Annotated in this window: 223 protein-coding genes, 3 tRNA genes, 1 pseudogene and 1 riboswitch (1 of these 228 only partly in view); of the genes and pseudogenes, 123 read left to right on the top strand and 104 right to left on the bottom strand. The window is 65.4% G+C overall.

The annotated features are described in order from the left end of the window. A protein-coding gene (locus NA5_RS06650) for an SDR family NAD(P)-dependent oxidoreductase (protein ID WP_062982959.1) crosses the window boundary here: on the bottom strand, window positions 1-297 show its beginning. 687 nt of this gene lie to the left of the window's left edge; the window shows 297 of its 984 coding nt (coding positions 1-297); the start codon lies at window positions 295-297; the stop codon falls past the left edge of the window. A gap of 153 nt (window positions 298-450) precedes the next feature. Between NA5_RS06650 and NA5_RS06645 the strand changes: the two genes are divergently transcribed. Next, entirely contained in the window at window positions 451-906 is a 456-nt protein-coding gene (locus tag NA5_RS06645; protein ID WP_063813228.1) for a hypothetical protein, read from the top strand. A 66-nt stretch (window positions 907-972) separates the two neighbouring features. Beyond that, window positions 973-4,335, top strand: a complete 3,363-nt coding sequence (locus NA5_RS06640) for an error-prone DNA polymerase (RefSeq protein ID WP_062982957.1) — start codon at window positions 973-975, stop codon at window positions 4,333-4,335. Window positions 4,336-4,338: 3 nt separating this feature from the next. Here NA5_RS06640 and NA5_RS06635 read toward each other — a convergent pair whose 3' ends face one another. After that, the gene (locus NA5_RS06635) at window positions 4,339-4,731 is read right to left on the bottom strand and encodes a nuclear transport factor 2 family protein (protein ID WP_157110261.1); all 393 of its coding nucleotides are present in this window, start codon (window positions 4,729-4,731) and stop codon (window positions 4,339-4,341) included. Window positions 4,732-4,838: 107 nt separating this feature from the next. Between NA5_RS06635 and NA5_RS06630 the strand changes: the two genes are divergently transcribed. From NA5_RS06630 to NA5_RS43135, 4 genes are all read left to right on the top strand, one after another. After that, window positions 4,839-5,477 (top strand): TetR/AcrR family transcriptional regulator, encoded by a 639-nt coding sequence (locus NA5_RS06630; RefSeq protein ID WP_062982955.1) that lies wholly within the window; start codon window positions 4,839-4,841, stop codon window positions 5,475-5,477. A gap of 31 nt (window positions 5,478-5,508) precedes the next feature. Then, window positions 5,509-6,549 (top strand): DUF4349 domain-containing protein, encoded by a 1,041-nt coding sequence (locus NA5_RS06625; protein ID WP_084483955.1) that lies wholly within the window; start codon window positions 5,509-5,511, stop codon window positions 6,547-6,549. A 184-nt stretch (window positions 6,550-6,733) separates the two neighbouring features. Beyond that, window positions 6,734-6,964, top strand: coding sequence for a DUF167 domain-containing protein (locus tag NA5_RS06620; RefSeq protein WP_040686756.1), 231 nt, complete (start codon window positions 6,734-6,736; stop codon window positions 6,962-6,964). A gap of 28 nt (window positions 6,965-6,992) precedes the next feature. Continuing rightward, window positions 6,993-7,277 carry a heme-binding protein gene (locus tag NA5_RS43135; protein WP_157110260.1) on the top strand — a complete coding sequence of 95 codons (285 nt, stop codon included), beginning with the start codon at window positions 6,993-6,995 and terminating at the stop codon, window positions 7,275-7,277. 9 nt (window positions 7,278-7,286) lie between these two features. Here NA5_RS43135 and NA5_RS06615 read toward each other — a convergent pair whose 3' ends face one another. Both NA5_RS06615 and NA5_RS06610 read right to left on the bottom strand, forming a co-directional pair. Continuing rightward, the gene (locus NA5_RS06615) at window positions 7,287-7,751 is read right to left on the bottom strand and encodes a tRNA (cytidine(34)-2'-O)-methyltransferase (RefSeq protein WP_062982952.1); all 465 of its coding nucleotides are present in this window, start codon (window positions 7,749-7,751) and stop codon (window positions 7,287-7,289) included. Window positions 7,752-7,852: 101 nt separating this feature from the next. Then, window positions 7,853-8,404, bottom strand: a complete 552-nt coding sequence (locus NA5_RS06610) for a carboxymuconolactone decarboxylase family protein (protein WP_062982950.1) — start codon at window positions 8,402-8,404, stop codon at window positions 7,853-7,855. A 275-nt stretch (window positions 8,405-8,679) separates the two neighbouring features. Here NA5_RS06610 and NA5_RS06605 point away from each other — a divergent pair, with 275 nt between their 5' ends. After that, window positions 8,680-8,925: a DUF3017 domain-containing protein gene (locus NA5_RS06605; RefSeq protein WP_062983330.1), complete on the top strand. Its 246-nt coding sequence runs from the start codon at window positions 8,680-8,682 to the stop codon at window positions 8,923-8,925. Window positions 8,926-8,947: 22 nt separating this feature from the next. On the opposite strand, the gene NA5_RS06600 is transcribed toward NA5_RS06605, so the two are convergent. Both NA5_RS06600 and NA5_RS06595 read right to left on the bottom strand, forming a co-directional pair. Further along, window positions 8,948-9,487 carry a hypothetical protein gene (locus tag NA5_RS06600; protein WP_157110259.1) on the bottom strand — a complete coding sequence of 180 codons (540 nt, stop codon included), beginning with the start codon at window positions 9,485-9,487 and terminating at the stop codon, window positions 8,948-8,950. A 256-nt stretch (window positions 9,488-9,743) separates the two neighbouring features. Next, on the bottom strand, window positions 9,744-10,388 hold the full coding sequence (locus tag NA5_RS06595; RefSeq protein ID WP_062982945.1) for a nitroreductase family protein: 645 nt from the start codon (window positions 10,386-10,388) through the stop codon (window positions 9,744-9,746). 69 nt (window positions 10,389-10,457) lie between these two features. On the opposite strand from NA5_RS06595, the gene NA5_RS06590 reads away from it, so the two are divergent. Further along, entirely contained in the window at window positions 10,458-10,832 is a 375-nt protein-coding gene (locus NA5_RS06590) for a winged helix-turn-helix transcriptional regulator (RefSeq protein ID WP_062982943.1), read from the top strand. 212 nt (window positions 10,833-11,044) lie between these two features. On the opposite strand, the gene metX is transcribed toward NA5_RS06590, so the two are convergent. Then, window positions 11,045-12,196: a homoserine O-acetyltransferase MetX gene (gene metX, locus NA5_RS06585; protein ID WP_371856374.1), complete on the bottom strand. Its 1,152-nt coding sequence runs from the start codon at window positions 12,194-12,196 to the stop codon at window positions 11,045-11,047. A gap of 240 nt (window positions 12,197-12,436) precedes the next feature. Then, window positions 12,437-12,547, bottom strand: a riboswitch (SAM riboswitch). Window positions 12,548-12,590: 43 nt separating this feature from the next. Further along, window positions 12,591-13,334 (bottom strand): TetR family transcriptional regulator, encoded by a 744-nt coding sequence (locus NA5_RS06580; protein WP_062982940.1) that lies wholly within the window; start codon window positions 13,332-13,334, stop codon window positions 12,591-12,593. A 132-nt stretch (window positions 13,335-13,466) separates the two neighbouring features. On the opposite strand from NA5_RS06580, the gene NA5_RS06575 reads away from it, so the two are divergent. The 3 genes from NA5_RS06575 (at window position 13,467) to NA5_RS06565 (ending at window position 17,848) form a co-directional block, all read left to right on the top strand. Next, window positions 13,467-14,960 carry an MFS transporter gene (locus NA5_RS06575; protein ID WP_062982938.1) on the top strand — a complete coding sequence of 498 codons (1,494 nt, stop codon included), beginning with the start codon at window positions 13,467-13,469 and terminating at the stop codon, window positions 14,958-14,960. Between the two features lie 289 nt (window positions 14,961-15,249). After that, a complete protein-coding gene (locus NA5_RS06570; protein WP_062982936.1) occupies window positions 15,250-16,467 on the top strand; it encodes an NADP-dependent isocitrate dehydrogenase in 1,218 nt (405 codons plus the stop codon). Between the two features lie 241 nt (window positions 16,468-16,708). Then, the gene (locus NA5_RS06565) at window positions 16,709-17,848 is read left to right on the top strand and encodes an MFS transporter (RefSeq protein WP_062983328.1); all 1,140 of its coding nucleotides are present in this window, start codon (window positions 16,709-16,711) and stop codon (window positions 17,846-17,848) included. On the opposite strand, the gene NA5_RS39130 is transcribed toward NA5_RS06565, so the two are convergent. Together NA5_RS39130 and NA5_RS06555 are read right to left on the bottom strand one after the other, a co-directional pair. Further along, entirely contained in the window at window positions 17,845-18,111 is a 267-nt protein-coding gene (locus NA5_RS39130; RefSeq protein WP_245672119.1) for a nitroreductase/quinone reductase family protein, read from the bottom strand. The genes NA5_RS06565 and NA5_RS39130 overlap by 4 nt on opposite strands. 126 nt (window positions 18,112-18,237) lie before the next feature. After that, window positions 18,238-18,519, bottom strand: a complete 282-nt coding sequence (locus tag NA5_RS06555) for a hypothetical protein (RefSeq protein WP_062982934.1) — start codon at window positions 18,517-18,519, stop codon at window positions 18,238-18,240. A gap of 310 nt (window positions 18,520-18,829) precedes the next feature. Between NA5_RS06555 and NA5_RS06550 the strand changes: the two genes are divergently transcribed. Together NA5_RS06550 and NA5_RS06545 are read left to right on the top strand one after the other, a co-directional pair. Continuing rightward, on the top strand, window positions 18,830-19,459 hold the full coding sequence (locus tag NA5_RS06550; protein WP_062982932.1) for a DUF4352 domain-containing protein: 630 nt from the start codon (window positions 18,830-18,832) through the stop codon (window positions 19,457-19,459). A gap of 90 nt (window positions 19,460-19,549) precedes the next feature. Continuing rightward, window positions 19,550-20,041 (top strand): hypothetical protein, encoded by a 492-nt coding sequence (locus tag NA5_RS06545; RefSeq protein ID WP_062982930.1) that lies wholly within the window; start codon window positions 19,550-19,552, stop codon window positions 20,039-20,041. A gap of 203 nt (window positions 20,042-20,244) precedes the next feature. Here NA5_RS06545 and NA5_RS06540 read toward each other — a convergent pair whose 3' ends face one another. The 11 genes from NA5_RS06540 to NA5_RS06495 form a co-directional block, all read right to left on the bottom strand. Next, complete coding sequence (locus tag NA5_RS06540) at window positions 20,245-20,850, bottom strand: hypothetical protein (RefSeq protein ID WP_062983326.1); 606 nt, start codon at window positions 20,848-20,850, stop codon at window positions 20,245-20,247. A gap of 305 nt (window positions 20,851-21,155) precedes the next feature. Then, entirely contained in the window at window positions 21,156-21,842 is a 687-nt protein-coding gene (locus tag NA5_RS06535) for a hypothetical protein (protein WP_062982928.1), read from the bottom strand. Between the two features lie 190 nt (window positions 21,843-22,032). After that, a complete protein-coding gene (locus NA5_RS06530) occupies window positions 22,033-22,965 on the bottom strand; it encodes a hypothetical protein (RefSeq protein ID WP_062982926.1) in 933 nt (310 codons plus the stop codon). Beyond that, window positions 22,962-23,519 carry an RNA polymerase sigma factor gene (locus NA5_RS06525; protein WP_084483954.1) on the bottom strand — a complete coding sequence of 186 codons (558 nt, stop codon included), beginning with the start codon at window positions 23,517-23,519 and terminating at the stop codon, window positions 22,962-22,964. Before NA5_RS06525 ends, NA5_RS06530 begins: the two co-directional genes overlap by 4 nt. Window positions 23,520-23,871: 352 nt before the next feature. Next, window positions 23,872-24,291 carry a tyrosine-type recombinase/integrase gene (locus NA5_RS41765; protein WP_218020059.1) on the bottom strand — a complete coding sequence of 140 codons (420 nt, stop codon included), beginning with the start codon at window positions 24,289-24,291 and terminating at the stop codon, window positions 23,872-23,874. After that, on the bottom strand, window positions 24,206-24,688 hold the full coding sequence (locus NA5_RS43130; RefSeq protein ID WP_371856378.1) for a tyrosine-type recombinase/integrase: 483 nt from the start codon (window positions 24,686-24,688) through the stop codon (window positions 24,206-24,208). The genes NA5_RS41765 and NA5_RS43130 overlap by 86 nt, the downstream gene beginning before the upstream one ends. Window positions 24,689-25,483: 795 nt before the next feature. Beyond that, complete coding sequence (locus tag NA5_RS06515) at window positions 25,484-25,942, bottom strand: hypothetical protein (RefSeq protein ID WP_062982924.1); 459 nt, start codon at window positions 25,940-25,942, stop codon at window positions 25,484-25,486. A 197-nt stretch (window positions 25,943-26,139) separates the two neighbouring features. Next, a complete protein-coding gene (locus tag NA5_RS06510) occupies window positions 26,140-26,607 on the bottom strand; it encodes a DUF4279 domain-containing protein (RefSeq protein WP_062982922.1) in 468 nt (155 codons plus the stop codon). A gap of 310 nt (window positions 26,608-26,917) precedes the next feature. After that, complete coding sequence (locus tag NA5_RS06505; protein ID WP_062982920.1) at window positions 26,918-27,142, bottom strand: hypothetical protein; 225 nt, start codon at window positions 27,140-27,142, stop codon at window positions 26,918-26,920. A 318-nt stretch (window positions 27,143-27,460) separates the two neighbouring features. Further along, the gene (locus NA5_RS06500; RefSeq protein ID WP_062982918.1) at window positions 27,461-27,757 is read right to left on the bottom strand and encodes a hypothetical protein; all 297 of its coding nucleotides are present in this window, start codon (window positions 27,755-27,757) and stop codon (window positions 27,461-27,463) included. Next, window positions 27,754-28,047, bottom strand: a complete 294-nt coding sequence (locus NA5_RS06495; RefSeq protein ID WP_062982915.1) for a hypothetical protein — start codon at window positions 28,045-28,047, stop codon at window positions 27,754-27,756. Before NA5_RS06495 ends, NA5_RS06500 begins: the two co-directional genes overlap by 4 nt. A gap of 167 nt (window positions 28,048-28,214) precedes the next feature. Here NA5_RS06495 and NA5_RS06490 point away from each other — a divergent pair, with 167 nt between their 5' ends. Next, window positions 28,215-29,432, top strand: coding sequence for a helix-turn-helix domain-containing protein (locus NA5_RS06490; RefSeq protein ID WP_062982913.1), 1,218 nt, complete (start codon window positions 28,215-28,217; stop codon window positions 29,430-29,432). Between the two features lie 85 nt (window positions 29,433-29,517). Here NA5_RS06490 and NA5_RS06485 read toward each other — a convergent pair whose 3' ends face one another. The 3 genes from NA5_RS06485 to NA5_RS06475 form a co-directional block, all read right to left on the bottom strand. Beyond that, on the bottom strand, window positions 29,518-29,931 hold the full coding sequence (locus NA5_RS06485) for a nitroreductase family deazaflavin-dependent oxidoreductase (RefSeq protein WP_062982911.1): 414 nt from the start codon (window positions 29,929-29,931) through the stop codon (window positions 29,518-29,520). A 58-nt stretch (window positions 29,932-29,989) separates the two neighbouring features. Continuing rightward, window positions 29,990-31,141: an epoxide hydrolase family protein gene (locus tag NA5_RS06480; protein ID WP_062982909.1), complete on the bottom strand. Its 1,152-nt coding sequence runs from the start codon at window positions 31,139-31,141 to the stop codon at window positions 29,990-29,992. A gap of 88 nt (window positions 31,142-31,229) precedes the next feature. Then, window positions 31,230-31,820, bottom strand: a complete 591-nt coding sequence (locus NA5_RS06475; RefSeq protein ID WP_062982907.1) for a TetR/AcrR family transcriptional regulator — start codon at window positions 31,818-31,820, stop codon at window positions 31,230-31,232. A 94-nt stretch (window positions 31,821-31,914) separates the two neighbouring features. Here NA5_RS06475 and NA5_RS06470 point away from each other — a divergent pair, with 94 nt between their 5' ends. After that, a complete protein-coding gene (locus tag NA5_RS06470) occupies window positions 31,915-33,120 on the top strand; it encodes an alpha/beta hydrolase family protein (RefSeq protein ID WP_062982905.1) in 1,206 nt (401 codons plus the stop codon). 39 nt (window positions 33,121-33,159) lie between these two features. Then, window positions 33,160-33,714 carry a TIGR03086 family metal-binding protein gene (locus NA5_RS06465; RefSeq protein ID WP_062982903.1) on the top strand — a complete coding sequence of 185 codons (555 nt, stop codon included), beginning with the start codon at window positions 33,160-33,162 and terminating at the stop codon, window positions 33,712-33,714. A gap of 114 nt (window positions 33,715-33,828) precedes the next feature. Here the strand turns inward: NA5_RS06465 and NA5_RS06460 are convergent, their stop codons facing one another. Both NA5_RS06460 and NA5_RS40190 read right to left on the bottom strand, forming a co-directional pair. Next, window positions 33,829-34,725, bottom strand: coding sequence for a LysR family transcriptional regulator (locus NA5_RS06460; RefSeq protein ID WP_062982901.1), 897 nt, complete (start codon window positions 34,723-34,725; stop codon window positions 33,829-33,831). 66 nt (window positions 34,726-34,791) lie between these two features. Then, window positions 34,792-34,965 carry a hypothetical protein gene (locus tag NA5_RS40190; protein WP_245672118.1) on the bottom strand — a complete coding sequence of 58 codons (174 nt, stop codon included), beginning with the start codon at window positions 34,963-34,965 and terminating at the stop codon, window positions 34,792-34,794. Between the two features lie 32 nt (window positions 34,966-34,997). Here NA5_RS40190 and NA5_RS06455 point away from each other — a divergent pair, with 32 nt between their 5' ends. The 6 genes from NA5_RS06455 to NA5_RS06430 all read left to right on the top strand — a co-directional run bounded on the left by NA5_RS06455 (window position 34,998) and on the right by NA5_RS06430 (window position 40,935). Then, window positions 34,998-35,651, top strand: a complete 654-nt coding sequence (locus tag NA5_RS06455) for a TetR/AcrR family transcriptional regulator (protein ID WP_062982899.1) — start codon at window positions 34,998-35,000, stop codon at window positions 35,649-35,651. Between the two features lie 497 nt (window positions 35,652-36,148). Continuing rightward, on the top strand, window positions 36,149-37,354 hold the full coding sequence (locus NA5_RS06450; RefSeq protein WP_062982898.1) for a lipid-transfer protein: 1,206 nt from the start codon (window positions 36,149-36,151) through the stop codon (window positions 37,352-37,354). Window positions 37,355-37,412: 58 nt separating this feature from the next. Next, window positions 37,413-37,850 (top strand): type II toxin-antitoxin system Rv0910 family toxin, encoded by a 438-nt coding sequence (locus NA5_RS06445; RefSeq protein WP_062982896.1) that lies wholly within the window; start codon window positions 37,413-37,415, stop codon window positions 37,848-37,850. Window positions 37,851-37,863: 13 nt separating this feature from the next. Continuing rightward, window positions 37,864-38,754: a MaoC/PaaZ C-terminal domain-containing protein gene (locus NA5_RS06440; protein ID WP_062982894.1), complete on the top strand. Its 891-nt coding sequence runs from the start codon at window positions 37,864-37,866 to the stop codon at window positions 38,752-38,754. A gap of 12 nt (window positions 38,755-38,766) precedes the next feature. Beyond that, window positions 38,767-39,645 carry an SDR family oxidoreductase gene (locus tag NA5_RS06435; protein WP_062982892.1) on the top strand — a complete coding sequence of 293 codons (879 nt, stop codon included), beginning with the start codon at window positions 38,767-38,769 and terminating at the stop codon, window positions 39,643-39,645. Window positions 39,646-39,672: 27 nt separating this feature from the next. Next, window positions 39,673-40,935 (top strand): acyl-CoA dehydrogenase family protein, encoded by a 1,263-nt coding sequence (locus NA5_RS06430; protein ID WP_062982890.1) that lies wholly within the window; start codon window positions 39,673-39,675, stop codon window positions 40,933-40,935. Between the two features lie 58 nt (window positions 40,936-40,993). Here the strand turns inward: NA5_RS06430 and ephH are convergent, their stop codons facing one another. Beyond that, window positions 40,994-41,845: an epoxide hydrolase EphH gene (gene ephH / locus NA5_RS06425; RefSeq protein WP_062982888.1), complete on the bottom strand. Its 852-nt coding sequence runs from the start codon at window positions 41,843-41,845 to the stop codon at window positions 40,994-40,996. Window positions 41,846-41,909: 64 nt separating this feature from the next. On the opposite strand from ephH, the gene NA5_RS06420 reads away from it, so the two are divergent. The 3 genes from NA5_RS06420 to NA5_RS06410 are packed head-to-tail and all read left to right on the top strand — an operon-like array spanning window position 41,910 to window position 43,720. After that, window positions 41,910-42,725 carry an exodeoxyribonuclease III gene (locus tag NA5_RS06420; RefSeq protein WP_062982886.1) on the top strand — a complete coding sequence of 272 codons (816 nt, stop codon included), beginning with the start codon at window positions 41,910-41,912 and terminating at the stop codon, window positions 42,723-42,725. Window positions 42,726-42,761: 36 nt separating this feature from the next. After that, a complete protein-coding gene (locus tag NA5_RS06415) occupies window positions 42,762-43,244 on the top strand; it encodes a guanyl-specific ribonuclease (RefSeq protein WP_062982883.1) in 483 nt (160 codons plus the stop codon). Next, window positions 43,244-43,720: a barstar family protein gene (locus NA5_RS06410; protein WP_062982881.1), complete on the top strand. Its 477-nt coding sequence runs from the start codon at window positions 43,244-43,246 to the stop codon at window positions 43,718-43,720. Before NA5_RS06415 ends, NA5_RS06410 begins: the two co-directional genes overlap by 1 nt. 46 nt (window positions 43,721-43,766) lie before the next feature. Here the strand turns inward: NA5_RS06410 and NA5_RS06405 are convergent, their stop codons facing one another. Further along, the gene (locus tag NA5_RS06405; protein ID WP_245672117.1) at window positions 43,767-44,594 is read right to left on the bottom strand and encodes a TetR/AcrR family transcriptional regulator; all 828 of its coding nucleotides are present in this window, start codon (window positions 44,592-44,594) and stop codon (window positions 43,767-43,769) included. A gap of 163 nt (window positions 44,595-44,757) precedes the next feature. Here NA5_RS06405 and NA5_RS06400 point away from each other — a divergent pair, with 163 nt between their 5' ends. From NA5_RS06400 to NA5_RS40185, 8 genes are all read left to right on the top strand, one after another. Beyond that, window positions 44,758-45,690 carry an oxygenase MpaB family protein gene (locus NA5_RS06400; protein ID WP_062983320.1) on the top strand — a complete coding sequence of 311 codons (933 nt, stop codon included), beginning with the start codon at window positions 44,758-44,760 and terminating at the stop codon, window positions 45,688-45,690. A gap of 94 nt (window positions 45,691-45,784) precedes the next feature. Further along, complete coding sequence (trpS, locus tag NA5_RS06395) at window positions 45,785-46,819, top strand: tryptophan--tRNA ligase (protein WP_062982879.1); 1,035 nt, start codon at window positions 45,785-45,787, stop codon at window positions 46,817-46,819. A 66-nt stretch (window positions 46,820-46,885) separates the two neighbouring features. Beyond that, complete coding sequence (gene yhjD / locus NA5_RS06390; protein WP_062982877.1) at window positions 46,886-47,905, top strand: inner membrane protein YhjD; 1,020 nt, start codon at window positions 46,886-46,888, stop codon at window positions 47,903-47,905. 91 nt (window positions 47,906-47,996) lie between these two features. Further along, entirely contained in the window at window positions 47,997-48,284 is a 288-nt protein-coding gene (locus NA5_RS06385) for a YbaB/EbfC family nucleoid-associated protein (protein WP_062982874.1), read from the top strand. A gap of 86 nt (window positions 48,285-48,370) precedes the next feature. Continuing rightward, window positions 48,371-48,670, top strand: a complete 300-nt coding sequence (locus NA5_RS06380) for a hypothetical protein (RefSeq protein ID WP_062982873.1) — start codon at window positions 48,371-48,373, stop codon at window positions 48,668-48,670. Then, window positions 48,667-49,899 (top strand): DUF6973 domain-containing protein, encoded by a 1,233-nt coding sequence (locus NA5_RS06375; RefSeq protein WP_157110257.1) that lies wholly within the window; start codon window positions 48,667-48,669, stop codon window positions 49,897-49,899. Before NA5_RS06380 ends, NA5_RS06375 begins: the two co-directional genes overlap by 4 nt. Before the next feature lie 4 nt (window positions 49,900-49,903). After that, a complete protein-coding gene (locus NA5_RS06370; protein WP_062982870.1) occupies window positions 49,904-50,422 on the top strand; it encodes a hypothetical protein in 519 nt (172 codons plus the stop codon). 176 nt (window positions 50,423-50,598) lie between these two features. Beyond that, a complete protein-coding gene (locus NA5_RS40185; RefSeq protein ID WP_157110256.1) occupies window positions 50,599-50,772 on the top strand; it encodes a hypothetical protein in 174 nt (57 codons plus the stop codon). 527 nt (window positions 50,773-51,299) lie between these two features. Here NA5_RS40185 and NA5_RS06365 read toward each other — a convergent pair. The 7 genes from NA5_RS06365 to NA5_RS06340 are packed head-to-tail and all read right to left on the bottom strand — an operon-like array spanning window position 51,300 to window position 54,856. Next, the gene (locus NA5_RS06365) at window positions 51,300-52,604 is read right to left on the bottom strand and encodes a hypothetical protein (protein ID WP_062982869.1); all 1,305 of its coding nucleotides are present in this window, start codon (window positions 52,602-52,604) and stop codon (window positions 51,300-51,302) included. Next, a complete protein-coding gene (locus NA5_RS06360; RefSeq protein ID WP_062982868.1) occupies window positions 52,601-52,906 on the bottom strand; it encodes a WXG100 family type VII secretion target in 306 nt (101 codons plus the stop codon). Before NA5_RS06360 ends, NA5_RS06365 begins: the two co-directional genes overlap by 4 nt. Beyond that, the gene (locus tag NA5_RS06355; protein ID WP_062982867.1) at window positions 52,903-53,238 is read right to left on the bottom strand and encodes a WXG100 family type VII secretion target; all 336 of its coding nucleotides are present in this window, start codon (window positions 53,236-53,238) and stop codon (window positions 52,903-52,905) included. The genes NA5_RS06360 and NA5_RS06355 overlap by 4 nt, the downstream gene beginning before the upstream one ends. Before the next feature lie 49 nt (window positions 53,239-53,287). Beyond that, window positions 53,288-53,524 (bottom strand): DUF397 domain-containing protein, encoded by a 237-nt coding sequence (locus NA5_RS43125; protein ID WP_169811269.1) that lies wholly within the window; start codon window positions 53,522-53,524, stop codon window positions 53,288-53,290. 36 nt (window positions 53,525-53,560) lie between these two features. Next, the gene (locus NA5_RS40180) at window positions 53,561-53,743 is read right to left on the bottom strand and encodes a DUF397 domain-containing protein (RefSeq protein WP_307188865.1); all 183 of its coding nucleotides are present in this window, start codon (window positions 53,741-53,743) and stop codon (window positions 53,561-53,563) included. 34 nt (window positions 53,744-53,777) lie between these two features. Then, window positions 53,778-53,981: a DUF397 domain-containing protein gene (locus NA5_RS06345; protein WP_062982866.1), complete on the bottom strand. Its 204-nt coding sequence runs from the start codon at window positions 53,979-53,981 to the stop codon at window positions 53,778-53,780. After that, window positions 53,978-54,856 carry a helix-turn-helix domain-containing protein gene (locus tag NA5_RS06340; protein WP_062982864.1) on the bottom strand — a complete coding sequence of 293 codons (879 nt, stop codon included), beginning with the start codon at window positions 54,854-54,856 and terminating at the stop codon, window positions 53,978-53,980. The genes NA5_RS06345 and NA5_RS06340 overlap by 4 nt, the downstream gene beginning before the upstream one ends. Before the next feature lie 360 nt (window positions 54,857-55,216). Here NA5_RS06340 and NA5_RS06335 point away from each other — a divergent pair, with 360 nt between their 5' ends. Genes NA5_RS06335 through NA5_RS06320 form a run of 4 tightly spaced genes read left to right on the top strand, consistent with a single transcriptional unit; the run spans window position 55,217 to window position 58,252 of the window. After that, window positions 55,217-55,591, top strand: a complete 375-nt coding sequence (locus NA5_RS06335) for a hypothetical protein (RefSeq protein WP_063813220.1) — start codon at window positions 55,217-55,219, stop codon at window positions 55,589-55,591. Beyond that, the gene (locus NA5_RS39115) at window positions 55,588-56,214 is read left to right on the top strand and encodes a DUF3558 domain-containing protein (RefSeq protein WP_084483928.1); all 627 of its coding nucleotides are present in this window, start codon (window positions 55,588-55,590) and stop codon (window positions 56,212-56,214) included. Before NA5_RS06335 ends, NA5_RS39115 begins: the two co-directional genes overlap by 4 nt. Before the next feature lie 2 nt (window positions 56,215-56,216). Then, complete coding sequence (locus tag NA5_RS06325; RefSeq protein WP_062982858.1) at window positions 56,217-57,545, top strand: hypothetical protein; 1,329 nt, start codon at window positions 56,217-56,219, stop codon at window positions 57,543-57,545. Next, on the top strand, window positions 57,542-58,252 hold the full coding sequence (locus NA5_RS06320; protein WP_062982856.1) for an ESX secretion-associated protein EspG: 711 nt from the start codon (window positions 57,542-57,544) through the stop codon (window positions 58,250-58,252). The genes NA5_RS06325 and NA5_RS06320 overlap by 4 nt, the downstream gene beginning before the upstream one ends. A 120-nt stretch (window positions 58,253-58,372) precedes the next feature. Here the strand turns inward: NA5_RS06320 and NA5_RS06315 are convergent, their stop codons facing one another. Next, window positions 58,373-59,647: a D-alanyl-D-alanine carboxypeptidase family protein gene (locus NA5_RS06315; RefSeq protein WP_062982854.1), complete on the bottom strand. Its 1,275-nt coding sequence runs from the start codon at window positions 59,645-59,647 to the stop codon at window positions 58,373-58,375. A 125-nt stretch (window positions 59,648-59,772) separates the two neighbouring features. On the opposite strand from NA5_RS06315, the gene NA5_RS06310 reads away from it, so the two are divergent. Together NA5_RS06310 and NA5_RS06305 are read left to right on the top strand one after the other, a co-directional pair. Continuing rightward, on the top strand, window positions 59,773-61,317 hold the full coding sequence (locus NA5_RS06310) for an MFS transporter (RefSeq protein WP_062982853.1): 1,545 nt from the start codon (window positions 59,773-59,775) through the stop codon (window positions 61,315-61,317). After that, entirely contained in the window at window positions 61,307-61,912 is a 606-nt protein-coding gene (locus NA5_RS06305) for a TetR family transcriptional regulator (RefSeq protein ID WP_062982851.1), read from the top strand. The genes NA5_RS06310 and NA5_RS06305 overlap by 11 nt, the downstream gene beginning before the upstream one ends. 22 nt (window positions 61,913-61,934) lie before the next feature. Here the strand turns inward: NA5_RS06305 and NA5_RS06300 are convergent, their stop codons facing one another. The 3 genes from NA5_RS06300 to NA5_RS06290 all read right to left on the bottom strand — a co-directional run bounded on the left by NA5_RS06300 (window position 61,935) and on the right by NA5_RS06290 (window position 64,319). After that, window positions 61,935-62,606, bottom strand: coding sequence for an ester cyclase (locus NA5_RS06300; RefSeq protein ID WP_062982849.1), 672 nt, complete (start codon window positions 62,604-62,606; stop codon window positions 61,935-61,937). 131 nt (window positions 62,607-62,737) lie between these two features. After that, window positions 62,738-63,631: a phenylalanine 4-monooxygenase gene (locus NA5_RS06295; protein WP_062982847.1), complete on the bottom strand. Its 894-nt coding sequence runs from the start codon at window positions 63,629-63,631 to the stop codon at window positions 62,738-62,740. Window positions 63,632-63,758: 127 nt separating this feature from the next. Continuing rightward, window positions 63,759-64,319, bottom strand: a complete 561-nt coding sequence (locus NA5_RS06290) for a DUF4396 domain-containing protein (protein ID WP_084483927.1) — start codon at window positions 64,317-64,319, stop codon at window positions 63,759-63,761. 118 nt (window positions 64,320-64,437) lie between these two features. Here NA5_RS06290 and NA5_RS06285 point away from each other — a divergent pair, with 118 nt between their 5' ends. Then, on the top strand, window positions 64,438-64,641 hold the full coding sequence (locus NA5_RS06285) for a type II toxin-antitoxin system VapB family antitoxin (protein WP_062982843.1): 204 nt from the start codon (window positions 64,438-64,440) through the stop codon (window positions 64,639-64,641). 176 nt (window positions 64,642-64,817) lie between these two features. Then, the gene (locus NA5_RS06280) at window positions 64,818-65,501 is read left to right on the top strand and encodes a JAB domain-containing protein (RefSeq protein WP_062982841.1); all 684 of its coding nucleotides are present in this window, start codon (window positions 64,818-64,820) and stop codon (window positions 65,499-65,501) included. Between the two features lie 5 nt (window positions 65,502-65,506). Here NA5_RS06280 and NA5_RS06275 read toward each other — a convergent pair whose 3' ends face one another. The 5 genes from NA5_RS06275 to sdhC form a co-directional block, all read right to left on the bottom strand. Then, entirely contained in the window at window positions 65,507-65,839 is a 333-nt protein-coding gene (locus NA5_RS06275) for a GNAT family N-acetyltransferase (RefSeq protein WP_062983316.1), read from the bottom strand. 91 nt (window positions 65,840-65,930) lie between these two features. Beyond that, window positions 65,931-66,701 (bottom strand): succinate dehydrogenase iron-sulfur subunit, encoded by a 771-nt coding sequence (locus NA5_RS06270; protein WP_062982840.1) that lies wholly within the window; start codon window positions 66,699-66,701, stop codon window positions 65,931-65,933. Then, window positions 66,701-68,467, bottom strand: a complete 1,767-nt coding sequence (sdhA, locus tag NA5_RS06265) for a succinate dehydrogenase flavoprotein subunit (RefSeq protein WP_157110255.1) — start codon at window positions 68,465-68,467, stop codon at window positions 66,701-66,703. Before sdhA ends, NA5_RS06270 begins: the two co-directional genes overlap by 1 nt. Before the next feature lie 13 nt (window positions 68,468-68,480). After that, window positions 68,481-68,912 carry a succinate dehydrogenase hydrophobic membrane anchor subunit gene (locus NA5_RS06260; RefSeq protein ID WP_062982838.1) on the bottom strand — a complete coding sequence of 144 codons (432 nt, stop codon included), beginning with the start codon at window positions 68,910-68,912 and terminating at the stop codon, window positions 68,481-68,483. 84 nt (window positions 68,913-68,996) lie between these two features. Beyond that, a complete protein-coding gene (gene sdhC / locus NA5_RS06255; protein ID WP_084483926.1) occupies window positions 68,997-69,395 on the bottom strand; it encodes a succinate dehydrogenase, cytochrome b556 subunit in 399 nt (132 codons plus the stop codon). 1,135 nt (window positions 69,396-70,530) lie between these two features. Here sdhC and NA5_RS06250 point away from each other — a divergent pair. Further along, entirely contained in the window at window positions 70,531-70,926 is a 396-nt protein-coding gene (locus NA5_RS06250; RefSeq protein ID WP_062983314.1) for a cytidine deaminase, read from the top strand. A 7-nt stretch (window positions 70,927-70,933) separates the two neighbouring features. Here NA5_RS06250 and NA5_RS06245 read toward each other — a convergent pair whose 3' ends face one another. The 3 genes from NA5_RS06245 to NA5_RS06235 are packed head-to-tail and all read right to left on the bottom strand — an operon-like array spanning window position 70,934 to window position 71,705. Next, window positions 70,934-71,203 carry a hypothetical protein gene (locus tag NA5_RS06245; protein ID WP_062982834.1) on the bottom strand — a complete coding sequence of 90 codons (270 nt, stop codon included), beginning with the start codon at window positions 71,201-71,203 and terminating at the stop codon, window positions 70,934-70,936. An 8-nt stretch (window positions 71,204-71,211) separates the two neighbouring features. Beyond that, complete coding sequence (locus NA5_RS06240; protein WP_062982832.1) at window positions 71,212-71,481, bottom strand: hypothetical protein; 270 nt, start codon at window positions 71,479-71,481, stop codon at window positions 71,212-71,214. 11 nt (window positions 71,482-71,492) lie between these two features. Continuing rightward, complete coding sequence (locus NA5_RS06235; protein ID WP_157110254.1) at window positions 71,493-71,705, bottom strand: hypothetical protein; 213 nt, start codon at window positions 71,703-71,705, stop codon at window positions 71,493-71,495. Between the two features lie 123 nt (window positions 71,706-71,828). Between NA5_RS06235 and NA5_RS06230 the strand changes: the two genes are divergently transcribed. Then, a complete protein-coding gene (locus tag NA5_RS06230; protein ID WP_062983313.1) occupies window positions 71,829-73,115 on the top strand; it encodes a thymidine phosphorylase in 1,287 nt (428 codons plus the stop codon). A gap of 276 nt (window positions 73,116-73,391) precedes the next feature. After that, window positions 73,392-74,489 (top strand): adenosine deaminase, encoded by a 1,098-nt coding sequence (locus tag NA5_RS06225; protein ID WP_062982828.1) that lies wholly within the window; start codon window positions 73,392-73,394, stop codon window positions 74,487-74,489. On the opposite strand, the gene NA5_RS06220 is transcribed toward NA5_RS06225, so the two are convergent. Genes NA5_RS06220 through NA5_RS06200 form a run of 5 tightly spaced genes read right to left on the bottom strand, consistent with a single transcriptional unit; the run spans window position 74,490 to window position 77,993 of the window. Continuing rightward, window positions 74,490-75,755, bottom strand: coding sequence for a SatS C-terminal domain-containing protein (locus tag NA5_RS06220; RefSeq protein WP_062982827.1), 1,266 nt, complete (start codon window positions 75,753-75,755; stop codon window positions 74,490-74,492). A 26-nt stretch (window positions 75,756-75,781) separates the two neighbouring features. Beyond that, entirely contained in the window at window positions 75,782-76,129 is a 348-nt protein-coding gene (locus NA5_RS06215) for a YbaB/EbfC family nucleoid-associated protein (protein ID WP_062982825.1), read from the bottom strand. A gap of 55 nt (window positions 76,130-76,184) precedes the next feature. Further along, the gene (locus tag NA5_RS06210; protein WP_040686879.1) at window positions 76,185-76,535 is read right to left on the bottom strand and encodes a hypothetical protein; all 351 of its coding nucleotides are present in this window, start codon (window positions 76,533-76,535) and stop codon (window positions 76,185-76,187) included. A 20-nt stretch (window positions 76,536-76,555) separates the two neighbouring features. Continuing rightward, the gene (locus tag NA5_RS06205; protein ID WP_062982822.1) at window positions 76,556-77,680 is read right to left on the bottom strand and encodes a C40 family peptidase; all 1,125 of its coding nucleotides are present in this window, start codon (window positions 77,678-77,680) and stop codon (window positions 76,556-76,558) included. A 4-nt stretch (window positions 77,681-77,684) separates the two neighbouring features. Next, entirely contained in the window at window positions 77,685-77,993 is a 309-nt protein-coding gene (locus NA5_RS06200) for a hypothetical protein (RefSeq protein WP_245672115.1), read from the bottom strand. A gap of 155 nt (window positions 77,994-78,148) precedes the next feature. On the opposite strand from NA5_RS06200, the gene upp reads away from it, so the two are divergent. Then, complete coding sequence (gene upp, locus NA5_RS06195; protein ID WP_062982818.1) at window positions 78,149-78,772, top strand: uracil phosphoribosyltransferase; 624 nt, start codon at window positions 78,149-78,151, stop codon at window positions 78,770-78,772. 2 nt (window positions 78,773-78,774) lie between these two features. Here the strand turns inward: upp and NA5_RS06190 are convergent, their stop codons facing one another. Both NA5_RS06190 and NA5_RS06185 read right to left on the bottom strand, forming a co-directional pair. After that, the gene (locus tag NA5_RS06190; protein ID WP_062982816.1) at window positions 78,775-80,280 is read right to left on the bottom strand and encodes a phospho-sugar mutase; all 1,506 of its coding nucleotides are present in this window, start codon (window positions 80,278-80,280) and stop codon (window positions 78,775-78,777) included. Then, window positions 80,281-81,060, bottom strand: coding sequence for a purine-nucleoside phosphorylase (locus NA5_RS06185; RefSeq protein ID WP_062982814.1), 780 nt, complete (start codon window positions 81,058-81,060; stop codon window positions 80,281-80,283). Between the two features lie 647 nt (window positions 81,061-81,707). On the opposite strand from NA5_RS06185, the gene NA5_RS06180 reads away from it, so the two are divergent. The 3 genes from NA5_RS06180 (at window position 81,708) to NA5_RS06170 (ending at window position 84,997) form a co-directional block, all read left to right on the top strand. Continuing rightward, a complete protein-coding gene (locus NA5_RS06180) occupies window positions 81,708-82,412 on the top strand; it encodes an enoyl-CoA hydratase-related protein (RefSeq protein WP_062982812.1) in 705 nt (234 codons plus the stop codon). A gap of 93 nt (window positions 82,413-82,505) precedes the next feature. Further along, entirely contained in the window at window positions 82,506-83,738 is a 1,233-nt protein-coding gene (locus NA5_RS06175; RefSeq protein ID WP_084483924.1) for a M20 family metallopeptidase, read from the top strand. A gap of 59 nt (window positions 83,739-83,797) precedes the next feature. Beyond that, window positions 83,798-84,997, top strand: a complete 1,200-nt coding sequence (locus NA5_RS06170; protein WP_062983311.1) for a M20 family metallopeptidase — start codon at window positions 83,798-83,800, stop codon at window positions 84,995-84,997. Between the two features lie 46 nt (window positions 84,998-85,043). On the opposite strand, the gene NA5_RS06165 is transcribed toward NA5_RS06170, so the two are convergent. Next, window positions 85,044-85,523, bottom strand: coding sequence for a gamma-glutamylcyclotransferase family protein (locus NA5_RS06165; RefSeq protein WP_062982810.1), 480 nt, complete (start codon window positions 85,521-85,523; stop codon window positions 85,044-85,046). A gap of 125 nt (window positions 85,524-85,648) precedes the next feature. Between NA5_RS06165 and NA5_RS06160 the strand changes: the two genes are divergently transcribed. The 4 genes from NA5_RS06160 (at window position 85,649) to NA5_RS06145 (ending at window position 90,774) form a co-directional block, all read left to right on the top strand. Continuing rightward, window positions 85,649-87,052 (top strand): NAD(P)H-quinone dehydrogenase, encoded by a 1,404-nt coding sequence (locus NA5_RS06160; protein ID WP_062982808.1) that lies wholly within the window; start codon window positions 85,649-85,651, stop codon window positions 87,050-87,052. A 378-nt stretch (window positions 87,053-87,430) separates the two neighbouring features. Continuing rightward, the gene (locus tag NA5_RS06155) at window positions 87,431-88,402 is read left to right on the top strand and encodes a hypothetical protein (protein ID WP_245672114.1); all 972 of its coding nucleotides are present in this window, start codon (window positions 87,431-87,433) and stop codon (window positions 88,400-88,402) included. Window positions 88,403-88,474: 72 nt separating this feature from the next. Beyond that, window positions 88,475-89,518 (top strand): DUF8176 domain-containing protein, encoded by a 1,044-nt coding sequence (locus NA5_RS06150; protein WP_245672113.1) that lies wholly within the window; start codon window positions 88,475-88,477, stop codon window positions 89,516-89,518. A gap of 80 nt (window positions 89,519-89,598) precedes the next feature. Then, window positions 89,599-90,774 (top strand): aminotransferase-like domain-containing protein, encoded by a 1,176-nt coding sequence (locus NA5_RS06145; protein ID WP_062982806.1) that lies wholly within the window; start codon window positions 89,599-89,601, stop codon window positions 90,772-90,774. Between the two features lie 3 nt (window positions 90,775-90,777). Here NA5_RS06145 and glpK read toward each other — a convergent pair whose 3' ends face one another. After that, window positions 90,778-92,277: a glycerol kinase GlpK gene (gene glpK, locus NA5_RS06140; RefSeq protein ID WP_062982804.1), complete on the bottom strand. Its 1,500-nt coding sequence runs from the start codon at window positions 92,275-92,277 to the stop codon at window positions 90,778-90,780. A 290-nt stretch (window positions 92,278-92,567) separates the two neighbouring features. Between glpK and NA5_RS06135 the strand changes: the two genes are divergently transcribed. Then, window positions 92,568-94,301, top strand: a complete 1,734-nt coding sequence (locus NA5_RS06135; protein ID WP_062982802.1) for a glycerol-3-phosphate dehydrogenase/oxidase — start codon at window positions 92,568-92,570, stop codon at window positions 94,299-94,301. Between the two features lie 3 nt (window positions 94,302-94,304). On the opposite strand, the gene NA5_RS06130 is transcribed toward NA5_RS06135, so the two are convergent. The 9 genes from NA5_RS06130 to NA5_RS06090 all read right to left on the bottom strand — a co-directional run bounded on the left by NA5_RS06130 (window position 94,305) and on the right by NA5_RS06090 (window position 105,950). Continuing rightward, window positions 94,305-95,543: a sensor histidine kinase gene (locus NA5_RS06130; protein ID WP_062982799.1), complete on the bottom strand. Its 1,239-nt coding sequence runs from the start codon at window positions 95,541-95,543 to the stop codon at window positions 94,305-94,307. Between the two features lie 26 nt (window positions 95,544-95,569). Continuing rightward, the gene (locus tag NA5_RS06125; protein ID WP_062982795.1) at window positions 95,570-96,244 is read right to left on the bottom strand and encodes a response regulator transcription factor; all 675 of its coding nucleotides are present in this window, start codon (window positions 96,242-96,244) and stop codon (window positions 95,570-95,572) included. A 54-nt stretch (window positions 96,245-96,298) separates the two neighbouring features. Then, complete coding sequence (locus NA5_RS06120; protein WP_062982793.1) at window positions 96,299-96,517, bottom strand: hypothetical protein; 219 nt, start codon at window positions 96,515-96,517, stop codon at window positions 96,299-96,301. A 90-nt stretch (window positions 96,518-96,607) separates the two neighbouring features. Further along, entirely contained in the window at window positions 96,608-97,189 is a 582-nt protein-coding gene (locus tag NA5_RS06115) for a TetR/AcrR family transcriptional regulator (RefSeq protein ID WP_062982791.1), read from the bottom strand. A 62-nt stretch (window positions 97,190-97,251) separates the two neighbouring features. Next, entirely contained in the window at window positions 97,252-98,613 is a 1,362-nt protein-coding gene (hpnE, locus tag NA5_RS06110) for a hydroxysqualene dehydroxylase HpnE (protein ID WP_062982789.1), read from the bottom strand. Window positions 98,614-98,669: 56 nt separating this feature from the next. Further along, window positions 98,670-99,515 carry an MBL fold metallo-hydrolase gene (locus tag NA5_RS06105; RefSeq protein ID WP_062982787.1) on the bottom strand — a complete coding sequence of 282 codons (846 nt, stop codon included), beginning with the start codon at window positions 99,513-99,515 and terminating at the stop codon, window positions 98,670-98,672. Further along, the gene (locus tag NA5_RS06100; protein WP_062982785.1) at window positions 99,515-100,081 is read right to left on the bottom strand and encodes a TetR/AcrR family transcriptional regulator; all 567 of its coding nucleotides are present in this window, start codon (window positions 100,079-100,081) and stop codon (window positions 99,515-99,517) included. Before NA5_RS06100 ends, NA5_RS06105 begins: the two co-directional genes overlap by 1 nt. Window positions 100,082-100,334: 253 nt before the next feature. Then, window positions 100,335-101,135 (bottom strand): DNA-formamidopyrimidine glycosylase family protein, encoded by an 801-nt coding sequence (locus tag NA5_RS06095; protein ID WP_062982783.1) that lies wholly within the window; start codon window positions 101,133-101,135, stop codon window positions 100,335-100,337. 69 nt (window positions 101,136-101,204) lie between these two features. After that, window positions 101,205-105,950, bottom strand: a complete 4,746-nt coding sequence (locus tag NA5_RS06090; RefSeq protein ID WP_062983306.1) for an ATP-dependent helicase — start codon at window positions 105,948-105,950, stop codon at window positions 101,205-101,207. 137 nt (window positions 105,951-106,087) lie between these two features. Between NA5_RS06090 and NA5_RS06085 the strand changes: the two genes are divergently transcribed. From NA5_RS06085 to NA5_RS06075, 3 genes are read left to right on the top strand one after another with little or no spacing between them, the layout of a single operon-like run. Beyond that, window positions 106,088-106,633: a histidine phosphatase family protein gene (locus NA5_RS06085; RefSeq protein WP_062982781.1), complete on the top strand. Its 546-nt coding sequence runs from the start codon at window positions 106,088-106,090 to the stop codon at window positions 106,631-106,633. Window positions 106,634-106,687: 54 nt separating this feature from the next. Then, window positions 106,688-107,635 carry a patatin-like phospholipase family protein gene (locus tag NA5_RS06080; protein ID WP_062982774.1) on the top strand — a complete coding sequence of 316 codons (948 nt, stop codon included), beginning with the start codon at window positions 106,688-106,690 and terminating at the stop codon, window positions 107,633-107,635. After that, window positions 107,632-108,471, top strand: a complete 840-nt coding sequence (locus NA5_RS06075; protein WP_062982772.1) for an SDR family oxidoreductase — start codon at window positions 107,632-107,634, stop codon at window positions 108,469-108,471. The genes NA5_RS06080 and NA5_RS06075 overlap by 4 nt, the downstream gene beginning before the upstream one ends. 17 nt (window positions 108,472-108,488) lie before the next feature. On the opposite strand, the gene NA5_RS06070 is transcribed toward NA5_RS06075, so the two are convergent. Beyond that, a complete protein-coding gene (locus tag NA5_RS06070; RefSeq protein ID WP_062983305.1) occupies window positions 108,489-111,956 on the bottom strand; it encodes an indolepyruvate ferredoxin oxidoreductase family protein in 3,468 nt (1,155 codons plus the stop codon). Between the two features lie 220 nt (window positions 111,957-112,176). Beyond that, window positions 112,177-112,419, bottom strand: coding sequence for a DUF3761 domain-containing protein (locus tag NA5_RS42085; RefSeq protein WP_245672129.1), 243 nt, complete (start codon window positions 112,417-112,419; stop codon window positions 112,177-112,179). Here NA5_RS42085 and NA5_RS42080 point away from each other — a divergent pair. Further along, on the top strand, window positions 112,397-112,681 hold the full coding sequence (locus tag NA5_RS42080; RefSeq protein ID WP_062982770.1) for a hypothetical protein: 285 nt from the start codon (window positions 112,397-112,399) through the stop codon (window positions 112,679-112,681). The two genes, NA5_RS42085 and NA5_RS42080, sit on opposite strands and share 23 nt — an antisense overlap. Before the next feature lie 161 nt (window positions 112,682-112,842). Here the strand turns inward: NA5_RS42080 and NA5_RS06060 are convergent. Together NA5_RS06060 and amaB are read right to left on the bottom strand one after the other, a co-directional pair. Next, window positions 112,843-112,916: transfer RNA gene (locus NA5_RS06060), tRNA-Met, on the bottom strand. 158 nt (window positions 112,917-113,074) lie between these two features. Then, window positions 113,075-114,604: an L-piperidine-6-carboxylate dehydrogenase gene (amaB, locus tag NA5_RS06055; RefSeq protein ID WP_084483922.1), complete on the bottom strand. Its 1,530-nt coding sequence runs from the start codon at window positions 114,602-114,604 to the stop codon at window positions 113,075-113,077. Between the two features lie 109 nt (window positions 114,605-114,713). On the opposite strand from amaB, the gene NA5_RS06050 reads away from it, so the two are divergent. From NA5_RS06050 to NA5_RS06040, 3 genes are all read left to right on the top strand, one after another. Further along, window positions 114,714-115,166, top strand: a complete 453-nt coding sequence (locus NA5_RS06050; RefSeq protein ID WP_040686931.1) for an Lrp/AsnC family transcriptional regulator — start codon at window positions 114,714-114,716, stop codon at window positions 115,164-115,166. Between the two features lie 64 nt (window positions 115,167-115,230). Next, complete coding sequence (gene lat, locus NA5_RS06045; protein WP_084483921.1) at window positions 115,231-116,580, top strand: L-lysine 6-transaminase; 1,350 nt, start codon at window positions 115,231-115,233, stop codon at window positions 116,578-116,580. Between the two features lie 164 nt (window positions 116,581-116,744). Then, window positions 116,745-117,956: a YVTN family beta-propeller repeat protein gene (locus NA5_RS06040; protein WP_062982768.1), complete on the top strand. Its 1,212-nt coding sequence runs from the start codon at window positions 116,745-116,747 to the stop codon at window positions 117,954-117,956. A gap of 1 nt (window position 117,957) precedes the next feature. Here NA5_RS06040 and NA5_RS06035 read toward each other — a convergent pair whose 3' ends face one another. Together NA5_RS06035 and NA5_RS06030 are read right to left on the bottom strand one after the other, a co-directional pair. Then, complete coding sequence (locus tag NA5_RS06035) at window positions 117,958-118,296, bottom strand: hypothetical protein (RefSeq protein WP_062982766.1); 339 nt, start codon at window positions 118,294-118,296, stop codon at window positions 117,958-117,960. Next, window positions 118,296-118,715, bottom strand: coding sequence for a DUF1707 SHOCT-like domain-containing protein (locus tag NA5_RS06030; RefSeq protein ID WP_062982765.1), 420 nt, complete (start codon window positions 118,713-118,715; stop codon window positions 118,296-118,298). Before NA5_RS06030 ends, NA5_RS06035 begins: the two co-directional genes overlap by 1 nt. A gap of 195 nt (window positions 118,716-118,910) precedes the next feature. Between NA5_RS06030 and NA5_RS06025 the strand changes: the two genes are divergently transcribed. Then, the gene (locus NA5_RS06025) at window positions 118,911-120,770 is read left to right on the top strand and encodes a serine/threonine-protein kinase (RefSeq protein WP_157110253.1); all 1,860 of its coding nucleotides are present in this window, start codon (window positions 118,911-118,913) and stop codon (window positions 120,768-120,770) included. 186 nt (window positions 120,771-120,956) lie between these two features. Next, window positions 120,957-122,759 (top strand): serine/threonine-protein kinase, encoded by a 1,803-nt coding sequence (locus NA5_RS06020; protein WP_062982755.1) that lies wholly within the window; start codon window positions 120,957-120,959, stop codon window positions 122,757-122,759. Here the strand turns inward: NA5_RS06020 and NA5_RS06015 are convergent. The 3 genes from NA5_RS06015 to NA5_RS06005 all read right to left on the bottom strand — a co-directional run bounded on the left by NA5_RS06015 (window position 122,712) and on the right by NA5_RS06005 (window position 126,641). After that, window positions 122,712-123,680 (bottom strand): patatin-like phospholipase family protein, encoded by a 969-nt coding sequence (locus NA5_RS06015; protein ID WP_063813218.1) that lies wholly within the window; start codon window positions 123,678-123,680, stop codon window positions 122,712-122,714. The two genes, NA5_RS06020 and NA5_RS06015, sit on opposite strands and share 48 nt — an antisense overlap. 78 nt (window positions 123,681-123,758) lie before the next feature. Beyond that, complete coding sequence (locus NA5_RS06010; protein WP_062982751.1) at window positions 123,759-125,564, bottom strand: acetyl/propionyl/methylcrotonyl-CoA carboxylase subunit alpha; 1,806 nt, start codon at window positions 125,562-125,564, stop codon at window positions 123,759-123,761. A gap of 162 nt (window positions 125,565-125,726) precedes the next feature. Further along, window positions 125,727-126,641 (bottom strand): sulfurtransferase, encoded by a 915-nt coding sequence (locus NA5_RS06005; protein WP_062982749.1) that lies wholly within the window; start codon window positions 126,639-126,641, stop codon window positions 125,727-125,729. 167 nt (window positions 126,642-126,808) lie between these two features. Here NA5_RS06005 and NA5_RS06000 point away from each other — a divergent pair, with 167 nt between their 5' ends. Further along, a complete protein-coding gene (locus NA5_RS06000; protein ID WP_062982747.1) occupies window positions 126,809-127,594 on the top strand; it encodes a helix-turn-helix transcriptional regulator in 786 nt (261 codons plus the stop codon). On the opposite strand, the gene NA5_RS05995 is transcribed toward NA5_RS06000, so the two are convergent. From NA5_RS05995 to NA5_RS05985, 3 genes are all read right to left on the bottom strand, one after another. Then, window positions 127,520-128,155, bottom strand: a complete 636-nt coding sequence (locus tag NA5_RS05995; RefSeq protein ID WP_062982745.1) for a Maf family protein — start codon at window positions 128,153-128,155, stop codon at window positions 127,520-127,522. The two genes, NA5_RS06000 and NA5_RS05995, sit on opposite strands and share 75 nt — an antisense overlap. Before the next feature lie 4 nt (window positions 128,156-128,159). Further along, window positions 128,160-128,489, bottom strand: a complete 330-nt coding sequence (locus tag NA5_RS05990) for an acyl-CoA carboxylase subunit epsilon (RefSeq protein ID WP_062982744.1) — start codon at window positions 128,487-128,489, stop codon at window positions 128,160-128,162. 136 nt (window positions 128,490-128,625) lie between these two features. Then, window positions 128,626-130,266, bottom strand: coding sequence for an acyl-CoA carboxylase subunit beta (locus NA5_RS05985; RefSeq protein ID WP_062982742.1), 1,641 nt, complete (start codon window positions 130,264-130,266; stop codon window positions 128,626-128,628). Window positions 130,267-130,535: 269 nt separating this feature from the next. On the opposite strand from NA5_RS05985, the gene NA5_RS40175 reads away from it, so the two are divergent. Together NA5_RS40175 and NA5_RS05980 are read left to right on the top strand one after the other, a co-directional pair. After that, complete coding sequence (locus tag NA5_RS40175) at window positions 130,536-130,757, top strand: hypothetical protein (protein WP_157110252.1); 222 nt, start codon at window positions 130,536-130,538, stop codon at window positions 130,755-130,757. A gap of 10 nt (window positions 130,758-130,767) precedes the next feature. Continuing rightward, on the top strand, window positions 130,768-131,568 hold the full coding sequence (locus NA5_RS05980; protein WP_084483951.1) for a biotin--[acetyl-CoA-carboxylase] ligase: 801 nt from the start codon (window positions 130,768-130,770) through the stop codon (window positions 131,566-131,568). 42 nt (window positions 131,569-131,610) lie between these two features. Here NA5_RS05980 and NA5_RS05975 read toward each other — a convergent pair whose 3' ends face one another. Beyond that, on the bottom strand, window positions 131,611-132,564 hold the full coding sequence (locus tag NA5_RS05975; protein ID WP_062982740.1) for an acyl-ACP desaturase: 954 nt from the start codon (window positions 132,562-132,564) through the stop codon (window positions 131,611-131,613). Window positions 132,565-132,834: 270 nt separating this feature from the next. Between NA5_RS05975 and NA5_RS05970 the strand changes: the two genes are divergently transcribed. Genes NA5_RS05970 through NA5_RS05960 form a run of 3 tightly spaced genes read left to right on the top strand, consistent with a single transcriptional unit; the run spans window position 132,835 to window position 135,368 of the window. Then, complete coding sequence (locus NA5_RS05970) at window positions 132,835-133,362, top strand: PH domain-containing protein (protein WP_062982738.1); 528 nt, start codon at window positions 132,835-132,837, stop codon at window positions 133,360-133,362. Beyond that, window positions 133,359-134,036 carry a response regulator transcription factor gene (locus tag NA5_RS05965; protein WP_062982736.1) on the top strand — a complete coding sequence of 226 codons (678 nt, stop codon included), beginning with the start codon at window positions 133,359-133,361 and terminating at the stop codon, window positions 134,034-134,036. The genes NA5_RS05970 and NA5_RS05965 overlap by 4 nt, the downstream gene beginning before the upstream one ends. An 18-nt stretch (window positions 134,037-134,054) precedes the next feature. After that, window positions 134,055-135,368, top strand: a complete 1,314-nt coding sequence (locus NA5_RS05960; RefSeq protein WP_062982734.1) for a sensor histidine kinase — start codon at window positions 134,055-134,057, stop codon at window positions 135,366-135,368. Here NA5_RS05960 and NA5_RS05955 read toward each other — a convergent pair. After that, window positions 135,365-135,907 (bottom strand): GtrA family protein, encoded by a 543-nt coding sequence (locus NA5_RS05955; protein WP_062982732.1) that lies wholly within the window; start codon window positions 135,905-135,907, stop codon window positions 135,365-135,367. The two genes, NA5_RS05960 and NA5_RS05955, sit on opposite strands and share 4 nt — an antisense overlap. A gap of 90 nt (window positions 135,908-135,997) precedes the next feature. On the opposite strand from NA5_RS05955, the gene NA5_RS05950 reads away from it, so the two are divergent. From NA5_RS05950 to NA5_RS05925, 6 genes are all read left to right on the top strand, one after another. Then, window positions 135,998-137,173, top strand: coding sequence for a 5-(carboxyamino)imidazole ribonucleotide synthase (locus tag NA5_RS05950; protein WP_245672112.1), 1,176 nt, complete (start codon window positions 135,998-136,000; stop codon window positions 137,171-137,173). Then, window positions 137,157-137,666, top strand: a complete 510-nt coding sequence (gene purE / locus NA5_RS05945; RefSeq protein ID WP_281201696.1) for a 5-(carboxyamino)imidazole ribonucleotide mutase — start codon at window positions 137,157-137,159, stop codon at window positions 137,664-137,666. The genes NA5_RS05950 and purE overlap by 17 nt, the downstream gene beginning before the upstream one ends. A 94-nt stretch (window positions 137,667-137,760) precedes the next feature. Then, window positions 137,761-138,441 (top strand): TetR family transcriptional regulator, encoded by a 681-nt coding sequence (locus NA5_RS05940; RefSeq protein ID WP_245672111.1) that lies wholly within the window; start codon window positions 137,761-137,763, stop codon window positions 138,439-138,441. A gap of 160 nt (window positions 138,442-138,601) precedes the next feature. Then, window positions 138,602-139,762: an acyl-CoA dehydrogenase gene (locus NA5_RS05935; RefSeq protein WP_062982728.1), complete on the top strand. Its 1,161-nt coding sequence runs from the start codon at window positions 138,602-138,604 to the stop codon at window positions 139,760-139,762. A gap of 519 nt (window positions 139,763-140,281) precedes the next feature. After that, window positions 140,282-140,944 (top strand): DUF6875 domain-containing protein, encoded by a 663-nt coding sequence (locus NA5_RS05930; protein WP_174555199.1) that lies wholly within the window; start codon window positions 140,282-140,284, stop codon window positions 140,942-140,944. 19 nt (window positions 140,945-140,963) lie between these two features. Next, window positions 140,964-154,202: a non-ribosomal peptide synthetase gene (locus NA5_RS05925; RefSeq protein WP_063813216.1), complete on the top strand. Its 13,239-nt coding sequence runs from the start codon at window positions 140,964-140,966 to the stop codon at window positions 154,200-154,202. Here the strand turns inward: NA5_RS05925 and NA5_RS05920 are convergent. Further along, the gene (locus tag NA5_RS05920) at window positions 154,199-154,525 is read right to left on the bottom strand and encodes a GNAT family N-acetyltransferase (protein ID WP_062982724.1); all 327 of its coding nucleotides are present in this window, start codon (window positions 154,523-154,525) and stop codon (window positions 154,199-154,201) included. The two genes, NA5_RS05925 and NA5_RS05920, sit on opposite strands and share 4 nt — an antisense overlap. Window positions 154,526-154,563: 38 nt before the next feature. Beyond that, window positions 154,564-155,922, bottom strand: coding sequence for an FAD-binding oxidoreductase (locus NA5_RS05915; protein WP_062983292.1), 1,359 nt, complete (start codon window positions 155,920-155,922; stop codon window positions 154,564-154,566). A gap of 219 nt (window positions 155,923-156,141) precedes the next feature. Between NA5_RS05915 and NA5_RS05910 the strand changes: the two genes are divergently transcribed. Together NA5_RS05910 and NA5_RS05905 are read left to right on the top strand one after the other, a co-directional pair. Further along, window positions 156,142-156,453, top strand: a complete 312-nt coding sequence (locus NA5_RS05910; RefSeq protein ID WP_062982722.1) for a hypothetical protein — start codon at window positions 156,142-156,144, stop codon at window positions 156,451-156,453. Window positions 156,454-156,528: 75 nt separating this feature from the next. Then, on the top strand, window positions 156,529-157,086 hold the full coding sequence (locus tag NA5_RS05905; protein WP_084483919.1) for a GtrA family protein: 558 nt from the start codon (window positions 156,529-156,531) through the stop codon (window positions 157,084-157,086). Here the strand turns inward: NA5_RS05905 and NA5_RS05900 are convergent. The 3 genes from NA5_RS05900 to NA5_RS05890 are packed head-to-tail and all read right to left on the bottom strand — an operon-like array spanning window position 156,985 to window position 158,923. Further along, complete coding sequence (locus NA5_RS05900; RefSeq protein ID WP_062982720.1) at window positions 156,985-157,623, bottom strand: Type 1 glutamine amidotransferase-like domain-containing protein; 639 nt, start codon at window positions 157,621-157,623, stop codon at window positions 156,985-156,987. The two genes, NA5_RS05905 and NA5_RS05900, sit on opposite strands and share 102 nt — an antisense overlap. A gap of 5 nt (window positions 157,624-157,628) precedes the next feature. After that, window positions 157,629-158,468 carry a maleylpyruvate isomerase family mycothiol-dependent enzyme gene (locus NA5_RS05895; protein WP_062982718.1) on the bottom strand — a complete coding sequence of 280 codons (840 nt, stop codon included), beginning with the start codon at window positions 158,466-158,468 and terminating at the stop codon, window positions 157,629-157,631. After that, on the bottom strand, window positions 158,465-158,923 hold the full coding sequence (locus tag NA5_RS05890) for an HIT family protein (protein ID WP_174555198.1): 459 nt from the start codon (window positions 158,921-158,923) through the stop codon (window positions 158,465-158,467). Before NA5_RS05890 ends, NA5_RS05895 begins: the two co-directional genes overlap by 4 nt. A 280-nt stretch (window positions 158,924-159,203) precedes the next feature. On the opposite strand from NA5_RS05890, the gene NA5_RS05885 reads away from it, so the two are divergent. From NA5_RS05885 to NA5_RS05875, 3 genes are read left to right on the top strand one after another with little or no spacing between them, the layout of a single operon-like run. Then, on the top strand, window positions 159,204-160,322 hold the full coding sequence (locus NA5_RS05885; protein WP_062982714.1) for a Re/Si-specific NAD(P)(+) transhydrogenase subunit alpha: 1,119 nt from the start codon (window positions 159,204-159,206) through the stop codon (window positions 160,320-160,322). After that, the gene (locus NA5_RS05880) at window positions 160,322-160,660 is read left to right on the top strand and encodes an NAD(P) transhydrogenase subunit alpha part 2 (protein WP_062982712.1); all 339 of its coding nucleotides are present in this window, start codon (window positions 160,322-160,324) and stop codon (window positions 160,658-160,660) included. Before NA5_RS05885 ends, NA5_RS05880 begins: the two co-directional genes overlap by 1 nt. After that, window positions 160,660-162,090, top strand: a complete 1,431-nt coding sequence (locus NA5_RS05875; protein ID WP_218020058.1) for an NAD(P)(+) transhydrogenase (Re/Si-specific) subunit beta — start codon at window positions 160,660-160,662, stop codon at window positions 162,088-162,090. Before NA5_RS05880 ends, NA5_RS05875 begins: the two co-directional genes overlap by 1 nt. Window positions 162,091-162,235: 145 nt before the next feature. Here the strand turns inward: NA5_RS05875 and NA5_RS05870 are convergent, their stop codons facing one another. The 3 genes from NA5_RS05870 to NA5_RS05860 form a co-directional block, all read right to left on the bottom strand. Next, window positions 162,236-163,030 carry an inositol monophosphatase family protein gene (locus tag NA5_RS05870; protein WP_062982710.1) on the bottom strand — a complete coding sequence of 265 codons (795 nt, stop codon included), beginning with the start codon at window positions 163,028-163,030 and terminating at the stop codon, window positions 162,236-162,238. Between the two features lie 141 nt (window positions 163,031-163,171). Beyond that, on the bottom strand, window positions 163,172-163,564 hold the full coding sequence (locus NA5_RS05865) for an acyl-CoA thioesterase (protein WP_062983288.1): 393 nt from the start codon (window positions 163,562-163,564) through the stop codon (window positions 163,172-163,174). Window positions 163,565-163,590: 26 nt separating this feature from the next. Continuing rightward, entirely contained in the window at window positions 163,591-164,550 is a 960-nt protein-coding gene (locus NA5_RS05860) for an AraC family transcriptional regulator (RefSeq protein WP_062982708.1), read from the bottom strand. 81 nt (window positions 164,551-164,631) lie between these two features. Between NA5_RS05860 and NA5_RS05855 the strand changes: the two genes are divergently transcribed. Together NA5_RS05855 and NA5_RS05850 are read left to right on the top strand one after the other, a co-directional pair. Next, the gene (locus tag NA5_RS05855) at window positions 164,632-165,480 is read left to right on the top strand and encodes an SDR family oxidoreductase (protein ID WP_062982706.1); all 849 of its coding nucleotides are present in this window, start codon (window positions 164,632-164,634) and stop codon (window positions 165,478-165,480) included. 141 nt (window positions 165,481-165,621) lie between these two features. Continuing rightward, window positions 165,622-166,872, top strand: a complete 1,251-nt coding sequence (locus NA5_RS05850) for an MFS transporter (RefSeq protein ID WP_245672110.1) — start codon at window positions 165,622-165,624, stop codon at window positions 166,870-166,872. Window positions 166,873-166,901: 29 nt separating this feature from the next. Here NA5_RS05850 and NA5_RS05845 read toward each other — a convergent pair whose 3' ends face one another. Continuing rightward, on the bottom strand, window positions 166,902-167,228 hold the full coding sequence (locus NA5_RS05845; protein WP_218020057.1) for an LLM class flavin-dependent oxidoreductase: 327 nt from the start codon (window positions 167,226-167,228) through the stop codon (window positions 166,902-166,904). 111 nt (window positions 167,229-167,339) lie between these two features. On the opposite strand from NA5_RS05845, the pseudogene NA5_RS40170 reads away from it, so the two are divergent. After that, window positions 167,340-167,630 (top strand): annotated as a pseudogene (locus tag NA5_RS40170) (SbtR family transcriptional regulator); the annotation flags it as partial. A 23-nt stretch (window positions 167,631-167,653) separates the two neighbouring features. After that, the gene (locus NA5_RS05835) at window positions 167,654-167,890 is read left to right on the top strand and encodes a hypothetical protein (RefSeq protein WP_062982697.1); all 237 of its coding nucleotides are present in this window, start codon (window positions 167,654-167,656) and stop codon (window positions 167,888-167,890) included. Between the two features lie 27 nt (window positions 167,891-167,917). Here NA5_RS05835 and NA5_RS05830 read toward each other — a convergent pair whose 3' ends face one another. Continuing rightward, window positions 167,918-168,430, bottom strand: coding sequence for an Lrp/AsnC family transcriptional regulator (locus NA5_RS05830; RefSeq protein ID WP_062982695.1), 513 nt, complete (start codon window positions 168,428-168,430; stop codon window positions 167,918-167,920). A 146-nt stretch (window positions 168,431-168,576) separates the two neighbouring features. Between NA5_RS05830 and pdhA the strand changes: the two genes are divergently transcribed. From pdhA to NA5_RS05815, 3 genes are read left to right on the top strand one after another with little or no spacing between them, the layout of a single operon-like run. Further along, window positions 168,577-169,689, top strand: a complete 1,113-nt coding sequence (pdhA, locus tag NA5_RS05825) for a pyruvate dehydrogenase (acetyl-transferring) E1 component subunit alpha (protein ID WP_062982693.1) — start codon at window positions 168,577-168,579, stop codon at window positions 169,687-169,689. Beyond that, window positions 169,686-170,657, top strand: a complete 972-nt coding sequence (locus tag NA5_RS05820) for an alpha-ketoacid dehydrogenase subunit beta (protein WP_062982692.1) — start codon at window positions 169,686-169,688, stop codon at window positions 170,655-170,657. Before pdhA ends, NA5_RS05820 begins: the two co-directional genes overlap by 4 nt. Before the next feature lie 19 nt (window positions 170,658-170,676). Further along, window positions 170,677-172,011 carry a dihydrolipoamide acetyltransferase family protein gene (locus NA5_RS05815; RefSeq protein ID WP_245672109.1) on the top strand — a complete coding sequence of 445 codons (1,335 nt, stop codon included), beginning with the start codon at window positions 170,677-170,679 and terminating at the stop codon, window positions 172,009-172,011. On the opposite strand, the gene NA5_RS05810 is transcribed toward NA5_RS05815, so the two are convergent. Then, window positions 172,012-172,695 (bottom strand): DUF899 domain-containing protein, encoded by a 684-nt coding sequence (locus tag NA5_RS05810; RefSeq protein ID WP_062982691.1) that lies wholly within the window; start codon window positions 172,693-172,695, stop codon window positions 172,012-172,014. A 203-nt stretch (window positions 172,696-172,898) separates the two neighbouring features. Here NA5_RS05810 and NA5_RS05805 point away from each other — a divergent pair, with 203 nt between their 5' ends. After that, window positions 172,899-173,261 carry a hypothetical protein gene (locus NA5_RS05805; protein ID WP_062982690.1) on the top strand — a complete coding sequence of 121 codons (363 nt, stop codon included), beginning with the start codon at window positions 172,899-172,901 and terminating at the stop codon, window positions 173,259-173,261. Between the two features lie 39 nt (window positions 173,262-173,300). Continuing rightward, a complete protein-coding gene (locus NA5_RS05800; protein ID WP_084483915.1) occupies window positions 173,301-174,062 on the top strand; it encodes an HNH endonuclease family protein in 762 nt (253 codons plus the stop codon). A gap of 6 nt (window positions 174,063-174,068) precedes the next feature. Here the strand turns inward: NA5_RS05800 and NA5_RS05795 are convergent, their stop codons facing one another. Next, window positions 174,069-174,887: a sulfurtransferase gene (locus NA5_RS05795; protein WP_062983280.1), complete on the bottom strand. Its 819-nt coding sequence runs from the start codon at window positions 174,885-174,887 to the stop codon at window positions 174,069-174,071. Window positions 174,888-175,138: 251 nt separating this feature from the next. Between NA5_RS05795 and NA5_RS05790 the strand changes: the two genes are divergently transcribed. From NA5_RS05790 to NA5_RS05775, 4 genes are all read left to right on the top strand, one after another. Beyond that, window positions 175,139-176,356 carry a benzoate/H(+) symporter BenE family transporter gene (locus NA5_RS05790; protein WP_062982689.1) on the top strand — a complete coding sequence of 406 codons (1,218 nt, stop codon included), beginning with the start codon at window positions 175,139-175,141 and terminating at the stop codon, window positions 176,354-176,356. A gap of 66 nt (window positions 176,357-176,422) precedes the next feature. Beyond that, window positions 176,423-179,230, top strand: coding sequence for a DEAD/DEAH box helicase (locus NA5_RS05785; RefSeq protein ID WP_062982687.1), 2,808 nt, complete (start codon window positions 176,423-176,425; stop codon window positions 179,228-179,230). Beyond that, on the top strand, window positions 179,227-179,994 hold the full coding sequence (locus tag NA5_RS05780) for an SWIM zinc finger family protein (RefSeq protein ID WP_062982685.1): 768 nt from the start codon (window positions 179,227-179,229) through the stop codon (window positions 179,992-179,994). Before NA5_RS05785 ends, NA5_RS05780 begins: the two co-directional genes overlap by 4 nt. 60 nt (window positions 179,995-180,054) lie before the next feature. Further along, on the top strand, window positions 180,055-180,813 hold the full coding sequence (locus NA5_RS05775; protein ID WP_062982683.1) for a helical backbone metal receptor: 759 nt from the start codon (window positions 180,055-180,057) through the stop codon (window positions 180,811-180,813). Between the two features lie 19 nt (window positions 180,814-180,832). Here the strand turns inward: NA5_RS05775 and NA5_RS05770 are convergent, their stop codons facing one another. Then, a complete protein-coding gene (locus NA5_RS05770; protein ID WP_062982681.1) occupies window positions 180,833-181,906 on the bottom strand; it encodes an amidohydrolase family protein in 1,074 nt (357 codons plus the stop codon). Window positions 181,907-181,980: 74 nt separating this feature from the next. Continuing rightward, the gene (locus tag NA5_RS05765; RefSeq protein WP_062982679.1) at window positions 181,981-182,610 is read right to left on the bottom strand and encodes a TetR/AcrR family transcriptional regulator; all 630 of its coding nucleotides are present in this window, start codon (window positions 182,608-182,610) and stop codon (window positions 181,981-181,983) included. Between the two features lie 111 nt (window positions 182,611-182,721). Here NA5_RS05765 and NA5_RS05760 point away from each other — a divergent pair, with 111 nt between their 5' ends. Then, window positions 182,722-183,123, top strand: coding sequence for a Dabb family protein (locus NA5_RS05760; protein WP_062983278.1), 402 nt, complete (start codon window positions 182,722-182,724; stop codon window positions 183,121-183,123). A gap of 13 nt (window positions 183,124-183,136) precedes the next feature. On the opposite strand, the gene icmF is transcribed toward NA5_RS05760, so the two are convergent. Beyond that, window positions 183,137-186,355, bottom strand: a complete 3,219-nt coding sequence (gene icmF, locus NA5_RS05755) for a fused isobutyryl-CoA mutase/GTPase IcmF (protein ID WP_062982677.1) — start codon at window positions 186,353-186,355, stop codon at window positions 183,137-183,139. Window positions 186,356-186,859: 504 nt separating this feature from the next. On the opposite strand from icmF, the gene NA5_RS05745 reads away from it, so the two are divergent. The 6 genes from NA5_RS05745 to NA5_RS05720 all read left to right on the top strand — a co-directional run bounded on the left by NA5_RS05745 (window position 186,860) and on the right by NA5_RS05720 (window position 193,416). After that, the gene (locus tag NA5_RS05745) at window positions 186,860-187,825 is read left to right on the top strand and encodes a DUF2157 domain-containing protein (RefSeq protein ID WP_062982674.1); all 966 of its coding nucleotides are present in this window, start codon (window positions 186,860-186,862) and stop codon (window positions 187,823-187,825) included. Between the two features lie 184 nt (window positions 187,826-188,009). Further along, a complete protein-coding gene (locus tag NA5_RS05740) occupies window positions 188,010-189,509 on the top strand; it encodes a CoA-acylating methylmalonate-semialdehyde dehydrogenase (protein WP_062983276.1) in 1,500 nt (499 codons plus the stop codon). Window positions 189,510-189,537: 28 nt separating this feature from the next. Then, window positions 189,538-190,677 carry an acyl-CoA dehydrogenase family protein gene (locus NA5_RS05735; RefSeq protein ID WP_062982672.1) on the top strand — a complete coding sequence of 380 codons (1,140 nt, stop codon included), beginning with the start codon at window positions 189,538-189,540 and terminating at the stop codon, window positions 190,675-190,677. Beyond that, window positions 190,674-191,747, top strand: coding sequence for an enoyl-CoA hydratase/isomerase family protein (locus tag NA5_RS05730; protein WP_062982670.1), 1,074 nt, complete (start codon window positions 190,674-190,676; stop codon window positions 191,745-191,747). The genes NA5_RS05735 and NA5_RS05730 overlap by 4 nt, the downstream gene beginning before the upstream one ends. Beyond that, window positions 191,744-192,643: a 3-hydroxyisobutyrate dehydrogenase gene (gene mmsB, locus NA5_RS05725; RefSeq protein ID WP_084483914.1), complete on the top strand. Its 900-nt coding sequence runs from the start codon at window positions 191,744-191,746 to the stop codon at window positions 192,641-192,643. Before NA5_RS05730 ends, mmsB begins: the two co-directional genes overlap by 4 nt. Then, on the top strand, window positions 192,640-193,416 hold the full coding sequence (locus NA5_RS05720) for an enoyl-CoA hydratase (RefSeq protein WP_062982668.1): 777 nt from the start codon (window positions 192,640-192,642) through the stop codon (window positions 193,414-193,416). Before mmsB ends, NA5_RS05720 begins: the two co-directional genes overlap by 4 nt. A gap of 192 nt (window positions 193,417-193,608) precedes the next feature. On the opposite strand, the gene NA5_RS05715 is transcribed toward NA5_RS05720, so the two are convergent. Further along, window positions 193,609-194,676 carry an Hsp70 family protein gene (locus NA5_RS05715; RefSeq protein ID WP_245672108.1) on the bottom strand — a complete coding sequence of 356 codons (1,068 nt, stop codon included), beginning with the start codon at window positions 194,674-194,676 and terminating at the stop codon, window positions 193,609-193,611. A 119-nt stretch (window positions 194,677-194,795) separates the two neighbouring features. Further along, a complete protein-coding gene (locus NA5_RS05710; RefSeq protein WP_062982666.1) occupies window positions 194,796-195,344 on the bottom strand; it encodes a MarR family winged helix-turn-helix transcriptional regulator in 549 nt (182 codons plus the stop codon). Window positions 195,345-195,510: 166 nt separating this feature from the next. Here NA5_RS05710 and NA5_RS05705 point away from each other — a divergent pair. Continuing rightward, window positions 195,511-195,585, top strand: a tRNA-Cys gene (locus tag NA5_RS05705). Between the two features lie 69 nt (window positions 195,586-195,654). On the opposite strand, the gene NA5_RS05700 is transcribed toward NA5_RS05705, so the two are convergent. The 8 genes from NA5_RS05700 to NA5_RS05665 all read right to left on the bottom strand — a co-directional run bounded on the left by NA5_RS05700 (window position 195,655) and on the right by NA5_RS05665 (window position 203,727). Further along, window positions 195,655-196,704: an ABC transporter ATP-binding protein gene (locus NA5_RS05700; RefSeq protein ID WP_062982664.1), complete on the bottom strand. Its 1,050-nt coding sequence runs from the start codon at window positions 196,702-196,704 to the stop codon at window positions 195,655-195,657. Beyond that, a complete protein-coding gene (locus NA5_RS05695; protein WP_062982662.1) occupies window positions 196,701-198,254 on the bottom strand; it encodes an ABC transporter permease in 1,554 nt (517 codons plus the stop codon). The genes NA5_RS05700 and NA5_RS05695 overlap by 4 nt, the downstream gene beginning before the upstream one ends. Window positions 198,255-198,256: 2 nt before the next feature. Next, window positions 198,257-199,276, bottom strand: a complete 1,020-nt coding sequence (locus NA5_RS05690) for an iron ABC transporter substrate-binding protein (RefSeq protein WP_062982659.1) — start codon at window positions 199,274-199,276, stop codon at window positions 198,257-198,259. A 124-nt stretch (window positions 199,277-199,400) separates the two neighbouring features. Then, on the bottom strand, window positions 199,401-200,801 hold the full coding sequence (locus NA5_RS05685) for a metallophosphoesterase (protein WP_062982657.1): 1,401 nt from the start codon (window positions 200,799-200,801) through the stop codon (window positions 199,401-199,403). A 14-nt stretch (window positions 200,802-200,815) separates the two neighbouring features. After that, the gene (locus NA5_RS05680; protein ID WP_062982655.1) at window positions 200,816-201,469 is read right to left on the bottom strand and encodes an Rv0361 family membrane protein; all 654 of its coding nucleotides are present in this window, start codon (window positions 201,467-201,469) and stop codon (window positions 200,816-200,818) included. 430 nt (window positions 201,470-201,899) lie between these two features. Beyond that, window positions 201,900-201,972: transfer RNA gene (locus NA5_RS05675), tRNA-Arg, on the bottom strand. Between the two features lie 126 nt (window positions 201,973-202,098). Beyond that, on the bottom strand, window positions 202,099-202,818 hold the full coding sequence (locus NA5_RS05670) for a DUF305 domain-containing protein (RefSeq protein WP_084483913.1): 720 nt from the start codon (window positions 202,816-202,818) through the stop codon (window positions 202,099-202,101). Then, window positions 202,819-203,727, bottom strand: a complete 909-nt coding sequence (locus tag NA5_RS05665; RefSeq protein ID WP_062982653.1) for a thioredoxin-like domain-containing protein — start codon at window positions 203,725-203,727, stop codon at window positions 202,819-202,821. It abuts the gene before it with no gap. Window positions 203,728-203,839: 112 nt separating this feature from the next. Between NA5_RS05665 and argS the strand changes: the two genes are divergently transcribed. From argS to murA, 23 genes are all read left to right on the top strand, one after another. After that, on the top strand, window positions 203,840-205,498 hold the full coding sequence (argS, locus tag NA5_RS05660) for an arginine--tRNA ligase (protein WP_062982651.1): 1,659 nt from the start codon (window positions 203,840-203,842) through the stop codon (window positions 205,496-205,498). Further along, entirely contained in the window at window positions 205,498-206,916 is a 1,419-nt protein-coding gene (gene lysA / locus NA5_RS05655) for a diaminopimelate decarboxylase (protein ID WP_062982649.1), read from the top strand. The genes argS and lysA overlap by 1 nt, the downstream gene beginning before the upstream one ends. After that, window positions 206,913-208,322, top strand: a complete 1,410-nt coding sequence (locus tag NA5_RS05650) for a homoserine dehydrogenase (protein WP_281201695.1) — start codon at window positions 206,913-206,915, stop codon at window positions 208,320-208,322. Before lysA ends, NA5_RS05650 begins: the two co-directional genes overlap by 4 nt. Further along, window positions 208,319-209,410 (top strand): threonine synthase, encoded by a 1,092-nt coding sequence (gene thrC, locus NA5_RS05645; protein ID WP_062982647.1) that lies wholly within the window; start codon window positions 208,319-208,321, stop codon window positions 209,408-209,410. Before NA5_RS05650 ends, thrC begins: the two co-directional genes overlap by 4 nt. Window positions 209,411-209,435: 25 nt before the next feature. Further along, window positions 209,436-210,386: a homoserine kinase gene (gene thrB, locus NA5_RS05640; RefSeq protein WP_062983268.1), complete on the top strand. Its 951-nt coding sequence runs from the start codon at window positions 209,436-209,438 to the stop codon at window positions 210,384-210,386. 502 nt (window positions 210,387-210,888) lie between these two features. Continuing rightward, window positions 210,889-212,838 (top strand): transcription termination factor Rho, encoded by a 1,950-nt coding sequence (gene rho / locus NA5_RS05635; RefSeq protein WP_084483950.1) that lies wholly within the window; start codon window positions 210,889-210,891, stop codon window positions 212,836-212,838. A gap of 632 nt (window positions 212,839-213,470) precedes the next feature. After that, window positions 213,471-213,701: a 50S ribosomal protein L31 gene (gene rpmE, locus NA5_RS05630; RefSeq protein WP_062982643.1), complete on the top strand. Its 231-nt coding sequence runs from the start codon at window positions 213,471-213,473 to the stop codon at window positions 213,699-213,701. A gap of 83 nt (window positions 213,702-213,784) precedes the next feature. Continuing rightward, window positions 213,785-214,855, top strand: a complete 1,071-nt coding sequence (gene prfA, locus NA5_RS05625) for a peptide chain release factor 1 (protein WP_062982641.1) — start codon at window positions 213,785-213,787, stop codon at window positions 214,853-214,855. After that, window positions 214,855-215,727: a peptide chain release factor N(5)-glutamine methyltransferase gene (gene prmC, locus NA5_RS05620; RefSeq protein ID WP_062982639.1), complete on the top strand. Its 873-nt coding sequence runs from the start codon at window positions 214,855-214,857 to the stop codon at window positions 215,725-215,727. Before prfA ends, prmC begins: the two co-directional genes overlap by 1 nt. Window positions 215,728-215,886: 159 nt before the next feature. Next, window positions 215,887-216,552, top strand: coding sequence for an L-threonylcarbamoyladenylate synthase (locus tag NA5_RS05615; protein ID WP_062983266.1), 666 nt, complete (start codon window positions 215,887-215,889; stop codon window positions 216,550-216,552). A 40-nt stretch (window positions 216,553-216,592) separates the two neighbouring features. Continuing rightward, window positions 216,593-217,735 carry an MraY family glycosyltransferase gene (locus tag NA5_RS05610; protein ID WP_062982637.1) on the top strand — a complete coding sequence of 381 codons (1,143 nt, stop codon included), beginning with the start codon at window positions 216,593-216,595 and terminating at the stop codon, window positions 217,733-217,735. Between the two features lie 103 nt (window positions 217,736-217,838). Beyond that, entirely contained in the window at window positions 217,839-218,294 is a 456-nt protein-coding gene (locus NA5_RS05605; RefSeq protein WP_062982635.1) for a Cg1360 family ATP-synthase-associated protein, read from the top strand. Between the two features lie 265 nt (window positions 218,295-218,559). Beyond that, the gene (gene atpB, locus NA5_RS05600) at window positions 218,560-219,387 is read left to right on the top strand and encodes a F0F1 ATP synthase subunit A (RefSeq protein WP_174555201.1); all 828 of its coding nucleotides are present in this window, start codon (window positions 218,560-218,562) and stop codon (window positions 219,385-219,387) included. A gap of 72 nt (window positions 219,388-219,459) precedes the next feature. After that, a complete protein-coding gene (locus tag NA5_RS05595; protein ID WP_040687112.1) occupies window positions 219,460-219,708 on the top strand; it encodes an ATP synthase F0 subunit C in 249 nt (82 codons plus the stop codon). A gap of 7 nt (window positions 219,709-219,715) precedes the next feature. After that, on the top strand, window positions 219,716-220,276 hold the full coding sequence (locus tag NA5_RS05590; protein ID WP_062982633.1) for a F0F1 ATP synthase subunit B: 561 nt from the start codon (window positions 219,716-219,718) through the stop codon (window positions 220,274-220,276). Between the two features lie 19 nt (window positions 220,277-220,295). Next, window positions 220,296-221,102 carry a F0F1 ATP synthase subunit delta gene (locus NA5_RS05585; RefSeq protein WP_062982631.1) on the top strand — a complete coding sequence of 269 codons (807 nt, stop codon included), beginning with the start codon at window positions 220,296-220,298 and terminating at the stop codon, window positions 221,100-221,102. A gap of 50 nt (window positions 221,103-221,152) precedes the next feature. Beyond that, on the top strand, window positions 221,153-222,790 hold the full coding sequence (gene atpA / locus NA5_RS05580) for a F0F1 ATP synthase subunit alpha (RefSeq protein ID WP_062982629.1): 1,638 nt from the start codon (window positions 221,153-221,155) through the stop codon (window positions 222,788-222,790). A 131-nt stretch (window positions 222,791-222,921) separates the two neighbouring features. Then, the gene (locus NA5_RS05575) at window positions 222,922-223,893 is read left to right on the top strand and encodes a F0F1 ATP synthase subunit gamma (RefSeq protein WP_062982627.1); all 972 of its coding nucleotides are present in this window, start codon (window positions 222,922-222,924) and stop codon (window positions 223,891-223,893) included. Window positions 223,894-223,911: 18 nt separating this feature from the next. Then, on the top strand, window positions 223,912-225,354 hold the full coding sequence (atpD, locus tag NA5_RS05570) for a F0F1 ATP synthase subunit beta (protein ID WP_062982624.1): 1,443 nt from the start codon (window positions 223,912-223,914) through the stop codon (window positions 225,352-225,354). Between the two features lie 6 nt (window positions 225,355-225,360). Then, window positions 225,361-225,735: a F0F1 ATP synthase subunit epsilon gene (locus tag NA5_RS05565; protein ID WP_062982621.1), complete on the top strand. Its 375-nt coding sequence runs from the start codon at window positions 225,361-225,363 to the stop codon at window positions 225,733-225,735. Window positions 225,736-226,009: 274 nt separating this feature from the next. Beyond that, complete coding sequence (locus tag NA5_RS05560; RefSeq protein WP_062982618.1) at window positions 226,010-226,432, top strand: DUF2550 domain-containing protein; 423 nt, start codon at window positions 226,010-226,012, stop codon at window positions 226,430-226,432. Window positions 226,433-226,501: 69 nt separating this feature from the next. Beyond that, the gene (locus NA5_RS05555; protein ID WP_062982616.1) at window positions 226,502-227,083 is read left to right on the top strand and encodes a cob(I)yrinic acid a,c-diamide adenosyltransferase; all 582 of its coding nucleotides are present in this window, start codon (window positions 226,502-226,504) and stop codon (window positions 227,081-227,083) included. A gap of 150 nt (window positions 227,084-227,233) precedes the next feature. Beyond that, complete coding sequence (gene murA / locus NA5_RS05550; RefSeq protein ID WP_062982614.1) at window positions 227,234-228,493, top strand: UDP-N-acetylglucosamine 1-carboxyvinyltransferase; 1,260 nt, start codon at window positions 227,234-227,236, stop codon at window positions 228,491-228,493. Window positions 228,494-228,912: the final 419 nt, after the last annotated feature.

Below are 228,912 nucleotides of genomic sequence, written 5' to 3'. Positions count from 1 at the left end.
GTCCAGGATGGTCTTGACGGCATGGTCGACGGAGTCGGAATCGGTTACGTCGCACTGATATCCGTAGGCGCTGCCGCCCTCGGCCCGGATCTCCTCGACCACGGCCGTGAGTTCGTCGGCGCGCCGGGCGAGCAGGAAGACGATGGCGCCCTTGTCCGCGACCGCCAGCGCGGCGGCCCGGCCGATGCCGGAGGACGCGCCGGTAATGAGCACATGTCGCCCCGTCAGGTCGCGGTTGCGGCGAGTGCGCCGGATCTGCCCGCGCAGGTCGGCGTCGTCAGCGGAAGCCCGGGTCATCGCTGCTCCTTCGCAGGTCGAGTTGGCATGAACTTACTCTGAAGTAAGTTTACCTGCCAAGTGTGCTTCGTCACCTCCGGCGTTCGAATCCGACCACGCCGAGGTGTTCGAACCGGTCTCGAATCTATCGAACATATGTGCGATACTCTGCGCATGGCGGACGATCGGATGGCGGAAATCTTTGCCGCGGTGCGGCTCTCCGGCAGTGATCCGGAGGCGGCGCGGCGGATGCTGGCGGAACTGTGGGACGAGCTCGGCGACGGTGGAGATCCGTTGCAGCGCTGCGTGATTGCGCACCACCTCGCCGATCTGCAAGGTGTGGCCGAGGATGCGCTGCGCTGGGATCAACGCGCGCTCGCCGCGGTCTTCGGCCCCGGCGTTCCGCTCGATGAGGGGCTACGCGGATTCCTGCCCTCGCTCTATCTCAATCTCGCCGACAGTCACCGCCGCGTCGGCGACTTCGATGTGGCCTACATGCAGCTGACCATCGCGCGCGGCCATCTCGATGTCCTCGCCAACGACGCATATGGCGCCGTGATCCGCTCCAGCCTGGACAAAGTCGAGGCGGCGCTGGGCGAGAAGTCGACGGAGCCGATCCCGGCCGCCTGATTCGGCAGATGTCTTCACCTCTTCGTAGCTCGAATGTATGTTCGACTATAGCGGAGGTGATGTGTCATGGGTTGGAGCAACGGGCCGCCTACCTGGGCGGAGCTGGAGCGGGTGCTGTCCGGTCGGCCCGGGCCGACTAATCCGGACGCGATGTATCCGGGCGACGGCGGCGACAGTCCGGCGTGGTCGCGCAAGCGCGGGGATTACCGGCCGGAACCGGTCGAACCGGCTGGTGGCAAGGTGGTGCCGTACGCGGAGTTGCACGCGCATTCGGCCTACAGCTTCCTCGACGGGGCGAGCCAGCCGGAGGAGTTGGTGGAGGAGGCGGTGCGGCTCGGGCTGGAGGCGATCGCGCTCACCGATCACGACGGCTTCTACGGAACCGTGCGCTTCTTCGAGGCGGCCAGGGAATTGGGCATGCCGACGGTCTACGGTGCCGAATTGTCGCTCGGCACCGCGGAAGACGCACCGCGACTGGGGAATTCGCTCGGACATGTCGGTGCACCCGATTCGGCACCGCGCACCGGTTCGCCGGACCCGGCCGGTCCACATCTGCTGGTGCTCGCCCGCGGTCAAGAGGGCTATCGCCGACTCTCCAGTCAGATCGCGGCCGCGCATATGGCCGCGGGGGAGAAAGGCATCCTCCGCTACGACTTGGACGCGCTCACCGCGGCGGCGGACGGGCATTGGCACATCCTGACCGGATGCCGCAAAGGCCATGTACGCCAAGCCCTCGAGCGCGATCTGCAAGCGGGAGATACCGGTCTCGGGCGAGCCGAGGCCGCCCTGCGTGACCTGACCGAGCGCTTCGGCCTCGACCGGGTGAGCGTGGAACTCACCCATCACGGCATTCCGGAAGACGACGAACGCAACGCCCACCTCATCGCCCTGGCCGATCGCCTCGGTCTGCCCGTGGTGGCCACCACCGGGGCGCATTTCGCCGCACCCGCCCAGCGCCGTCGCGCCATGGCGCTCGCGGCGATCCGGGCGCGCCGGAGCCTGGACGATATCGCGGGCTGGTTGGCGCCGACCGGTGGCGCGCATCTGCGCTCCGGTGCGGAGATGGCGCAGTTGTTCACCGCATGTCCGGAGGCGGTGGCGAATGCGGTGACGCTCGCCCGCGAATGCGCCTTCGATCTGAAATTGATCGCACCGAGCCTGCCGCCGTTCGACGTCCCCGACGGCCACGACGAGTCTTCCTGGCTGCGTGAACTCACGCTCGAGGGCGCGGCTCGGCGTTACGGTCCGCCGTCGGGAAATCCGGAGGCGTATCGGCAGATCGAGCACGAACTCGCGGTCATCGACGCGATGAAGTTTCCCGGTTACTTCCTGGTGGTGCACGATATCGTCAGCTTCTGCCGGGAAAACGACATCCTCTGCCAGGGCCGGGGTTCGGCGGCCAATTCGGCCGTCTGCTACGCGATCGGCATCACCAATGTCGACCCGGTCGCTGCCGAGTTGCTATTCGAACGCTTCCTCGCCCCGGAGCGCGACGGTCCACCCGATATTGATATCGATATCGAATCTGATCGCCGCGAGGAGGCGATCCAGCACGTCTATGCCAAATACGGTCGCGAATACGCCGCCCAGGTGGCGAATGTGATCACCTATCGCGGTAAGTCCGCGGTCCGCGATGCCGCACGCGCACTCGGCTTTTCACCCGGACAGCAGGATGCCTGGAGTAAGCAGGTGAGCCGCTGGACCGGAGTGGGCGCCGAAACCGGTACCGATATTCCCGCGGAAGTACTGGAGCTGGCCACCGAAATCGAAGGTCTGCCACGACATCTCGGCATCCATTCCGGCGGAATGGTGATCTGTGATCGGCCCATCGCCGATGTCTGCCCGGTCGAATGGGCGCGCATGCCCGGCCGCAGCGTACTGCAGTGGGATAAAGACGATTGCGCCGCAATAAATCTGGTGAAGTTCGACCTGCTCGGTCTCGGCATGCTCTCCGCGCTGCACTACATGATCGATATGGTGCGCGAGCACAAGGGGAAGACGGTCGAACTGCACAAGCTGGACCTGAAGGAAACCGCTGTCTACGAGATGCTTTCGCGCGCCGATTCGGTGGGGGTGTTCCAGGTGGAGTCGCGGGCGCAGATGGCCACCCTGCCCCGGCTGAAGCCGCGGGAATTCTACGACCTGGTGGTGGAGGTGGCGCTGATCCGCCCCGGCCCGATCCAGGGTGGTTCGGTGCATCCCTACATTCGCCGCCGCAACGGCGATGAAAAGGTGCGCTATGACCATGATGCGCTGAAGAATTCGCTGAAGCGCACCCTCGGCGTGCCATTGTTCCAGGAACAGCTCATGCAGATGGCCATCGACGTCGCCGGTTTCACCGCCGCCGAGGCCGATCAGCTGCGCCGCGCCATGGGCTCCAAACGCTCACCGGAACGCATGGAGCGCCTCAAGGACAGGCTGTATCGGGGCATGCGCGATCTGCACGGCATTACCGGCGAAGTCGCCGATCGCATCTACGAGAAGCTGTACGCCTTCGCGAATTTCGGCTTTCCGGAAAGCCATTCGCAGAGCTTCGCGTCGATCGTGTTCTACTCGGCCTGGTTCAAACTGCACTATCCTGCGGCCTTCTGCGCCGGACTGCTGCGGGCCCAGCCGATGGGTTTCTACTCTCCGCAGTCGCTGGTCGCCGACGCCCGCAGGCACGGTGTTCCGGTGCACGGACCCGATATCAATGCCAGCCGCGCCGAACCCACCCTGGAAAACCATGGTGAGGAGGTGCGACTCGGCCTTGCGACGGTCCGCCACATCGGTACCGACCTCGCCGAACGCATTGTCGCGGCCCGCTCGTCCGGTCCGTACACCTCCTTCCTCGACCTGACCGGTCGCGTGGAACTCACCGTGCCCCAAGCCGAATCGCTGGCCACCGCAGGCGCTTTGGGTTGTCTCGGCATCAGCCGACGGGAAGCATTGTGGGCGGCCGGAGCCGCGGCGGGGGAACGCCCCGACCGACTTCCCGGCACCGGCGCCGCCACCACCGCCCCCGCCCTGCCCGGCATGAGCGAATTCGAACTCGCGGCCGCCGACGTCTGGGCCACCGGCATTTCCCCGGGCAGCTATCCCACCGAATTCCTACGCCCGCAATTGGATGCGCTCGGTGTCATCCCCGCCGCGGGTTTGCTCGACGTGCCCGATGGCTCCCGGGTGCTGGTCGGCGGCGCCGTCACGCATCGTCAACGTCCCGCCACCGCCGCCGGTGTCACCTTCCTCAATCTGGAAGACGAAACCGGCATGGTGAACATCGTCTGCTCGGTGGGTCTGTGGACCCGCTATCGCCGTCTGGCCCAGAGCGCCCCCGCCCTGCTCATTCGCGGCCGGGTCCAGAATGCCGAGGGCGCGGTCAGTGTCGTCGCCGAATATCTGCAGCGCATGGACCTGCGCGTCCATTCGAGATCCCGCGACTTCCGTTGAGCCTCAGAACATTCCGTTCGCATTGGCGGCCTGTTCAGGAACCGGCTGGATGACATCCCAGTGTTCGGCCAGCTTTCCGTCGTCGAGGCGGAAGATATCCATGATCGCCAACCCGCGATCGCCGGGCTCGCGCACGCCGTGCACGTGCGCGACCACGTAATCACCCTCTGCCACAATGCGTTTCACTTCGACGCGCAGTTTCGGTGCGCCTTCCTTCAGGCCGGTGAGTCGGGCGAGTAGTCCGTCGAAACCATCGGCGATTTCCGGATTGTGCTGGATGTAGTGCGCACCGAAGAACTCGGCGGTGGCCTCGAAATCCTTGGCATTGAACGCGGCCTCGTAGAACGCGAGGACAGTCTGCCTATTCGATTCGAGCTTTGGATCTACGCAGGTCATGAGGGTTTACTCCGAACTTTCGAGCGATACGCAAGCAGTCGCCAGCGTAACTGAACAGCTGTAGCGTTACAACTGTAGCGCTACGTATGTCCAGCTACAATCCCCTTATGACCTCCGATACGACGACTCGCCGCGGTCGCAATCCGCGCGGCCACGGCGGCCGACTGCGTGCGGAGATCGTCGAGGCCGCGATCCGGCTGCTGGATGAACTCGGCGATGATCAGGCCCTGTCCATGCGTGCGGTCGCGCGCGAAATCGGCAGTGCCGCAACGTCGATCTACCTGCATTTCGCCGATCGGGACGCGTTGGTGTCGGCCGCACTCGAGCGCTATCACGGCGATCTGGTGCGAGCGATCGATGACGCGGAGGCCGCGGTCGACGATCCCGTCGACAAACTGCGCGCTCGGATCCGCGTCCTCGGCGACTGGGCCTATCGACACCCGGGCATGTACAAGGTGCTGCACGAGAGCACCATCAACCAGCGCGTGGCCATGCCGTTCAAGCGGGAACTGACCGAGCGCACCGCTGCCGCGATCCGGCGCTGTATGGATGCCGGTCTGGTACCCGTCGACGACCCGCTCTCGGTCATGCTGGATCTGCGCGCAGCAGTGCACGGCGCGGTGTCGATGCGGCTCAACGAGCCCGGCCAGACCTGGCCGCCGCTCGCCGATCAGATCGAACGATTTCTCGTGAAACTGGTCGGCGTCCCTTCGGCGTTCGGGAATGGGCCGCAACGAGCTTCGTGACCGAATCCGCCGCAGCGGCTACCCTGCGTCCATGCGGAAGCTTGCTGTGCTGGTGATCGGCCTGCTTGGTTTGACATTGCTGGTCGGCTGTGGAGATGACAACGACGACAAGGCCGGTCCGGGCCGGACGAGCATGGCGACCGTCGCGCCGATGGCGCCGCCACCGAGTCTGCGTGAGGGCTCCCCGACGAAGGGGGACACCGGCGGGAATACGGTCGAGGCGCGCAAGGAGGTCATCACCGGCAGCGTCGACATCACCGCGGACGATCCGATCAAGGCGGGCGGTCAGGTGACCGATCAGGTGCGCGAGGTCGGCGGCCGGGTCGACAGCCGCACCGAGCAGCCGGGGACCGATGACAACGATCCGCAGGCCACGCTCACCGTGCGGGTGCCCGCGGATAAGACCGACAAGTTCATCGACGGCCTCGGCGGCGTCGGCCGGGTCACTCGGATGAGCACCAACCGCGACGACGTCACCATGCAGTGGCAGGACCTCGACGCCAGGATCAAGGCGCTGCAGGCCTCGGTCGACCGGTTGCGCGCGCTCATCGCCGGTGCGACCAACACCGCGGATCTCATTGCGGCCGAACAGGCGCTGTCGAGTCGGCAGGGTGAGCTCGACAGCCTCACCGCACAGAAGCGACACCTCGACGATCAGGTCGCGCTGTCCACACTCACCATCGACATCACCACCGAGGACAAGGATTCCGATGAGGGACCGACCAATTTCTGGGACGGCATCGTCTCGGGTTGGCATTCGCTGGTGGATTGGCTGAAGGACGCGGTGGTCTTTACCGGCAAGGCGATTCCATGGCTCGGGTTCGTCGTGCTGATCGCCGCGGTGGTCTGGGGTGCCGTGCGAGTGGTGCGGGTTCGGAAGCATTCGTCGGGATCGGGAGAATCCGAGCGGGGCAAGGCAGCTGCGGATGGTGCGCCGAGTGGGGCGACAGCAGAAGGCGCTGATGCAGGTGCAGGATCGGGTGGAGGGGCCGGTGCGGTTGCCGGTGCCGAGACTGAGACGGGTGCTGGAACCGGTGCAGGCACGGGAACTGGTGCAAGCGCTGAGGACTAGTGCGGGCGCTGGGACTGGTGCGGGCTCGGGAACTGGCGCCCGGGAATGGGTGCAGGTGGGGGAACCGGTGCAGGTGCAGGGACCCCGACCCGGCCGGTGCCGGGACTGGTGCGGACCGGTTCAGGCGCTTGAACTGGTGCAAGCGCTGAGACAGCGAAAGGCGCTGGGATAACAGGAGATACAGGTGCCGACGGTCGTAAGGGCGACGATCAAACCGAACAGCCGTAAGGGTCCGCTCGTCGAAACTCTCGATGACGGCACCCTGCAGCTGTACGTCCGCGCGCCCGCCGTGGAGGGCAAGGCCAACAAGGCCGCCATCGAACTCCTCGCCGACCACTACGGCGTCCCCAAATCCGCCGTCCGCCTCGCCGCAGGCGCAACCTCCCGCTTCAAACGCTTCGAGCTGGACCTCTGAGCCTTCGCGGCACTCTGCTGGCCATCGCGTGGATGGACGGCGCACCCGAGTACATGGCCGATATCGCGAAACGCAAGGCGGACACAGCCATTGCGCTCGGCTTCGACACCGTTCACGTCACAACCACAACGCGCAGGGACTGCCGCTGGTCGGCGGCCAACGGCAGTCGGGTGCGCATGCATTGGTGCCGAACGGCGGCGACGTGGTCATCAGGGTTGATGGCACGGTGCTCGGCGCGCTCGACGTTTCCGGTGCGGCGTCCTCGATCACCGACCACAGGATCGGCGCTGCCGCGATCGCCGAATCGGGTTGAGCGGCAGGGTCACACAGCGCCGGGAAATCCGAACTGGCGCCAGGCCTCGTAGACGGTGACGGCGGCGGCATTGGAGAGGTTCATCGAGCGGCGGCCGGGCAGCATCGGAATGCGCAGTCGATCGGTGATACGCGGATCGTCGAGCACCTCCGTCGGCAGCCCGGTCGGTTCGGTGCCGAACAGCAGCACATCGCCCTCGCGGTAGGCCACATCCGTATACCGCGTGCTCGCCTGGGTCGTGAATGCGAACACTCGCTCGGGCCGCACCGCATCCCACGCCGCCGCGAGATTCTTGTGCACCGTCACCGAGGCCAGATCGTGGTAATCCAATCCGGCCCGCCGCAACTTCGCCTCCGAAAGGTCGAACCCCAGGGGCTCGACCAGATGCAGCTCACACCCGGTTCCCGCGACAAGTCGAATCGCATTGCCGGTATTTCCGGGGATCGCGGGCTCGTGAAACATCAAACGGAACACCCGTGCAGTCAACCAGGTCGCTCGAGCCAGCCCGGCACGACGTCGGCAGCTCGTGCACGCTTCAGTTCGGCACGTTCATGCTCGCGCGCGGAACGCATATTTCAGCCCTCGTGGGCGGCCCTTTCCGGAAGGGCGCATGCCATGCCCTCCGTCATTCCGGTCGGGCGCACGCCGAGACCCTGGTTATGGCGGGCGCGCTGGTTCTCCCAGGCAATGGTGGCGGTCAGTTCGGCGAACTGCCCTTTGGACAGGTAGGTCAGCAATTGCGTGCGCAGATCCGCGAGATCGATGGCCGGGGTGGCGGTCATCGCCTCGGCGAAGGAGATGACGAGTTTTTCCAGGTCGCTGTAGGCGTCGCTGGTGCGATAGCGCGGCAGGTCGCGCAATTGTCGTTCGGTAAGACCGCTCGAGTGCGCCAGCGCAGAGCCGATATCCAGGCAGAACTCGCAATTCACGAGTCCGGCCGTCTTCAGTTCGGCCAGTTCCTTGAGCTTCGGATCCAGTCTGTTGCTGAACAGCAGCGCTGTCTCGTACCCGATCGTGCCGAACAGGATCTGCGGTCGGCGGGCGAGCCAGCCGAAAAGATCGGATCGGTTCCGCTTCGCCTGCCGAATCGCTTGCAGATAGTGCCGAATCCGGGTGAGCGCTCGCATATCCGTACCCCCTTGTGCGGGATGAATCTCTTCTCGTTGAAACTACGCCGTGTAGTAGTCGGAGGCAATGCCTGTTCGGATAATGCGAAACTTGTTGCGGCGCAGTAGCCCTGCCTCGACGCTCGGCAATCGGGTGCGCGGGTGCGTCGCACTGGTGTGAGCGGCCGCATGCCGTCTGCAACAATCGGGGCGTGACCGACGTTGACTCGTCTGCCGCCGAGCGGCAGTCCGACCGGACCAGCCCTGGTGCGCAGTTCCTGCGCTGCCACCTGCCCATGCTGGTCGTGACGGCGGTCATCCTGCTCGCGGTCGTCTTGGTGGCCTGGGACCGCTGGCGCCGCGGCGCGCTGTTCTTCGGCGGAGCGGCCCTGCTCGCGGCCACCTTCCGGCTCTGCCTGCCGACGGCGCGGGTCGGGCTGCTGGCCGTGCGCAGTAAGCCGTTCGATGTCGCCGCGCTGAGCCTGCTCGGTACCGCCATCGTCTTCATCGCCGCCACGATCAATACCCTCGGCGTCGGCTGAGACCGCAACGACATCCGGACCGCTAGTTGTGGCAGGTGTCCCGGTCGTTGTAGAGCATCAGCTGGGTGACCTTGGCATCGGCGGGCATATTCCGATAGATGCCGAGGAAGCCGTAGCGTGCGGGTTGGTCGGGTACCGCGGCCGAACTCCAGTTGTAGCCGATCTCGAGCGTGGGATAGGCGGCGCGCACTTCCTCGACGGTGGAGCCGACGGCTATGCCCTCTGGGGTACGGACCGGCAGTTTGCCGGGCATGATCGCGACTATTTCGCCCTTGTTGGTGAATCCCTGCCAACCGGCCCGCGCGGTGTAGCGGCCGCAGCCGGGCGGATCATTGGTGTCGTCGAAGGCCGCGATTTCACCGCTGGCCTCGGCCTCGCTTCGGTTCATCCCGAGCCGCAGCTTGCCGAAGCCGAGCGGGCCGAGCACGGTCGGCGCCGCTGGCACCGAGGTCGTCGACGCCGCAGGCCGGGTGGGCTCGGTAGGCTCCTCTGAGCACGCCGTCGCACCGGTGAATACCCCGCTGAGCAGCACGAATACCAGTACGGCACGATGAATACGCATGGTCTTACCCCCGATGACGTCCATGAACCGGAATGCCCGCCGAACCGAGACGGGTGCGATGTCGGCCCAGTCTGCACAGCGGCGACTGCCCGAGTCAAGGCAACCCCCATCGGCCCATGTACAGCTTATGCGTCACCACTTCGGCGGCGGCGTCGGCTGAGGCACAACAACTTTCGACGGCCGCGGCTTTCGACCGGGCGCAGTGAAATGGCGGCCCCCGGTCTTGCGGAGCCGCCATTGCACCAGCGACGAAATATCAGCTCGACGGGTATCGCTCGGTGAATATCGTGCGCTCGCGCGGACGGCGACCCGGGTGCGGCGGGGTAGCGTCGCTGTAGCCGATCGCGACCATGACCGCGATGGCGAGGTCGGGGCGGTCATTGATGCCGATGGCCTTCTTGACCAGGTCGGGGTCCCAACCGTTCATCGGGGCCGATGACAGCCCGAGGCTGGTGGCGGCGAGCATGACATAGGTCGCGGCGATCATCGCATTCTTCACGGCGTTCTCGCGGGTGAGTCCGCGCTGTTGCAGCGAGTGGAATTCCTTGCGCGAGTTGAACATTGCGGTGAAGTCCGCATTCCACGCGCCATTGCGTCCGGCCAGTTCGGCGATATCGGCATTCTCGGCCCGCCATGCCGCTGTTTCGGCGACGAAGACCAGCACTACCGGGGCCTCCAGCGGTTGCGGTTGGCCGAAGGCTGCGTTCGGCAGGTCGCGGCGGCCGGACGCGCTGGTCACCACCACGATCGACCGATCCTGCATATTCCACGCGGTAGGTGCCTCGACCGCTAGATCCAGCAGTTCATCGAGCAGTTCACCAGGTACCGGATCTGGACGGTAGTGGCGGGTGGTGCGGCGGGCGCGAATCGCGGCGGGAACCGAAAGTGTCTGTGCGTTCATGATTCTTACTATCGGAGAGTGACAAACTATTGGGAAGGCAGCACTTAATAGTGCGCTACACTCGGATAGGTGCGTACAGTGATCGAGGCCAGTGGGCTGCCTGCCGATGTGTACTCGGCGAAATGCCCCACCCGACAGGTGCTCGACCATGTCGCGGGCAAATGGACCGTGCTGATCGTGGACGCACTCGCCGAGGGCACCATGCGCTACACCGATCTGCACCGACGCATCGAGGGCATTTCACAGAAAATGCTCACCCAAACCCTGCGTCAGCTGGAAACCGACGGATTCGTCACGCGCACAGTACATCCCACCGTGCCGCCGCGCGTCGACTACGACCTCACCGACCTCGGCCACAGCTTGCGCACCCCTATCACGGCCCTGCGCGACTGGATCGAGGTCAATATCATCCGCATCGAAGCGGCACGCCGGGTCGCCCGCTAGCCCACCTCGGTCCCCGCCCCGCCGCTAGCGGACCTCGACCACCGGGCGCCGAGCGTGCCCGCCGTACAACTGCCGCGCCTGGCTCGGCGTAATCGTCTCAGTCGCGCCGGTGGCTCGCCCTTCAGGTGCTGCTCCAGAATTCGCCCCGTCATCGGTGCGATGAACGGCGCGGCGACGACTGCTACCTGACAGACGATAGCGGCAGCGAATTATCAGCTGGCGCGGCCGATTCGCGCCAATCGCATTGTTTCGATCAGCAGCTTGGATACCGCGGGGGCTTCGGTGAGGAAGCCGTCGTGGCCGTCGCGGGAGTGCACGATTTCCAGGCCCTCGCAGCCCGGCAGTCCGTCGGCCAGTTCCTGTTGAGTTCGCAACGGGTACAAGCGATCCGAGTCGACGCCGCCGACCACGCACGGCACCGGGGTGGCGGCGAGGGCGGCCGCGATGCCGCCGCGACCGCGGCCGATATCGTGGCGGTTCATCGCCTCGGTCAGCAACACGTAGGTGGCGGGATCGAAACGGCTGCAAAGCTTTTCGGCCTGATGGTCCAGGTAGCTCTGCACCGCGTAGCGGCCGCCGTTGCGCGGATCCTCATCGCCCTGCGCGTTGTTCTGGAAGCGGTGATCGAGTTCGCCCTCGGTGCGGTAGGTCAGGTGCGCGATGCGGCGGGCGATGCCCATGCCGGTCATCGGGGCGCGATCGGTGTCGTGATAATCGCCGCCCTGCCAGTCCGGATCGGCCTTGATGGCGGCGATTTGCGTTGTCTGCGTGCCGATCTGGTCGGCGGTGGCGCGTGCGCCGACGGCGAGCACCAGCGCGGATGCGACCCGCTCCGGCGCGCCGACCATCCACTCCAGCACTCGCATACCACCCATCGAACCGCCGACCACGGCGGCCAGGCGTTCGATGCCGAGCAGATCCATCAGCGCCGCTTCCGCGGTCACCTGATCCCGGATCGAGATCTCCGGAAACCTTGCGCCCCAAGGCTTTCCATCCGGCGCCAACGTCGAGGGGCCGGTGCTGCCCTTGCAGCCGCCGAGCACATTCGTCGCGATGACGCACCATTCGTCGGTATCCACCGGTGCGCCCGGCCCGACCATGCCGTCCCACCAGCCGGGCAGCGGATGGATATCGTCGGGAACCCCCACGACGTGCGAATCGCCGGTCAGCGCGTGCTCGACGAGTACCACATTGTCCAATGCGGGGGAGAGCTCGCCCCAGCGCTGCACGGCCAGATGAACGTCCGGGATGACAGCGCCGCTCTCCAGCCGCACATCCCCGATGGCGATGATGCCGAGCCTCCCGTCCGGCGGTGGCAGGGCCACCGCGGAGGAACGCGCGGTACGAGGGTCGGTCACTGTCACGTCGTCGCCGCCGTGAAACCGACCCGCCGCGCACAGTGCGTCGCCGACGCCGGGGGAATCACGAGGGAACGCACATCCCCGATGTTAACTATCCGGCTGAACCGGTCCGCGGTCCGGTAGACCGGGAGTGCGGCCGCGGACGCGATGGGGTCACTCATATCGTGCTCCAAAGGGTTGTTCGCCTGCGGGTCTTATCGGGGTGCGGGTGACGGACGACAACTCATCGGAAAAACCTCCTGAAGTGCGCGCTTGCCCTCGACCATCGAGAGCCCGGTCATCACCCGGAGCACCCCACCGCTGCTGGAGGGTTGCCGTCCAGCAAGCCGGGGCTTCGCGCTGGCACTCATGACCTGACGGACATGGTAACCGGCGGGCGGGCGGCGACTGAAATCCGTTACCGGGTTTCCGCCGGGTCGGTCGTGGGCTGCCCGGTGCACACGCGCATGAACTCGTCGAACGACGTTGTGAGTCCGTTGCGGGCCTCGGCTGCGGCCGCGGCGGTGTCCTCTTCGTCGAAGATCGAGTTCTGGCACTCCATGCTGAGATGGCCGATCAGCTGCCAGGCGCCGATGACCAACCGCACCGGCAGCGCGTCGGGCTCGGTGCCGAGGCGCTCGGCGATGACAGCGGCGATCGCCGCGTTCTTATCGTCGGCCAGTTCCATGCTCTGCGCGCTCACCGTCGGACTGCTGCGCAGGATCCGCTGCATCTGCTGGAAGCGCCGGAATGACAGCGTTCCGTCGACCTCTACCGAAGCTTGGTCGACGACCAGTAGAAACGCCTCGCGCAGCGATTGCAGCTCGTTGCCGATGACCGGGAGTCCGCGCAGGCATTCGGCGATCGCGAGCCCGAAATCCTTGACGGGCCCCAGGATGATGGCCTCTTTGCTGTCGAAATACCGGTTGATCGTGCGCGGCGAGACATCCGCGCGGGCCGCGATCTGTTCGACCGTCGTCGCGTCGAATCCCTGTGCGTCGCATAGGTCGAGCGCCACCTCGATGATGCGCAATCGGGTCTGCTGCTTCTTGCGCTCGCGCAATCCCAGTCCGCCGGGCGCACTGGGCCCTGGATTCGCTGGGGCGCGCACAGCGTTCTCGGCTGTGGCGCTCGCGCCGATCGGCGTCGATGACTCGAGCATGGCCCCATGCTATCGCAATCGGGACGATTTGTGTCCTTAACGGCCAAATGTCGGAGTGCGACATTTTTCTCTTGACGACAAATGTCTGTCGATGACAGGATGACTGCACGAACTTCGGACTAGGAGACCAAGGTGAGCGAGACTGCGATAGCGGTGGAAGTTCTGGAGAAGCAAACGAGTTCGGCGCGCTGGCTGGCCCTGGGGGTGATCGCATTGGCCCAGCTCATGGTGGTTCTCGACGCCACCATCGTGACCATCTCGCTGCCCTTCGCCCAGCAGGATCTCGACATCAGCGACGGCAATCGGCAGTGGATGCTGACCGCCTACACGCTGATCTTCGGCGGTCTGCTGCTGCTCGGCGGACGGCTGGCCGACTACCTCGGGCGGCGACGGGTCTTCATCGTCGGCCTGGTCGGCTTCGCCGGGGCGTCGGCGGTGGCCGGTCTGGCGCAGAACGGCGCAGAGCTGTTCGCCGGACGGGCGCTGCAGGGCGCGTTCGCGGCGCTGTTGGCGCCCGCGGCGCTGTCACTGCTCTCGGTGACCTTCACCGAGGCCAAGGAACGCGCGACCGCCTTCGGCGTTTTCGCGGGTATCTCCGCGGGTGGTGCGGCTCTCGGCCTGATCGCCGGTGGCGCGCTGACCGAATACGCCTCTTGGCGCTGGTGCCTGCTGGTGAACACCCCGATCGCCCTGCTCGCGCTGCTCGGCGCGCTGGCATTCGTGGTGAAGGATGTGCCGACACCGCGCACCGGCGGCTATGACGTGCCCGGTGCGGTCACCGTGACGCTCGGTCTGATCGCCATCGTGTACGGATTCAGCCGCGCCGCCGACGACGGCTGGCTGGCCGGTAGCACGCTCGGTCTGCTCGTCATCGGCGTCGCGCTGCTGATCGCCTTCGTCGCCATCGAGCGTCGCTCGTCGAATCCGCTGCTGCCGCTGCATATTCCGGGTGAGATCAACCGCGGCGGCGCCTTCCTGGCCGCGCTGCTGATTCCGATCGCGATGTTCGCGATGTTCCTGTTCCTGAGCTACTACTTCCAGATCACCCTCGGTTACTCGTCACTGAAGGCCGGTTTCGCCTTCCTGCCGTTCCCGGCGGGCATCGCGATCTCGGCCGGTGTCACCAGTGCGCTGCTGCCGAAGCTTGGCCCGCGGCCGCTGATGCTGGCCGGTGCCGTGCTCGGCGTGCTCGGTCTGGTGTGGCTGGCGCAGCTGAGCTACGGCGACGGTTACGCGGTCAGTGTGCTGCCCGCGCAGTTGCTGATCGCGCTCGGTATGGGGCCGCTGTTCGTCGGTATGCAGACCGTCGCGCTGCATCAGGTCGAGGAGGCGGACTCGGGGGTGGCCAGTGCGCTGTTGAATGCGGCACAGCAGGTCGGCGGTGCGGTCGGCACCGCGCTGCTCACCACCATCTCGGTGCAGACGGCCAAGACCTTCGCGCAGAACAATCCGACAATGGACAACCTGATCGCCCGCGCTTCGATCCACAGCTACGACGTGGCGTTCTATGTCGGCGCCGGATTCTTCCTGGCGGCAATTCCGGTGATCGCGTTGATGATTCGGGACAAGCCGGAAAACCTGATCGAGGGATCCGCGGAAGACGCGCGGATTCCGGTCGCGGTCTGATCCTGAAATCGCGATGTCCGGGTATCCGATGGGATGCCCGGACATCGCTATTTCGGCAGGGTGTCGGCACCGCCGACCTACTTGTCGGTAACAATTTCGGACGGCTTCACATGGGGGGCTGCCCGCGCGGTGAGGTCAATGGCAGCAGTACGCTTGTCTTGTTTGCACCACATGTCTCGCCGACAACGCGGGACATATACGTTGTCTGTTGGAACAGCTGGGGTCCGCTCACAAGCGTGTTCGCCTGGCCGTGCAATAAGGGCACCATCCTAGGAGGACACGAAGATCCATGTCCAAGATCAAGGTTGAAGGCACCGTCGTCGAACTCGACGGCGACGAGATGACCCGGATCATCTGGCAGTTCATCAAGGACAAGCTGATCCACCCGTATCTCGATGTGAACCTCGAGTACTACGACCTCGGCATCGAATATCGGGACAAGACCGACGACCAGGTCACGATCGACGCGGCGAACGCCATCAAGGAGCACGGTGTCGGCGTCAAGTGCGCCACGATCACCCCGGATGAGGCCAGGGTCGAGGAATTCGGCCTGAAGAAGATGTGGCGCTCGCCCAACGGCACCATCCGCAACATCCTCGGCGGAACCATCTTCCGGGCGCCGATCATCATCTCGAATGTGCCGCGTCTGGTCCCCGGCTGGACCAAGCCCATCATCATCGGCCGTCACGCGTTCGGCGATCAGTACCGCGCCACCGACTTCAAGGTCTTCCAGGGCGGCACCGTCACCCTCACCTTCACCCCCGACGACGGCAGCGAGCCGATCGTGCACGAGGTCGTGAAGATGCCCGAGGACGGCGGCGTCGTCATGGGTATGTACAACTTCAAGAAGTCCATCGAGGACTTCGCGCGGGCCTCGTTCAACTACGGCCTGCAGCAGAACTACCCGGTCTACATGTCGACCAAGAACACCATCTTGAAGGCCTATGACGGCATGTTCAAGGACACCTTCCAGGAGGTGTTCGAGGCCGAGTTCAAGACCCAGTTCGATGCGGCGGGCCTCACCTACGAGCATCGTCTGATCGACGATATGGTCGCCTCCTCCATGAAGTGGGAGGGCGGCTACGTCTGGGCCTGCAAGAACTACGACGGCGACGTGCAGTCCGACACCGTGGCCCAGGGCTTCGGCTCGCTCGGCCTGATGACCTCGGTGCTGCTGACCCCGGACGGCAAGACCTGTGAGGCCGAGGCCGCGCACGGCACCGTCACCCGGCACTACCGCCAACACCAGCAGGGCAAGCCGACCTCGACCAACCCGATCGCGTCGATCTTCGCCTGGACCCGCGGCCTCGAGCACCGCGGCAAGCTGGACAACACCCCCGAGGTGATCGGCTTCGCGCAGACACTCGAGGATGTCGTCATCAAGACCGTCGAGGGCGGCCAGATGACCAAGGACCTGGCGCTGCTCGTCGGCGGCGATCAGGGCTACCTGAGCACCGAGGAGTTCCTCGGTGCGCTCGACGCCAACCTGGCCCGCGCCCTGCGCTGACCGGTTGAACTGAATACCCGGCGCTGGGCAAGAGCCAGCGCCGGGAGCGACATACGGGCACCCGCACCACTCGGTGGTACGGGTGCCCGCACTGTTTCTCGACGCTCACGTGGGGGAACTCACCTTTGCCCGGGAAGCAGAAGCAGTCGCCGGGCGGTTACATGAATACGTGACCGGATCCGTTGCCACGCAGACCCCAGTACTCGCCGAGGCCGAGCGGACGGACTGGCATATTCCGGCGATGCTGGCGCTGGCCCTCGGTGGATTCGGAATCGGCACAACCGAATTCGTCACCATGGGTTTGCTGCCCGATATCGCGAGCGCCATGAACGTGTCCGAGCCGACGGCAGGGCATGCGGTATCGGCCTATGCGCTCGGCGTTGTCGTCGGTGCTCCGCTGATCGCCGCACTGGCCGCGCGGGTGCCGCGCAAACGGCTGCTTGTCGCCCTGATGGTGGCGTTCACCATCGGAAATGCTGCCACGGTTATCGCGCCCACATTCGAAACTCTGGTCATCGCGCGGTTCCTATCGGGCCTGCCGCACGGCGCGTACTTCGGTGTCGCGTCGCTGGCCGCCGCGACCCTGGCGCCGGTGGGACAGCGCGCCAAGGCGGTTGCCGCGGTTATGCTCGGATTGAGCGCCGCCAACGTTGTCGGCGTTCCCAGCACGACCTGGCTTGGCCAACATCTCGGCTGGCGTGATGCTTTCGTGGTGGTCGCGGTGATCGGTGTCGCCACCGTCGCGGCCCTGATCAGATTCGTTCCGGAGCTGCACGGTATCCGGATCACCAATCCGATGACCGAACTCGGCGCGCTGCGGCGCCCGCAGGTGCTGCTGACCCTGCTGGTCGGCGCGATCGGCTTCGGCGGCATGTTCGCCGTCTACACCTACATCACCACCACCTTGACCGATGTGGCCGGTCTGCGGCTCGGCCTGGTGCCGTTCGTGCTCATGCTGTTCGGACTCGGGATGGTGGCAGGCAATATCGTCGGCGGCATTCTGGCCGACCGCGGCGTCGACCGGGCTATCTACGTTTCGATGATCGCCATGGTGGTCATCCTGGCGGGATTCGTTGCCGCCGCGCACAATCCGTATACGGCGGCCATCAGCGCGTTCTTGGTCGGCGCATCGGGTGCGGCGCTCGCGCCAGGTCTGCAGACCCGACTGATGGATGTCGCCGCCGACGCTCAGACCCTCGCCGCGGCGCTCAATCACGCGGCGCTCAATATCGCCAATGCGGCGGGCGCGTGGTTGGGCGGACTCGTGATCGCGGCGGGTCTCGGCTACACCGCGCCCGCTACCGTCGGTGCGGGCTTGGCGGTGCTGGGCGTTCTGCTGTTCACGGTGACGGTCTGGGCCGGTCGTCGCTCAGTGGCTTAGGTGCTGGGTTCCAGCGCGACGACGGGAATCACCCGATCTGTCTTGGTTTCGTATTCGGCGAAGCCCGGCATGACCCGCACCATCGCGGCGTAGAGCCGATCGCGTTCCGGTCCCTCGGTGATCGGGGTTGCCGTCGCCTCGATGGTCTCGGTGCCGATCTCCAGCGTGACCTTCGGATTGGCCAGCAGATTGTGATACCAGTCCGGGTTATCGGGTGCGCCTGCCTTGGACGCGATGATCACCAGAAGGATGGCGGCACGCACGTCGAAGACGATGCCGCCGCGATCAACTCCGCCGCAAATCGTGTTCTGCCGGGCGTGTCCCCTCCGGCAGATTGTGCGCGAATGGAACGAGGCCGGACTACGAACTGTCCGGGAAGGCAAGGAGTTTCACTCGCGGGATGTTCGGCGGTTGCTGCTAAAGCCGCGCAACGCAGGCTTCATGACGTATGAGTGAAAGCTCATGCATACGGGAAAGTGGTCCCCGATCATCGACGCTGACACTTTCGCCGTCATCGAGGCACTGCTGAAGATCCAGCCCGGTTTTGCACCGGTCGTCGCGATGGTTTCCCGCAGATCATCGCCGTTCGAGTTGCTGAGGATCGACCGGGCATCCTGATCGAGACGACACAGCGGTCCATCGAAGTCGATGCCGCCGGGCTTGGCGAACAACGCTATGGAATGCGGTTTTTCGCGATGTCCTCGATGAGGGGAAGACCTCGTCGCCGTCGTCAGTGCCGAGTTCCGGCGCGACCATATTGCGCTTTCGGCGCTCTAGAACTCAACTCGCGGGCGACGTAACCCCGGAGGCAACTCTCCGGGGGTTACGCGTTCTCCAGGTTCGTAACGGAGGGCACTTTTGAGTCGATAGTTACTCGCTATCCTTGCGCGGTCGTCCAGCTGCGTGGGACCCAAACATGCTGCTACTTGCAGTGTTTGGGTGCATTGTTGCCAGTTCACGTCAAATGAGGGGAACAAATAGATGTCCATGCAACCGCCGCCTCCGCCCTACGGGCAGTACCCACCTTCTGGTCCATACCCGCCGCAGCCACCCAAGAAACGTGCAATCTGGCCTTGGATCGTAATCGGCGCGATTGTCCTGTTGTGCGGAGGGTGTTTCGGGATCGTTGGGATTGCGGCTAACTCGTCGAAGGACACGGCCTCGTCGGCTGCGTCGGACGGGTCGGCCGCGAACGCGAAGGGCGGCGGGTCCGCCGCAGCGCTGGGTGCCGAGGTTCGCGACGGCAAGTTCGGATTCGTGGTGAACAACGTTGAGGTCGGCGTCAAGACGGCCGGAACGAACCAGTTCCTGAAGAAGGATGCGCAGGGCCAATACATCCTGGTACACGTCACGGTCTCCAACACCTCGAACAAACCTCAGTCGTACTTCGGAAGCAACCAGAAGCTGTTCGATACGCAGGGACGCCAGTTCACCAACGACACGGCGGCGGAAATCAACGTCAACGATCACAGTGTGATCGGGACGGACATCAACCCTGGCAACAAGATTGAGGTGACGATCGCGTTCGACGTCCCGGTGGACGCGGTACCGGCCACCATCGAGTTCCACGATTCGGCGTTCTCCGGTGGGGCGAAGGCGTCGCTGAAGTAGGAACCCTCGAAGGCCCTGGAGAGATCGGCTCTCCGGGGCCTTTTTTCGACTTCTCATATCCTTGGAAGTCTTGGACGAAAGGAGAGCGTCATGGATGCGCTCACGCATCCAGCGGTCGATGTTGCTGTCAGGCGCGTCTCTGAACATGATGCGCCTGCGTCGGCGGTCGGGGCGGTGGTGCTCGGTGATGCGGTCGCGGTGCTCGTGGACGCCCAGATGGCTCGCTACGTGGTGTTCATGGATCACAGTGAGGGAAGCTGGGTTGCGCCGGATTTCCTGTGTGGCACCGCGAGGGTGTCCGCCACTCGCGCGGCTGAGACTGTGGATCACTGGCCGCTGTCGCCGTCGTCACGGTCGGGGGGCAGCTCGGCCAGCGGTAGACGCTGGTATGCGCTGTCCGGTACGGCGGCCGAGGATGCGGTGACGGTCTCTGTCGTCTCGGAGCTGGGCCGGGCTGATGTTCCGGTAGGCGCTGACGGGCTCGTGTTCGCGGTGGTGCCGGTGCGTGACGGCGAGAAGCCGCACGTGGTTGTGCATACTCGCGACGGCCGCGCGGTGCCTGCACGGGCCGGGTGGTTGTGATCCATCGCTAGAAATACAGGTGCCCTCTTCGCCCGTCTCAAGGCACTCCAGAACACCGGAGCCCAGCTGCCAGCACGCTGAAACACAATGCGAAGCCCACGACGTGGCGGACCCGACCCATCCTGAGTCCGCGCAGCGCACTCGCGGTCTGGTCGAACAGGCTGCCGGGCTAGGCGTCGACGTGGTCCGGATATCCGGTCCAGCTAGCGATTCGGCGCAGGTGGCTGGATTTCCGGCGTGCGGCGCTCAGTTTCCTCGGACGTGCTCGCGATCTGGAGGAACCGGGCTAGTTGCCATTCGTAGCTCTGTGATGAACCACGGATAGCGAGTCCGATGTCTTTCCGTACGACCTCATAGAAGCCGCGGCGTGCTTGGCTTGCCGCTTCGACTGCTTGCGCCCATGGCGCATCGGAGATTCTGCCGGTTGCTATTAGCTGGAGACAGAAGGCGCTCTCGTGCCAACTGCGGGCGGCGGTGACCGCGTCTTCGCTTCCCAACATCAGGACCGACTCCCACTTCATCGCTCGTTCCTCCTCCGCGGAGGCGAGGGCGAGCAACCCTTCGTCGAGGGGGAGTTTGTCAATGTCGGGGTGCATCCCCTGGTGTGCTGCGATCCGGACTGAGACACCGATCACTTTCTTCACCGCGTGGGCGTACTCGGTGTAGGCGGTGAGCCTCTTCTCGTCCCATCGGATCGCCTGAGTTCGGCGCCATCGTGCTCGCTCAGCGGCCGAGGTCGAAAAGTAGGTGGCCGCAACCCCGAGCAGCACTCCGATCAGGGCGGGGAGTTGCTGTACCAACGATGTCATCTCGAACCATCCCGACGGCGACGATGCGTGGTCGGTGGCGCATGTCATTCTCCCCCACGCGGCAGTTTCCAGGCCTGTCAGATGAATTATCTCCGCATGCACCACCTTTGGGTACAGCTGATCCGGAACCAGCCACATCGTTTCCGGGCAGGGGTTGGGGTTCCGGTATAACTCGCGCGAAAACAACGGATATGACGTCACCGTAGGTCGGCGGTTGGGTCAGTGACGTCGGTCTGCTCCGTTCGCAGTTGTCGCGGTAGGCCGACGGATCCGGCCCACGCCTTCACCGCGTCGTCGTCATCGAATCATCCAGATCCCAGGTCTGCCCGCGCCCGTTCAGCGATCTCGTCGATGCTGGTGTCTTTCAGGAACTTCTCGATCGCCGTGAGTCCCGCCGTCGCGACCCAGCGCCACTCGTCGTCGTCTGTGAGTGCGCCCGGTTGACGATCGAGGTGGCTTCGGACCACCTCCAAGGAGGAGTCGGGTGCAACCATCAAATCTGTTATCGCGCGGTCCCGGCGCTCTAGGGAGGGGCCCACCTCGCTGCCCACGATCCGCATCGCAACTTCCGCGCGCATATGCGCTTGCAGAGGTTCCTGAAGTTTGTTCATTTCCGCTGTGATAGTGGCACGGTCGGGTGGATGGGCGCCCAACGTGGCCCTGATCCGCTGCAGCTGGGCGCTGAGGTTGATGGCAGAAGTCGCATACTCCACATACACCTCACGACGATCTGTGCGTACCGCCTGCGCTGCGGCGAAGTGCTCCTGTCTGTCCAGCTGCGTGCTGCTGACACTGGTGGATGCCCACGCTGATATCCCAGCTGAAATCACAGCTGCAGCGACTGCGGTGACCAGCGCGTATCGTCCGTTCCGTGTCGCGATCCGCAGATCGCGTTGAAGTGCTGCCAAGTCGAACGAGGACGCTGGCACCGAAGGTTCAGCCGGACCGGCGGACTCCTGAGAAGTCCTCGGCGTAGAGGTCTCGTCTTCCATGAGCTCAAATTACGTAGGAGCTGGTCCTCGAAGGGCCAGACGCGCGCGAGTGTGGTCAGTTCTCGATGGCCACCCGGCCGCCGCTGCGGAGTTCGGGCACATATTTGTAGAGGGTTTCTGGCCTCCGATAACCCCCACTTTCCGCTCGCGGCCTCCGCGATCTTCTGCGGAACCTCCCCATTCGGGCTGTTCACACTAGAGTGCGGGTGTTTCCTTGCTGGACTTCGAATACCCCGTCGCCGATCGGGACAGAATCCCGATCGATCTCTTCCTGCCAGTCGGGTGGAAAGCTGGTTTCCAGCGACCAGCGCAAACCATCGAGGTGGATCTTTTCTAGACCATTGGACGCGCGGAAGTCGTCGCCGACGAAATCGTTAAGGGCGTAGATAGTTTCGTTTATGGCCTGAACCAACTGGACGATCGCCCCATTCAAGCGGACAGCGACGAAGTGCTGGAGCTCGTGAGGGCCCAGCGCGCCGCGCTCAAATTTCTTCTGAAGCCTGACGATTTCATCATTGGGCTCCGCTGCAGCCTGGATCAGGTCTATCCACTCGTCGGTCAATTTGTCCACAACCTGCTGCGGAGCCCCTTCGGCATGGGTTTTGAGCAGGTCTATACCCATATTTGCCGAACCCGCGACCTTATCCAGCAACGCCTCGAAGACAGATACATACGTATCGAGCCAGGTAACCCAGTATTTGACATCTGAGGTCATCACGCCCTCCCCGGGCGGTTTGACGGGCGCGCACACCCTGGCCATGCTGACCGCCATCGTGAAGGCTGGCTCAAGTCCTTTGGACAGCATGTTGCTGCGCAGAATCCATCGGGTGTGGAGCGGGAGCAGCTTGAGGTCGTCGACCATGCTGCTCGTGGTGGGGTCATATCGTTCGGGTATGGGCCGAATCGGCAGCCGAGGACGAGCTTCGGGGACGATGGCGGCGAGCCCGGATTCGATGTCCAGTCCCGCGGCGAGATCGGCGATCAGTGTGTGGTGCTGCTCAGGGATCAGAACCTCGCGCAAGCCAGCGTTGATATCAAGTGTGGCGGCAAGGTCGGCGCGCAGCATCGCCCAGCGCTCGAATAGTTGCCATTCGAGAGTGTGCTCGGGAAGTCGATCGGTCATGGTTCTTCACCTGGACTCAGCTGAAGGGAAATCTTGCGGCGGGCCTTGAACAGATTGGAACGAACTGCTTCGGGGGTTATCTGGAGCATGTTGGCGATCTCGGTGGGGGTGTAATCGTCAAGGGTCCATATCAGCACTTGTCGCTGACGTGGTGGCAGCTCGCGCAGAGCGGTCAGAATGTCGTGGCGCTGCTCCCAAGCGGCTATGTCCATATTCGGCGGCAGCAGCGCCGACCGTTCCGGGACGTCGGCGACGGGATATTCGGTGGTGCTGGCTACACGGCGCACGAGGGCCCTGCCCGCGACTTTTCGTGCCCACGCTTGGGGGTGTTGGATCTCAGGCCATTGCTGCCAGACCCGCGTCATGGTTTCTTGGGCGATTTCCGCCGCGTCCGAGAGGGTGGCGCCCTGCCACATCAAGAACCCGATCAGGGTCGGTATGAACTGTCGGTAGAACGCACTGAAGGCGGCGAGATGGGTTGCTTGGTAGCCGACCCCGCCGGGGAATGTGACCGGATACAGCTCGCCAGCCGGATGGTCTTGTTCGTCAGTCATGAGCTGCTGTTTCCTGATCTGGACCGATGGTGAGCCGTGTGCGCTGACCATCGGCGTCCGTATCGTCTACTCGGCTGCCATTGGGCAGGGCCCGTGCCAGAGCGACGACATACCGGCGGCGCCCCCGCTGCTGTTCTGCCCGCCACCGTAGGCGTAACCACAGCCCGCACAGGGCAACTCCATGAATTCCTAGGGTGGTGGCCATTGCGACGACGATGGAGGGCATGGCGGTCTTTCTCGTCGGGTGAGTCAAGCTGTCTCTGTATAGAGCCACGGAAACCGCTGCGCGTGAACTCATTCCGGAAACTATTTCGCCAGGCGTCAGCCGGGTTCAGCGCGTGCTGTACTGCATTCATCGGCGGCGACGGGCAGCTCGGATCTCGGCGTCGGCGACCTTGTCCGCCAGCAGGGTGTAAATCTGGGTCGTTTCGGTGGAGGCGTGCCCGAGGCGCTTGCGCACCACCTCGATGGAGACGCCCGCGTTGATCAGCTCGGTCGCGTGGGAGTGGCGCAAATGGTGGATGTCGAGCTCGACTCCTGCTGCGGCGCAGTACTTCTGCCACCGGTGATGTGCGGCGGAGTACGAGAGCGGGCCGCCGGTGCCGTTGATGCTGGCGCGGAACATCGGTCCGGCGGTGTAGCCGGTGCGGGACAGGTAGAGCCGGACCAAAGCGACGTAGTTGCGGTCATCCAGCAGCACGGAGCGCACGCTGCCGCCCTTGCCGTGTACGCGCACGTGTTCGTCGTCGAGGGCGAGGTCGAAGTCCTCCACGTACAACCCCGCACGCCTCCGACGCGCGCATCCCGCAGATGTAGGCGGTCTCGAACAGCGCCCGATCCCGCAGCACATCGACCGGGAGGTCCTTGCGTGGTCGCCGCGCGCAGATCGCGTCCAGTATTCGGTAGATATCGGCCGTCGGCGCCGGGCGCGGCAGCGTCTTGGGCACGAAGACGGTCTCCACCTTGTCCATCGGGTTCGCCACGAGCCGATCGTGGCGAACCGCCCACCGGCAGAACGCCGCGACGGCGGCGCGTTTGCGTTTGCGGGTGGCCGGGGCCTGGCTGGCGATCTCGGACAGGAACGCCCGCACCGGCTCGACTCCTATCGTCGCCAGGTCGCCGTCGTAGTGCTCGGCGAAGGCGAGTAGATCCCCGCGGTAGGCGCGGATCGTGTTTGCTGGTTTGTTCGCGTCGGCCAGATCGGTGAGGAGTCCTCGATGTGTACCGAAAGCGGCAGGTATGCCTCTGGCTCACTGGAGGTCTCGATCGTGCCGGTCGCCATCGCCGTCCTCGAAGTTGCCCGATAACCAGGAACCGAACGCTGCGTGCCGGAAGGCGTTCGCGCAGATCGTCTCTCGCGATCCTAGGTGATCTTGCCCGATAACCGTAGTTATATGGCAACAGTCGGTCGGTGGACTCCTCCGCTGGAGCTGTCCCCGCCCACCGCAGCGCATGACAGAAATTTGAGCTCTCCTACGTCACGTCACGGATACGGTGTTCTGATGGCGAGGATTGTTTCGAAGAGCACTATTGAGTCGTCGAAGACAACAGGGGATGTCCGTGTCATTCAGGGAGCACATCTCAACCTCTCTGGAATGGTGACCGGGTCGCTCATCGTCGAGGAGGGTGCACAAGCAACCGTTTCGGGGATGGTCCAAGGCATCCACGTGCTCCCCGGCGGGACTGTCTCGTTGCGTGGGACATGTATGGGAAACGTCAAGAACGAAGGTCGGCTAATCGTTTCAGGCACGATCCGCGGTCACATCCAGAGCACTCCCGATGCAGACACAGTTGTCGAAGATGGAGCGATCGTTGGCCGGGGATGGTAAGCGCTCCCGGTCGACACGTTTCCTGGACACCACAAAATTGTTGAGGCCCTGCGACTTCCGGCCCGGACGACCAGGTGTCCAAGAACCGATCGATTCTCGACACCTACCGGCCCTCGTCCGCGATCGGGCAAGGCTTCATCGCCACACAGCCCACGGTTCGGCAGGCAGTTCAACTTCGACGTGACGGTCCCAGGATTCACCTGTGCTACTGGTCCCGCGCACGCGGAGGTGCAGCAGTCGGGCATGTCCCTTTTTCAGTGCGAGGCGCCACGCGGCCTTGTCGGCTGGCTCTATCGGCCCCCAAGTGGCCTGCAGGACGGGCGAAGCCGCACCCGGATCGACACCCCCCTGGCTTGTCGAGAAGCTGACTCCGGTGCCGTCGACGATTGTCGCGGTGACCGTTTCGAGCGGATGGTTGGACAGCAGTCGCAGACACAGTACGTCACCCTCCGGTTCGAAGGTCGGTCTCCAGTCCGGGGTGCGCGCTTCGTGCACCTGGGCGGCGCTATTTCGGGAGCTGCGGTATGCGCTCACCGCACAGACGACGGAGGCCAGGAAGGAACCGAGCGCAATCACGATCGCAATGGAGGCCATACCGCGACAGGGTACGAGCACCAAAGCGGCATCGGATTCTCAGGATTCGCCGGTCGCGTAGCCGCCGGGTTCGCCCACTTATCGGAGGTCAGAAACCGCCGTGATTTCCGCCGATTGTCCTATCTCAGCGAAGTCGGCCAAGTCTCGGTCGATCTGGCCAACGTTTTCAATGAATCTGACCAATCCCGGGATCGCGGCTACCTGTCGTCCCCATCATCACTCGAGTCGTACTCGTCGACATCGAGCTCAGCTCGCGTCGACAGCAGGAAGTCCAGCACCGTCAGCGATAGATGCCATCCCAGCGGTCGGGGCCATTCCCGCGCCTGATCCCATGCAGTGTCATCGGGCGCGGCATCGACGCCATCTGGATCAGCGAAATGGCGCACGACCTGCATTACCGGGCTGACATCGTCGTCGGCGCACAGAGAGACCAGTTCGGCACGAATCGGTTCCAACCGATCCATCAGATGGTGAAGTTGGTCGTCGACGCTCTCGTCGCTACGGCAGACGATCTGCCAGGCATGGAAACGCGGAAGGACACGATCAGGTGATCGGCTGCCCATGACAAGCACCTTGTCCGGCTGCATCCCCAGCCTCGCAGTCATGTCCGCAGCCGACAGCGAGGTACTCCGCACCGAGAAATAGCAGTACTGGCTGATCTTCACGCCGCAGATCCCACCACAAACACCTCGGGACCAACGACTCAATTACCTGCTTCACGCTGTTGAGACCGGTTCACGGCTCGGGAGCTCGGCGGTGAACGGTCCAACCTTGCGCAGGAATCTGCACTAGCCAGAAACACTGAGACCCAGAGACTTTCGTCGTCTCGACCAATCTGGCCAATCCGCAGGTGATCGCTCGGGGAATTGGCCAGATTCACTGAGATCGGACACCGATTTCCGCAGATGTTTTCTCGGCGATTACTGCCGCGAGGGTGTCGATCGCGTCGTCTAGGTCGTGCACGGCCCCAACTAGCTAGCCGAGAGGGAACACCTGGCAAGCGGGTACTAGCGCAATGAACGCCAACGCATTCGGCGTCTCGCGGTCGGCCTCGATCTTGGTGCCGTCTGTGGTCTTCGTTTCCTTGGTGTCGTTGGCGGCAACCGACAGCGCGAGGTCCTTTGCTATCTGACGCTGTGTCGTATTCGGCTCAGTAGCAAGGTGCTTGCAGTACATCGCAACGAACTCCGTCGGCGTCATCGCTCCGCGACCGGTAACCGTATCTGCAAGCGATTGCAGCCCAGCGCTGATGGCAGCGGCATTACCCGTCGACGGAGAAGTCGACACAGAAGTCGACTGGGACCCTCCGCCGCACGCCGTAACACTGGTCATGGAGGTCACAACGGCCGCCAATAGTAATGCGTGCCTGACGATTCTCATGATTTCCTCTTCTGCTGCACAAAAGTGCGCGCACCAGCGCGCACAGCAGAGTGATCTTGCTCCGGCAGGGAAGCGTTACAGACCGAAGGGTTGCGTCCAATAGCGTGGTGTAGCAACACCCTTCAGCGCTATCGAGGGTCAGACGTCGCCCTCCCGCGTATCGGGGGTCAGAATTGCCGTTTCCGGTGGTGCAAGAGCGGATCCGCGATCGGCGACATCTAGGCCGATACAGCAAACTTTGCCGAGACTGATGGAAATGTCAGAAGTTCCGGCCCGTGTCGGGCTTGTGCATGCGCGGCGGATCGTCTTCGGACTCGATACGTTGCCGGATTGCCTGCCCGTACGGTCTTTCGGGATGTGCTCCGGCCAGACGATCGCCGCGAACACCACGGTCACGGGCAAGCCGAACACGATCACCCACCCGAGCGTGATCATCGGTGCACCCCGCCGAGCACGGACCAGCGGGCGAAAGACTCACGCGGGCAAGCGCATTCGACATCAACAAACCCCATCAGTCGATTCAGAGTTTGCGCGTCCAGGTGTGCCGAGGACGGCAACAGCACCACGTCGACGCCCAACCCGGCGGCCTGTTCGACCAGACCGAGTACTGAGCCCGCGTCGGCCCACTGCAGCACGTAGCCCAATCGCCGCGCCAAACGACAAATCTGGGCCTCGTCCCATTCCGAAGTCGGTGATGTCGGGTCTAACCACGCGAGCGCTTCCATTCCCCTGCGCCTTCCGCTGTCTAGTTGGTAGGCACCCGCCGCCGAGGAGCGCTGTCTACCCGGCGGCGGGGCTATGCAGAAGCCTGGCGCTCCGGCGACCGCACATTGCCCCACCGCGGGACAGCGCACGTAACATGAGCCTTGTCAGTGCCATCGAGGGAGCGCACATGAACAGCGAAGACCGGTACATCGGCCAGCGAGTACGCGCGATCCGGGCGCGACGGGGCATATCGCAACAGGTGCTTGCCGACCGGGCGGGGCTCAGTCGTGGGGCAATCGCCAAGTACGAGAACGGCGAACGACCTGTCGACTCCCGTCGCACGTTGCTTGCCCTGGCTGCGGCGCTCGGCGTCACCATCGGCGACCTGACCGGCCACGAGCAAGACAAGCTCGACCCGTCCACCGCCGGTTTCCACGCAGCTGTGCCCGAGCTGGAAACCGTCCTGTGGACGCGGGGCAATGTGACCGACACCAGACCGCCGCGCACCCTTGACGAACTGGCAGCGCTGACCCGCACGGCAACCAAGCTCCGCAACGACTGCGATTACGTGACGCTCGGGCCGATGCTTGCGCCAATGCTGACCGATGCCTACCGGCATGTGCGCGATACCGATAGCGCGAACGCTGAAAGGGCATGGGACGTATTAGGAGTCGTGGCCTACGGGGTCGCATCGGCGCTGCGGGCGCGCGGCTATCACGCTCTGGCCTGGACTGCGGCACAGGAGGCCGAACGCGCAGCCGAACATGTCGGTGCGCCCGCCGCGCTCGCTGCGGCTGCGTTTAGCCAAGGACAGATCATGCTGTCGCGTCCCGGTGCGCTGCCTGCCGCATTGGCCACGACGATGGATACCGCCGAGAAGATTGCGGCCGATGTGCGCACTGTCGGCGAGATCGAGACGTACGGGATGCTGCACCTTCAAGCATCGATGGTGGCCGCCACGATGGGCGCCGACCCGGAACCGCATCTCGTGGAGGCAGCCGAACAGGCGGACCGATTGGCCGGGGCCGAACCAAATACATCTGTGGCACAAAATGATTCATTCGTCCCGACGAACGTCGCACTGTGGCGCATGTCCGCTGCCATGGAGCGGCGCGAACCTGGACAAGTGCTCGCCCTCGCGTCGACGTTGTCACCTGACGATCTGCCGAACGAGGGGCGGCGCGCTCAGTACTTCGTGGAAATCGGCAAGGCGCACGCCATGCGGAAGAACTACCGCGACTCGCTGTACGCCCTGCTGCGGGCCGAACACGCCGCGCCCCAGCATGTCCGCACCATGTCTGCAGTGCGCGAACTCGTCGGGCACATGATGCGGACCGCGCGGCGTGACCTTACCGCCGGGGACCTCGGGCGGCTCGCTCAGCGGGTCGGCGTCGTGCCCGCGTGAGAGCAGTACAGCGGCACGATCGAGGACAATACGCTGCACCAGTGCATTTTGACGGTGACTGCTGGGCCGGTCGTCGCTCAGTGGCTTAGGTGCTGGGTTCCAGCGCGACGACGGGAATCACCCGATTTGTCTTGGTTTCGTATTCGGCGAAGCCCGGCATGACCCGCACCATCGCGGCGTAGAGCCGATCGCGTTCCGGTCCCTCGGTGATCGGGGTTGCCGTCGCCTCGATGGTCTCGGTGCCGATCTCCAGCGTGACCTTCGGATTGGCCAGCAGATTGTGATACCAGTCCGGGTTATCGGGTGCGCCTGCCTTGGACGCGATGATCACCAGACGGTCGCCGTCGCGGATGTAGGCCGCCGGATTCGTGCGCGGCAGTCCGGTTTTCGCGCCGGTCGTGGTGAGTAGCAGCAAATCCTTGCCCTCGAACGGACCGCCGACCTTGCCCGCATTCGCACGGAATTCCGCGATGATGTTCTGGTTCCAATCGTTGGCCATCTGCACTCCTCGGATCGAGAGATCGGGTCGAGGTAATCGTCGCCGATATACGGTCGGCTCAGATGACCTTTTTGAAGAATCCGCGCAGGTCGGCGAGTAGCAGGTCGGGGGCTTCGTGGGCCGCCCAGTGTCCGCCTCGGTCGTATTCGTGCCATTGCACCAGGTTGCGATGGTCGCGTTCGGCGAATTTGCGCGGCGGTTTGAAGTCGAAACCGAAGGAGGCCAGCCCGATCGGCACGGTGGTTGGCTGCGTCGGCGCGGGCGCGCGATCGTGCTCGAAGTAGAACCGGGCCGCGGGTGCCGAGGTATTGGTGAACCAGTAGATCGCCACATTGGTGAGCAATTCGTCGGTGCTCATCGCGTTCACCAGCGCCTGGCCGCTCCAGGCGAGTTGGCCGACCGGGGAATCCGACAGCGCGTGGCCGAGGGTCTGCGGCTGCGCTTGCTGGGCGGCGTTGTGGATAGCGTGCGCGCGGAATTTCTGCCCGAAGTACACCATGATGAGCTCGTATTCGCTGAGTCCGTCGAGCTCACCCGGCTCGCGCCTCGGAAAGGAGTAAAGCTGGGTCACGTGCACGCCGACGACTCGGTCCGGGGCGAATCGGCCCAGCTCGGGGGCGACGATGGCGCCGCAGTCGTTGCCGTGCACACCGTAGCGGTCGTAGCCGAGGCGGTTCATCAGCTCGTCGAATGCCGCCGCTATGCGCGTCGGGTGCCAACCGGCGGTGTGCGTCGGTCCCGAGAAGGCGAAGCCGGGGTAGGACGGTATCACCACGTGGAAGGCGTCGCCCGGATCACCGCCGTGTGCGCGTGGATTGGTCAATTCGCCTACCAGGCCGAGGAATTCGGTGAACGAGCTCGGCCAACCGTGTGCGAGTAGTAGCGGCATCGCGTCGGGCTCCGGCGAGGTGACGTGCACGAAATGGATAGGCTGCCCACCGATTTCGGTCATGTATTGCGGAAATGCATTGAGCCGCCGCTCTTGTGCGCGCCAGTCGAAACTGTCGCGCCAGTATTGGTGCAGCGGGCGGACGAATGACAGCGGAACGCCGTACTCCCAGCCGGGCCGCACCGGCACGTCCGGGTACACCCGGCCCGCGATCTGCCGAGCGGGCAGTTCCGCGACGTACCTGGTGTGCGTCAGGCGGTATGCCAGGTCATCCAGGTCGGCCTGCGGGATCGCGATTCGGAAGGGTTTGATCTCGGACACGTCTGCTCCAGCGGTGTGTTGCCAATGTGCCGCTTCAGCCTGCGAGAGTCGCGCGGCCGGAACAACGCCGAATCCGACTGTCTTTCGATCACTTTCGCTTATCGGCTGCCGTGTGCAGTAGCCGGTCGACCAGCGAATCGACATAGTCGTCGGTGAGCGGGCCCGTGCCGAAAAGGGTGCGGGTGTAGAGCGGGGCCAGGATGATGTCGACCACCTCCAGTACCTCGGGGGCCGCTTCGCCGCGGGCGGTGGCCCGATCCAGCATGGCACGGACCTGGTCCGCGCGTTCGGCGAGGAAGCGATCGCGCGTCTGTTCGCCCGCCGCGCCGGTATCGAGCAGCGCGAGAATCGTGCGCAGCAACGCCAATCCGTCTGGCCCGCTGACATCGCGGGCCGCTTTGGCGGCATAGGCGCGCAGGTCACCCTCGAGCGAACCGGTATTCGGTATCGCCGACTCGGTGCCGAGCCGATCGACGGTCACCTCCATGGCCAGCGCCTCGAGATTGCCCCAGCGCCGGTAGATGCTGGTATCGGCGACACCGGCGCGCGCCGCGACATCGGCGACGGTGAAGTTGCCGTAGCCGCGTTCGGCGACCAGTTCGGTGACCGCCTGGTGTACCGCCGCGCGCACGCGGGCGCTGCGACCTCCAGGACGGCGGGCGCGGGCTTGTTTCTCCATGACTCCCATCTTAACGCAGTAGCGACTTGCGTTTGCGTGCCTACGCTCGCTATCGTGCTCTTAATGCCGCTATCAACTGCGTTTAGGAGCTGACATGGAACCGATCTTCTTTCCCGACAACCACTCGTTCTGGTACGAGACGCTGCGCACCTTCGGTCACATCGCCTATGGCGGAGCGGATTTCGGTGAGGTCGCGGTCACCGTCCAGCGGATCGTCCCCGACGATTACGACAGCTGGTACGACGAGTGGCTGGCAACGGCGGATCGAGTGGCGGCCGCGGCGCGGACGGCGCATCGGGTCAGCGCCCGCGACGGCTTTCTGCGCGCGTCGAACTACTACCGCGCCGCGGAATTCTTCCTGCACGGCAAGGCCGCCGATCCGCGCATCCGGCACGCCTACGATGCGTCGGTCGAATGCTTCCGCGCCGCAATCGCACTCGCGGACCAAATGATCGAGCCGGTGCTGATTCCGTACCAAGGCTCCACCCTGCCCGGCTACTTCTATCGCGCGGACGACTCGGGTGAGCAGCGTCCAACGGTGGTGATGCACAACGGGTTCGACGGCACCGTCGAGGAAATGCACTTCTTCGGCGCGGCAGCGGCCGTCGAGCGTGGCTACCACGTGCTCAGCTTCGATGGTCCGGGGCAGCCGGGCACCAGACACCACCAGGGGCTGGCCTTCCGTCCGGACTGGGAGAACGTCGTCGGCCCCGTGCTCGATTACGTTGCGGCGCGACCGGAAGTGGATGCCGACCGGATCGCGCTGCTCGGGGTCAGCATGGGTGGTGTCCTAGCGCCGCGCGCCGCCGCATTCGACCAGCGGGTCGCCGCCCTGATCGCCGTCGATGGCATCTACGACCTCGGCGACATCTCCACCGCGGGTCTGCCCGGTGAACGTGCGGAACTCGAGCGCAGGCTCCGCGCCGCGGACGATCCGGAGCTCGATGCCGCACTCGAGGCGGCGATGACAGCGAATCCCATTATGCGCTGGGCGATTTCGCATGGCATGTATGCCATGGGCGTCAGCACGCCGCGCGCTTTCGCCGCCAGCTATCTCGACTACCACCTCCGCGAGGGCATCGCGGAGAAGATCGCCTGCCCAACATTGGTCTGCGCAGGCGCCGACGATGGCTTCTTCGAAGGGCAGCCCGAACGCCTGTTCGCGCATCTGACCTGCCCGAAGACACTGTTCGAGTTCACCGTCGAGCAGGGCGCCGATGCCCATTGCCAGTCCGGCGCACAACGTTTCGCATTCGCTCGCATCTACGACTGGCTCGACGACACCTTCGACCGCGCCTAACCGTTGCCCAGCTGCTCGATACTTTCCAGGAGACCTGACATGAACACGATCGACCGCATCGACCGAGCCATCGATATGACCGGCGGCATCGTCAAAGGGATTGCCGCGGAACAGATGACCGCGCCGACGCCGTGCCGGGAATGGGACCTGCGCGAACTGCTCAATCACCTGGTGGGCGGCATGAATATCTTTGCCGCGCAACTGCAGGGCCTGACCCCGGTCCGCGACCACCACGACGACTGGCTCGGCGCCGATCCGCAGGGCGCCTACGCCGAGGCGGCCGAGCTCGACCGCGCGGCCTGGCATCGCCCCGACGCACTCGAGCAGAAGGTGCGTCTCGGCTTCGGTGAGGTGCCCGGCCCGATGGCGGCGGTGATCCACTTGACCGAACTCGTCGTGCACGGTGTCGATCTGGCGGTCGCCACTGGACAGGTGCACTCGCTCGATGAGCAGCTGTGCGCGGAGCTGCTGGCGATCATGTCTGAAATGGGCATCGAAAACTTCCGCGTACCAGGGATGTTCGGTCCGGAGGTAGCGGTATCCGGCGATGCTCCCGCGCACCGTCGGCTGCTCGCCTACGTCGGCCGAGCCTGAGCCCTGTGGCCCGTTGCATGGTCGCCGCGGGCCCTTGCCGTGCCGTCTGCCTTCGTCGCGTCACCGACCGCCGCTGGCCGCCGCGGTCAGCTCGGTCGCGTCCGACCGCGGCGGTCAGTTCTGCTCCAGCGGGCCCAACTCGCGAACAACGCTCGCCAGCGCGCGAATCTGCTCGGTTTCACCGCCGCCGCGCCAGACCAGCGCCCACCGGACCAGGTGTGAATCGCTGATCGGCACGTAGCGGATACCGGGGCGGTTGTAATAGCGGGCGACATGGCTCATGCCCATGGTGAAGGCGCCGCGGGTGCTGGCGACCGTCAGGATGTCTTCCACCGTCGAGACGGTGGAAACGCGTTCGATGGGGCGTCCGCGTGGTGTGTAGAAGGGGCTGATCGCGTCTTCCCAGTAGTCGGGCATCGGTTTGCTCGGCGCCAGCACGCCGCGATCGCCGAAAACCTCCAGGGATAAGTGCTTTTCGCCCGCGAGCTCGTGGTCGTCGCCCATCATGGCCACCATGGGTTCGGTCGAGATGATCGGCCCGACCGTCAAATCGGGTTCCTCGACCGGTAACCACGCGATGACGATGTCGGCCTCGCCGCGTCGCAATGGGTCGAACTGTTCGACGAATTCGATATTGCGGATCTGTAGTTCCCACTGTGGGTGCCGGGTTCGGAAGAGTTCCCAAAACGGCCGGTAGTCATACGAATTGAAACCGATCATCGCGATGCGAAGCACCCGAGCCGCGCCCTGCGCGGTCGCGCGCGCGTTCTCGATCGCCTGGGTTAGATCGTGATAGGCGGGGCGCAGGTCGTCGAGCAGCTGCTTGCCGAGCGCGGTGAGTTGGATATTGCGCGGGTTGCCCCGGTCGATGAGACGCCCCCCGATACGACGTTCCTGATTCTTGATCGACTGGCTGATCCGAGCCTGGGAAAGATACATCCGTTCCGCAGTCCGCCCGAAGTGCAATTCCTCGGCCAGCGCCAGAAAGATCTCGATATCTCTCAGTTCCATCGTGGTGCTCCTGATCGGTTACGCCAGCCAATCAGACCATTTTTCGACCGAACGCGCTCATCTTGCTCAGTCGCCCACGGCGGAAATCCGCGCGGCACCGGGACGCGCCGTGAAGCGTCCTCGCTCGAAGTCCCAAAAGCGGTAGATCGGCCACTGCACCGTGTGCGCGAGCCACGCGCCGACGATGAAGGCGCGATGGCGGGCCCTCGGTTGGGATCGGTGCACCGCGGCAATGAACATACAGATCTGTATGTAAGTGTAGAATCGCCGAGATGACCAGGTTCGAAGCGTCCAAGCAGCAGCGTCGCACGCAGGAGCAGCGCAGTAGTGAGATGCGCACCCGGCTGCTCGATGCCACCATCGACTGCCTGGTCGAATACGGATACGCGGGGACCACGACGCCGCGGGTCGCCGAGCGGGCCGGGGTCACCCGCGGTGCGCAGGTGCACCACTTCGGGTCCAAGACGGATCTGGTGGTGGCGGCGATCAGTCATCTGGCGCAGCTGCGCGCGGAGACCGCAATGCGGGAGATGTCCAGGGTTCAGGGTGGTGACGATCCGGTCGGGGCGGCCTTGGACTTCCTCTGGGAGCTACATCAGGGGCCGCTGTTCATCGCGACCGCCGAGTTGTGGGTGGCGGGCCGGACCGATCCGGTGCTCGCCTCGGCGATGGAGAAGGTCGAGCCGTTCGTCAACAATGCCGTGCTGATGGCGGTCGCTCGATTCGTCCCGGATGAGATGCGGCGCAAGGAAGCTCGCGATTTCGTCTACACCGCGATGGACGCACTGCGCGGAATCCTGGTGTCCGACTTCATCGATCCGGATTCCGAACGGGCGCATCGGCGTTGGCGGCGGGCCTCGGTGCATTTGCGGGAAATCGCCACTGTCGCATTGTCCGCGCGACCGCTGCTGCGTCCCGCTGAATAGCCAACGGCCACTGGGCTTTTCGACCCGGCGGTCTGCTGGATGCCGCAACCGGTGCCGAGGCGATCAGCAGGCGCGCGGACTCTGATCCTTGCTTGATCGCACCGAAGAGCGCGCTCACTCGGGACTGGCGAGCAGCATCTGGCGTCGATCATCTTCCTGCTGGTACCAGCGTCCGTATGCCCGGCGCGCGGCCGGTGGCGGACTCTGCCTGTCGCTTATCGCGTAGATCCCCGGCGCGTCGACTATCCGCGCTTCGTGCGCCTGCAGGCCAGAAGATTCACGATTACCCCTTGGTGGATGGCGCAATGTTCGCTCCCCACGGCATGTCGCTCCAGGGCGCACTGAGCTGGGAGTTCTCTCGTTTATGTGCCGGATTGCCTCGAACTATTGCAGGCTTACATACAGCTCTGTATGTTTGTTTCTGTTCGACTCGGTCCGTGCGGGCTGGTGAAGTCGGCGCATGGTCACACCGGGTCAGGTGCTACGTGAGGAGTTCGATGGCGAACAAGGTCTACGTCGTTGGCGTCGGCATGACGAAGTTCGAGAAGCCGGGCCGCCGTAAGAACGAGGACGGCAGCGCTTGGGACTACCCGGATATGGCGCGGGAATCGGGTACCAAAGCCCTGGCTGATGCCGGGATCGACTATCGCGAAGTCGAGCAGGCCTATGTCGGTTATGTCTACGGCGAATCCACCTCCGGGCAGCGCGCGGTCTACGAACTGGGGATGACCGGCATTCCGGTCGTCAATGTCAATAACAACTGCTCGACCGGGTCAACCGCGCTTTTCCTTGCGGCACAGGCGATTCGGGGTGGTCTGGCCGATTGCACGCTCGCCTTGGGCTTCGAGAAGATGCAGCCCGGCTCACTCGGTTCCACCTGGGACGATCGTGAACAGCCGATGGCCAAGCACGTCATGGCGCTCGCGGAGATCTCCGAGGTGCTTTTCCCGGTGGCGCCGTGGATGTTCGGCGCGGCCGGGCGCGAGCATATGAAGCAATACGGCACCACCGCGGAGCATTTCGCGAAGATCGGCTTCAAGAATCACAAACATTCGGTGAACAACCCGTATTCGCAGTTCCAGGACGCGTATTCGCTCGATGACATCCTGGCCTCGCGGATGATCTACGACCCGCTCACCAAGCTGCAGTGTTCGCCGACCTCGGACGGTTCGGGCGCGGTCGTGCTGGCCAGCGAGGAATTCGTGAATTCGCACGATCTCGCCGCTCAGGCGGTGGAGATCGTCGGCCAGGCGATGACCACCGACTTCGCCTCCACCTTCGACAACACCGCCAGGAACCTCATCGGCTATGACATGAATGTCCAAGCCGCACAGCAGGTTTACCAGCAGGCGGGCCTCGGTCCGGAGGACTTCCAGGTCATCGAGCTGCACGACTGCTTCTCCGCCAATGAACTGCTGCTCTACGAGGCCCTCGGGCTCTGCGGCGAGGGTGAGGCCGGAAAGCTGATCGACGACAACCAGACCACCTACGGCGGCAAGTGGGTGGTGAACCCCTCCGGCGGGTTGATCTCCAAGGGACATCCCCTGGGCGCAACGGGTTTGGCGCAGTGTTCCGAACTCACCTGGCAGCTGCGCGGTACCGCGGACAAGCGCCAGGTCGACAACGTCACCGCCGCGCTGCAGCACAATATCGGCCTCGGTGGCGCGGCTGTCGTCACGGCCTACCAGCGGGCCGACCGCTGAACGCTGCTCGGCGAAAGCCGTAATGCAGCAACAACATTCACTCGACGAGGAGTAATTCATGGGCCATATCGAAGCCACCAAGGACGTCAACGCCACTCCCGATGCGCTGTGGGCGGTCGTCTCCGACCCGCAGACCTGGGACAAGTGGTTCACCATTCACGAGCGCTTCATGGAGGAGCCGCCCGCCACCTTGGTCGAGGGGGCGAAGCTGGTCGCGAAGATCGTCATGCTCGGCATGGCGAACAAGCTGGAATGGACCGTCGTCGCGGTCGAGCAGCCGACCAAGCTCACCCTCGGCGGCACCGGCATGGCCGGGGTGAAGACCGAATTCACCTTCGATATCCGGCCCAAGGGCGATGGCGGCAGTACCATCCTGGTCTCGGGTGACTTCGAGGGCGCGCTGATCAAGGGCGCGCTCGGCAAGGCGGTCGAGAAGGACGGTCTGAAGCAGTTGGACCGGTCGCTCGAACAGCTCGACGCCCTGGCCTCGGCCTGAGAAGGAGCCGGTGATGACAGCGGAGACCGCTGCGGCCCGGCCGGTGGAATTCGACGACGCCGGACTCGAAACCTGGTGTGAGGATGAACATTTCGAGGTAACCCAGGAGCGGATCGCCGAATACGCCGCCGCGACCAACGATCCGATCGAGGCGCATCTGGCGGGCAAGGTGGCCTCGCCGATCTTCGGCATCGTCCCGGTATTCGAGGCCATGATGATGCCGGTGATCGATGTCGCGCCGATGGATATCTTCGGCCGAGTCGTGCACGGGGAGCAGGATTTCCACTTCCACCGCGCGATCCTGCCCGGAGACAAGCTGGTCTCGCGGGCCAAGGCGATCGGCTACGCCAGCCGTTCGAACGGAAGCACCATCACCATCCTCATCGAATGCCGTACCGAGGCAGGGGAATTGGTGAACGAGCAGTATCTGACCGCCTTCTTCCGCAATATCGACGCGGGCAAGACGGTCGGTGTCGCCGCTCCGGCGCACAAGTTCGACGATGACCTGCGGGTGCGGCAGCCGGTCGCCGTGGTGCCGCAGCATGTCGATCTCGACCAGACCTATCGCTATGCGCCCGCGTCCGGTGATCCGGTGCCGCTGCATCTGGACGAGCAGGTCGCCAAGGATGCGGGTCTGCCCGGGATCATCGCGCACGGCCTGTGCACCATGGCCTTCGCATCGTGGGCCGTGCTCACCGAGGTCGCGGGATCGGATGTCAACCGGCTGAAGCGATTCGCGGTGCGCTTCGCCAAGATGGTCTTCCCCGGTGACGACCTGGAGACCCGAATCTGGCGGGTCGGCTCGGAAAACGGGGTCACCACATACGCCTTCGAGACCGTCCGCGGCGAGGACGTCGTCCTGAGCGACGGTCTCGCCGAAGTCGCCGACGAACTACCACACTGAGGAGCCAGGTAAATGGGTGCATTGGAAGGACGGGTCGCCGTCATCACCGGCGCGGGTCGCGGCATCGGGCGTGAGCACGCGCTGCTGTTCGCCCGCGAAGGTGCGGCCGTCGTCGTGAACGACCTCGGCGGCAGCAATGCCGGTGAGGGTTCCGATGTCGGTCCGGCCCAGGAGGTCGTGAACGAGATCATCGCCGCGGGCGGTAAGGCGGTCGCCAACACCGATGACATCGCGAGCTGGCAGGGGGCGAGCAACGTTGTCGCCCAGGCCGTTTCGGAGCTGGGCGGCCTCGATATCGTGGTCAATAATGCGGGCATTCTGCGCGACGCCTTCATCGCGGGCATGGACGAGGCGCAGTGGGATGCGGTGATCGCCGTACATCTCAAGGGCCACGCCGCGGTACTGCATCACGCGGCCGCGTACTGGAAGGCGCAGAGCAAGGCGGGCAACCAGCCGAATGCCGCGGTGATCAATACCGCGTCGGCCTCCGGAACGACCATCCCGAATGCGGGTCAGGCCAACTATGGCGCGGCCAAGGCGGCAATCGCCGCGCTGACCCTCGTCGCGGCCGATGAGCTCGCGCGCTACGGCGTCCGGGTCAATGCCATCGCACCGATCGCGCGCACCCGGCTCACCCTGGCCACTCCCGGCATGGGCGAGATGATGGCCGCCGAGGCCGCGGCAATCGAGGACGGCGATTTCGACGCCTTCAGCCCGGCCAATATTTCTCCGCTGGTCGCCTACCTGGCCTCGGAAAAGTGCCCGATCACCGGCAAGGTCTTCGCGGTCCAGGGCGGCGCCATATCCGAGCTGGCAGGCTGGCATGACGTGAAGACGATCGAGACCGACGGGCCATGGCTCATCGACGATATCGCCGCTCGGCTGCCTTGATCTCGCGGGAACGTTAGGAGAACGAAGATGTTCGAATGGTCCGAGACCGACGAGATGATCCGCGAGGCGGTGCGCAACTTCATCGATAAGGAGGTCCGCCCGCACCTCGACGCACTGGAGAGCGGTGAACTCACCCCCTATCCGATTATTCGGAAGTTGTTCAGCGACTTCGGAATCGATGCGATGGGTGGGGAGGCGGTGCAGCGGCTGCTCGCCAAGGAGCGCAAGAAGGCGGCGGCGCTGGCCGCGGGCGAGCCGCTGCCGGAGAAGTCCGAAAAGTCTTCCGGCGGTAGCCCGTTCGCCGGTCAGGAGTCGCTGATGGCGGTGCTGATCGGAGAGTTGTCCGGCGTCTGCATGGGGCTGGTCACCGCGATGGGGGTCAGCATCGGTCTCGGTGCCACCACCATCCTCGCGCGCGGCACGCTCGCGCAGAAGGAGCGTTGGCTACCCGATATCGTCACGATGAAAAAGGTTGCGTCATGGGCGATTACCGAGCCCGACTCGGGGTCGGACGCATTCGGCGGTATGAAGACCTACGTCAAGCGCGACGGCGAGGACTACATCCTCAACGGTCAGAAGACATTCATCACGAATGGTCCGTTCGCCGATGTGATGATCGTCTACGCGAAGCTCGACGAGGGCGACGGCGGAGACAAGCGCGAGCGCAAGGTGCTCACCTTCGTCCTCGATAAGGGCATGGCAGGCCTCACCCAGGGCAAGCCGTTCAAGAAGATGGGCCTGCACGCCTCGCCGACCGGTGAATTGTTCTTCGACAATGTGCGTCTGGGCCGCGACCGGCTGCTCGGCGAGACCGAGGAGCACAAGGGCGGCGACGGCCGGGAAAGTGCCCGCTCCAGCTTCACCGCCGAACGCATCGGCGTCGCCTTCATGGCGCTCGGCATCATCAACGAATGTCACCGGCTCTGCCTGGACTACGCCAAGAGCCGCAAGCTGTGGGGTCAGGAGATCGGCCGCTTCCAACTGGTGCAGCTCAAGCTGGCCAAGATGGAGATCGCCCGGATCAATGTGCAGAACATGGTCTTCAATACCCTCGAGCGCGGCAAGGCGGGTAAGCCGCCCACCCTCGCCGAGGCCTCGGCCATGAAGCTCTACGCCTCAGAGGCAGCCACCGAGGTGGCCATGGACGCGGTCCAGCTCTTCGGCGGCAACGGTTACATGACCGAGTACCGCGTCGAGCAACTCGCCCGTGACGCCAAGTCCCTGATGATCTATGCGGGCAGCAATGAAATCCAGGTGACGCACATAGCCAAGGGACTGCTCGCCCAGTAACGCGAACTCTGCCGTTGGCACAGCACGTGCCTGACGGCGCACAGCATGTGCCGTGTTTTCAGACCGCGCGCAAGTGCTTGCGGCTGGCGTAGATATGTTCGGCTATCAGGGTCGCTATGCGGTCCGGAGCTTCGAGCATGGGGACGTGCCCGACACCATTGACCAGGATGCGGTCGGCGGAGTCGGGCAGTTCCTGCAGGAAGCGGCGGGCGTATACCCGGTTGGGGATGATCCGGTCGTATTCGGCCATCAGCAGGCGCACCGGGGTCGGAAGGTTCGACAGGTCTTCCAGGGCGGGAGCGCGTCCGGTGCCCAGGATGAACGGGAGCATGACATCGCAGTGCAGAGCGGCGGCGATCACGGCCGCGATATCGCGGCGCGAGACCGCGGCCGCGTTCTTGCTCAGCAACATCAGCGCGAAACGTTGCGCGATCGGATTGTTGATCGCGAATCCGCCGAGCCGCTTACCCACCTGGACGATCGGCACCAGCGCCAGGAATTTCGCGCCGACGCGGAACTGGAGGAGCGAGGGCGACCGCCAACCGCCCGCCGGTGCGATCGCGGTCAGGGTGCGGGCCCGGCCGCGACGGGCCAGTTCGAAGGCGACCCAGGCGCCGAGCGAATTACCAGCTATATGGCAGGTACGCCAACCGAGTTCGTCGAGTTGATCCTCGATCCGGTCGGCGAGTGCATGGACATCGGCGAACCAGCCCTCGATCGGTTCACCACCCCAGTGCCCGGCGAAGGCGGGGGCGAACACCTCGCAATGCGAGGAGAGCCGCAGCGCGACCTGTTCCCAACAGTGCGGCGAAAGCATGAACCCGTGCAGCAGCAGAACCGGATCACCAGATCCGATATGCAGCGCTTTGATCGGGGCGGGGGAGTTGGTGGTGCCTGACTTCATCGTCATTCACCCCTTCCTGGACTGCGATGTCCCGGGGGAGTTCGTCTGACCTGCATTGTACGGTCGTCGGGTGCCTTATATCATCTCGTCGATTAATGTGAATGGGGTCCGTGCGGCGACGGGCAAGACGGGCAAGGGGATGCTCAAGTGGCTGGCGGTCACCGAAGCCGACATCATCTGCCTGCAGGAGACCCGTGCAACCGATGAGCAGACCCGCGCCGCCCTCGCGCCCGCACTCGATGCGGGCTGGTACCTGACGCATGCGGAACCGGGAGCGAAGGGACGGGCCGGAGTCGGCATTCTGTCCCGGCGCGAACCGCGTGCCGTGCGTATCGGACTCGGCGGCTGGCAGAACGGAACCTGGCATCCCAGCGCCGAATTCGCCGGTACCGGACGCTATGTCGAGGCCGAATTCGATGAGTTGACCGTGGCCAGCGTGTACGTACATACCGGCGAGGCCGATACCCCGATGCAGGACGAGAAGTACCGCTTCCTCGACGAGATCGGCGCCCATATGCGCGCCCAGAACAGCGATTTCGTGATCTGCGGCGACTGGAATGTCGCGCACACCGAACTCGATATCAAGAACTGGAAGGGCAACCTGAAGAACTCCGGCTTCCTGCCGCAGGAGCGGGCCTGGATCGACGGCATGCTCGCCGCCGGATACGTGGACGTGGTGCGCAATCTGCATCCCGGTATCGCGGGCCCGTACAGCTGGTGGTCCTACCGCGGCCGCGCCTACGACAACGACGCGGGCTGGCGCATCGACTACCACTTGGCCCGCGGCGAGGTGGCCGGACGGGCGAAGCAGGCCGTGGTCGAACGCGCCGCCACCTACGCCGAGCGCTGGTCCGACCACGCCCCGGTGACGGTGCAATACCGATAGGGTTCGCGACATGGCAGTGCTGCAGATCGGGATCGCATGAATATTTCCTCGAAGCTGGTTCGCGCCTTCGCCGCGCTCGGTGTGGCCGTGCTGGCCCTGGTGATCGCACTGCTCGCATCGCGCGGCGGGGACAGCAAGCCGAGCGCCGCATCCGTCACCTCCACCACTCGCAGCGCCAGCGTGGCGGTTCCGGCGCGCGGCCCTGATGTGACCACAACCGCCACGGCGCGAGCCCCCGGCGTGCCGGACCGCGCCTACGCGACCCTGGTCGAAATCGATGCGGGCCGCTGGCCGGATTCGGCGAACGCGCCCGGCACCAAGGGCGGTGACCGCTGGATGAACCGCGCGGGCACCCTGCCCGCCAAGGATTCGGCGGGCAAAGCCATCACCTACCAGGAATGGGATGTGAACCCGAAGGAACGCAACCGTTCCCGCGACGCCGAACGCATCGTCACCGGCAGCGATGGTTCGGCCTGGTACACCGGCGATCACTACGAAACCTTCACGAGGATGCGCTGATGACAGTTCCGTTATCGCAGTTCCTTGCCCGCCCGGACGCCCCCGACGCGGCGGCTTCTGCCCCGTCCGCGGTGGTGGGTGCCCTCCCCGTCGACGCTCCGACACTCAGCGGCCTGCGCTACGACGCCCCCGTCGACTACGCGGTGCGTGAACTGCGCGGCCCCAAAATGCGTACCACCGCAGGAGTTTTCGACGAATTCGCGGCCGCGTTCCAATTCCCGTACTACTTCGGCGCGAATAAGGACGCCTTCGACGAATGTCTGCGCGATCTCGATGATTTCGTCGGCCCCGCCGCCGGATACGTTGCCGTGATCCGCGATTCGACCGATCTGCTGATCGATGAACTGGAAGAACGCGCCTGGTTCACCGATGCCATGCGCGAGGCCGCCGACTATTGGTCCCAAAAGGGTCTGGCCTTCCGAGTGGTACTCCAGGGCGAACCCTCCGATCCGGACATCATCCGCCTGAGTCCGTAGCGCCGAGGACAGTCGAATGGTGGGCTCTCGGGGAACAACCATTCGACTACCGTCGATGCGGTGCGAGGCGGCGGGCGAGGTCCTCGCCGAGCAGGACGAAGACGTCGGTGGTGTGGTTGATCAGTTCGTCGCGGGTGAGGGGGAGGCTGTTCTGTAGCCAGGCGGTGAGGGTTTGGATCAGGCCGCCGACCAGGTAGGTGGCGCGGAAGTCGATGGTGGGATCGGGATTCGGGTCGGTGATGCCGTAGAAGTCGATGCCTTCGGCGGCGACGATGCGGGCGAATACCCGCACCGTCTGGTCCGTGCGGGCGCGCAATTCCGGTGTCGCCATGCCCGCGACCAGCGCGACGTGCGCCTTGCGCGGATCATCGGTGAGCAGATGAATGCCAGCGGAGATCGCGGCATGCGCCTTGGCTCTGGTATCGGCGGGTGCGGTCTGCAGCGCACCGATGATCGCCCCGGCCAGTTCCTCCGCGATCCGATCGATGAGCGCGGCCAGCACCGCGTCGCGGCTGTCGAAGCTTTCGTAGTAGTAGCGCTCGTTCAGTCCGGCCTGCGCGCACAGCCCGGCGACGGTGAGCTTGGCGATGCCCTGGGTGCCGATGATCTCCAGTGCGGCATCGAGCAGTGCCGTGCGTCGCTGGGCGCGGCGCTCGTCGGCGGAGACGCCGCCGTAGGTTCGTTTCGCCGGGCCGCTCGTCGCCCGAGGGGATTCGCTGCGTGATGCAGGCTCGCTCGTCGCCCGAGGGGATTCGCTACGCGATCCAGACCCGCTCGTCGCCCGACCACGTCCCCTGACGGAATCGTTCCGCGATGCAGTTCCCTCGGTCGCCCGACCACCGCCCCTCACGGAATCGCTTCGCGATGCAGTCATGTGGCGATTCTGGCACGGCTGCGGTTCCGGTCGACCGGATCGCGGGCGCCGAGCACGGCCGCAATCTGGCATAGGGTATTGCCAGATCGTGAAGTCTGGTGGATTCTGTTGTCAGATGCTGTGCATTCCGATGACGGGGCACGCGCTCAACGAGGAGGCAGCGATGTCCGAGCCCGGCTACTTCGCAGATAATTCGATGGCCCGACGGGTCATGAGCAAGCGCGCGGTCGGTCTCACCTACGGCCAGCGTGCCCTGGTGATCGGCGCGGTCAATCCGCTGCTCTATGTCGGAACCGCCGAGAACACCGAGCATCGGATGACCCCGTACACGCGACTCGCGCTGACCGGCAAGCTCTTCGAGGCCGTCTTCCTCGGCAGCAAGGACGAGGCGGATCGCGCGCTCGCCTTCACCACCAAAAAGCACGCGAAGGTCGTCGGCGCACTGCCCGAGGACGCGGGCCCGCACCATCCGGCGGGCACCGGTTACTCCGCGCTCGACCCGCACCTGATGTACATGACCATGGCCTTCGCCTTCGACTCGGCGGAAGTGATGCACGATCTGCTGGTTCGCCCGCTGACCGATGGCGAACGCGAGGGTCTGTACCAGGACTATGTCCGCTGGGGCGAACTGTTCGGCATGCCACGCGAGGCCGCGCCCGGCAGCTACCCGCTGTTCCGCAAATCCTTCGACGACTACCTCGCCTCGGATGAGCTGTTCCTCACCGATGAGGCCCGGCTGGTCGGTTCGTATCTGGCCGGTCAGCGCGTGCCCTATCCGCAGCGCAAGCCGATGCGTCAGGTCGTCGACGCGTTCTACCTGCTGGTGCAGGGCAGTCTGCCGCCGCGCATCCGCGAGATGTACGGGATGCGCTGGGGGCTGCCCGAGCAACTCGCCTTCCGCGCGCTCGCCCAGGGCGTGCGCACCGCGCATATCGCACCGCCGCTGCTGCCGCCGGTATTGCGCGGGACGCTGGCCGGGCCGAGCGCGCCGGTCTACAAGCTGCTGTCCAAGCGGGAACGCGAACTGCACAGCACCGGCCGCCCGAGCATGCCCGGTGTCGACCCACGCAACTGGGCGGCGCGAAATTCCGCATGACCGCGGCGTGAGCGACGGGCCCGGAGGCGGTAGCGCGGCGCAACCACGGAGGGACCCGCGAAATTCCGCGTGACAGCCATGCGAAGATCGGGATATGTCCAGTCCTGCTCAGACGAACCCGGCCGCTGAACGCAAACAGCGGGTGCTGTCCGGGATCCAGCCCACCAGCGCGTCCTTCCATCTCGGCAACTACCTTGGGGCGCTGCAGTACTGGGTCACCATGCAGGACGACTACGACGCGCTCTACTTCATCCCGGATATGCACGCGATCACCGTGTCGCAGGATCCGAAGGAACTGCGCAGGCGCACCAAGGCGGCGGCCGCGCAGTTGCTCGCGCTTGGCATCGATCCGAAGCGCTCCACGCTCTTCGTGCAGAGCCAGGTGCCCGAGCATGCCGAGCTGACCTGGGTGCTCAGCTGCATCACCGGATTCGGCGAGGCCAGCCGGATGACCCAGTTCAAGGACAAGTCGGTCAAACAGGGTGCGGAGAACGCCAGCGTCGGACTGTTCACCTATCCGGTGCTGATGGCCGCGGACATCCTGCTCTACCGCGCGCATCAGGTGCCGGTCGGCGAGGATCAGCGTCAGCATCTGGAGCTGACCCGAAATCTCGCCCAGCGCTTCAACACTCGGTTCAAGAAGACCTTCGTGGTGCCGGAGGCGCATATCGTCAAGGGCACCGCCAAGATCTACGACCTGCAGGATCCGACCTCGAAGATGAGCAAGTCGGCCTCCACCGACGCCGGTCTGATCAACCTGCTCGACGATCCGAAGATCACCGCCAAGAAGATTCGCTCCGCGGTCACCGATACCGAGCGCGAAATCCGCTACGACCCGGAAACCAAGGCGGGTGTCAGCAACCTGCTGGTGATCTTGAGTTCGCTGAGCGGCACCCCGATCGTCACGCTGGAACGCGACTATGCCGGTAAGGGTTACGGCGATCTGAAGTCCGATGTCGCCGACGCGCTGGTCGAATTTGTCACCCCGCTGCGGGCGAAGGTGGAAGAGTATCTGGCAGATCAGGGCGAACTCGACCGCATCCTCGACTCAGGTGCCGAGCGGGCGCGCGAGATTGCGGGCAACACCCTGGCACAGGTTTACGACCGGGTGGGTTTTTTGGCTCGCTAGTCGGGGAATCCAGCTAGCGACCGCTTGCGGATCTACACCGCGGTCTCTGTTGAAGGGGCGTGACAGGTGCAGGTGATCGACAACATCAAGGCGTCGCTCGAACGTCGGATTCAGTCGCGGCCATGGCTGGATCACCTCATCCGCGCGGGCGGAAACTATCAGCGGCAACGCGGTGATTACTACGCCGCTGGGATCACGTATTTCACGGTGCTGTCGCTGTTTCCGCTGTTGATGGTCGCCTTCGCGGTCGCGGGCTTCGTGCTGTCGGGCCATCCGGATATGCTCACCGAGCTGCAGCACAAGATCATAGAGAACATTCCGGGGTCGCTCGGCGGCCAGCTCAATGATCTGATCGATCAGGCGGTCCGATCACGCGGCACGGTCGGCACGCTCGGTCTGCTCGTCGGTGTCTACACCGGACTCGGCTGGATGGCGAATCTGCGCGCGGCATTGACCGAACAGTGGGAACAGAAGACCCCGGAAGACAATTGGTTCCTCAACAAGCTTTCCGACCTCGGTGCCCTGATAGGTCTCGGTCTGGCCTTCATTGTCTCGATCGGTCTGTCCACGCTGGCGTCGAGCACCCTCGGCGCACGGCTGCTGCGCACATTCCGCCTGTCGGAGTTGCCGGGCGCTCGGCTGATCCTGGTGCTCATTTCGATACTGCTCGGCTTCCTCGCATCGTGGGCGGTATTCGTCTGGATCATCGCGCGCCTGCCGCGCGAGCCGGTCACCTTGCGCAGCGCCGCCCGAGCGGCGGCGATTGCCGCAGTGGTCTTCGAGCTCTTCAAATACGTCGCATCGTTCTACCTGCAGATGGTGCTGCACAGCCCCGCGGGCGCGGTATTCGGATCGATCATCGGCCTGATGGTGTTCAGCTACACCACCTATCGCATCATCCTGTTCGCAACCGCCTGGGCCGCAACAGCATCGGAAAACGAGATCGAAGCCGAAATCCCCCCACCTGCCCCCGCCGTAATCAAACCGCGCATGAGTGCGCCGGGGCTCTCCATGGGCACCAGCGCCGCCTCGTTCGGCGCGGGTGCCCTTGCGGCATTAGTCCTTTCGGGCCTGCGCCGCCGCTGAGCACGGAATAGTTTGTCGCTGTGAACCTGTGGGCGATAGAGTTCCGCTGTACATGGAAGAAGATCCGTGTGCGGATCGGGGTTGGGGAGTAATGGACGAGTACACCGAGCGTCGGGCAGCACACCTCAAACGATTGAACGCCGCGGTCTCCGAGGTGCGCGGGAGTTCGCGGTCGGCGGACGGTGGCGTGTATGTCGAAGCCGATGCTCGCGGAACGATCACGGCTCTCTACATCGAGCCCTATGCGCTGGAAGCGGGTGCTCGGCGGCTCGAGCTGCTGATCGCGGATCAGCACCGGATTGCGTACGCAAATGCCCAGGCTGAGGCCGAACGTATCTACACAGAGCTTAGCCAGAATGCGCCGACGCGGCGAAGTTAGCGGCAGCGGTCCGCAAATGCTGTAAATGAGTCTGTCGTACGCGACTTGCGAAGCGCGGCAAGTGAAATCGAAGGTGTGGTGATCCCGTGTTCGAGGTCGACCCGGTGAGGATGCGTAAGCTGGCGGCTGATGTGCGGGTCCACTCGGACACCATCGCCGGTAAGGCGCCGGTCGCGAAAGACAGCCGCGATGATGCGCGGAACAAACTGGAGGGTTCTTCAGCAGGGGTTCGCATCCAGGAGACGCTCGAGGCGCTGGACCGTGTCGTGGACTTTCATGTCGGCCGGATGCGAGATTTGGCTAGCGTAGTCGAGCAACAGGCCACGGCATTCGAGCAGCAGGATCAAGCCACCGCTACCCGCTTGCGCCAGGTGGGGGAGCGGTGAGCGGTCTTCACGAGGATCATCCCCTCACAGTTCCCCAGGTACTGGGTTGGAATTTCGGCCCCGCCCGTGATGTGGCATCGATCGTGAAGCGTGTGGCGGGTGAGATCGATTCGGAATTGGCTGACGCGGGTCGCAAGGTAGCGCAGTCATACGAATATTTCGAGGGCAAATCGGGCGATAGCGTGCGCGAGCGCGGCGAGCAGGACAAGAAGGATGGTTTCACGACCGTCGATGTCTACGAGGAGATGGCCAAGTCGATCAACTCGACTTGCGAGACCATCGAAGGGAAGATCGGAGAGATCCGAGGATGGCTCGGAGAGGTCGAGGATTCGGACTGGGATCTTTTCTGTGAACCAGACGGCGAAGTGCTTTCGCACCAATCGAATTGGGAGACAATGAAGGAGCATTGGTGGTCTCCCGCCACTGCTGTCGCCAACAAGGAGTTGGAGGAGTTCCGGCTGACCCAGGCGATTCGCCAAGCGCTGACCCGGATTCAGGAAGCTGATCTCACCGGGGCGGAGAACCTTGGACGGCTACTGGAGAAGTTGGCAGATTCAGTTAAGCAAGGTTTGGCTGGTACCCCGTCCGATCCAAGTCTCGCAAAGATACTCACTGACTACCAAACCGAGACGTCGAGTTCCAAACCGGTGATTTGGCCGTCGGATGGCGCACTGCTCGACGTTATTAGGATGGCAATACCGGACTTCAAGGCCACTCTGATGACCGAGGAGGAGTCCAGGGCTCTCGATAATCTCTACTCCAAGAAGGGGCTATCTGGCCTGCAGGATTTCTTCGCTATCACCTCGTTGGCGGAGGACGAAGCCAAGAAGCGGTATCCGACCTCATATCTAGACGGACAGGGTGACGCGTTCCGACACACGTACTGGAATGCGTTGATGACGCAGAAGTTCGGTGAGGATTGGACCCAGACCTACACCACGAGCCATGAAAAGATCGGCGGGAACCCGCCGCATCGCGAGGCTATGGATCTGTACAACAACGAACAAGGGCGAAAGATCGGCCTGGCGAATTCGAACGCGTCTGCCGAAGAGTTGGCGCAGAAGGTTAAGGAACACATCGACAATGGGCGAGCCGTCGTCCTCGGCAACCCTGCCGACCCGGCCACCGGCATCCGGAGTCGGCCGACAATCACTTGGAGCAACTCCGTGAGCGAGAGCGATACCGGTCAGCCTGCCGGAGTTGAGATTCCGTTGCCAGGGAAGAAATGATCATATGACTGGGCTGAAGTACGTACTGTTGGTCTCGGTTGCCGTGTCGGCCCTGAGCGCCTGCACCTCTTCCAGCGATCGCACCGACGATCAAACATGCACTGGCACATTTGATTTCAGTCCTCCACATGCGGAGCCGCTTGGATCGAACCAACGCTTCGATGCCGCGCTGCGCGAAGCTGCGAAGGGGGCGGACGGAGCCACGCTGATCGAGATAACCCGTACGGCCGGTTGGGCTGACGGCTGGGAACGGTTGGTGGAGGTGCGTGCGTCTACCGAAGTCGACGACCTCAACAAGAACGCGAATACGCCAGGTCAGTGTTGGAAGCATCTCCCCACAATGGATTACCGGGAGGGGCCGGAGCAGGGCTACTACTTGTTCGTCGACAAAGGCAAGCCGGTTCAGGTCGTCTCTTGGAGCGGAGATCGGAAGCCTCTCGAAGTACGCGACCGCGGCGCACTGACCGCCGAATCATTGCTCGTGCCTCGTCCAGGGCACGACAGACTGGAGCCGGCACCATAGGAGCCTATGTTGGTGAGGTCGCCACGTGGTCGAGTTCCGTAGCGGATTAGCTTCTGCGAAAGTGGCACAGCGGATTTATCGCGCGTAGATTCGCGTGGACCTTTCCTCCACTGATTAAGAGGACGATCAAACTGCCACTGGCACATTCGATTTCGGCTCTACCTTAGCTGAACCGCTTGGAGGCTTGGATCGACAAACGCTTCGATGCCGTACTGCGTGAGATGGCGAAAGGTGCGGATGGAGTCACGCTGATCGATATAACCCGTGCGGCCGGTTGGGGTGATGGCTGGAGCGGTTGGTGGGGGGTGCGTGTACCCACCGAAGTGGACGACCTCGACAAGAACGACTAGTTAGTCGTTGATATCGTCGGATTCGTAGTTGATGGCTAGGTCGGATGGGCGGGACGGCCATTCCGGTGTGGTGACTATCTGTCCGGTCCACGGATCTATTCTGAGAACCGGATATTCGGTTTGGCTGGACAGTCCATCGCGAGTCCACAGTAGAGAGGATTCGGAGTAAACCGCTGCCGGTGATCTTGCCGGTCGATCAGCGAGATGCAAGAGCCATCCGTTTCGGAGAGCAATTCTGGCGCCACCGGATTTGAAGAATACCGGTGAGAGTATTTCGGATGCTAGAATTTTTTCGGCATCCTCCCTCGGCCAATGAGGCACTTCGTGACGGTTGGGTGAGTTCTCCTTGCTGGTTCGCAAGGATAATTCGGCGTCATATCCGATGACTACTTTGAAGCCTGTATCGACAATGAGATCGACTTGGCTCGGGCGCCATTCGGTAGCTACGATACGGCCTCCCCTCAGTGGCAGGATAATCCATCTATCCTCGTGTTCTATGATTTCTCGCCGCATTGCTTCGCCTCCCGTCAGTGTTCCAGTGCATCATGGATATTTCCGATACTGTCTTCGGACGGGCTGCCGTCTGGTTTCTGTACGTGGACCTCACCGGTATCGAGATCGACGATTACGTCAGGGTTTCGATTGTTCCCGTCACCACGCCAAGCGCCTTGTGCTTTGATCTTATGGATGGCATCCTTCACTTCCTTCGGTGAAACCCCGTACTCGCTGGCGATTTTATTCACCTTCGACGTGTATGAGTTCGTAGTAAACGCGCCGCCAGCGGTATTGTGCCCGTTGATGTCGTCGGAGTCCGGATCATCGATTGTCGCTGTCATGCCGATGATGGCGGCGAGGGCGGCGATGGCTTTGTCGAGGTCGACGGTGGGGAGGGCGTGGAAGGCGTCGATGGTGCCGACGGCGCCCGCCGCGAGGCTGGTGAGGCCGATGACTCGGACCATTTGGCTGGCGCGGTAGGAGGTTTGGATCGCGTTGATGGTGAGGACAACGTCGGCGTCGATGGCGGCGGCTGCGGCGACGGCGGAGGAGCCGAGGCTGAACAGGAACGCGACACCAGCGGTGATGGCGATCAGGCTGACGGACAATTCCAGTGCGTTGATCGCGGTGGCGTTGTCTTTGCCGAGGGCGACAGTCGCGTCGTGATAGTCCTTGACCGGTGCGGCCATGTTCTGTGCGGCGGTAGCGACGGTTTCGGCGCCGGTTTTCAGCGTGGTGAAGTGGTCTTGGAGTAGTTGCCGGTTGGTGGCATCGTCCATGCCGTCGAACAGAGCCGAAATGGCGGAAATCCGGGCGGCGGCGCCGGTGATGGTTTCATGGTTGGCGAAGGTGTTCCAGGTGGTGTGGGCTTTGTCGAGTTTGGTGTGGTCTCCGTTGGGGAGTTTGCCGAATGCCGAGAGAACTTTGGCGACGAGTTTGTCCAGGAACTCCTTCAGGCCGCCGTGGTCGGTGAAACCGATTCCGTTGTCGGCCACCGACGATGGGACGCTGACCTTGTACTCGCCGACTTGGCTGACGTCGGGTCGCGGTGGGGCGGGGTTGCTTTTGTTGGCGGAGCCGTAGTGGTAGCCGTTGGCATACAGCACGGCGCCGAAGTTAGTGAGGGCGTTGGCCAGGCTGGAGGAGGCCTGCATGGTCTGCTGGGCGGATTTGTCGTACGCCTCGCCCCACTGTTTGCAGCCGGGGGCGTCTCCGGCCATCCCGGCGCATTCACCTTTTACTGCATCGTGGACCGGTTTGTCGGCCTTGCGGAGGTCGTCGGCGAGGTCGTGGCATTTCTTCGCGGCGTCGTAGTAGGTCTGCCAGTCGACGATCATGCCTGCCCCGACTGCAGCATCCGTCGGTTGACGTCGATGGCGCGGGTGTAGCGGCCATGCGCTTTCTGCGCGGCGTCACTCACGGCGGCGACGCCTTCGGCGAATTCTCTTGCGGCCGTGAGCCATTGGCTGTGGGCATCGGCATAAGCGCTGGCTGCCGCGGATTCCCAGCTGCCGCTGTGTAGTGCCGCGACCTTGTGGTCGAGCTCGTCGAGGTGATCGTGCAAGAACCCGGCCAGGCCATTGAGGCGCGACACGATCCGGTCGAGTTGGTCCAGGTCGACACTGAATTGGGAGCTCATGGCAGATCCAGGCTGGAGATACCGGACGCGTTGCCGGTGTCGGTACTCTTGTAGTTGGCTGCGGTGACGCCCAACTTTTCGGCAAGCGAAGTCAGCGCTTGCATGAGTTGTGCTCCACCGTCACGGGTTTCGGCCCAGCCGGTGGAGAATTCGTCGGCCGCGTCACCGGTCCAGTCCGAACCGAGTAGGGTCTCGACCTCGCGGGCAGCGGAATCGAGGGCCTGTTTCATGGTGTCGGCGATGTTGTAGACGTACTGGCCGATCGCCTGCACATCATCAGGCACAACAGAAAGATTCTGACCGGATCCATACTGCCCCCCGCTATCTCCCATTCGCAAAACGATAACGGCGCTCTGCCCCAGGCGTCCACACTGCTGTGGGCTATGTCGGTTGCCCGGCAGACGTCTGTCCATGTCGATTGGCCCTCGACCACATCGACGCCACTGTGAATAGCTGGTGTCCGGTCCGCTCGTGGCATCGCCACCTAGTAGTAAGTGAACACCAGTGCGGGGCCGGAGGGTTCTTCGAATCGCGAATGCCCACAAGGTTGTTCGGGAGGAAGGTGACCTCGAGGCAGTTCGAGCGGGCACCGCTAGGGCTGCTCTTGAACGACTTCACGTCCGAGAGCAGCCGCCATGAGGTGCCCCGCTGAGGTCAGCGGTCGAACTCTCCGCGAGTTGTCGCGGCGGTGAAGGCTGACCACTCGGCTGAGGTGAACACGAGGGCGGGGCCGGAGGGGTTCTTCGAATCGCGAACGCCCACAAGCTTGTTCGGGAGGAAGGTGACCTCGACGCAGTTCGACTGGGCACCGCTAGGGCTGCTCTTGAACGACTTCACGTCCGAGAGCAGCCGCCATGAGGTGCGCCTGAGATCAGCGGTCGAACTCTCCGCGAGTTGTCGCGGCGGTGAAGGCCGACCATTCGGCCGGGGTGAACACGAGGGCGGGGCCGGAGGGGTTCTTCGAATCGCGAACGCCGACAAGGGTGTTCGCGAGGAAGGCGACCTCAACGCAGTTCGAGCTGCCGCCGCTCCGGCTGCTCTTGAACCAGTCGGCACCGGCCAGATCGATGTTCACGTGTACTCCTTCGCCACCCGTCTGAGCAGAGCGCGGCTGGCGTCGGCGTCAATCGCACTGCGCCGCAGGCTCTCGTACGCATGATGATACCGCTGGATGGTGGCCGGTTTCGAAAGATACAAATCCCCCGCGAAGTTCTCCGTGAAGACCACCGGTGGCTCGAGCTCCCGGCCGTGTCTGTCCGTGCCGAACTCGAGGATGACGAACGGGCCGACCGCGTCCCCGAGCGGAAAACCAGCGCTGAACGGGAGAATACGAAGATTGATGTTGGGCCGAGTGCCGACATCGCAAAGGTACTTCAGTTGGGTCGCCATAACTTTCGGCCCGCCGACCATCCCACGCAGAACCGACTCCCGCAGGATCACCTCGAGCGTCGCGGGTTGATGCTTGCGGGTGATTCTCAGCTGCCGACGCATCCGCAACTGCACCCGACGTGCGTGCTCCTCGGCATTGTCGTCCGGATAGACGGATCGGATGAGCACACTGGCGTACGCCGGTGTCTGCAGCAATCCCGGCACCAGTTCGGACTCATAGGTGGTCAAACGCTGCGCCGATGCTTCCAATCCGACGAAGAAGTCGAAGTTCGCCGACATCAAGTCGCAGTACTCGCGCCACCAACTTTCCTTATTACCTTGTGCTGCAAGCACTTTCATCGCCTCGGTGTGGTCCGGGTCGAAGCCATAGATCGTGCACAGCGCCGCTAGATCCACCTCGCGCAGCTGTGCCACGGTGCCCTTCTCTATGCGCTGCAACGTGCTACCACTGCGCTCGATCAACGCCGCCGCTTGCGCGAGCGTGAATCCACATCCCTCCCGGCCGTCCCGCAGGTACTTCCCCAGCTGTCGCCGTGCCAGCGTCGATCCGTCCTCCGACATGCCCCGCCTCCCATCAGGTTTCACTGTTCGCATCAGGAGACCACGCGCGATCTCAGCTGGCGGCAACACTGCGGATTTCCATGCGATCAGGACATAACCCCAGGACAAATTGCATCCAGTGGCATCTTCGCAAGTCCGATCGGCACCTGCGCGTCCCCGGATCTGTGGGTCCCTACGACCCGCGATGAAGCCCTGTGGCGGGTACACGGCTGGATGAATGCTCGGGCAGGACGCGCCACGAGCGGCCTGAACCCGCAGGATCGGAACCAATCGAGAAGGTCGTTGTGTCCCAACGGAACCGATTGACCGTTTCACGCGTCCAGTACAGTAAGCGCACGAACAGCGAGGGAGGGATCGCCGATGGAAGTGGGACAATCGGCCGCAAATGCGCTGTATCAGCAGGCCACTGGGGGAACATTTCGGATGGAGGCGGACGCCGCACGGCGGTGCGCCGAGGTCTACACAAGGTTTGTTGAAACCACACTCGATCCGGAGATCAGGCGATCGACACGTTTGCACAAGCTCGAGGGATTCGGAGGCTTCGAGTCCGCCAAGCAGCTTCAAGACGGATTTTCCGGTAAGGCAGTGCAGATGACGGATGCTCTCAACGGGATGAAAGAGGCGGCATTGAAGATGGCGGCGGCTTATCTGCGAGCTGGTCAGTTGGTGGAGGAAGCCGACGCCATGTTCGCGAAGTCGATAATCACCGGCACTTCAGGAGCGCAGGCGTCATGATGAGAATTCGCCCCTTGCTGGCACTTCTGGCGTTAACCGCTATGCCACTCGCTGCGAGCTGTTCATCCAACAGCGACACCGCGCAGGACCAGGTCGGTTCAGGTCAAACTACGTCTTCCTCGGCTCCATCGGCTAGGCCGACACTGACCAATCCGAAGCTTCAGCCGCCGTCGCAGGACAACAAGTACACCGCCAGTACGGGACGCCCAAAGGTCGTGTTCGATCCCTGTACATGGATCAGCGACGACGCAGCTCGACGAGCTGGCTTCGATCCCGCATCCCGAGCGCGTGGCGACGATCTCGTGGCCGAGTACAGCTTTCTCACCTGCGACTTCCTCTCGACTTTGCGAACCTTGCAATTGAACTCAGGAAACGCGAGTTGGGAGGAAGACCTCGCGAAGGTTGGCTCGTACAGCGAGCCGATCACCGTGAACGGTCGCCAAGCCCTGCTGGTCCGTGATCCGCAAGTCAGTCGCAACTGTCAGATCGACTTGCGAACGAAGGTGGGATTCGTCCAGGTCGACGTCTATCTCACCGACCGCGCCCCCCAAAACCTCAACCCCTGCGACGGCATAACCGACATCGCCTCCACCATCGAACCGGAGATCGGCAAGGACAACTAACCATGACCGGCCCTCTCGACATCAACAATGTTCCTTCGGCGCTCGGTGCATTCGATTCGAGCCGCAAGCCGGACACCACCCAGCCGAGCACGCTTGCGCGGGGTCAGCAGCAGGGTGTGGAGCAGTATGAGACGAAACTGTCCGCAAGCGGCCAGGATTCGGCGTACATCACTCGGATGGAGCAGTTCGAAGGCATCACCCACGAGGAGATCTATACCCACGCGCAGCAGATGAGTCCGGGCATCATGCATCAGCAGGCCGATACCTGGATCAGTATTGCCACGGCGCTGAGCGGTGGGCTGCTGGGTGCGAATATCGCGATTCAGAAGGCATTGGCTTCGGGCATCGAGGGCGCCATGGCCGATGCGGCTCTTGCCGCGGCGCAGACGTTCTATCGGCAGGCAAGTGAGATCGAGCAGGTGATCAATGCCTGCGGGCACCGGATCAAGGGTGTGGCGTCGGCCGCCGAAGTGGTGAAGATGACGGTGCCGCCACCGTCCGCGGCGCAAGGCAGCAGAGGTTCGGCGACTTCGCTGGATCCCGCGCAGGTCATTATTTCCGCGATCGGCGCGGGACTTGCCGGGGCCGGTGACAGTCAGGAGGTCGCCTATCAGCGCGGCATCGAGGCGCTGCATCGCACCGCGATCGACACCATGAACAACAATTACAAACCGTCCTATGGCCCTGCCGGGTCCGGAGTCCCGACCTTTGTGCCGGTCACATCACCCGGTGGGGGCAATGAGGGCGGTCCGGGCGGAAGTACTGGGGGCAGCAGCGGCGGCACCACCGGAGCGGGCACCGGTAACACCGGCGGCGGCAACGGCGAGTCGAACGGTTCGGGGACACCCGGGACCGATCAGGGCACGGTGAACCCCACGAGTCTCGACTCGAATTCCACTACCGGACAACAACAGACGCAGTCCCCGACCACGGCCGCGAGCACCACCGCCACCTCGCCCGCCGCAACGACCACCACCCCGACGACTTCGGGACAGCCGGGCAGCCTCGGCACCTCCGGACCGGGCAGCGCATCCGGATTCGGCAACAGCACCACACCGGGCCCAGGCCGCAGCGTCACCGGCGTGCCGACAACCGGAAACGCCAGCAGTACAACGGCTTCCACTGCGTCGAGCGCGGCCAGCACCGGCCGCAACGGCATGTCGGGCATGTCGTCGCCCGGCGCGGGACGCAAATCGGGGGAGGACGAGTCGAGCCGCAAGGTCCCCGATTACCTGATCGGCCAGTACGAAGAACTGCTCGGTCCGGACGATCCCGCGGTTCCCCAGGCTATCGGTTCCGATGCGCCCGCGGCGAACGGTGAGCGCGGGTGAAGTTCGAGTTCACACCCGATGAGTTCATGCACATCTGGCGCGAGACCCGGTCTGATCGCTACCCCTTTCCGTTACGTCTGATCGCCTCGGTGCGCTGGGAGGACGAATTCGACCAGCTCACCCGCGAATTGGAACGCCGCATGCCGCTGCACGCCAACCCGGACCTCTCGGCGGCATTGCGGGTGGTGGCGGATCCGCGAATCGCATTGACACTCACCGGAACTCGACGACGCCCGCTGCGTGCGTTCGGCGCGATCGACGCCGACATCGGTGTCACCCTGGTGCAACGGCCGGGCCCCACCCCCGAGTTCGGCGGCAATGTCGTGCTCGAGGTCGGCACCGCCGCGATCGTGCCCGCGGTGTTCACCGCGGTGCTCGGCGACGTGCCGCCCGGAAAGCATCCGGCCGTCATCGAGGATATCCAATGCCTGGTCGATAATCTCGAGTCCTGGACCGGCCTGAAAGAGACGCCGTCCGACCAGATCTACCGCCTCCTGCGCGCTCGGCGCTCCGGTTCCGGAACCGTGGAAATCCTTCGCGGCCTACGCGATTCACAACCGGACCCACCCGAATACCTGAACTGGTTCGACATCGACGGCGACGGCCGCTACCACTACCGCCGCCAATACAACGAATTCCACATCACTCCCTGCGACCAGCACACGATCCGCCGGGAAATCACCCGGATGGCCCAACCGATCCTCTGATCCACCGCTCGAGCACCGGGGTCCCTCACGCTCGACCGCCAGAGAACCTCCGATTCGCCGCGCCCAGATATCACACTTCGCGCGGTGGATACTTGTTGGGCGCCGGAACTCCCGAAGAAACTATCGGTGGCGGTTGACGCGGCGAGCTCCGAAAAGCAGTGCGAGGACCAGAATTATGCCGCCCACCAGTAGTAGCATGCGGGTGCCCGCATGGTTCTCGGATTCATCGGCGGGCTCTGCCTCGTGGTCTTTCGGAGGCGGCGAGGCAAGTCCCACAGTGCCTTTCGTGGACTTAGCTTCGGGAAGCTTTCCTACGGTGGCGCTCTTCGGCAGCGCGAATCCGTAGTCGAGCAGACGCGCGGCCTGTTCCCACGGACGCAGCGGCAGCACATCGGCTTTCAGCAGCGTCACGACGAGGCGGCGGCCGTCGCGTTGGGCGGCGGCGACGAAGGTCTGTCTGGCGTCGTCGGTGTAACCGGTCTTGCCGCCGAGCGCACCGTCGTATTCGTAGAGCAGGTGGTTGTCGTTGGCGATGGGGAAGCCCGGATGGTCTTTGTCGTCAGGGTTTTTCGGGTCCTTGGGGTAGCCGGGAAAGTCGACTTGTTCGGTGTGGATGAGTTCGGCGAACAAGGGAATTGTCATCGCCTCGCGGAACAGCACCGACAGATCGTAGGCCGAGGTGCTCATGCCGGGACCGTCCAGACCGGACGGGCTCGCGGTGCGAGTATCCAAGGCGTACAACGACTTTGCCAGTTCGTTCATCTTCTGCACGGTAGCGGCGTCGCCGCCGAGCTGGGCGGCGATGGCGTGCGCGGCATCGTTGCCCGACGCCATGATCAGCGCCTGCATCAGCTGCCGGTTGGTGTAGCGGCCACCCGGACCGATGCCGACACGGGTGCCGTCGGCATTCGCGTCCTCCTGCGTCCCGGTGACGGTCTTGTTCAGGTCGAGATTGCGCAGCGCGATGGTCGCGAGCAGCACCTTGATCGTGCTGGCTGGCCGGTAGCGTCCGTGCGGGTCCTTGGCGGCGAGCACCTCACCGGTATCGAGATCCGATACCTGCCAGGCCGTTGCGGAAATGTCCTGCGGCACCGGCGGTGCGCCGCGCGGGATGACGACACCGCATTCACCCAGTCGTGAGCCGCCGACCGGCGGAATCGGCACGGCAAGCGGGGTCGGCGTCGGCTGTCCGGGTTCGGGGACCTCCGATTCGTCGATCGGATTGGGCGGCTTCGTCTTCTGCGGGCAACTGTCGGTATTCGGGGTGTTGAACGGCGTCGTCGTCGTGGTCGTCGGCGTCGCCTGCGAAACGGTCGCGGCAGGGCCCCAGGTCACGGCCGTAATGGCCAGCGCAGAACCGAGGCAGAGTGCGAGGAGGAGGTCCCGGGTGCTCATCGGCTGCGAGCCTACTGACCGGCCGCGTGGTGGGCCCGGAAGAGACACGGTTGGGTGAATATTGACAGAAACTACTAAATGAGAGCTACTATCAAAAAGTTGTAGCTCTCATTTTTGGAGGCGTTATGCAAACAGACTCGACTCGCCGCTGGTTGGCGCTGGGCGCGCTGGCCTTGGCGATGCTGACCATCGGCCTGGATATGACCGTGCTGACCGTCGCGCTGCCCACCCTCGCCGTCGACCTGAACGCGAATACCGGTGCGCTGCAGTGGTTCAGCAGCGCGTACACGCTGGCGCTCGCGGCCGTGATGCTGCCCGCGGGCGCGCTCGGCGACCGCTACGGCCGCAAAAAGCTGCTGCTCGGCGCGCTGGTGCTATTCGGAGCGGCCTCGCTGGCCTGCGCCTTCGCCAGCACCGCCGGTCAACTCATTGCGGCCCGCGTTGTCCTCGGCGTCGCGGCGGCGGTCATGACGCCGCTGTCGATGGCGGTGTTGCCGGTGCTGTTCCCGGATTCGGTCCAGCGGGCCAAGGCCATGAACATCTGGGTCACCTCGACCGCACTGGGCCTGCCGCTCGGTCCGATCCTCGGCGGCTGGCTGATCGATAACTTCTGGTGGGGTTCGGTATTCCTGATCAATGTCCCGATGGTGGTGCTCGGTGCGGCGGCCGTCGCGGCCCTGGTGCCGGAATCACGGAATCCGGATCAGCGGCCGATGGATCTGCCTGGCATCGCGCTGTCGATCCTCGGCATGGTCGGGGTCACCTACGGATTCATCCGGCTCGGTGATGAGGGCTGGGGCAATGGGCTCGGTTGGGGTGCGCTGCTCGGCGGCGTCGCGATCGTCGCGGTATTCATCGGGTGGCAGCGGCGCGCGAGCTTCCCGCTGGTGGATCTGGGCCTGTTCGGCAGCCGCGGGTTCCGCTGGGGCGCGGCCTTCACCGTGATCATCACCTTCGGCTTGTTCGGCCTGTTCTTCACCGTGCCGCAGTATTTTCAGGCGGTTCTCGGCGCGGATGCGCTCGGCAGCGGCGTGCGCCTGCTGCCGTTGATCGCCGGACTGCTGATCGGATCGCGGTTGGGTGATCGGTTGCAGCCGAAATTGGGACCGGCGCTGATGGTGGCGCTCGCCCTGACGGTGCTGGCACTCGGCCTGGGCTTGGGCGGGTTGACCGAACTGGGGACCTCGTACTGGTTCGTGGCCCTGTGGGTCGGGTTGACCGGTGCGGGCATGGGCCTCGGGCTGCCGGTGGGCATGGCAGTCGCGCTGGACGATCTCGAAGTCGCCCGTGCGGGCGTCGGCTCGGCGTTGGTGCAGGCGCTGCGTCAGGCGGCGGGCACCATCGCGGTGGCGCTGCTCGGCACCGTGCTGGCTACCGTTTACCGCGACGATCTCGGGGCGTTGGATGTCGATCCGATTCGCGACAGTGTGAATGCCGGTGTGGCCGTCGCGAAATCGACCGGCGACGCCGCCATGCTGGAACAGGTTCAGTCGGCGTTCGTCGGTGGGATGAGCGCGATGCTATGGGTGTGTGCGGCCATCTGCGCGGTGGCGGTGCCGCTCGCCCTGCGGGTGCTGCCGGGGCGGTCGACTGCCGCGCCACAACGCCAGGATGCGATACCGGACGCGCTGGTGCCCGTCGATGGGCCAGAATCGACACATGTCGGTTGAGCTGCCCGCGGACGGGACGGCCGCGCAGAGCCTGCGCGAGCGGAAGAAGGAACGGACCCGCCGGACGATTCGCGAAGAAGCGTTCCGGCTGTTCCGCGAGCAGGGCTATACCGAGACCACCATCGAGCAGATCGCCGCGGCGGCCGAGGTATCACCCAGCACCTTCTTCCGCTATTTCCCGACCAAGGAACAGTTGGTGCTTGCCGACGATCTCGATCCGCTGATGATCGACGCGATAAGGGCCCAGCCTCACGACATCGCGCCGTTGACCGCATTCCGCAATGCGACGGCGCAGGTGTTCGCGAACCTGCCCGCCGCCGAGCTGGCATTCGAGCAGGAGCGTCAGGCGCTGCTGTACCACGTGCCCGAGCTGCGCGCGGCCATCGGACTGGAACTGCAACGGGGCATCGACCTCATGGCGGGTCTGCTCGCCGACCATATGGGCCGGGATGCCGATGACTTCGAGATACGCGTGACCGCAGGCGCCATCGCGGGCGTCGCGCTCGGCATCGCGAGGTTCAATCCGCTGAATGCCGAGAACCTCAATCGCGCACTGGATTTCCTGGAGGCAGGGTTACCGCTCGGCAAGCAGTAGCGCTGCCGAGCGGCCGGAAATCCTACGCGGACTTGGTAACCGGGCACCCGTGTGCCAATGGGCCGAGCAGCTTGTTGTTGTCGTAGAAATGCTCGAGTTCGAGGATGCGCAGGTCGTCGCTGACCCTGGCGATCGTCACGCCGAACATTTCGATCAACGCGCCGGTGGGCTGGTGGCCCTTGTATTCGCCGTCGTAGCGACCCCAGTGCCGCCAGCGGAAGGTGACCGCGGGCGGTCCGGCCAGCACCTCGAGCAGCTCCCAGAAGAAGCCGTTCGGGAAGGCGGTGTGGAAGGTCTCGTGCGAGGACTCGAAGGTCTCGCGCTCGACCTCGTAGTACGGGTTATCGCCGATCAGGATGTTGTAGCTGCCGATCCGCGCGAATTCCTCGGCGTCCTGCCACGGTCCGCCGTTGACCCGGCCGCGGTAGTGCTCGGCCACCAGCGACACCCAGGTGGCCGGATCCTTCTTGTGCGAGACCTCCATTTCGAAGACCCGCACCAGATCCTCGACGATGGCCTCGAGCGAGCCCGCCGCGTGGTCGGTGGTGCGCTCGCGCGGCACGGTTTGGTTGGTCAGGTGGTAGTCGGGCGCGCCGTTGCGCCAATCCTCGGCCGGTGTCGCGGCGACCACCGCGTCTCGACCCTGTAGCCACAGCGGCGTCTCGGTTGTGGAATCCGGTGTATCAACTGTCATCTCGGCTCGCGCCCCTTCGAAGAGATCGGACGCGAGGCAGGCTAACAGTCGGTCGGTCGGTTGTCGCGGCGGGTTGAAATTGCCGAACCTTGATGTCTCCCAGCAACTTTCGAGTTTTAAACGATGATGTGTCACATTCTACTGCTGGCGTGCAGTACCCGGTGCGGCGAATCGTCGTCCATGGTGGCGAAGAAGCCGCCGATCACATCCTCGATCTCCGAAATCGACTGTGCGCAATACAGAATCGGTTGGTAGTGCGTGATGTCATAGACGGCGGTGCCCATCGTCGCCACGTCCAGTGGTCGCAGCTCGGCGCGCTGGAACTCCTCGATCTCGCCATACGAGGACAGCAAACCCGCTCCGTAGCAACGGATTTCGTCCTTCTCCCGAACCACGCCGAACTCCATGGAGAACCAGAACACATCGGCGAGGAACTTCAGTGCCTTCTCGGTGGTCAGTCGGGCGACGGCCGCGCCGACCGCCTCATAGATGGCGGCGAAGCGCGGGCTGGCGATCTGATTGGCGTGCCCGATGATCTCGTGGATGGCATCGGGTTCCGGGGTGTACAGCGGGGCCGAGTGGTGCCGGATGTACTGGGTGGAGTGGAAGGTCCGGTCGGCGAAGGAACCGAAGAACTCGCGCAGCGGCACCAGGCCCGCGGCGGGCACATAGCGGAATCCGGTCAGCGGGGTCAATGCCGCCGAGACCTCGTCGAGCTGGGGAATATGATCGCTCGGCAAATCGAGCCGGGCCGCGGCCGCGAGCACCTCGGTGGCGGCGTACTTCTGGTGTTTGCGAGCGAGTTCGGCCGACACGATGCGCCACACCTCTTGTTCGGCATCGGTGTAGTCAATGTGTGGCAACGGTTTACCCGGTGCGTAATCCAGTGCCAGTGCGGCGATCGCATTGCGGCGGGCGCGGTAATCCGGATCGTGGACGCCGGGGTGCTCGTCGCTCAGGTGCACCAAGACATCGCCATCGCCGGATCGGGTCACCGGCGAGTACAGCTGAGCTTCGGTGAACATACCTCGATGCAAGCACCGCAGGGCGGTCGCGACAACAAAAGCCCGCCCAGATGGACAAACTGTCTAGCTGGGCGGGCTTTTTCGCATTATTACCGGCAGTAGACCGGCTCCTGCGACGGCGAGCTGATCAGTGGTGGCCGTGCAGTTCGTGTACCACCGCATGGCCCTTGCCGCGGCCGATCATCCACTTGTTGACCGGCGTGGTCAGGATGAAGGCGACCACCAGGGAGAAGGCCAGTGTCGCCCAGAACATCACGGTATCCAGATGCGCGTCCATGGCGCCCGGCACGGCGAGGATGACGGCATTGTCGACGATTTCCATGACCGTGATCGAGACGGTGTCCGCGGCCAGCGCGGTGGTGATGGCGGCGGCCAGTGGCAGCCCCGCCTTCAGCACGCCGCGCATGGTCAGCGCGTAGCCGAAGACGAAGGCCAGCACGATCGCCAGCACCATCGTCGCGGTGTTGTTCCAGCCGAGCGCGGTGCCGATCGCCATGCCGAGGATTTCGCCGATCGCGCAGCCGGTGAGGCAGTGCAGGGTGGCCTGGGCGGCCATCCGCCAGGACGCTGGAGCATGACGCTCGGTGTTTGCGTGCTGAGTGTGCCCGGCGGCTGCCTGATGCGCGGAATGTGCTGTATGCCCGGCATGTTCGTGGTGATCGACCGGCGTTCCGTGCTCGTGCTCCATGCGTGGAACTATACCCCCGTAGGGTAATTAGTCAAATGTCGATTCCGTCGTTGTGCCCGATTTGCCAGACATCAGCGGGCCGGATAAAGCAATATGGCGAATGTACGAAGGAGGGCGCATGAAATCCGTGCGGATCGATCTCGACCAGAAACTGCTCGCCGCCGCGGCCGCCATCATGGGCACGTCGACGAGCAACGCCACCATCAACGAGGCGCTGCGCCGAATCGTTGTGCACGAGCGGCAACTTCACCATCTGGAGCGATTGGCTGCCGGTGTGCTGTGTCCATTGCCCGGACCCGAGATCGCGGTTGCCGACGGCTGATCGGGTCACCGCGTGGGGCAGCCCAGCCCTTCCCGCGGCGTCTCAGGGACGAACCCCCATCATCGGACCTGCCCACTCGATCTGCCCGAACCGGTCGCGGTGCGCAGACCATCGCGGCCGACCTGTCGGTGCGGGCTGGCATGATGCGGAGAACGCACCGCATTCGAGGGGGATTGATGTCGGTACCCATCGCCAAACTGCCATCCGGCCAACGTCCACGGGAACGGCTACTCACGCTCGGCCCGCACGCGCTCAGCGACAGCGAGTTGCTCGCATTGTTGCTGCGTCAGGGTCGTCGGGGTGAGAGCGCACTGGATATGGCCGCCGAACTGATCGCCGAGCACGGCGGCATCGCCGGTTTGGCTGCCGCGCGGCCGGAGGAATTATCGCGGCGTGCGGGAGTCGGGGAGGCCAAGGCCGCGGCCATCGTCGCCGCATTCCACCTCGGCACCAGAGCCCGCAACAATCCGGAAACCGCGCCGCGCCTGGACGGCGCCGCCGATATCGTCCGGGTGGCGCTGCCGCTGTTCGCCGGTGCCCGCGTCGAACGGCTGCTGGTGCTGGTCTGTGATGCGCAGAATCGCTTGCGGCACAAGGTATTCGTCGCCGAGGGGGCGATCGATCAGGTCGCCGTCCCGGTCCGCGAAATATTGAATACCGTACTGCGCCACGACGGTCGCGGCTTCGCGGTCGTGCACAATCACCCCTCCGGCGACCCGGTCCCCAGCTTCGACGACCGTCGTGCGACGAGCCTGCTCATCGAATCCGCGCGCACCGTCGGCCTGCGCTTTCTGGACCATGTGGTGATAGCGGGGGAGGGCTGGGCCAGCGCGACACCACTGCACCGGTCCGGTGCGTGATGCCATCAGCGTGGTAGTGCCGGAATGCGTTGCAGCAGTGCGGGTGTCGGCTCGTCGACACTCGCCGCGAAGTCGTCGTGCCTGGTGACCCACCGCACCACGAACGGGCACACCGGTACGATCCGGCGGCCGCTGGCCACCGTGTCAGCCAGCGCGTCATGGATCAGGATGCTGCCCAATCCCCGGCCGCCGAACGCCGGATCGACCTCGGTCGCATAGAACACACGGTGCGCACCGTCATCGAAATACCGTTCCTCGCCCACGGTGGTGCCATCGAGTCGGATTTCGTACACATTGCGCACGGGTACGCCGACTACCTCTACTTTCGGTTCACTCATGCCCCGTGGAACGCATCCGTACCGCCGTTTATTGCAGACGACGAAGGCCGCCCGCATCTTTCGACGCGGGCGGCCTTCGGGTGCCTCGGGGTCAGCGGGCGAACAGCAGTGCGCGCTTGACTTCCTGGATGGCCTTGGTGACCTCGATGCCGCGGGGGCAGGCGTCGGTGCAGTTGAAGGTGGTGCGGCAGCGCCAGACACCTTCGACATCGTTGAGGATGTCGAGGCGTTCGCGGGCGCCTTCGTCACGGCTGTCGAAGATGAAGCGGTGCGCGTTCACGATCGCGGCCGGGCCGAAGTAGCTGCCGTCGCTCCAGTACACCGGGCAGGAGGTGGTGCAGCAGGCGCACAGGATGCACTTGGTGGTGTCGTCGAACCGGGCGCGGTCGGCCTGGCTCTGGATGCGCTCACGGGTGGGCTCGTTACCCGAGGTGATCAGGTAGGGCTTCACGGCACGGAACGCGTCGAAGAACGGCTCCATGTTGACCACGAGATCCTTTTCCACGGGCAGGCCGCGGATCGGCTCGACGGTGATGGTGAGGGTCTTGCCGCCCTTGGGCAGCATGTCCTTCATCAGCACCTTGCAGGCCAGCCGGTTGACGCCGTTGATCCGCATGGCGTCCGAACCGCAGACGCCGTGCGCGCAGGAGCGCCGGAAGGTGAGCGTGCCGTCCAGGTAGGACTTGATGTAGATGAGCACGTTCAGGAAGCGGTCGGTCGGCAGCACCGGCACCTGGAAGGTCTCCCAGTGCGCGCCCTTGTCGTCCTCCGGGTTGAACCGGGCGACCTTGACGTCGACCATGACCGAGCCCTCGGGCACCGGTGCGGCCTTCTGCGGGGGTGTTTCGACTACGGCAGTCATCAGTACTTACGCTCCATCGGCTCGTAGCGGGTCTGCACCACCGGCTTGAAGTCGAGGCGGATATCGGAGATCAGCTCCGCGCCCTCCTTGTAGGCCATCGTGTGCCGCATGAAGTTGACGTCGTCGCGGTCCGGGTAGTCCTCGCGGGCGTGGCCGCCGCGCGATTCCTTACGGTTGAGCGCGCCCACCACGGTGACCTCGGCCAGCTCCAGCAGGAAGCCGAGCTCGACGGCCTCGAGCAGGTCGCTGTTGTAGCGCTTGCCCTTGTCCTGCACCGTGATTCGGGTGTAGCGCTCCTTGAGCGCGTGGATATCGGTGAGCGCCTGCTTGAGGGTGTCCTCGGTGCGGAACACCGCGGCGTTCATATCCATCGTGTACTGCAATTCGGTGCGGATATCCGCGACGCGCTCGTTGCCGTGCTCCGACAGCAGCATGGCCAGCCAGTCCTGCACCATCTGCGCCGGGTTCTCCGGCATCTCGACGAACTCGGTGCGCTGGGCGTATTCCGCGGCGGCGATGCCGGAGCGGCGGCCGAAGACATTGATGTCGAGCAGCGAGTTGGTGCCGAGCCGGTTCGAGCCGTGCACCGAGACGCACGCGCATTCACCCGCGGCGTACAGACCGGGCACCACATCGGTGTTGTTGCGCAACACCTCGCCACGGATCCGGGTCGGGATGCCACCCATCACGTAGTGACAGGTCGGCATGACCGGCACCAGTTCCTTCACCGGGTCCACACCCAGGTAGGTGCGCGCGAATTCGGTGATGTCGGGCAGCTTTTCCTCGAGCACGTCCTCGCCGAGATGGGTCACGTCGATGTAGACGTAGTCCTTGTTCGGTCCGGCGCCGCGGCCCTCGAGCACCTCGAGCACCATCGAGCGGGCGACGATGTCACGCGGCGCGAGGTCCTTGATGGTGGGGGCGTAGCGCTCCATGAAGCGCTCACCGCTGGCGTTGCGCAGGATGCCGCCCTCACCGCGAACGGCCTCGGAGATCAGAATGCCCAGACCGGCAAGACCTGTCGGGTGGAACTGGTGGAACTCCATGTCCTCCAGCGGCAGACCCTTGCGGAACACGATCGCCATACCGTCACCGGTCAGCGTGTGCGCGTTCGAGGTGGTCTTGTACATCCGGCCGGAACCGCCGGTGGCGAAGATGATCGACTTCGCATGGAAGACGTGCAGTTCGCCGGTGGCCAGCTCGTAGGCGACCACACCGGTCGCGACCGGACCGCGGTCGGTATCGGACATGACCAGGTCGAGCACATAGAACTCGTTGAAGAACTCCACGTCGTGCTTGACGCAGTTCTGGTACAGCGTCTGCAGGATCATGTGGCCGGTGCGGTCGGCGGCGTAGCACGCGCGGCGGACCGGGGCCTTACCGTGATCGCGGGTGTGACCACCGAAGCGCCGCTGGTCGATCTTGCCCTCGGGCGTGCGGTTGAACGGCAGACCCATCTTCTCCAGGTCCATAACCGCGTCGATGGCCTCCTTGGCCATGATCTCCGCGGCATCCTGGTCGACCAGGTAGTCGCCACCTTTGACGGTGTCGAAGGTGTGCCATTCCCAGTTGTCTTCTTCGACATTGGCCAGTGCGGCGCACATGCCGCCCTGGGCCGCGCCGGTGTGACTGCGGGTCGGGTAGAGCTTGGTCAGGACGGCGGTGCGGGCCCGGGGACCGGCCTCGATCGCGGCGCGCATACCGGCGCCACCGGCACCGACGATCACGACGTCGTAGCGGTGCTCCTGAATCCGGGATTCACTCATCGAGTGCCTGTTCCTAACTGATGTTGGGGTCGAAGGTGAAGATGACGTAGGTGCCGACGCCCACGATCAGGATCATCGAGATGGCCAGCAGGGTGTTCAGCCAGAACCGGGTCGAGTCCTTGCGCGAGTAGTCCGCGATCACGGTGCGCAGGCCGTTGCCGCCGTGCAGCTGGGCCAGCCAGAGCATGGTCAGATCCCAGAACTGCCAGAACGGGCTGGACCAGCGGCCCGCGACGAAGGCGAAGTTCAGGCGCTTCACGCCGCCGTCGAGCAGCAGCATGATCGTCATGTGGCCGAGGACCAGCACGATCAGCAGCAGGCCGGAGAAGCGCATGAACAGCCAGGCGTACTTCTCGAAGTTGTTGTTGGAGCGGGCACGCGGCGAGCGGGGGAGATCCAGGCTCGCCGGGCGGTCATATGACTTACCGAGAACAGGTGCGCTCATGCCTGCGCCTCGCTGACGCTCGGCTCCGGCATGACCGCAGTGGCGGCTGTGTTCATGATTCGTTCGCTTCGCTCACTCATGGGATCAGTGCTCCGTGAACAGGTAGAAGAACTGGCGACCGATGGCCGGAACCACCAGCAGGAACCAGACGGCGAGAATCACCCAGAGCATCGTCTTCTGGTACTTGGGGCCCTTGCCCCAGAAGTCGACCAGGATTACGCGGACGCCGTTGAGCGCGTGGAACAGCACGCAGACGACAAGGCCCATCTCCATCAGCGCGACGATGGGGTTCTTGTAGGTCTCGATGGCGTGGTCATAGGTATCGGGGCTGACCCGAACCAGTGCGGTGTCCAAGACGTGCACGAAGAGGAAGAAGAAGATGGTGACACCGGTGATCCGGTGCAGCGCCCACGACCACATTCCGGGGTCGCCTCGGTACAGCGTCTTCCGCTTCGGCTGTGCCGGAGCTTCTATCGTGGTCATAGAGTGCGGTGCCTCCAACGTCGTTGATGGACCCGGTTGCAAGTCCGAGGCAGGCGACGTGGATGTATATGCCCAGGTGGCTGCGCTTTGCTGCTCCAAATAGCTCGCGCGGGGCCCGCCGCCGGGAACCTGAACCGATCTGTTCTGGACTCTAATCCCCTCGCAATCGCGGAACTAATTCGGCGTACCGTGCGTTGCGCTACAGTCCAGCGAGTTAGGTTTACCTTTCTCGATGCGTAATGGGATGCGTCGTGGCCCCGTTGTTGGCAGGTGAGGCGCGGCTCGGCAGCGGTCGTCGATATCGGAATTCGAGCGAAAAATCCTGCGCGACAAGATGATTCAAGTTATGTGCAATGTCTATGTATTGAACTCGCGGTTTCCGGTCGGCGTCGGGGCTCTCAGTTCGATGGGCCGAATGGTGAGCGTCGGCAGTGTGGAAAATGTCTCATTCGACGGGCGATAACCTACTCATCGGTAATAGAAAACCCATCGCAGATTCCGCCCCGACTACGGCTGAAATTCGCTACCACACCGATGGGCATCGTTGCGGCAATCGCGTCATGAGTTCGCGGTCCGCGCGTCGGTGACGGCCACCAGGATCGTGCGTTCGACGGTCCCGGCGTTGGGTGAACCCGCACGTGATGGTGTCCCCGGATCGCTCGCAGCTCGTTCAGATGCGCAGCGAGCGTCGGCACCAACAGTGCGGCGAGGTCGGGATGACGGTCGACCTTGCGGCGGGCCGATGCGCGTACCAGGCATGCCAGTTTGCGCGCTCCTTCGGAGCCGCGGTCCCGTGCCACGGTGGGGCAGGCGTCCACACCGCCCGGCTCGGATGGAGTAGCAGTGATGATCGTGAAGGCGCTGGTGTTCAGAGTGAGGAAGAAGCTGTTGGTCAGCGGGCGCTGATCCGGTCGGCCATCTCGACATACATTTTGTACTGTTCGAGCACAGCGTCCTGGGTACCTGCCCGCGCAGTTGTCCGGCGTGACATGCGAGTTCCACAGGCCGTCGCTGATCGGACCGGACACCCGATTTCGCCTTCCGAAGGGCCGATGGGAATTCGATGATGTCCGAATCTATTGCCGCGCACTGGGATCTGGGAACCCGCCCCTCGACCACGGAAGGTAGCGAACACGTGGATATCGACTGGAACCTATTACGGACCAGCGCATATGAGGTGATGCAGCGCGCGTACGCGCCGTATTCACGATTCCCGGTCGGGGCGGCGGGGCTGGTCGACGGCCGAGTGGTCGTCGGGTGCAATGTGGAAAACGTCTCCTATGGATTAGGCCTGTGCGCCGAATGCGTACTGATCGGGAACCTGTGCGCGGGCGGCGGTGGGCGCTTGTCGGCGGTTTCCGTTACCGATTCCCGGGGCGAAATCCTGATGCCCTGTGGCCGTTGCCGACAGCTGCTCTACGAACACGGCGGACCCGACCTGCTGGTCGACCACAAGACCGGACCCCTTCCGCTGCGAAACCTACTGCCCGACGCCTTCGGACCCAACGATCTCGATGCCGGGCAGACCTAGGCTTTCCTCAGCAGTCATCTTCGAACGAAGCGTCGATATCGGCTTCCGTCGGCATCTCGACCTCGGTGAGCTGAATCGGCGGTAGCCCCATTCGCTCCATTATCAGCGCGATGCCTGCTCCGATGGTGTTCGTCTGCACCGCGAGCCGGTGCGTGCAGATCTTCAGTCCCCGAACATCTCTGGACAGACCGTAGAGCGTGTCGCCATGGCTGGTTTCGAACTCGTCGACTCGTGCCTCGAGCTCGGCGACTCGGCGATCGATGTGTGCGGATGTCATGTCGGCCCTCAGCAGTCTTCGTCGAGGACGGCGTCGATCTCGGACTCGGTCGACATGGTGATCGTCGGTGTGTCGACCGGGCTGATCCCGAGGTGCTCGGCGATGAGCTTCACGTTTTGGCCCACGCTGTTCGCATGGGCGGTGACACGTCCGGCCCAGATCTCGAGTCCGGTAACTCGGCGCGTCAGTCCGAGCTGGGATTCGCCGTAGCCTTCCTCGATGTCGGACACTCGTGCTTCGAGATTCGTCATGCGGCGCTCGATGTGTGCGGAAGTCATGGTGGCCGTCCTCAGCAGTCTTCGTCGAGGACGGCGTCGATCTCGGACTCGGTCGTGACCGTGATCTGCGAGATTTCTTCGGCGGGGACGCCGAGGTGCTCGAGAATGCGGCAGAAGCTTCGCTTCTGGACGATTTCGATTGCGGTGATTCGGCGCGTCAGCTGCAATTGGGATTCGCCGAAGCCCTCTTCGACCTCGCGGATCCTGGACTCGAGATTCGTCATGCGGCGGTCCATGTGTGCGTGCGTCATTGCTCCCCCAAACGTCGACTCGATGCTGCGGCGAGGCTATCGGAGGGCACCGACAAGTTCCAGGGTGCGAGCGTGTCCCGTGCCAGACTTGCCGGTGTGACGGCAGTGGACGCGGTTTCGATCATTACGACCAAGCGCGACGGCGGGGAGCTGTCGGATGCGCAGATCGATTGGGTGGTGGATGGATTCACCAAGGGGGCGGTGGCCGACGAGCAGATGGCGGCGTTGGCGATGGCGATCGTGTGGCGGGGGATGACGCGGCGCGAGACCGTGCGGTGGACGAATGCCATGATCGCGTCGGGGCGGCGGATGGACTTCACCGATCTGGCGCGGCCGACGGTGGACAAGCATTCGACCGGCGGGGTGGGGGACAAGATCACGTTGCCGTTGGCGCCGTTGGTCGCCGCCTGTGGGGCCGCCGTGCCGCAGCTTTCCGGGCGCGGGTTGGGGCATACCGGCGGGACGCTGGACAAGCTGGAGGCGATCCCGGGCTGGCAGGCCGATGTGCCGGTGGCGCGGATGCGCGAGATACTGTCCGATCCCGGCATCGGTGCGGTGGTGTGCGCGGCGGGAGCCGATCTCGCCCCCGCCGATAAGCGGCTGTACGCGCTGCGTGATGTCACCGGGACCGTCGAATCCATACCATTGATCGCCAGCTCGATCATGAGCAAGAAAATCGCCGAAGGGACCGCCGCGCTCGTCCTCGACGTGAAGGTCGGCGCGGGCGCCTTCCTGAAAACCGTGGACGGCGCGCGTGAATTGGCAACGGCCATGGTCGAACTCGGCACCGATGCCGGGGTACGGACGGTTGCGCTGCTGACCGCGATGGACACACCCCTCGGACGTACCGCGGGCAATGCACTCGAGGTCGCCGAATCGGTGGAGGTGCTCGCGGGCGGAGGCCCCGCCGACGTCGTCGAGCTGACGCTCATCCTCGCCCGCGAGATGGTCGCCCAGGCCGGACTCGATATCGACCCCGCCGACGTGCTCGCCGATGGCCGTGCGATGGACCATTGGCGTGCCATGATCCAGGCCCAAGGCGGCGATCCGGATGCGCCCCTGCCGCGCGCGAAGCACACCGAGATCGTGCGGGCCGAACAAGCCGGTGTGCTCACCCGCCTGGATGCCATGGCCGTCGGCATCGCCGCCTGGCGACTCGGCGCCGGTCGCGCCCGCCAGGGCGACCCCGTCCAATTCGGCGCGGGCATCGAAATGCACGCCAAGCCAGGCGATTCCGTAACCACCGGCCAACCCCTACTCACCCTGCACACCGACACCCCGCAAGCCTTCCCCGCCGCCCTCGCCGCCCTCGAAAACTCCTTCACCATCGGAACCACGCCCGCACCACCAACCCCTTTGGTGCTGGACCGCATCGCCCCCTGACGCCACAGCGAGCCGCCGCAGTCGATTTCAAGCGCGAGACTTCGACTGATCCCAGTGTGAGTCGATCGGACAGAGATGGTGCTGTGTGAGGATTGACGGCAAGTGGGCGGGAAACCGACCGCTACGTTAATTCTTGGCTGGTCAAAGGGGATTTCCGGTACTCGGGGTGTGCTATCGGCTACTCGAGCAGGGAAATTGCGGGTTATGTCTCTGGTAGGGGCGGCGGAGAGCGCAATCACAGCCGCATGACGGGGTCGGTGCGGCTAACGTGTGGTCATGACAGGACCGATGCCTTTGACCCTTGCCTCGATCCGCCAGGCTCCCAAGGCGCTGCTGCACGATCATCTCGACGGTGGTCTGCGGCCCGCGACGGTTTTGGAGCTCGCCGCCGATTGCGGTTACGACGACCTACCCGCCGACAATGAGACCGAGCTGGCGGCGTGGTTCCGCGATGCGGCCGACAGCGGCTCGCTCGAGCTCTATCTGGAAACCTTCGCGCACACCGTCGCGGTAATGCAGACTCCCGAGGGCCTGCGCCGCGTGGCTCGGGAATGCGCGGAAGACCTCGCCGCCGACAGCGTGGTCTATGCCGAAGTGCGCTTCGCTCCCGAACAGCATCTGGAGCGCGGCCTGACCTTGGACGAGGTGGTCGAGCACACCCTCGCCGGATTCCGCGAGGGTGCGGCGGCCGCGGCCGAGGCCGGTCACCCGATCGTGGTGATCTGCCTGCTCACCGCCATGCGGCATGCCGCGCGTTCGCGTGAGATCGCCGAACTCGCGGTGCGGTGGCGCGATCGTGGTGTCGGCGGTTTCGATATCGCGGGCGCGGAAGCGGGCTTCCCACCAAGCCGCCACCTGGACGCCTTCGAATACATGCGAGCCAATAGCGCGCACTTCACCATTCACGCCGGTGAGGCGTTCGGACTGCCGTCCATCCACGAGGCACTGGCATTCTGCGGCTGCGATCGGCTCGGCCACGGCGTGCGGATCACCGACGACATCACCGTTCCCGGCGCGGTCGAGGATGCGCAGCTCGGACTGGTCGCGAACTACGTGCGGGATGCCCGAATTCCGCTCGAGCTCTGTCCGTCGTCGAATGTGCAGACCGGCGCGGTCCCCGCACTCGACAAGCATCCGTTCGACCTGCTGGCGCGGCTGCGCTTCCGCGTCACCGTCAATACCGACAACCGCCTGATGAGCGATACCAGCATGAGCCAGGAGATGCTCAAGCTGGTAGAGACCTTCGGCTACGGCTGGAGCGACCTCGAACGCTTCACCATCAACGCGATGAAGTCCGCGTTCATCCCGTTCCCCGAACGCCTGCGCATCATCGACGACATCATCAAGCCGGGTTACGCCGTACTGCTCGGCTAGCTACTTCTCCTGCGTGAGCCTGGACTCGAAGTTGCGCTCCAGGTCCCGCCAGCTCTGGGCCTCCGCGGTGAACGGCGGGTTCGGGGCCAGGCGGGTCGGGTCCGGGTTCAACAGGTAGGAGACGTACCAGCCGAGTGGGGTGGACTGCGCCAGCGCCTGCTCCACCGTGTCGTCATCGGCGTAATCGGCTGCGTCGGTGAACAATTCGACCGCCAGATCCAGCTGTTCGATATCGACCGCCTCCGGACCCTCGGCCAGATCGTCGGCGAGACCGGGCAGCACGTAGACGTTCTCGTCGGTCACCTCGACCTCGAGCGAACCGTCGACGGCGGCGGTCTGCACATCGGTGTAGGTGCTCACCCGCGCCAGCTCGTGCTCATGGTCATCGGCCAGATAGCGGGCCAGCGCACGCTCGGAGCCGAAGACGGTGATGGATCCGTCCTTGCCGAGGAAGATCGGCTCGTCGTCGAGGTAGCAGCGCAGCGTGAAGTAGGTGCCGTCGGAGGTGACGATCTTGACCGGGTCGATGCCGACCTCGTGCCAGAACGACTCGTCTTCTTCTTCCTCGTCCTCTTCGTCCTCGTCGTCCGCATCGAGGTCGACGGATTCGAATTCCTCGTCCTCCTCGCTGTCGGCCGCGTCATCGGCGTCGACGACGTTCTCCTCCGCGGCGAGCAGTTCGGCCTCCGCGACCGCGACCGCCTCGGCGTCGACCTCGGGGGTCTGCACCACGGAGTCGATGGCGTCGAGGACATCGTCCCAGCCCTTGGCGATGGCCGCGCCGATCTGATCCCACAGCTCCTCGCCGTCGCGCCCGACGAAGGCGCTCACGCCGCTGGCCAACGCGCCGACCACCGGATGCGAGCCGAAGAACTTGGTCACCGTCTCCAGCTCGCACACCTCACCGATATTGCGCACCATGCTGAGCGTGTCGTCGAGCTCGGCGATGGTGTCCACATCGGGATCGCTGGCGACCAGCTCCGGCACCCCGACCAGATCGAAGGTGAAGTTCTCCTCCGGCTCCAGTTCGACCGCCGACAACCCGGCCACGACCTTCCACGCCGGATGGTCCACGAGATCGTTATCGGAGTTGGTCCGGATGAATGCGGCCAGCTCCGCGACGGTCTCGAAACCGTAGAGGGAGTCCTCATGTCCGAGGAACGCCTCCCACTCGTCATCACCGTCGCGCCAGCGCGGTGCCCACAGGGTGACGAGATCGCCGTCGGTCAGGCCGAGCTCGATCGGGACGATGTCTCCAGAAGCCATGTGCGGAAGCCTATCGACCTTCCGAGTCAGTGACTATCCGGCCCGCCTCCAATGCTTCCGGGGGCACCCTTCGGCGCGACCGCGAATGACTCGTTCAGTGTCGCAACGACCTTCGATCGCTGCGCACCGGCGTCCTCGGCGGCCTGGCGACAGGCCCATACGATCAGCTGGCCGACCTCGGCGGGCGGCAGCGAGGTGACCGATTCCGACAGGCTCAGCGCGACCAGCGCGCCGTCGCTGTTCACCTCGACGCTGACCGTCCCGTCCTCGGTCCGGAACCGGCCGTGCACCTGCTTCAGGCCGTACAGCGCGGCCTCGAGCGCCTCCAGTTTCGCCGTCGCGTTGGCGACCAACGCATCCATTTCCGCGCTCATGCCTGCGCCTCGCTAGCGCTCGGCTCTGTGACGGCTGTGCTCATCGTTCGCTCGCTCATACCGGCCTCATCCAGCTCGTCGGTCCCGTGTCCGCGTCGTCGATCCGGTCCAGTTCGTCCACCGCAGCCTGTCGCGTGGGCAGGCCGAGCTTGTCCAGGATGTCGGCGGGCATGCCCGCCTCGGCGAGCAGTTCGCGGCGGCGGGCGCGGGCGGCGACGGTGGAGCGCTTGGTCAACCGCAGGATCTCGTCGGCGAGAGTCTGCGCGCCGTAACGGTATTCGCTGCGCTCGAACTTGATCTCGATCGGCATGCCCTGGTCGGTGGCACGCACCGAGATGGTGCCCGATCGGTTGGTGCTGGACGCCACCGTGACATTGGGTATCGGTGGAGTCTGGGGCTGGGACATCAGTGGTTCGCTCCGCTCATTTATGAGGTCGGCCGGTAGAAGCCATGGAAGTTCATGCCCATGTTGTCGGTTCGAACCGAGCTGATCTGGACCGGATTACCGGCTTCGACGAACTGCCCGTTACCGATCACCATCGCGACGTGGCCATCCCACACCGCCAGATCGCCCGGCATCAGATCGCCCGGCGAGACCTGCATATGGCCGTTGCCTTGTTCCTGGGCCAGCCGGGGCAGATCGACACCGGCCTCGCCATAGGCGTATTTGGTCAGACCGCTGCAGTCCAGTCCGGAACCGGGCGTATTGCCACCCCACACGTAGGGCGTGCCGACCGCGCCGATCGCCGCCTTGACCGCTGTCGCCGCCTTCTCGTTCGGGGCCTCCACGACGCTGCCGTCCGGCAGGGTGATCTTCACGCCCTTGCCGGAGGTCGTCGACTGTCCGGTCCCGGTGGTGCTGCTCGTACTCGGTCTGGAACTCGGCGCCGTGCTCGCGGTCGTCGTGCCGGCCTTGCTCGCGGTGCTCATCAGGCTGCTGAGCATGCCGCCCGCGCCGCTCGCGACGCTGCTCACCGTCGATGACAATTGCGAGGCGCCCTGGGTGGCGGTGCCGACCGTGCTGGCGACATTGGACAGCGACGGCGTCGACGGCGGGGGTGTCAGCTCGTTCATCGATGCGGTCTGGGTATCGAGTTCGTTGCGTACCCGGCCGACCACATTCAACCCCTGACCGATGTGGTCTATCGCGGAGCCGACGAGCACCGTGAGCCCCTCCGGTGTGGCCAGCGCCGGACCGAGACTGGTGGCCTGGTTCACGAACGACTGGACTATCCCGTTCAGTTCCTTCTGGCCCGTTTCGACTTGGGCGGCAGCCTGATTCACGACGGTGGCCATATCGTTGCCGCGGTCGGAAATGGTGGCGGCCGAGGTCTGCACCCGCAGCGCCTTCGCGGTGACGGCGTCGGCCGCCGCGCCGTCCCACGCGTTGTTCACCTGGTTGATGCTGTTGCGGCCGACCGCGTGCACCTGGTCGACGGCGGTCGAGGTGGAGGTCAGTGCGTCGGCGGGACCGCCGGTGGGCAGGACGCCGGTGCCGAAGCTGGAGAGCAGGTCGAGCAGTGGCTGGACCAGGGCGCTGACATCGATCACGGTGTCACCCGTCCAGCCCGGTGGCGTTCAGTCCGGCGGCATTGTTCAGGTCGGTTTCCTCGAGGACGACGGCGGAAGAGGCTGCCGCGCCGCCCATGCTCGCGAGCACCGCCGACAACTCACCGATCGAGGCGACGTGCCCGGCGTGCGCCGCAGCGTAGGCGGCCATGAAATCGCCGCCGATCAAGCCCATTATGGGGCCGAGGAGAGTGGGATCGGCTGCCGCGGCGCTGACTCCTGCGGCGGCGAGATCACCTGACATCGCCGCGGCGGTCGCGCCGTAGGCGGTAATGCCCTCGGTGTCGGCCGACATCTTTCGCATAGTGCTTCCCCCATCTGTTCTTTCCCAGGCAGAGTACGTCATCCACCTAGTTCGACGCGCTGCCTTGCCGATCGGTTCCAGCCGTTCGAAAAAAAATTCGGGTGGAGGTTCGCCGCCGAACTCTCCTTCGACCTTATCGTTCCCTCATGCGCACGCACACCGTGGACCATCCACTCGCCGCCGCCCTGCTGACCACGATGCGCGATGCGGGAACGGCCAATCCGGCCTTCCGCGCGGCATTGCGCGATCTCACCGGAATCCTGATCTACGAGGCGCTGCGGGACGCGCCGGTGGTCCACTTCCCGATCACCACACCGGTATCCGACACCGAGGGAACGCGATTGGCGCGGCCGCCGCTATTGGTTCCGGTGCTGCGCGCCGGGCTCGGCATGGTCGACGCGGCCGCCGAACTCATTCCGGACGCCAGGGTCGGTTTCGTCGGTATCGCCCGCGACGAAACCACCCATCAGCCGGTGCCGTACATGGAATCACTGCCCGCCGACCTGTCCGAGATGCCGGTCTTCGTACTGGACCCGATGTTGGCCACCGGCGGTTCGATGCGCCACACACTGCAGCTGCTCGCCGCCCGCGGCGCAACCGACATCACCGCGGTCTGCGTCGTAGCCGCCCCCGAAGGTATTGCCGCCCTTGCCGATTCGGGCCTGCCCGTGCGCCTGGTCACCGCGGTCGTCGACTCGGGCCTCAACTCCGATGCCTACATCGTCCCCGGCCTCGGCGACGCGGGTGACCGCCAATTCGGCCCACGCTGATCTCACCCCATCGACAGGTCGTCGCAGAATGCATGGAGTTCGATGAGACGTTGCTCGGCGGCGGATCGTGCGGCATCGAGTGCGTCCCGGGTAGCGACCGGCTCGACCACCTCCAAGTAGCACTTGAGTTTCGGCTCCGTGCCGGACGGCCGGACCACGATCCGGGACTTCGCGCCCTCGAAAATCAGTGCGTCGGTGCGCATTCGGCCGCGCACCTGGAGCAGATCGGTGTATTCGACCGGCTCGCCCGCGATTTCGGCGGGTGGGGCGGCGCGCAGCCGGTTCACGACGTCCGCGGCGGCGGCTGGATCGGGTAGGCGCAGCGCGACCTGGTCGGTGGTGTGCAGGCCGAACTCGACCGCGTAGTCGTCGAGTTCGTCGGCGAGGGTGCGTCCTACGACCTTCAGCCGGGCCACGAGATCGGCGGCAAGCACCGCCGCGGAGATGCCGTCCTTGTCGCGGACCGCGGCCGGGTCCACGCAGTGACCGATGGCCTCCTCGTAGGCGTAGACCAGACCGTCGCCCGCGCGGGTCAGCCATTTGAAGCCGGTCAGCGTTTCCGCGTACCGCGCGCCACGAGCGGCGGCGATCTCGGAGAGCAATCGTGACGACACGATGGTGGTCGCCACCAGGGCACCCGGCGGCGCGGTCCGCAGCACGTAATCGCCGAGCAGCACGCCGGTTTCGTCGCCGCGCAGCATGCGCCAGCCGCCGTCGCCGTCCGGAATTCCGATGGCGCAGCGATCGGCATCCGGGTCGAGCGCGATCGCGAGATCGGCGCCGATCCGGGTGGCGGTGTCGAGCAAAAGGTCGGTGGCGCCGGGCTCTTCGGGGTTCGGGAAGGCGACGGTGGGAAATTCGGCATCGGGCGCGAATTGCGCACCGACGACGTGCACATGCTTGAATCCCGCCGCGGCAAGAGCTGCCACGGCCGTATCGCCGCCGACCCCGTGCAACGGCGTCAACGCGATTCGGATATCGCCGCGCGCACCGGGACCACCGATCAACTCGGGCAGCCGAGCCACCCGATCGATATAGCGGTGCACCAGGTCATCGGCGGCCGGAGTGACGGGCGTGCGGGCGATCGGCTCGGTGACGGCCTCGATGCAGCGCTCGATCTCGGTGTCTGCCGGTGCGATCAGTTGCGAACCGCCGTCCAGATAGACCTTGTAGCCGTTGTCCGTCGCCGGATTGTGCGATGCGGTGATCTGCACTCCGGCAACGGCTCCCAGCTCGCGCACCGCGTAAGCGACGATCGGGGTGGGTAGCGGTCGGCGCAGCAGCGTCACCGGAAAGCCCGCGGCGGCAAAGATTTCCGCGGTCGCGATGGCGAATTCGGCGGAGCCGTGCCTGGCATCGCGCCCGACGACGACCGCACCGCCGCCGAGACAGCGACCGCGCAACCAGTCCACGAGTCCGGCGCTCGCCCGGCTCACCGTGTCCAGGTTCATGCCGTCGGGCCCCTCCCGCAGCGGCCCGCGGAGCCCGGCGGTGCCGAAGCGCAGCATCTACAGCCGTTCCAGTACGCCGCGCAGCAGTTTGCCGAGACGCGGGGCGGCCGCATGTCCCTCGGCGAGCACCTCGGCATGCGACAGATGCGCACCCGTGACACCCGCGGCGAGGTTGGTGACCAGCGAAATGCCCAGCACCCGGGCCCCGAGCGCACGGGCCGCGATCACCTCGAGCACCGTCGACATGCCGACCAGATCCGCGCCGATGGTGCGCAGCATCCGGATCTCGGCCGGGGTCTCGTACTGCGGTCCGGTCAGACCCGCGTACACGCCCTCGGTCAGGCTCGGATCGATTTCCCTTGCCAGCGAACGCAATTCCGGATCCCAGGCGTCCACGAGATCGACGAAGGTCGCACCCACCAGCGGTGTGCGGCCGGTGAGATTGAGATGGTCGCTGATCAGCACCGGCTCACCGACGCGCAGTCCGTCCCGGATGCCGCCCGCCGCATTGGTGAGCACCACGGTTTCCACGCCCGCCGCGATCGCCGCGCTCACCGGATGCACGACATCGCTGGGCTGATAGCCCTCGTACAAATGCTGACGCCCCATCAGCAGCAGCACGGGCGTGTCGTCGACGGCGACCGAATGCACCATCCCGACATGCCCTTGCGCGCTTGGCGTCCCGAATCCGGGCAGCTCCGGCATCGGCACCGAAGCGGTCGGCACGCCGATCTCCGCGGCCGCCTCCTGCCAGCCCGATCCCAGCACCACCGCAACCCGGTGCCGTTCCACTCCCGTACGTTCGGCAATCGCCCTCGCGGCCTGTTCGGCAAGCATGCCGTCACGGTATCTGATTTGCCGCGCCTCGGCGCGGCGTGTTCGCGGCCCCCTGGTGTCTCGCGTCCGAGCCGTCGAGACTCGCGACTTCGTCGCATGCGCTTCGACGACTCGGACGCGAGACGGGCCGCGAACGGTCGCTCGTAAGACTCGCTCCGTGGTGGTTGGTGATGGCGGGGTGGTCGGCACCTGATGCACTCGGTCGGGTGGGGCGAGTCCCGTGCCTGCGGTGGATGCGCTTCGACGGCTCGGACGCGAGACGGGCCGCGAACGGTCGCTCGTAGGAGTCGCTCCGTTGGGGTTGGCGGAGTGTTCGGTACTTGATGCACGCGAGCCGGGTGGTCGAGTCCCGTGCCTGCGGCGGATGCGCTTCGACGGCTCGGACGCGAGACGGGCCGCGAACGGGTCGCTCGTAAGGCTCGCTCCGTTGGGGTCGCTGATGGCTGGACGTTCGGTTCTTGGTGCATATGCGCCCTGATGGTCGAGCCAGCGCGCGCTCCCACTCGATCGCGCGAAACGCGATCTCCTCGCGCGTAAGGCTTGCTCCGGTGGCGCCCGGGGGAGCGGCGTCGGGTGCGTCATCTGACCTGCCCAGGATTTGCTACCCGCGAGTAGGTATTCCATCGTTTACCCGTTACGCTGCACGCATGCCGTACCTGGAACGTGAAGGGGATGTGTTCGTCGTCTACCTCGGGGACGAGGGGCAGACCGACAGCGAGAACCGTTTTCATCCGGATTGGATCGATGCGCTGCACGGGCTGTTGGACCAGGTCGAGGCGTCCGAGGGACCGGCGGCCCTGGTCACAACGGCGAGTGGGAAGTTCTACAGCAACGGGCTCGACACCGATTGGCTGTTCGGCAATCTGGACAAGATGCACGGTTACCTCGATCGCGTGCACAGCGTCTACACCCGGCTGCTGACCTTCCCGCTACCGACGGTCGCCGCCGTCAACGGGCACGCGTTCGGTGCGGGTGCGATGCTCGCCACCTCGCACGATTTCCGGGTGATGCGCGCCGACCGCGGCTTCTGGTGCCTGCCCGAGGTGCACCTCGGCATGCCGTTCACCGTCGGGATGAACGCGCTGCTCACCGAGCGCCTCGCCAATCAGGTCTGCGTACAGGCTATGACCACCGGTCACCGCTTCGCCGCCGACGAGGCCATTGCCGCGGGAATTGTCGACGCCAAGGCCGATGCTGATGTGTTGCTGAAGTCCGCGATCGAGCGCGCGGGCGCCCTGGCGGCAAATCGCAAGCCCAATCTGCCGGTGATCAAGCGGTCGCTGCACGCCAAGGCGCTCGCCGGGCTCGCCACCCCAACCACCCCGGAGAATCTGGCGTTCGCCGCGGGATAACCGCAACTCGAGCACAACCGTTGCGTCGCGCGGCGACATCGCCCCTGGACGCAGGGTGCGCCCGATCATCCGCGCAGTGCCAGACTGTGTGCCATGCCACCAACGCGCAGCGGGCACCCCGAATCACGCACGGACCACCACGTCGCGCACCCGGGCGCGGCGGCGGATGCCGCGATCCTGGCCGCCGCACCCGAACTGGTCGCGCTCTCGCATTCGCTGCACGCCGAACCGGAGCTGGCGTTCGAGGAAACCCGCAGCGTCGCCAAGACCATCGCGCCGCTGGCCGAACGCGGTTTCACGATCGAGACTCCCATCGCCGAGCTGCCGACCGCATTTCGCGCGACCTACGGATCCGGCGAGCTCACGGTGGGTATCTGCGCCGAATACGACGCGCTGCCGGAGATCGGGCACGCCTGCGGACACAACATCATCGCCGCATCCGCGGTCGGTGCCGGACTCGGTCTCGCCGAGGTGGCCGACGCCCTCGGCATCACCGTCGTGGTCTTCGGCACACCCGCCGAGGAGAGTGGCGGCGGCAAGGTGCTGATGCTCGAGCGCGGCGTCTTCGACGATGCCGCGATGGTGATGATGGTGCATCCCGGCCCGATCGATATCGTCGACGCGCGCTCGCTGGCGCTGGCGGATCTGTCGGTGGTCTTCCACGGTCACGAGGCGCATGCCAGCGCCGCCCCGGAAATGGGCCGGAATGCGGGCGACGCGGTGACCATCGCGCAGGTTGCTCTGGGATTGCTGCGCCAACATCTCCGACCCGGACAGCAACTGCACGGTATAGTCAGCGACGGTGGCGTAGCCCCCAACATCGTTCCCGGACGTGCGGAACTGCTGTATTACCTACGCGCAGTCGACTCCGCATCCCTCGACGATCTGATGCGACGAGCGTCGGCTTGTTTCGAGGCGGGTGCGCTGGCGACCGGCTGCACTCACGAAATCCGGACGGTTGCGCCGACATATACCGAGCTGACGCCCGATCCGGGATTACTGTTTGCCTACCGCGAGCAGATCGTCGACTTGGGTCGGGTGCCGATCGCACCGGAACTCGAGGCGCAGCGACCGCTCGGGAGTACGGATATGGGCAACGTCACCAACGTCATACCGGGCATACATCCGGTCATCGGCATCGATGCCGGTGGGGCGGTGACGCATCAGCCCGGCTTCGCCGCGGCGAGTGTCAACGCTTCGGCCGATCGTGCGGTAACCGACGGTGCGATCGCGCTCGCGCGTACCGCTATCGCCGTAGCTCGCGATCAAGTACATAGGGACAGGTTGTTGCAACGGCTCGTTCAACGACAGGAGGACATTCGGTGAGCATTACCGGCCGTTCCGCGGCGCACGCGACACGCTCCGTGGCGGTGACGCGCGCGACCATGGGGGGCCAGGGCAGCGCCGCGCAATCGGATATCGCGGAAGTCGGACCGGATGCGGTCGATTCCTGGCTGGCCGAGCACACGGTCGATCTCATCCAGTGGCGTCGGCACATCCACGCGAACCCGGAGCTGTCCCGCACCGAATTCGCCACCACCGAGTTCGTCTCGGCCTGGCTGACCAAGGCGGGGTTGACGCCGCAGAAGATGCCCAACGGCACCGGGGTGCTCTGTGACATCGGTCCGGTGGACGCACCGCGCATCGGATTGCGCGCCGATATGGACGCGCTCCCGCTGCAGGAATTCACCGGACTCAGCTTCGCCTCGACCGTCCCCGGCGTCTCGCACGCCTGCGGTCACGACGCGCACACCACGATCCTGCTCGGCACCGCGCTCGCGCTGGCCGATCAGGAGCTACCGGTGGGCGTGCGATTCGTCTTCCAGCCCGCCGAAGAGGTGATGCCGGGTGGTGCGATCGATATGGTCGCCGCCGGGGCGATGGAGGGCGTCGATCGGATCTTCGCACTGCACTGCGATCCGCGCCTCGAGGTCGGCCGGGTCGGCATTCGGGTCGGTGCGATCACCTCGGCCGCCGACACCATCGAATTGGTCCTCGATTCGCCGGGCGGGCACACCTCGCGTCCGCACCTGACCAGTGACCTGGTCTACGCCATCGGCACCGTGATCACCGGCCTGCCCGGTCTGCTCAGCCGCCGCATCGACCCGCGCACCAGCACGGTGATGGTCTGGGGTGCGGTCAGCGCGGGCAAGGCGCCGAACGCGATACCGCAGACCGGCATGCTCACCGGCACCGTCCGCACCGGCGATCACGCGACCTGGTCGCTGTTGGAGCCGATGGTGCGCGAGATCGTGGACGGCCTGCTCGCCCCGACCGGAGTGCGCTACCAGCTGAACTACCGCCGCGGCGTGCCGCCGGTGGTCAATGACGAGCACTCGACCAGGATGTTCGAGGACGCGATCCGCATGCTCGGCCCGGACGCGCTCGCCGACACCTTGCAGTCCGGTGGCGGTGAGGATTTCTCCTGGTACCAGGAAGAGGTGCCGGGCGCGATGGCCCGCCTCGGCGTGTGGTCCGGGCACGGCGAACAGCTGGATCTGCACCAGCCGACCTTCGATCTCGACGAGCGCGCGCTTGCCGTCGGTGTCCGGGTGCTCAGCAATATCGTGTTGAACGCGAGCTGACGAAGACAAGAAAGCGGCCGACCCTCGATGGGTCGGCCGCTGCTGTTCAGCTGCCGAAGAAGCCGGGTCCGACATTCTTGCTGTTGCGAGTGCGTAGCGCATGCACGTATTCCGCTGGCGCGCCTGCCTTTTCGGCCGCATCGGCCATGACGCCGATATACCGTGCCGACGGTAGCCCGCCCTCGTAGGCATCGAGGACATACAGCCAGGCCAGGATGGGTTCGGAACCGCTGCCCGCACTCGGCGTCACGCGCAGCCGGATCTTGCGGTGGATGCCGAAATCGGAACCCTCCCAGCGGTCCAGGCGCTGCTCGTCCTCGGGCGATACGTCGTAGAGCACGACGAATACCCGCTCGCCCGGCTCCTCGACGACGGTGGCCAGCGGGCCCTCCCAGCCGATGTCGTCGCCGCTGAAGGTGAGGCGCCAGCCCTCTAACCAGCCCGTCCCGTACATGGGGGAGTGCGGACAGCGCTCGAGCATCTGGGACGAGTCCATGTTGGACCCGTAGGCGGCGTAGATCGGCACGACGCAAGGGTATCCAATAACCTGCGCGCATCGTCTCTATCCCGGCGAGATGACCGTGTGTTCGCCAGCTAACGTTGTTTACCGGCACCGGAGATCCCGGTCGAACAGCTCCAGCGGAGGTATCCATGACCCGCATAGCGATCATCGGTGGCGGACCGGCCGGTTACGAAGCGGCTTTGGTGGCGGCCCAACACGGGGCCACGGTCACCCTGATCGATAGCGACGGCATCGGCGGGGCGTGCGTCCTGTGGGACTGCGTGCCGTCGAAGACCTTCATCGCCTCGACCGGCGTGCGCACCGATCTGCGTCGCGCCCGTGACCTGGGCATTACCCTCGATCCCAGCCAGGCCCAGATCGAATTGGGCGAGGTGAACGCGCGGGTGAAGGCGCTGGCGCTGGCCCAGTCCTCCGATATCCGATCCAAGGTGCAGGCCGCGGGCGTGACGGTGCTGGCCGGACGTGGACAGCTCAGTGATCCGGCCACCGGGCTGGCCGCGCACCGGGTGCGCGCCCTGCTGGCCGATGGCACCGAAGAGGCCGTCGAGGCCGAAGTAGTGTTGATCGCCACTGGTGCGAGCCCGCGCGTGTTGCCCGGCGCCGAGCCCGACGGCGAGCGCATCCTGAACTGGCGTCAGCTCTACGACCTGGAAGAACTCCCGGAGACCCTGGTCGTGGTCGGTTCCGGCGTCACCGGCGCCGAATTCGTCTCCGCGTACACCGAAATGGGTGTACGGGTGAAGTTGGTGTCCAGCCGAGACCGGGTGCTGCCCGGCGAGGACGCCGATGCCGCGCTCGTACTCGAGGACGCGCTCGCCGAACGCGGCGTCGAACTGGTCAAGCACGCGCGCGCCGATGCGGTGGAGCGCACCGCCGAGGGCATCGTGGTCAAGCTCTCCGACGGCCGCACCGTCACGGGTACGCATGCGCTGATGACCGTCGGCTCGATTCCGAATACCGGTGACCTCGGCCTGGAGCGGGTCGGCATCGAGCTCGATCGCGGTGGCTATCTGCGGGTGGACCGGGTGTCGCGCACCTCGGTGCCGGGCATCTACGCCGCGGGGGACTGCACCGGCCTGCTGCCGCTGGCCTCGGTGGCCGCCATGCAGGGCCGCATCGCGATGTACCACGCGCTGGGTGAGGGCGTCAGCCCGATCCGGCTGAAGACGGTCGCCTCGGCGGTATTCACCCGTCCGGAGATCGCGACCGTCGGCGTGAGCCAGACCGCCATCGATAACGGCGAGGTGCCCGCGCGCACGGTGATGCTGCCGCTGAACACCAACCCGCGAGCCAAAATGTCAGGTCTGCGCAGGGGTTTCGTCAAGATCTTCTGTCGGCCCGCGACCGGTGTGGTCATCGGCGGAGTGGTCGTCGCCCCGATCGCGTCGGAGCTCATTCTGCCGATCGCGCTCGCGGTCCAGAACAATCTGACCGTCAACGATCTCGCCCAGACCTTCTCGGTGTATCCCTCGCTCACCGGCTCGGTCACCGAGGCGGCGCGCCTGCTGATGCGTCACGACGACCTGGATTAACGCCGCTGTGTTCGATTTGCAGCGCCTGCGGCGCCGCGAACGTCGCTCGTAAGACTCGCTCCGTCGTGGCCGGATATGCGGTCGATGTCGAGTGCCCCGAGTCTTACTGTCTTGTCTGGATTTTCATCGCGTTGCCAGTACGGCGCGCATGTGGTTCACTTCCCGCAGAGATGCGATCGGCGGGCGATCGCGAGGGTTCTGTGTGGGGGGATCGATCCTTTCCAGCGGGAACGGCGAACGGCCGCTTGGTCGTTCGGCGGTCCTCGTTCGTGGACCAAGCGTCTCACCAGGGATAACTGCGTGCGACCCACTCGGTTGCACACGGGAAAGGGATTGCGAAAAGTGAAACATCGTAAGCCGAGTCGGACGCAGCGAGCGATGGCGAGCACATCGTTGCCACTGGCCACCGCGGCGGCCGTGGCCACGCTCTTCGCGGCGCCGGCGGGGGCAGTTCCGGATCAGCCGAGTACACCGACCAACCCGGCGCCCGCGCCCGCCGATCCGGGCAGCACCACGCCGACGGATCAGGGCCAGCCGGAGACCACCAAGCCGGATCCGGGTAAGCCGGAGGCCAAGCCGTCGCCGACGCCGAGCCAGCCGGGTGTCACCACGCCGGATCCGAATCAGGTCATGCCGAATCAGCCGAGGGATCCGAAGCTGTCGACGCCGACCCAGCCGGGTGTCACCACCCCGCGCGTCGCGCCGCTGCCGGTTCCGGGTCAGGCCGGACCCGATATCCCGGCCGTGGTGCCGGAGACCGCGCCCGGCGCGGAGGCTCCGAAGCCCGCGCAGCCCGGTGCGAACACCCCGAGCGGTCCGAACGCCCGGACCCCGCAGCAGCCGCAGTCGGACACACTGGTGCAGCAGCCGCGCTGGTCGGCCCCGCGCTTCCAGCAGGCTCCGGCCGCGCCGGTAGTCGAGATGGACGGCCCGCACCAGGAGATCAGCGCCAATATCGACGGCGGCTCGCTTGCGCCCGGCTATGTGGCCAACACCCACCACTTCAACAATGCCTCCGGCTATGTCGGCACCATCGGATACCGCACGCCGACCGGGCAGGGCGAGGCCGGTGTGTCGGTCGAATACATCACCGCCAACAGCGTCAAGGTCACCTCCTACACCGGTGGTGAGGGTCTGGCCGACAACAAGACCGAGGTCGTGATCGACACCACCGAGGCCAACCTGGCCAAGGCCGCTGTCGAGCACTGGATTCGGGAACAGCCGGGCGGCGCGGCTGCCCTCGAGGCCGCCGCACAAGTTAAACTTCCGGTGCCGCCAGGCGAACTGGCTCCGCAAACGGTCGACGTCGCCGGGGTCACCACCCAGTGGGGTGGGTCACTCCAGTACTGACACGAGCTGATTCGACGGGTGGGGCGGTCGTTCTCGACCGCCCCACACGTGTGTCCTGGGGAAAGGATTGGTGTGGGCTCCGTGGGTGATGGCAGGGACAACGAATCCGACCGCTCCGGGTCGGACTTCGGACCCCCGTTGGACGATTTCGGCCCGCCGATCTCCGAATTCGGCCCGCCGGTAGGCGATTTCGGTCCGCCGACGGGTGGGCAGGCTCGACCGCAGTGGTCGGTGCCCGAGCCAGCCACGGATCATCCCGAGCTGATCTGGCGGCCCGCCGACGAACCGCCGACGGTGCCGCCGCCACCCCCGCAGTACCGCGCGCCGGATACGACGGTCTTCGGCCAAGCGCCGCCACCGCCACCCCGGCGACCGGAACCGCCGATCGAATCGGACCCCAATGAAGCCACCGTCCGGCATACGACCCCAGCAGCTGGTCAGCGCGACACCTGGTGGAGCAGTCCCACCGAATCCGGCGGGGTGCCGAAGCCGCCGTCCGAGCCGCCCGGCCTGTCCTGGGCCGACGATCCGATCGCCAAGCGCCTTGCGCCGAAGCTGATCTCCGACACCATTACCGCGACCCCGACTCGGCACCGTTCGCGCGGCCGGTGGATCGCGCTCGGCGTGCTCGCCGCGATCGTGGTGGTCCTCGCGCTGGTGGTGACCTTCGTCGCGGTCAAGCGCGACGACAACGGCAGTCCGAAGGCGGCGCCGCCCGCTCCGCCGAGCACCTCCGCCGCATTGAGCTGTCCGGCGAGTAAAGACGGCAAGGTGACCCGTGGCAACGGGCAGGGCGACACCGCGAGCGGCCCGGGTGCGATCCTCGGCTTCCAGTACGAGTTCTACGTCGACCGCAATGGCGAGGGGGCGCGCAGATTCGTCGCACCGGATGCCGAGAATGTGTCGACGGCCGAGGTCATCCAGCAGGCCATCAATGAACAGATCCCGGTCGGCACCACGCATTGCCTGCGGATTGCCGAGTCGGCCGCGGACACCTTCGAGGTGGATCTGACCGAACATCGCCCCGACGGCACGACCAATGTCTACCGGCAGACCATCATCACGGTGGTGCGGGACGGCAAGACCGTGATCTTCGCCATTCGGGAGCGCATCTGACCAGATCATGGGATGAATATTTCCCAATTTGGTAGCGGTGTGCGACAGTGGGATTTCGCGTGTCCCCTCGGAGGTTTTCCATGTCGCCGACCAATCCACCGCTCGCGGCCAAACTGGGCGGACTGAAGAGTTCGGCGATTCGTGATCTGCTGAAACTGACCGCGCGCGACGAGGTGATCAGCCTCGCCGGTGGTCTGCCCGATGCCGAGCTGATGCCACGGGAACGGCTCGCGGCAGCGGCCGACGCGGCGCTGCGTGGTTCGGCGGTGTTGCAGTACACCGAGTCGGCCGGATGGTTCCCGCTGCGCGATGTGCTGCGGCAGCGGGAGTCGGCGAAGCTCGGCCGTGCGGTGGGGCTCGACGAGATCTTCGTGACTCATGGCTCGCAGCAGGCGCTTTCCCTGCTCGCCGAGGTGCTGCTGGATCCGGGCGCGCTGGTTGTCGTCGAGGATCCGGCGTATGTCGGTGCGCTGCAAGTGTTCCGGGCGGCCGGGGCACGAATTGTTGCGGTGCCTCTGGATTCCGAGGGCATGCGGGTGGACGTGCTGAAGCAACTGCTGGCGAGCGGCGAGCGTCCGGCGATCGTGCACACGGTGAGCAATTTCCACAATCCGGGTGGCGTCACCATGAGTCCGCCGCGTCGTCGCGAATTGGCCGAACTCGCCGATACCCACGGCTTCTGGGTGATCGAGGACGATCCGTACGGTGAGCTCTGGTTCGACCGGCCCTCGCCCGATCCCGTGGCGACCTACTCACGCAACGTGATTCGGCTTTCCAGCGCCTCGAAGATCCTCGCCCCCGCGCTGCGGGTCGGCTGGATGGTGGCGCAGGAGCGGATCTGTCGCGCGGTCGAATTGCTGAAACAGGGTGCGGACCTGTGCGGGTCGGCGCTGACCCACCAGATCGCCGCCGATCTGCTCACCGACGAACCCTGGCTGACCGGCCACGTCGACACCGTCCGCACCGCATACGGTGACCGCGCCAAGGCGCTCGTGCACGCCGTGCGCACCCGCTTCGGCGACCGTGTCACCTGCACCGATGCCGCCGGTGGCATGTTCGTCTGGGCCGATTTCACCGACGGCACCGATACCGATCGGCTGCTGCCGCGAGCCCTGGAGCACGGCGTCGCCTTCGTCCCCGGCTCGGCCTTCGCCGTCGATACCGACTACAGCCACGCCATGCGCATGTGCTTCACCACTTCGGACGCGGCGACGTTGGCGGAGGCGATCGACCGGCTGGCTCGCGCGGCCGAATAGTGGTCAATCCACCCAGTTGTAGGTGCGCTCCACGGCCTTGTTCCAGGCGGCCAGGTGGGTCTCGCGGTCCGTCGCCGACATCGCGGGCTGCCAGGTCTTATCCGCGGCCCAGTTGGCGCGGATGTCATCGGTGCTCTCCCACAGTCCGACGGCGAGTCCGGCCGCATAGGCGGCACCGAGCGCGGTGGTTTCATTGACGACCGGGCGGACCACCGGCACGTCGAGAATGTCGGACTGGAACTGCATGAGCAGATCGTTGCCGACCATGCCGCCGTCGACCTTGAGGGTGGTCAGCTCCAGCCGCAGCTGCTGGGATTCGGCGTCGGCGCGCATCGCGTCCATGACCTCGCGGGTCTGAAATGCGGTGGACTCCAATACCGCTCGCGCCAGATGTGCCTTGTTGACGAAGCGAGTGAGGCCCGCGATGACCCCGCGCGCGTCCGGGCGCCAGCGCGGCGCGAAGAGGCCGGAGAACGCGGGAACGATATAGGCGCCGCCATTGTCCTCGACGCTGCGCGCCAGCGGTTCGATCTCGTCGGCGGCGGAAATGATGCCGAGATTGTCCCGGAACCATTGCACCAGTGAGCCGGTCACCGCGATGGAGCCCTCGAGTGCGTAGACCGCCGCCGCGCCGCCGAGCTGGTAGCAGACCGTGGTGAGCAGGCCGTGCTTGCTGAATACCGGTGTGGTTCCGGTATTGAGCAACATGAAATTGCCGGTGCCGTAGGTGTTCTTGGCCTCGCCCGGGGACAGACAGGCCTGGCCGAAGGTCGCCGCCTGCTGGTCGCCGAGAATGCCCGCGACGGGTATGCCTGCCAATGGGCCGGAGGCGATCTCCGCGTAGACCTCCGATGAGCTGCGGATTTCGGGCAGCATCGACCGCGGTACCCCGAATTCCGCGCAGATCTTCGAATCCCATTGCAGCGTACGCAGATCCATCAGCATGGTGCGCGACGCATTGGTCACATCGGTGATGTGCTGACCGGTGAGTTTCCACAGCACCCAGCTGTCGATGGTGCCGAAACACAGCTCACCGGCCTCGGCCCTGGCTCGCGCGCCCTCGACATTGTCCAGAATCCAGCGCAGTTTCGGACCGGCGAAGTAGGTGGACAGCGGCAGACCGGTGCGGTCCTGGTAGCGCGTCGCGCCGAATTCGCCGCCGAGTTCGGTGACCAGACGGTCGGTGCGGGTGTCCTGCCAGACGATCGCATTGTGAATCGGCTTGCCGCTGGCGCGGTCCCACACCACCGTCGTCTCGCGCTGATTGGTGACGCCGACCGCATTGATCTCCTCGGCGGAGATCCCGGTGCTGCGCAGCACCTCGCCGAGTACGAATTCGGTATCGCGCCAAATGGTTTCCGGATCGTGCTCGACCCAGCCCGGCCGCGGGAATATCTGCTCGTGCTCGCGCTGCGCGACACCGACGATGCGGCCCTGCCGGTCGAAGATGATGCACCGACTCGAGGTCGTGCCCTGATCAATGGCGGCCACATAGCGACGCATTCGTGCAGGCTACTAAAACCGACGTGGCTCGCGGTGAAAACAGCGGACCGCGCCGCACATCACCTCGCGACCAGCATGGTGTCGGACTAGTGTTGGGATCGGTTACCGACGAGTAGCGTGGGCTGTCGGCCGCGGGCGACACGGCTTCGGCCCCCGACCGGGATCGTCGCCGACTCCTTTAGCCTGTACAACAGAACACCGCCCCCGGACTGAGCAGCTCGATCGTGTGCCCCGAAAGACCACAAACGTCGTCTGAACCCCGACGCCGGGGTCGGCTGGAGGATACGAGCATGACCATGAAACCGGAATCGCAGTTCCTGGGTCCCGAACAGCGCGTGGCGGCATGGGAGCGCTTCGGTAAGGACCACTTCGACGTGGTCGTTGTCGGTGGTGGCGTGGTCGGCTCGGGTATCGCGCTCGACGCGGCCACGCGTGGTCTGAAAGTCGCGCTGGTCGAGGCGCGTGATCTTGCCTCCGGTACCTCCAGCCGCTCCTCGAAGATGTTTCACGGCGGGCTGCGCTATCTCGAACAACTGGAATTCGGGCTGGTGCGCGAGGCATTGCGGGAGCGCGAGCTCACACTCTCGACCCTGGCACCGCATCTGGTGAAACCGCTGCGCTTCCTCTACCCGCTGACCCGCCGCGGCTGGGAACGTCCGTACGTGGCCGCCGGACTGATGCTCTACGACACCATGGGCGGTGCGAAATCTGTTCCGGGCCAACATCATCTGACCCGGCACGGGGCGCTGCGGCTGGCGCCGGGCTTGCGCCCCGACTCGCTGATAGGCGGCGTCAGTTATTACGACACGGTCGTCGACGATGCCCGCCACACCATGACGCTGGCCCGCACCGCCGCGCACTACGGTGCGGTTATCCGCACCTCCACCCAGGTCGTCGGCTTTCTGCGCGAAGCGGACCGGGTCGTCGGGGTGAAGGTGCGCGACAGCGAGGACGGCCGCACCGGGGAGGTCCGCGGGCATGTGGTGATCAATGCGACCGGTGTGTGGACCGATGAGATCCAGGCGCTTTCGCACAATCGCGGCCGCTTCCACGTGCGTGCGTCCAAGGGGGTGCACATCGTGGTGCCGCGCGACCGCATCGTCAGCGATGCCGCGATCATCCTGCGCACCGCCACCTCGGTGCTGTTCGTCATCCCGTGGGGCGCGCACTGGATCATCGGCACCACCGATACCGATTGGAATCTGGATCTCGCCCATCCGGCGGCGACCAAGGCCGATATCGAATATCTGCTGGATCGGGTCAACCAGGTGCTTGTCACGCCGCTCACCCCCGACGATATCGACGGTGTCTACGCGGGCCTGCGCCCTTTGCTCGCGGGCGAAAGCGATTCGACTTCCAAGCTGTCGCGCGAACACGCCGTCGCCCGGGTCGCGCCGGGGCTCGTCGGCATCGCGGGCGGTAAGTACACCACCTACCGGGTGATGGCCTACGACGCGGTCGATGAAGCGGCACAGGACATTCCGGCGCGTGTCTCGCCGTCCATCACCGAGAAGGTTCCGCTGCTCGGTGCCGACGGCTACTTCGCGCTGATCAATCAGACAGTGCAACTCGCCGAGGCCTATGGCGTGCATCCGTACCGGATCAAGCATCTGCTCGATCGCTACGGTTCGCTCATCGACGAGGTCATGGCCATGGCCGACGGCAAACCCGAACTGCTGCAACCGATTATGGATGCGCCGTCGTATCTGCAGGTGGAAGCCGTCTACGCGGCCGCGGCGGAGGGCGCGCTGCATCTGGACGACATTCTGGCCCGTCGGACCAGGATCTCCATCGAATACTCGCACCGCGGCGCGAACTGCGCCGAGCAGGTGGCACATCTGGTCGCGCCGATACTCGGCTGGGACGATGACGAAATCGACCGGGAGGTAAGCACTTACCAAGCACGCGTGGAGGCGGAGATCCGCTCCCAGACTCAGCCGGACGACCCCTCCGCCGATGCCCTGCGCATCGCGGCCCCCGAACCGCGCGCGGAGATTCTGGAACCGGTTCCATTGGACAGCTGAGAACTAGACAGCTGGCGGCGGTAGCACAATCGATGCGATCGTGCCGCCACCGGCGGCCGGTTCCATTGTCGCTGTGCCGCCGTGCAATTCGGCGATCCACGCGACCAGCGCCAGCCCGATCCCGCTGCCGCGCCCACCGCTCACCCCGCGCGCGAACGGACTGCTCGACAGTTGCGGATTCAAACCAGCCCCGTGATCGCGCACACTGACCCGACCATCGGCCACATGCACCTCCACGGGAGCACCGCGATTGATCGCCCCGTGCGTGATCGCATTCTCGATGAGGTTGCGTACCGCGAGGCTCAGCAGATTCGGATCGCCGACCACCACACTGGGATTCGCCTGCAGCACGATGTTCGCCTCCGGGAATTCCTCTACCACCGACTCGGTGAGCTGATCGAGCAGCAGCTGCACCTTCTCCATGGTGGTCACGCCAGCCTGCATCCTGGCACGCGCCAATAGTCCCGCGACGATCCGCTCCATCCGCCCGCCCAGCGCCCTGGCATCGACCAGCGCCCGCTCGACCTCGTGCGGATTGCGGCGGCGCGGTGCCGTGACCAACCCGAGAGTCGTAAGCGGCGTACGCAACTCGTGTGCGGCATCGCCGAGGAAACGCTCCTGCTCCTCGAGCAGCACAATGGCCTGCCGCATGCTCCGGCCCGAGAGCAGATGCCCGGCCACCGCCGACAGCGCGACCAGCGTGAGCCCGCCGACGACGAGTCCCCAGATCAACAGCGCCCGATCACGGTCGAACGCACCGGGATTCGTGCCCGCGATGACCACCGCCTTGGTCTGCGAGTCCTCCCAGGTGATGGGTGTCGCCGCGATACGGACCGGGCGGCCCGCACCGTCGTATCCGTCGCGGAAGACGGTCTCCCCGGCCAGATCGGCGTCATCGGCGAGTCCTGCGACGCCGTCGTCCTTGGGCAGCCAGGAGCGCAGATGCGCGAAGTTCTCCTGCCACTTGCCGTCCCCCGGTGCGCTGAGCACCATCACCGCGACCTCGCCATTGGCCAATGCGTCGTTCTCGAGCTGGCTCACATCGATGGTTTCCTCGCCCTCGGGCAGGTTGACGGCGCGGAATAGTCCGCTCACCACCCGATCGAGGGAATCGTCGAGCGCGGCCTCCCGCGAGCGGGCATCGATGGTCGCCGCGACAATGCCGAGAATGATCAGGCAGGTCGCGGTGATGGCGGTGATCAGTGCGGTGAGCAGCCAGCGGGTGCGGCGCAGGCGGGCCACGGCGGGGCGGGCGTCCGCCGCGGAAATCAGGGTGCGAATGAGTCACTTCCGATCATGAAACCGGTGCCGCGCACGGTCTCGATCACCGGCGGTGCACCGAGTTTGCGCCGCAGCTGCGCGATGACGGCGTCGACGACATTCGATGCGGGCTCGGCCATTTCGTCCCAGCAGCATTCGATGAGCTCCGAACGCGAGACGACGCTGCCCGCGCGGGTGGCGAGCAGTTCGAGTACGGCGAATTCCTTCGGAGTCAGCGAGCGCAGAATGCCCGCGCGCTGCACCCGGCGGCGCGGCAGATCGATATCGATATCGCCGAGCACGATCCGGGCGGGCGCCGGATGTTCGCGCCGCCGCGACAGCGCGCGGACCCGCGCGGCGAGTTCCGGGAGTGCGAATGGTTTGACGAGGTAGTCGTCGGCGCCGTGCTCGAATCCGGCAATGCGATCGGCGAGTGCGTCGCGGGCGGTGAGCATCAGGACCGGCACCCGCTGACCTCGGGCGCGGTGTGCCGCGACCAGCTGCAGACCATCGCCATCGGGCAGGCCGCGATCCACCACGAGCACGTCGTAGCCATTGACGGAGATCTTGAAATCGGCATCCGCGAGGTTGGCGGCGAGGTCAACCGCGAAACCGGCCGAGCGCAGTCCCGCGGCGACTTCCATGCCGAGACCTTCGTCGTCCTCGATCACCAGCACTCGCACGAGGTCAGAGAATAAGGTATTTCACACCTGGTGCGCAGACTGGTGTCCGAGTGCTCAGTAGGTGTACAGATCCCAACCGTTGGCGACCTCGCGGCACTCCCACTGGGTGCCACCGGTCCTCGGGGAGTTGCCGTCGGCGGCGCAGGCCTCATAGGTCGCGTAGTTGCCGATGAAATCGGTGTGCATCGGGGTGGGCGCGGCCGAGGCGACACCGGCTGCGGCTACGGCACCGATGGCGAATACTCCGGCGGCGATCGCGGTGCGGATCTTCATGGCTTTCCTCTCTTTCGCGCGGGTTGTTCCGCGTGGGACAAGAAAACCAATGCATCCGTGAGAATTTCGTGATGGCGATGAAACCGCAGTTCAGTGTTGCTTTTTCGAAGTCTCGACATGGGTGGCCCAGTTGACGAGCGACCGAATGTAGTCCAGCACCAGTTCATCCGGGTACCGCTGCCGATCGGCCAGGTGCAGTCGGGCCAATTCCTCCAGTGCCGCGAGCATGATTCGCTCGGTCGCGCCATCCGGATCGACCGTGACCCCGGCATAGCGCGACAGATGTCGCGCGCCGATCGCCCGCGCATAGGCCCGGCCGAGTTCGAGACGGTCGCGCAGATCCGGCGGGCCGCCGTCGGGCGGGCTGAGGATGATCCGCCAGCTGGTCGGTGCGGCATGCAGATAGGCGAGAATGCCGCGAGCGAGCTGATCCACATCGTCTTCGGTGCCCGCCCAGTCGACACTGCCGATCCCGGCCAGTGCGATCGCCGATTCGCGCTCCACCAGCGCGGCCATCAGCCCGGACAGATCGGTGAACTGCTGATACACCAGTGCCCGTGCGACCTTACCCTCGCGCGCGACCCGATCGATGCTCACCGCGGCGAAGCCGTCGGCGGCGACAATGTCGCGCGCCACATCGAGTAGCTGTGCGCGCCGGTCGGCCGCGGACATGCGGCGCTTGGGCGTGGGGGAGGGCTTCGCGGTGGGGTGCTCAGAGGTCGAGCGCTCCGTGGTCACGGCAACGAAGGTAGCGCAAGAAGTAGATCTACCGCCTTGGCGGCGCTTTGCACCGCGCTCTCCATGGTGGCCGACCAGTCGGTCGCGGTCCAATCACCGGCCAGTACCAGTGTCGGCACCGAGGTGCGCTGGTCCGGGCGCAGGCCGTGCGTGCCGAGCACCTGCGAGAAGGTCGCCTTCGGCATTCGAACCACATGTCCCTGAACGACTTTCGCGTCCCGGGCGGCGGGGTAGTAGCGACGCAACAGCCGCATCTGTTCGTCGATGATTTGCTCGTTGGTCTTGTGGATCTGCTCGTACGCGCCGCTGGTAGTCAGGCAGTACAGCCAGGCCTGGTCGGTGCTGCGTCCGGTCATTCGCTGGCGGTCGAAGACCTCATCGATGACGCCGGTGCCGCCGATCAGCGCCTCGAATTCGGCCTCGGTGCCCAGCGGCCGGTCCAGGTACAGATTCGTGCTTACGATCGGCGTATATCCCAATTTATCTGCGGCGGCGTAGATTTCGGGGTGTTCAGGCAGGTCGTCGAGCAGTCCGCCGATATTCGAATTCGGTACCGCGCAGACAACGGCGTCGGCCGCAACGATCGAGCCGTCCGCCAGCGTTACCCCGGTTACCGCGCCTTCGTCGATATTGATGCGGCGAGCTACCGCGCGATGGCGGACCGCGACGCCATATTTCTCGAAAACCCTTTGGGCTCCGGTGATGTAGAGCGTATCGAGGTCGGTGGTCGGATAGCCGATGGTGACCGCTCGGCGGTGTTTGACCCCGAGCCGGATGCCGGTGGCCATCAAATCGGCGAGGATCTTGGCCGATTCCTGCTGCACCGGTTCGGCCGCGAGACCGAGAGCGAGCCAGTCCCACAACGCTTCTCGCGCCGGAGCGGGCATGCCGACCCTATCGAACCACTGTTCGGTGGTGAGATCGGCGAGATCGCCGGGTTGGTGTAGGCACTGCCAGCCCAGTCGCAGCGTGGCACGGGCCGCGCGCAGCCGATCGAGCAGGCTCGCATCGGGATGTGCGCCGAACAGGGTGCGCCATGCGCCGAAACCCTTGGTGGACATGGATGCGCTGCGCCCGTCCGGCCAGCGCAGCATGGCGCGATGCGGGAAGGCGATGTACTGGCGGGTGCCGATGCTGGTCAGATAGCGGAACAGATGGTCGTAACCGCTGGCGATCACATGCTGGCCGTTATCGGGGAGGTCATCGGCCGCTTCGACTTTCATCGCATGGGTGCGGCCGCCGAGTCGGCCGCGGCGTTCCAGCAGGGTGACCTGCTTACCCGCCTCGGCCAACCAGACCGCGGACGCGAGCCCGGCCAGTCCACCCCCGATGACCACGTACCGCCGCGGATCGTTCACGTCGCACTCCCAATGTTAACTTACATTCTGAAAGTTAATCGGAAGCGCTTGGGCCGTCAAGGGTTTGGCTGAACGCCGACCTGCTCCATGGCATGGAATTCGATCGAGCTGTGCGCGGAAAACACCCTGACCTCGTCGCCGTGGTCGCGCACCAGCTCGCGCAGCCGCTGCTGATTCTCGATGCGGGCGGCCGGAAGTGTCTGCATTTTCTTCTCGAACATGGCCGTTCCGAACGGTTGTCGCGGACGAACCGGGTCGAGCACACCGGGATGGAAGTAGGAGTCGCCCGCGGACAGCAGCCATCCGTTTCCGGTATCGACGGCGACGCCCGCATGTCCGCGGGTATGCCCGGCGAGCGGAATGATCAAGATCTCCGGTGGTAGGCCGGTCAATTCGCGCACCGCGTCGAAACCGAACCAACTTTCGCCGGCATCGGCATACGACTCCCAGCGCGGACCGTGCCGGAACTGAGGTTCCCTGTAGCGCAAGCGTTCTTCAGGTGTATGTCCGCCCTGCAGGGCGCGCAGTTCCTCGGCGTAAACGTGCACCCGCGCGTGCGGGAAGTCGGCGAGTCCGCCCGCATGGTCGAGATCGAGATGGGTGAGCACGATGTCGCGGACGTCCTCGCGTCGGTAACCCAGAGCTTCGATCTGGCGCACCGCGGTCTGTGCGAGATCGAGGACCGGATTGGTGAGCCGGACAAAGCGGCGGCCGAGCCATTCCTCGGGCCGGTGCACCGCCTGTTCGCCGATGCCGGTCTCCACCAGGACGAGTCCGGAGTCGAGTTCGAGCAGCAGGCAGTGGCAGACCATTTCGGCGCGGCGGAAGATGCTGCCGGTGCCGTCGAGGAGTCGGCCGCCGAGTGGGCGCATGGTGCCGCAATCGAGGTGGTGTACGCGCATCAGGAAAGCTCCCGTTCGAAGGTGGTACGCAGATGGGCGGCGACCGCGCGCAGCGGCGCGATATCGCGTTTGGTCTTGGCGAGCAGTAGGGCGCCCTCGATCGTCGCGAGCGCGACGGTGGACAGTTCGGTGGCGCGCTCTTGGTCGATTCCCTTGTCCCGCAGGTACTTTTCGATCGACTCGCGCCAGGATTCGAAACCGCTGACGCAGGCCTGCCTGATCGTTTCGCTCTCGCGCCCCGCGTCGAGTGCGATGGTCGCGATCGGGCAGCCGCGTTCGAAATCGGACTCGACGAGCAGTGCGGTGAGAACGTCGAAGACGGTGGCGATATCGCCACCGTCGGCGAGGATGGCGTCGAGCTGGTCGCGCAATTGCCTGCTCGATTGGGTGAGCGCTTCGGCGGCGAGCTGTTCCTTGCCGCCGGGGAAGTGGAAGTAGAGCGAGCCCTTGGGTGCGCCGCCCGCGCTGACCAGTTGATTCAGGCCAGTGGCGTGATAGCCCTGGGTGTGGAAGAGGTCGGCCGCGGCGTCGATGAAGCGTTGGCGGGAGTCGGTGCGAGGTGCCACGTGCTCAGCGTACGTGAACTATGATGACCGGTCTAGTTAATTGGCGAAGTTCGAGTACTAGGGTTCGCGGTGCTCGACGAAGCGTTGCGAAACCGGCAAGGTGATCGGACCGACCTTGTGCCCCTCTTCTCCGGCAGCGTGACGGTGTCGTCGAGAACTGCCCAGTCTCCGCTGATAGGGGAAAGCACGCGGATTAGATAACTGAAGACCGCAGTTTCGGTACAGCGGCGAGCAGTCGAGTGGCTATCGCGTGTCAGCCGGGTACGGGCTGGCAGCGCGGGCAGAAGTAGATGCCGCGTTCGCGCTGGGTAATGCGGTCGGACTGGGGGTTTCGCGCCGTTCGGCCGGTTTCGGTCTCGCCGAGTAGATGGACGACCATGCGGGTGCCGCAGCGCTGGCATGGTCGGCGGGCGCGGCCGTAGGCCAGTGGCCGCCAAGGCGGTTCGGTGGCGGCCTTGGTGAGTACCCGATGCGCCTCGTGCACGAGGGCGAGCAGGTCGGGCACGTCGCCGACCGGTGTGGCCGGGTGCACGCGGCGCAGGAAACAGATTTCGCTGCGGAAGATATTGCCGATACCGGCCAGATTGCGCTGGTCGAGTAGCGCGAGGCCGATCGGCTGCGCTGGATACCGTTCCAGCCGTCGCACCGCCTCGGTCACATCCCAGTTCGCGCCGAGCAGATCCGGCCCGAGGTGGTCGGTAGCGGTGTGCTCGTCCGCGCGGCGCAGCACCTCTACGGTGCCGAGTGAAAAGCCCACCGCCTCGGTGTCATCGGTGCCGAGCACCAGCCTGGCGGTCACCGGCGGCCGCGTCCACCGTTCACCGGCGCAGTAGGTCCGCCATTCGCCCTCCATCTTCAAATGCGTGTGGACGCTGACCTCGCCGGTCCGGACGAATAGGTGCTTGCCATAGCTCCCGACACCCTCGACCCGCTGCCCGACCAGATCGACCGTCGCATAGCGCGGCACCCGGAAATCGCTGCGTATCAGCGTCTTTCCCGCCAGCGCGAGCCGCAGCCTGGCCGCGGTCAGGAATACGGTGTCGCCTTCAGGCATCGCTGCCGCGCTTGCGGTGGGCGAGTCGTTGCCGCCGCGGTGTCGCCACGCGCGAGTTGGTTCGGCGAGTCACGGCTTGCTCCGGAGTCGGAGGCCGCGTGGGGTCGCGGAGAATCCGGCTTCGGTGAGGAAACCGGCGAAGGTGTTGCCGTGCACGGTTTCTCCGTCGACCCGGTCTATTACCAGTGAGTCGACGCGGCGGTCGCGGACCAGATCTGCCAGGGCGGTGGCCGCGGCCTGGCGGACGTTCGGATCCTCGGTGAAGGTGAGCAGGGTTTTGCCGCCACGCTCCAGATACAGCGCGAGTTCGCCGTCGACGAGCACGACGATCGCTCCGGCCTTGCGTCCTGGACGGTGGCCCGCGCCCTCGGACGGTCCCTTCGGCCACGGCAGTGCCGCGCCGTAGGGGTTTGCGGGATCGCTTGCCGCCAAGGCGAATGCGGTGCTCCGCTGCTGTCCGCCGCTCGGGCGGGTGCGCTCGGTGTCGAAGGAGCGCAGTCGGTCCACCACATCGGTGGTGGAGAACTGTGCGCCGCCCAGCGAATCGACGAAATAGCCGCGACGGCAACGGCCGCGATCCTCGAATTCGGTGAGTACCCGGTACATGAGCGCGAATCCGCCTGGCACGCCCTCGTTCTGCACCGAGCCGCGGGTCAGCACGCCGTACCGCTCCAGCAGGGTGTCGGCCGTCGCATGGGCGCGCAGGGTGTTGTCGGCCACCCGTTCCGGCAGCAGCGACCAGCGGCCCGCGACGGCGGGCGGCCCGGATCTGGTGGGCATATTCGGTCGGGGAAGGTAGGCCCGTCCGCGTGGCGCGCGCCGGGGTGTGCGATGTGCGGTTGTGCTCCGCGCCGTGCCCGAGAGCAGAGCGCGGACCGGGGCGAAGGTGTCACCGGAGACCACGCCTGCCCAGACGAGTTCCCACAGTGCGCTCGCGACTTTACTGTCGTCGAGGAGCCCGGTGGTATCGGAGAGTTGCCGGAAGAAGTACGCGCCGCCGCCGTGCAGGACCGGGGGAAGTCGCATCGGCGAACCATCTCGGGGCCCTGGGCGCGAGAGCCCTCGAGTTCTCGGTATCGCTGAAACATCCTGTACCGCATCATCGTCCAGCGAAACAACCTGATCTGTTCCCGCGGCCTCCGTATCAACATCGACGGGCATCCACGGGGCGACCGATGCGCCCAATGCGTTGAGCAGGCGCAGATGTACCTCGGAGAGTTCGATCTCGTCGGCGGGCGGCAGCGTGAACGGGGCCTGATCGGCCAGGTGCAGCGCGATCCAGCCGTCTTTGGCGGTAATGGCGCCGTGCCCGGACCAGATGACCTCACCAGTGGCCATCAACTCGTCCAACATGGCGGGAGAGTAGTCGCGCACCCGCGCAGGCAATACCAGCGATTCCCATGCCGAAGCGGGAATCGGCACTCCGGCAAGTTGTTCCACCACTGTGGCGACCCCGTCGACGCCGCGCAGTTCACGGGTGCCGATGTGCTGCCAGGACGGCAGGAATCGGCCGAAGGCGGCGGTCGCGACCGGCTCCACCTCGTGCCGGGCGGCCGCGAGCGACCGTCGGCGCAATCGGCGCAGCACCTGGCTGTCGCACCACTCCGAGCCGCTGGCCGCTGGCGTGAATTCGCCCTCTACTACGCGCTTTTCCGCGACCAGCCGGTGCAGTGCGGTCGCGGCGACCGCGGTGCCGAGTCCGAAACGGGCGGCCACGGCCTCGGTGGTGAACGGACCGTGCGTGCGGGCATAGCGTGCGACCAGATCCCCGAGCGGATCTGCGACCGGTTCGATGAATGCGGCGGGGGTGCCGATCGGCAGCGGTACGCCGAGTGCATCGCGCAGGCGCGCGGCGTCTTCCACCGCGACCCACCAGGTCCGTCCGGCGAAGTTGACCTCCAGTGCGCGCTTCGATTTGACCAAGCTGGCGAACCATTCCGCCGGATTACCGGCGGGCTCCGCATCGTCGAGTTGCACGCCGACGCACCGCTGCGCGGCTTCCTCGGCAGTCAGCGGTCCGAGCAGCCGCAATAGATCGGCCAACCCCTCCGCATCCCGCGCCAACCGTTCGGGTGTGAGCCGCTGCAACTCCTGTTCGGTCTGCTCGATGACGGTGGCGTCCAACAGCTCCCGCAGTTCCACCCGTCCGAGCAGTTCGGCGAGCAGACTCGAATCGAGCGACAATGCGGCGGCCCGACGTTCGGCCAGCGGGCTGTCTCCGTCGTACATGAACTGCCCGATGTAATCGAACAGCAGCGAATTGGCGAACGGCGACGGTGTCGCGGTCTCGACCTCTACCAGTCGCACCTGGCGACGCGCCACGCGTCCGAGCAGTTCCCGCAGCGACGGTAGATCGTAAACGTCACGCAGACATTCGCGCACCGTCTCCAACAGGATCGGAAAGTCCGGAAACTTCCGCGCCACATCGAGCAATTGCGCCGACCGCTGTCGCTGCTGCCACAGCGGCGCACGCTTGCCCGGATCGCGTCGGGGCAGCAGCAGCGCCCGTGCCGCGCACTCCCGGAAGCGCGATGCGAACAGTGCCGATCCGCCGACCTGCTCGGTGACGATGTCGTCGATCTCATCGGGCTCGAAGACGAAAAGCTCGGCACCGGGCGGATCGTCGGTGGTATCGGGCAGTCGCACCACGATCCCGTCATCGGAGGCATTCGGCGCGACATCCACACCGAACCGCTCCCGCAGCCGGGCACCGATCGCCAGTGCCCATGGCGCATGCACCGGCAGGCCGTACGGGGAATGCAATACCAGCCGCCAATCGCCGAGTTCGTCGCGGAAGCGCTCGACGACCAGGGTCTTATCGGTGGGTAGTTGCCCGGTGGCAGTGCGCTGTTCATCGAGCAGCGTCACCAGATTGGCGGTGGCATTGTCGTCAAGGCCCGCGCCGCGGACAAGTGCGTCTACCGTCGGATCCGTTGGGGGGCTTTGCTTTCCGTCGTCATTGCGCACGGACGGCGGCGCGTGCGCACCGGCCTTGCGAATGAATTCGCCCAGCGCCGCACCGAGTTCGGCGGGGCGACCGAGTCCGTCACCGTGCCAGAACGGTAATCGCCCCGGTTGCCCGAACGCGGGCGTGACCAGCACCCGGTCGAAGGTGATCTCCTCGATGCGCCAGCTGGTCGCGCCGAGGGCGAATACATCGCCGACCCGCGACTCGTAGACCATCTCCTCATCGAGTTCGCCCACTCGAGATGCCTTTTCGCCGACCATGTAGACGGCGAACAGGCCGCGGTCCGGGATCGCGCCACCCGAGGTCACCGCAAGTCGCTGTGCGCCGGGCCGACCGGTGAGCGTGCCGGCGTCGCGGTCCCACACGAGCCGGGGCCGCAATTCGGCGAACTCGTCCGACGGATAGCGACCGGCGAGCAGATCGAGCACCGATTCATACGCCGACCTGGGCAGCGAGGCGTAATTCCCGGTGCCGCGTACGGTTTCGAACCACGCGTCGACATCGATGGGTTCGAGCGCGCAGGCCGCGACGGTCTGCTGGGCCAGGATGTCCAAGGGGTGCGCGGGAACTTGCAGCGCCTCGATCTGACCAGCCGTCATCCGCTGTGAGGCGACCGCGCAGTGGATGACATCGGTGCGATGCTTCGGAAACAGTACCCCGCGCGAGATCTCACCGACCTGGTGCCCGGCCCGCCCGACCCGCTGCAACCCACTGGCCACCGAGGGCGGCGCCTCCACCTGCACCACCAAATCGACCGCGCCCATATCGATTCCGAGTTCCAGACTGCTGGTGGCCACCACGCAGCGCAGCCGTCCGCTCTTGAGATCGTCCTCGATCAGCGCCCGCTGCTCCTTGCTCACCGATCCGTGGTGTGCCCGGGCCAGCAGCGGATCGGCGCCGTGGACCACGGCGGTGGACGCCCCGAGTTGGGCGGGCGGTTTGTGCTCGGTTTCGACCGCCTCGCCGAGCCGGGCGGCATAGGCCTCGTTGAGCCGCGCGGTCAGCCGCTCGGCCAATCTGCGCGAGTTCGCGAAGACGATCGAAGATCGGTGATCCAGTACCAGATCCACGATCGCCTCGTCCACATGCGGCCAGATCGAGCCGGGCTGATCGGAATCGCCCGGCTCGGTCATGTCCGCGATCGGCACCCGCACCGACAGGTCGAAGGTCTTGGGAGCGGGCGGCGAGACGATCGTGATCGGCGCATTTCCGACCAGGAACCGCCCGACTTCCTCGGGCGGCCGCACCGTCGCGGAGAGCCCGATCCGCTGCGCGGGCCGCTCGGTCAGCAGATCCAACCGGGCCAGCGATAGTGCCAGATGCGCACCGCGCTTACCGCCAGCGATGGCGTGCACCTCGTCCACGATCACCGTGCCGACATCGCTCAGCGTTTCCCTGGCCGCCGAGGTGAGCATGAGGAACAGCGATTCGGGCGTGGTGATCAGAATGTCGGGCGGCGTCCGCTGCATCGATCGCCGGTCCGCCGCGCTGGTATCGCCGGAACGAACTCCGACGGTGATCGTCGGCGGGTCGAGGCCGAGCCGCTTGGCGGTCTGGGTGACCCCGACCAGCGGCGCGCGCAGATTCCGTTCGACATCCACCGCCAATGCCTTCAGCGGTGACACGTAGAGCACCGAGGTGCCGACCTTGCCCGCTGGTTTCGGTCGGGTCGCGAGTTGGTCGATGGCCCACAGGAAGGCCGACAGCGTCTTACCCGAACCGGTCGGCGCGACGACCAAGGTGTGCTCACCTGCGGCAATGGCCTTCCATGCGCCCAGCTGAGCGGACGTCGGCGCAGGAAATGCGCCGTCGAACCACTCTTGGGTCGCGGTGGAGAACTGAGCCATGGCATCAGTGTGCACCCCGGCACCGACAACCAGCAGCGGCGCCCGGATTACCCCGAGTCCGGCAAATGGCGCGAGGCCCGAGCGAAGGGGTGGCAATCGAAGTACGGCCGCCAGCGTCGCGCCGTACGCTTCCAACCGTGCAAAAGGTGCTCAGACTCGACCTGGTCAGCCATGGCATGACCGAGGCGATGCGAAAGGCACGTTTTCCAGTAGACGAATCGCTGACCGAGGCGGGTCGCCGAGCAATCGCGGCGTGCGGCCGCCTGACCGCGGCGCGGGTATTCACCGGACCCGAACGCCGCACCGTGGAAACTGCTGCGCTGATGGGACTTCCGGGCGAGGAGGACGACCGGTTGCGTGATCTGGATGCCGGAGCCTGGCGCGGCGGCGAACTGATGTCGGTGCCGCAGGATGAGCTATACGCCTGGTTGACCGACCCGCAGTTCCGTGGTCACGGTGGCGAATCCGTAACCGATGTGATCGAGCGGACCAGGTACTGGATGGCCGAGATCGCTTCCGAGGGCAAGTCCACCATCGCGGTCACCCATCCGGCGGTGATCCGCGCGGCGCTGCTGGTGACCCTGGACGCCCCGCCGAAATCGTTCTGGCGGATCGATATACCGCCGGGCAGCGTCACCCGGCTGCACTACCGCGGCGAATGGACGCTGCACTTCACGGCGTGAGATCCGGACTCATCCTCTGATCGTGTCGGCCAGGTGCGACTAGTGTGTGGAACCATGGGTAACAAAAACCGGTCGCAACGGCGCGGCCTGGCCATCGGGTGCGGCGGCACGCTCGGGTTCGCCTGGATCGTGGCCGCGCTGGCCGCCACCCGCGAGGTGCTGGAGTGGGATCCGCGCGCGGCGGATGTGCTGCTCGGCACGTCGGCGGGTGCCGAGACGGTCACGCTGCTCGGCAGCGGTATCGGCGTGGACGAACTCGTCGCCATGCAACGTGGTACCTCGACGAACCCGATTCTGTCGGCGCATATGCGTTCCGAGCCCGGACGGTTCCCGCCGCTGCCCCGGCCGCGGCTGGGTGAGTTGGCATTGAGTCTGCGTGCGCCCGCGACCGGACAGCGGTTGCTCACCGCGGGCAGCGGTCTGCTGCCGATCGGTGGTGGTGATGCGAGTTGGCTGCAGCACCTGGCCGATCGCCTGAACCCCGGCGAGTCCTGGGTATCTCACCCCAAGACCTGGTTGGTCGGCATGGATTATGCGACGGGAGAACGGGTTCCGTTCGGCTCGCCGGACGCGCCGTCGGCGAACTTGGGGGAGGCGCTGCGCGCGTCGTGGGCGGTGCCCGGCTGGTTTCCACCGGTAACGATCGCCGGACGCCGCTTCATCGATGGTGGTGCTGGCTCGACCGCATCGGTGGATCTGCTTGCCGCACAACAACTCGACGAGGTGCTGGTGCTCGCGCCGATGGCCTCCGTCGAAGAAGTCCCCGCGACCGGCCCCGGTCATTTCTTGGAGCGGCAGTTGCGCAATCGAATGAGCGCCCAACTCGCGGCCGAGGTCGCGGTGTTACGTGCGGTAGGCACCCGCGTCCTCGTGATCGGGGCGAGTGCGGCCGATCTCGCGGTAATGGGCCCGAACTTCATGGACGGCCGCCGTCGTCTCGAGACCTTCGAACACAGTGTGCGCAGCACCCGCCGAGCGCTGGAACAAGGAGCTTTCGCATGAATATTCTCGGTCACGGTTATCCGGACATCGACCTGAAGGGCGCGCGGGTGCTGATCACCGGTGCGGGCCGCGGCATCGGACAGTCGACCGCGGAACTTTTCGCGGCCGAGGGCGCTGATATCGCCATTGCCGATGTCGATAAAGTCGCAGCCGAATCCGCCGCTGCCGCGATCGGTGCGCGCGCCTGTGAGCTCGACGTCCGTGCCCGCGACCAGTGGGATAAGGTCGTCGCCGACTTCGGCCCGGTGGACGTGCTGGTCAACAATGCGGGTGTCATGCCAGCGGGCGCATTTCTCGACGAGCCCGACGCGGTCGGCCGCGCCACCATAGATATCAACGTCTGGGGTCTCATCCACGGCATGCGCGCCGTGGTGCCCGGCATGATCGAGCGCCGCCGCGGCCATGTCGTCAATGTCGCCTCGCTCGCGGGCAAGATTCCGGTCGCGGGCCTGGCCGTCTACAACGCCAGCAAATTCGCCGCGGTAGGCCTGTCCGCCGCAACGCGTCTGGAGTTCGCACCGCACGGTGTCAGCGTCAGCTGCGTCATGCCCTCGGCTGTACGCACCCGCCTCTCCTCCGGTCTGGCCCTCGGCAAGGGCATGCCCACCGTGGAACCCGAAGAGGTCGCCGCCGCCATCCTGCAAACCTGCGAAACCCGCAAGGCCGAGGTAGCCGTGCCGAACTACCTCGGCCCCATCGACATAGCCCTGGCCGCTGCCCCCGAACGTGTAGTCCGACTGGTTCGCAGACTTCTCGACGGCAATCGCGCCCTCCATCCTGCCGACTCCGTAACCCGCGCCGAATACGAACAGCAGGTCCGTTCGATTACCGAATAGTCGCCAAACTACTGCGATCAGAGCTGAGGGGGTTCGATGCCGAGGTCGCGGAGGGCATTTCGGTAGAGCTCGACGTTGGCCAGTTTGATGTCCTCGTAGCCGCGGACCATGTCGGGGAGTGCGGCGGCTTCGGCGGCGCGGTCGTAGGCTGCTGGGTCGAGTTCAGCGGCCAAGGTGGTCACCATTTCCGTGTAGTGGGCGAGCAGGGAACGTTCGACACGGCGGACGTGGGCGTAGCCGAAGGGGTCGAACTTGGTGCCGCGCAGGCGCTTTCCCTTGGCGAGGACCCGCAGCGCGAAGTGACCGCGTGGACCGAGGCCGATCTTCTTCTTGCGACCCATGGCGCGCAGGATCGGCGGGTGCAGGCGGTAGGTGAGGTTCGCGCCGTCGGGAAGTTGCTCGCTGACCTTGTCGAGGAAGGCCGGGTCGGTCAAGCGGCGGGCCACCTCGTATTCGTCCTTGTACGCGGTGAATTTGTGGAGACCACGGGCCACCTGCTCGCTGAACTCGGTGCGATCGGTGACGCGTCGCTCGGCATCCCAAATGCGTTGCACGGTCTGAACATAATCGCGTGCGATGCGCACACCCTGGAAGCCGATCAGCTCGACGGCACGCAACTCGAGCAGTCGCCTGGTCTCTCCCGCAACGGTGACACCATCGAAAAGCTCTGCAGGAATGGCGATCTCGGCACGCTTTGGTGTCTTTCGTGCAGTGGCGGCGGCGAATTCATCCGGTCGCGCGATCGCCATCCGACCCCATCGGAACGCCGCGATATTGGCATGCACCGCAACGCCGTTGATCTCGATCGCCTCCTCGATCGCCGAGGCGGGTATGCGCAGACCGCCGATCTGATAGGCGGCGCCGACGAGCAGGAAATTCGCGGCCGCGGTATTGCCGAACAGCACCTCGGCCGCGGCCAGCGCGTCGAACGATCGCACCGAACGCGACACCTGCTCGAGCCGAGAAAGCAGTTCGCGCTCTTCGGGATACGCGACGGATTTGTCGTAGACCATATCGCCGGTCGGTGTCTTGCTGGTCGACGCGACGGACAAGGTGGTCTGCTCGGACCCGTAGGCCAGATGCTTGTTATCGGTGGCGGCGAGCAGGTCGAATGCGACGATGCAGTCGGCCGAGCCCGGGGTAAGGCGGTTCGCCGGTTCCAATTCGCCGCTCGCGAAGCGCAGGTGCGATACGACCGGTCCGGCCTTCTGACTCAGGCCGATCTGGTCCAGACTCGCCACCTCGTATCCGGCGCGCAATGCCGCGGTCGCGAGCACCTGGTTGACCGTCACGATTCCGGTACCGCCGATACCGGCGAGGAATACGCTCTGGGTCGTCGCGGGAGCGCCGGTCGGCAGGTCAGGCAATACCGGCGGCTCGGGGTGGCGAGTTGCCTTGCGCTTCTCGGCTTTCGCCGGAAGCTCGACCGTGACGAACGAGGGGCAGTCGCCGTCCATGCAACTGTAGTCGGTATTGCAGGAGGTCTGATCGATGCGGGTCTTGCGGCCGAATTCGGTATCGACCGGCTGCACCGAAAGGCAGTTGCTCTTGACACCGCAATCGCCGCAGCCCTCGCAGACCGCCTCGTTGATGACCACCCGGGTCCGCCGGACCGGCAGCGTGCCCCGCTTGCGCTGGCGGCGCGCGTCGGCGGCGCAGTGCTGGTCGTAGATGAGCACGGTCACGCCGGGGATCTCGCGCAGGGTGCGCTGGGCTTCGTCGAGCCGATCCCGGTGCCAGAGCAGAGTTCCGGCGGCGAGGTCGCGTTTGCGGTATTTCTTGGGTTCATCGGCGCAGATGATGATCTGCCGCACACCCTCGGTGGTGAGTTTGTGGGTCAGCTTGGGCACCGCGAGTGCGCCCTCGGCGTCCTGCGCGCCGGTCATCGCGACGACATCGTTGTAGAGCAGCTTGTAGGTGATGTTCACGCCCGCGGCGATACAGGCCTGCACGGCCAGCTGTCCGGAGTGGAAATACGTTCCGTCCCCGATGTTCTGGAACAGATGCCGCACCGAGGTGAACGGGGCCTGCCCGATCCACTGTGCACCCTCGCCGCCCATCTGGGTCAGCCCGGTCACCTTGCTGTCCTCGCGACCGGACATGGTCACCATGGTGTGGCAGCCGATGCCGCCACCGGCGATCGACCCTTCCGGCACGGCGGTGGACCGGTTGTGCGGGCAGCCGCTGCAGAAATAGGCCGCCCGCTTCGCGGGCAGAACGGCAAGCGACAGTGGTTGCGGCAACGGACGTTTCATCTCCAGCCGACCCTGCAGCGCGCGGCGCAGCGGCGCCACGATCCGACCCGAGGTGAGCTCGCCGTCCTGGGCGAACAGCGGCCGGTTCTCGGCATCGCGCTTGCCGATGATCTGCGGCGCATCGGCGCTGCCGTAGAGAATTTCGCGGATCTGCGTTTCGATGAACGCGGTCTTGTCCTCGACGACCACGATCCGCTCCAACCCATCGGCGAACTGCCGGACCCGTTCGGGCGCAATGGGATACGGCATGCCGATGCGCAGCAGTCGCACCCCGGCGCGATGCAGGGCGTCATCGTCTACGCCGAGATCGATCAGTGCCTGGCGCACGGCATCGAATGTGGTTCCGGTGGCAGCGATTCCGACGCGGGCATGCGGCGGATTCACCTCGATGACGTCGAGTTCATTGACTGTGCTGTAGGCCTGCACCATCTTCCAGCGCGGCCCGTACAGATCGGCCTCGGCGAGCACGCTGTCCGTCGGCGCGGCCATCGGTCGCTGCCGGTAGACGAATGGCCTTCCTTCCCAGTTGATCTCGGGAACCGTGATGGCGATATCGCCGGCCGTGCCATCGACTGTCCATGCGCCATCGGCCACGTCGGCGACGATCTTCAGCGCGACCAGGCATCCCGATGCGCGCGACAACGCGACACCGTGCAGCCCCATGGTGATGATCTCGCGCGCATTGCGCGGAAACAGCACCGGAATACCCAGTGCGGCCAACGATCGCTCACTCACCGCCGGCACGGTCGAGGACTTTGACGCCGGATCATCGCCGACCAGCAACAGCACGCCGCCACGGGCATTCGCGCCGTACATATTGGCGTGCCGCAATGCGTCCGTGGCCCGATCGAGACCGGGGCCCTTGCCATACCAGACGCCGACAACGCCGTCATGCGTCGCCTCGCCCGCGGGCAGATCCGCCTGGCTGCCCCACACCGAGGTGGCCGCGAGTTCCTCGTTCAAACCGGGGATAAACGAAATATCGTGCTCTGCCAAGACATTCGGCATTCCGCTGAGCATCTTGTCGACGCCGCCCAGCGGGCTGCCCTGATATCCGGACACGAAGGTGCCGACCCGGCGTCCGGCGCGCAGATCACGAACATGCTGCTCGACCAGCTGTCGAGCGATCGCCTGGACGCCGGTGAGGACAACGGTGCCCGCGCCGACGCGGTAGCGGTCGGCCAGGTCATAGCGGGCTGGGATCAGTTCGCGGTCCGCGAGCTCGGTCATGTAGTCCACCCGTCCGCGATGCGCCGATCGGGCGCTTCGCTTCGTTGAGCATTTCTTGCCGCCATCCTGTACTTGAAGAGCTGAACGCACAACTGATACGCGACACGCTGAGCACACTGCTCAATTTAATGCTCAACGAGTGGGCACGCGCTATGCAGGATGTGAGGTGGACTGTGACCCCGCCCACGCGAGCGGTAATGAGCTGCCTCGCCGTCGGGAGCTACAACCAGGCGGCTACGCCACCGTGATGGGAGCAGGTGCCCGACCGATGCTGGCTATAGCTGTAGGTGCCGTCGGAGCAGCGGGCGGTGGCTCCAGGCGGGGCGGCGGGTGCGGACTGGGGACGGTGGACACATTGGTTGTCCGAGTTGAGGTATGAGTCGTCGCCGCAGCTCTGCTGGGATTGTGCGAGCGGGGCGGCTACTGCCGGTGGTTGGTACGTGGTGGGAGCCGCCGAGGCAATCGGTGCGGGTGCTGCTGGGGCCGCCGTAGGCGGCGATACCGACGTGGTCGTCGGAGCTGCGGTAGTCGTGATCGGCTGCGGCGACGTTGTCGGAGCCGGTGTCGAGGTGACCTTGGACGTGGTGACCGACGCCGTCGCCGCGGTGAGTCCGGGTCCGCTCGATTGCGGCGCGCAACCGCTGAGAAGCAGTGTGAGCGCACCCGCGAAGGCGATGCCCGTGCCGACGAAGGTGGTGAAGCGAGTACTCATGTTCCCCTACTGAGACGCTGCCAGGCCGGTCTGAAGGTTTCGGTGCCTGGACTACTCGCTCAATCGGCCTGGCATACATCCCGTTACCGACACTCCCGGCGACTCGCCGCATAACGCGCAGCGACAAAAACCGTCCAGGCCAGTCGGTTTGGAACCGACCGGCCTGAACCACAGTGGCAGGGGCAGGATTCGAACCTGCGACCTCTGGATTATGAGCCCAGCGAGCTACCTAGCTGCTCCGCCCTGCGTCGTACGAGCAACGTTACGTCGATGCTGCTGGTCCGCGCGAGCGATTATTCGCTCTGCCGCGCATGGGTGAGCGGCGCGCAAAGCCCGCGCCTCGCGCTATTCGGCGCGGTCGCTGTTCACTGGGACGACATCGCCGGAGGGCGGCGCGGGTTGCGGCTCAGCCGAATTGGATGCCCTGGGCCAGTGGCAGCTGATCGGAGTAGTTCACGGTGTTGGTTGCCCGTCGCATGTATGCCTTCCACGAGTCCGATCCGGATTCGCGGCCGCCGCCGGTGTGCTTCTCGCCGCCGAACGCGCCGCCGATTTCCGCGCCGGAGGTGCCGATATTGACGTTGGCTATGCCGCAGTCGGAGCCGTCGGCGGCGAGGAAGCGTTCGGCTTCGCGCTGGTCGGCGGTGAAGACGGCCGAGGAAAGGCCTTGCGGCACACCGTTGTGCAGGTTGATGGCGGCGTCGAAGTCGCGGTAGGTCAGCACGTAGAGGATCGGCGCGAAGGTTTCCTCGCGGACCACGGCGGTCTGGGCGGGCATCCGCACGATCGCGGGACGCACGTAGAAGGCGTCGTCGCCGAAGCCGTCGACTCGCTCACCGCCGCAGACCAATTCGCCGCCATCGCCGAGCGCGCGATCGATCGCGGCACGCATCCCTTCGTAGGCGCGGCCGTTGATCAGTGGTCCGACGAGCACACCGTCGTCGAGCGGATTGCCCACGCGCAGTTGCCGATATGCCCCGGCCACGCGATCCAGCAGCGGCCCGACGACATCGGCGTGCACGATCAGCCGACGCAATGTCGTACAGCGCTGTCCGGCCGTGCCCGCCGCCGCGAAGACAATGCCGCGCGCCGCCAGCTCCAAATCCGCTGTTGGCGTGACGATCGCGCCGTTATTACCGCCCAACTCCAGCAAGCAACGCCCGAACCGAGCGGCCACCCGCGGCGCCACCATGCGGCCCATCCGCACCGAACCGGTCGCGCTCACCAGCGCCACCCGTTCGTCGTCGACCAGCCGGGATCCCACCTCCGCGCCACCTTGAATCAGCTGGTGCACTTCGGGATCCGCGCCGACATCGGCCGCCGCGCGGCGCAGCAGCGTATGGCAGGCCAGCGCCGTCAGCGGTGTCGTCTCCGACGGCTTCCACACCACCGTGTCGCCGCAGACCAGCGCGACCGCGGTATTCCACGCCCACACCGCGACCGGGAAGTTGAACGCCGAGATCACCCCGACCACGCCGAGCGGATGCCAGGTCTCCATCAGCCGATGTCCGGGCCGCTCCGAGGGCATGGTCTTGCCGTACAGCTGGCGCGAAAGCCCGATCGCGAACTCGCAGATATCGATCATTTCCTGCACCTCGCCGACGGCTTCGGCACCGATCTTCCCCGCCTCCAGGGTGACCAGTTCGCCGAGTTCGGCCTTGTGCGCGGTGAGCAGTTCGGCCAGTCGCCGCACCACCCCGGCCCGCACCGGCGCGGGAACGGTGCGCCAGCCGCGGAAGGCCGCCGCCGCCCGCCCGATCGCCGCATCCGCGTCGTCGAGGGAATCGGCGGGCAGGGTCATGAGCGTGCCACCGGTGATCGGTGTCCGCGCGGTCAGTTCGCCAGCGACCGGTGTCTGCGCCCCGAGTGTGTGCAGCAGTTCGGCCGCGCGCGTGGTCAGGTCCTTGGTCAGTTGGTCGTCGAGGGTGTCTGTCATCGGTTGCTCCGCTGTAACTTTGGGTCTGCGAACAGTATCGGATGGATACGGTGGGTTAAGGAGGAAAAGTTTTCGCCACGAGTAGCCGCCGCTGGGTTAGCCTTCGCTGATGGCGGATACACCGGCAAGACCCGTACTCGATGACATCGATCGCCTGCTGATTCGTGAACTGATGGCCGATGGTCGCGCCACCCTGTCGAATCTGGCCGAAAAGGCGAGCTTATCGGTCTCGGCTGTGCAATCGCGGGTCCGCAGACTAGAGGCGCGCGGGGTAATCCGTGGCTACACCGCACATGTCGATCCAGAGGCGCTCGGGCAACTGTTGTCGGCATTCGTCGCCATCACTCCTCTCGACCCCTCGCAACCCGATGACGCGCCCGCCGTGCTGCAACATATCCCGGGAATCGAGGCATGCCACTCGGTGGCCGGTGACGAGAGTTACGTGTTGCTGGTACGGGTGGCCTCTCCTCGGCACCTCGAGCAGTTGCTGCAGGAGATCAGGGCGACCGCCAACGTGCGAACCCGAAGCACCATCATCTTGCAGACATTCTACGACAGGTAGCCTTCGGCCGTAATTAGTCCGTTACTTCGTAGAATTTTCGTAAAGATTTTCGTACCCTACTGATGTGACCATCGAACTGGAGCGCACCCGCGCGGGGAGTGGCACTGCACCGGTCGCCCCCGCCTCCCGGGTACACGAGATCCTGTCGGCGCACATCCTCGCCGACGGATTCGACCTGGTGCTGGATCTACGGAAATCCCGTGGCTGCCGGATCGTCGATGAACGCGACGGCAGCTCCTACCTCGATATGTTCGGCTTCTTCGCCTCGAATGCCCTTGGCATGAACCATCCCGCCTTGGCCGAGGACGAGGAGTTCCGGGCCGAACTGAGCGTCGCGGCGCTCAACAAGCCGAGCAACTCCGATATCTACACCGTCGAAATGGCCCGCTTCGTAGAGACTTTCGTGCGGGTGCTCGGCGATCCCCGGCTACCGCACCTGTTCTTCATCGACGGCGGCGGACTAGCGGTCGAGAACGCGCTCAAGGTCGCGTTCGACTGGAAGAGCAGGCACAACGAATCGCACGGGCGCGCACCGGAACTCGGCACCAAGGTGCTGCACTTGACCGGAGCGTTCCACGGCCGCACCGGCTACACCATGTCGCTGACCAATACCGATCCGGTGAAGACGGCCCGCTTCCCCAAATTCGATTGGCCCCGCATTGATGCGCCGTTCCTGGCAACCGGCGTCGACATCGCCGCCGCCGAAGCACACGCACTCGACCAGGCGCGCCGCGCATTCGCCGAAAACCCGCAGGATATAGCGTGTTTCATCGCCGAGCCGATCCAGGGCGAGGGCGGCGACCGGCATATGCGCCCGGAATTCCTGCAGGCCGTGCAGCGGCTCTGTCACGAGAACGACGCGCTGTTCATCCTGGACGAGGTGCAGACCGGCGTCGGCATGACCGGAACCACCTGGGCCTACCAACAACTCGGGCTCGAGCCCGATATCGTCGTGTTCGGCAAGAAGACCCAGGTCTGCGGCATCATGGCGGGCGGGCGCGTGGACGAGGTGCCCGATAACGTCTTCGTGGTCAGCTCTCGGCTCAATTCCACCTGGGGCGGCAATCTCACCGATATGGTGCGGACCCGGCGCATCCTCGAGGTGTTCGAGCGCGATGAGCTGATCGAGCGGTCCCGGCCGCTCGGCGCGCACCTGCTGCGGCGGCTGGAACAGCTCGCGGCCGACCATCCCCGGGTCACCGAACCACGCGGACGCGGGCTGATGTGCGCCATCACGCTGGCCTCGACCGAACTGCGGGACGAGGTGCTGACCGCACTGCGCGAACGCGAGCATGTGCTGATTCTCGGCACCGGCGAACGCGGCATCCGGTTCCGGCCGCCGCTCACCGTTACCGAGTCGGAACTGGACGCCGCGGTCGACGCGCTCGACCGGGTACTCTCCGACGCCGGATAGTTATCTGGCGGCAAATGGAAAATCGACTGTCCGAGTAGGCATTTTCGGATGATTCGGGCAATCCGTCGCGCCCTGGCGGGGATTGCTGTGGAATCCGGGCGGCACCGCCTAGGCTTCGCACCCATGTCATCTCGTCTTCACCACCTCCTGGCACGGTGCGACGCGTGAAACGACAGCGCAATCACCGAAGCTGCGCACCATTGCTCGCCTCGCTGACCGTCCTCGTGACGGTCGCGGGGTGCGCCCCGAGCAAGGCCGGATCGGTGGGTGTGACCACTGCGCCACCCACTACCGCCGCCGCCCCGACCAGCGCGGCGCCGCCGCATCTGGAGAATCTGCTACCCGGCATGCCGCCGCCGCTGTCACCGACCGACGTCTATGCCGCGAACCGGGAGTTGAGCCCGACGGTGTCCGACCATCGGCCCCTGGTCTACGTGCCGAACAGCGAATCGCATTCGGTTACCGTGATCGACCCGGCGACCTTCCGGGTGATCGACAATTTCCCGGCGGGTGGTCGGGAGCCCCAGCATGTGGTCCCGTCCTATGACATGCAGACGCTGTATGTCACCAATGATCTGCCGATCGGCGGGGGCACCCTGCTGCCGATCGATCCGCGCACCGGCAAACCCGGCGAGCCCTTCCCCGTGCGCGACCCCTACAACATGTACTACACGCCGGATGGGCAATACGCGCTCGTCGTCGCCGAGGCGGATAAGTCGCTGGACTTCTACGATCCGCACACCTGGCAGAAGGTGCACTCGCTCGCGGTGCCCGACTGCGCGGGCGTCGACCATATGGACTTCACAGCCGACGGTCGATTCGCCCTGGCCAGTTGTGAATTCATCGGCCGCATGCTGGTCTTCGATGTGGCCGAACGCAAGGTGGTCAAGATGATCGATCTGCCGGGCGGGCGTGCCGGCAAGCCGCAGGACGTCAAGCTCTCCCCGGACGGACGCACCTTCTTCATCGCCGATATGGTCGCGGACGGCATGTACACCATCGACGCATCGTCATGGGAGAACACCGGTTTCGTGCCGACCGGCAAAGGTGCGCACGGCCTCTACGTCACCCGCGACTCCAAACAGATGTTGATCACCAACCGGCACGAGGGCAGCATCTCGGTCTGGGATTTCGCCGCGAACAGGTTGGTGCACAAGTGGTTCATCCCGGGCGGTGGCAGTCCGGATATGGGCAATCTGTCGGCGGACGGGCGGGTTTTCTGGGTGTCGGGGCGACACCATGCTGAGGTGTACGCGATCGATATCGAGAACTGGAACCTGTTGGCGCGCATACCTGTTGGGCGTGGTGCGCATGGGCTCACCATCTGGCCGCAGCCGGGCCGTTACTGCACCGGGCATACCGGTGTAATGCGCTGACTCAGCGGATTTGGCGGCCGAGGCCGCCTTCCACGAAGCGACGGACCGCGGTGGTGCCGGTTTCGAGGGCAGCTTCGTAACCGGGGCGGGCCCAGCCGGTGAGTTCGGCAGTGTTGTCGGCGCCTGGCGTCACTACGATTTCGGCGACCAGTTCGGCGGTGGTGGGTTCGCAGACGGCCCAGGATAAGTGGGATTCGTCATTCCACTGCTGGGTGCGGAGGGTGACGTAGTTCGGATCGGTGATGCCGCCAGTGGCGAGGGCGGGGCGGTCATCGATGCGGTCGTCGGCGCGCAGGGCCCGCAGGTACCAGGTGCCCGCATTGATTTCGACGGGCTCCATCAGTCCTCCAGCTGCCTGCGACGTCGACGGTCGCGCGGGCGGCGGCGGTGGTGTTCGTGCCGACCGCCGAACAGCAGCGCGCCCGAGAGCGGGATCGCCAGGAACCAGAGCCAGCTGCCGGTGACGAAGAAGAGGATGACGGCGAGGATCGGGATCACCGCCATCACCCGCTCCGGCCACTCGTCGAGGAACCCGGAGTCGGGCTTGGCGGGCGCCGCGGCGACGGGGGTGGATTCGGGTTCGGGCAGGTCGATGAAGACTTTGTCCAGGTCGCCGCGGGTCAGCGCGGCCGCGACCACGGCACTGCGCTCGTCGAACTCCGCCACGCTGAGCCGCCCGGCGGCGAAATGATCGGACAGCCGTTGCATCGCTTGCTCACGCTCCGCGGTGCCGATGCGAATCTCGGGCAGGTCACTCATAACAGCAAGGCTAGCCGCTTTCACCGGACGTTCTCCTGCCGCCGCATCGACCCCGGGCCCATCGAATTTCGCGACGCCGAGCGGCCCGATTGCGTCATGATCGCCTCTGCCGCCGCATCCGATTCGTGGATTATGTAATGCCGGTGTGGATTTCGGGTAGCCAAAAGACGAAGGGAAGGTAGTAGGAGGTTGGATATGGGCAAGGCGTGGTTCGGCCACTACCGCCTCGATCGGTTGCTCGGCAGCGGTGGGACCGGCCAGGTCTGGCTCGCGCGGGACACCGTTGCCGACCGTGCCGTCGCCCTGAAGGTGCTGGCCTGCTCGCACGCCGCCGATCCGACCTGTCGACTGCGGTTCACCAGGGAGGCCCGCCTGGCGGCCCAGGCACCCGGACCGCACCGGGTTCCGATCCACACCTTCGGCGAACTCGACGGCCGCCTCTATATCGATATGGAGTTCATCGAGGGCACCGATGTCAGCGCATTGCTGCGCGACTCCGGACCGCTGGATCCGGCGCGTGCCGTCGCGATAGTCGCGCAGACCGCAATGGCGCTCGATGCCATGCACCGGGTAGGTCTGGTGCACCGTGACGTCAAACCGTCCAACATCATGGTGGGGCCGACCGGGTTCGTCCACCTGATCGACTTCGGCATCGCGCATCGCATCGACCAGCCCGCGATCACGGCAAACGGCAATGTGGTCGGCACCCTGGCTTATATGGCGCCGGAACGCTTCGACGGCGTCGCTGACGCGCGCGCGGACCAATACGCGCTGGCCTGCGTCCTGTACGAATGCCTGACGGGCCAAAGGCCTTTCGGCAATGTCGACTCCCCACAGCAACTGCGCGCCCACCTACTGACCGCCCCACCCAGCGCCGCCACTCTGAACCCCGCGGTACCCGCAGCCCTGGACGCCGTCATCGCCCGCGCGATGGCCAAGGACCCCAGCCAACGCTATTCCAGCGCAGGCGAATTCGCCGCCACGGCCTATACCGCGGTGACCGGCCGCGAGGCTCCGACAGTCGAGGTCGCCGCAGAAACCGAGCCGACAAACTATGGCGCACTCGAGCCATTGCGTCCGGCCGAGTCACTCGGTGTAGGTGCCGGAGGATTCGCCGCCGAGACTGCCGGTGGGCCGATCCGGATCAGCGCAGCGGAGCCGATGCAGATCGCCGACTCTGCGGCTGCGCCGATGTGGGCCTTGGAGTCCGCTGGTGAGCAGATGCGAGATGTGGGGTCTGCGCGTGCGACGTTGCGGGAATCCCCGTCCACGGGCCCGGGGGTGCAAGGCGCCGGGTCTGTGCCAGGGGAGAAGTGGGGCGCCGGGTCTGGGAACGGACCGGTGCGGCTCGGCGGGACTGTGGGCGCAGCGATGCAGGTCGGCGCGGTTGCGGGGGCGGGAATGTGGGTCGGCGAGGGTGCGGGAATGCGTGATGGCGGCGCTGTGGGAGATGCGATGTGGGGCGGCCGGACGGGGGCCCGGTCGGTGCAGGATGCTGCCACTGAGCGGACGCGGGATGTTGCGACTTCGGGTGAGGCGACGTGGGTTGGCGGGGGTGTGGGGGAGCCGGGGCACGGTGACGAGTTGTGGGGGGAGCGGGGATTTGGGGCGAGATATGCCGCTGTCGCTATTGCCGCGTTGGTTGGGGTGATCGGGTTGGGGTTGTGGTTGGGGCGGCCTGGGGGTGAAACGAATTCGGCGGCACCGTCGTCCACGCGGAGCACGCCGACTGCGCCCGGATCGCTGGTGCCGACCGAATCGGCGCAGGCGGCGTCGCCGAATGTGGTGATTCCGGGGATCGGTCAGCCGTGCGATCCAGATGTCGACGGTAATGCCGTTGCAGTGGATGGCACGTCACTTGCGTGTCGAACAGTGGGTGTCGGTATCGCGAATTGGGTTCCCGTGCAGCCCTTCGGCGACGGCCAGCAGGCGGACCCCACGGTAGTCGGCAATGGAAATCCGCATGTGGACAATTCGGCCAATGGCAACTCGGGCAACGACAACCCCAACAAGGGCAAGCCCGGACATGGTGGCCGTGCCAAGCCGGGCAAGTGAGCGTCGCCCCGGGAAGGCAATCCGATGTCGCTCGTTGAGTAGGACTACGTAGGGGAGCTCACACTGTTCGAAGGCGGGCGGCGGGGTTAGGGTCGGGAGAGGTTCGGGCGATGCGGTTTCGATCGGGTTGCCGCCCCACTCCGCAATGGCGCGGCACCTGCCTCGTCCCAGCGATGGAGGTCAGTGATGGGGGATCAGTTCGGGAAGTACCGGCTCGACCGTTTGCTCGGGCGGGGCGGTATGGGGGCGGTATGGCTGGCGCATGACAGTGAAACCGGGCGCACGATCGCGCTGAAGGTATTGGCGGAGCATGTGGCCGCCGACGCGGACTATCGAAAGCGATTCCAGCGGGAGGCGCGGCTCGGGTCGAGTCTGCGGCATCCGCATATCGTGCCGATTCACGGTTTCGGCGAACTCGAAGGCCGGTTGTACATCGATATGGAGTACATCGATGGCATCGACCTGGCCGAAATGTTGACCAGGGTCGGCACTTTGACACCCACTGCGGCCGTCGACTTCGTGACGCAGGCCGCATCCGGTCTGGATGCGGCGCATCGAGCCGGGCTGATCCACCGTGACGTCAAACCGTCGAACATCCTGGTCGGCACCGGCGGGCACGCGTATCTCATCGACTTCGGCATCGCGCAGAGCCTGGGCCAGACGGCCGTCACCGCCACCGGCATGGCTATCGGCAGCTGGGCCTATATGGCGCCGGAACGCTTCAACGGCACCGTCGACGCCCGTTCCGATGTCTACTCCCTGGCCTGCGTCCTCTACGAATGCCTGACCGGCCGCCGCCCCTACGGCGACACCGACCCGGCCCGCCAAATGCACGGCCACCTGATGACCGCCCCGCCACACGTATCAGCCGTGAACCCCGCGGTCCCACCGGCATTGGACGCGGTGATCGCCCGAGGCATGGCCAAGGACCAGACCCAGCGTTATCCGACTGCCCGCGAATTCGCCGCCGCCGCATACGCAGCCACCGCACTGACATCCGCGCCGACACGGGTAGAGACGAATCCGCCGACGCGAGTGCAACCACACCCCCCGATACCGTCAGAGATACCCGCACCGACGCCATCGGCAGAATCGGCCGCGCCACTGGCCAAGTCGCCGAAGCCACTCGATCCGACGAAAGTCCTGCCCGAGCCCGGCCCGACACCCACACTCGTGGCCACCAGACTGGCACCGCCCCAAGCGGGACCCGCCGCACCGCAACAGCATTCACCGTGGTCGCCGAATCATGCTGCGGTCCAACCGCAACCGCTCGTCCGCCCAACCAAACGCATTGCACCACAACCGAAGCGAGCGCCATGGCGGGCTCCGGTCGCGCCTCGCTGGTCGGTCTCACAGCGCCGCCCCTGGATCGCACCACCCCCGCGCAGAGCCCAGCGTCGACCCCGTAAGTCCTTCCTGTCCAGGATGGTCGGCGCACTCGTCGTGATATTCCTGACCCCGTTCATGTTGGCGGCGGGCTGTGCCGCGCTCATCGCCTTCGGCAATACCGGCAGTGGTGGCGGCACGCGCACGGCCGATCCGTCGGCCGCGGTGCGCGACGGCGATACCGCGCAATCGGCCGAGCCACCCGCGCCGGTATCTGCCGGTCTGAACAGCCCGGTGCGCGATGGCAAGTTCGAATTCGTTGTCGATTCGGTGGATTCCGGTGTCCCGCGGATCGGATTGCAGAATGCGAGCGGCTCTTACTCGGTGGTCACGGTCCAGGTCCGCAATATCTCCGACGAGCCGAAGTGGTTCCTGCCCGTCGGCCAACGGCTCGTGGACACCCAGGGCCGCCAGGTCGACCACAACGCCATCGCGACCATGTGGCAGACCACCCAGCGCCGCTACGGCTATTCGTTCGAACTCCAGCCCGGCCAATCGCAGACCACCCAGCTGGTCTTCGATATCCCGCAGGACGCCACCCCGAGTCGGCTCGAACTACACGACTTCATGCTCTCCAATGGCGCCACCGTCGAGCTGAACTAAGGCCGCCAAGGAGGCAAGGACGGCTTGCCGCCCGATCGTCAATGCCTCGGTGAGCAGCGTGGTATCGCGCGCGGCGCTGTCTACATCCGGCGAGCCGAGGGGCGGGTGGATCTGCAGCGCCGCCGCTCCGAGGCCCGCGAGGAAGCGGTCCTCGATGGCCTGCTGATGCGGCCGCTGCAGCCAGGCACGATAAGCGCCGGGTGCCCGGACGCGCAGATAGCTACCCCCGACAACCTGGTGCAACCGCGACGCGGGCGGCCGTTTTTCATCGGTGCGCCGGGTGCGCAGCACCAAGGCGTGCGTCGCCCCGTCGCGAACCGCGGTGCGGATCGGCACTGTTTCCGACAGCCCGCCGTCGAGATATTCGGCACCGCCCAGCGGCACCGGCGGACCCGCGAGAATCGGCAGCCCCGCCGAGGCACGCAGCGCGGTCATCAGCGTGGATTTGTCGACGATGTGACGGCGCAGATCTACCGCGTGCCCGGTTCGGATATCGGTGCCGATCGGATGAAAGGTGGTGGCATTGGCCAGAATTGCCGGAAAATCCATCGGCACGATGCCGTCGTACACCTGGTTCACCAGGTAGTCCAGATCGAAGGCGGGTCGCCCGCGCAGCAGCCGGGCCGGATCGACCGCGCGTCGCATGATCACCGGATCGGTCCAGGCCCGCATGCCCGACAGCGCCCGCCCGCACAGGAACCACGCCCCGTTGATCGCACCGGCCGACGTGCCGTACACGGCATCGAAGACCGAGGCGAGCCCGAGTTCCACCAGCGCCTGCACCATCCCACTGGAGTAGACGCCGCGGCTGCCACCACCCTCGATGACCAAGGCGAGGCGATATCCGTCGGCGCGGCTGGCTGATTCACGTCGGCCGCGGATGACCTCCGCGACGGTGGGCACGACGGCAGAGCTGGTCACCGGACCACGATACGACAGAGCGGGCGTGGACGTCGGTGTCCAGCGCCCGCTCCGAGACGGTCTTCGTCAGCTGTTTACTTACTTGATCTCTGCCAGCACGGTGCCCTGGGTGATGGCCGCGCCCGCCTGCACGGACAGCCCGGTGACCACACCGGCCTTGTGCGCGTTGACCGGGTTCTCCATCTTCATGGCCTCGAGCACCACGATCAGATCGCCCGCCTCGACCGACTGGCCCTCTTCGACCGCGACCTTGACGACGGTGCCCTGCATCGGCGCGGTGACCGCGTCACCGGAGGCCGCACCGCCACCGGCGCCGCCACGCTTGCGCGGCTTGGGCTTCTTGCGGATCACTCCGGCGCCATTGCTGCCCGCACCCGCGGCGCCCGCGCCGACGGTGAAGTTGCCCGGCAGCGACACCTCGACCCGACGCCCGCCGACCTCGACGACGACCTTCTGCCGCGGCAGATCCTCGTCCTCGTCAGCGGCAGCACCGGCCGGGGTGTACGGCTCGACGTTGTTGACCCACTCGTTCTCGATCCACTTGGTGTAGACGTCGAATTTCTCGCCGTCACCGATGAATGCCGGATCCTCGACGATCGCGCGGTGGAACGGGATGACCGTCGCCAGCCCCTCGACGTGGAATTCGGCCAGCGCGCGCCGGGCCCGCTGCAGCGCCTGCTCCCGGTTCTCGCCGGTGACGATCAGCTTGGCCAGCATCGAGTCGAACTGACCGCCGATCACACTGCCCTGCACCACACCGGAATCGACACGCACACCGGGGCCGCTCGGCTCCTGGTACACCGAAACCGGACCCGGCGCGGGCAGGAAGCCGCGACCGGCGTCCTCACCGTTGATCCGGAACTCGAAGGCGTGTCCGCGCGGTGTCGGATCCTCCTTGATCGCCAGCTCGTGGCCCTCGGCGATGCGGAACTGCTGGCGCACCAGGTCGATTCCGGCCGTCTCCTCGGTGACCGGGTGCTCGACCTGCAGGCGGGTGTTCACCTCGAGGAAGGAAACGGTGTCGCCCTGCACCAGGTACTCCACGGTGCCCGCACCGTAGTAACCGGCTTCCTTGCAGATGGCCTTGGCCGAAGCGTGGATGCGGGCGCGCTGATCATCGGTCAGGAACGGCGCGGGCGCCTCCTCGACCAGCTTCTGGAACCGGCGCTGCAGCGAGCAGTCGCGGGTACCTGCGACCACGACATTGCCGTGCTTGTCCGCGATGACCTGCGCCTCGACATGGCGGGCCTTGTCCAGGTACTGCTCGACGAAGCATTCACCGCGACCGAATGCCGCGGTGGCCTCGCGCACGGCGGAGTCGAACAGCTCCGGAATCTCCTCGATGGAGTGCGCGACCTTCATACCGCGACCACCGCCACCGAAGGCGGCCTTGATCGCGACGGGCACGCCGTACTGCTTGGCGAATTCGACCACCTCGGCCGCGTTCTTGACCGGATCCTTGGTGCCCGCCGCCATCGGCGCCTTCGCGCGCTCGGCGATGTGGCGCGCGGTGACCTTGTCGCCGAGGTCGCGGATGGACTGCGGGGAGGGGCCGATCCAGATCAGCCCGGCGTCGATGACGGCCTGGGCGAAATCGGCGTTCTCGGAGAGGAATCCGTAGCCGGGGTGGATGGCGTCGGCGCCGGACTTGGCCGCGGCGTCGAGAATCTTGTCGAAGACGAGGTACGACTCGGCCGAGGTCTGCCCGCCGAGGGCGAACGCCTCGTCGGCGAGCTTCACGAAGGGGGCATCGGCATCCGGCTCGGCGTACACCGCGACACTGCCGATACCGGCATCCTTGGCCGCCCGGATCACGCGAACGGCGATCTCGCCTCGGTTAGCTACGAGTACCTTCGATATCCGCGCGCTGGCATGGCTGGGCACTGAGCCTCCTGTTAGCAATCTTCTTGGTCGCCCCGTGGTCGACAAACTTCCGTCTCGGGGAGTGTAGGCAGTCTGCCAACAACTGCCGCACTCGGATAGGCCTACTCCACAGTAGGTCACACGTCACAATGTGCTCTCGACTGTGATGCGCCCAGATCACGGCTACCGGGCGCGCGCCTTGCGGGTACCGGCCGTCGGTGCCTCACCCGGTTCATACCCCTTGGCAATCGGCATGCGAACCGAATTGCCCCATTCGGTCCAGGACCCGTCGTAATTGCGCACGCTTTCGAAGCCGAGCAGATAGGTCAGCACGAACCAGGTGTGGCTGGACCGCTCGCCGACCCGGCTGTAGACGACCAGATCGTCCGCGACCGTGAGCGCGCCATAGATATCGTCCAATTCGGCGCGGGAACGGAAGCGGCCGTCGCTGTGGAACGCCTCGGTCCACGGAATGTTCACAGCGGTCGGAATGTGTCCGCCGCGCAGCGCCGTGTCCTCCGGATTGCTCGGTGGTTGGATCAGCTCACCGGAATATTCCTCGGGCGAGCGCACATCGATCAGTTGCTTGCCCAGATGGGCGAGTACATCCTCACGGAACGCTCGGACCGCACCGTCGTCGCGCCGCACCGTCGGATATTCACTGCGCACCAGGTAGGGCAGGTCGAAGGTGGTCTCGCGCACCTCGGAGATCCACGCGTCCCGTCCGCCGTCGAGCAGTCGCACATCCGGATGCCCGAACAGCGTGAAGACCCAGAACGTGTGCGCGGCCTGCGCGTTGCCGCGGTCGCCATAGATGACCACGGTATCGTCGCGCTCGATTCCCTTGGCGCGCATCAACTCGGCGAACCGGGCACCATCGATATAGTCACGGGTAACCGGATCGTTGAGATCGCCCAGCCAGTCGATTTTGATGGCGCCGGGAACGTGACCGATGTCATAGAGCAGTATGTCCTCGTTGGACTCGATGATCTTCAGTCCCGGCGTACCGATGTTTGCCGACAGCCACTCTGTGGTTACTAGTCGGTGAGGATCTGCGTACGAACCGAACGCGGGATGAGGATCCGGGGCAACGGGCACGATGTGGGTCCTTCATACGAGGTAGACGGGTGGTTATAGCGGTTCGGGTCTCACGCCGATGTTAGGTGTGAGGCGTTAGTGAAACTCGTTTCAGATCACAAATCGGCTGAATGGGCGAATAAATCGCACCCTCATCCGATAAAGTCTCTCGGGAGGAGGGGTGAGCTATGTCCGATTCTTGGCCGAGGCGTCGACTGCTCGCGATCCTACGTGGCGCCAGCGAACCTCTCGACGCCCAAGAACTGGCCAGAATCACCGGACAGCACGTCACCACTGTTCGGTTCCATCTGGATGTGCTTACCAGGGAATCGCTGGTGCGCCAGTTCCAACAGCCGCCGCGCGGGCGCGGGCGTCCACGCATCGGCTACAGCGCGGTCCAGCGATCGGTCGGTTATCAGGAACTGGCTCAGGTCCTGGCCGACCAGCTCGGCCCCGATCCGCGGCGTCGCTCCGAGGCGGCCATTGCCGCCGGACGTGCCTGGGGCGCCAAACTCGACGCGGGTGACCATGCGGTCGAATCGCTGGAGGACGCCAAGGACGTCACCATGACGCTGATGTCCGAACTCGGTTTCGCACCGGAGCGTGATGCGGCCGCCGAAACCGATGAGCAGGTCATGATCCGGCTCACCGCCTGCCCGCTGCGGGAACTCGCGCGCACGCATTCCGAGGTGGTGTGCGGCGTGCATCTGGGTTTGATCAAAGAGGTGCTCGATCGCAACGGGGTGCGCGGCGAGGTGAATGTCCGGCTGCAGCCGTTCGTCGAGCCGGAGCTCTGCGTGATCCGATTGGAGATGATGGCGCGGCGGGAGCCGGAGCGCGAGGCGACACCGGTGCCGATCGGCGCGGAGGCCGGACCGGAGCCGCGGATCGCGCCGCCGTCAGCTGGGCGAGTGGCGCCACAGCTGCGCAATGCCGATCCCAACGTCGCCAAGCAGTCGGCGCAGCAGTGGTAGTCCGATCCCGATAACGCTCGACGGATCCCCATCGATGCGATCGACGAACCAACCGCCCATGCCGTCCAGGGTGAACGCCCCGGCGACCTGCAAGGGCTCCCCGGTCGCGATATAGGCGTCCAGTTCCTCGGGTTCGGGTTTGGCGAAATGCACTGTGGTGCAACTGCAGTCGACGGATTCGGCGACGATGTCGCCGTCGCGCATGCGCAGGACGCAATGGCCGGTAATGAGATCCGCGCTGCGTCCGGCCATTGCGGACCAGCGGGCCCGGGCCACCTCGGGCGTATGCGGCTTGCCTTGTAGTTCGCCGTCCACCAGCAGCATCGAATCACAGCCGACCACAACGCAATCCGCGGCGAAATCCGGAATCACCGCGGCCACCGACCGGGCCTTGGCTCGGGCGAGCTCTACCACGACGACCTCGGGCGCCGTGCCGGGTGGCAGTGCCGCGGCGACGGCGTCCTCGTCGACGTCGGAGACCTGGACGACGGGTTCGATGCCCGCCGAGCGCAAGACCGCGCGGCGGGCGGGCGACGCGGAGGCGAGAACGAGTCTCGTCATCCGATCAGTCGCGCAGGTGTGACAGGTGCGGGAAAGAGTATGGCGAGAACGGCGAGGTGCCGCGGTGCATCAGGGTCGGGCGCCCCCAGGAATCGGCCGGACCGACCGGCCCGCTGGGCGCGGCGCTGTTCGCCGCCGCCGACAGCACACATACCAGCGCCGCGAGTTCCTCATCGGTCGGCGCACCCTTGATGACTCGGAAGAACGGCTGCTCGGCAGGCACGGATGCCGGGGCTGCCGCCGGTGCGCCCGCCTCGACCGCATCCGCGATCGGGTCGACTGTGAGATCCAGTTCGACGGCGGTCAACACATCTTCATCTGCCACGGTCGTCACGGTGCCAGATCCTCTCTCTATTGCGATCGAGCCTATGCCCGACTCGAAGACATATGGACCAAGCGATCCTCATCCTCGAATCGACTCATTGCATCTCTGCAACCAGTGTGCGCGGCCCATGGAGGTTATCGCTTGATCACAGTGGAATGTTGCCGTGTTTCTTGGGCGGCAGCGAGACCATCTTCCGCTCGAGCAGACGCAGCGCCGAGACGATCTGGCCGCGGGTGTGCGAGGGCGGGATGACCGCGTCCACGTACCCGCGCTCGGCGGCCACGTAGGGGTTCACGAGGGTGTCCTCGTATTCGTTCTGCAGCTCCATGCGCAGTGCGTCGACATCGTTTCCGCTCTTCGCGGCCTCTTGCAGCTGCTTGCGGTAGACGAAACCGACGGCGCCCGAAGCGCCCATCACCGCGATCTGAGCACTCGGCCAGGCGAGGTTCACATCGGCGCCCATGTGCTTGGAACCCATGACGTCATAGGCGCCGCCGTAGGCCTTGCGAGTGATGATCGTGATTTTGCCCACAGTGGCCTCACCGTAGGCGTAGAGCAGCTTCGCGCCGCGCCGGATGATGCCGTTGTATTCCTGGCCGGTACCGGGCAGGAAGCCGGGAACGTCGACCAGGGTGATGATCGGGATATTGAAGGCGTCGCAGGTGCGCACGAAGCGCGCGGCCTTCTCCGAGGCGTCGATATCGAGGCAGCCGGCGAACTGGGTCGGCTGGTTGGCGACGATGCCGACGCTGCGCCCGTCGATTCGACCGAAGCCGACGATGATGTTCATCGCGCGCTCGGCCTGCACCTCGAGGAATTCATCGTCGTCGAGCAGGCGACGGATGACCTCGTGCATGTCATAGGGCTGGTTCGGCGAATCCGGGATGATCGTGTCCAGCTCGAGGTCCTCGTCGGTGAGCGAATCCTCGATGGCGCCGTTGATCGGGTCGGTCGCCGGAAAGCGCGGGGCCTCGGCCCGGTTGTTGCTCGGCAGGTAGCTCAGCAGATCCTTGACGTAGTCCAGCGCGTCCTGCTCGCCGGAGGCCACGTAGTGCGCGACACCGGATTTCGTCATGTGGGTGTGCGCGCCGCCGAGGTCTTCCATGGTGACGTCCTCACCGGTGACCGTCTTGATGACATCGGGTCCGGTGACGAACATCTGGCTGGTGCCGTCGACCATGACGACGAAGTCGGTCAGTGCGGGCGAGTACACGTGCCCACCGGCGGCCGGGCCCATGATCAGCGAGATCTGCGGGATCACGCCGGAGGCCTGGATATTGCGGTGAAAGATCTCGCCGTAGAGGCCGAGCGAGACGACGCCCTCCTGGATGCGCGCGCCCGCACCCTCGTTGATGCCGATCAGCGGGCGACCGGTCTTGAGCGCCAGATCCATCACCTTGACGATCTTCTCGCCGTAGACCTCGCCGAGGCTGCCGCCGAAGACGGTGACGTCCTGGCTGAAGATGCAGACGTCGCGGCCGTCGATGGTGCCGTAGCCGGTCACCACGCCGTCGCCGAGCGGCCGGTTGTTCTCCAGGCCGAAGTTCACGCTGCGGTGGCGGGCCAGCGCGTCCAGTTCCACGAAGGAGCCCTCGTCCAGCAGTGCCAGGATGCGCTCGCGGGCGGTCATCTTGCCCTTGGCGTGCACCTTGTCGACCGCGGCTTCACCCATCGGGTGCTTGGCCTCTTCCAGCCGATTCCGCAGATCAGCCAGCTTCCCAGCGGTGGTGTGGATATCGGGGGCGCCCGCCGATTCCGATGCGGGCTGGTGCTGGACACTCGTCATGGCTCCGGAGTGTAACCAGTACCAGTGCCTCTAGGTAACCGAGTGTCGCTTACCGGTCAGTAGAAAACCGCAGCTAGATCATGTTCCAACAGGCGAATGGCGGCAAACTTCCTGGTCGATCGGCGAACCGAACGCGGTGCTCGCGGCCGGAAAATCGGTGGAGTGCCACCGCGGTGCCCGGATACCCTGAGGACGTTCGCATTTCAGCTCGAGACAAGGGGCAGTGAGGTGCATGGGAGGACAACGCACACCTAGCTGAGGAGCAGATCATGTGGGGATGGAGCAGCAGAGTCGCCGAGCATGCCGCGGCGACCTCGTGGACCAGTTGGCAGACGGTGGAAACCGAGTCGACCGTAGTGGATCCGCGGGATTGGGGAAGCCAGTCGGCGGAGCCGACGGGGTGGGTAAACACAGGGGCCGAGCCCGAAGCGGAATCCGGTGACGGCATGTCCGTCGCGGTACCGATTCGCGAATACGACCTCGTCGGATAGCCTGCCGGGTGTGCACAGGCCACCGTTGGATGCAGAGCAGTTGCGGCGCAGTCTCACCGAGTCGCCCGAACTGTCGTTCTTCTCCCACATCGCCGTGGTGGAGTCGACCGGATCCACCAATGCGGACCTGATCGCTCGGGCCGGGGAGCCCGGAGCCGATCGCGCGGTACTGCTCGCCGAAACCCAGGAGCAGGGCCGGGGTCGGCACGCTCGGAGCTGGGTCAGCCCGCCGCGCGCACAGATAGCGATGTCGGTGTTGGTGCGGCTGCCCGGCATCGAGCCTGCCGCCATGGGCTGGCTGCCGCTGCTCACCGGTGTCGCCGTGGTGGACGCACTGCGCGCGACCGCCGGTGTGGACGCGAATCTGAAGTGGCCCAACGATGTGCTGATCGATGGCCGCAAAGTCGCGGGCATCCTGGCCGAGGTCGCCTCCGGTGGTGGGGCGCCCGCCGTTGTCGTCGGGATCGGCCTGAACGTCGACCTCACCGAGGCGGAACTGCCGGTGCCGCATGCCACTTCGCTCGCGCTGGCGGGCGCGAAGGTCACCGACCGCACCGAGCTCGTGCGGTCGCTGCTGACCGAATTCGCCCGCCGCTTCACCGCGTGGCGCGACGCCGGTTGGAACACCACCGACCTGATCGGCGTCTACCGCGACCGCTGCGCCACCCTCGGCGCACCCGTGCGCGCCGAACTACCCGGCGGCCAGACCCTCGAGGGCATCGCCACCGATGTCGACACCGCGGGCCGCCTGCGCATCGGCGAACAGGTCGTCTCCGCCGCCGATGTAACCCACCTGCGCGCCGACTACTGAGGACTCAGCGGAACCTTTTGCGCGGCAGAGACATTCGTAACCTCAGACCGGTTGCATGATGCCGCGCGCCGCCTCGCGGGCGAGCAGGCGGTCGCGCTGTTCCTCGAACTTGAGCACGTCCTTGTCCAGCTTCTCCAGGAATTCGCCGAGTTGCTGGCGCGCCTGTTCGCCGCGCGGTCCGAAGTCGTTGCGGTCGAAGACATTCCACTTCTTCAGCACGGGCTGCACCACCTCTTCGAGGTGCTGGCGCAGATCGTAGATGCCGTGCTTGGCCATCAGTGCGCCGTTGCGCCGGAAATTGGGCATGCCGTAGCCCGGCATGACGAAGTTGGTGAGGATCTTGGTGATCGCCGCTATGGCTTGATCGGGCACCAGATCCAGGCCCGCGCCGCAGAGGTTGCGGTAGAAGATCATGTGCAGGTTCTCGTCGGCGGCCACACGCTGCAGCATGCGATCGGCGATCGGGTCGTTGCACACCTTGCCGGTATTGCGGTGGCTGACCCGGGTGGCCAGCTCCTGGAAGGTCACATACGCGACATTCGCCAGGAATCCGCCCCAGTCCTCGGGCGAGGGCACGCCACGGGTCATATGGATCATGCGGGCCTGTTCGAGCGCGACCGGATCGACGCCACGGGTCACCACGAGATAGTCACGCAGGACGATGCCGTGCCGGTTCTCCTCGGCCGTCCAGCGCCCGACCCAGGTACCCCACGCGCCGTCCTGGGAGAAGTTCTCGGCGATCAGTCGATGGTAGGAGGGCAGATTGTCCTCGGTGAGCAGGTTGGTGATCATCGCGGCCTTGGCGACCTCGTTCAGCCTGGACTGTTCCGGCTCCCAGTCCTGACCGCCGAGCGCGGCGAAGTTGCGACCCTCGTCCCATGGGACGTAGTCGTGCGGGTGCCAGTCCTTGGTCATCGACAGGTGGCGGTCGAGATTCTGTTCGGCCACCGGTTCGAGTTCGGTCAGGATTTCCAGCTGGGTCAGATTCTTGGTCACACACGCCTCCACGGTTCGTTTTCGACGTCTTGTCAAGCCGGACTTGTGTTTTCACAGGCAGAGCGTTGAGCAGAACAAACGAGAGCAGGGTCGACGACAGCGCCGGGTCGAGCCGCTGCCGTTGGATCGAGGCTATGGAGCAATCCTGTGCGGAATCTCGAGGGTGCTCGAGAGACGCTCGAGGTCCCGACGGCGCAAGGTGCCGATTGTGCAGCACGGCACGCGTCGCTGTCCACGCTTTCCGGCATGTTCTCGCGGTAGGGTTCCGACATGGGTTATCCGGAGGAGGTGCTCGCCCCGGACGAGCAGTTGATACTCCATCGTCATCCGCATTGGAAAATGCTGTTCTGGCCGATCGTGACGCTGATCATCGCGACCGCGCTGGCCGGATTCGCCGGGGGGCTGATCTGGCGCAGGACCGAGGGCACAACCCGTTCGGTATTGCTGATCGTGGTGCTGGTCGTCTGGCTCGGCATCATCGGATGGCGTTGTGTCGCACGGATTATCAGCTGGAAGTCGACGCATTTCATCGTGACCGACCGGCGGGTGCTCATCCGGCAGGGCGTGATCACCCACACCGGCATCGATATCCCGATGAGCCGGATTTCCAGTGTGCAGTTCCGGCACGGGCTGTTCGACCGGCTGCTCGGCACCGGCACCCTCATCATCGGATCCTCCTCGGAGGAACCGCTCGAATACGATGACATCCCACAGGTACAGCAGGTGCACGCGCTGCTGTACCGGCAGGTATTCGAGGAATCCAGAGACGACGATCCGCGCTGGGACCACCGCATATGACCGCTGTACTGCTGGCCGAAGACGATGAGGCCATCGCCGCACCGCTCTCCCGTGCGCTCGGGCGCGAGGGCTATTCGGTCACCGTGGAACGCTTCGGGCCCGCGGTGCTCCAACGCGCCCTGGAGGGTGATCACGATCTGCTCATCCTCGATCTCGGCCTGCCCGGTATGGACGGTCTCGAGGTGTGCCGCCAAGTGCGCGCCCGCGGCGCCGATCTGGCCGTGCTGATGCTCACCGCGCGCACCGATGAGGTGGACTTCGTCGTCGGGTTGGACGCGGGCGCGGATGACTATGTCGGCAAACCGTTCCGGTTGGCCGAATTGCTGGCCAGGGTGCGAGCGCTTTTGCGGCGCAGCGGAATCGGTGACGAGGCGGTGGAGGTCGGCGGTATCCGGCTCGAGCCCGCGGCGCGTCGGGTACTGGTGAACGGCCACGAAGTCGGTTTGGCCAATAAGGAATACGAGCTGCTCAAGGTGTTGATCGATCGGGCGGGCCAGGTGGTGCCGCGCGAGACGATCCTGCGCGAGGTGTGGGGCGATGCCGAGCTGCGCGGTTCCAAGACCTTGGATATGCATATGTCCTGGCTGCGCCGCAAGATCGGTGACGAGGGGCCGATGGCCGAGCGACGCATCGTCACCGTGCGCGGTGTCGGCTTCCGGCTGAACACCGATTGATGGTGCGGCGCAACTGATATGAGACGCAGAATTCTGCGATCGATCCTCACCGTGCTGACCATCACCACGGTGGTGCTCGGTGTTCCGCTGATCTACACCGCGTGGCTCTGGGTCGAGGACATCACTCGCAATGATCTGGAGAACCGGCTCGAGCGCATCGCCGCGGAGATCATCACCCAGGAACACGGCCACGGCATAGTGCTCGGTGAACTCGACACCCGCCTGGTGCGGCCGCTGATCCCCAAGGACGGCAAGCTGACCATCATCTACCCGGCCCCGCAGGACAATGCGTCGCGGCTCGATATCGGCGCGGATCGGGTGCGTGATCCGGTGGTGGAATCGCTGGCGATGGGCACCGAGGGCTCGTTGCGCTTGGAGGTGCCGTCGGCGCCGATGCATACGCGCCAGATCCAGGCCGTCGCGGTGGTTGCCTTCGCGGTGCTCGCGTCACTGGGCGCGGCGGTGTCGGTGGCGATGATCACCGCGCGCCGGGTCGCCGATCCGCTGCGTGATGTCGCGGCCCGTGCCGCCCGACTGGCCATGGGTGACTTCCGGCCGGACCCGCGGCGGCACGGGATTTCCGAACTGGATCGGGTTTCCGATGTGCTCGATTCGGCCACCGTCGAGATCGCCGGGCGGCTGCAGCGCGAGCACGCACTGGTCGCGGATGTCTCCCATCAGCTGCGCAGTCGCCTCACCGCGGTGCGATTGCGGCTGGACGAGTTGTCCGCACACGCCGATCCGGCCGTTGTGCACGAGGCCGAGGAGGCGATGGCGCAGGTCGACCGCCTGACCGACGCGATCGACGATCTGGTCCGGGCCTCCCGCGACGAGGATGCCGCCGATCGCGATCCGGTGCCGGTGATGGACGAGCTGCGCGGCGTCGTCGAGGAATGGTCGCATCCGTTCACGGAGGCAGGGCGGATCCTGCGGCTGATCGGCGATGAATCACTGCGCGCGCCGATCACCGGTTCCCGGCTGCGGGAAGCACTCGCCGTGCTGGTCGATAACGCGCTGATGCACGGCGGCGGCACCTGCACGGTATCGGTGCGGACGGTGCGTACGGTCAGCGAGCGCGAGCCCTTGGTGGTGGTCGAGGTCGCCGACGAGGGGGACGGCGTCCGTGACGAACTCGCACCACATATCTTCGACCGCGGCTTCTCCGCTGGCGGCTCGACCGGTGTCGGACTGGCGCTGGCTCGGGCGCTCATCGAGGCCGATGGTGGACGGTTGGAATTGCAGCGCCGCCGCCCCGCGCTGTTCGCGATGTTCCTCGGATCCAGCGCATCGCAACGCACGCCCAACGGCGCGCAGGCCCCCGAACCGCGCTAGCTGCGGCCGAGCTGCTCTTCCTCGAGCATTTCCTCGATCTCCTCGACGAGTTCGCTGATTTCGTCCGGGAACACCCAGCGGCGCATCGCCCAGAAGCGGAATGCCATCTGCAGCAGGTTGCCGATGATGAAGGCGCTGATGAAGTCCGCGATGTTCTCGACGGTGAAACTCACATCGGGTTGGCGTAGGTCGAAGACATAGCTGGAGATCCACAGCGGGATGAAGCTCAGCACCACACCGACGCCGCTGACGCCGAAGAACAGCAGCGCCTCGTGATGCTTCTCGCGTCCGCCGCGGTTCTTGAACGACCACTCGCGGTTGAGGATGTAGGAGCAGATGACCGCGATCACGCCGGAGATGATCTTCGCGGTGACCGGCTTGGTCTCCAGCACGGTCCACTTGAGTACGTAGAAGATGCCCGAGTCGATGATGAAGGTGGTCGCGCCGACGATGGCGAATTTGATCAGTTCGTGGTGGCGGTACGCGATCTCCCGCAGGGGCTTGGGGAGGACGTTGACCACGTCGTCGACGAAAGACACAAGGCCCGAGTGTACCGGTAGGCATCACGGCGCCCGGACATGACAAGATTGCACGACGTGAGGTCCCGCCGTTCATTCGATCCAGCCGCCATGCCCACTGTCACCATGATCGGTGGTGGCCAGCTCGCGCGCATGACGCACCAGGCCGCCATCGCGCTCGGTCAGCGGCTACGGGTGCTGGCCGAGAATCCGGATGACCCGGCCGCGCAGGTGAGCCCGGAGGTCGTACTCGGCAGCCACACCGATCTGGCCGCACTGCGTAAGGCCGCCGTCGGCTCGCACGCGCTTACCTTCGACCACGAGCATGTGCCGACCGAACATCTGGAAGCGCTGGTCGCCGAGGGCGTGAACGTGCAGCCGCCGCCGCATGCGCTGGTCTTCGCGCAGGACAAATTGGCCATGCGCACCAAGCTGTCCGAACTCGGGTTGCCGGTGCCCGCCTTCGTTCCCGTCAGCTCGGTGGCCGATGCGGTGCGATTCGGTGACGAACACGACTGGCGGGTCGTGCTGAAGGCGGTGCGCGGCGGTTACGACGGACGCGGTGTCTGGATGCCGGACTCTGCGGCCGAGGCCGAGAAGATCGTGGCCGACCAACTCGCGCACGGTGTGCGACTGCTCGCCGAGGCCAAGGTGGATCTGAAGCGCGAACTGTCGGCGATGGTGGCGCGTTCGCCGTTCGGCCAGGCCGCGACCTGGCCGGTGGTGGAGACGGTGCAACGCAACGGCCAGTGCGCCGTGGTGATCGCGCCCGCGCCGGAGCTGAGCGACGAATTGGCCGCGCAGGCCGAGACACTCGCGCTGAACCTGGCCAACGAACTCGGTGTGGTCGGTGCGATGGCCGTCGAACTCTTCGAAACCAACGACGGCGCCATCCTGATCAACGAACTGGCCATGCGCCCGCACAACTCCGGTCACTGGGGCATGGACGGCGCACGCACCGGCCAGTTCGAACAGCATTTGCGCGCGGTGCTCGACTATCCGCTCGGCGACACCAGTCCGCTGGCGCCGGTCACGGTGATGGCGAATATTCTCGGCGCGGCCGAGGCGCCGACGATGTCGATGGACGAGCGGCTGCACCACCTCTTCGCCCGATTGCCGCAGGCGAAGGTGCACCTGTACGGCAAGGGCGAACGGCCGGATCGCAAGATCGGGCATATCAACGTGCTCGGCGACGACGTCGCCGTCGTGCGCGAGCAGGCCGAGCGCGCGGCGCACTGGATGTCGCACGCGATTTGGACCGACGGATGGGATCCCCACGGTGAGTAATGCGCAAGTCGGCCTGATCATGGGCAGCGACTCCGACTGGCCGACCATGGAGGCCGCGGCAATCGCCTTGGCGGAGTTCGAAATTCGCTTCGAGGTCGGCGTCGTCTCGGCGCACCGCACGCCCCAGCGCATGCTCGACTACGCCCGCGAGGCGGCGGGCCGCGGCCTGAAGGTCATCATCGCGGGCGCAGGCGGCGCCGCGCACCTGCCCGGCATGGTCGCCTCCGCCACTGCGCTCCCGGTCATCGGCGTCCCGGTGCCGCTCAAATATCTCGACGGCATGGACTCGCTGCTGTCCATCGTTCAGATGCCCGCGGGCGTCCCGGTGGCCACCGTCTCCATCGGCGGAGCCCGCAATGCCGGTCTGCTCGCCGCCCGCATCCTCGCCACCGCGGACCCCGACCTGCGCGCCCGGATGGAGCGGTTCCAGGCCAGCCTCGAAGCCATGGTCCTGGAGAAAGACGATGCGCTCCGCAGCAAACTCCTCGGCTGACCAACCGACTCGGCCCGCTCGGACAGCGGCGGCTCGGCTCGGCCGCACTGCGACGCTTCGCGCATCGGTCGGGCGGGGTCAGTACGGTGATGCGGTGGCGATTGAGGAGACCGTTCGGGGGCGTGGTTGGGATGATGCGGCCAGGTTTCGGCTGACCGTTGTGGATCAGGCGCTGCGGTTGTTCGCCGAGCAGGGGTATGAGGCCACGACCGTGGACGAGATCGCCGAGGCGGCCCGAATTTCGCGGCGGACGTTCTTCCGGCAGTTCCGGTCGAAGGAGGATGTGATCTTCGCCGATCACGAGTCGCAGTTGGCGCAGGCGGCGCAGTTCTTGGCGGCGGCGCAGGGCGATCCGTGGGAGGCGGTATGTGCCGCGGTGGTGCAGGTGTTCGAGCGGTTCACCCAGTGGCGCGAGATCGCCGAGCGGCGGTATCGGGTGGTGCGCAAGGTGCCCGCGTTGCGGGAGCGCGAGATCGTGACCGTCTTCCGGTACGAGCGGTTGTTCACCGATTATCTGCGTGAGCGGCTGCCGGAGGTGCCGGATCTGGCGCGGGTGCAGTTCACGGCCGCGGTGACGGCCACGCACAACTACCTGCTGCGCCGCATGGTGCGCGGCGAATCCGATGCGGGCGCGGCGGATCTGCGCGAGGAGTTGGCGGCGATCCCGCGCGGGGGCGGATCCGGTTCGGCGGAGATGGTGGTCGCGGTGTTCCCGAGGGATATGCCGCCGCGGCAGGTCGCCGATCTGGTGACGCGGCAGCTCGGTAGCTTGTGACGGGAGTCATAGTATGCGGTATCTGACACTCAGTGCCACGCTGTAACCGCACTTGATTTAGATTCTCGCGCGTATACTCGATCGAAGTATGGCACTGAGTGCCGACCGTTGGCGCTCCGATCCAGCACAATCACGACCGACAAACCCAGGAGTGTGTCCCATGGCAGGGAACCCCGATTTCAATCTGTTCCAGCTCGAGGATTTCCACGACGAACTTCGTGCGGCCATCCGCGGACTGGCGGAGAAGGAAATCGCTCCGCACGCCAAGGACGTCGACGGCAACTCCCGCTTCCCGGAGGAGGCGCTCACCGCGCTGAATGCCGCGGGCTTCAACGCGGTGCACGTACCCGAGGCCTATGGCGGCCAGGGCGCGGATTCGGTCGCCACCTGCATCGTGATCGAAGAGGTCGCCCGCGTGTGTGGTTCGTCCTCGCTGATTCCCGCGGTCAACAAGCTCGGCACCATGGGCCTGATCCTCAACGGTTCCGAGGAGCTCAAGCAGAAGGTGCTGCCGGATATCGTCAACGGCGAGATGGCCTCCTACGCGCTGTCCGAGCGTGAGGCGGGCTCCGACGCGGCGAGCATGCGCACCCGCGCCAAGCGGGACGGGGACGACTGGGTCATCAACGGCTCCAAATGCTGGATCACCAACGGCGGCAAGTCTTCCTGGTACACCGTCATGGCGGTGACCGATGCGGAGAAGGGCGCCAACGGCATCTCCGCCTTCCTGGTGCACAAGGATGACGAGGGCTTCGTGGTCGGCCCGCTCGAGCACAAGCTCGGCATCAAGGGATCGCCCACCGCGGAACTGTATTTCGAGAACTGCCGGGTGCCGGGTGACCGCATCGTCGGCGAGCCGGGCACCGGCTTCAAGACCGCGCTGCAGACCCTGGACCACACTCGCCCGACCATCGGCGCGCAGGCCGTCGGGATCGCACAGGGCGCGCTGGACGCCGCGATCGCCTACACCAAGGACCGCAAGCAGTTCCGCACCGCGATCGCCGACTTCCAGAACACCCAGTTCATGCTCGCCGATATGGCGATGAAGATCGAGGCCGCGCGCCTCATGGTCTACACCTCCGCGGCCCGCGCCGAGCGCGGCGAGAAGAACCTCGGCTTCATCTCCGCCGCCGCCAAGTGCTTCGCCTCGGATGTGGCCATGGAGGTCACTACCAACGCCGTCCAGCTGTTCGGCGGCGCGGGCTACACCACCGACTTCCCGGTGGAGCGAATGATGCGTGACGCCAAGATCACGCAGATCTACGAGGGCACCAACCAGATCCAGCGCGTCGTCATGTCGCGCGCGCTGCTGCGGGGCTGATAGAGCAATACCGACCGGGTGTTCACACCGCTGCGCCGAGCGGTGTGAACTCCCGGTCTTTTTTGTGCCCCCTGATACCCCGCATAATTTGGAGCAATTATGTCCGTCGAAATAATTTCGACACCGGTCAGTTGCTTATTCGTGTCCGTGGCAAACACAATTCGAGACGTTACGCGGAACATGAATATTGTGAAAGAAATACAGATACTGATTCGCCTCGTATCCGGCACGAATGAGAGCCGCGACCTCCGCTGACGAGGTCGCGCCTGGTGTGGCCCTCGCATACATGTCGCCATCTCGGGCTGCGCGTTACGTATTTTCAGCTCCATTTCGCACAGAAGTTGAACCAATGAATTAGGTGGCTCGTTACCTATTAAAGACACCACTAAGGGTGGATACTCGACTTCGTAAGGGTGACGAGGTTTGGATATGACCAAGATCGTAATTGGATCGCGGTCGGGGATGAATTGGGTCCCGCTGTCCATGACCGAGATGCCGTGTCCATTCACGAGATCCGTGATGGACGTGGTCCGAACGTGGGCCGAACAGCATTTGTCGGTCGAGGATCCGGAGTTGGGCCGCGGCGGTCCGGTCTGTCCGTATGTCGCCCCGTCCCTGCGGCGCGACCTGATGTGGGTCGGCCGCATACCCGGTGCGCGCCCATGGCCGTCGTTCGTTCGGCTGGTCCTGCGGGACGCGATGGAGCTCTATCAGACCCTGCCGCCCACCGAGGGCGGCGAAGCGGTCCTGCGCGCATTGATCACGGCGCTGCCTGACCTGAAGGACTACGGGCTGATCGATGAACTGCACGCCGAGTTGAAGACGCCGTGCGTCGCGCGCGGGTTCATGCTCGGTCAGTTCTATCCGGGCTGCGATGAGCCCGGGCTGTGGAACAAGGACTACCGCCCGCTCGACGCGCCGATTCCGATGTTCGTCCTACGCAGCATGATGGCCACCGACTTCCCGTTCCTGCTGGAGCAGCCGGAGTGGATGGCGGCCTACGTCAAGAAGTTCGCACCCGCCCTGCCCGCGCACGTACGCAACGTCGTGGTGAGCAGGCTGATGGCGGGTTCGCTCAGGGATGTCGAGGTGTATCACATCGAGCCGGAGGGGGTTACGGTCGACGCGACGCATGCTCGGACCAACGGTAAACCGGTGCCCCGTCGGGCGGCATCGAGGTAACTGATCCGGGTGGTTGCTCATGTCGCACGGCCTGTCATCGGTACGGCCATCGGCTGCCGCTGACACTCTGGTTTTCCCGCTCTCACCAGCGCAGCTGGGCATGTGGTACGCCCAGCAGCTGGATCCCGATGTGCCGCTGTACGAGGCGCAGTACATCGAGATGACCGGACCGCTGGATATCGACGTGCTGATCCGGGTGGGTCGCCAGGCGGCGCACGAATTCGAGTCGGGCGTACTGCGGTTGATCGAAAAGGGCGGTCGGCCATATCAAGTGGTCGACCATCGGATCGATACGGAAGCGCCGTATCTGGACTTCCGTGACACCGCGGATCCGTATGCCGAGGCGCTGGCTTGGATGCGCGCCGATGTGGCGGCGCCGATCGATCTGCTCCGTGATCGGCTTGCGATTTCGGCGCTGCTGCGGGTCGGCGCCGACCGCGTGCTGCTGTACTCGCGGGCGCATCACATCGTGCTCGACGGCTTCGGGGCGGTGAGTCTGCTATATCGGGTCGCCGAGCTGTACAACGCGGCGCTGGCGGGTGACGAGCCGCCGCCCGCGGCGGCGGCGAGCCTGCGGGAGGTGCACGAATCCGAGATGAGCTATCGCTCGTCGACGCGATTCACCGCCGATGCGGCGTACTGGTCCGAACGGATGGCGGGCATGCCGCAGCGGTGCAGTCTGGTGGATGCGGCGGCGCCCGCACACGCACTGGGGCGTCAGCATCGGATCGAGCTCTCACAGCGGACGATCGAGCGGATCGATGCCGCGGCGGAACGCTTCGGTGTCGGCTCGGCCGCATTGGCGATGGCGGCGCTTGCGCTGTACTACGCGCGGATGACCGGTGAGCGGGAGGTGGTGCTGAGTCTGCCGGTCTCCGGACGGACCAATGCGATGCTGCGGCGGTCGGGCGGCATGCTGGCCAATGTGGTGCCGTTGCGGATCGCGGTCACCGAGGACAGCACGGTCGCCGATATCGTCGCGGCGGTGCGGCTCGAGGTGTCGGGTGCGCTGCGGCACCAGCGGTACCGGCACGAGGAAATCCGGCACGATTCCGAGGAGATGGTGCCCGGACGTGGGTTCGTCGGGCCGGTATTCAATATCATGTTGTTCCCGACGGAAGTCGTTTTCACCGGTGTCCGAACGGCGCTGCATGTACTGACTTCGGGGCCGATCGAGGATCTGTTCGTCAACCTCTACCAGCACGGCGCGAACAGCCCGATCCACGTCGACTTCACCGCGAATCCGGAGTTGTACGACGCGGATTCCCTTGCCCGGCACCATTATCGGTTCATCGCGCTGTTCGAGTCGATGCTCGCCGCGGAGCCCGATACACCGGTCAGGGAGCTCGAATACTTCCTCGACGATGAGCGGCATCTGCTTCGCGGGGTACATGGGCCGAAGGTTTCGGCGGTGCGGTTATTGCCCGAGGTGCTGGAGGCGGGATTGCGCGCCGCGGAGGCAGACGCCCCCGCTGTCATATGCGGCGAGCGGTCGTTGTCCTATGCCGAACTGGATCGGCTCTCGAATTCGTTGGCGTGCAAGCTGATCGGGCTCGGTGCGGGACCCGATATTCCGGTGTTGAGCGCGCTGCCGCGATCGATCGAGTCGGTGCTGGCGTTCTGGGGTGTGGCTCGATCGGGTGCGGCGTTCGTGCCGATCGGGGCGGCGAATCCGAGCGAGCGGGTGGCTCGGATGGCGGCGGAATGCGGTGCGCGGCTCGGGATTACCGTGTCAGCGCTGCTTGCGGATCTGCCCGACGATGTGACGTGGATTGTGCTCGATGCCGATGCCGATGCCGATGCCGATGCCGATGCCGATGCCGATGCCGATGCGGCGGCGCACCTGCGTGGGGTCGTGCGGGCGGAGCATGCGGCCTATGTCGTATTCACTTCGGGGTCGACCGGCGTGCCGAAAGGGGTTGTGGTTTCGCATATCGGATTGGCGGGACTTATTGCGGCGGCGCGCTATTCGTTCTATTCGGGGCCGTGGGCGCGGGTGTTGCACTGTTTGAATCCGAGTTTCGATGCCTCGTTACTGGAGTTGCTGCTGGCTTTTTCGGCGGGCGCGACATTGGTGGTCGCGGAGGGGGATCAGGCGGCCGGGAACGAGTTGGCGCGGGTGATCCAGGACCACGGCGTGACGCAGTTGTGTTCGACGCCCGCGGTTTTGGCGACCCTGCCCACCGATGCGCTGGACGGGGTGCACGCGGTGTTCACCGGTGGCGAGAGTTGTCCACCGGAGCTGGTCGCGCGGTTCGGGTGCGGGCGGACCTTGCTGAATTCCTATGGGCCGACCGAGACCACGGTCGCGGCAACCTTCACCGACCGGTTGACGCCTGCGTGGCCGTCGGGGCTTGGGCATCCGGTGCCAGGGCTCGGGCTGCTGGTGCTCGATCGCTGGTTGCGTCCGGTGCCGATCGGGTTCGCCGGTGAGCTGTACATCGTCGGGTCCGGGCTCGCCAGGGGTTATGCGGGGCGAATGGGCATAACCGCCGAACATTTCGTGGCTAATCCCTTCGGGCCGAGTGGGTCTCGGATGTACCGGACCGGTGACCTGGTTCGCTGGCAGCTGGAGCACCCGATCGACGTGGAGCATGATGGGGCGCCGGAGCCAGTGCTGGAATATCTGGGCCGCACGGACTTCCAGGTCAAATTGCGCGGCATGCGGGTCGAGCCGGGTGAAGTGGACGCCGTGCTGGATATGCATCCCGATATCGAGATCGCGGTGACGGTATTGCGCCGCACTGCCGCGGGCGGATCGATGCTGGCGTCGTACGTGGTTCCGGTTGATCATAGGGAATCGCCTGTGCGCCTGGATGTTTCGGACGTACTCGACTTCTGTGCGCACCGTCTGCCCGGACATCTGGTGCCCGGATCGATCACCGTGCTCGATGCGCTGCCGTTGACCGGCAACGGCAAGATCGATCGCCGTGCCCTGCCGGAACCCGAGCTCGTCGTGGCCGCACCGGTGCACGCGACGGGTACCGGAACCGAACGTGCGCTGTGTGCGATTTTCGCGGAAATCCTCGGCTGCCGGACCGTTGACGCTGAGTCGTCCTTCTTCGCACTCGGCGGCGATTCGATCATGGCCATCCAGCTGGTATCCCGGGCCCGTGCCGAAGGGCTGATCTTCGCGGCCCGCGATGTTTTCGAACATCCGACTCCCGCTGAGCTGGCTCGATTCGCCGCGGCACCTGCCGGGCGCCCGATATTGCATGAACTGCCGGGTGCGGGGATCGGCCGGATACCCCGTACGCCCATCGTTTCCTGGCTGCTCGAACAGCCGACCGATACGCGCCGCTTCGCACAGTCGATGGTGCTCACCCTGCCCGTCGGCATCGAGCGAATCCCGTTGGTGCGCACGGTACAAGCCGTTCTCGATCGACACGACGTTTTGCGCGCGATTGTGCTGGATGGGGAACTCGAGGCGCGTCCGGTCGGCGCGGTCGACGCGGACGCACTGCTGGTCGTGGATTCCGATTCTTCGCACGCGTCGGCTCGGGCCATCACAGAAGCCATGGATCGGCTCGATCCGGAGCGCGGCCAGATGCTGGCCATGGTGTGGCTGGATGCCGGGCCGACGCGGCCGGGACGCCTCGTCATGGTGGCGCATCATCTGGTCATCGATGCGGTGTCCTGGCGGATCGTGCTCGCCGATCTGATCACCGCATGGGGCAGGATCGTGGCGGGTGAGGAGCCGGTACTGCCGCCGGTCGGCACGTCGATGCGAACGTGGGCGCACGCTTCGGCCGTGGCCGCCGCCGATGAATCCGTAGTCGACGAGCTGGATTACTGGTCCGCGGTCCTGGCCACGCCGGATCCGCCGTTGCGGAGTGGTCGCGAGCCGGAGATTCTGACGGACGAATCGCGACGGACTCGTGAGCGGATCGAGGTGCGACTGCCGGTAGAGGTGACGAGGACGCTGCTCGAGCGGTTGCCCGAGGTGCTGCGATGCGGGGTTGAGGACGCGCTGTTGAGCGCCTTGGCGTGCGCGGTGACGCGGTGGCGTGGGGACCGGACGCCGGTGCTGGTCAATATCGAGCGGCATGGCCGGGATGAGGCATTGGTGCCGGGGGCAGACCTTTCCCGGACGGTGGGGTGGTTCACCAGTCAGTTCCCGGTGCGGTTGGACGTCGGTGCGGCTGACCCGCTGACGGCATTGAAGGCCGTCAAGGAGCAAATGCGCGCGGTGCCCCGCGGCGGCTACGGGTTCGGGCTATTGCGGTATCTGAATCCAGTTGGGCGCGAACGTTTGTCGGCGGTACAGCCGCGGATCGGGTTCAACTACCTCGGGCAGATGCCTGCTGTCGATGCGGGACCGTGGCTGCCGGATTCGATAGTGACGTCACTGGGAACCGGACCGGACTTGCCCGCGGCCGGGGATATCACGATCGATGCGTTGACCTTGGAGACTGCTGAAGGCCCTGTCCTGCAGGCGGTCTGGCAGTTCAGATCCTTGGCTGCCGATCTGGAAGATATTGCACAGCAATGGATATCGGAACTCACTTCGCTCGCAGACCTGCTGCGCGCCCCGGATGCGGGTGGGTTCACTCCCTCGGATCTGCCGCTGGTATCCGCCACACAACAGCAGATCGACGAATGGGAGTCGCGGTACCCGGCATTCGAGGACGTCTGGCCACTCGCGCCGCTGCAGCAAGGCCTGTTGTTCCACACGCAGTTGGCCGCCGGACGCACCGACGGGTACTCGGTGCAGGCGGTGATCCACTTCGAGGGCGAGGTGGATGTCGCACGGCTGGCGCGGGCCGCCGACGCGCTCGTCCAGCGACACCAGGCGCTGCGGACGGCCTTCCTACCCGGCGACGATGCGACGGTTCAGGTGGTACTCGAGCAAGTCACGGTGCCGTGGGCCTACATCGAAGCGGATGCGACGGAATGCGACCGCCTCGCCGACACCGAACTAGCGAAACCCTTTGCCCCGGACCGGCCACCGCTGCTGCGCTTCCTCTGCGTGCGCTGCGGCGAGCGCGATATCCGGTTGGTGATCACGAACCATCACCTGATCCTCGACGGCTGGTCCATGCCACTGCTCTTCGGTGAATTGCTTGCGCTATACGAAAAAGACTGTGACAGCACCGAATTCGGTCCAGCTGTCTCGTATCGTCGCTACTTGGAGTGGCTGGCGGGCCGAGACCACACCGCCGCGCGAGCCGCATGGGCTGCCGCATTGGCCGACCTACCAGGCCCGACCTTGGTGACCGCCGGGCGGGCTCCCGCTGTGGCCGACGGCGGCCCGAGTCGGTCGAAACCCACCCGGACCACCGACATCCCATTGGCTGAACCGGAGGTATCCGCACTTCAGCGGATTACCGCCGAGCAGGGCGTCACGCTCAATACGGCGGTACAGGTCGGGTGGGCGCTGCTGCTGGCCGAGCTGACGGGGGAGCACGACATCGTATTCGGCTCCACCGTATCCGGCCGTCCGCCCGAATTGGCGGGGGCCGAACGCATTGTCGGCATGCTGGTGAACACGATTCCGGTACGGATCACGCTGAAACCGGCCGAGTCGGTGGCGGATCTGCTCGGGCGAGTACATCGTGAGCAGGCGGTCTTGCTCGAGCACCATACGTTGGGGCTCAATGATATTCAAGGCCCCGTCGGTATGGGGCCGCTGTTCGACACCGCACTCGTATTCGAGTCGTATCCGGTGGATGTCGCGGCCCTGATGGCCGCCGCCGAGCGGGCGGCATTGCGGGTCAGCGGGTTCCGTGCCTACGACGGCACGCACTATCCGCTCGCACTGGCCGTGCACGGCCGGGGTGGCCTGCGTCTGGTGATGAACTACTCGGCGCAGTACTTCGATGAAACCGAGGCGGATGCGCTGGCGGCTCGCCTGGCCCGCATTCTCGCTCGGCTCGGCTCGGATCCGAACCAGCTGGTCATGGCAGTCACCGGAGCCGATCCCGGCGAGGTACTGCGCGCGCGTCCCCAGCCGCTGCGGTTGCTTCCCGAGATTCTGACGGGCGGCATCCAACCGGACCGGATCGCAATCCGTTACGGGCCAACCGAATTGACCTATCGAGAACTCGACGAGCAGTCGAATCGGCTGGCCAGAGCGCTGCTGGCGGCCGGTGCGGAACCGGAAACGGCTGTGCTGCTGGCGGTGCCGCGATCGCCGGAGTGGATGGTCGCGGTGTGGGCGATCGCGAAGACCGGGGCTGCCTTCGTGCCGGTCGATCCGGCCCAGCCCGCGCAGCGGATCATCGATATCGCCGCCGACTGCGGTGCGCTATTCGGGGTGACCGTCGCGACGCTGCGGGATCGACTCCCGGACGAGGTGCCGTGGCAGGTGCTGGACGATCCGAAGGCAACCGCGGCACCGCTGACAGCCGCCGATCGGCGCAGGCCATTGCTTGCCGCACACCCCGCCTACATCGTGTACACCTCCGGCTCGACCGGAGCACCGAAGGGCGTAGTAGTCACCCATGCCGGTCTGAGCGGGCTCGTGGCCGGTACCGCCGCCATCGGAGCCCGGCCGGGCGATCGCGTATTGCATTGTCTGAATCCGAGTTTCGATGGCGCCATCCTGGTGTGGTTGTCCACCTTCGAAACCGGCGCGACCCTGGTGATCGCCCCGCCGGAGGCGAATGCCGGTGCCGAGCTGTGCGCGGTCATCGCCGAATCCGATGCGACCCATGTGATCTCGACGCCCGCGGTGCTCGCCACAGTGCCCGCGGTGGCGGTCGCGGGCGTGCGGGTGCTGGTCTCCGGCGGTGAGGCATGCCCGCCGGAGCTGACCGCCCGCCTCGCTGAGGGTCGGACGCTGCTGAATTCCTATGGCCCCGCCGAAGCAACCGTGGCGGCGACGTTCACCGCTGCGCTGCGTCCGGGAGAACTCGCGGATCTCGGCGCACCGTTGCCGGGAACCGGTCTGGCCGTGCTGGATTCCTGGTTGCGGCCGGTACCGCTCGGCGCGACGGGTGAGCTGTATGTCATGGGGCCCGGACTTGCCCGCGGCTATGTCGGTCAGCCGGGACTGTCGGCGGCGCGGTTCGTGGCGAACCCGTTCGGAACGCCGGGTGAGCGGATGTATCGCACCGGCGACCTGGTCAGGCGGATGTCCCGGCGGCGACTGGAGTACGTGGGTCGCAATGACTTCCAGGTGAAGTTGCACGGCATCAGGGTCGAGCCGGGTGAGGTCGATGCGGTGCTGCGCAAGTGCCACGGTGTCGAGACGACGATCACCGTGCCGCGTCAGGGACCGGCCGGAGCTCATGTGCTGGCCAGCTATGTGGGGCCGACCGAGGATGCGGTACTTACCGCGAACGAGTTGCGGGACTATCTTTCCCAGCGCCTACCGAGACATCTGGTGCCCGCGACCATCACGGTACTGACCGACCTGCCGCTGACCGGAAACGGCAAGGTCGATGTGCGCGCACTGCCCGAACCCGAACTGGCGGTCGCCGAATACGTCGAACCGGTCGGGCGGGAGCGCCTGGTCGCCGATGTCTTCGGCATGGTGCTCGACCGGGAAAAGGTCGGTGCGGCCGACGACTTCTTCGCGCTCGGTGGTGATTCGCTCTCGGCGATCAGAGTCGCGGCTCGGCTCGGTTCGGCACTGGCGGTGTCGGTGCCGGTCCGGCTGGTCTTCGAAGCGCCGACCGTGCGCGCGCTCGCCGCGCGACTCGGTGCGACAGCCGCCATGGATATGTCCGGTCCTCGGCAAGGGCCACGGCCACAATGGATTCCGCTTTCGCCCGCGCAGCAGCGGATGTGGTTCGTCAACCAATACGATCCCGATTCCGGTGCTTATAACGTGCCGATCGTGCTGCGGCTCACCGGAAGGCTGGATCCGGCGGCACTCGAAGCGGCGGTGCGCGATGTGTTCGAGCGGCACGAATCGCTGCGCACGGTATATCCCGCCCGTGACGGCGTCGGATACCAGGTGATTCTGCCAACGGATTCCGTTGTGCCGGACCTCGATCCGACTACCGTCACCGATGCGGAGCTGCCCGGCGCGATCGCGGACTGTGTCGGTGCGGGATTCGACGTGACCGCCGCGGTGCCATTGCGGCTACGCTTGTACCGGCTCGCGGAGAACGCACACGTACTCGTGCTGGTAATCCATCACATCAGCACCGATGGCTTCTCGATGGGCCCACTCGCCCGCGATGTGATGACGGCCTACGCCGCCCGGCTGGACGGTGCGGCACCCGCATGGACCCCGCTTCCCGTTCAGTACGCCGACTACACCCTGTGGCAGCACGAGCGTCTCGGCTCCGAACACGATTCGGAATCGCCACTGGCCCAGCAGATCCGGTACTGGACCGACGCACTCGCCGCCCTGCCCGACCAACTCGCACTGCCCGCCGACCGCCCCCGGCCATCGACCGCATCATTGCGGGCGGGCACGGTCTACCGCGAATTCGACGCGGCACTTACCGCGCGTATCGATGAACTCGCCACCGCGAACCAATGCACGCGATTCCAGGTGCTGCACGCCGCACTCGCGGTGCTGTTCGCCCGGCTGAGCGGCACCACCGATATCGCCATCGGGACTCCCGTGGCGGGCCGTGGCGTCGCCGAACTCGACGATGTGGTCGGCATGTTCGTCAACACCCTGGTGCTGCGCACCGAAATTCGTGCCGCGGAGCCGTTCACCGAGTTGCTCGGCCGGGTGCGACGCACCGATCTCGACGCACTCGCCCACGCCGACGTGCCCTTCGAGCGGCTGGTCGATCTGCTCGACCCCACCCGCTCGGCCTCCCGGCACCCCTTGATTCAGACAATGCTGGTGATGCAGAATCTCGCGCCGGTCGAACTCACCCTGCCGAATCTGCGTGCCGAAGCACTGGATCTCGACCAGCAGCACATCCGTTTCGATCTGAGTGTCACGGTGGCGCAGACAGATTCGTCCGGCCTGTCGGTACGGATCGCATACGCCACCGACCTCTTCGACCGTGCGACCGTCGCGCATATGGCCGAACGCTGGCTGCGCGTGCTGCGCGCGGTAGCGGCGAATCCGGAGGTACCGGTCGGTGATATCGAATTGCTCGCGCCCGCCGATCGCCGAGATCTGCTGTCGCGACGGGCACGGATCGAGCGGCCACCGCGGGTGCTGGCAGATCTGCTCGCCGACGCGGTCACCGCGAACCCGGGCGGCATCGCCCTGGTCGACGGCACTGCAACGTTGACCTATGCCGAACTCGACGAACACTCGAACCGACTGGCCCGCCAACTCATCGACGTCGGTGCGCGCCCAGAAGCGCTGGTAGCGGTGGCCCTGCGCCGCTCGCTCGAGTCGGTGCTCGCGATCTGGGCGGTGGCCAAGACCGGCGCGGCCTTCGTCCCCGTCGACCCCGGCTACCCCGCCGAGCGGATCGAACAGATAATCGCGGACTCGGGTGCCGAACTCGGCATCACCCGGACTTCGATCGCGCCGAGTCTGCCGACTTCGACGCGGTGGCTCGCCCTCGATAACCCGGACTTCATCGAATCATTGGATGCCACATCGAGTTCGCCGATCGGATCGCGGAACGTGCGGCCCGAGAACCCGGCCTACGTCCTGTTCACCTCTGGATCAACCGGTAGGCCGAAGGGCGTCGTCGTCACGCACACCGGTCTCGCCAATCTTGCTGCGGCACAGCAGAAACGCAATGCGACCACCAGCGTCTCTCGCGTCCTGCACGTCGCCTCACCGAGTTTCGACGCAGCGGTTCTCGAACTTCTGATAGCAGTCGGTCCGGCGGCAACGCTGGTCATCGCGGGCGGCACCGCATTCGGTGGCCCCGAACTCGCGGAACTGCTGATACGCGAACAGGTTTCGCACATCGCTCTGACGCCATCGGCGCTGGCTTCGGTCGACCCGGCCGGATGCGACACCGTGCGCGTCATCATTACCGGCGGTGAGCCGTGTCCGCCCGATCTGGTCGCCCGCTGGGCCGCGCCGGATCGCCTGCATTTCAACGATTACGGCCCAACCGAAACGACGATCTGGGCAACAGGAAGCAACCCGCTGCGGGTAGGCGAGGAGGTCACCATCGGCGGTCCCATCGCGGGCATGGCCGCACTGGTGCTCGACGATCGGCTGCACCCGGTGCCCGAAGGCGTTGCCGGTGAGCTGTATCTGGCGGGTATCGCAGTCGCTCGCGGCTATCACGCCCGCGGCGGCCAGACCGCATCGCGGTTCGTCGCCGACCCGTACGGCGTGCCGGGTGAACGCATGTACCGCACCGGTGACCTGGTGCGCTGGCGCGGCCGCGACCTCGAATACCTGGGCCGCTCGGACCTGCAGATCAAGCTACGCGGCCTGCGCATCGAACTCGGGGAAATCGAATCGGCGCTGCTCGCCGACCCGGCCGTGGAGCAAGCGGCGGTGAGCGTGCACACCGATGCGGCAGTCGGTGAAGTCCTCGTCGCCTACGTGGTACCCAGCGCCGATTTCGCGCCGGATCTGCTCAAAAACGCGGTGGCACAGCGACTTCCGTCCTACATGGTGCCCTCGGTCATTATCGCGCTGACCGAACTGCCGCGAACCGCGAGCGGAAAGTTGGACCGCAAGGCGCTGCCCGCACCCGATCTGCGCGGCGGCCGGTATCGCGCCCCCGAGACGCCCACGGAGCGAGCAATCGCCGAAACCTTCGGTGAACTGCTCGGTGTCGCCCGCGTCGGCCTCGACGACGACTTTTTCGCCCTCGGCGGCAATTCGCTGATCGCCACCCGCGTCGTCGCCCGGCTCGGCGCCGCACTGAATACCCGAATCCCGGTCCGCACTGTCTTCGACGCGCCCACCGTCGCCGACTTTGCCGAGGCGATCCGGACCGCGTCCGCCCCGCCCGGACCGCGGCTCGGACCGCGCGAGCGCCCACGCCACATCCCGCTCTCGGCGGCCCAGCGGCGCATGTGGTTCCTCAACCGCTACGACCCGAGTTCACCCGCGCACAATGTGCCGATCGCCGTCGAGGTTCGCGGTGACCTCGATCCGGAACTGCTCCGCGCGGCCGTCCCGGATCTGGTCGCACGGCACGAATCACTACGCACCGTGTACCCGGTGGATGCCGCGGGCGACCCATACCAGAAAGTCCTGCCCGCAGCGGAAGCCTTTGTCCCGGTGGTGGTCTCCGATATCGGCGAGGAGACCGTGGCCGAGTTCGCCATGCGCGCCAGTGGACACGGCTTCGATCTGACCCGAGAACTTCCGCTTCGCGTGTGGCTGCTACGCCTGGAACCCGAGCGCTGGGTGCTCATCGTCGTCATGCACCACATCGCCTCGGACGGCTGGTCATTGGCGCCGCTTACCCGCGACGTGCTGCTGGCCTACGCCGCGCGCCGGGGCGGTACCGCACCGCAATTCGCACCGTTGCCGTTGCAATACGCCGATTACGCGCTGTGGCAGCACGAATTGCTCGGCGCTGACGACGATCCGGACAGTGCGGCGCATCGCCAGCTGGAGTACTGGCGCGGTGCACTCGACGGACTGCCGGAGGTATCGGCGCTGCCCACCGACCATCCACGGCCGAAGGTGGCGACGCATCGTGCTGGCATGGTCGAGTTCGATATCGGAATCACGGTGCAGCAGCGGATTCGCGAGATCGCGCGCTGGCACGGCGTAAGCGTCTTCATGGTGGCCCATGCCGCGCTCGCAGTGCTGCTCGCCAGGCTCTCCGGTGCCACGGATGTGGCGATCGGTTCGGTCACCGCGGGTCGCGGCGACGGGGAACTCGATGATCTCGTCGGGATGTTCGTCAATACCCTGGTCCTGCGCACCCGGATCGAGCACGACGCCACCTTCGAAAACATCCTCGCCACAGTGAAAGACGCCGATCTGGATGCCTTCGGCAATGCCGATCTGCCGTTCGAACGACTGGTCGAGGTGCTCGCACCCGCCAGGTCGACGGCGCATTCGCCACTGTTCCAAGTGATTCTGGTGTTCCAGAACTTCGATCGCGAGCCGCTTCGGTTGCCGGGCTTGGAGATCACACCGGTTTCGCTGGCCGCGGTCGGAGCCAAATACGATCTGGAATGGATGCTGGCCGAGGAATTCGATGCCGACGGCGCACCCGCCGGTATCACCGGAACCCTGACCTTCGCCCGCGATCTCTTCGAACAGTCGACCGCGGAAACCCTGACGCGCAGATTCGTTCAGGTGCTCGAAGAAGTCACCGCTGACCCCGCCGTCGTCATCGGTGAACTCGATGTCACCGCCCCGCCGGGCACGGTCGTGCACCAGCCCCCACCAATGACCGTGCGGCGCAAGGATTTACCGTATCGTCCACCGGTCACCAGCACCGAACGTCTGGTTGTGGACGCATTCGAAGCCGTACTCGGTGCGGACCGAATCGGCCTGGACGACAACTTCTTCGAACTCGGCGGCACCTCCATGGTCGCCATCCGACTCGTCACCGAAATCCGCGAACGCAGCGGCTTCAATATGCCGGTGCAGTGGATGTTCGGCGAACCGACGCCCGCCGTCCTAGCGCAACGCATCATCGAGGGTGATCAGCCAGGCGTCGATCCGGCTTTGCGCACCGTCCTGGCCCTGCGCCCGAGTGGCACGGGTCCCGGACTGTTCTGCATCCATCCCGCCATCGGATTGGCCTGGTGCTATGCCGGTTTGGTGCAGTACCTCGACGGCGATCACCCGATCTACGGCCTGCAGTCACCGGCCGTGGCCGACGGCGTCCGACCGGACGGCACCCTCACCGAACGCGCTGCCCGCTACGCCGACCACATCCTGCTCACCCAGCCCGCTGGCTCCTACCGCCTGCTCGGCTACTCCGCGGGCGGCCCGCTCGCCCATGCGGTCGCCGTCGAACTCCAGCGCCGCGGCGCGGAGGTGTCGGCCCTGGTCCTCATGGACGGCCGCGCCGATGTCGAACCGGAAAGCGCCGTCGAGATGCCGCCCCCGGAGGCATTGCTCGCCGAATTCGGCGGTATCGATCCAGCCCTTCTCGACAATCTCGACGGGGATGCGGCGCTCCCCGACCGCGCCGCCGAACTCCTGCGCGCCGCCGGCGGCACCTTCGCGGCCCTGACCCCCGCCGACCTCGAGCGCCTCTATCTCGACTACCAGCAGCTGATCCGGGAAAGCGCCGAATACCACCCGGCGGTCTTCGACGGCGACGTGCTTTTCTTCAGCAGCACCAACAGTCGACCCGGGTACCTGCCCAACTCCGAAACCTGGCGACCCTATGTCACCGGAACCATTGCCGACTACCAGGTCGGCCACGAACACAACAAACTCACCAGCCCGGAAGCTCTGGCGGTGATCGGACCGATCCTCGCGGACTACCTGCGCTAGGCGACCAGATCGGCGTATTCGCGGTGCTCCGCGATGTACTTCTCGACGTACCAGCAGGTCGGGATGATGGCGAAGCCATGGGCCCGCGAATCCCGCAGCGCGTACTCCACCACCTGAGCGGCCACGCCGCGGCCGCGGAACTCCGGGAAGGTCATGGTGTGGTGGAAGTCCCGCACCTTAAGGGGATGGTTGTCGGCGGAGCCGACGGGGCGGGTGAGATCAGCATCGTCTTGTTCGGCGTAGTCGGCGTACCCGGCGAGGGTGTCGTCGAGATAGATCTCGAATCGGGTATCGGCGACATTGTGCTCGAGCCTGGTGGTCATGATCGGGTGAAACTCCTCAGCGGCTGGGAATGTTCCGTTTACAGAATCGCGCCTGGGTTGAGAATGCCATGCGGGTCGAGCGCATCCTTGATCCGGCGAGTGAGTGCCATCACATCGGGGCCGAGTTGATCTGGCAGCCACGCCTTCTTCAACCGGCCAACCCCGTGTTCGCCGGTAATGGTGCCGCCGAGCTGGATGGCCAGGTCCATGATCTCGCCGAAGGCGCGGTGCGCGCGTTCGGTCATCGCCGCATCGGTCGGATCGTGCACGATAAGTGGGTGGGTATTGCCGTCCCCGGCGTGCGCGATCACCGAAACCAGCACGTCATTGCGTGCCCCGATGGCCGCGATGCCATTGACCAGATCGGCGAGCCGCGGCAGCGGAACACCGACATCCTCGAGCAGCAGCGGCCCGATCTTCTCCACCGCAGGAATGGCGAAACGCCGTGCGGCGGTGAAGGCTTCGCCTTCTTCGGGATCCTCGGTGTGGAAAACCTCGGTGGCACCGGCCTTTTCGCAGATGCCGACCATGATCTCGGCCTCGTGCCTGGCGAATTCGCCCGGTGCGTCCGAACGGGCGACCAGCAGCGCGGCAGCCTCGCGATCCAGACCCATCCGCATCTCGTCCTCGACCGCATTGATCGCGACGGCATCCATGAACTCGAGCATGGCGGGCCGCAGGGTGCCGGTGATGCCGAGGATCGCCTCGGTGGCGGCGGTCAGCGTCGGGAAGGTCGCGACCACGGTGGACTGCGGCGGTTGGGCGGGCAGCAGACGCAGAGTGAGTTCGGTGATCACCCCGAGCGTGCCCTCGCTGCCGACGAACATCTTGGTCAGCGACAGGCCCGCCGAATCCTTCAGCCGTGGCCCGCCGAGCCGCACCACCGTGCCGTCGGCGAGCACCACCTCCATGCCGAGCACATAATCGGTGGTCACGCCGTATTTCACACAGCACAGGCCGCCCGCATTGGTGGCCGCGTTACCGCCGATGGAGCAGATTTCGAACGAGGACGGGTCCGGTGGATACCACAGGCCGTGCTCGGCGACCGTGCGTTTGACCTCGGCATTGAGCAGGCCGGGCTGGACCACCGCGGTGCGGGTGACCGGGTCGACGGTGATCGCGCGCATGCGTTCGGTACTGAGCACGATGCCACCGTCGACGGCCGTGGCACCGCCGGACAGTCCGGATCCGGCCCCGCGCGGCACCACCGCGACCTGGTGTTCGTGCGCCCACCGCAACGTCGCCGCGACATCATCGGTGCCGGTCGCGCGGACCACGGCCAGCGGTGTGCCAGCGCTCGGATCGCGCGCCCAGTCCTGCCGATAGCCCGCCAGCAGGTCGGGATCGGTGAGTACCGCGCCATCGGGCAGGCGGGAGATAAGGTCATGCAGGTCCACACAGATCACGCTATACGGCGGGCGCGGCCCAGGGTGAGCGCCCGACTGTAACAGCCGCGCGTCCGGTTCTCCCTGGAGGTTTGCTACAACACCGAGCCCAGCGGGATGTGGGCCGGTCCAGTGGTGCCGGGTCCGTCCGCCGATAAGAATTCCGGACAAGGCGCCCGTTCGGGGCGCCGTCCGATTCCAGTAGGCGCGCAGGCGTGCCGAGGAGGTCTCATGCAGGTCGAGTCGCCGGATTACCGTGATTTGGTCGCTGCCGTGTTCTCCTATGAAGTCGTCGACGGGGGCATCGATCCGGATTCGTTGCGCCGCATTCACGCTGGCGATATCGCCGAATGGATTACGGCACTGGATCGCTCGGGCATGTTCGGCAAGACCACCGTCGCCACTCTGTCCGACCAGTGGCACCGCAACCCTCGCCTCCTGCTCGAGGCGCTCCTCGACGATGTCGACGACGTCACCCGCCGCCGCTGCCTCGTCGCCTGGTCCGCCCTGGACCGCCGTTCAGCGCTCACCCGGATCGGCTGATCGGGATCGGGTTCCATCTGATCTTGTTTCCTGGACGATCACCTGGTGGACACCTGCCGCTGACAAGCTGGCGGCGTGACGAGTACCGAGACCCTCGTGGCGGGCTTCTCCCGCTGGTGCGAGGTCGTCGTCGCGCGGCTGCCGTTGGGGCTGAATCGCCTTGTCGCCCCGACGTTTCTAGGTTTCGCGCTGATCAACGGCTGCACCTTCGGTATCGATCTGGCGCTGCTCACGGTGCTGCACGGCTGGTTGGGACTGCCGGTATGGCTGTCGGTCACCGTGGCCTATATCTGCGCGTTCGGGCTCAGCTTCGTGCTCAATCGCACCTTCAACTTCCACTCGCATGCGCCGGTCGGCAGACAGGCCGTGGTCTACGTGCTTGTCGTGGTGATCAACTACCTGGCCTTCATACTCGGCGTCGGCAGCGGACTGGCCGCACTGGGTTTGGAATATCACCTGTCCCGGTTGCTGGCGGGGGCCTGCGAGGCGGTCTATATGTATAGCGCGATGCGCTGGGTGGTGTTCCGCGGCCTATCGCAGGATCGCGAGATCGTCGCCGTCGACCACGACGACATCGTCGTCGGTGAGCGCCCAGTGCGCGATGCCCTCGGCCCGATAGCGAGCGGCGAGTAGCGCGGACGCACCATCCGGATCGGTTGCGGAATCCAGATGCGGCACGATGCGATGATCCACCAAACCCAGTCCGTCCCATTGCGGTTCGATACCGCACGCCGGTCCGACCTCGGCAGGGTCATCGATGGATTCCAGGCCGTGCAGATCCGGGGTCAGCAGACACGCCCCGGCGCTGTACCCGGCGTACACGAGTGCGTCGGCGGCAAGCAGCTTCGGCAGTACGAAATCGGCCCCGCTGCGGGCGAATTGGGCGCGCAGGACAAAGGTATTGCCGCCGCGCACCCACACCAGTGGGTATTCGGTCAGGGTGGCTTCCAGTTCGGTTGCGCGTCCGATGAATTCGCGTAGATCGAGCACGTCGGGGGAGTATCCGAGCTTGCGCAGCGGGGTCACGTCACTGGTGACCGCACCCGCCCAGGCCGCTGGCCAGGCGTCGCAGGCATTGGGAATCACCGCGACTCGGCCCGGCTCGCCGACAAGCGCGGCGAGCCGGTCGTAGTGTGCGCCGAATCGGTAGCTGGACAGGAAGAGTCGCACGGGGCTCAGATGGTGAAGGCCAGGCTGCGCACCAGTCGGTTACCGAGTTCGGCGTCGCCGGAGATGGTGAATTCGCCTTCGTGTGCATCCGCGGTGGTGCGTCCGCCGCGCAGTCGGGCGAACAGACCGGAACCCATCCGAACCACCACGGTCGCGGGTGCGTCCAGTTCCTCGACGATATTGGCGCGGCCGTCCACCGCGACATGCAGCGTCTGCGGCAACGGACCGGTCAGCTCGAAGGTGATGCGCGATCCGTCCGGCGCCTGCGCACCCTTCGCCACCGCCCGCCCGATGGTGGCGGTGAGTTCGCCGAAGGCCCGCTCGGCGCGCGGGCCGCCCTCGTCGACGGAAATGCCGAGCGCGTCGGCGATATCGAGTTCGTGCATCCAGCAGTCGAACAGTCGCACCCGCATGAACCGGCCATAGCTGACCTTGCCGATCGGCGAAACGGTCTCGGCCTGCCATTCCGCATCTCCGAAGGATGCCAGCGCCGCACGCCTGCGGTCGATGACATCGCGGTACAGCTCGAGCAGTCGCTTACCCGACAGCGGCCGCAACCGGTCGACCCAGATCTCGTTGAGCACACCGGTTTCATTGCGCACATGCGGCAGCGTGGTCACATCGGTTTTGGGCCGGATCGGATCATGCGCGGGCGGGCGCTCGCCGAGCAGCCAGGACTCCGTCCCGACGACGTGTGCGACCACATCGAACAGCGTCCAGCCCGGCAGCGGAGACGGTGTGCGCCAACGCTCTTCGTCCAGATCGGCGACCAGGGTCGCGATCGTCTCCCATTGCTCGGACAGCAGGCCGGTCAGCTCCGTCCGTTCCCGGGTCGAGTCGGTCATTCCTGCTCCTCGGCGCTGGTCTTGTCGTCGTGTGCCAATGCCGATATTCCGGCGCGGATGGCGGCCGCGGTGGACTCGGGATCGTGCGGGCGCCGCAGCAGCAGTCCGGCGGCGAAGCTCAGTTTGTCGCCGTGCCGACGCGGGATCACGTGCAGGTGCACGTGCGGGACGGTCTGGAAGGCCGCGGTGCCGTCATTGAGGACGAGATTGGCGCCGTCCGCGGCCAGATCGCTGCGTCTGATCGCCAGCGCGAGCCGGTGTCCGGCGCGGAAGATATGCGCACCCGATTCGGCGTCCAGATCCTTCAATTCGGCTGCGTGTCGCTTCGGGATGACCAGGGTGTGGCCGCGGGCGATCGGGCGAATATCCAGGAATGCGCACAGCGTGTCGTCCTCGTAGACTTTGGTCGCCGGGGCCTGTCCCGCCGCGATGCGGCAGAAGACGCAGTCGTTCACACCGCCGACCATACGGCTTACCGCTCACCGGGAAATACTCGGCCATGACGCATGTCACTATCGGAAGGTATTGCGTCGCGCCTACCAGGATTTGGAACCTAGTGATGGTCGCGAATCCGACATAACGGCGGAATCCGGCCGCAACTTGTGACCGCCATCTCAGCTACGCTCACCGCGAGCCGGGTACAGTTGCGAGGATTTGGACGAACTTACTCCGAAGTAACATCGTCCCGGCCGTGACCGGTTGCTTGAAGCTGAGCCAGAGAAGGAAGTCTGACAAGTGGAGACAACGCAGAGCGTAGGCGACCAGTCGCCGCGCGGAGCGCGTGTCGGAGTCGTTCGCGAGTCGAACGCGGGCGAGCGGCGCGTCGCATTGGTGCCCAAGATCATTCCGAGCCTGCTGAAGCAGGGCGTCGACGTAGTGGTCGAAGCGGGCGCCGGACTCGGTGCGCTCATTCCGGACGCGGCCTATGTGGATGCGGGCGCGACCATCGGTGATCCGTGGTCGGCCGATGTGATCGTGAAGGTCGCGCCGCCGAGTGACGCCGAGGTGGCGAAGCTGACCAGCGGACAGACCCTGATCGGCTTCCTGGCCCCGCGCAATGCCGAGAACCAGATTCCGGCGCTGAAGGCGGCGGGGGTGCAGGCCTTCGCCGTCGAGGGGATTCCGCGTATCTCGCGTGCCCAGGTGATGGACGCCCTGTCCTCGCAGGCCAATGTCTCCGGTTACAAGGCTGTGCTGCTGGCCGCGTCGGAGTCGACGCGTTTCTTCCCGATGCTGACCACGGCGGCGGGCACGGTGAAGCCCGCGACGGTGCTGGTGCTCGGTGTGGGTGTCGCGGGTCTGCAGGCGTTGGCGACGGCGAAGCGTCTGGGTGGACGGACCACCGGTTACGACGTGCGCCCCGAAGTGGCCGACCAGGTGCGTTCGGTGGGGGCGCAGTGGCTCGATCTCGGTATCGATGCCGCGGGTGAGGGCGGATACGCCCGTGAACTCACCGACGAGGAAAAGGCCAAGCAGCAGCAGGCTTTGGAGGATGCGATCAAGGGCTTCGACGTGGTGATCACCACCGCGCTCGTGCCCGGGCGTCCCGCCCCGCGCCTGGTGACCGCGGCTGCGGTGGAGGGTATGAAGCCCGGCAGTGTGATCGTGGATCTGGCCGGTGAGACCGGCGGCAACTGTGAGCTGACCGAGCCCGGTGAGACGGTGGTCAAGCATGAGGTGACCATCTGCTCGCCGTTGAACCTGCCCGCGACGATGCCCGAGCATGCCTCGGAGTTGTACTCGAAAAATATTGCGGCGCTGTTGGAGTTGATGTTGGTCGATGGGAAGCTGTCGCCCGATTTCAGTGACCAGGTGCTCGCCGATTCCTGTGTTACTCGTGAGGTGGATGCCTGATGTACACCGAACTGCTAGCCAATATCGCGATCCTGGTGTTGTCCGGGTTCGTCGGGTTCGCCGTCATCTCCAAGGTCCCGAATACGCTGCATACGCCGTTGATGTCGGGTACCAACGCGATTCACGGCATTGTCGTGTTGGGTGCGCTGGTCACTCTCGGGAATGTGCAGGATCCCTCGATCCTGACTCAGATCATTCTGTTCGTCGCGGTCGTGTTCGGAACCCTGAACGTTATCGGTGGTTTCGTGGTGACCGACCGGATGCTCGGAATGTTCAAGGGTAAGAAGGCCGCACCCGTGAAGGCTGCCTCCGCGGAGCGGTCAGAGGGAGCTGCGTGATGCATACCTTCGACAATGTGACCTACCTGGTCAACGGGCTCTACATCATCGCCTTCGGCATGTTCATCTACGGTCTGATGGGTTTGACCGGACCGAAGACCGCGGTGCGCGGCAACCTGATCGCCGCGGCGGGCATGGTGATCGCGGTTGTGGCGACAATGATTTCGATCCGCCACACCTCCAACTGGATCCTGATCGTCGCCGGTTTGGTCGTCGGTGTGGTGTTGGGTGTGCCGCCCGCCAAGTTCACGAAGATGACCGCGATGCCGCAGTTGGTGGCCGCGTTCAACGGTGTCGGCGGTGGCACGGTCGCGTTGATCGCGTGGTCGGAATTCCTCAATTCCCAAGGTTTTTCGCATTTCGATGAGGAACCCACCGTGCACATCGTGATCGGCTCGCTGTTCGCGGCGATCATCGGTTCGGTGTCCTTCTGGGGATCTTTGATCGCCTTCGGCAAACTGCAGGAAATCCTGCCCGGACGTCCGATCGGAATCGGCAAACTCCAGCAGCCGCTGAACCTGCTGCTGCTCGCCGGTGCGATCGCGGCCGCGGTGGTCATCGGTATCGGCGCCACCAAAGACGGTGTGCCCCAGATCTGGATGATCGCGGTACTCGTGCTCGCCGGTGTACTCGGGCTGATGGTCGTGCTGCCCATCGGCGGCGCGGACATGCCGGTGGTCATCTCACTGTTGAACGCGTTGACCGGTTTGTCGGCGGCCGCGGCGGGTTTGGCGTTGAACAACACCGCCATGATCGTGGCGGGCATGATCGTCGGCGCGTCCGGCACGATCCTCACCAACCTGATGGCCAAGGCCATGAACCGCTCCATCCCCGCCATCGTCGCCGGTGGATTCGGTGGCGGCGGCACCGCTCCCGGCGCTTCCGGTGGTGAGCAGAAGCAGGCCAAGGCCACCTCCGCTGCGGATGCCGCGATCCAGATGGCCTACGCCAACCAGGTCATCGTTGTCCCCGGCTACGGCATGGCCGTGGCCCAGGCCCAGCACGCCGTCAAGGAAATGGCATCGTTGTTGGAGGCCAAGGGCGTGGAAGTCAAATACGCCATCCACCCCGTCGCCGGACGCATGCCCGGCCACATGAACGTGCTGTTGGCCGAGGCCGAAGTCTCCTATGATGCGCTCAAGGAAATGGACGACATCAACGGCGAATTCTCCCGCACCGACGTGGCTTTGGTGATCGGCGCCAACGACGTCACAAACCCCGCCGCCCGCGAGGACTCCTCGTCCCCGATCTACGGGATGCCCGTTTTGAACGTCGACCAGGCCAAGAGCGTGATCGTGCTCAAGCGTTCGATGAACAGTGGTTTCGCCGGTATCGACAACCCACTGTTCTACGCCGACCACACCTCCATGCTCTTCGGCGACGCCAAGAAGTCCGTCGGAGCGGTCACCGAAGAACTCAAGGCACTGTAAGTACGTAAACACGAAAAGCCCTCGGCACCTGCCGAGGGCTTTTCGTTTCCTGGCCTACTGGTCCTGGTGTCGGCTTCTCGTGCACGTTTCGAGCATTTGCATGGCTGGTGTTTCGAGCGTTCTGAGGACCGGACCTGACAGGTTGCTACCGGGTGGTCGCGACCAAATCGAGCAGGAGCGGGGCAATGGCCGGACTGGCCGCAATGGTATGTGCGGCAGTCAGGCTGTGTTCGCTGCCGTCGGAATCGGTTACGACAGCGCCGCTTTCGCGTGCGATGAGCACTCCGGCCGCTGTGTCCCACGGCTTATTGGACAGCATGACGCACCCGTCGAGGCGCCCATCGGCGACCCAGGCGAGATCCAAGGCGGCCGATCCGATCATGCGCACTCGCTCGACGCGTTCCGCGAGCGCAGTCGTCAGGGCGAATCGCCGCCTATTCTCCTCGGAGGCATCGACTCCGACGGCGTAGTCACCGATCGAAACGATCGCATCCTCGAGAGAACTAGTGCGACTTGCTCCTATACGGACATCATTGCTGAAGGCGCCCTGCCCCGCACTCGCGTGGTACTCCAGATTCAGGAATGGCGCCTTGATGATTCCGATCACCGGAATGTCTTTGTGCACCAAGGCTAATGACACCGCACACATGGGGATGCCGTGGATGAAATTCGATGTGCCGTCGATGGGGTCGAGTATCCAGCGATAGGGCTGTCCGTGGTCGGACTTTTCATGCTCGCCAGCTTCTTCTCCGATAAATCCGACGTCCGGGGTTCGGATGCTGAGAAATTGGCAGACTTTCTTTTGGATGCGTAAGTCGAGATCAGTAACGAAGTCACGGTCACCTTTGGCCGCTATTTTTCCTGGTTCAGCAGTCCGCAGAAGTCGGCAGCCTTCCTCGGCTGCTGCCCGCCCAACCGTCAGCAGTTCGTCCAAGGTCATCTCCAGGATTCCTCTCTTTGGTTACCTACCAGCCACCGTCAACCGCGCCCTACACGAGGTAGTCGCCGTGTTCAGGTGAGGCGCCTACAGCAAGATTGAGGAATTCAGTAATGTCTTCGGCGCCGACATCGCCCGGCACGCTCAATCTGTGACCAGGGCTGTTGCAGCGGTGCGGATTACTTCCGGGATTTCCACCGGTTTCCGGGTTTCATTGTCCACGTACACGTGCACGAAGGTGCCGGTGGCGGCAAGTTCCAGGGCGTCGTCGGCTTCGCGGAAGATGGCCAGGTCGTAGGTGATGCTGGAGCGGCCGAGGCGGGAGATGCGCAGGCCTACCTGGAGTTGGTCGGGAAAGCTCAGGGAGCCGTGGTATTGGCAGGAGGTTTGGGCGACCACGCCGAGGGCGGGGAGTTCGCGGATATCCGTGCCGGTGGCGTGCATCAGCCAGGCATTGACCGCGGTGTCGAAGTACGAGTAGTACGTCACGTTGTTCACGTGGCCGTAGTGGTCGTTATCGGCCCAGCGGGTCGGCATCGGCCAGAGGACCGGATACTGCTGTGTCACCCGGCCGACGATAGCTCAGCCGGAGTGCTGCCCTGCCGGTGGTCGCGGGGACTCACGCCGAAGTGGCGTTTGAATGCCGTGCTCAGTGCGAACGCGCTGCCGTAGCCGACTTGGCGGGCAATGGATTCGATGGTGGCATCGGATTCCTGCAGCAGGTCGGCGGCCAGAGCCAGCCGCCATTCGGTGAGGAAGGCCATCGGCGGCTCACCGACCAGATCGGTGAACCGGCGGGCCAGTGCGGCCCGCGACACTCCGACCGCGTCCGCCAGGCTGGCGACCGTCCAGCCGTGCGCCGGATTGTGCTGCAGCAGCCGCAGCGCCTTGCCGACCAGCGGATCGCTGTAGGCGTGATACCAGGCGGGCGCGTCATTGCGGGCGAACCAGGCGCGCAGGGCCGTGATCAGCACCATATCGAGCAGCCGGTCCAGGACCACACCCTGTGCGGGCTCGTCCTTGGTGGCCTCGTCGATCAGGATGTCGAGCAGTCGGGTGTCGAAATCGCCGCGCCGCAACACGATCACGGGCGGCAGGGCGCGCAACAGCCGCTGACTCGCCGCGCCCGCGGACTCGTAGGTGCCGGTAACCATCAGAGTTGCGCCGTCCGCGTCGGTCCCCCATTGACGTACACCGAGACTCAGTGTCTCGCAGAGGATTTCACCGTCGGCGGTCTTGGTGACATTGCCCGGATCGATGAAGATCTGCGGTGCGGTGGCCGGATCGTCGGCGACCGTATACGGGTCGGGTCCGCGGAAGATCGCGATATCGCCCGCGTCCAGTTGCCGTGGCTTACTGTCCGCCGCATCGGTCATGATCCAGGCCGTGCCGCGGATCATCGACACCACCGTCAGCGGCGCCCGGTCCTGGATGCGCAGCGACCACGGCGGATCGAGCAGTGAACACATGACGAACGCACTTCGGGCGCGTGGTCCTTCGAGCAGACTGGCTAGCGCATCCACTCCACAAACAGTAGACGCTGACGCATGATCACGAGTCGCTGAACTATGTTTCGTCGCGCACCGCGCCGATGTACTGAGAACATGACAAACAGCAGCTCCGACCAGCGCCTCATCTTCGTCACCGGCGGTACGGGCAAAACCGGCAGTCGCGTCGCGACCCGGCTCCGGCAGGCCGGGCATCCGGTCCGGATCGGTTCCCGCGCCACCGAGATCCCTTTCGACTGGTCCGATCGAAGCACGTGGACACCGGCGCTGTTCGGCGTGGACGCGGTGTACATCGCCTTCCAACCGGATCTGGCGGTGCCGGGTGCGCCCGAGACCATCCGCGCGTTCACCAATGCGGCAAAGGTCAATGGTGTGCGCAAGCTCGTCCTGCTGTCCGGCCGCGGCGAACCGGAGGCGGTGGCGTGTGAGCAGATCGTGCAGGGCTCGGGTCTCGATTGGACCATCGTGCGCTGCAGCTTCTTCGCCCAGAACTTCAGCGAAGGCGCATTCCTGGAATATGTGCTCGCGGGTGAGGTGGCGCTGCCCAATGGTGATGTACCGGAACCGTTCGTGCATGCCGACGATATCGCCGATGTCGCTGTCGCCGCGTTGACCGAGGACGGGCACAGCGGCGAGCTCTACGAACTGACCGGGCCGAGGTCGTTGACCTTCGCCGAGGCCGTCGCGGAGATCGCCGCGGCAACCGGAAGCGAGGTCGCGTTCATTCCGATCTCACGCACGGATTTCGTTGCGGCACTGACCGAGTACCAGGTCCCCGCCGACGTCGTCAGCCTGCTCGACTACCTGTTCGGCACGGTGCTGGACGGCAGGAACTCCAAGACCGCGGATGGTGTCCGGCGTGCGTTGGGCCGGGAACCCAAAGATTTCCGCGACTACGCCGAGGAGACGGCAGCCGCCGGAATGTGGAACATCTCGAGCGAGTAGGTTGTTGAAAGTAGCAGGACCACCGCGCGGACGTCGATCTCAATGGCGAGATCCGCGGAGCCGGATCCTACGGCCGATGATGTCCCGGACCGGCTCCCCGCGCGGCCACGCGATCGCTTTCGACGCGGTACCGTCGAATCGGTGTCGACCACGACGATTGATCCGCACACCCGGATAGCACGCGCCGCGGTATTCGTGGTGTTCGCATTGAACGGTTTCCTGCTGGCCATGTGGGTGGTGCACATCCCGGCCATCACCGACCGAACCGGCATCGCGCATTCCACCCTCGGCATGTTCATTCTCATGCTCGCCGGTGCGGGCATCGTCGGCATGCGCATCGCTGGCCCGGTCGCCGACCGACTCGGCAGCCGGACCGTGGTCGCGGCCGCCGCGGCGATCACCTCGATCTCCGTGCTCGGACCCGGACTCGCGACCGGACCGGTCAGCCTGGCAATCGCCTTGGCCTGCTTCGGTTTCGGCAATGGCGCACTCGATGTTTCGATGAATACCCAAGCGGTGCATGTCGAGCGGGCTTATGAGCGACCGATCATGTCGGCGTTCCACGCATTGTTCTCCGGTGGTGGATTCCTCGGCTCGCTGCTGGGTGCGGCCGCTCAGGGCGCGGGATGGGATGTGCGCCTGAGCTTGTCGCTCGCAGCGGTGGCGGGGTTGGCGATTACCGCCGCGTTGGTGCCGCGTCTGCTGTCGGACACCGGATCTGCGGCGCGAGAATCGAAGGACACCGTTGCCGAGAGCGTGCCGGAAAGCGCGGACGCCGTTCCACAGAGCCCAGTGGACGCAGATGCTGTGGCAGCCCGGTCGACATCCACACCGAACCGTTCCCGAAAGGTCCTGGCGCTGGCCGCAATCGCCTTCGCCCTACTGCTCACCGAGGGCGTTGCCGCCGATTGGAGCGCCCTGCAGGTCCGCGACCACCTCGATGTCGACGATGCCACCGCCGCACTGGCTTTCGGCGCATTCTCCTGCACCATGACCGCGGGTCGATTCGCCGCCGACCGCGTCGCGGGTGCGTTCGGCCGTGTCGCCGTCGTCCGCTACGGCGCCTTGATCGCCGCATTCGGATTGGTCCTGATCATGGCGTCGGGTTGGGTGCCGCTGACGCTGCTCGGCTGGGCGATGTGCGGTCTCGGTCTCTCCGGCGGCATACCGCAAATCTTCACTGCCGCAGGAAATCTCGGCTCGAACACGGCGGCCACCGATATGTCGCGAGTGTTCAGCCTCGGCTACTTCGGTCTGCTCGCCGGACCCTCCATCATCGGCTGGCTGACGGCCCTCGTCCCGCTCACCACGGCAATGGCCGTTCCCCTTGTCGCCGTCCTGATCTGCTGTCGCTACGCGGGAGCTGTTGCCCCACAGCAACTCACCGACTAGCAGCGGAATCCCGGGCCAGCGCGGCAAGCTCACGCCATTGCGGTAGCGGCAGCGTCGTCGGAGGGAATCGTGTAGCCACCGGCCTCGATCGATCGACCACCGACCCGCTGACCGCCGAGTCCGAGCAGATAGCGACCGGGGAAGGCCTCGCCGAGCGCCCGCTCGGCGGTGGCCATGGCCATGGGATCCCGCAGTGCCACATTGGCAATGCCCGCGGCGACCACCAGCCGCTCGGTCGCCCCGAGCAATAGCCATGCCTGCCCGACCGAATCGCGTTCGAACGCTTCGCCGAACCACAATGCGCCGTAACCCAATTCCTCGATCTCGGCGGCGGCCCCGGCACCCTCTACCGACACTTTCCCAACCGGCAAACACTGCAGGCCGCCGTGTGAGCGAGCGGATCGAAAAGCTCTGCGGCCGAGCCGAAGAACTGCGGTCGAGCGAGTCGAGCGCCCGCACTCGCCGAATGGCTGCGCGCCCTACTCGTGCACGCACGGACCGACCACGGCCTAGGCGGTGCTGTCCTTGCCGGACCGGTCGACCTGGGTTTCGACTGCCAGTTGGTCATCCACCAAGCGGGTGCCGGTCTGCTCACCAGAGCGCAGCAGAGTGGCGGCATCCGTGCGGATGTCGGCATCGACGATGTGATCCAACTGATCGCGGGCATTGCCCTGGCAGCACGTCACGGCACCGATCCGGACCAACCCGACGGCCTGCTCCGGCTCGTCACGGATGCCCTACGAAGCCCGAGTGAATAGCGTCGAATCGGTATGTTCGAGAGATGTTCGACAACAACAGGCTCGACCGCCGAATCGATCGCCTCGAGCGCAAGCTCGACATGATCATCAAACACCTCGGTCTCCCGAGTCCGGACCCGGCGACACCCTATGACGAAATCGACGAACTTATTCGGCAGGGCAAGAAGATCCACGCGATCAAGCTCTATCGCAACATCACGGGCAGCAGTCTCAGCGCTGCCAAGGATGCGGTCGAAGAGCGCGAACGGCACTTGCGATGACACTCGAGCTCAACGGTATTCGCCGTATCAGGCCCGCAGTGAGCGATCGGCGGATCCGGCCAGTCGGTCCAGCAGCGGTGCCGTGCGCGGTCCGACGAATTGCTGCATCACCAGTGCCATATTTGTGCGTTCCACCCCGGGAATCTTCAATATCTGTCCGGCGATTCGGTAGAGATCGTCCGCGTCCTGCGCCACCACTCGTACGGTGAGATCGGTCAGTCCGGTCATGCCACACACTTCGGTCACCTCGGGCACCCGGGCCAGTTCGCCGACCACCGAATCCAATCGATGCTGATCGACGACGACGGCGACAAAAGCCGCCAGTGGGTAGCCCAGCGCCTGCGGTTGCACTCGACGTTCGAAGCTGGCGAGCACGCCGCTCGCCTCCCAGCGCGACAGCCGCGCCTGCACGGTATTGCGGGACAACCCGAGCCGGGTCGCCAGCTCGACGCCGGTCGCGCGTGGGTTGGCGACCAGCTCGAGCAATAGTCGCGCGTCGGTGGCGTCCAGGGTCACGTCGGCGGGTTCTCTGCTGGTCATACAACGCAGTATGACATTAACTCTGCGCACATATTTGGGCATTCTGCTTACTCGTGTACCGATCACTTGCGCACTTCGCCTACTCGTGGATGCTATGTGATATAGGGCACACCAGCCCTGTGCTCATGGTCAGGAGGCGATCCCGAATGACGAACAAATCCGACTATCCGGTTCAGTTGGTACAACCCGACGGCCACCGCGTATTCGACCGAGAACACGCGGCCCTGATTGCCGACATCGGGCCCGCACAGTTGCGCGCGATGTACACGGACCTGGTGGTGACCCGCCGGATCGACACCGAGGCAACAGCTCTGCAACGGCAGGGCCAGCTCGGACTGTGGGCGCCGATGATCGGCCAGGAGGCCGCCCAGGTGGGCTCGGCCTACGCACTGCGCCCCGACGACTACGTCTTCTGCAGCTACCGCGAGCACGCCGTCGCCTACTGCCGCGGCGTCCATCCCACCGAGCTCACCCGGATGTGGCGCGGGGTCGCGCACTCCTGCTGGGATCCCGAAGCGGTCAATATGACCAATCCGAATATCATCGTCGGCTCGCAGGGCCTGCACGCGACCGGTTACGCCTACGCCGCCCACCTCGACGGCGCGGAGATCGCGACCATCGCCTATTTCGGTGATGGCGCCTCGAGTCAGGGCGATCTCGCCGAGGCCCTTGGCTTCGCCGCGACCTGGAGCGCGCCGGTCGTATTCTTCTGCCAGAACAATCATTGGGCGATCAGTTCACCCGTCCGGATCCAGAGCGCGACCCCGATCGCGCGGCGCGCCTACGGATACGGAATTCCCGGCCTCCAGGTCGACGGCAACGATGTGCTCGCCGTCCTCGCGGTCACCAGGCAGGCCGCCGCGCGCGCTCGCGCCGGTGGCGGACCGTCTTTTATCGAGGCGCTCACCTACCGGATGGGCCCGCACACCACCGCCGACGACCCGACCCGCTACCGCTCCGCCGCCGAAACCGAGGAGTGGGCGCGCCGCGATCCGATCGCAAGGCTGCGCAAGCTGCTGGAGCGAGAGGCGCTGTGGGACAGGGCATTCGAGCGTCACGTCGATGCGCGAGCGGACGAAGTCGCGCAACAGGTGCGCACCGCGACCATCGATATGCCGGACCCGGCGCCGACACAGCTGTTCGATCACGTCTATGCCACCCCGCATCCGCTGATCACCCAGGAGCGGAGCGAATACGCGGCGTATCTGGCCGGTGATCCCGGCGAGACCACCGCGCTACCGGAAGGAGCCCCCAGATGATCACGACCTTCGCCGCAGCGCTCAATGCCGGGCTGCGGCGGGCCATGGACGACGATCCGAAAGTCCTACTGATGGGCGAGGACATCGGCCGCCTCGGCGGGGTCTTCCGGGTAACCGATACGCTGCAAAAGGATTTCGGGAACAACCGGGTCATCGATACGCCGCTGGCCGAATCCGGCATTGTCGGAACGGCTTTCGGTATGGCGCTGCGCGGCTATCGGCCGGTGTGCGAGATTCAATTCGACGGCTTCGTCTATCCGGCCTTCGACCAGATCGTCTCGCACGTCGCCAAAATCCATTACCGGACGCAGGGAAAGGTGATCGCGCCCATCACGATTCGCATTCCGTTCGGTGGTGGAATCGGTTCGGTGGAGCATCACTCGGAGTCGCCGGAGGCGTACTTCGCGCATACCGCGGGACTGCGCGTCGTGACGCCGAGCAATCCCGCCGACGCGTATTTCATGATCCGCCAGGCGATCGCGCTCGATGATCCGGCGATCTTCTTCGAACCCAAGCGACGTTACTGGGATAAGGCCGATGTCGATTTCGACGCCGAGGCGATGCCGCTGGACCGGGCCCGCGTCTGCGTCAGCGGTACCGATGCCACCGTCGTCGCCTATGGCGGCACCGTGGCCTCGGCCATTACCGCCGCGAAAATCGCTGCCGAGGAAGGACATTCGCTCGAGGTGGTCGATCTGCGCAGTTTGTCGCCGATCGATTTCGACACCATCGAGACCTCGGTGGCCAAGACCGGCAGGTTGATCGTGACGCACGAAGCGCCGGTCTTCGGCGGGCTCGGCGCCGAAATCGCCGCGCGAATCACCGAGCGCTGCTTTTACTACCTGGAGGCGCCTGTCCTGCGCGTCGGTGGCTTCGACATCCCCTACCCCCCGGCTAAGCTCGAAAAGCACCACCTGCCCGATGCGGACCGCATCCTCGCGGCGGTCGATCGCTCACTCGCCGCCTGACTCACTGAGAGGTGCCCAAGTGCAAGATCGTGCCCCCGAGGAAGATCAGGGCAATATCCTGGAATTCCGGCTACCCGATCTCGGCGAGGGCCTGGCCGATGCGGAGTTGGTGTCGTGGTCGGTGGGTGTCGGCGACACCGTGCAGCTGAATCAGACGATCGCCGATGTGGAGACGGCCAAGGCGGTGGTTTCGCTGCCGTCGCCGTTCTCGGGCACGGTGATCGAATTGCTCGCTCAGCCCGGCGAGACGGTCGCGGTGGGGGCGCCGCTGATCAGGGTGCGCAATGATCTGCCGGTCGCGCCGGAGGGTGCGAACGGGCGGACCGCGGTGCTGGTCGGATACGGTCCCGAAGGGGAGACGGTTTCCCGGCGGCGCGGAAGGCCCACGGAGCCGACTGCGCCGAGTCCGGCGGCCGAGCCGGAAATGCGGCGGGCCGCGGCGACGCCGGGGGCACGCAAACTGGCCAAGGAACTCGGCATCGACCTCTGGTACGTCGCGGGTTCGGGCCCCGATGGCGCGGTCACGGTCGAGGATGTGCGCGGCGCGGTCCCGGTATCGCAGCCGCGCGCTCTGGTGAACCACACCGAGGGCCCGGCCACGCTACCGACGCCATCGGTCACCGATCCGAACGCGGGCGTCGTCCGCCCCGCTTCCCGCGAGGAACGCACGTCGATCAGCGGAATCCGCAAACGCACCGCGGCCGCCATGGTCGCGAGCGCGCGCACCATCCCGCAGGCCAGCACCTTCGTCACCATCGACTTCACCGCATCGATGGAACTGCTCGACCATCTGCGCACCACCAAATCCTTCGAGGGGCTGACGCTGACACCGCTGGCATTGGTCGCGAAGTCCGTACTTGCCGCCCTCGCGGAATATCCCGGTATCAACGCATTCTGGGATGAAGCGAACCAGGAGATCGTCACTAAGCACTATGTGAATCTCGGCATCGCGGTCGCCACCGAACGCGGCCTGCTGGTGCCCAATCTCAAGGAAGCCCAGGCATTGAGCCTGCGCGACCTGTGTCGAGAAATCGGCTGGCTCGCCGAGACAGCGCGTTCGGGCGGCGCCACCCCGACCGACCTGCGCGGCGGCACCTTCACCATCACCAATGTCGGCGTCTTCGGCGTCGATGCCGGTGTTCCGCTGGTCAATCCGGGCGAGGCCGCGATCCTGTGTCTCGGCTCGATTCGCAAGCGCCCGTGGGTATTCCGTGACGAACTCGCCATCCGGTGGGTCACCACCATCGGCATCAGCTTCGATCACCGGATGATCGACGGTGAGCTGGCATCGCGCTTCCTCGCGACGGTCGCCGGTCTGCTCGAGGATCCGCTCACGCTGTTGAGCCGGATGTAGTCATGCCCGGGGGTCGCCGTAGTGCGCGGCGATGTCTTCCGAGCCGCTCCATCGACTGTAGGTCGGCGACTGCGGCCACCCCTGCGGCGAGTCCTGCCACTCCTCCTGCCGCCCGTACGGCAACACATCGATCAGCGCGAAACTGTGACTGAGCTGCTCGGTGCCGCGGCCGTTGGTGTGCCAGGTGCGATAGACCTTGTCGCCGTCGCGCAGGAATACATTGACCGCGAATCCGCCGCCGGGCGGTGCGCCGACATCGCTGCCGAAGGAACTGTTCGCCGTGGAATACCAGGCCATTTTGTTCCCGACCCGCCGCTTGTATTCGAGTGCCTCGTCGATCGGTCCCTGGGTGACGATGACGAACCGGGCATCGTAATTGTCCAGGAACTCCAACCGGGTGAACTGCGAGGTGAACCCGGTGCACCCACCGCACTGCCACTTCTCGCCCGGGAACCACATGTGGTTGTAGACGATCAGCTGTGACTTACCGTCGAAGATCTCCGCCAGCCGGACCGGTCCCTGCTCACCCTCGAGGGTGTATGCGGGCATTTCGACCATCGGCAGGCGGCGCCGCTGGGCGGCGATGGCATCGAGTTCTCGGGTCGCTGCCTTCTCCCGGACACGCAGCTCATCGAGTTGGCGCTGCCAGGTATCGGCATCGACAACGGGCGGCAGAGCGCTCATAAGGGTCCTCCCTGATCGTGTTGCGTTTACGGATATAGACGCGGCCAGGTCACCGAACTCATCGCCGCGCCGGAAAAATCCCTGAACTCGCCGAGATGGACCCGTTACTACCCCTCGGCGCCATTTTCGGAACATACTGGTATATCCGCTGGTCATCGCATGAGAACCGTAGTCGGGCGTCAACGGAAAGCGGAGGGCAAAGCATGACGATTCTGCTCCAGGTACTAGAGCAGAGCTTCACGCCGACCACGCCGTGGGAACGGCGCAAATTCACCTTCGTCAATGCCGACAAGATCGTCGGCATGCGACTGGACGGACAGTCCGGCGTCTGGCTGGATCTGTCGCGCCCCGGTGAATCACAGCGCCTGGCCCGAACCCTGGACCCGCGTGACGCCGTCACGTTCCTGCTCACCACGTTCGCGAAGATCGCCGAGTGCGAGGAGCGCGGCGGTTCGTGGCTGATCGGGCACGACGGCGCGCACACCGAGTCCATCGTGGCCACCAGATTCCCGCCCCGGGCCAGTGAAGTCGCCAATGACGATCTGCTGGCTCGCGCCTGGCTGTGACCGTCTCCATTCTCGAGGCGGTCCAGCTGGGTTCTACGAATGTCGGTGCGGCCGGGTACATCTGGCACCGTGCGCGCCGACATTCGACGATCGCTGCCTGCCCTGATCGCGGCGGCGCTGTGCGCGCTGCCCGGATGCGCCGAGGTTGGCGGTGAACCGGTCGCGCCCGGCCGGGGGACGACAGCCGACGGGGTGAGTGGACTCAGCCCTACCCGGATCCAGCTCGAACAGTTGTCGGCCTCGGTTCGGGTCGTTGCGGCGCGGGCACATCCCGGCGGTTATGAGCGCGGTTGTCAGCAAGGACAGCGGTGCGTATTCGGACCGTCATGGACCGATGACTACGACGGTCCCGGCGGACACGACGGCTGCGACACCCGCAACAACGTACTGAGCGCGCAGCTGACCAGGGTGAGCCTGCGGCCCGGTACCCGCGATTGCGTGGTCACCGCGGGCACGCTCGACGATCCGTATACCGGCGAGCGGATCACCTTCAGCAAGGCCGATGCGGGCGGCGTCCAGATCGACCACGTCTATCCGCTCGCCGCGGCCTGGGATATGGGTGCGGCGTACTGGCCGCTCGAGCGGCGGGTGCGTTTCGCCAACGATATCGAGGTGAATCTGCTGGCCACCGCGGCATGGGCCAACCGGGCCAAGGGCGACAGCACACCGTCCGAATGGACGCCGCGCACGAACCGCTGTTTCTATGCGGGCAAATACCTGACGGTCGCCGTCCGGTACGACCTACCGGTGACCGCCGCCGACAATGCCGTGCTGAACGACATTGCCCGATCCTGTCCGTAGCGTTGTCTATGCCCCGGTGGCCACCGGGCGTTTCGGGTCGTTCGACCATTGCGACCACGAGCCCGGATACAGCGCCGCTTCGATGCCCGCGGCGGCGAGTGCGGCGACCTGATGGGCCGCTGTCACACCGGATCCGCAAAAGACCGCGACGGGCTCGGACCCGAATGCGGCGAAACGATCGCGCAAAGCGTCCACGCTGCGGAACCGTCCGTCGGCGTCCAGGTTCTCCGCGGTCGGCGCGCTGATCGCGCCCGGAATGTGTCCCGCCTGCGGATCGACCGGCTCCACCTCGCCGCGGTATCGTTCGCCCGCACGTGCGTCGAGCAGGACACCGGACCATTTGGCGACCGCATCGGCATCGACTACCGGCAGCTGACCCGGATTCAACTCGACGTCACCGAGTTCGGGATCGGCCTCCGCACCGGAGACGATCGCACCGCCCGAACTGATCCACGCGGGCAGACCGCCGTCGAGAATCCGCACGTCCGCGATTCCGGCCCAGCGCAGCAGCCACCAGGCCCTTGCCGCCGCCATGCCGCCCGTCGCGTCGTAGACGACCACCGGATCGCCGGTCCGCAATCCCCAGCTGCGTGCGCATTTCTCGAGCTGTGCGGGATCGGGCAGCGGATGCCGCCCGCGCCCGGGGGACGGCGGTGCGGCCAGTTCGGTCTCCAGATCGACGAAGACCGCGCCCGGAATGTGTCCGTCCAGATAGTGCTGCGGGCCGTCCGGATCACCGAGCGCCCACCGCACATCGAGTAGCCGAACCCGCTTGTCCGCCAATACTTCCCGAAGTTCATCCGCCGAGATGAGTACCGCGCTCAACAAAGCTCTCTTCCGCCTCTCCGGAGATCTGGGCCATAGTTGTAAGAGCCACTATGCCCGGGTGCAGGTCCTACGTCATGTGCCGCTTCAGTTTTGGGCGTACCCGTTGAGTTACCCGTGTACGCACCAAATCAGGTAGCACGTCCACATTCGATTCGGCGCTTCACCCTAGCTGGATGCCGCGCGATTTCAGTCCAGTTTCCAGCGACTGGCTGTGACAACTGGACTGATGACCGGGGAGGATTCCAGAAATGTCCAGGCTTTCCCCGGCGCTCGCCGACACTCCGACACCGGTACACCCCGAGCGGCGGCTCGCGCAGCCGGTCGGGGCCGGTGTTGTCACCGCGCTGGTCGGATTCACCAGCTCATTCGCGGTGGTACTGAGCGGTTTGACGGCGGTCGGTGCGACATCGGCGCAGGCGGCGTCGGGACTGCTCGCGCTCTGCCTCACCCAGGCCATCGGGATGATGCTGCTCAGTTATCGGTATCGGTTGCCGATCACACTGGCCTGGTCGACGCCGGGTGCGGCACTGCTCGCCAGCACCGGCGCGGTCGCCGGTGGTTGGGCCGCGGCGGTCGGCGCGTTCGCGATCACCGGTGTGCTGATCGTGATCACCGGACTGTGGCAGTGGCTCGGCAATCTGGTCGCCGCGATTCCGGTGGAGATCGCGCAGGCCATGCTCGCCGGTGTGCTGCTGCCGCTGTGTCTCGCGCCGGTGAAGGCCGCACAGGTCAGTCCGGCGGTGGTGGTTCCGGTGATCGTGGTCTGGCTGGCGCTGCAGCGATTCGCCAAGCGCTGGGCCGTGATCGCGGCCTTCGCGACTGCGGCGATCGGCGCGGGCATCAGTATCGCGTTGCAGCACAAGCATCTCGACCTCGCGGCGATGCGTCCCTCGCTCGAACTGACAGTGCCGCACTGGAGTTGGCAGGCGGTGATCGGCATCGCCATTCCGCTCTACATCGTCACCATGGCCTCGCAGAACATTCCGGGCACCGCCGTGATGAAGTCCTTCGATTACCAAATCCCTTGGCGCGCTGCGATGTCCGTCACCGGTGTCGGCACCGTTGTTGGCGCAGCCGCGGGCGGGCATGCCATCAACCTGGCCGCGATCAGCGCCGCGCTCTCGGCCGCCCCCGCCGCGCATCCGGATCCGAAGCGGCGCTGGATCGCGGCCTTCACCACGGGGGCCGCCTATCTGATTCTCGCCCTGGGTTCGGCGGCGCTGGTCACCCTGGTGGCCACCGCGCCCAAGGGCACGCTGGAGACCGTTGCGGGCCTTGCCCTGCTGGCCACTCTCGCGGCCGCCATCGCCGGAGCCCTGAAATCCGAGCAGCACCGCGAGGCGGGCATTATCACCTTCCTGATCGCCGCGTCCGGTGTCGGGTTCCTCGGCATCGGCGCGGCCTTCTGGGCGCTGGTCGTGGGACTTGTCGTGCGCAAGGTCCTCGCCCACCGCCACGACGCGTGAGACGACTGATCGTCCCGTACCAGGATGGCCGCAGCGGCTGTCGTACCCGCCTGATTGGATGGGGTGATGCTGCACGGTCTGTGGTCGCCGGGATCGGGCTTGCTGCTCTGGCAGGAGGCTCCGGTCGCGCTGCCCGAACCGTTGGGTGCGGTGCTGGCGGCGTCGAAGTTCCGGCATCGGGCACAGGTGCTGGTCAATGCGTCGCAGGGGGCAACCGAGCAGGTCAGGGCGCATGCGATGGTGCCAGCGGCGGCCGCGGTCGCGCTGCGACAGCGGCTGCCGGTCGATGCGGTTTCGGGGGATCTGCGGTTTCTCGCACATGTGGCACACGGTGTCGAGCGGTGGGTGCGAGCCGGGCGGGTGGCGCCCGAGCTGCGCCGCGACGACGGTCAGTGGTGGGTGCGCTGGCGGTTGGTCGGCGGTGAGCGCCAGCGGGCCTGGCTTGCCGAGTTGGCGGTGGCGATGCCGCCCGCGCTGCGCGTCGCGGGCAAGCCGGGGATGGTGCTCGAGGATATGGTCGCCGAACTCGCCGATCCGATCGTCCGGGAGCTGCTGGACCCGCCGCCGTCCGCGCATCCGCTGGTTGCCGCGCTCATCGATGACGTCGCCTTGGACGGCGGCAGCCATCAGCTGGCCGAGGTGCTGGAACGCTGGCGGGCGAGTCTGACCGGGGACGAGCCGGAGTTGGTGCTGCGGTTGCTGGAGCCCGAGGGCGATATCGCGCTCGGCGCGGCCGACAACGATGCCGACGACGTAGTGGCGCTGTGGCGACTGCAGGTCTGTCTGCGCGCCGATGGTGAAGCGCCGAATCCGGTTCCGCTGCTTGGTGATCCGGTGCTGGTCCGCACCGCGATCGAGAAGCTGGGGGAGGCGACGCGGGCCTATCCGCGCCTGCGCGATCTGCCGAACGATCCGCAGTCGATGGACCTGCTCTTGCCCACCGAGGTGGTCGCGGACCTGGTCGAACACGGCGCACATGCCTTGCGGGCCGCGGGCGTGCGGCTGTTGCTGCCGCGCGCCTGGAATATCAGCGCCCCGACCATGCGGCTACGCGTGGAGAGCGCGGTACCGGCTGCCGAGAGCACCGTCGGCATGCGCGGACTTGTCTCCTACCGTTGGGAACTCGCGCTCGGCGATACCGTGCTGACCAAGGCCGAGATGGAACGGCTGGTCCGCTCGAAATCGGATCTGGTGCAGCTGCGCGGCGAATGGGTACAGGCCGACCACAAGATGCTGGCTGCCGCCGCCCGCTATGTCGCCGCCCATCTGGACGACACCGAGATCACCTTCGCCGATCTGGTCGGCGAACTCGTCACCGGCCATGTCGAGAAGGTTCCGATCACAGAGGTCAGCGCAACGGGTTGGGCCGCGGACCTTTTGGACCAGACCCGCGAACCGGTACCGGTGAGTGCCCCGGTCGGTCTGAAGGCGCAGTTGCGCCCTTATCAGGAACGTGGTTTGGCCTGGCTCGCCACCATGAGCCGCTACGGCATCGGCGCAATCCTGGCCGATGACATGGGTCTGGGTAAGACCGTGCAGGTCCTGGCCCTGCTCGTGCACGAGCGCGAGCGGACCGACGGCTGCGGACCGACGCTGCTGGTGAGCCCGATGTCGGTGGTCGGCAATTGGCAGCGCGAGGCCCAGCGATTCGCCCCTGATCTGCGGATTTTGGTCCATCACGGTGTCGGCCGCAAATCGGGCGGGGAAATGGACGAAGCCGTTGCCGAGGCGGATCTGGTGATCACGACCTATTCGCTCTTGGCACGGGACGCAGCCGAATTGGCGCGGCAGCAATGGGATCGGGTGGTGCTCGACGAGGCGCAGCACATCAAGAACGCGGGAACCAGACAGGCGAAGGCGGCTCGGGCACTGCCTGCCCGACACCGGTTGGCGCTCACCGGGACTCCGGTGGAGAACCGCCTCGAAGAATTGCGCTCGATACTCGACTTCACGATGCCGAAGGTGCTCGGCAGCGCACAGACTTTCCGTGCCCGGTTCGCCGTACCGATCGAACGCGATCGAGACGAGAACGCCATCAGCCGACTGCGCACCGTCACCCAGCCGTTCGTGCTGCGCCGGGTGAAAACCGATCCCGCCGTCATCAGCGATCTGCCGGAGAAGCTGGAGATGACGGTGCGCGCCAATCTGACCGTCGAGCAGGCGGCGCTGTACCAGGCGGTGGTCGACGACATGATGGCCAAACTGAAGGATGCGAAGGGTATGGCCCGCAAGGGTGCGGTACTCGGCGCGCTGACCCGGCTAAAACAGGTCTGCAACCATCCCGCGCATTTCCTCGGCGACGCCTCCGGCGTACTGCACCGCGGCAGTCACCGCTCCGGCAAGCTCGCCCTGGTGGAGGATGTGCTCGACGCGGTGCTGGCAGATGGCGAGAAGGCACTGCTGTTCACCCAGTTCCGCGAATTCGGCGAGCTCATCGCGCCCTATCTGACCGAGCGCTTCGGTACACCGATTCCGTTCCTGCACGGTGGCGTGCCGAAGAAGCAGCGCGACACCATGGTCGAGCGCTTCCAGGAACCGGCTGGCCCACCGCTGATGTTGTTGTCGCTCAAGGCGGGTGGCACCGGCTTGAATCTCACTGCGGCCAACCATGTTGTGCACCTGGATCGGTGGTGGAATCCGGCGGTCGAGAACCAGGCCACCGACCGTGCCTTCCGTATCGGTCAACGCCGCAATGTACAAGTGCGCAAGCTGATCTGCGTCGACACCATCGAGGAGAAGATCGACGAAATGATCAGCGGCAAACGCCAACTCGCCGATCTGGCCATCGGTGCGGGTGAGACCTGGATTACCGAATTGAGCACGGACGAACTGCATCGGCTCTTCGCCCTCGGTGCGGAGGCGGTGGGCGATTGAGTCCGTTCGAAGACTACAGCAAGTACGGCAAGCGCCGTCCGGTGCGCGGCGGGGTCGAAGCACGCAGCCGCCGTGGCGGATTCGGACGCACCTGGTGGGGCAAGGCCCTGATCGAGGCGGTCGAGCAGATGGCCGAACCAGGTCGACTCGCGCGCGGCCGCACCTATGCCAGAGCCGGGCAGGTCGTGAGCTATCGGATCGAACCCGGCGCGGTCACCGCGGAAGTGCAAGGAAGTCAGCCGCGCCCGTTCAGCTCGGTATTCGCCATCCGGCCGCTGCGCGACGAGGAATTGGAACTGCTCATCGAAACCATCCGGACCACGCCGGGTGTGCTGGCCGAAATCGCCTCCGGCGCGCTGCCGACCAGCCTCGGTGAGCAGCTGCTCCCGACAACGGCCGCGGATCTCGACTTCTCCTGCACCTGTCCGGATCCCGGCTGGCCGTGCAAACATGTGGCCGCGGTCTGCTATCTGCTCGCCGAACGCCTCGATGAGCGTCCGCGCGAAATCCTCACTCTGCGCGGCATCGACCTGGACACCCTCATCGTCGGCATCGAACGAGACACGACCCCAACGGTTTCCGACGACCCCTACGGCGACCGCGCGCGACTGCCCGACCTCCCGAAGCTCGAATTCCGTCCCGCCATCGATGACCTCGACCCGACCCTGCTACGCCGTGTCCTGCGCATGATCGCCGAGGACGAACCGACGGCGGCGGCCGGACTGCGCGATATTCGCGCACTCTACGAAGCCTTGGATCGCTGACCATATGCTGCCGTCGGTGCCACCCGAACAATTGCGTGTCCTGTGCCATCGGGTGCTGTCATGACCGACGATCTGGGTGCGGCCGTGCACATCGATCGCCCGGTTCGCCGGGTGGTGTCGCTGGTTCCGTCACTGACCGAGGCCGTCGCGGTGAGTCGCCCGGAAGTCCTTGTCGCGGCGACGGATTGGTGCACGCACCCCGCCGATCTGGACGTCGAGCGGGTTCGCGGCACCAAGAATCCGAATGTGCGCCGAATCATCGAGCTCGCGCCGGATCTGGTGCTGTGCAATCAAGAGGAGAACCGTCGCATCGATGTGGAGCGGCTGCGCGATGCCGGAATCCCGGTGTGGGTCACCAGAATCGAAACATTGGCCGAAGGTTTCGCGTCGCTGCGCCGACTTTTTGCCGAAGCCCTCGACAGCCCGGTGCCCGACTGGTTGGTCGAGGCCGAAATATCTTGGGCTGCACCACCTCCCGTGCCGCGCAACACGGTCATCCCGATCTGGCGCAACCCCTGGATGGTGGTCGGCCGCAATACCTTCACCGGTGACCTGGCAGCGCGCCTCGGCCTCCGGCTCGTGCACGCCGACCGCACCGAGCGCTATCCGCACGTACCGGAGGCTGAGCTGACTCGCGATGTCGAACTCGTCCTGCTCCCCGACGAACCCTACGTATTCACCAGATCCGATGGCCCCGAGGTCTTCCCCGGCCTGCCGGTCGCCTTGGTCGAAGGACGCAGCCTCACCTGGTACGGCCCATCCCTGACCACCGCACGCGACACCCTGACCCGCCAAATCGCGGAGTCGTTCATCGCCTGATCGCGCTACGGAGCAGGTGTCAGGATTCGATTCGGTAGACCCGTTGGGCGTTGGTTCGGAAGATCTGCGCCAACTCGTTGCGGCCGCCACCATGCTCGGTGATCGCGGTGGCGATGACGTCGGCGCTGTCGGAGATACTCGTAATCGGTTTGTCCACCGGGAAATTGGAGCCCCACAGCAGTCGGTCCGAGCCGAAGACATCGAAGGCGTGCTCGACGAGCGGGCGAATCCGATCCAGCAGCACCGGAATCGGTGTCGACGTGCCACGTGCTGGTACCGGGTGGCCGAGGATCGGCATCATCAAACCGCTGACCTTCGCCACCACATTGGGTTTTTCGGCGAGCGCGCTGAGATCGTCGCGCCACCGGACGAATAGTTCCCGCCGCAGACTCGGATTCGTTCCGGTGCGTTTGCCGACCGGGCCGAAAATCCCCGCGGGTGTGGCGAGATGGTCGAGCACTATCGGGACTTCCGGATAGCGTTCGGCAAGAGCCGTCACATCGGGTAGCGCGTGCGAGTACACCCAGGCCTCGAAGGACAAGCCGCGCTCGGCCAATGCCGCGAAGCCATTGCGGAACTGTTTGGTGGTGAGCGCGCTTTCATGCTGGGTATAGGGCCGGACGTCCGGATCGGGGTGGTGTGCCACATGTGCGCGGATGCCGCGCAGCAGTGGTGATGCGGCCATATGGGCATCGAGCAATACCGCGAAATCCGGTGCCGCCGGATCGGCATTGCCGATGATCGCGCCGAGCACCGGATTGTCGCCGCCGAAGGGCAGCCCGGCCACCCACTTCGTCTCATCGGCCCCCGCCAGCGCTCCCTTTCCGGTCCATCCGACCTCGATATGCACGATCGACTCGACCGGAACGCCATCGGCATCCGCACGATAATTCGCGGGCAGGTAGGGATTCGCATAAGCGGTCGGATCCCCGACGAATTCCCGATCCCGGCGCGGTGCCACCCGCTTTGCCCAATCGATCGGGATGGGCAGCATCCGGAGCAACTTCGCCGTCCGGCTGAATTCGCGTGGTGTGCGGAACGGATCCCACTGATGAATATGGCTGTCGACAATCTTGATATCCGAGAGATCCATGTCCGCCGTCCCAACCACGCCGAAGGCCCTGACGTCGCGATTGTCACACGCGTGTCGGCGGGCGCGTTCGGGAATCAGCGGGAACCGTATGCGGACAGGAATGTCCGCACTGCCGCATCGGCGATACCTCGCCGCTCGGCCTCGTTCACCTCGCGGGTGCCGAGCCGGGACCGCGCTTCCAAGGGCGCGGTGAGCAGGGCGAGCAGCTGTTCGGCGGCCTGCGCCGGATCATTGGTCTGCAGCCGACCCGACAGAGCGAGTCGCGCGAGTCGATCGGCCAGCGCTTCGGCAATGCGCCGCGAGGTGCGTTCCAGCACCGTGTCGGCCAGGTCAGGAAAGGCCGCGAGTTGCGCGTAGGTCAGCGCGCGTAGCGAACGGGCGCGCTCACCGGAGCATTCGGTGAGCAGTGCGCGCGCCGTCTCGGTGAGGGCGGCGGACAGATCGTCGCCCGGCTCGCGCAGGCCATCGATGATCGCCAGGGTGTCGGTGGCCACGGCGTCGGCGGCGGCGAGCACGGCATGCCGGAACAGGCTCTGCTTGTCATTGAGGTGGTTGTAGACCGTCGGCTTGGCGACACCCGCCTCATCCGCGATCTCCTGCACACACGCCTTGTCGTAGCCGCGCCGCGCGAAGACGGTGAATGCGACGTCCAGGATCGCCTGCCGCTTGTCGATGCGGCCGCGCGCCGCCGTCGTACCCGTCACCTCTGCATATTAGCGCCCGAGCGCCTGTGAATGAACTCGTTGGTTCACTCTTGTGGTTCGACCAGTCAGTTATCTAAATTGAACTTGCTGGTTCAAAACAAGGAGGTATCCATGATCGTTCACCTGTTGCGCTTCGGCTTTCGTGAAGAGACGACCGAGGCCGAGAAGGCCGAGGTGCTCGCGCTGATGAAGCGCACCGCATCGGTGGAATCGGTGTCCTTCGCGACCGTCGGCCAGAATCTCGGCGACGCGAGCGAAGGGCTGACGCACGCCTACTGCGTGGGCATCGCAGATCTGGACGCGATGGAGCGCTATATGCACGATCCGGTCCACCTGGCCGGTGATCCGCAGATCATCCCGCACTTCCAGACGATCGCCATCGGGCCCGACGTATCGGATGAACCGGATCCCGACCTGCGCGAGAAGATTATGGCGCTGCACAACGCCAAGCTGGCGAAGTACCCGGAGTGGGCGCGTCAGATGGATGCGATACCGGAGGTGCGAATCCTCTGACGGCTCAACCTATTCAGACGTTGCGGCGGTACTGTCCGCCGACTGTGAAGAAGGTGTCGGTGATCTGTTGCAGGGTGCAGACCCGGGCGGCGTCCATCAGGACCTCGAAGATGTTGTCGTCGGTGCGGGCCACCGCGTCCAGGCGGGCCAGGGCGTCATGGGCGGCATCGCGATGGTCGTCTTGGAATTGACGCACGCGCCGCAGCTGTGACTGCTTCTCCGCTTCGGTGCCGCGAGCCAATTCGATGACCCGATGCGGTTCGCCGTGCGGATTGCGGAAGGTATTGACGCCGATGATCGGCAGTGAGCCATCGTGTTTGCGGTGCTCGTAGCGCATGGATTCGTCTTGGATCTTGCCGCGCTGATAGCCGGTCTCCATTGCCCCGAGGACCCCGCCGCGCTCGCTGATCCGATCGAATTCGGCGAGCACGGCCTCCTCGACGAGATCGGTGAGCTCATCGATGAGGAAGCTGCCCTGGAGCGGGTTTTCGTTCATCGCGACACCCCACTCACGGTTGATGATGAGCTGGATGGCCAGCGCGCGGCGCACCGATTCCTCGGTGGGGGTGGTCACCGCCTCGTCGTAGGCATTGGTGTGCAGGCTGTTGCAGTTGTCGTAGATGGCGATGAGCGCCTGCAGGGTGGTGCGAATGTCGTTGAAGCTCATCTCCTGTGCGTGCAGCGACCGGCCCGAGGTCTGCACGTGATACTTCAACTTCTGCGAACGCTCATTGGCGCCGTAGCGATCTCGCATGGCGATGGCCCAGATGCGCCGCGCCACCCGGCCGATCACCGAATATTCCGGATCCATGCCGTTGGAGAAGAAGAACGACAGATTCGGGGCGAAGTCGTCGATCCGCATGCCACGCGCGAGATACGCCTCGACATAGGTGAATCCATTGGCGAGGGTGAAGGCCAGCTGACTGATCGGATTCGCCCCGGCCTCGGCGATGTGATAGCCGGAGATCGAGACCGAGTAGAAGTTGCGAACACCATTGCGCACGAACCATTCCTGGATATCGGCCATCATGCGCAGGCTGAACTCGGTGGAGAAGATGCAGGTGTTCTGGCCCTGATCCTCCTTGAGGATGTCGGCTTGCACGGTGCCGCGCACTGTCGCCAGGGTGCGTGCCTTGATATCCGCGGCTTCCTCGGCGGTGGGCTCCCGGCCCTCGGCTGTGGAGAAGCGTTCCAACGCTTGGTCGATGGCGGTATTGAGGAAGTAGGCCAGGATGGTGGGGGCGGGGCCGTTGATGGTCATCGATACCGAGGTGGTCGGCGCCGTCAGGTCGAAGCCGTCGTAGAGGACCTTCATATCGTCGAGTGAGGCGATCGAGACGCCGGAGGTGCCGACCTTGCCGTAGATATCCGGGCGCTCGGCGGGATCGTGACCGTAGAGCGTCACCGAATCGAAGGCGGTGGAAAGCCTTGTCGCCTCGGCATGTTCGCTGAGCACCTTGAAGCGCCGGTTGGTGCGGAACGGATCGCCCTCACCGGCGAACATGCGCGCTGGATCCTCGTTATCGCGCTTGAACGCAAACACGCCCGCGGTGAAAGGGAACCGCCCGGGCAGATTCTCCGAGCGCAGGAAGCGCAGCAGCTCACCGTGATCGGTGAAGCGCGGCAGCGCGACGCGCGGAATGGAATTGCCGGACAGCGTCTCCCGGCGCAGCGGGGTATGGATCTCGCGATCGCGAACCCGAACCACCTGCTCATCCCCCCGATAGGATTCGGCCAGCTCGGGCCAACCCGCGAGCAGTTCGGCATTGTCGTCATGCAGTGCGTCGCGGGCTTTTTCGGCGAGCTCGGCCACGGCAGTGTCATCGGGCAGTTCGGCCGCCACCTGTTCGAGCCGCTGCAAGCGCTGTGCCGCGACGATTTGGGTGGCGGTATCGGCGTGATAGTCGCGGACGGTATCGGCGATCTCGGCGAGATAGCGCACCCGGGCGGGCGGGATGATCTGCGCGAACCTGGTCGAGGCGCGGGTATCCACCTTGGGAAGTACGCCGGGCTCCATATGCAGCCCGTGCTCGGCGAGTAGCCCGGTGAGGTGCTGGTAGAGCGCGGTCACGCCGTCATCGTTGAAAGTGGCTGCGCTGGTGCCGAATACCGGCATCTCATCGGGAGATTTGGTGAACTCCTCACGATTGCGGATCAACTGGCGCGAGACATCACGCAGCGCGTCCTCGGCGCCGCGGCGCTCGAACTTATTGATCGCCACCACATCAGCGAAGTCCAGCATGTCGATCTTCTCCAGCTGGGAGGCGGCGCCGAATTCCGGTGTCATCACATACATCGACACGTCGACGTGGTCGGTGATCGCGGCATCGCCTTGGCCGATGCCCGGGGTTTCCAGAATGACCAGGTCGTATCCCGCTGCCTTGCATGCGGTCACGATGACGTCGATATTCTGCGGCAATTCGTGGCCGCCGCGGGTGGCGAGTGAGCGGAAGAAGGTGTGATCGCTGTCCAAGGCGTTCATCCGGATGCGGTCACCGAGCAGCGCACCGCCGCCGCGTCGCCGGGTCGGATCCACCGCGAGAATCGCGACGCGCAACTTGTCCTGCTGATCCGAACGCAGACGCCGCACCAATTCATCGGTGAGCGAGGACTTTCCGGAACCACCGGTGCCGGTGATGCCGAGCACCGGCACCGTGCGCGCGGCGGCGGCCGATGCCAGGGTGCGCCGATCGGACTCCGACAGCGTGTCCTGTTGCAGGCAGGTGATCGCGCGGGCGAGCGCGGCGCGCTCACCGGCGAGTACCGCGTCCAGCACCGGCGGCTCGGCGGCGAGATCGAAATCGCAGGCGCGGATCAGCTGGTTGATCATGCCGGGCAGGCCGAGTCGCTGGCCGTCCTCGGGGGAGAAGATGGTCACCCCGGACTCGGCGAGGCGCGCGATCTCCTCGGCGACGATCACGCCGCCGCCACCGCCGAATATCCGGACATGGTCGGCGCCCGCCTTTTTCAGTGCGTCGGCGAGGTATTCGAAGTACTCGACATGTCCGCCCTGATACGAACTGACCGCGACGCCCTGGGCATCCTCGGTGAGCACCGCGTCCACGACCTCGCTGACCGCGCGATTGTGCCCGAGGTGAATGACCTCGGCACCCTGCGCCTGCAGAATCCGCCGCATGATGTTGATCGCCGCATCGTGCCCGTCGAATAGCGCGGCCGAGGTCACGAATCGGACGGGATGGGTGGGCGTGTAGAGCGCGGTGCTGTCGGCCACTGGGTCCTCCGGGGGAGATCCTGTTTGGCGCCCGATACTAGGACGTCAAACTAATTCTACGGTGGTGGCGGTCACAGCGCCAGGTGAAGGTATCCGGGCTCGGGGATTCCGCTCATCGTGACCGCAAACCGCGACATCCACCCCGACTCGAGTTCCGATAGAGGCTGCTGCCGGGTAGGGATTCCGCAAAACCGCACGAATGCGATTGGTGGTGGGTCGAAATGAATTCGGAGGCTCTCCGAGTGTGGTGCACCGCAGGTGTCGATCGGATCTCGCGATGGTGCGACATCAGTGCCGGGGCTTGGACCGCGGTGGAAGCTCCGACAGTCGCGACCGGGATGCGCGATGCGGTCATGGTCGCGGCTGTCACCGAATTCGGTTCGCCGAGTAGGCCCAATGTGGCAGGTGGTGGCTTGCTGTGACGGCGCGCGACGATCAGCTGGACCACATGGGTGATCGACCGATGCTCTTAACGATTGCCGATGCAGTGGCCATACTCGATACATGGGGATCCAAGATCGGTCGGGGGCGGCCTTACGGCGGCTGGTCGACGAAGGTGTCTTGACCGAAGCGCAGCGCGATGCGGTCGCGAAGGCGCTGGTGGCGGAGCGGACGAAGCCCGAGTCACCGGGCAGGCTATTAGCCGAGATCGCCGCCTATATCGGCGCTGGTTCGATGTTGGGCGCGCTCGCTCTGTTGCTTACGTCTTCCTGGGAGGACTTGCAGCGGACCGGCCGCATCGTCCTGTTCGGGCTCGTGTCCATCGGTCTCGCCCTCGGCGGGATCGCGCTGGCCGGTGGCGCCGCCGGATTGTTCACCCGTACCAGGGGTGCGCATACATCTCGCTCGCGGCTCGCTGCAGTGCTCTTCGCGCTCGCGTCCGTATCGGTCGCCGTGGCGGTCGGATCGGTCTTCGAGGGCGCCGACTCCGACACCGCATTAGTCTGCGCATGCGGCGCGGGTCTGCTGGTAGCGGTACTCGGTTACCTCGCGTTGCCATCGGTCATCGGCATCTTCGCCGCGGCCTGGTACAGCGTTGTCCTGGTCCTGGTGGTGCTCGACGAGGTCTTCGATGTCGAGGAGGTCTGGGTCGGCCTCGGGCTACTCGGCCTCGGTGGGCTCTGGTTCGCGGTCACCAGATTCGGCTTGTTCGTCGAAAACTGGTCGGGGTATGTCGTCGCGATCCTTATCGCGGACTCCGGCGCGGTGACCGTCGACAGTAGCCCGAACCAATGGGGCTTCGTGCTCACCGCACTGGTAGCCGTCGTTTGTTTTGTCCTGTATGCGACGCAACGTTCGGCGGTGCTGGTGATCGGCGGCAGCGTGACGGTCGCGCTCGCCGTCGGCATGGCGGTCGCCAGTCGCTTCGATGGCGAAGTCGGGGTAATGGTCGCGATCGTGATTATCGGCGCGGTGGTGCTCGCGGTCGGGGCGCTGCTGCTCACCCGCTCCTCGAAGCCCGCCGCCTGACGGGCGGACCCGCACTCCGCTGCTGGGCGGCAAGGCTGGACGCGAGCCATTGATGGCTGTTGCTCGGTGGTTGCCGTGGGATGAATCACAGTCTGCTCGCACGGCTGTATTTACTTGGACATCCAACTATAGGATGACCGTAAATCGCGCAGTGCGCGGCGTCCACTACGAGAACAGGACTGGCATGGTTCGCGAACTCACTCATTACATCGGCGGCCAGCATGTCGCCGGGGCCTCGGGCAACTTCGCCGATGTCTTCGATCCGAATACCGGCCAGGTGCAGGCGCGGGTGCCGCTGGCGAGTAAGGCCGAGGTCGATGCCGTCATCGCGAATGCGGCCGAGGCGCAGCAGGTGTGGGCCGCGTTCAACCCACAGAAGCGGGCCAGGGTGCTGATGAAGTTCCTGACGCTCGTGCAGGACGAGATGGATTCCCTTGCGGCGCTGCTGTCCGCCGAACACGGCAAGACCATCCCCGACGCCAAGGGCGACATCCAACGCGGTATCGAGGTCATCGAATTCGCGGCGGGCATTCCGCATCTGCTCAAAGGTGAGTACACCGAGAGCGCGGGCACCGGTATCGACGTCTACTCGATGCGTCAGCCGCTCGGTGTGGTCGCGGGCATTACCCCGTTCAACTTCCCGGCCATGATCCCGCTGTGGAAGGCCGGTCCGGCGCTGGCGTGCGGAAATGCCTTCGTGCTCAAGCCATCCGAGCGCGATCCCTCGGTACCGCTGCGCCTGGCCGAGCTGTTGCTGGCGGCCGGTTTGCCAGCGGGCGTGTTCAATGTGGTCAACGGCGATAAGGAAGCCGTCGATGCGATCCTGCATTCGCCGACCGTCAAGGCCGTCGGCTTCGTCGGCTCCACGCCGATCGCGCAGTACATCTACGAGACCGCGAGCGCGAACGGCAAACGCGCACAATGCTTCGGCGGCGCCAAGAACCACGCGATCGTCATGCCGGACGCCGACCTCGACGATGTCGCAGACCAGCTCATCGGCGCCGGCTATGGCTCGGCAGGCGAGCGCTGTATGGCCATCTCGGTCGCCGTTCCGGTCGGCCGAGAGACCGCGGATCGCCTGCGCGAGAAGCTGATCGAGCGGATCGCCAAACTGAATGTCGGCCGCTCCGACGACGCCGGTGCCGACTTCGGTCCGCTGGTGACCAAGGACGCGCTCGGCCGGGTCGAGAACTACGTCCAGATCGGCGTCGATGAGGGGGCCGAGCTGGTGATCGACGGCCGCGGCCTGACGGTCGACGGCGGCGAAGGCGGGTACTTCACGGGTGCAACGCTTTTCGACAATGTCACCCCGGAAATGCGGATCTACAAGGAAGAGATCTTCGGTCCGGTGCTGTCGATCGTGCGGGCCGAGGATTACGACGAAGCGCTCGCCCTGCCCAACGAGCACGAATACGGCAACGGGGTCGCGATCTTCACCCGCGACGGCGATACCGCGCGGGATTTCGCCGCCCGCGTGCAGGTCGGCATGGTCGGCATCAATGTGCCGATTCCGGTGCCGATCGCGTACCACACCTTCGGCGGTTGGAAGCGTTCCGGATTCGGCGATCTGAACCAGCACGGTCCGGATTCGATTCGCTTCTACACCAAGACCAAGACCGTCACCCAGCGCTGGCCTTCCGGCCTGAAGGACAGCAATCACTTCGTCATTCCGACGATGGACTGAACAGCCGCCGGACGGGAGGTCGACGATTGTGTTCGCACTGAATGACGACGAGCGCGCCATTGCCGAAATGGCACGCGACTTCGCCGACGAATACCTCGCCCCGAACGCCCTGGAATGGGATGAGCAGAAGCACTTTCCAGTGGATGTGCTGCGCAAGGCGGGTTCGCTCGGCATGGGCGGGATATATATCGGCGAGGATGTCGGCGGCTCCGGACTGCGCAGGCTCGATGCCGTGCGCATCTTCGAACAACTGGCCACCGGCTGCCCGGCCATCGCGGCGTATATCTCCATCCACAACATGGTTTCGTGGATGATCGATAGCTACGGCAATGCCGAGCAGCGCAACCGCTGGCTGCCCCGGCTGACCTCGATGGAATGGCTCGGCAGCTACGCGCTCACCGAGCCCGGCGTCGGATCGGATGCGGCGGCCTTGAGCACCAAGGCCGTTCGCGACGGTGACGATTACCTGCTCACCGGGGTAAAGCAATTCATCTCCGGTGCGGGTAGCACGGATGTGTACGTCATCATGGCGCGCACCGGCGATGCGGGTGCGCGCGGGATTTCGGCGTTCATCGTTCCGGCTGACACCCCGGGAATTTCCTTCGGCGCCAACGAGAAGAAGATGGGTTGGAATGCCCAACCCACTCGTCAGGTGATTCTGGACGAGGTCAGGGTGCCAGCCGCCGATATGCTCGGCATCGAGGGCAATGGTTTCCGTATCGCCATGAACGGGCTCAATGGCGGTCGGCTCAATATCGCCGCCTGCTCGTTGGGCGGCGGCCAAGCGGCGCTCGAGAAATCCGTCGCGTATCTGGCCCAGCGCAACGCATTCAACAGCCGGTTGCTGGACAACCCGGCATTGCAATTCCAGCTCGCGGATATGCGCACCTCGCTGGAGGCGGCGCGGACCCTGCTGTGGCGGGCCGCGGCCGCGCTGGATGCGGATGCCGACGACAAGGTCGAATTGTGCGCCATGGCAAAGCGATTCACGACCGACGCCGGATTCGAGGTCGCGAATAAGGCGCTGCAGATGCACGGCGGTTACGGATACCTGGCCGAATACGGCGTGGAGAAGATCGTCCGCGATCTGCGGGTGCACCAGATTCTGGAGGGCACCAACGAAATCATGCGGGTGGTCGTCGCCCGCTCGGTGGTAGGAGCAGCATGACCGAATCCGAAGTTCTCATCGATAAGCGCGACGGACTCGGTCTGATCACGCTGAACCGGCCCAAGGCCATCAATGCGCTGAATCATCCGATGGCCCTTGCCATTTCCGCCGCACTGCAGGTGTGGGCGCAGGACGACGAGGTGCGCACCGTCGTCGTCACCGGCGCGGGGGAGCGTGGGCTCTGCGCGGGCGGCGATATCGTCGCCATCCACCGTGACGCTTCCGCATTGAACGATCACTCTGCTGGCGCAAACGCGGATTCGGCCACGGGGGTCTTCTGGCGCGACGAGTACATCCTCAACGCCCTGATCGGCCGCTACCCGAAGCCGTATGTGGTGGTCATGGACGGCATCGTGATGGGCGGTGGCGTCGGGCTTTCCGGCCACGGCAGCCATCGGATCGTCACCGAGCGCTCCAAGATCGGCATGCCCGAGGTCGGCATCGGCTTCGTTCCGGATGTCGGTGGCACCTACTTGCTCGCCCGTACGCCGGGCGAAATCGGCACACACGTCGCACTGACCACCGCGCGAATGAGTGCCGGTGACGCCATTGCCGCGGGTTTCGCCGATTACTACATGGCCTCGGAACATATTCCGGCGCTGCTGGAAACGCTGCGGACCGAGACGGCAGAGATCGCCATCGCCAAATTCGCCACGGACGCACCGGAATCCGAGCTGGTCGCGCAGCAGGACTGGATCGATGCCTGCTACAGCGCCGACACTGTCGAGGAGATCGTCGATCGGCTGCGGACGCACGGCTCGCCGGAGGCGGCCAAGGCGGCGACCGAATTGCTCACCAAATCGCCTGTGGCACTGAAGGTGACGTTGCGTTCGCTGCGCGCGGCCCGTGCCGCGAAGAGCCTCGAGGCGGTGCTGAACGAGGAGTACCGGGTGTCCATCGCCGCGCTGGCCTCGCACGATCTGGTCGAAGGCATCCGGGCGCAGGTGATCGATAAGGACCGCAATCCGCAGTGGTCGCCCGCGACGCTCGCCGATGTCACCGCCGAGCAGGTCGACGCGTATTTCGTCGAATTGGGCGATAAGGAACTGGGTTTGGAGGCAGGCAAGTGACGAAGAAGATCGGTTTTCTCGGCCTCGGCCATATGGGCGGGCCGATGGCCGCGAACTTGGTCGAGGCGGGCTATGACGTGCTCGCCTTCGATCCGGTCCCCGCCGCACAGGAGCAGGCACGCAAAGACGGTGCCACCGTGGTGGATTCGGCGGTTGCGGCCGTCGCGGGCCGCGATGTCGTGATCACCATGCTGCCCAATGGCAAGCTGGTCCTCGACGTCTACGCCGATCTGCTCCCCGCCGCGAATCCGGGCACCCTGTTCATCGACTGCTCCACCATCGACGTCGCCGACGCCAAGGCGGCCGCTGCCCGCGCCATCGATGCGGGCCAGCGCGCACTGGACGCCCCGGTCTCCGGTGGTGTCGCGGGTGCCGCCGCGGGCACGCTGACCTTCATGGTCGGCGGCGCCGAGGCCGACTTCGCCGATGCGCTCGACGTGCTGCAGGTCATGGGCGGCAAGGTCGTGCACTGCGGTGGCTCCGGTGTGGGTCAGGCCGCGAAGATCTGCAACAACATGCTGCTCGGCATTTCGATGATCGGCCTGTCCGAGGCCCTGGTGCTCGGCGAGAAGCTGGGTCTGAGCCACCAGTCGTTCTTCGATGTGGTCTCCACCGCATCCGGCCAGAGTTGGGCGCTGACCAGCTACTGTCCGGTGCCCGGACCGGTACCCACCAGCCCGGCGAACAACGACTACCAGCCCGGTTTCGCCACCGCGTTGATGACCAAGGATCTGGGCCTGGCCGCGAATGCCCTGCGCGATAACGACGTCGACGGCCAACTCGGCATGCTCGCCGCGGAGATCTACACCCGGTTCAACCAGTCGCAGGCAGGTAAGGACTTCTCAGCTATCGTCACCGATATCCGTGACCGTTCCGATCAAGAGGATGCCAAGTGAGCGATTTCGAGACGATTCTGCTGGAGCGCAAGGGCCGGGTCGGCTGGATCACGCTGAACCGCCCGAAGGCGCTGAACGCGCTGAACGCGCAGGTCCTCGACGATGTCATCGCCGCGCTCGACGAACTCGAGCACGATGACGCGATCGGCGCCATCGTCATCACCGGTTCGGAGCGGGCCTTCGCGGCCGGTGCCGATATCAAGGAGATGCAACCCAAGTCGTACATGGACATGTTCATGAACGACTACTTCGCCCGCTGGGACCGGCTGGCGCAGTTCCGCAAGCCGACCATCGCCGCGGTCGCCGGTTATGCCCTCGGCGGCGGCTGTGAGCTGGCGATGATCTGCGACATTTTGCTCGCCGCGGATAATGCGAAATTCGGTCAGCCGGAAATCAAGCTCGGCGTCATTCCCGGCATCGGCGGCTCGCAGCGCCTCACCCGCGCCATCGGTAAGGCCAAGGCCATGGATCTGGTGCTCACCGGCCGCAATATGGACGCCGATGAGGCCGAGCGCGCCGGTCTGGTCTCCCGCATCGTGCCCGCCGCCGAACTGCTCGACACCGCACTCGAGGTCGCCGAAACCATCGCCTCGATGTCGCTGCCGGTCACCATGATCGCCAAGGAAGCCGTGAACCGCTCGTTCGAAACCACCCTCGCCGAGGGCCTGCGCTTCGAACGCCGAGTCTTCCACTCGCTCTTCGCGATCGACGACCAGAAGGAAGGCATGAGCGCCTTCGTCGAGAAGCGTCCGGCGAAGTTCACCAACCACTGACAGGTGAGATGCCCGGCCGAATCTGGGCCGGGCACAGCGTATTCGGCTGGCCGACGGAACCACTGCGACAGATCCGCCGTCGCGAAGGCACCGTCGGTGCCGCATACCGATTGACGACCTCGCACAGGCTGCACGTTATGCGCGATGCCCACTGGATATGCGTGACTGCCCTGGGCCTCAGGGAAACCGGGGTCAGTTGAGGGGGGTTGCGGGGATTCCGGCTACTTCGACGGGTGTTGGAGCGTTGACGCCGTCCGGTGGCTGGGCGGCGGTGTGGTCCATGGCTAGTAGTCCGGCGATGGTCGCACCCAGGGCGATCGTAACCGCAACGGCGGCAATGAGTTTGCGGCGTCCGGGGGTGGTCGGCACCAACGAAGCGGTCAGCGCTCCGCTGCGTAAGCGCGCCATGCGCACATCGCCACTGGGGCGTTCCGCGGCGAGTAACACCGCCCCGCGGGCCGAAACGTATTCGGGCTCCGAATCGTAGATGACCGGGAGTTCGATCATTTCGGCCAGTTCTTCGCGGATATCGGGATTGCGCGTGCAGCCGCCGAGCAGGACCAGCGCCTCCGGTTGGACGCCGGTTTCTTCGATCACTTGGCGAACGAACGAGGCGGAGTGGTGGATGCCCGCGGCGCACAGTTCGGCGAGATCGCTGCGGGTGACCACGGCACGTCCGCCCGAGCTGGTGTCCATCGCGGTGATCACCCGGGCGGTGCTGAGTTCTTCGCGGTACCTGCGGCTGGTCGGTTTGTCGGTGAGGACGCCGCCGCGGGCCAATTGCCAGCGCAGCAGGGCGTCGTAGCCGTCGCCGCCGAGTACGGTGCTGCGTTTGCTGGACAGGATGGTGTCGGTGCGGCAGTCGGCGTGGGTGATGGTCAGTCCGGAGCTGCCGAGGTCGTAGAGGATGACCGAGCCGGTGGTGGGGAGACGCCCGGTGAAACGCAGATAGCGCAGCTGGGCCAGCGGTTCGTCGGCGATGGTGAGCCGGGTGCGGCCCGCGGTGCTGCGGATGGCGTCGGCGTGCAGCGGGCAGCGGCAGGTCACGGCGGTTCCGGTGATCAGCTCGTCGCGCCGGTCGGCGGCCGCGCGCATCTGGCGGATCGCCTCGAAGACCGGTTCCTCGACGCCACCGCCCGCCCGACGCGGCACCTGGCATCGATCGATCGGGGGCAGATGTGGCTGATCGGAATGCGTCAGCATCGCGCGGGCGCCACCAGCGCCCGCCGATACCCCCAAGACCAGCACCATGGAATCCATGGTGGACCCTTTCCCTTCCGCTGCCAAGACAACGGGGCGGGGAATTCGCTAGTTGGATGCCAGACCGTTACCGTGCGGTGGTGTATGCCATGAAAAGACCGACCGGTCCGGGTGTTTTGCTACTGCTCGTGCGCCGACCATCGGGCCGGTTCATCGCCGGTGGCGAAGTCGCCTGCGGCATGGCGGAATTCCGCGAGCAGCTGCAGCAGAGTGTGCAGCCGATCCGGCGGAAGCCCCGGCACCGCGAAGACTTTCGCGTTGAGTTCCTCGGTTGCTGCGGCGACCAATTCTCTTCCAGCGGAAGTGATTTCGATCAGAGTGGCACGCCGATCGCTGGGATGCGGAACCCGCTCCACCAGCTTGGCGGCCTCGAGTCGATCGACGGTATTCGTCACGCTGGTCGGGTGCACCTGGAGTCGCGCACTGGCCTTCGCCATCGGCAGTGCACCCGTCTTACTGAAAGCAAGCAGCATGAGAAGTTCATATCGAGAGAACGTCAGGCCGGTCGGCTTCAGCGCCTCGTCCACCCGAGCCATCACGATTTGCTGGGCGCGAACCAGTGAGGTCACCGCCGCCATTCCGTCGGCGAAATCGCCCCAGCCGTGGCCGACCCATTGACGATGGGCCTCCTCGATCGGATCACTCGGAAGTGGACGTGGCCGCGACATGGTCTTGATCATTCCATGCTTGCCCGCCGCACTGGATCTTCTACCGATCAGTGAGCGTCGCGAAGTCGCATCGCGGGCCGACGATCCAGTGCTCGCCTGCCGGTTCGGATCACAGTGAGTGCAACCGTGGGCAATTCGACACGGCGTCGGCACTATTTATCGCGAGGCGGGCGTGGCTGAGTGGTTGAGGCAACGGTCTGCAAAGCCGTTTACGCGGGTTCAATTCCCGCCGCTCGCTCCAAAGGTGAGGGTGCGCCACCATGGGTGCCCGGCCCGGTGATACGCCACCGCCGGGCCGGGTGTCCGTGGTTCAGGCCGCCGCGAAGGCCACGGCGTTGCCGAGCACCTCCAGCCGGACGCGCTCGCCCTCGGTCGGTGCCGCGACGCTGGCACGTCGCACTCGCACCGGATCGACATCGCCGTCCAGCGCGATGGTCAGCATCACATCGGCGCCGCGGAATTCCACATCGCGCACGATTCCACTACCCGGCTCCCCATCCGAAACCACCTGTGCCACAAGCTGTTCCGGTCGGAACATAATGGTCGCCGACCCGCTCGGCGCGGACTTCTGCACCGGAACCCGGCCGAGCGCGCATTTGGCCACATCGCCGTCGACCACCGCATCGAGCAGCACACAATCACCGAGGAATTTGGCGGTGAACAGATCGGTGGGTGCGGCGTAGACCTCTTCCGGCGCGCCGACCTGAGTGAACACCCCCTCGCGCATGACCGCGACCTGTTCGGCGAAGCAGAGCGCCTCTTCTTGGTCGTGGGTGACCAAGATACTGGTCATGCCCGCCGCACGCAGTGTCTCGGCAACGGCCTGCCTGGTGGTGGCCCGCAACCCGGCATCGAGTGCGCTGAACGGCTCGTCGAGCAGCATCACATCGGGTTTGCGGGCAAGAGCACGCGCGAGTGCGACGCGCTGTTGCTGGCCGCCGGAGAGCTGATGGGGTCGCCGGTCGGCGTAGGACGGATCGAGCGAGACCATTTCCAGCAGTTCGTTCACTCGATTCCGGCCGCGTCGCAGCCCACAGAACCCGCTGCGCAAGCCGTACGCGATGTTCTGTCCGACGGTCAGATGCGGAAACAGCGCGCCGTCCTGCGCGACGTAACCGACATTGCGCCGCTGCGGCGGCACCGAAAACCGGTCGCGGGTCACGGTTTCCGTGCCGATGGCGACCGAACCCGTATCCGGAGCCTCGAATCCGGCGATCACCCGCAAGAGCGTGGTCTTTCCGCACCCCGACGAGCCGACCACCGCAGTCGAACTGCCGTTCGGCACTTCGAGATCGATACCGCCGAGTACCCGGTGCTGACCGAACGTCTTCGAAACATCCGCCACGACAAGCCGACTCATAGCCCGGCCGCCTTCCTGGATTGGGTGAACAGCAGATACGTCACCGGCACCGCCGCGACGATCATGATGAGTGCATAGGGTGCGGCCGCGGCATAGTCCAATTCGCCCGACAGCGACCAGAACCGCATTGCCAACGTGCGAGTACCGCTGGGCGCCAACAGCAATGTCGCAGTCAATTCGGTCGCGACCGCAACGAATACCAGCGCGCCGGCGGAGGCCGCGGCGGGCGCGGTCAACCGCAGTGTCACACGCAGAAAGGTGACCGGTCCCGACTGACCGAGCGACCGCGATACTTCCTCCAGCCCGACCGGCACCTGCGCCAGCCCGGCGCGCACACTGACCAGCGCCCGCGGCAGGAACATCAACACATAGGCGGCCACGACCATGGTCACCGTCTGATAGAGCGGCGGCGCCCACCGAATCGTGACGGTCACCATGGCCAGCGCGATGACAATGCCGGGCAGCGAACTCGTAATGTAGTTGGCGCCCTCCACGATTCGGGCGAATGCCGAGGTGGAGCGCACCGCGATCCAGGCCACCGGAAATGCGCACAGCGTGGTGAGCAGTGCGGCCATCGCCGCGAGCGCGATGGTCTGCCCGAGTGCCGTGCCGATCTCGGTGAAATCCCAGACCTGCGCACCGCCGATGCGCAGCCAGCGCACGATGGTCCACAGCGGCACGCCGATCGAGCCGACGACCACCGCCGCCAAGGCGAGTAGAACCGGAATCGTGCCGGGCCCCAGCGCGACCCGGACAGCGGCCCGAGGCGCCCCGCTGCCGATCCGGGCGTAACGCGCCGTACCGCGCGCCCCCGCCTCGACCGCGAGCAACACCAGACAGCACAGCACCAGCACACCGGCCAGCATGCTGCCCGCCGGTCCGGCGAAGCTGGATTGGTACTGCTCGAAGATCGCGGTCGTGAAGGTGTCGAACCGGATCATGACGAATGCGCCGTATTCGGCGAGCAGATGCAGCGAAATGAGCAGTCCGCCGCCGAGAATCGCCAAACGCAACTGCGGCAACACGATCCGGGTGAAGACCGCGGCCGGGCCGGAACCCAGCGCACGCGCCGATTCCTCCACCGCCGGATCCAGACGGCGCAGTGTGGCCGCCGCGGGCAGATACACCAGTGGGAAGTACGACATGGTGGAGATCACCACACCCGCCCACAGGCCATGCATGGTCGGGAAAACGCTGACCCAGCCATAGCTGTTCACGAACGCGGGCACGGCGAGTGGCGCCGCGAATACCGGCCCCCACCACGCCGCACCCGGCACATTCGTGCGCTCCACCACCCAGGCCAGCCCGACCCCGAGCACCACGCAGATCGGCACGGTGACGATGACCAGCCCGGCCGTATTGCGCAGTAGATCACCGACTCTCGGGCGGAACACCAGCTCCGCCGCCTCGTGCAGACCGGTGGAGAAGACGGTGGACACGATGTAGCCCAGCGGCACGAACGTCGCCGCCACCAAAAGCAGCGCGACGGTCGTGACGAGTGGTCCGGGTCTTGTGACCCGGGGTGCGGCGACAGCGGTCCGGACGGCCATGACTAGAGCAGACCCGCCTCGGTCATCAGCGCCGTCACCTTCTTGGCATCGAGCTTGCTCGGGTCGATGGCAGGCGCCTGCAGCGAGGCCAGCGACGGCAGTGCCGGATTGGCCGCGACATCACTGCCGACCGGGTACTCCAGCGAGGTGCCGTCGCGCAGGATCTCCTGCCCGGCCTTGGAGGTGATGAATGCCAGGAACTTCTGCGCCGATTCCTGCTTCTCGCTCGACTTCAGCACGCCGCCACCGGAAACCGAGACGAACGCGCCGGGATCCTGGTTCTTGAAGTAGTGCAATCCGGTGTGGCTGCTGCTCTCCTTGGTGTTGGCCTGATCGCGGTACCAGTAGTAGTGGTAGATCACACCGCCGTCGGGCTGACCGGAGTCGACCGCCTTCATGGTGGCGACATTGTTCGGGAATGCGGTGGCGTTGTCCTTCATGCCTTTGAGCCACGCCTTGGTGGCGTCCTCGCCCTTCAGCGCGAGCAGGCCCGCCACGATGGCCTGGAAGTCGGCGCCGGAAACGCCCGCGCCCCAGCGGCCCTTCCACTGCGGCTGCGCCAGATCGAGCAGCGATGCGGGTAGCTGGTCGGCCGCGATCTTATCCTTGTTGTAGACGAAAACCGTTGAGCGGGCGGCGATTCCGGTCCACTTGCCGGTGGACGGGCGGAACTGAGCTGGCACCTGGTCGAGGGTCTTCTTATCGACATCGGCAAACAGCCCAGCGTTCTCCACCAGCGCCATGGCGGGGGAGTTCTCGGTGAGGAAGACATCGGCGGGGGAGGCCGCGCCCTCGGCGACCAGCTGGTTGCCCAGCGCGGTGTCACCGCCCTGGCGCAGGGTGACCTTGATGCCGGTCTCCTTGGTGAACGCGTCCACCCATTCCTTGGTCAGCGATTCGTGCTGGGCGTTGTAGACGGTGATCTCGTTCTTGTCGTCCGAGGAATTCGAACAGGCCGTCACGCCGAGCGCCGCGACAGCGACGGCCAGCGCTGCGGAAATCGCTTTCCATCTGATCGACATGTTCGAGTCCTTCCGACGTGCAAGGTTCCACTTCATATGATGAGGCTTACCTAAGCAAGATACCGCGTACGAGCTGCGGCGATGGTATCGGTACGGCTGCGGTGGACTGGAGTGCTTCGGCCGGTCAGCTCAGGCCCGAGAAGTCCCGCAGCACAACGTGATTGCGGTCGGCGAAGGTACCGAGCGTGTAATCCGGCAGCAGGCCGAAGTATTCACCCCGGGTGGTCGCACTCCAGCGGCGCGCGGCCGCGGTGCGGGTCTTGTAGAAGTTGATCATGTACCCGCCCTCGTACAGGCGCAGCAGGCTGTAGCCGCCCGGATACTCCTTGACCGCGGCCACTTCCAGGAATTCCACCGCGGCACCGGTGTCGGGACGGGTGCGACGGTTGCGGTGGGTATGGCCGCTGTGCTGCAGGAATACGCCGGGTGCGCGTTCGTAGAGCGTCTGGAGTTCGATGCTGTCGGGGCGATTCAGCACGAACCCGGGTCCGGCGGTATTGGTCAGACCGGATTCGACGGTCACCGGGTGATGTCCGAAGACCAGTGTCGGGCGGTCCGGGTCGTCGCGTAGTAGTTCGCCGAGCCGGTCGAATTGGGGGCGTTCGATGCTGCCGCCCGAACCGTCGAGTTCGCTGGTATCCAGGCCGAGCAGTCGCAGGCCGCCCAACTCGTGCTCGATCAGCTGCTGACGCGGACCGAATTCCTCGGCCCAGCAATCGAAATGATCCGCGGATGCCGGGATGCAGCCATGGTATTCCGAGCCGATATGCGGGCGGTCGTGATTGCCGCGCACCGCGAGATAGTCGCGGCCCCGTGCGCCCCAGGAGTCCAGATGTCGGCGCACCGAGCGCGATTCCTCCGGCCTCGCCTCGGCGGTGAGATCGCCCGCGATGAGCAGGATGTCGGCGCCACGGTCGGGACGGCGCAGATCATCGAGCAGGGCCGCGAGCATCACCTCCGGATAGGGCGACAGGCCAGGCTCCTGGCGAAAACCGGGCGGCAGGTTATCGACGACGAGGCCGCTGACCTGCTCGCCGTAGTGCACGTCGTTGGCGAGGGCGAGGGTGCGCAGCGGGCGGCCGGGCGGCGGTGTCAGGGTGGTGAATTCGCCGGTGGATTCCGGACTTCCGGGGGTTCGGGTGGTCAGCGAGAGGGCGGGCACGGCCCGCACGCCGTTCGACCATGCCTCGAACCGGTAGGGACGGCCCGATTCGAGACCGTCGATCTCCGCATAGTGGAACGGGGTGCGCTCGTCGTCGGCATAGACGGCGGCGAGCGACGAATCCGCAGGACCGAGGCGCACTTCGGCGTTCGTGTCGACCGGCAGCAGTCGACCGCTCGGATCCGGCGCCACCGTCGTCCAGGTGAGGATCACCGATCGATCGGTGACCGTGACGACCTCCAGATCGGTTGCGAAGAGCGGATTCGGTTGAGCCCGAACCGAACCCGGGTCCGTCAGGCTCGCGAGCGCGGCCAGTCCGATGGCGCTGAGGATGGTCCGGCGCGACGGTCCGCAGCAGCTCATCCGACGAGATTACGTCAGTTCTTACCCGACTCCGCCGAGCAGACCTTCCACTTCCCGTCTTCCTTGCGCAGGTGTTCGGTGGTGCCCGTATCGGTATCCGGGGTCTCACCAGGGACGGTCAGCGTGAGTTTGCCGGTGATCCGTGCCGTCGCGCGGTCACCCGTGACGACGATGTCATCGATCTTGTCGATATCGACCTGGATCTTGGCAGTATCGAATTCCTTCTTCTGCTCCTCGGTCAGCGTGTCGAACTCGGCACGGTCGGCCGCGCACGCCTTGTTCGCAGCTGCGGCGAAACCGTGCGATTCGAGCGTGTCGTAGAAGTCGTGGATGGCCACCTGGATCTTCTTCTCGTCCGAGGCCAGCGGCGTCTTGCCCTGCACGGTCAGCACCACGCCCGCGGCGACCGCCCCCGCGATGACGAGCACCAGCACCAACAGACCGATGATCAGGCCGGTCCTACGCTTCTTCGGCGGCGGATACCCCGGCTGTTGATAACCCCCAGGCGGCGGATACCCCTGCTGCGGTCCATACCCCTGACCACCCGGCGGCGGATAACTCCCTTGCTGCGGATACCCCGGCCCGCCCTGCTGCGGATAGCCATACGGCTGCTGCGGCTGCCCCTGTGGATCCCCGAACGGCGGTTGCCCACCCGGCGGATTTGTCATCGTCCCGTCCTCCCGCTAACCCCATCTGCGTGTGAGATTACGGCAACCCGCACCCCCGCGAAGGGAACACCGAGCGCGACAGCTCGACACCCTCGACGGAGGGCGCCTCCGAAGCCTGGGAGATATCCTCTTCCCCGGTCACAACCGTGAAGCCCATCGGGCAGGCTGAGGGGTCGCACCTCCGCAGATTGGTGACCATCCTCTCCCAACTCGACCACGACGGTCGGGGGTCTGAGGCGAAGCCCGCCGGGCGGGGTGCGGGGTCGCACCTCCGCAGATTGGTGACCATCCAATCCCAACTCGACCACGACGGTTGGGGGTCCGGGGGCGAAGCCCGCCGGGCGGGGTCTGGGGGTTGCACCCCCAGAAAACACTACGAAACGAGCAACGGCTCATGCTCTCCATGAGCATGAGCCGCCTGCGAGTGGAGTGCCCTCGGCAGGATTCGAACCTGCGGCCTTCTGCTCCGGAGGCAGACGCTCTATCCCCTGAGCTACGAGGGCGGGATAGTTCGAACGGTGCCGGTCGAGGCGGCCGTTCGGGCGGGGCCAAGCGTATCGCATTGCGGGGCCTCCGCCAAAAAGTGTGTCGGGCCGGGGAGTTTCGGTTCCCCGGCCCGACGCGGTGGATCAGTTCTGTGGCAGTGCGGTGGCGTTGCGCGCGGTCAGCATGGTGGTGATGAGCTGGGCTTCGCCCTGCTGGGTGGTCGCCATGGTGGACGCCAGGGTGCGCACCGCGGTGGTTTCGGCGTGCTGGGCGGCGTACTGGATCATCGCGAGTCCGCCCTGGTGGTGGCGCAGCATCAGTTGCAGGAACATCGTGTCCAGCGCGGGGCCGGTGGCCTGGCGCAGCGCGGTCAGTTCCGCGGTCGTCGCCATGCCCGGCATGGACGCCGTCGGTCCGGACATCGCATGCTCGGCGCCCGAATGCGCATGGCCCGCAGGTCCGCTCATCCAGCCCATATAACCGTCGACGTTCTGATTCGGCTTACCCCACATCTGCAGCCAGCCCTGCATCCGGCCGATCTGCCCCTGCTGGGTGGTCAGAATGTCGTAGGCCAGCCTGCGCACATCGTTATCGGTGGAACCGATGAGCGCGACACCGGCCATTTCGACGGCCTGCGCATGGTGTGCCGACATGTCCTGGCTGAATCCGATATCGACCGCGCCGGGATCGGGTTCGCTCTTGCTGTCCAGCGGCAGCCGGGCCAGTACGCCGACCGCGAAGCCGATCAGCAGGATGCCGATCGCGCCGAGCACCAGCAGCGGGGTGCGCTGCTGCCGCGCCTGCGCACCCAAACCCGTGGAATCGCTCGCCACATCCGGCTCGATTTCGGTATCCACGGGCATTTACTGACCTTCCGTCGGCTGGGTCGGAATTCCGTTGGGCACGCCCGGGATATTCGGCACACCCGGAATGCTCGGCATACCGGGCAGACCACCGGAGGCGCCGCCGAGTTCGGTCTGGTCCTGCGACAGACCCTTACCGTCCATCGGCACCGCATCCGGTCCGGGCGGCGTCGGGTCGTACGGCGTCGGGTTGTTCGCGTCGAACGCGGGGTTCGAGCAGCTCGCGCCCACTTCGGGATAGGCGTAGGGGTTCTCGCGCAGAGCGGTGATGAACTGGTTGACCCGCTTATCGTCGGCGCTGTCCAGCTTCAGCTGATGTCCCCAGGACTGCAGCGATATCGCCGAAGGCATACCGGGGAACGGCGACATCAAGGTGAACGGCTTGCCTTCGACCTTCTGCTTCAGTGCGTCGATGCCCGCCGCGTCGACCTTGTCGGGGTTGTAGGCGATCCACACCGCGCCGTGTTCGAGCGAATGCACCGCGTTCTCCACCCGGATCGGCTTGCTGTAAACCACGCCCATGCAGTTCGCCCAGACCTGATCGTGTGGACCGCCGAACGGCGGGGTCTGGTCATAGGCAACGCGCTGCGTGCCCGCGACGTGCAGTCCGGCCGGATATTCCTTCTTGGTCACCCCGGCGATCTGATCCGACGGATCCTTCTTCTGCGCGCTCGGCGTGTATTTCTCGAGTTCGGCCTTGTCCCGATACTTCGGTACCAGGCTGAACGCGAGCGCACCGATCAATGCGATGATCACCACGGCGGCTCCGATGACCAACCAGGGGATCTGGCGCTTCTTCAACGGGCCCTTGCCCATCGGAACCTTGCCGCCGCCTTTTTTCCGCGACGGTGCGACCTTTCCCGCGGCCCGGACGGCCTTGGCCGATTTGGCGCTCGTGCTGCTCGGCATAGCTCGCTGTGCTCTTTCCACGTATTGATCCACGGTGCTGGGTGGTTGCGGAGGGCTCCGCCGAGGTGCCCACTCGAGGCGTACACCTGCCCAGACCATAGGATAGAGACTCGTGACTCCAGCTGACCTTGCAGATCTCCTTCGCGCGACCGCGGCGAAGGTGCTTGTCGAACGTGGACTGGACCCTGCGGTCCTGCCCGACGAGGTCAACGTGGAGCGCCCCCGTAATCCGGAACATGGCGACTATGCCACGAATGTGGCCATGCAGGTAGGCAAGAAGGCCGGAACGAATCCGCGTGAGTTGGCGACCTGGCTGGCCGAGGCGCTGGCCACCACGGATGCCATCGACACCGCCGAGGTCGCCGGTCCCGGCTTCCTCAATATCCGGCTCGCCGCCTCAGCACAGGGCGCGATCCTGCGGCAGGTTCTGACCGCGGGCGCCGCCTACGGCACCTCGGACACCCTGAAGGGCACCCGGATCAATCTGGAATTCGTATCGGCCAATCCGACCGGTCCGGTACATCTCGGCGGCACCCGCTGGGCCTCGGTCGGTGATGCGCTCGGTCGCATTCTGGCCGCGCAGGGCGCCGACGTGACCCGCGAGTACTACTTCAACGACCACGGCGCGCAGATCGACCGATTCGCCAACTCCCTGGTCGCCGCGGCCACCGGTGCGCCGACCCCGGAGAACGGCTACGCGGGCGAATACATCGGCGAGATCGCCGCCAAGATCGTGGCCGCGCATCCCGAGGCGCTGACCCTGCCGGAAAACGACCAGCTCGAACTTTTCCGTGCCGAGGGCGTCGAGTTGATGTTCACCCATATCAAGGAATCGCTGCACGAATTCGGCACCGATTTCGATGTGTATTTCAACGAGAGTTCGCTCTTCGAATCCGGTGCGGTCGAAGCGGCCGTGACCAAACTCAAGGATTCCGGCGACCTCTATGAAAAGGACGGGGCCTGGTGGATCGCCAGCTCCGAATACGGTGACGATCAGGACCGCGTCGTCCTCAAGAGCGACGGCAATGCCGCCTATATCGCCGGCGATATCGCCTATTTCCAGAACAAGCGCTCGCGCGGCTTCGACCTGTGCATCTACATGCTCGGTGCGGACCATCACGGCTACATCGGCCGGTTGAAGGCCGCCGCGGCCGCCTTCGGCGACGATCCGGCCACCGTCGAGGTGCTCATCGGGCAGATGGTGAATCTCGTCAAAGACGGTGTGGCCGTGCGGATGTCCAAGCGCGCGGGCACCGTGGTGACCCTCGACGATCTGGTCGAGGCGATCGGCGTCGATGCTTCCCGGTACTCGCTGGTGCGCAGCTCGGTGAACTCGAGCATCGATATCGATCTGAACCTGTGGACCAGCCAGAGCAACGAAAACCCGGTCTACTACGTGCAATACGCGCACGCCAGGACCGCGTCCATCGCGCGCAACGCCGCTGAATTCGAATACGACACGGTGACACCGGATTTCGGCCTGCTCACCGCCGATGAAGAGGGTGAACTCATCCGCACCATCGGCGAATACCCCCGTGCCGTCGCCAGTGCCGCGAGCCTGCGCGAACCGCACCGCGTCGCGCGGTATCTGGAGGAACTGGCCGGTACCTATCACCGGTTCCAGACCAATAAGAACTTGCGCGTACTGCCACTCGGCGACGAACCGGTCACGCCGACCAATGCCGCCAGGCTGGCCCTGGCCAATGCCACCCGTCAGGTGCTGAGCAACGGCCTCGGGCTGCTCGGCGTTAGTGCACCGGAGCGTATGTAGTGAGTGCTCACCCTGCCGGTCCTCGGCACGCAGAAATCCCACATGCGCCCAGCCTCGCGGAGCGGCCGAGCGATCCACGGCAGATGATCGATCTGCCCGCGAATGTCTGGCCGCGCAATGCTTCTCGTGATGCCGATGGCGTCGTACACCTGGCCGGTGTGCCGGTGCACGAACTCGCCGAGCAGTTCGGCACCCCGCTGTTCGTGGTCGACGAGGACGACTTCCGTTCCCGCTGCCGCGATATGGTTGCCGCCTTCGGTCCGGACGCGCGAGTTCACTACGCCTCCAAGGCATTCCTGTGCGGTGAGATCGCGCGCTGGATCCGTGACGAAGGTCTTTCGCTGGACGTCTGCTCCGGCGGCGAACTGGCCGTCGCACTGCATGCGGGCTTCCCCGCGAACCGAATCGCGTTGCACGGCAACAACAAATCGGCTGCCGAACTGGCTGCCGCGGTCGAGGCAGGCGTCGGTCATGTGGTGGTCGATTCGCTGATCGAGATCGAGCGCCTGGAGGCCATCGCGGGCCGCGCCGGAGTCGTTCAGGATGTGCTCGTCCGCGTCACCGTGGGCGTGGAAGCCCATACCCACGAATACATTTCGACCGCACATGAGGATCAGAAGTTCGGCTTCTCGATCTCGGGCGGCGATGCCATGGAGGCGCTGGCGCGGGTCTTCGAGACCGATAATCTCCGACTCGTCGGACTGCACAGTCACATCGGTTCGCAGATCTTCGAAATCGATGGTTTCGAGATCGCCGCGCGCCGCATGCTCGGCCTGCTGCGCGAAGCCATCGACAAGTTCGGCATCGAGCGCACCGCCCAGATCGCCACGCTGGATCTCGGTGGCGGACTTGGTATTTCGTATCTACCCCATGATGATCCGCCGCCGCTGGACGACTTCGCGGCGAGCCTGCGCAAGCTGGTCGCGACCGAGGCGAGTCGCGCCGGGCTGCCCGAACCGAAGATCGCCGTCGAACCCGGCCGCGCCATCGCGGGACCGGGCACCGTCACCCTCTACGAGGTCGGCACCATCAAGGACGTCTCGCTCGACGGCGGACTGCGCAGGCGCTACGTCAGCGTCGACGGCGGTATGAGCGACAACATCCGGCCCGCGCTGTATCAGGCAGACTACGACTGCCGCTTGGTTTCGCGCTCCTCCGACGCCGCGCCCGTCGTCGCCCGGGTCGTCGGAAAGCATTGTGAGAGTGGGGATATCGTTATCCGGGATACTTGGATGCCCGCCGATGTCGGCCCCGGCGATCTGGTCGCCGTCGCCGCGACCGGTGCGTACTGCTACTCGATGTCGAGCCGGTACAACCAGCTGACTCGTCCGGCGGTCGTCGCGGTGCGCGGTGGTGTGCCGCGACTCATTCTGCGCCGGGAAACGGTGGCGGATCTGCTCAGCCTGGAGGTGCAATGAACTCAGTATCGCGTAGCGATTCCATCGGGGGTGGTGGTCAGGTGACGGGTGGGCCGGACGCGGCGAAGTTCGGTGTCTGGGGAACCGATCGTCCGATCGGAGTCGCGGTCCTCGGGATGGGCAATGTCGGCACCGAGGTGGTGCGCATTCTGCGCGACCACGTCGATGACCTGCGGGCACGCGTCGGCGCGCCGGTGGTGCTGCGCGGTGTCGCCGTGCGCAACCTGGACGCCGACCGCGGTATCCCGGCCGAATTGCTGACCACAGATGCCGATGCGCTGGTCGCCCGTGACGATGTCGATCTGGTGGTCGAAGTCATCGGCGGCATCGATCCGGCCCGTCGCCTCATCCTGGCCGCGCTCAATGCGGGCAAATCCGTGGTGACCGCCAATAAGGCCCTGCTGGCCGATTACACCGGCGAACTCGCTGCCGCCGCCGAGCGCAACCGCGCCGACCTGTATTTCGAGGCCGCGGTCGCGGGCGCGATCCCGGTGGTGCGTCCGCTGATCCAGTCGCTGTCCGGTGACCGGGTGAACAAGGTCGTCGGCATCGTCAACGGCACCACCAACTTCATCCTCTCCGCGATGGACGAGACCGGCGCGGACTACGCGATCACGCTAAAGGAGGCCACCCGCCTGGGTTATGCGGAGGCCGATCCGACCGCCGACGTCGAGGGCTACGACGCCGCCGCCAAGGCCGCGATCCTGGCCTCGCTGGCCTTCCACACCCGCGTGACCGCGGCCGATGTGTACCGCGAGGGCATTTCCAAGATCACCGCCGAGGATCTGGAGACCGCTTCCGCACTGGACTGCACGGTCAAACTGCTCGCCATCTGCGAGCGGGTCTCGGCGGGTCCGGGCGAACCGGGTCCGGCAGAGGGCGGAAAGGAGCGCGTCTCGGTGCGCGTCTACCCGGCCCTCATTCCGCGCAAGCATCCCTTGGCCGCGGTCACCGGCGCGTTCAACGCGGTGGTCGTCGAGGCGGAGAACGCCGGTCGGCTGATGTTCTACGGTCAGGGCGCGGGCGGTGCTCCGACGGCGTCGGCGGTACTGGGCGACCTGGTCATGGCGGCGCGCAATAAGTTCTTCGGTGGCCGCGCTCCGGGCGAGTCGGTTTATGCTGAGCTGCCGATCGCGCCGATGGGCGATACGCCCACGCGTTACCACGTGAACCTGCAGGTCGCGGACCGACCCGGGGTGCTGGCCAAGGTGGCGGGCGAATTCGCCAACCATGAGGTGAGCATCTCCACGGTCCGTCAGGAAGGACACGGCGAGGGCGCGCGCCTGGTCGTGGTCACCCACCACGCTGCGGAGTCGGCGCTCGCGGACACCGTCGCCGCCCTGGCGGAAATGGAATCCGTCACATCCGTGACCAGCGTTCTGAGATTGGAAGGCACCAACGAATGAGTACGCGCGTTGCGCCGCAGGCAGGAGTGCACTCGCGGTGGCCCGGCCTGATCGCCGCCTATCGCGATCGGCTGGTCGGCGCCGCCGACTGGGACCCGGTCACCCTGTACGAGGGCGGCACCCCGCTGGTGCCCGCACCGCATCTGTCCGAGCTGACCGGCTGTGATGTCTATCTCAAGGTAGAGGGTCTGAACCCCACAGGATCCTTCAAGGACCGCGGGATGACCATGGCCATCACCGACGCGAAGTACCGCGGTCAGAAGGCAGTGCTGTGCGCGTCCACCGGCAACACCTCGGCATCGGCCGCCGCCTACGCGACCCGGGCCGGGATGAGCTGTGCGGTGCTGATTCCGCAGGGCAAGATCGCCATGGGCAAGCTGGCCCAAGCGGTCATGCTCGGTGCGAAGATCATCCAGGTCGACGGCAATTTCGACGACTGTCTCGAACTGGCGCGCAAGGTCACCGCGGAATTCCCGACCGTCGGTCTGGTGAATTCGGTGAATCCGGCCCGCATCGAGGGCCAGAAGACCGCCTCGTTCGAAATCTGCGATGTGCTCGGCAAGGCGCCCGACGTGCACGCCCTTCCGGTGGGCAATGCGGGCAATATAACCGCCTACTGGCGCGGTTACCGCGAGTACTACGCCGACGGCATCACCACCGGCCTGCCGCGCATGCTCGGCGTGCAGGCCGCGGGCGCCGCGCCGCTGGTCAACGGTGCCCCGGTCAAAGAGCCCGAGACCATCGCCACCGCCATCCGGATCGGCGCGCCCGCGTCCTGGAACGGCGCGGTGGAGGCCAAGGAACAGTCCGGTGGCGCGTTCCGTGCCGCCACCGACGAGGAGATCCTGGAGGCGTACCGACTGGTCGCCGCGACCGAGGGTGTTTTCGTCGAGCCCGCGTCGGCGGCCAGCATCGCCGGGCTGCTCGCCGCACGCAAGGAGGGTTGGCTGGATTCCGGGCTGACCGTGGTGTGCACGGTGACCGGCAACGGCCTCAAGGATCCGGATAACGCGCTCGCGGGAATGCCGCAGGTGCAGGCGATTCCGGTCGACCCGATCGCGGTCGCCCACGAACTCGAGCTGGCCTGAGTTGAATTCGCGCGAAAGCCAACTGATGACAAGGACGCTGCCCGCCGGTCTGTCGGTGACCGCACGGGTGCCCGCGTCCAGTGCCAATCTCGGTCCCGGATTCGATTCGCTCGGCATGGCTTTGGGCATCTACGACGAGATCGAGGTGCGCACTACCGATTCCGGGCTCACCATCCGTGTGGAGGGTGAAGGGGCCGACGACGTGCCATGGGGCCCTTCACATCTCGTGGTGCGCGCGATCGAGCGCGGCCTGGAGGCATCGGGCGTCTGGGCCGATGGTCTCGATGTGGTGTGCCGCAACGTAATTCCGCACTCGCGCGGTCTCGGTTCGTCGGCCTCGGCGGTGGTCGGCGGGCTCGCCGCCGGCTGCGGTCTGGCCGCGAAATTGGATTCGGCACTGGCCACCGGAAGTGACCAATTGGTCCAGCTCGCATCGGAATTCGAAGGTCATCCGGACAATGCGGCGGCCAGCGTGCTCGGTGGCATCGTGGTGTCCTGGACCGAAACCGCCACCGACGGTGCCGCGGCGCCCGATCACGGCCGCGTCTACCGCGCGGTGCGCCTGGATCCGCATCCGACGCTGCGTCCGGTGGTGCTGATTCCGGAAGAGCGCTCTTCGACCGCGCATACCCGTGGCCTGTTGCCCGAGGTCGTGGCGCATGGCGATGCCGCGTTCAATGTCAGTCGCGCCGCGCTCGCGGTCGTCGCCCTGACGCAACGTACCGACCTGCTGCTGCCCGCGACGGCCGATCGGCTGCATCAGACCCAGCGCGCTCCCGCACTGCCGCTGACCACCGCATGGATCGCCCGGCTGCGGGCGGCCGGGATCGCGGCCACGGTATCCGGCGCGGGACCGACCGTACTGGCCTTGGGTACCAGCGAATTCCCCGCAGAACTCCGTGCGCTCGCGGCCATCGACGGCCTCCGCGTGGTCGAGCCGGGACTCGCGGAAGGCGTCCAGGTCGACTGTGTCTGATCGGCGGTACTCCCGGTGCCCTGCGTGGTTACGCTCCGCTACCGCCTCCGGGCCCGTCGCTCGCACCGCGGCGGCGCGTCTGCCTTGCCGATGTTCCAGGTTGCCAGCTATCCTGAGCACGTCCGTACATCGTGCGCATCAGACGCCGGTGCTTCATCAGGGCAATCGCTCCAGCAGGCTCCAGGCTCGAGCCTCCAGGCCATGGGGGTGCTGCGTAGCTGCGCAACTGGAATGATCTCTCCCACCTTTCGGGAACTGGTGGCGAAGCCGCCGGTCCGGCGGGGCAGGTGATACGGCAAAAGCGCCGGTCCGAGCTGTGTGTTCGGCCCTCGCATCCGAGTCCGGCAGAATGCCCGGACTGCGGGACGGAACCCTCGAAACAGCACACGGCAGTCGAGGGAAGGAAAGGATTTCCGTGACAGATACGGACCTGCTCGCGACACCCGGGGTGGATTCCAACCCGGCAGGGGACCGCGAAAGTGACTCCGGACAGATTTCGAAGATGAGCGAACAAACCGACGTCGCACGATCGGGGCTGACTGGAATGTTGTTGCCGCAGTTGCGCGCGCTCGCGGGGGAGCTCGGTATCCGAGGCACCTCCGGAATGCGCAAAGGCGATTTGATCGCCGCCATCAAGGAAAATCAGGCCGGAAAGTCGGCGAAGGCGGAAAAGTCCGCGCGTGGCGAGGTGAAGTCCGATGCGGACGCCGCCAAGGCGGCGCCGACGAAGGCCGAGCAGGGCACCCTCGACGTGACGCCCGCCGCTTCCGCTGCGTCGAAGGACGCCCAGACCAAGGACGCCCAGACAAAGGACGCTCCGGCGAAACAGGCTGTCGCGAAGGAGGCCGTCGCCGACTCCGCAGCTCCGAAGGCAGCCGAGAAGTCGGCCGATTCGAAGTCCGATCAGGCGCAGGCCGAGACTGCCGCGCCGACGGAGAGCACCGAGGAGTCCGGTCGCGAGGGCGGTCAGCGCGGTCGCGGCAGGCAGCGTCGCGGTCGCGACCAGGCCCGCGGCGGTGCCGAGGCCGCAGGTGGCGAGGCCCGTGGTGACGAGCCGAAGCAGGATCAGGAGCAGGGCGACCGCCGCCGCGAACGCAACCAGGGCGAGCGCAACGGCAGTGCCAACGGCGGCCGCGATAGTGGCGGCCGCGATGGCGGTGGCCGCGGCGAGGCCAACCGCGGCGGTGACGAGGACGAGGGCGGTCGCGGACGGCGCGGACGCCGGTTCCGGGAACGTCGTCGTGGTCGCGACCGCGAGGGTGGCGCCGGTGGCGGTGAGGCCCGCGAGCTCGAGATCCGTGAGGACGATGTCCTGCAGCCGGTCGCGGGCATCCTCGACGTGCTGGACAACTACGCCTTCGTGCGCACCTCCGGCTACCTGGCCGGACCGAACGACGTCTATGTCTCGATGAACCTGGTCCGCAAGAACGGCCTGCGCCGCGGTGACGCGATCACCGGTGCGGTGCGCGCCCCGCGTGATGGTGAGCAGAGCAATCAGCGCCAGAAGTTCGATCCGCTGGTGCGTCTGGATACGGTCAACGGCGGTGAGGTCGATGCGGCCAAGCGGCGTCCCGAATTCGCCAAGCTCACCCCGCTGTACCCGAACCAGCGTCTGCGCCTGGAGACCCAGCCGAACAAGCTGACCACGCGCGTCATCGACCTGATCATGCCGATCGGCAAGGGCCAGCGTGCCCTGATCGTCTCCCCGCCCAAGGCCGGTAAGACGACGATCATGCAGGACATCGCGAACGCCATCGCCATCAACAATCCCGAGGTCTACCTCATGGTTGTGCTGGTCGACGAGCGTCCGGAAGAGGTCACCGATATGCAGCGTTCGGTGAAGGGCGAGGTTATCGCCTCGACCTTCGACCGTCCGCCGTCAGATCACACCTCGGTCGCCGAACTGGCCATCGAGCGCGCCAAGCGCCTGGTGGAAATGGGCAAGGACGTTGTGGTGCTGCTCGACTCGATCACCCGATTGGGCCGCGCGTACAACAACTCCTCACCTGCCTCGGGCCGCATCCTCTCCGGTGGTGTCGATTCGACCGCGCTGTACCCGCCCAAGCGGTTCCTCGGCGCGGCGCGCAATATCGAGAACGGCGGTTCGCTCACCATCATCGCGACCGCCATGGTCGAGACCGGTTCCACCGGTGACACGGTGATCTTCGAGGAGTTCAAGGGCACCGGTAATGCCGAGCTCAAGCTGGACCGCAAGATCGCGGAACGACGGGTGTTCCCGGCCGTCGACGTCAACCCGTCCGGCACTCGTAAGGACGAGCTACTGCTCAGCCCCGACGAGGCGGCGGTGCTGCACAAGCTGCGCCGCGTACTGTCCGGCCTGGACTCGCACCAGGCGATCGACCTGCTGATCGACCGCCTGAAGAAGTCCAAGAACAACCTCGAGTTCCTGATGCAGGTCAGCAAGACCGCTCCGGGTGCGCTCGACGAGTAGGTCGAAGACCGGTTGCACTGCCGAAAGGGCTCCGTACGCGCGGGGCCCTTTCGGCGTATGTGGGCTGAAGAAGGCCAGACCGATGCCTGCCGCGCCGACGATCATGAATGCGAGAATGGTCGCCGTGGTCGCCGGGCTGACGACGCTCACCGCGTTGTTGGCCGAATCATACTGTGCGGCAGTGGGTTTCGCGTACGCGTAGGTGTCCGAGCGATCCGGAGTGGCAAACCAGCCGATCGCGACAGTGAGAATCAACGAAACGAAGACCGCCAGTGCAACGCGGCTGTTCACGGTGTTCTCCCTTCTGTCTCGGCACGCCGATGTGCATCAGGCCTCAAACTCTATGAACATTCGTGTTCGCATCCACGAGTAGTTGACTACCTGTATTAAGGGTCCCGTAAGACCACGATCGACGCGTGCCAGTAGTTCAATTGGCAACAAAGACTGGGGGACTACCTAGGGGCGGGAACAAACCGGGGGCCAGGGGCGTTTTGGGAGCGTAACCGCCGTTCTGGCATACTGAGCGGTCGTTGCGTCTGCTCCGCTGAGCAGGCCTCCCGCCTAAGTCGGCTCCGGTTCACGTCTTCGCGATCTGCGCGGGCGACCCGGCGGCCAATATCGAGAGGACACCCATGAAGGCAGGAATTCACCCGGCATATGTCGAGACCACAGTCGTCTGTGGTTGCGGCAATACCTTCCAGACTCGCAGCACCAAGGAGTCGGGACACATCACCGTCGAGGTCTGCTCGCAGTGCCACCCGTTCTACACCGGCAAGCAGAAGATCCTCGACACCGGTGGTCGCGTGGCCCGCTTCGAGGCTCGCTACGGCAAGCGTGCCGGCAAGAAGGCCGACGCAAAGTAGCTTCCTCGCCGACGCCCGGTCCTGCACTGCAGGCCGGGCGTCGGCGCTTTTGTGTGGCCAGTACGGAAAAGAGAGGAAGCACCGTGACGCAACCGTCCGCGATCGATGACATTCTGGCCGAGCACGCGGGCCTGGAGACGCAGCTCGCCGATCCGGCGCTGCACAACGATCCGGGTGCCGCGCGCCGGGTCGGCAAGCGGTTCGCCGAGCTCGCACCGATCATGGCCACCTACAACAAGCTGAAGTCCGCCCGCGATGACCTCGCCGCCGCACAGGAACTCGCGGCCGATGACGCATCCTTCGCCGCCGAGGTGCCGGGTCTGGAACAACAGGTCGTCGAACTGGAGCAGACCCTCGCGGATCTGCTCGCTCCGCGCGACCCGCACGACGGCGACGATGTGGTGCTCGAGGTGAAATCCGGTGAGGGCGGCGAGGAATCGGCGCTGTTCGCCTCGGACTTGGCCCGCATGTACGTCCGCTATGCCGAGCGGCATGGTTGGAAGGTCGAGATTCTCGATGTGAACATCTCCGACCTGGGCGGCTACAAGGACGCGACCATCTCCATCAAGAGCCGCGACGCCGCGCGCGACGGTGTCTGGTCCCGCTTCAAATTCGAGGGCGGCGTGCACCGCGTCCAGCGGGTTCCGGTGACCGAATCGCAGGGCCGCATCCACACCTCGGCGGCCGGTGTGCTGATCTACCCGGAGCCGGACGAGGTCGAAGAGGTGCAGATCGACGAATCGGACCTGCGCATCGATGTCTACCGCTCCTCCGGCAAGGGCGGCCAGGGCGTCAACACCACCGACTCCGCGGTCCGCATCACCCACCTGCCCTCGGGCATCGTGGTGACCTGCCAGAACGAGCGCTCCCAGCTGCAGAACAAGGCCCGCGCCATGCAGGTGCTCGCGGCTCGACTGCAGGCACTCGCCGAGGAGCAGGCCGATCAGGAAGCCGCCGCGGGCCGCGCCTCCCAGATCCGCACCGTGGACCGCTCCGAGCGCATACGGACCTACAACTTCCCGGAGAACCGCATCACCGACCACCGCATCGGCTTCAAGGCGCACAACCTCGACGCCGTGCTCGACGGTGATATGGACGCACTCCTGGATGCCCTTGGCAAGGCGGATCGCGAAGCCCGAATGGCCGCAGAGTAATGACCCGGGTGGCATTGCGCCCGGCCATCAACCAGGCGGTGGAAACCCTGCGGGTGGCGGGTGTGCACAGTCCGCAGGCCGACGCCGAGTACTTGGCCGCCCATCTGCTCGGTGTCGATCGCACCCGGTTGGCGCTGACCCCGCTGGTCGCGCCGGAGCTGATCGAGGAGTACCGAGCCCTGGTTGAGCGGCGCGCGCAGCGAATTCCGCTGCAGCACTTGACCGGTACCGCGGCGATCGGCCAGATCGAACTCGCGGTCGGCCCCGGCGTCTTCGTGCCGCGTCCCGAGACCGAGCTGCTGTTCGCCTGGGCATTGGCGCAGTTGGAGGCGCTGCCGCACGATCACCCGCCGGTCGTCGTCGATCTGTGCACCGGCTCCGGCGCACTGGCACTGGCCATCGCCCAGGCCCGACCGGATGCGGACGTGCACGCGATCGAAATCGATCCAACGGCCCTGCAATGGGCGCGCCGCAACGCCGACCTGCGCATTGCCGAGGGTGATACCCCGATCACCCTGTACGCCGACGATGTCACCGACTCGAATCTGCTCACCGAACTGAATGGCGAGGTCGATCTCGTGGTCGCCAATCCGCCCTACATTCCCGAAGGCGCCGAACTCGATCCCGAGGTCGCCGAGCACGATCCGCATCTGGCCCTCTTCGGCGGTCCGGACGGGCTGGACGTCATCCGTCGGATGATTCCCACCATCACGCGACTGCTGCGTCGCGGCGGCTCCTGCGCCATCGAACACGACGACACCAACGGCTCCGATCTCGCCGCTCTGCTGGCCGAACACGGTGACTTCACCGACATCGTGGAGCATCCGGACCTCGCGGGTAAGCCCCGTTTCGTCGCCGCGACCCGTAACTGATCCGGCCCGGCACCCGGTGTGCGGACCATTCCCGACGGGAGTCGAGTGGTGGGTCTCGGGTCCTGCGACAGCGACCATTCGGCTCGGCTCGGCGAGTATCGGATCGAACCAACCCCGCCGATGGTGGCATCGGGTGGCACGCGTGACAGGATGGTGGCCGTGAGTACCGTCTACGACTGCGCGGATCCCGACTCGCGCGCCGCCGGACTGACCGCGGCCACCAGTGCCCTGAAATCCGGCCGACTGGTCGTACTGCCGACCGATACCCTGTACGGCCTGGCCGCCGACGCGTTCGATTCCACTGCGGTGAGCGATCTGCTCGCCGCCAAGCGGCGTGGTCGCGATATGCCGGTGCCGGTGCTGGTCGGCTCCTGGCACACCATCGACGGTCTGGTGTTCTCGGTGCGTCCGCAGGCCCGCGAGCTGATCCGGGCATTCTGGCCGGGCGGGCTGAGTCTTGTTGTGCAGCAGGCACCTTCGCTCGCCTGGGATCTCGGTGACACCCGTGGCACGGTCATGCTGCGGATGCCGCTGCATCCGGTCGCGCTGGAACTGTTGCGCGAGGTCGGCCCGCTCGCGGTCTCGAGTGCCAATGTCTCCGGACAGCCGCCCGCCAAGACCGCCGCCGAGGCGCGCGATCAGCTCGGCGATCTGGTCAACGTCTATCTCGACGGCGGTCCGGCCGAACACGCGGTCGCGTCTACCATCGTCGACCTCACCGCCGATCAGCCGCGGATCCTGCGCGCGGGCGCGGTACCGGTCGGCGATATCGCCGATGTGCTCGGGATGTCCGCGGAGGCGCTGACCAGTGTCGCGACGCGGTGACCTCGGGAAGCAGTGATCGTATGGCGGATCAGATAAACGGATGATCGGTTCGGGTGCGGTAGTTCCTTTGCGCGAGCTGCTGCTCGTGCTTCTCATCTCGGGCACGGTGACCTTCCTGGCCACCGGTGGAATTCGGGTGCTCGCCATTGCCTTCGGCGCGGTGGCGGTGCCGCGCGAGCGCGATGTGCACATCAAGCCGATTCCGCGGATGGGCGGCGTCGGCATGTACGTCGGGGTGGTCGCGGCCGTGCTGTTCGCACACCAATTGCCCGCACTGCGAAGGGGTTTCGATTACGCGCCGGATATTCCTGCGGTGCTGGTCGCGGCCACGCTGATCGTGCTCGTCGGCATCGTCGACGACCGCTGGGGCCTGGACGCACTGACCAAATTCGCCGGTCAGGTCACCGCCGCCGGTGTGATGGCGGTCATGGGCCTGAGCTGGTACGTCATCTACAACCCGTTCAACGACACGACGGTGGTGCTGGACGCGCTGCAGGGCGGCCTGGTCACCGTCGGCATCACGGTGACCTTGGTCAACGCGATGAATTTCGTCGACGGACTCGACGGCCTCGCGGCCGGATTGGGCCTGATCTGCGCGGGTGCGGTCTTCGTATTCACTGTAGGCCTGCTCTACAGCCAGGGCGGTTCGGTCGACACCTATCCGCCCGCCCTGCTCGCCGCCGCGCTCGCGGGTGCCTGCTTGGGATTTCTGCCACACAACTTTTCGCCTGCGCGAATATTCATGGGCGATTCCGGTTCCATGTTGATCGGGCTCATGTTGGCCGCGGTGTCGACGGGCGCCTCTGGTCGAATCAATTTGGCGGGCTATGGACCTCGCGACATCGTCGGTCTGCTTTCGCCGCTGCTGCTCGTCGGTGCGGTGATGTTCATTCCGGTATTGGATCTGCTGTTGGCGATCGTGCGCCGGGTTCGGGCCGGTGTGAGTTTCTCGACACCGGACAAAATGCACTTGCATCACCGGCTGCTGCAGATCGGACATTCGCATCGTCGCGTTGTGCTGGTGATCTATTTATGGGTCGGCGTGCTCGCCTTCGGCGCCGTCGGCACTTCGCTGATCCATGATCGCCGGATCGTGGTGTTGATGATGGCGGGCGGCCTGGTTTTCGCGCTGGTGGTGACCGCCATACCGGGTCTGCGGCGCAAGGAGCCCGCGGATTCGTAAAGCAAGGCCCAGGTAAAGTGCGGGTCGTGAGGGAGCGAAGCGAGCGAACCATAAACACAGCGTCCGGAGGAACGACGGAGCCGAGCGCCAGCGAGGCGCAGTCGTGAGTCTCACTAACCCCGTTCCCGGTCCCGATGCCCCGCTGAAGGCAGCGCTGCGCTACGGCGTGATCGGTTTGGCCGTGTTGGTGGTGGTTTCGGTGGCCATCGCCTCGGCCGTCGCGGGGCTGTCCGGTCTCTGGGGCGCGCTGCTCGGCGCGGCCATCGGCGGCGGTTTCATTCTCACCACCGCGGCCGTCGTGCTGTTCGGCGCGAAGCTGCCGCCGAGTACCGCGGGCCTGATCATGCTGGTGAGTTGGGTGGGCAAGCTGCTGGTCGCGATGATCGTGATCGCGGTGCTACAGCGGTTCGACTTCTACGACCGGATGGCACTGTTCCTGACCGTGGTCGGGTCCTTGCTGATCGTGCTCGGAGCGGAGACGTATGGCGTTCTGCGACAGAAGGTTCCGTATGTAAACGTACCGACCGGTGAGTCCGATTTGCCCTCTGCGCAGCAATAATCGCCCCCACCTACACGCTGTCGTAGATAACTTGGTAAAGTGTTGGTAAGCAAGCGACCAAGCAAGGGGGGATCACCGAGGTCTCGCCAGCTGTCGCTATGCTTACTGCCGTGCCGGGCTCCGAGGGATTCCGGTTCTGCATGTCGACGAATGTCGCCGACACTACGTACAGACGCCCATGCGGATTACCGCACAGCTGCTGACGAATTTTCGAGCCGACCTGAGTCGACCCAATTGATCGTCAATGTCCGATCGAACCGCGGGAATGACCGTACCCGCGGCCCGAACACGGGAGAGAACGCTGAGCGTCACCACTTTGGCGGGCGAGTTCCACGCGCCATCGCTGTCCGACTTCTTCCCTCCAGCTGTGCTGTTCGAGGGTACGCCGTTCGAACTCGACCGTTTGATGCTGATCCGGCTGTTGATGACCGCCGTGTTGGTACTCGTCATGGTGCTGGCATTCCGCAATCCTCGCATCGTCCCGCGCGGTCTGCAGAACATCACGGAAACCGGATTGGTCTTCGTCAAGGATCAGATCTGTGACGAGGTGCTCGGCAAGGAATCAGGTCGCAAGTACTTCCCATTGATCGCGACGATCTTCTTCGCGGTTCTCTTTCTCAACTTCTCCGGCATCATTCCGGGGCTGAACATCTCGTCGAACGCCCGAATCGGCATGCCGCTGGTGCTGGCCCTCATCGCGTACCTCGCGTTCAACTTCGTGGGTATCAAGAAGTACGGGTTCGTCACCTACATGCGCAGCAGCATCGTCGTTCCGAATGTTCCGCCCGCATTGCACGTGTTGCTGATCCCGATCGAGTTCGTCTCGACATTCATCCTGCGTCCGTTCACGCTGACCGTCCGACTCATGGCAAATATGCTCGCGGGCCACATCATGCTGGTGCTGTTCTTCAGCGCCACCTGGTTCTTCCTCTTCGACGCGGTGGCCTGGATGAAGGTGTTCTCGCCGTTCTCGCTGCTGGCCGGACTCGGGTTCACGCTGTTCGAAATGCTGGTCATCTTCCTGCAGGCCTACGTTTTCGCCCTGCTGACCGCCGTTTACATCGGACTCGCACAACACGCCGATTCGCACTGACCGAACAACTACCGGATATCTGCTACACCACGCCGTCCGGCGGGTGAGCAAAAGAAAGGGAATGGAAGACTCATGAGCCTCGCGTACCTGGCCCAGGAAGCCGCGACCACGTCGGAGAAGTTCAAGGGCTTCGGCGCCATCGGCTACGGCCTGGCCGCCATCGGCCCGGGCATCGGCGTAGGCATCGTCGTCGGTAAGGCCATCGAGGGTATTGCCCGTCAGCCCGAGCTGCAGGGCACCATCCGCACCAACATGTTCCTCGGTATCGCGTTCACCGAGGCCCTCGCCCTGATCGGCCTTGTGGCCGGCTTCATCTTCTGAGATTGCTATGAGCACGCTTTCTTTGCTCGCGGCGGAGACAGGGGAGGACATCAATCCCCTCATCCCCGAGACCTACGACATCGTCTGGTCGGTGGTCTGCATTGCGATTGTCGGCGTCGTTTTCTACAAGTACGTCATCCCGCGCCTCATCAAGGTGTTGGATGAACGTGCGGACAAGATCGAGGGTGGAATCCAGCGGGCCGAGGCCGCGCAGGAAGAAGCCCAGCTGACGCTGCAGCAATACCAGCAGCAGTTGGCCGACGCCCGGCTCGAGGCCGCGCGCATCCGTGAGGACGCACGCACCCAGGGCCAGCAGATCCTCGCGCAGATGCGCGCGGAAGCACAGGCCGAAAGCGACCGCATCGTCGCCGCCGGTCACAGCCAGCTGGAAGCTCAGCGCCAGCAGATCCTGACCGAGCTGCGCGCCGAAGTCGGCAAAACTGCCGTCGATTTGGCCGAAAAGATTATCGGCCAGTCGGTTTCGGACGAAGCTAAGCAGGCGGCATCCATCGACCGGTTCCTGTCCGAACTCGATCAGTCGGATGCGGCCATCGGGGTCGGAAGGTAGCGACGCGAAAGTGAGAAGCATGTACGCAGCGAGCCGCGAGGCAAGCTCCCGGGCACGGGAGGCACTTCGGGCCGCTCTGACCGGAAGCGACAGTGTTGCGGCCACGACGGGGTCGGAACTGTTCGCCGTTGTCGCCGTGCTGGACGACCAGCGTTCGCTGCGTGTTGCGCTCGCGGACGTGTCGGTGCCCGGCTCGGTGCGCGCCGAACTCAGCGAGCGGGTCTTCAGCGGCAAGGTCAGCCCCGCCACCCTGGCGGTGCTGACCACCGCGGTGGCCCAGAACTGGTCGCGCACCGCCGACTTGGTCGACACCCTGGTGTTGCTCGGTCAAGAGGCGTTGCTGGAGTCCGCCGCCGACAGCGGACGACTCGGGGCGGTCGAGGACGAATTGTTCCGGCTCGGCCGGATCATCGGCGACAATCCCGAACTGGAGCAGGCACTTTCGGATCGTGCGAAGCCCGCCGCGGCCAAGCGCGAGCTGATCGACCGGCTGCTCACGGGCAAGACCGAGACCATTACCCAGACCCTGGCGGATCAGGTGGTCACCCGGTCGACGAATATCGGCGGCGCGTTCGGCGAGCTGTCCGATCTCGCGGCCGCGCGGCGCGATCAGATCGTCGCGCATGTACGTGCCGCGGTCGCGCTGACCGACCAGCAGCGTGACCATCTCGGGGCGTCGTTGCAGCGCATCTACGGCAAGCCGGTCACGGTGCACGTGCAGGTCGATCCGAGTCTGCTGACCGGCGTCGTGGTGCGGGTCGGCGACGACCTGATCGACGGCAGCGCCACCGGCCGCTTGGAACGGCTGCGTCGGGCTCTGGCCTGACGACCCACCACCCCCCGACATTCAGACCAGACAGCGAGAGCAGGAAGACTATGGCGGAGCTGACGATCTCCACCGATGAGATCCGTAGCGCGATCGAGAGCTACACCCAGAGCTACACCCCGGAAACCTCCATCGAAGAAGTCGGTGTCGTCACCGACACCAGCGACGGCATCGCGCACGTCAGCGGCCTGCCCTCGGCGATGGCCAATGAATTGCTCGAGTTCCCTGGTGGTGTGCTCGGCGTCGCGCTGAACCTCGAGGACCGCGAGATCGGTGCGGTCATCCTCGGCGAGTTCGCGGAAATCGAAGAGGGCCAGCAGGTTCGCCGCACCGGCGACGTGCTCTCGGTCCCCGTCGGTGACAAGTTCCTCGGCCGCGTGGTCAACCCGCTCGGCCAGCCGATCGACGGCCTCGGCGAGATCGAGTCCGAAGAGCAGCGCGTGCTGGAACTACAGGCGGCGACCGTGCTGCAGCGCCAGCCCGTCGAGGAGCCGCTGGCCACCGGCATCACCGCCATCGACGCCCTGACCGCCATCGGTCGTGGTCAGCGTCAGCTGATCATCGGCGACCGCAAGACCGGCAAGACCGCGGTCTGCATCGACGCGATCCTGGCGCAGAAGGCGAACTGGGAGACCGGCGACCCGAAGAAGCAGGTCCGCTGCATCTACGTCGCGATCGGCCAGAAGGGTTCCACCATCGCGGGCGTGAAGACCGCGCTGGAATCGCATGGTGCGATGGAGTACACCACCATCGTCGCGGCCCCGGCCTCCGACTCCGCTGGCTTCAAATGGCTTGCGCCCTACACCGGTTCGGCGATCGGCCAGCACTGGATGTACCAGGGCAAGCACGTCCTGATCGTGTTCGACGACCTGACCAAGCAGGCCGAGGCGTACCGCGCCATCTCGCTGCTGCTGCGTCGTCCGCCGGGCCGCGAGGCGTACCCGGGTGACGTCTTCTACCTGCACTCGCGCCTGCTGGAGCGTTGCGCGAAGCTGTCCGACGAGATGGGCGCGGGCTCGATGACGGGTCTGCCGATCATCGAGACCAAGGCCAACGACATCTCGGCGTTCATCCCGACCAACGTCATCTCCATCACCGACGGCCAGGTCTTCCTCGAGTCCGACCTGTTCAACAAGGGTGTCCGTCCGGCGATCAACGTCGGTACCTCGGTCTCCCGTGTCGGTGGCGCCGCCCAGACCAAGGGCATGAAGAAGGTCGCCGGTTCGCTGCGTCTGGAAATGGCGCAGTACCGCGAGCTGGAGGCGTTCTCCGCCTTCGCCTCCGACCTCGACGCCGCCTCGCTCGCACAGCTGGAGCGTGGTGCCCGCTGGGTCGAGCTGCTCAAGCAGGACCAGTACTCGCCGGTTCCGGTCGAGGACCAGATCGTCTCGATCTTCCTGGTCGACGCCGGCTACTTCGACTCGGTTCCGGTTGCCGACATCCGTCGCTTCAACGCGGAACTGCTCGAGGATCTGCACCGCAGTGCGGCCGACGCCTTCAAATCGATCGAGGGCGGCAAGGTCCTCGACAACGAGAACGGCGATGCCATCAAGGCGGCGACCGACAAGTTCAAGCAGGGCTTCCTCGCTTCGGACGGTTCGCGCGTCGTGAACGAGGCCGCCGCCGGTGAGCTCGACCACGAAGAGGTCGAATCGCTGTCGGTGACCCGCAAGCACGTCGAGAAGTAATCGAGTCCGCTGATGCGCTATTCGATCCGCAGCATGAGGGACGGGCACGGAGGCGGTAGCTTGCGTGACCACGCAGTGCCCCGCGAATGCTGCAATCCGAAACCGATGGATGAAGGGAGTGTGAACCGCTGATGGCAAGCTTGCGTGAATTGCGCTCCCGCATTCGTGGTGTGAGTTCGATCAAGAAGATCACCAAGGCCCAGGAGCTGATCGCGACCTCGCGAATCTCCAAGGCCCAGGCCAGGGTTGCGGCCGCCAAGCCGTTCGCCGAGGAGATCACCAAGGTCCTCGGTGAGCTGGCGAGTGCGTCGACGAGTCTGTCGCACCCGCTGCTGACCGAGCGCGCGAATCCGCGCCGCGCCGCCGTCCTGGTGATCACCAGTGACAGCGGCATGTGCGGTGGCTACAACTCCAACGTGCTCAAGCGCGCCGAGGAGCTCATGGTCACCCTGCGTGGCGAGGGCAAGGAGCCGGTGCTGTACGTGATGGGCAATAAGGGCCTCACGTACTACACCTTCCGCAATCGGCCGGTGGTCAGCGCCTGGACCGGGTTCTCCCAGCAGCCGAAGTACAACGATGCCACGGCCGCCTGCCACCACCTGGTGGACGCGTTCATGGCGGGATCCGAGGCTGAGATTCCGGCCCCGAACGGGGTGGGCAATATCGAGGGCGTCGACGAGTTACACATCGTGTACACCCGTTTCGTCTCGATGCTGACCCAGACCCCCGAGGTTCGTCGCCTGGCGCCGATCCAGGTCAGCTATGTCGACGAAGACTACGACATGGGTGAGGACAGCTTCACCGACTCGCCGACCGCGGAACTCACCGCGCAGTACGAGTTCGAGCCCGATGCCGATGTGCTGTTGGCGGCGCTGCTGCCCAAGTACATCAACACCCGCATCTACTCATCGTTGCTCGAGGCAGCGGCATCCGAGTCCGCGGCTCGGCGCACCGCAATGAAGGCAGCCACCGACAACGCCAACGAACTGGCCAATGTGCTTACCCGGCAGGCGAATTCGGTGCGGCAGGCCCAGATCACGCAGGAAATCAGCGAAATCGTCGGCGGCGTGAACGCGCTGGCTTCGAGCTCGGACCGCGACTAAAGGCGCAGGAAGAGAAAAATGACCGCAGCAGTCACACAAGAGAGCCGGACCGGCGCGAAAACAGGTCGCGTCGTCCGCGTCATCGGCCCCGTCGTGGACGTCGAGTTCCCGCGGGGTTCCATCCCTGAGCTGTTCAACGCTCTGCACGCCGAGATCACCCTGACCTCGGTGGCCAAGACCCTGACCCTCGAGGTCGCCCAGCACCTCGGTGACAACATCGTGCGCACCATCTCGATGCAGCCCACTGACGGTCTGGTCCGTGGCGCCACCGTCACCGACAGCGGCAAGCCGATTTCGGTGCCGGTCGGTGACGTCGTCAAGGGCCACGTCTTCAATGCCCTCGGCGACTGCCTCGACGCGCCGGGTACCGGTCGCGACGGCGAGCAGTGGGGCATCCACCGCAAGCCCCCGTCATTCGACCAGCTCGAGGGTAAGACCGAGATCCTGGAGACGGGCATCAAGGTCATCGACCTGCTGACCCCGTACGTGAAGGGCGGCAAGATCGGTCTGTTCGGTGGTGCCGGTGTCGGCAAGACCGTGCTGATCCAGGAGATGATCACCCGTATCGCGCGTGAGTTCTCCGGCACCTCGGTGTTCGCGGGCGTCGGTGAGCGCACCCGTGAGGGCACAGACCTGCACCTGGAAATGGAAGAGATGGGCGTCCTCCAGGACACCGCCCTCGTCTTCGGTCAGATGGACGAGCCGCCGGGCACCCGTATGCGCGTCGCCCTCTCGGCCCTCACCATGGCCGAGTACTTCCGCGACGTGCAGCACCAGGACGTGCTGCTGTTCATCGACAACATCTTCCGGTTCACCCAGGCCGGTTCCGAGGTGTCGACCCTGCTCGGCCGCATGCCCTCGGCCGTCGGTTACCAGCCGACGCTGGCCGACGAGATGGGTGAGCTGCAGGAGCGCATCACCTCGACCCGTGGTCGGTCCATCACCTCGCTGCAGGCCATCTACGTGCCCGCCGACGACTACACCGACCCGGCACCGGCGACCACCTTCGCCCACCTCGATGCGACGACCGAGCTTTCCCGCCCGATCTCGCAGAAGGGCATCTACCCGGCCGTCGACCCGCTGACCTCGACCTCCCGCATCCTGGAGGCCTCGATCGTCGGCGCGGAACACTTCCGGGTCGCCAACGAGGTGAAGCGGATCCTGCAGAAGTACAAGGAACTGCAGGACATCATCGCCATCCTCGGCATGGACGAGCTCTCCGAAGAGGACAAGGTCCTCGTCGGCCGGGCCCGCCGTCTGGAGAAGTTCCTCGGCCAGAACTTCATCGTGGCCGAGAAGTTCACCGGCCAGCCGGGTTCGGTGGTGCCGCTGACCGACACCATCGAGGCGTTCGACCGCGTCTGCAAGGGCGAGTTCGACCACTTCCCGGAGCAGGCGTTCAACTCCTGCGGTGGTCTCGACGATGTCGAGGCGGCCGCGAAGAAGATCGCCGGAAAGTAGTCACCCATGGCGGAGATGTCAGTTGATCTGGTCGCCGTCGAACGTTTGCTCTGGTCCGGCCAGGCCACGTTCGTCAGCGCGCAGACCACCGAAGGTCAGATCGGCATCATGGCGGGTCACGAGCCGCTGCTCGGCCAGCTGGTCGAGGGCGGAATCGTGAGCATCGTGCCCACCGAGGGTGAGCGGATCACCGCGGCGGTGCACGGTGGGTTCTTCTCGGTGACCGCGACCTCGGTCCGGGTGCTGGCCGAATCCGCGGAGTTCGCCGATGAAATCGACATCGAGGCGGCCCGCCGGGTGTTGGCCGACGCCGATGCCTCCGAGGAAGCCAAGATCGCGGCACAGGGCCAGGTGCGCGCGGTCGAAGAGGCGAAGGCGTAGTACCGCACCAGGATTGGGCACGACCGATAGCACGGCGCTGTCGGCGGCGAAGATATTCGCCGCCGACAGCGCCGTTTCCGGCTTCGAACGTTCAAAGACAAGGCCCCGCCATTTGTAAACTCGGGGCCGTGGTTGAATGGCCGAACGCGGTGTGAGCATCAGGCCCGGAGGCGGTGGCCTGCGTGACCACGGAGGGCCTGCGAATACCGCCGATCGAATGTCGTGTCGTCGACACGACGGCTGAACGAAGGGACGAACGGCATTGCAGACCGGGATGGTTCTCCTGATCATTCTGGTGCTCACGCTCGTTCTCTTGGCGTTGGCCTCCACCTACCGGCTGATCATGTTGCGCCGCGGCGGCACCGCCGCGATTCTGCGAGTGCTGCCCGCGCGCGGCGGACAGGGTTGGCGGCACGGCCTGATTCGGTATGACGAGGATCGCCTCGTCTTCTACAAACTCTCCAGTCTGAAACTTGGCCCCGATTCCACCATTCGACGCCAGGGCATCGAGATCGGTGATCGGCGCGGCCCGCGTGGCGACGAATACGACATCATGACCGACGAGATCGCGGTGACCGCGGTTTCCGATAGCGACGGCAATTACGAACTGGCCCTGGACCGTGGCTCACTGGCAGCCTTCCTGTCCTGGGTCGAGTCCAGGCCCTCCGATCGCACCCGTCGGCTGCCCGGACTCTAGGCTCCTCCGTCGAGTTACCCATCTGCATACCAAATCAGTTGTGGCGTGTGCAGCGATAGGGTGGGGCATGTGAGTGTGCATCTAACGCGGATCTACACGCGGACCGGCGACGACGGGACGACCGGTCTCAGTGATTTCTCGCGGGTGGCCAAAACCGATCCGCGGCTGGTCGCTTATGCCGACTGTGACGAAACGAATGCCGCCATCGGTGTGGCCGTTGCGCTCGGTGACCCGGCCCCGGAGTTGCTGACGGTATTGCGCCAAGTGCAGAACGATCTGTTCGATGCGGGCGCGGATCTTTCCACCCCGGTGGTCGAGGAGCCGAAGTATCCGCCGCTGCGAATCACCCAGCCGTATATCGATCGCCTCGAAGCGTGGTGCGATGAGTTCAATGCCGAACTGCCCGCGCTGAATTCGTTCATTCTGCCCGGTGGTACGCCGCTGGCCGCGCTGTTGCACACCGCCCGCACGGTGGCGCGGCGCGCTGAGCGCTCGGCATGGGCGGCGGTGCAGGTGCATCCGGACGATACGAATATCCTTCCGGCGAAGTACTTGAACCGCCTCTCCGACCTGCTGTTCATCCTCAGCTGTGTCGCCAACCCGGGCGGAGACGTGTTGTGGAAGCCTGGTGGCGAACAAGGTGGTTCGTGAACCGTTCGATCCGCACCGACACACGCAAAAGTTGCTGGACACCCTGAAATGTGTCCCAGCAACCTGGATATAACCCCGGCACTGCTACCACCGGCCCGCAACGCAACTATCCTTTGCACCAACAGTGCGCCGAATACGCGGAGAGGCGGCATGGAACGGTTTTTGGTTACTGGCGGGAATCGACTCGTCGGTGAGGTCGCGGTCGGGGGTGCGAAGAACAGCGTCCTCAAGTTGATGGCGGCTGCCTTGCTGGCCGAAGGCACGACCACCATTACGAACTGCCCGGACATCCTCGATGTGCCGTTGATGGGTGATGTGCTGCGCGGCCTCGGCTGCGACGTGACCATCGACGGGTCGGTCGTCAGGATCAACACGCCCGCGGAGCCCAAGTACCACGCGGATTTTCCGGCGGTGACCCAGTTCCGCGCTTCGGTCTGTGTGCTCGGCCCGCTGATGGCGCGGTGTAAGCGAGCCGTTGTCGCACTGCCCGGCGGTGACGCGATCGGTTCGCGGCCGCTGGATATGCATCAGGCGGGTCTGCGTCTGCTCGGCGCGACGAGCGAAATCGAGCACGGTTGTGTGGTCGCCCGTGCGGACGAACTGCAGGGTGCGCGGATCAGGCTGGACTTTCCCTCGGTCGGCGCGACCGAGAACATCCTCATGGCGGCCGTGCTGGCCGAGGGCGAGACGGTCATCGATAACGCGGCCCGTGAACCCGACATCGTCGATCTGTGCAACATGCTCGTTCGGATGGGTGCGCGGATCAGTGGCGCGGGCACGTCGGTGCTCACCATTCAGGGGGTCGAGCGCCTCGCGCCGACGACGCACCAGGTGATCGGTGACCGCATCGTTGCCGCGACCTGGGGAATCGCCGCGGTGATGACCATGGGTGATGTCCGGGTCACCGGCGTGAACCCCAAGCACCTGTCGCTTGTGCTGGACAAGCTGCGTTCGGCCGGTGCGCGCATTTCGTTCGAACCGGATGGTTTCCGGGTGATCCAGGCCGATCGGCCGCGCGCGGTGAATTTCTCGACGCTGCCGTTCCCGGGATTCCCGACCGATCTGCAGCCGATGGCCATCGGGCTGGCGGCGATCGCGGACGGCACCTCGATGATCACCGAGAACATCTTCGAGGCGCGCTTCCGATTCGTGGAGGAGATGATCCGGCTGGGCGCCGACGCGCGGACCGATGGACATCATGCGGTGGTGCGCGGAATTCCGCGGTTGTCGAGCGCGCCGGTGTGGTCGTCCGATATTCGAGCGGGCGCCGGATTGGTACTTGCCGGTCTGGTTGCCGATGGCACCACCGAGGTGCACGACGTCTTCCATATCGACCGCGGCTACCCGAATTTCGTCGAGCAGCTGCAGGCGTTGGGTGGTCAGGTGGAACGAGTCGGCGCGGCGGATTGATCATGTGAACGGCAGGCGTCGATACCCTCGTGCCGAAAAGCGTTCCTGACCAGGCGATTTGACATCGTGCACACCGACACGTAACTTTATTCGAGTCAGAGCGACACGGACACCGACCCGGGGCCCACGCGCTGAGCCGAAAGGCTGGGCGAAGGACCAGGGACACGAGGTAGGACGTTGAGCGCCTGACGATCACACTAGCTCGAACGAGACCCCGATTTTGAATCGGGTTCACGACTGAGCTAAGCTGGATAAGTTGCCTCACCGATCGACCGGGTCAAATCCGTGAGATGGTGTGTGCGTGTGTTCTTTGAGAACTCAATAGTGTGTCGATGAATGTCAGTGCCAATAATTTATTGGTTCCGGCTCCTCAAACCCCCGTTTGGGTGGGTCGGACATTTAAGTCAGCAAATACTTTT

It is taken from the genome of Nocardia anaemiae NBRC 100462 (assembly GCF_001612725.1).
Lineage (GTDB): Bacteria > Actinomycetota > Actinomycetes > Mycobacteriales > Mycobacteriaceae > Nocardia > Nocardia anaemiae.
This window is presented reverse-complemented; position numbering and strand designations above follow the sequence as displayed.

Coding starts and splice junctions, on each gene's coding strand:
- NA5_RS06645 (WP_063813228.1), top strand. CDS start 451: ATGGCGGACGATCGGATGGCGGAAATCTTTGCCGCGGTGCGGCTCTCC.
- NA5_RS06640 (WP_062982957.1), top strand. CDS start 973: ATGGGTTGGAGCAACGGGCCGCCTACCTGGGCGGAGCTGGAGCGGGTG.
- NA5_RS06635 (WP_157110261.1), bottom strand. CDS start 4,731: ATGACCTGCGTAGATCCAAAGCTCGAATCGAATAGGCAGACTGTCCTC.
- NA5_RS06630 (WP_062982955.1), top strand. CDS start 4,839: ATGACCTCCGATACGACGACTCGCCGCGGTCGCAATCCGCGCGGCCAC.
- NA5_RS06625 (WP_084483955.1), top strand. CDS start 5,509: ATGCGGAAGCTTGCTGTGCTGGTGATCGGCCTGCTTGGTTTGACATTG.
- NA5_RS06610 (WP_062982950.1), bottom strand. CDS start 8,404: ATGCGAGCGCTCACCCGGATTCGGCACTATCTGCAAGCGATTCGGCAG.
- NA5_RS06605 (WP_062983330.1), top strand. CDS start 8,680: ATGCTGGTCGTGACGGCGGTCATCCTGCTCGCGGTCGTCTTGGTGGCC.
- NA5_RS06600 (WP_157110259.1), bottom strand. CDS start 9,487: ATGCGTATTCATCGTGCCGTACTGGTATTCGTGCTGCTCAGCGGGGTA.
- NA5_RS06595 (WP_062982945.1), bottom strand. CDS start 10,388: ATGAACGCACAGACACTTTCGGTTCCCGCCGCGATTCGCGCCCGCCGC.
- NA5_RS06580 (WP_062982940.1), bottom strand. CDS start 13,334: ATGCTCGAGTCATCGACGCCGATCGGCGCGAGCGCCACAGCCGAGAAC.
- NA5_RS06570 (WP_062982936.1), top strand. CDS start 15,250: ATGTCCAAGATCAAGGTTGAAGGCACCGTCGTCGAACTCGACGGCGAC.
- NA5_RS06565 (WP_062983328.1), top strand. CDS start 16,709: ATGCTGGCGCTGGCCCTCGGTGGATTCGGAATCGGCACAACCGAATTC.
- NA5_RS06550 (WP_062982932.1), top strand. CDS start 18,830: ATGTCCATGCAACCGCCGCCTCCGCCCTACGGGCAGTACCCACCTTCT.
- NA5_RS06545 (WP_062982930.1), top strand. CDS start 19,550: ATGGATGCGCTCACGCATCCAGCGGTCGATGTTGCTGTCAGGCGCGTC.
- NA5_RS06540 (WP_062983326.1), bottom strand. CDS start 20,850: ATGACATCGTTGGTACAGCAACTCCCCGCCCTGATCGGAGTGCTGCTC.
- NA5_RS06535 (WP_062982928.1), bottom strand. CDS start 21,842: ATGGAAGACGAGACCTCTACGCCGAGGACTTCTCAGGAGTCCGCCGGT.
- NA5_RS06530 (WP_062982926.1), bottom strand. CDS start 22,965: ATGACCGATCGACTTCCCGAGCACACTCTCGAATGGCAACTATTCGAG.
- NA5_RS06525 (WP_084483954.1), bottom strand. CDS start 23,519: ATGACTGACGAACAAGACCATCCGGCTGGCGAGCTGTATCCGGTCACA.
- NA5_RS06515 (WP_062982924.1), bottom strand. CDS start 25,942: ATGGCCTCCATTGCGATCGTGATTGCGCTCGGTTCCTTCCTGGCCTCC.
- NA5_RS06505 (WP_062982920.1), bottom strand. CDS start 27,142: ATGACGCCGACGGAGTTCGTTGCGATGTACTGCAAGCACCTTGCTACT.
- NA5_RS06500 (WP_062982918.1), bottom strand. CDS start 27,757: ATGATCACGCTCGGGTGGGTGATCGTGTTCGGCTTGCCCGTGACCGTG.
- NA5_RS06495 (WP_062982915.1), bottom strand. CDS start 28,047: ATGGAAGCGCTCGCGTGGTTAGACCCGACATCACCGACTTCGGAATGG.
- NA5_RS06490 (WP_062982913.1), top strand. CDS start 28,215: ATGAACAGCGAAGACCGGTACATCGGCCAGCGAGTACGCGCGATCCGG.
- NA5_RS06485 (WP_062982911.1), bottom strand. CDS start 29,931: ATGGCCAACGATTGGAACCAGAACATCATCGCGGAATTCCGTGCGAAT.
- NA5_RS06475 (WP_062982907.1), bottom strand. CDS start 31,820: ATGGAGAAACAAGCCCGCGCCCGCCGTCCTGGAGGTCGCAGCGCCCGC.
- NA5_RS06470 (WP_062982905.1), top strand. CDS start 31,915: ATGGAACCGATCTTCTTTCCCGACAACCACTCGTTCTGGTACGAGACG.
- NA5_RS06465 (WP_062982903.1), top strand. CDS start 33,160: ATGAACACGATCGACCGCATCGACCGAGCCATCGATATGACCGGCGGC.
- NA5_RS06460 (WP_062982901.1), bottom strand. CDS start 34,725: ATGGAACTGAGAGATATCGAGATCTTTCTGGCGCTGGCCGAGGAATTG.
- NA5_RS40190 (WP_245672118.1), bottom strand. CDS start 34,965: ATGTTCATTGCCGCGGTGCACCGATCCCAACCGAGGGCCCGCCATCGC.
- NA5_RS06455 (WP_062982899.1), top strand. CDS start 34,998: ATGACCAGGTTCGAAGCGTCCAAGCAGCAGCGTCGCACGCAGGAGCAG.
- NA5_RS06450 (WP_062982898.1), top strand. CDS start 36,149: ATGGCGAACAAGGTCTACGTCGTTGGCGTCGGCATGACGAAGTTCGAG.
- NA5_RS06445 (WP_062982896.1), top strand. CDS start 37,413: ATGGGCCATATCGAAGCCACCAAGGACGTCAACGCCACTCCCGATGCG.
- NA5_RS06440 (WP_062982894.1), top strand. CDS start 37,864: ATGACAGCGGAGACCGCTGCGGCCCGGCCGGTGGAATTCGACGACGCC.
- NA5_RS06435 (WP_062982892.1), top strand. CDS start 38,767: ATGGGTGCATTGGAAGGACGGGTCGCCGTCATCACCGGCGCGGGTCGC.
- NA5_RS06430 (WP_062982890.1), top strand. CDS start 39,673: ATGTTCGAATGGTCCGAGACCGACGAGATGATCCGCGAGGCGGTGCGC.
- ephH (WP_062982888.1), bottom strand. CDS start 41,845: ATGACGATGAAGTCAGGCACCACCAACTCCCCCGCCCCGATCAAAGCG.
- NA5_RS06415 (WP_062982883.1), top strand. CDS start 42,762: ATGAATATTTCCTCGAAGCTGGTTCGCGCCTTCGCCGCGCTCGGTGTG.
- NA5_RS06410 (WP_062982881.1), top strand. CDS start 43,244: ATGACAGTTCCGTTATCGCAGTTCCTTGCCCGCCCGGACGCCCCCGAC.
- NA5_RS06405 (WP_245672117.1), bottom strand. CDS start 44,594: ATGACTGCATCGCGAAGCGATTCCGTGAGGGGCGGTGGTCGGGCGACC.
- NA5_RS06400 (WP_062983320.1), top strand. CDS start 44,758: ATGTCCGAGCCCGGCTACTTCGCAGATAATTCGATGGCCCGACGGGTC.
- trpS (WP_062982879.1), top strand. CDS start 45,785: ATGTCCAGTCCTGCTCAGACGAACCCGGCCGCTGAACGCAAACAGCGG.
- NA5_RS06385 (WP_062982874.1), top strand. CDS start 47,997: ATGGACGAGTACACCGAGCGTCGGGCAGCACACCTCAAACGATTGAAC.
- NA5_RS06370 (WP_062982870.1), top strand. CDS start 49,904: ATGACTGGGCTGAAGTACGTACTGTTGGTCTCGGTTGCCGTGTCGGCC.
- NA5_RS06365 (WP_062982869.1), bottom strand. CDS start 52,604: ATGATCGTCGACTGGCAGACCTACTACGACGCCGCGAAGAAATGCCAC.
- NA5_RS06360 (WP_062982868.1), bottom strand. CDS start 52,906: ATGAGCTCCCAATTCAGTGTCGACCTGGACCAACTCGACCGGATCGTG.
- NA5_RS06355 (WP_062982867.1), bottom strand. CDS start 53,238: ATGGGAGATAGCGGGGGGCAGTATGGATCCGGTCAGAATCTTTCTGTT.
- NA5_RS06340 (WP_062982864.1), bottom strand. CDS start 54,856: ATGTCGGAGGACGGATCGACGCTGGCACGGCGACAGCTGGGGAAGTAC.
- NA5_RS06335 (WP_063813220.1), top strand. CDS start 55,217: ATGGAAGTGGGACAATCGGCCGCAAATGCGCTGTATCAGCAGGCCACT.
- NA5_RS39115 (WP_084483928.1), top strand. CDS start 55,588: ATGATGAGAATTCGCCCCTTGCTGGCACTTCTGGCGTTAACCGCTATG.
- NA5_RS06325 (WP_062982858.1), top strand. CDS start 56,217: ATGACCGGCCCTCTCGACATCAACAATGTTCCTTCGGCGCTCGGTGCA.
- NA5_RS06315 (WP_062982854.1), bottom strand. CDS start 59,647: ATGAGCACCCGGGACCTCCTCCTCGCACTCTGCCTCGGTTCTGCGCTG.
- NA5_RS06310 (WP_062982853.1), top strand. CDS start 59,773: ATGCAAACAGACTCGACTCGCCGCTGGTTGGCGCTGGGCGCGCTGGCC.
- NA5_RS06305 (WP_062982851.1), top strand. CDS start 61,307: ATGTCGGTTGAGCTGCCCGCGGACGGGACGGCCGCGCAGAGCCTGCGC.
- NA5_RS06300 (WP_062982849.1), bottom strand. CDS start 62,606: ATGACAGTTGATACACCGGATTCCACAACCGAGACGCCGCTGTGGCTA.
- NA5_RS06295 (WP_062982847.1), bottom strand. CDS start 63,631: ATGTTCACCGAAGCTCAGCTGTACTCGCCGGTGACCCGATCCGGCGAT.
- NA5_RS06290 (WP_084483927.1), bottom strand. CDS start 64,319: ATGGAGCACGAGCACGGAACGCCGGTCGATCACCACGAACATGCCGGG.
- NA5_RS06285 (WP_062982843.1), top strand. CDS start 64,438: ATGAAATCCGTGCGGATCGATCTCGACCAGAAACTGCTCGCCGCCGCG.
- NA5_RS06280 (WP_062982841.1), top strand. CDS start 64,818: ATGTCGGTACCCATCGCCAAACTGCCATCCGGCCAACGTCCACGGGAA.
- NA5_RS06275 (WP_062983316.1), bottom strand. CDS start 65,839: ATGAGTGAACCGAAAGTAGAGGTAGTCGGCGTACCCGTGCGCAATGTG.
- NA5_RS06270 (WP_062982840.1), bottom strand. CDS start 66,701: ATGACTGCCGTAGTCGAAACACCCCCGCAGAAGGCCGCACCGGTGCCC.
- sdhA (WP_157110255.1), bottom strand. CDS start 68,467: ATGAGTGAATCCCGGATTCAGGAGCACCGCTACGACGTCGTGATCGTC.
- NA5_RS06260 (WP_062982838.1), bottom strand. CDS start 68,912: ATGAGCGCACCTGTTCTCGGTAAGTCATATGACCGCCCGGCGAGCCTG.
- sdhC (WP_084483926.1), bottom strand. CDS start 69,395: ATGACCACGATAGAAGCTCCGGCACAGCCGAAGCGGAAGACGCTGTAC.
- NA5_RS06245 (WP_062982834.1), bottom strand. CDS start 71,203: ATGACATCCGCACACATCGATCGCCGAGTCGCCGAGCTCGAGGCACGA.
- NA5_RS06240 (WP_062982832.1), bottom strand. CDS start 71,481: ATGACTTCCGCACACATCGAGCGCCGCATGACGAATCTCGAAGCACGA.
- NA5_RS06235 (WP_157110254.1), bottom strand. CDS start 71,705: ATGACGAATCTCGAGTCCAGGATCCGCGAGGTCGAAGAGGGCTTCGGC.
- NA5_RS06225 (WP_062982828.1), top strand. CDS start 73,392: ATGACAGGACCGATGCCTTTGACCCTTGCCTCGATCCGCCAGGCTCCC.
- NA5_RS06220 (WP_062982827.1), bottom strand. CDS start 75,755: ATGGCTTCTGGAGACATCGTCCCGATCGAGCTCGGCCTGACCGACGGC.
- NA5_RS06215 (WP_062982825.1), bottom strand. CDS start 76,129: ATGAGCGCGGAAATGGATGCGTTGGTCGCCAACGCGACGGCGAAACTG.
- NA5_RS06210 (WP_040686879.1), bottom strand. CDS start 76,535: ATGTCCCAGCCCCAGACTCCACCGATACCCAATGTCACGGTGGCGTCC.
- NA5_RS06200 (WP_245672115.1), bottom strand. CDS start 77,993: ATGTCGGCCGACACCGAGGGCATTACCGCCTACGGCGCGACCGCCGCG.
- upp (WP_062982818.1), top strand. CDS start 78,149: ATGCGCACGCACACCGTGGACCATCCACTCGCCGCCGCCCTGCTGACC.
- NA5_RS06190 (WP_062982816.1), bottom strand. CDS start 80,280: ATGCTGCGCTTCGGCACCGCCGGGCTCCGCGGGCCGCTGCGGGAGGGG.
- NA5_RS06185 (WP_062982814.1), bottom strand. CDS start 81,060: ATGCTTGCCGAACAGGCCGCGAGGGCGATTGCCGAACGTACGGGAGTG.
- NA5_RS06180 (WP_062982812.1), top strand. CDS start 81,708: ATGCCGTACCTGGAACGTGAAGGGGATGTGTTCGTCGTCTACCTCGGG.
- NA5_RS06175 (WP_084483924.1), top strand. CDS start 82,506: ATGCCACCAACGCGCAGCGGGCACCCCGAATCACGCACGGACCACCAC.
- NA5_RS06170 (WP_062983311.1), top strand. CDS start 83,798: ATGGGGGGCCAGGGCAGCGCCGCGCAATCGGATATCGCGGAAGTCGGA.
- NA5_RS06160 (WP_062982808.1), top strand. CDS start 85,649: ATGACCCGCATAGCGATCATCGGTGGCGGACCGGCCGGTTACGAAGCG.
- NA5_RS06155 (WP_245672114.1), top strand. CDS start 87,431: ATGGCGAGCACATCGTTGCCACTGGCCACCGCGGCGGCCGTGGCCACG.
- NA5_RS06145 (WP_062982806.1), top strand. CDS start 89,599: ATGTCGCCGACCAATCCACCGCTCGCGGCCAAACTGGGCGGACTGAAG.
- glpK (WP_062982804.1), bottom strand. CDS start 92,277: ATGCGTCGCTATGTGGCCGCCATTGATCAGGGCACGACCTCGAGTCGG.
- NA5_RS06135 (WP_062982802.1), top strand. CDS start 92,568: ATGACCATGAAACCGGAATCGCAGTTCCTGGGTCCCGAACAGCGCGTG.
- NA5_RS06120 (WP_062982793.1), bottom strand. CDS start 96,517: ATGAAGATCCGCACCGCGATCGCCGCCGGAGTATTCGCCATCGGTGCC.
- NA5_RS06115 (WP_062982791.1), bottom strand. CDS start 97,189: ATGTCCGCGGCCGACCGGCGCGCACAGCTACTCGATGTGGCGCGCGAC.
- NA5_RS06105 (WP_062982787.1), bottom strand. CDS start 99,515: ATGCGCGTACACCACCTCGATTGCGGCACCATGCGCCCACTCGGCGGC.
- NA5_RS06095 (WP_062982783.1), bottom strand. CDS start 101,135: ATGCCTGAAGGCGACACCGTATTCCTGACCGCGGCCAGGCTGCGGCTC.
- NA5_RS06090 (WP_062983306.1), bottom strand. CDS start 105,950: ATGGCTCAGTTCTCCACCGCGACCCAAGAGTGGTTCGACGGCGCATTT.
- NA5_RS06080 (WP_062982774.1), top strand. CDS start 106,688: ATGGGTAACAAAAACCGGTCGCAACGGCGCGGCCTGGCCATCGGGTGC.
- NA5_RS06075 (WP_062982772.1), top strand. CDS start 107,632: ATGAATATTCTCGGTCACGGTTATCCGGACATCGACCTGAAGGGCGCG.
- NA5_RS06070 (WP_062983305.1), bottom strand. CDS start 111,956: ATGACCGAGCTCGCGGACCGCGAACTGATCCCAGCCCGCTATGACCTG.
- amaB (WP_084483922.1), bottom strand. CDS start 114,604: ATGACAGACACCCTCGACGACCAACTGACCAAGGACCTGACCACGCGC.
- NA5_RS06050 (WP_040686931.1), top strand. CDS start 114,714: ATGGCGGATACACCGGCAAGACCCGTACTCGATGACATCGATCGCCTG.
- NA5_RS06035 (WP_062982766.1), bottom strand. CDS start 118,296: ATGGAGCCCGTCGAAATCAATGCGGGCACCTGGTACCTGCGGGCCCTG.
- NA5_RS06030 (WP_062982765.1), bottom strand. CDS start 118,715: ATGAGTGACCTGCCCGAGATTCGCATCGGCACCGCGGAGCGTGAGCAA.
- NA5_RS06025 (WP_157110253.1), top strand. CDS start 118,911: ATGGGCAAGGCGTGGTTCGGCCACTACCGCCTCGATCGGTTGCTCGGC.
- NA5_RS06020 (WP_062982755.1), top strand. CDS start 120,957: ATGGGGGATCAGTTCGGGAAGTACCGGCTCGACCGTTTGCTCGGGCGG.
- NA5_RS06000 (WP_062982747.1), top strand. CDS start 126,809: ATGTCCGATTCTTGGCCGAGGCGTCGACTGCTCGCGATCCTACGTGGC.
- NA5_RS05995 (WP_062982745.1), bottom strand. CDS start 128,155: ATGACGAGACTCGTTCTCGCCTCCGCGTCGCCCGCCCGCCGCGCGGTC.
- NA5_RS05985 (WP_062982742.1), bottom strand. CDS start 130,266: ATGACGAGTGTCCAGCACCAGCCCGCATCGGAATCGGCGGGCGCCCCC.
- NA5_RS40175 (WP_157110252.1), top strand. CDS start 130,536: ATGTGGGGATGGAGCAGCAGAGTCGCCGAGCATGCCGCGGCGACCTCG.
- NA5_RS05970 (WP_062982738.1), top strand. CDS start 132,835: ATGGGTTATCCGGAGGAGGTGCTCGCCCCGGACGAGCAGTTGATACTC.
- NA5_RS05965 (WP_062982736.1), top strand. CDS start 133,359: ATGACCGCTGTACTGCTGGCCGAAGACGATGAGGCCATCGCCGCACCG.
- NA5_RS05960 (WP_062982734.1), top strand. CDS start 134,055: ATGAGACGCAGAATTCTGCGATCGATCCTCACCGTGCTGACCATCACC.
- NA5_RS05950 (WP_245672112.1), top strand. CDS start 135,998: ATGCCCACTGTCACCATGATCGGTGGTGGCCAGCTCGCGCGCATGACG.
- NA5_RS05935 (WP_062982728.1), top strand. CDS start 138,602: ATGGCAGGGAACCCCGATTTCAATCTGTTCCAGCTCGAGGATTTCCAC.
- NA5_RS05930 (WP_174555199.1), top strand. CDS start 140,282: ATGGACGTGGTCCGAACGTGGGCCGAACAGCATTTGTCGGTCGAGGAT.
- NA5_RS05925 (WP_063813216.1), top strand. CDS start 140,964: ATGTCGCACGGCCTGTCATCGGTACGGCCATCGGCTGCCGCTGACACT.
- NA5_RS05920 (WP_062982724.1), bottom strand. CDS start 154,525: ATGACCACCAGGCTCGAGCACAATGTCGCCGATACCCGATTCGAGATC.
- NA5_RS05910 (WP_062982722.1), top strand. CDS start 156,142: ATGCAGGTCGAGTCGCCGGATTACCGTGATTTGGTCGCTGCCGTGTTC.
- NA5_RS05895 (WP_062982718.1), bottom strand. CDS start 158,468: ATGACCGACTCGACCCGGGAACGGACGGAGCTGACCGGCCTGCTGTCC.
- NA5_RS05880 (WP_062982712.1), top strand. CDS start 160,322: ATGTACACCGAACTGCTAGCCAATATCGCGATCCTGGTGTTGTCCGGG.
- NA5_RS05875 (WP_218020058.1), top strand. CDS start 160,660: ATGCATACCTTCGACAATGTGACCTACCTGGTCAACGGGCTCTACATC.
- NA5_RS05870 (WP_062982710.1), bottom strand. CDS start 163,030: ATGACCTTGGACGAACTGCTGACGGTTGGGCGGGCAGCAGCCGAGGAA.
- NA5_RS05865 (WP_062983288.1), bottom strand. CDS start 163,564: ATGCCGACCCGCTGGGCCGATAACGACCACTACGGCCACGTGAACAAC.
- NA5_RS05855 (WP_062982706.1), top strand. CDS start 164,632: ATGACAAACAGCAGCTCCGACCAGCGCCTCATCTTCGTCACCGGCGGT.
- NA5_RS05835 (WP_062982697.1), top strand. CDS start 167,654: ATGTTCGACAACAACAGGCTCGACCGCCGAATCGATCGCCTCGAGCGC.
- NA5_RS05830 (WP_062982695.1), bottom strand. CDS start 168,430: ATGACCAGCAGAGAACCCGCCGACGTGACCCTGGACGCCACCGACGCG.
- pdhA (WP_062982693.1), top strand. CDS start 168,577: ATGACGAACAAATCCGACTATCCGGTTCAGTTGGTACAACCCGACGGC.
- NA5_RS05820 (WP_062982692.1), top strand. CDS start 169,686: ATGATCACGACCTTCGCCGCAGCGCTCAATGCCGGGCTGCGGCGGGCC.
- NA5_RS05810 (WP_062982691.1), bottom strand. CDS start 172,695: ATGAGCGCTCTGCCGCCCGTTGTCGATGCCGATACCTGGCAGCGCCAA.
- NA5_RS05805 (WP_062982690.1), top strand. CDS start 172,899: ATGACGATTCTGCTCCAGGTACTAGAGCAGAGCTTCACGCCGACCACG.
- NA5_RS05800 (WP_084483915.1), top strand. CDS start 173,301: ATGTCGGTGCGGCCGGGTACATCTGGCACCGTGCGCGCCGACATTCGA.
- NA5_RS05790 (WP_062982689.1), top strand. CDS start 175,139: ATGTCCAGGCTTTCCCCGGCGCTCGCCGACACTCCGACACCGGTACAC.
- NA5_RS05785 (WP_062982687.1), top strand. CDS start 176,423: ATGCTGCACGGTCTGTGGTCGCCGGGATCGGGCTTGCTGCTCTGGCAG.
- NA5_RS05775 (WP_062982683.1), top strand. CDS start 180,055: ATGACCGACGATCTGGGTGCGGCCGTGCACATCGATCGCCCGGTTCGC.
- NA5_RS05770 (WP_062982681.1), bottom strand. CDS start 181,906: ATGGATCTCTCGGATATCAAGATTGTCGACAGCCATATTCATCAGTGG.
- NA5_RS05760 (WP_062983278.1), top strand. CDS start 182,722: ATGATCGTTCACCTGTTGCGCTTCGGCTTTCGTGAAGAGACGACCGAG.
- NA5_RS05745 (WP_062982674.1), top strand. CDS start 186,860: ATGGGGATCCAAGATCGGTCGGGGGCGGCCTTACGGCGGCTGGTCGAC.
- NA5_RS05740 (WP_062983276.1), top strand. CDS start 188,010: ATGGTTCGCGAACTCACTCATTACATCGGCGGCCAGCATGTCGCCGGG.
- NA5_RS05730 (WP_062982670.1), top strand. CDS start 190,674: ATGACCGAATCCGAAGTTCTCATCGATAAGCGCGACGGACTCGGTCTG.
- NA5_RS05715 (WP_245672108.1), bottom strand. CDS start 194,676: ATGGATTCCATGGTGCTGGTCTTGGGGGTATCGGCGGGCGCTGGTGGC.
- NA5_RS05710 (WP_062982666.1), bottom strand. CDS start 195,344: ATGTCGCGGCCACGTCCACTTCCGAGTGATCCGATCGAGGAGGCCCAT.
- NA5_RS05700 (WP_062982664.1), bottom strand. CDS start 196,704: ATGAGTCGGCTTGTCGTGGCGGATGTTTCGAAGACGTTCGGTCAGCAC.
- NA5_RS05695 (WP_062982662.1), bottom strand. CDS start 198,254: ATGGCCGTCCGGACCGCTGTCGCCGCACCCCGGGTCACAAGACCCGGA.
- NA5_RS05690 (WP_062982659.1), bottom strand. CDS start 199,276: ATGTCGATCAGATGGAAAGCGATTTCCGCAGCGCTGGCCGTCGCTGTC.
- NA5_RS05685 (WP_062982657.1), bottom strand. CDS start 200,801: ATGAGCTGCTGCGGACCGTCGCGCCGGACCATCCTCAGCGCCATCGGA.
- NA5_RS05680 (WP_062982655.1), bottom strand. CDS start 201,469: ATGACAAATCCGCCGGGTGGGCAACCGCCGTTCGGGGATCCACAGGGG.
- NA5_RS05670 (WP_084483913.1), bottom strand. CDS start 202,818: ATGCCCGTGGATACCGAAATCGAGCCGGATGTGGCGAGCGATTCCACG.
- NA5_RS05665 (WP_062982653.1), bottom strand. CDS start 203,727: ATGCCGAGCAGCACGAGCGCCAAATCGGCCAAGGCCGTCCGGGCCGCG.
- NA5_RS05650 (WP_281201695.1), top strand. CDS start 206,913: ATGAACTCAGTATCGCGTAGCGATTCCATCGGGGGTGGTGGTCAGGTG.
- thrC (WP_062982647.1), top strand. CDS start 208,319: ATGAGTACGCGCGTTGCGCCGCAGGCAGGAGTGCACTCGCGGTGGCCC.
- thrB (WP_062983268.1), top strand. CDS start 209,436: ATGACAAGGACGCTGCCCGCCGGTCTGTCGGTGACCGCACGGGTGCCC.
- rho (WP_084483950.1), top strand. CDS start 210,889: ATGAGCGAACAAACCGACGTCGCACGATCGGGGCTGACTGGAATGTTG.
- rpmE (WP_062982643.1), top strand. CDS start 213,471: ATGAAGGCAGGAATTCACCCGGCATATGTCGAGACCACAGTCGTCTGT.
- prmC (WP_062982639.1), top strand. CDS start 214,855: ATGACCCGGGTGGCATTGCGCCCGGCCATCAACCAGGCGGTGGAAACC.
- NA5_RS05610 (WP_062982637.1), top strand. CDS start 216,593: ATGATCGGTTCGGGTGCGGTAGTTCCTTTGCGCGAGCTGCTGCTCGTG.
- atpB (WP_174555201.1), top strand. CDS start 218,560: ATGACCGTACCCGCGGCCCGAACACGGGAGAGAACGCTGAGCGTCACC.
- NA5_RS05595 (WP_040687112.1), top strand. CDS start 219,460: ATGAGCCTCGCGTACCTGGCCCAGGAAGCCGCGACCACGTCGGAGAAG.
- NA5_RS05590 (WP_062982633.1), top strand. CDS start 219,716: ATGAGCACGCTTTCTTTGCTCGCGGCGGAGACAGGGGAGGACATCAAT.
- NA5_RS05585 (WP_062982631.1), top strand. CDS start 220,296: ATGTACGCAGCGAGCCGCGAGGCAAGCTCCCGGGCACGGGAGGCACTT.
- atpA (WP_062982629.1), top strand. CDS start 221,153: ATGGCGGAGCTGACGATCTCCACCGATGAGATCCGTAGCGCGATCGAG.
- NA5_RS05575 (WP_062982627.1), top strand. CDS start 222,922: ATGGCAAGCTTGCGTGAATTGCGCTCCCGCATTCGTGGTGTGAGTTCG.
- atpD (WP_062982624.1), top strand. CDS start 223,912: ATGACCGCAGCAGTCACACAAGAGAGCCGGACCGGCGCGAAAACAGGT.
- NA5_RS05565 (WP_062982621.1), top strand. CDS start 225,361: ATGGCGGAGATGTCAGTTGATCTGGTCGCCGTCGAACGTTTGCTCTGG.
- NA5_RS05560 (WP_062982618.1), top strand. CDS start 226,010: ATGGTTCTCCTGATCATTCTGGTGCTCACGCTCGTTCTCTTGGCGTTG.
- murA (WP_062982614.1), top strand. CDS start 227,234: ATGGAACGGTTTTTGGTTACTGGCGGGAATCGACTCGTCGGTGAGGTC.